Origin of the sequence: Chryseobacterium sp. GM_Chr_2, from assembly GCF_026540445.1 — a bacterium.
Taxonomy (GTDB): Bacteria; Bacteroidota; Bacteroidia; order Flavobacteriales; family Weeksellaceae; genus Chryseobacterium.
Window position 1 is genome coordinate 403,701 of record NZ_JALNUD010000001.1, and the last position, 230,686, is coordinate 634,386.

At 34.0% G+C, this 230,686-nt stretch carries 174 protein-coding genes, 9 tRNA genes, 1 other RNA gene and 1 riboswitch (2 of these 185 only partly in view); of the genes, 89 read left to right on the forward strand and 95 right to left on the reverse strand.

Annotation, left to right across the window (positions count from 1 at the left end; all coding sequences use genetic code 11):
- The 3 genes from OXQ85_RS01935 to OXQ85_RS01945 form a co-directional block, all read left to right on the forward strand.
- Positions 1-1,310, forward strand: the 3' portion of a protein-coding gene (locus OXQ85_RS01935) for a TonB-dependent receptor (protein WP_267402004.1). The gene continues 955 nt to the left of window position 1, outside the view; only the last 1,310 of its 2,265 coding nucleotides appear in the window; its start codon lies beyond the left edge, outside the window; its stop codon occupies positions 1,308-1,310.
- 92 nt (positions 1,311-1,402) lie between these two features.
- Positions 1,403-1,918, forward strand: coding sequence for a hypothetical protein (locus tag OXQ85_RS01940; protein WP_267402005.1), 516 nt, complete (start codon positions 1,403-1,405; stop codon positions 1,916-1,918).
- A 162-nt stretch (positions 1,919-2,080) separates the two neighbouring features.
- The gene (locus OXQ85_RS01945) at positions 2,081-2,674 is read left to right on the forward strand and encodes a hypothetical protein (protein ID WP_267402007.1); all 594 of its coding nucleotides are present in this window, start codon (positions 2,081-2,083) and stop codon (positions 2,672-2,674) included.
- Between the two features lie 99 nt (positions 2,675-2,773).
- Here the strand turns inward: OXQ85_RS01945 and OXQ85_RS01950 are convergent, their stop codons facing one another.
- A complete protein-coding gene (locus OXQ85_RS01950) occupies positions 2,774-3,409 on the reverse strand; it encodes a peroxiredoxin (RefSeq protein WP_267402009.1) in 636 nt (211 codons plus the stop codon).
- Between the two features lie 99 nt (positions 3,410-3,508).
- On the opposite strand from OXQ85_RS01950, the gene OXQ85_RS01955 reads away from it, so the two are divergent.
- Complete coding sequence (locus tag OXQ85_RS01955) at positions 3,509-4,399, forward strand: mechanosensitive ion channel domain-containing protein (RefSeq protein ID WP_267402011.1); 891 nt, start codon at positions 3,509-3,511, stop codon at positions 4,397-4,399.
- A 55-nt stretch (positions 4,400-4,454) separates the two neighbouring features.
- Here the strand turns inward: OXQ85_RS01955 and sucC are convergent, their stop codons facing one another.
- On the reverse strand, positions 4,455-5,645 hold the full coding sequence (sucC, locus tag OXQ85_RS01960) for an ADP-forming succinate--CoA ligase subunit beta (protein ID WP_267402013.1): 1,191 nt from the start codon (positions 5,643-5,645) through the stop codon (positions 4,455-4,457).
- 388 nt (positions 5,646-6,033) lie between these two features.
- Here sucC and OXQ85_RS01965 point away from each other — a divergent pair, with 388 nt between their 5' ends.
- From OXQ85_RS01965 to OXQ85_RS01975, 3 genes are read left to right on the forward strand one after another with little or no spacing between them, the layout of a single operon-like run.
- Positions 6,034-7,698 carry an ABC transporter ATP-binding protein gene (locus tag OXQ85_RS01965; RefSeq protein WP_267402015.1) on the forward strand — a complete coding sequence of 555 codons (1,665 nt, stop codon included), beginning with the start codon at positions 6,034-6,036 and terminating at the stop codon, positions 7,696-7,698.
- A gap of 12 nt (positions 7,699-7,710) precedes the next feature.
- The gene (locus OXQ85_RS01970; protein WP_267402016.1) at positions 7,711-9,024 is read left to right on the forward strand and encodes an HlyD family efflux transporter periplasmic adaptor subunit; all 1,314 of its coding nucleotides are present in this window, start codon (positions 7,711-7,713) and stop codon (positions 9,022-9,024) included.
- Entirely contained in the window at positions 8,990-10,411 is a 1,422-nt protein-coding gene (locus tag OXQ85_RS01975) for a TolC family protein (RefSeq protein WP_267402018.1), read from the forward strand. Before OXQ85_RS01970 ends, OXQ85_RS01975 begins: the two co-directional genes overlap by 35 nt.
- 272 nt (positions 10,412-10,683) lie before the next feature.
- Here the strand turns inward: OXQ85_RS01975 and OXQ85_RS01980 are convergent, their stop codons facing one another.
- The 4 genes from OXQ85_RS01980 to OXQ85_RS01995 all read right to left on the reverse strand — a co-directional run bounded on the left by OXQ85_RS01980 (position 10,684) and on the right by OXQ85_RS01995 (position 15,118).
- Positions 10,684-11,964: a chloride channel protein gene (locus OXQ85_RS01980; RefSeq protein ID WP_267402019.1), complete on the reverse strand. Its 1,281-nt coding sequence runs from the start codon at positions 11,962-11,964 to the stop codon at positions 10,684-10,686.
- A gap of 200 nt (positions 11,965-12,164) precedes the next feature.
- Entirely contained in the window at positions 12,165-12,551 is a 387-nt protein-coding gene (locus OXQ85_RS01985; protein ID WP_267402020.1) for a DUF423 domain-containing protein, read from the reverse strand.
- Between the two features lies 1 nt (position 12,552).
- Positions 12,553-13,623: a hypothetical protein gene (locus OXQ85_RS01990; RefSeq protein WP_267402021.1), complete on the reverse strand. Its 1,071-nt coding sequence runs from the start codon at positions 13,621-13,623 to the stop codon at positions 12,553-12,555.
- A 166-nt stretch (positions 13,624-13,789) separates the two neighbouring features.
- Positions 13,790-15,118, reverse strand: a complete 1,329-nt coding sequence (locus OXQ85_RS01995) for a hydroxymethylglutaryl-CoA reductase, degradative (RefSeq protein ID WP_267402022.1) — start codon at positions 15,116-15,118, stop codon at positions 13,790-13,792.
- Between the two features lie 192 nt (positions 15,119-15,310).
- Here OXQ85_RS01995 and OXQ85_RS02000 point away from each other — a divergent pair, with 192 nt between their 5' ends.
- From OXQ85_RS02000 to OXQ85_RS02010, 3 genes are all read left to right on the forward strand, one after another.
- On the forward strand, positions 15,311-16,570 hold the full coding sequence (locus OXQ85_RS02000; RefSeq protein WP_267402024.1) for a putative DNA modification/repair radical SAM protein: 1,260 nt from the start codon (positions 15,311-15,313) through the stop codon (positions 16,568-16,570).
- Positions 16,571-16,695: 125 nt separating this feature from the next.
- Positions 16,696-17,124, forward strand: a complete 429-nt coding sequence (locus tag OXQ85_RS02005) for a hypothetical protein (RefSeq protein WP_267402026.1) — start codon at positions 16,696-16,698, stop codon at positions 17,122-17,124.
- A gap of 149 nt (positions 17,125-17,273) precedes the next feature.
- On the forward strand, positions 17,274-18,032 hold the full coding sequence (locus OXQ85_RS02010; protein ID WP_267402027.1) for a TIGR03915 family putative DNA repair protein: 759 nt from the start codon (positions 17,274-17,276) through the stop codon (positions 18,030-18,032).
- 10 nt (positions 18,033-18,042) lie between these two features.
- Here OXQ85_RS02010 and OXQ85_RS02015 read toward each other — a convergent pair whose 3' ends face one another.
- On the reverse strand, positions 18,043-18,843 hold the full coding sequence (locus OXQ85_RS02015; RefSeq protein WP_267402028.1) for a DNA alkylation repair protein: 801 nt from the start codon (positions 18,841-18,843) through the stop codon (positions 18,043-18,045).
- 96 nt (positions 18,844-18,939) lie between these two features.
- Between OXQ85_RS02015 and OXQ85_RS02020 the strand changes: the two genes are divergently transcribed.
- The 3 genes from OXQ85_RS02020 to gap all read left to right on the forward strand — a co-directional run bounded on the left by OXQ85_RS02020 (position 18,940) and on the right by gap (position 21,641).
- Positions 18,940-19,278, forward strand: coding sequence for a helix-turn-helix domain-containing protein (locus tag OXQ85_RS02020; protein WP_267402030.1), 339 nt, complete (start codon positions 18,940-18,942; stop codon positions 19,276-19,278).
- A 335-nt stretch (positions 19,279-19,613) separates the two neighbouring features.
- Entirely contained in the window at positions 19,614-20,600 is a 987-nt protein-coding gene (gene pfkA, locus OXQ85_RS02025; RefSeq protein WP_267402031.1) for a 6-phosphofructokinase, read from the forward strand.
- Positions 20,601-20,630: 30 nt separating this feature from the next.
- Entirely contained in the window at positions 20,631-21,641 is a 1,011-nt protein-coding gene (gene gap / locus OXQ85_RS02030) for a type I glyceraldehyde-3-phosphate dehydrogenase (RefSeq protein ID WP_267402032.1), read from the forward strand.
- Between the two features lie 70 nt (positions 21,642-21,711).
- Here the strand turns inward: gap and OXQ85_RS02035 are convergent, their stop codons facing one another.
- Entirely contained in the window at positions 21,712-22,887 is a 1,176-nt protein-coding gene (locus OXQ85_RS02035; RefSeq protein WP_267402033.1) for a hypothetical protein, read from the reverse strand.
- 352 nt (positions 22,888-23,239) lie between these two features.
- On the opposite strand from OXQ85_RS02035, the gene OXQ85_RS02040 reads away from it, so the two are divergent.
- Both OXQ85_RS02040 and OXQ85_RS02045 read left to right on the forward strand, forming a co-directional pair.
- The gene (locus tag OXQ85_RS02040) at positions 23,240-24,016 is read left to right on the forward strand and encodes a helix-turn-helix transcriptional regulator (protein ID WP_267402034.1); all 777 of its coding nucleotides are present in this window, start codon (positions 23,240-23,242) and stop codon (positions 24,014-24,016) included.
- A 100-nt stretch (positions 24,017-24,116) separates the two neighbouring features.
- Positions 24,117-25,304 (forward strand): oxygenase MpaB family protein, encoded by a 1,188-nt coding sequence (locus OXQ85_RS02045; protein ID WP_267402036.1) that lies wholly within the window; start codon positions 24,117-24,119, stop codon positions 25,302-25,304.
- 51 nt (positions 25,305-25,355) lie between these two features.
- Here the strand turns inward: OXQ85_RS02045 and OXQ85_RS02050 are convergent, their stop codons facing one another.
- Positions 25,356-26,261 (reverse strand): hypothetical protein, encoded by a 906-nt coding sequence (locus OXQ85_RS02050; RefSeq protein WP_267402037.1) that lies wholly within the window; start codon positions 26,259-26,261, stop codon positions 25,356-25,358.
- A gap of 194 nt (positions 26,262-26,455) precedes the next feature.
- On the opposite strand from OXQ85_RS02050, the gene recA reads away from it, so the two are divergent.
- Positions 26,456-27,463, forward strand: a complete 1,008-nt coding sequence (gene recA, locus OXQ85_RS02055) for a recombinase RecA (RefSeq protein ID WP_267402038.1) — start codon at positions 26,456-26,458, stop codon at positions 27,461-27,463.
- A gap of 69 nt (positions 27,464-27,532) precedes the next feature.
- Here the strand turns inward: recA and OXQ85_RS02060 are convergent, their stop codons facing one another.
- Entirely contained in the window at positions 27,533-30,430 is a 2,898-nt protein-coding gene (locus OXQ85_RS02060) for a prolyl oligopeptidase family serine peptidase (protein ID WP_267402039.1), read from the reverse strand.
- Positions 30,431-30,690: 260 nt separating this feature from the next.
- Here OXQ85_RS02060 and htpG point away from each other — a divergent pair, with 260 nt between their 5' ends.
- The 6 genes from htpG to OXQ85_RS02090 all read left to right on the forward strand — a co-directional run bounded on the left by htpG (position 30,691) and on the right by OXQ85_RS02090 (position 36,485).
- Positions 30,691-32,583, forward strand: a complete 1,893-nt coding sequence (gene htpG, locus OXQ85_RS02065; protein ID WP_267402040.1) for a molecular chaperone HtpG — start codon at positions 30,691-30,693, stop codon at positions 32,581-32,583.
- Between the two features lie 177 nt (positions 32,584-32,760).
- A complete protein-coding gene (locus OXQ85_RS02070) occupies positions 32,761-33,561 on the forward strand; it encodes an alpha/beta fold hydrolase (protein ID WP_267402042.1) in 801 nt (266 codons plus the stop codon).
- 114 nt (positions 33,562-33,675) lie between these two features.
- Positions 33,676-34,767, forward strand: a complete 1,092-nt coding sequence (locus OXQ85_RS02075; RefSeq protein ID WP_267402043.1) for a hypothetical protein — start codon at positions 33,676-33,678, stop codon at positions 34,765-34,767.
- A gap of 15 nt (positions 34,768-34,782) precedes the next feature.
- Positions 34,783-35,337 carry a LemA family protein gene (locus OXQ85_RS02080; protein WP_267402044.1) on the forward strand — a complete coding sequence of 185 codons (555 nt, stop codon included), beginning with the start codon at positions 34,783-34,785 and terminating at the stop codon, positions 35,335-35,337.
- Between the two features lie 14 nt (positions 35,338-35,351).
- The gene (locus OXQ85_RS02085; RefSeq protein ID WP_267402045.1) at positions 35,352-35,696 is read left to right on the forward strand and encodes a hypothetical protein; all 345 of its coding nucleotides are present in this window, start codon (positions 35,352-35,354) and stop codon (positions 35,694-35,696) included.
- 18 nt (positions 35,697-35,714) lie between these two features.
- The gene (locus tag OXQ85_RS02090) at positions 35,715-36,485 is read left to right on the forward strand and encodes a hypothetical protein (protein ID WP_267402047.1); all 771 of its coding nucleotides are present in this window, start codon (positions 35,715-35,717) and stop codon (positions 36,483-36,485) included.
- Here OXQ85_RS02090 and OXQ85_RS02095 read toward each other — a convergent pair.
- A complete protein-coding gene (locus OXQ85_RS02095; RefSeq protein ID WP_267402048.1) occupies positions 36,456-36,752 on the reverse strand; it encodes an MGMT family protein in 297 nt (98 codons plus the stop codon). The two genes, OXQ85_RS02090 and OXQ85_RS02095, sit on opposite strands and share 30 nt — an antisense overlap.
- Positions 36,753-36,992: 240 nt before the next feature.
- Here OXQ85_RS02095 and OXQ85_RS02100 point away from each other — a divergent pair, with 240 nt between their 5' ends.
- Positions 36,993-37,784, forward strand: a complete 792-nt coding sequence (locus OXQ85_RS02100; protein WP_267402049.1) for a glucose 1-dehydrogenase — start codon at positions 36,993-36,995, stop codon at positions 37,782-37,784.
- Positions 37,785-37,955: 171 nt separating this feature from the next.
- Positions 37,956-38,102: a hypothetical protein gene (locus OXQ85_RS02105; RefSeq protein ID WP_267402051.1), complete on the forward strand. Its 147-nt coding sequence runs from the start codon at positions 37,956-37,958 to the stop codon at positions 38,100-38,102.
- Between the two features lie 171 nt (positions 38,103-38,273).
- Here OXQ85_RS02105 and OXQ85_RS02110 read toward each other — a convergent pair whose 3' ends face one another.
- The 4 genes from OXQ85_RS02110 to OXQ85_RS02125 all read right to left on the reverse strand — a co-directional run bounded on the left by OXQ85_RS02110 (position 38,274) and on the right by OXQ85_RS02125 (position 41,553).
- A complete protein-coding gene (locus tag OXQ85_RS02110; RefSeq protein WP_045500886.1) occupies positions 38,274-39,248 on the reverse strand; it encodes a deoxyhypusine synthase family protein in 975 nt (324 codons plus the stop codon).
- A gap of 26 nt (positions 39,249-39,274) precedes the next feature.
- The gene (locus tag OXQ85_RS02115; protein WP_267402055.1) at positions 39,275-39,940 is read right to left on the reverse strand and encodes an outer membrane beta-barrel protein; all 666 of its coding nucleotides are present in this window, start codon (positions 39,938-39,940) and stop codon (positions 39,275-39,277) included.
- An 82-nt stretch (positions 39,941-40,022) separates the two neighbouring features.
- A complete protein-coding gene (gene arfB, locus OXQ85_RS02120) occupies positions 40,023-40,415 on the reverse strand; it encodes an alternative ribosome rescue aminoacyl-tRNA hydrolase ArfB (protein WP_267402057.1) in 393 nt (130 codons plus the stop codon).
- Between the two features lie 106 nt (positions 40,416-40,521).
- A complete protein-coding gene (locus tag OXQ85_RS02125) occupies positions 40,522-41,553 on the reverse strand; it encodes an AMP-binding protein (protein WP_267402058.1) in 1,032 nt (343 codons plus the stop codon).
- A 99-nt stretch (positions 41,554-41,652) separates the two neighbouring features.
- Here OXQ85_RS02125 and OXQ85_RS02130 point away from each other — a divergent pair.
- Positions 41,653-41,723 (forward strand) — tRNA-Gln (locus OXQ85_RS02130).
- A 441-nt stretch (positions 41,724-42,164) separates the two neighbouring features.
- Here the strand turns inward: OXQ85_RS02130 and OXQ85_RS02135 are convergent.
- Together OXQ85_RS02135 and OXQ85_RS02140 are read right to left on the reverse strand one after the other, a co-directional pair.
- Positions 42,165-43,583, reverse strand: a complete 1,419-nt coding sequence (locus tag OXQ85_RS02135) for an amino acid permease (RefSeq protein ID WP_267402059.1) — start codon at positions 43,581-43,583, stop codon at positions 42,165-42,167.
- A 107-nt stretch (positions 43,584-43,690) separates the two neighbouring features.
- Positions 43,691-43,984 carry a helix-turn-helix transcriptional regulator gene (locus OXQ85_RS02140; protein ID WP_267402060.1) on the reverse strand — a complete coding sequence of 98 codons (294 nt, stop codon included), beginning with the start codon at positions 43,982-43,984 and terminating at the stop codon, positions 43,691-43,693.
- Between the two features lie 193 nt (positions 43,985-44,177).
- Here OXQ85_RS02140 and ccoN point away from each other — a divergent pair, with 193 nt between their 5' ends.
- The 5 genes from ccoN to OXQ85_RS02165 all read left to right on the forward strand — a co-directional run bounded on the left by ccoN (position 44,178) and on the right by OXQ85_RS02165 (position 55,969).
- On the forward strand, positions 44,178-46,457 hold the full coding sequence (gene ccoN / locus OXQ85_RS02145) for a cytochrome-c oxidase, cbb3-type subunit I (RefSeq protein WP_267402061.1): 2,280 nt from the start codon (positions 44,178-44,180) through the stop codon (positions 46,455-46,457).
- 15 nt (positions 46,458-46,472) lie between these two features.
- On the forward strand, positions 46,473-47,360 hold the full coding sequence (locus OXQ85_RS02150) for a cbb3-type cytochrome c oxidase N-terminal domain-containing protein (RefSeq protein ID WP_267402062.1): 888 nt from the start codon (positions 46,473-46,475) through the stop codon (positions 47,358-47,360).
- A 311-nt stretch (positions 47,361-47,671) separates the two neighbouring features.
- A complete protein-coding gene (locus OXQ85_RS02155; protein ID WP_267402063.1) occupies positions 47,672-52,702 on the forward strand; it encodes a translocation/assembly module TamB in 5,031 nt (1,676 codons plus the stop codon).
- The gene (locus OXQ85_RS02160) at positions 52,702-55,029 is read left to right on the forward strand and encodes a BamA/TamA family outer membrane protein (RefSeq protein ID WP_267402064.1); all 2,328 of its coding nucleotides are present in this window, start codon (positions 52,702-52,704) and stop codon (positions 55,027-55,029) included. Before OXQ85_RS02155 ends, OXQ85_RS02160 begins: the two co-directional genes overlap by 1 nt.
- 1 nt (position 55,030) lies before the next feature.
- Positions 55,031-55,969, forward strand: a complete 939-nt coding sequence (locus OXQ85_RS02165; protein WP_267402065.1) for a YihY/virulence factor BrkB family protein — start codon at positions 55,031-55,033, stop codon at positions 55,967-55,969.
- Positions 55,970-56,080: 111 nt separating this feature from the next.
- Here the strand turns inward: OXQ85_RS02165 and OXQ85_RS02170 are convergent, their stop codons facing one another.
- From OXQ85_RS02170 to OXQ85_RS02185, 4 genes are all read right to left on the reverse strand, one after another.
- A complete protein-coding gene (locus tag OXQ85_RS02170) occupies positions 56,081-56,938 on the reverse strand; it encodes a DUF4822 domain-containing protein (protein ID WP_267402067.1) in 858 nt (285 codons plus the stop codon).
- Positions 56,939-57,084: 146 nt separating this feature from the next.
- A complete protein-coding gene (gene argS, locus OXQ85_RS02175) occupies positions 57,085-58,845 on the reverse strand; it encodes an arginine--tRNA ligase (protein ID WP_267402068.1) in 1,761 nt (586 codons plus the stop codon).
- A gap of 93 nt (positions 58,846-58,938) precedes the next feature.
- On the reverse strand, positions 58,939-60,507 hold the full coding sequence (locus OXQ85_RS02180; protein WP_267402069.1) for a SusD/RagB family nutrient-binding outer membrane lipoprotein: 1,569 nt from the start codon (positions 60,505-60,507) through the stop codon (positions 58,939-58,941).
- A gap of 5 nt (positions 60,508-60,512) precedes the next feature.
- Positions 60,513-63,440, reverse strand: coding sequence for a SusC/RagA family TonB-linked outer membrane protein (locus tag OXQ85_RS02185; protein ID WP_267402070.1), 2,928 nt, complete (start codon positions 63,438-63,440; stop codon positions 60,513-60,515).
- A 134-nt stretch (positions 63,441-63,574) separates the two neighbouring features.
- Between OXQ85_RS02185 and OXQ85_RS02190 the strand changes: the two genes are divergently transcribed.
- Positions 63,575-64,159 carry a ribonuclease HII gene (locus OXQ85_RS02190; RefSeq protein ID WP_267402071.1) on the forward strand — a complete coding sequence of 195 codons (585 nt, stop codon included), beginning with the start codon at positions 63,575-63,577 and terminating at the stop codon, positions 64,157-64,159.
- A 117-nt stretch (positions 64,160-64,276) separates the two neighbouring features.
- On the opposite strand, the gene yidC is transcribed toward OXQ85_RS02190, so the two are convergent.
- Together yidC and OXQ85_RS02200 are read right to left on the reverse strand one after the other, a co-directional pair.
- Positions 64,277-66,073, reverse strand: coding sequence for a membrane protein insertase YidC (gene yidC / locus OXQ85_RS02195; protein WP_267402072.1), 1,797 nt, complete (start codon positions 66,071-66,073; stop codon positions 64,277-64,279).
- A gap of 195 nt (positions 66,074-66,268) precedes the next feature.
- Positions 66,269-67,876 (reverse strand): CTP synthase, encoded by a 1,608-nt coding sequence (locus OXQ85_RS02200; RefSeq protein WP_267402074.1) that lies wholly within the window; start codon positions 67,874-67,876, stop codon positions 66,269-66,271.
- A gap of 153 nt (positions 67,877-68,029) precedes the next feature.
- Here OXQ85_RS02200 and OXQ85_RS02205 point away from each other — a divergent pair, with 153 nt between their 5' ends.
- The 6 genes from OXQ85_RS02205 to OXQ85_RS02230 all read left to right on the forward strand — a co-directional run bounded on the left by OXQ85_RS02205 (position 68,030) and on the right by OXQ85_RS02230 (position 74,562).
- Complete coding sequence (locus tag OXQ85_RS02205) at positions 68,030-68,629, forward strand: CDP-alcohol phosphatidyltransferase family protein (RefSeq protein ID WP_267402076.1); 600 nt, start codon at positions 68,030-68,032, stop codon at positions 68,627-68,629.
- Complete coding sequence (locus tag OXQ85_RS02210) at positions 68,622-69,425, forward strand: phosphatidate cytidylyltransferase (protein ID WP_267402077.1); 804 nt, start codon at positions 68,622-68,624, stop codon at positions 69,423-69,425. Before OXQ85_RS02205 ends, OXQ85_RS02210 begins: the two co-directional genes overlap by 8 nt.
- Before the next feature lie 106 nt (positions 69,426-69,531).
- Positions 69,532-70,569, forward strand: a complete 1,038-nt coding sequence (locus tag OXQ85_RS02215; RefSeq protein WP_267402078.1) for a patatin-like phospholipase family protein — start codon at positions 69,532-69,534, stop codon at positions 70,567-70,569.
- A 231-nt stretch (positions 70,570-70,800) separates the two neighbouring features.
- Complete coding sequence (locus OXQ85_RS02220; RefSeq protein WP_267402080.1) at positions 70,801-71,556, forward strand: SDR family NAD(P)-dependent oxidoreductase; 756 nt, start codon at positions 70,801-70,803, stop codon at positions 71,554-71,556.
- Positions 71,469-72,863, forward strand: coding sequence for a phosphatase PAP2/dual specificity phosphatase family protein (locus OXQ85_RS02225; protein ID WP_267402081.1), 1,395 nt, complete (start codon positions 71,469-71,471; stop codon positions 72,861-72,863). The genes OXQ85_RS02220 and OXQ85_RS02225 overlap by 88 nt, the downstream gene beginning before the upstream one ends.
- A 4-nt stretch (positions 72,864-72,867) precedes the next feature.
- A complete protein-coding gene (locus OXQ85_RS02230; protein WP_267402082.1) occupies positions 72,868-74,562 on the forward strand; it encodes a bifunctional alpha/beta hydrolase/class I SAM-dependent methyltransferase in 1,695 nt (564 codons plus the stop codon).
- A gap of 369 nt (positions 74,563-74,931) precedes the next feature.
- Here the strand turns inward: OXQ85_RS02230 and OXQ85_RS02235 are convergent, their stop codons facing one another.
- Positions 74,932-75,501 (reverse strand): YceI family protein, encoded by a 570-nt coding sequence (locus tag OXQ85_RS02235; protein ID WP_267402084.1) that lies wholly within the window; start codon positions 75,499-75,501, stop codon positions 74,932-74,934.
- A 68-nt stretch (positions 75,502-75,569) separates the two neighbouring features.
- Positions 75,570-75,977, reverse strand: a complete 408-nt coding sequence (locus tag OXQ85_RS02240) for a hypothetical protein (RefSeq protein WP_267402085.1) — start codon at positions 75,975-75,977, stop codon at positions 75,570-75,572.
- Between the two features lie 46 nt (positions 75,978-76,023).
- Between OXQ85_RS02240 and radA the strand changes: the two genes are divergently transcribed.
- The 4 genes from radA to OXQ85_RS02260 all read left to right on the forward strand — a co-directional run bounded on the left by radA (position 76,024) and on the right by OXQ85_RS02260 (position 79,676).
- Positions 76,024-77,373, forward strand: coding sequence for a DNA repair protein RadA (radA, locus tag OXQ85_RS02245; protein WP_267402086.1), 1,350 nt, complete (start codon positions 76,024-76,026; stop codon positions 77,371-77,373).
- A gap of 3 nt (positions 77,374-77,376) precedes the next feature.
- Positions 77,377-78,045: a class I SAM-dependent methyltransferase gene (locus OXQ85_RS02250; protein WP_267402088.1), complete on the forward strand. Its 669-nt coding sequence runs from the start codon at positions 77,377-77,379 to the stop codon at positions 78,043-78,045.
- Positions 78,042-78,749 (forward strand): VanW family protein, encoded by a 708-nt coding sequence (locus OXQ85_RS02255; RefSeq protein ID WP_267402089.1) that lies wholly within the window; start codon positions 78,042-78,044, stop codon positions 78,747-78,749. Before OXQ85_RS02250 ends, OXQ85_RS02255 begins: the two co-directional genes overlap by 4 nt.
- A gap of 333 nt (positions 78,750-79,082) precedes the next feature.
- Positions 79,083-79,676, forward strand: coding sequence for an ACP phosphodiesterase (locus tag OXQ85_RS02260; protein WP_267402090.1), 594 nt, complete (start codon positions 79,083-79,085; stop codon positions 79,674-79,676).
- A gap of 72 nt (positions 79,677-79,748) precedes the next feature.
- On the opposite strand, the gene OXQ85_RS02265 is transcribed toward OXQ85_RS02260, so the two are convergent.
- The 7 genes from OXQ85_RS02265 to OXQ85_RS02295 form a co-directional block, all read right to left on the reverse strand.
- A complete protein-coding gene (locus tag OXQ85_RS02265) occupies positions 79,749-83,246 on the reverse strand; it encodes a hypothetical protein (protein ID WP_267402092.1) in 3,498 nt (1,165 codons plus the stop codon).
- Between the two features lie 659 nt (positions 83,247-83,905).
- Positions 83,906-86,818, reverse strand: coding sequence for a tail fiber domain-containing protein (locus tag OXQ85_RS02270; protein WP_267402093.1), 2,913 nt, complete (start codon positions 86,816-86,818; stop codon positions 83,906-83,908).
- An 890-nt stretch (positions 86,819-87,708) separates the two neighbouring features.
- Complete coding sequence (locus tag OXQ85_RS02275) at positions 87,709-90,240, reverse strand: tail fiber domain-containing protein (RefSeq protein WP_267402094.1); 2,532 nt, start codon at positions 90,238-90,240, stop codon at positions 87,709-87,711.
- Positions 90,241-90,699: 459 nt separating this feature from the next.
- Positions 90,700-93,969, reverse strand: coding sequence for a tail fiber domain-containing protein (locus OXQ85_RS02280; protein ID WP_267402095.1), 3,270 nt, complete (start codon positions 93,967-93,969; stop codon positions 90,700-90,702).
- A gap of 604 nt (positions 93,970-94,573) precedes the next feature.
- Entirely contained in the window at positions 94,574-95,386 is an 813-nt protein-coding gene (locus OXQ85_RS02285; RefSeq protein ID WP_267402096.1) for a hypothetical protein, read from the reverse strand.
- 1,140 nt (positions 95,387-96,526) lie between these two features.
- Positions 96,527-97,051 carry a DUF6702 family protein gene (locus OXQ85_RS02290; protein ID WP_267402097.1) on the reverse strand — a complete coding sequence of 175 codons (525 nt, stop codon included), beginning with the start codon at positions 97,049-97,051 and terminating at the stop codon, positions 96,527-96,529.
- 80 nt (positions 97,052-97,131) lie between these two features.
- A complete protein-coding gene (locus OXQ85_RS02295) occupies positions 97,132-100,383 on the reverse strand; it encodes a S8/S53 family peptidase (protein WP_267402098.1) in 3,252 nt (1,083 codons plus the stop codon).
- A 149-nt stretch (positions 100,384-100,532) separates the two neighbouring features.
- Here OXQ85_RS02295 and OXQ85_RS02300 point away from each other — a divergent pair, with 149 nt between their 5' ends.
- Positions 100,533-101,111, forward strand: coding sequence for a HupE/UreJ family protein (locus OXQ85_RS02300; protein ID WP_267402099.1), 579 nt, complete (start codon positions 100,533-100,535; stop codon positions 101,109-101,111).
- On the opposite strand, the gene OXQ85_RS02305 is transcribed toward OXQ85_RS02300, so the two are convergent.
- Entirely contained in the window at positions 101,100-102,425 is a 1,326-nt protein-coding gene (locus tag OXQ85_RS02305; RefSeq protein WP_267402100.1) for an MFS transporter, read from the reverse strand. The two genes, OXQ85_RS02300 and OXQ85_RS02305, sit on opposite strands and share 12 nt — an antisense overlap.
- Positions 102,426-102,562: 137 nt before the next feature.
- Between OXQ85_RS02305 and OXQ85_RS02310 the strand changes: the two genes are divergently transcribed.
- The 21 genes from OXQ85_RS02310 (at position 102,563) to OXQ85_RS02410 (ending at position 122,709) form a co-directional block, all read left to right on the forward strand.
- The gene (locus OXQ85_RS02310; RefSeq protein WP_267402101.1) at positions 102,563-102,934 is read left to right on the forward strand and encodes a helix-turn-helix domain-containing protein; all 372 of its coding nucleotides are present in this window, start codon (positions 102,563-102,565) and stop codon (positions 102,932-102,934) included.
- Between the two features lie 12 nt (positions 102,935-102,946).
- Positions 102,947-105,328, forward strand: coding sequence for a M1 family metallopeptidase (locus OXQ85_RS02315; protein ID WP_267402103.1), 2,382 nt, complete (start codon positions 102,947-102,949; stop codon positions 105,326-105,328).
- Positions 105,329-105,413: 85 nt separating this feature from the next.
- Complete coding sequence (locus OXQ85_RS02320) at positions 105,414-106,304, forward strand: hypothetical protein (protein WP_267402104.1); 891 nt, start codon at positions 105,414-105,416, stop codon at positions 106,302-106,304.
- 147 nt (positions 106,305-106,451) lie between these two features.
- The gene (locus OXQ85_RS02325) at positions 106,452-106,730 is read left to right on the forward strand and encodes a co-chaperone GroES (protein ID WP_039369684.1); all 279 of its coding nucleotides are present in this window, start codon (positions 106,452-106,454) and stop codon (positions 106,728-106,730) included.
- A gap of 264 nt (positions 106,731-106,994) precedes the next feature.
- Positions 106,995-108,620: a chaperonin GroEL gene (groL, locus tag OXQ85_RS02330; RefSeq protein WP_267402105.1), complete on the forward strand. Its 1,626-nt coding sequence runs from the start codon at positions 106,995-106,997 to the stop codon at positions 108,618-108,620.
- Between the two features lie 72 nt (positions 108,621-108,692).
- Positions 108,693-109,406, forward strand: a complete 714-nt coding sequence (locus OXQ85_RS02335) for a hypothetical protein (RefSeq protein ID WP_267402106.1) — start codon at positions 108,693-108,695, stop codon at positions 109,404-109,406.
- Positions 109,407-109,659: 253 nt separating this feature from the next.
- Positions 109,660-110,529, forward strand: coding sequence for a nucleotide-binding protein (locus OXQ85_RS02340; protein ID WP_267402107.1), 870 nt, complete (start codon positions 109,660-109,662; stop codon positions 110,527-110,529).
- A gap of 5 nt (positions 110,530-110,534) precedes the next feature.
- Positions 110,535-110,765, forward strand: coding sequence for a hypothetical protein (locus tag OXQ85_RS02345; protein ID WP_267402108.1), 231 nt, complete (start codon positions 110,535-110,537; stop codon positions 110,763-110,765).
- 517 nt (positions 110,766-111,282) lie between these two features.
- Entirely contained in the window at positions 111,283-111,534 is a 252-nt protein-coding gene (locus tag OXQ85_RS02350; RefSeq protein ID WP_267402109.1) for a type II toxin-antitoxin system ParD family antitoxin, read from the forward strand.
- The gene (locus OXQ85_RS02355) at positions 111,527-111,826 is read left to right on the forward strand and encodes a type II toxin-antitoxin system RelE/ParE family toxin (RefSeq protein WP_267402110.1); all 300 of its coding nucleotides are present in this window, start codon (positions 111,527-111,529) and stop codon (positions 111,824-111,826) included. Before OXQ85_RS02350 ends, OXQ85_RS02355 begins: the two co-directional genes overlap by 8 nt.
- Before the next feature lie 160 nt (positions 111,827-111,986).
- On the forward strand, positions 111,987-113,075 hold the full coding sequence (locus OXQ85_RS02360) for a T9SS C-terminal target domain-containing protein (RefSeq protein ID WP_267402111.1): 1,089 nt from the start codon (positions 111,987-111,989) through the stop codon (positions 113,073-113,075).
- A 132-nt stretch (positions 113,076-113,207) separates the two neighbouring features.
- Positions 113,208-114,020, forward strand: coding sequence for a helix-turn-helix domain-containing protein (locus OXQ85_RS02365; RefSeq protein WP_267402112.1), 813 nt, complete (start codon positions 113,208-113,210; stop codon positions 114,018-114,020).
- Between the two features lie 69 nt (positions 114,021-114,089).
- Positions 114,090-115,763, forward strand: coding sequence for an alpha/beta hydrolase-fold protein (locus OXQ85_RS02370; protein ID WP_267402113.1), 1,674 nt, complete (start codon positions 114,090-114,092; stop codon positions 115,761-115,763).
- Between the two features lie 30 nt (positions 115,764-115,793).
- Complete coding sequence (locus OXQ85_RS02375) at positions 115,794-116,429, forward strand: hypothetical protein (protein WP_267402114.1); 636 nt, start codon at positions 115,794-115,796, stop codon at positions 116,427-116,429.
- Between the two features lie 17 nt (positions 116,430-116,446).
- Positions 116,447-116,740: a DUF2695 domain-containing protein gene (locus tag OXQ85_RS02380; RefSeq protein WP_267402115.1), complete on the forward strand. Its 294-nt coding sequence runs from the start codon at positions 116,447-116,449 to the stop codon at positions 116,738-116,740.
- 19 nt (positions 116,741-116,759) lie between these two features.
- Positions 116,760-117,155, forward strand: coding sequence for a hypothetical protein (locus OXQ85_RS02385; RefSeq protein ID WP_267402116.1), 396 nt, complete (start codon positions 116,760-116,762; stop codon positions 117,153-117,155).
- A gap of 327 nt (positions 117,156-117,482) precedes the next feature.
- Positions 117,483-119,546: a M48 family metallopeptidase gene (locus OXQ85_RS02390; RefSeq protein WP_267402117.1), complete on the forward strand. Its 2,064-nt coding sequence runs from the start codon at positions 117,483-117,485 to the stop codon at positions 119,544-119,546.
- A gap of 22 nt (positions 119,547-119,568) precedes the next feature.
- Positions 119,569-120,525 (forward strand): DUF2157 domain-containing protein, encoded by a 957-nt coding sequence (locus OXQ85_RS02395; RefSeq protein ID WP_267402118.1) that lies wholly within the window; start codon positions 119,569-119,571, stop codon positions 120,523-120,525.
- Positions 120,515-121,588 (forward strand): DUF4401 domain-containing protein, encoded by a 1,074-nt coding sequence (locus tag OXQ85_RS02400; RefSeq protein ID WP_267402119.1) that lies wholly within the window; start codon positions 120,515-120,517, stop codon positions 121,586-121,588. Before OXQ85_RS02395 ends, OXQ85_RS02400 begins: the two co-directional genes overlap by 11 nt.
- The gene (locus OXQ85_RS02405; protein ID WP_267402120.1) at positions 121,575-122,063 is read left to right on the forward strand and encodes a GDYXXLXY domain-containing protein; all 489 of its coding nucleotides are present in this window, start codon (positions 121,575-121,577) and stop codon (positions 122,061-122,063) included. Before OXQ85_RS02400 ends, OXQ85_RS02405 begins: the two co-directional genes overlap by 14 nt.
- 85 nt (positions 122,064-122,148) lie before the next feature.
- Positions 122,149-122,709: an SHOCT domain-containing protein gene (locus OXQ85_RS02410; protein WP_267402121.1), complete on the forward strand. Its 561-nt coding sequence runs from the start codon at positions 122,149-122,151 to the stop codon at positions 122,707-122,709.
- A 254-nt stretch (positions 122,710-122,963) separates the two neighbouring features.
- On the opposite strand, the gene OXQ85_RS02415 is transcribed toward OXQ85_RS02410, so the two are convergent.
- The 6 genes from OXQ85_RS02415 to OXQ85_RS02440 form a co-directional block, all read right to left on the reverse strand.
- Complete coding sequence (locus tag OXQ85_RS02415) at positions 122,964-123,182, reverse strand: hypothetical protein (RefSeq protein ID WP_267402122.1); 219 nt, start codon at positions 123,180-123,182, stop codon at positions 122,964-122,966.
- Between the two features lie 50 nt (positions 123,183-123,232).
- Positions 123,233-123,646, reverse strand: a complete 414-nt coding sequence (locus tag OXQ85_RS02420; protein ID WP_267402123.1) for a hypothetical protein — start codon at positions 123,644-123,646, stop codon at positions 123,233-123,235.
- A gap of 484 nt (positions 123,647-124,130) precedes the next feature.
- Complete coding sequence (locus tag OXQ85_RS02425; RefSeq protein WP_267402124.1) at positions 124,131-124,454, reverse strand: hypothetical protein; 324 nt, start codon at positions 124,452-124,454, stop codon at positions 124,131-124,133.
- Between the two features lie 490 nt (positions 124,455-124,944).
- Positions 124,945-125,331: a hypothetical protein gene (locus OXQ85_RS02430; RefSeq protein WP_267402125.1), complete on the reverse strand. Its 387-nt coding sequence runs from the start codon at positions 125,329-125,331 to the stop codon at positions 124,945-124,947.
- Positions 125,331-135,569: an RHS repeat-associated core domain-containing protein gene (locus OXQ85_RS02435; protein WP_267402126.1), complete on the reverse strand. Its 10,239-nt coding sequence runs from the start codon at positions 135,567-135,569 to the stop codon at positions 125,331-125,333. The genes OXQ85_RS02430 and OXQ85_RS02435 overlap by 1 nt, the downstream gene beginning before the upstream one ends.
- A 10-nt stretch (positions 135,570-135,579) precedes the next feature.
- Positions 135,580-136,959 (reverse strand): T9SS type A sorting domain-containing protein, encoded by a 1,380-nt coding sequence (locus tag OXQ85_RS02440; protein WP_267402127.1) that lies wholly within the window; start codon positions 136,957-136,959, stop codon positions 135,580-135,582.
- A gap of 354 nt (positions 136,960-137,313) precedes the next feature.
- On the opposite strand from OXQ85_RS02440, the gene OXQ85_RS02445 reads away from it, so the two are divergent.
- A complete protein-coding gene (locus tag OXQ85_RS02445; RefSeq protein ID WP_267402128.1) occupies positions 137,314-138,237 on the forward strand; it encodes a hypothetical protein in 924 nt (307 codons plus the stop codon).
- On the opposite strand, the gene OXQ85_RS02450 is transcribed toward OXQ85_RS02445, so the two are convergent.
- Entirely contained in the window at positions 138,221-139,441 is a 1,221-nt protein-coding gene (locus OXQ85_RS02450) for an MFS transporter (RefSeq protein WP_267402129.1), read from the reverse strand. The two genes, OXQ85_RS02445 and OXQ85_RS02450, sit on opposite strands and share 17 nt — an antisense overlap.
- A 313-nt stretch (positions 139,442-139,754) precedes the next feature.
- A riboswitch (FMN riboswitch) is annotated at positions 139,755-139,881 on the forward strand.
- Between the two features lie 92 nt (positions 139,882-139,973).
- Here OXQ85_RS02450 and ribB point away from each other — a divergent pair.
- Complete coding sequence (gene ribB / locus OXQ85_RS02455) at positions 139,974-140,624, forward strand: 3,4-dihydroxy-2-butanone-4-phosphate synthase (RefSeq protein WP_267402130.1); 651 nt, start codon at positions 139,974-139,976, stop codon at positions 140,622-140,624.
- A gap of 287 nt (positions 140,625-140,911) precedes the next feature.
- Positions 140,912-141,910, forward strand: coding sequence for a T9SS type A sorting domain-containing protein (locus OXQ85_RS02460; RefSeq protein ID WP_267402131.1), 999 nt, complete (start codon positions 140,912-140,914; stop codon positions 141,908-141,910).
- Between the two features lie 139 nt (positions 141,911-142,049).
- Here OXQ85_RS02460 and OXQ85_RS02465 read toward each other — a convergent pair whose 3' ends face one another.
- The 3 genes from OXQ85_RS02465 to OXQ85_RS02475 form a co-directional block, all read right to left on the reverse strand.
- On the reverse strand, positions 142,050-143,546 hold the full coding sequence (locus OXQ85_RS02465; protein ID WP_267402132.1) for a BspA family leucine-rich repeat surface protein: 1,497 nt from the start codon (positions 143,544-143,546) through the stop codon (positions 142,050-142,052).
- Between the two features lie 282 nt (positions 143,547-143,828).
- Entirely contained in the window at positions 143,829-145,325 is a 1,497-nt protein-coding gene (locus OXQ85_RS02470) for a BspA family leucine-rich repeat surface protein (protein ID WP_267402133.1), read from the reverse strand.
- A 156-nt stretch (positions 145,326-145,481) separates the two neighbouring features.
- Positions 145,482-147,566, reverse strand: a complete 2,085-nt coding sequence (locus tag OXQ85_RS02475; RefSeq protein ID WP_267402134.1) for an outer membrane beta-barrel protein — start codon at positions 147,564-147,566, stop codon at positions 145,482-145,484.
- 200 nt (positions 147,567-147,766) lie between these two features.
- On the opposite strand from OXQ85_RS02475, the gene OXQ85_RS02480 reads away from it, so the two are divergent.
- Both OXQ85_RS02480 and OXQ85_RS02485 read left to right on the forward strand, forming a co-directional pair.
- Complete coding sequence (locus OXQ85_RS02480; RefSeq protein WP_267402135.1) at positions 147,767-148,519, forward strand: DUF3575 domain-containing protein; 753 nt, start codon at positions 147,767-147,769, stop codon at positions 148,517-148,519.
- A 142-nt stretch (positions 148,520-148,661) separates the two neighbouring features.
- Positions 148,662-149,954, forward strand: a complete 1,293-nt coding sequence (locus tag OXQ85_RS02485) for an MFS transporter (RefSeq protein ID WP_267402136.1) — start codon at positions 148,662-148,664, stop codon at positions 149,952-149,954.
- 59 nt (positions 149,955-150,013) lie between these two features.
- Here the strand turns inward: OXQ85_RS02485 and OXQ85_RS02490 are convergent, their stop codons facing one another.
- Complete coding sequence (locus tag OXQ85_RS02490) at positions 150,014-150,226, reverse strand: hypothetical protein (RefSeq protein ID WP_267402137.1); 213 nt, start codon at positions 150,224-150,226, stop codon at positions 150,014-150,016.
- Positions 150,227-150,684: 458 nt separating this feature from the next.
- Between OXQ85_RS02490 and OXQ85_RS02495 the strand changes: the two genes are divergently transcribed.
- Positions 150,685-151,029 carry a hypothetical protein gene (locus OXQ85_RS02495; RefSeq protein WP_267402139.1) on the forward strand — a complete coding sequence of 115 codons (345 nt, stop codon included), beginning with the start codon at positions 150,685-150,687 and terminating at the stop codon, positions 151,027-151,029.
- Here the strand turns inward: OXQ85_RS02495 and OXQ85_RS02500 are convergent.
- Complete coding sequence (locus tag OXQ85_RS02500; RefSeq protein ID WP_267402140.1) at positions 151,024-152,781, reverse strand: ABC transporter ATP-binding protein; 1,758 nt, start codon at positions 152,779-152,781, stop codon at positions 151,024-151,026. The genes OXQ85_RS02495 and OXQ85_RS02500 overlap by 6 nt on opposite strands.
- A 253-nt stretch (positions 152,782-153,034) precedes the next feature.
- Positions 153,035-153,769: a tRNA pseudouridine(38-40) synthase TruA gene (gene truA, locus OXQ85_RS02505; protein ID WP_267402141.1), complete on the reverse strand. Its 735-nt coding sequence runs from the start codon at positions 153,767-153,769 to the stop codon at positions 153,035-153,037.
- 131 nt (positions 153,770-153,900) lie between these two features.
- Here truA and lpxK point away from each other — a divergent pair, with 131 nt between their 5' ends.
- From lpxK to OXQ85_RS02530, 5 genes are all read left to right on the forward strand, one after another.
- The gene (gene lpxK / locus OXQ85_RS02510) at positions 153,901-154,926 is read left to right on the forward strand and encodes a tetraacyldisaccharide 4'-kinase (RefSeq protein WP_267402142.1); all 1,026 of its coding nucleotides are present in this window, start codon (positions 153,901-153,903) and stop codon (positions 154,924-154,926) included.
- Complete coding sequence (locus OXQ85_RS02515; protein WP_267402143.1) at positions 154,910-155,725, forward strand: purine-nucleoside phosphorylase; 816 nt, start codon at positions 154,910-154,912, stop codon at positions 155,723-155,725. Before lpxK ends, OXQ85_RS02515 begins: the two co-directional genes overlap by 17 nt.
- Positions 155,726-156,041: 316 nt before the next feature.
- The gene (locus OXQ85_RS02520; RefSeq protein WP_267402145.1) at positions 156,042-156,557 is read left to right on the forward strand and encodes a thioredoxin family protein; all 516 of its coding nucleotides are present in this window, start codon (positions 156,042-156,044) and stop codon (positions 156,555-156,557) included.
- Between the two features lie 237 nt (positions 156,558-156,794).
- A complete protein-coding gene (gene dinB / locus OXQ85_RS02525; RefSeq protein ID WP_267402146.1) occupies positions 156,795-157,889 on the forward strand; it encodes a DNA polymerase IV in 1,095 nt (364 codons plus the stop codon).
- A gap of 48 nt (positions 157,890-157,937) precedes the next feature.
- The gene (locus OXQ85_RS02530; RefSeq protein ID WP_267402147.1) at positions 157,938-159,416 is read left to right on the forward strand and encodes an alpha-amylase; all 1,479 of its coding nucleotides are present in this window, start codon (positions 157,938-157,940) and stop codon (positions 159,414-159,416) included.
- Between the two features lie 58 nt (positions 159,417-159,474).
- Here the strand turns inward: OXQ85_RS02530 and OXQ85_RS02535 are convergent, their stop codons facing one another.
- From OXQ85_RS02535 to OXQ85_RS02545, 3 genes are all read right to left on the reverse strand, one after another.
- Complete coding sequence (locus OXQ85_RS02535) at positions 159,475-159,636, reverse strand: hypothetical protein (protein WP_267402148.1); 162 nt, start codon at positions 159,634-159,636, stop codon at positions 159,475-159,477.
- A gap of 103 nt (positions 159,637-159,739) precedes the next feature.
- Positions 159,740-161,092: a carboxylesterase family protein gene (locus OXQ85_RS02540; protein WP_267402150.1), complete on the reverse strand. Its 1,353-nt coding sequence runs from the start codon at positions 161,090-161,092 to the stop codon at positions 159,740-159,742.
- Positions 161,093-161,265: 173 nt separating this feature from the next.
- Complete coding sequence (locus OXQ85_RS02545) at positions 161,266-162,168, reverse strand: helix-turn-helix transcriptional regulator (RefSeq protein WP_267402151.1); 903 nt, start codon at positions 162,166-162,168, stop codon at positions 161,266-161,268.
- A 174-nt stretch (positions 162,169-162,342) separates the two neighbouring features.
- Between OXQ85_RS02545 and OXQ85_RS02550 the strand changes: the two genes are divergently transcribed.
- On the forward strand, positions 162,343-163,398 hold the full coding sequence (locus tag OXQ85_RS02550; protein ID WP_267402152.1) for an NAD(P)-dependent alcohol dehydrogenase: 1,056 nt from the start codon (positions 162,343-162,345) through the stop codon (positions 163,396-163,398).
- Positions 163,399-163,724: 326 nt separating this feature from the next.
- On the opposite strand, the gene OXQ85_RS02555 is transcribed toward OXQ85_RS02550, so the two are convergent.
- Positions 163,725-164,090: a helix-turn-helix domain-containing protein gene (locus tag OXQ85_RS02555; RefSeq protein WP_267402153.1), complete on the reverse strand. Its 366-nt coding sequence runs from the start codon at positions 164,088-164,090 to the stop codon at positions 163,725-163,727.
- Positions 164,091-164,192: 102 nt separating this feature from the next.
- On the opposite strand from OXQ85_RS02555, the gene OXQ85_RS02560 reads away from it, so the two are divergent.
- Positions 164,193-165,077, forward strand: coding sequence for an NAD(P)H-binding protein (locus OXQ85_RS02560; protein ID WP_267402154.1), 885 nt, complete (start codon positions 164,193-164,195; stop codon positions 165,075-165,077).
- 117 nt (positions 165,078-165,194) lie between these two features.
- On the opposite strand, the gene OXQ85_RS02565 is transcribed toward OXQ85_RS02560, so the two are convergent.
- The 36 genes from OXQ85_RS02565 to rpsU all read right to left on the reverse strand — a co-directional run bounded on the left by OXQ85_RS02565 (position 165,195) and on the right by rpsU (position 198,477).
- Positions 165,195-166,502 carry an ectonucleotide pyrophosphatase/phosphodiesterase gene (locus OXQ85_RS02565; protein ID WP_267402155.1) on the reverse strand — a complete coding sequence of 436 codons (1,308 nt, stop codon included), beginning with the start codon at positions 166,500-166,502 and terminating at the stop codon, positions 165,195-165,197.
- A gap of 127 nt (positions 166,503-166,629) precedes the next feature.
- Entirely contained in the window at positions 166,630-167,136 is a 507-nt protein-coding gene (locus OXQ85_RS02570; RefSeq protein ID WP_267402156.1) for a hypothetical protein, read from the reverse strand.
- 102 nt (positions 167,137-167,238) lie between these two features.
- The gene (locus OXQ85_RS02575; protein WP_267402157.1) at positions 167,239-168,093 is read right to left on the reverse strand and encodes an AraC family transcriptional regulator; all 855 of its coding nucleotides are present in this window, start codon (positions 168,091-168,093) and stop codon (positions 167,239-167,241) included.
- A 146-nt stretch (positions 168,094-168,239) separates the two neighbouring features.
- Positions 168,240-168,983, reverse strand: a complete 744-nt coding sequence (locus OXQ85_RS02580; RefSeq protein WP_267402158.1) for a T9SS type A sorting domain-containing protein — start codon at positions 168,981-168,983, stop codon at positions 168,240-168,242.
- A gap of 3 nt (positions 168,984-168,986) precedes the next feature.
- A complete protein-coding gene (locus tag OXQ85_RS02585; RefSeq protein ID WP_267402160.1) occupies positions 168,987-169,514 on the reverse strand; it encodes an ankyrin repeat domain-containing protein in 528 nt (175 codons plus the stop codon).
- Positions 169,511-170,056, reverse strand: a complete 546-nt coding sequence (locus tag OXQ85_RS02590; protein WP_267402161.1) for a YceI family protein — start codon at positions 170,054-170,056, stop codon at positions 169,511-169,513. The genes OXQ85_RS02585 and OXQ85_RS02590 overlap by 4 nt, the downstream gene beginning before the upstream one ends.
- 11 nt (positions 170,057-170,067) lie before the next feature.
- Positions 170,068-170,409, reverse strand: a complete 342-nt coding sequence (locus OXQ85_RS02595; RefSeq protein WP_267402163.1) for a cytochrome c — start codon at positions 170,407-170,409, stop codon at positions 170,068-170,070.
- A 1-nt stretch (position 170,410) separates the two neighbouring features.
- Positions 170,411-171,250 (reverse strand): DUF5777 family beta-barrel protein, encoded by an 840-nt coding sequence (locus OXQ85_RS02600; RefSeq protein ID WP_267402164.1) that lies wholly within the window; start codon positions 171,248-171,250, stop codon positions 170,411-170,413.
- 126 nt (positions 171,251-171,376) lie between these two features.
- Positions 171,377-172,027, reverse strand: a complete 651-nt coding sequence (locus tag OXQ85_RS02605; protein ID WP_267402165.1) for a Crp/Fnr family transcriptional regulator — start codon at positions 172,025-172,027, stop codon at positions 171,377-171,379.
- 248 nt (positions 172,028-172,275) lie between these two features.
- Positions 172,276-172,581 (reverse strand): DUF3467 domain-containing protein, encoded by a 306-nt coding sequence (locus tag OXQ85_RS02610; protein WP_267402166.1) that lies wholly within the window; start codon positions 172,579-172,581, stop codon positions 172,276-172,278.
- 87 nt (positions 172,582-172,668) lie between these two features.
- Positions 172,669-176,934: a DNA-directed RNA polymerase subunit beta' gene (gene rpoC / locus OXQ85_RS02615; protein WP_267402168.1), complete on the reverse strand. Its 4,266-nt coding sequence runs from the start codon at positions 176,932-176,934 to the stop codon at positions 172,669-172,671.
- Positions 176,935-177,041: 107 nt separating this feature from the next.
- Positions 177,042-180,863: a DNA-directed RNA polymerase subunit beta gene (gene rpoB / locus OXQ85_RS02620; RefSeq protein WP_267402170.1), complete on the reverse strand. Its 3,822-nt coding sequence runs from the start codon at positions 180,861-180,863 to the stop codon at positions 177,042-177,044.
- 796 nt (positions 180,864-181,659) lie between these two features.
- Positions 181,660-182,025, reverse strand: a complete 366-nt coding sequence (gene rplL / locus OXQ85_RS02625) for a 50S ribosomal protein L7/L12 (RefSeq protein WP_267402171.1) — start codon at positions 182,023-182,025, stop codon at positions 181,660-181,662.
- A 45-nt stretch (positions 182,026-182,070) separates the two neighbouring features.
- The gene (gene rplJ, locus OXQ85_RS02630; protein WP_267402172.1) at positions 182,071-182,658 is read right to left on the reverse strand and encodes a 50S ribosomal protein L10; all 588 of its coding nucleotides are present in this window, start codon (positions 182,656-182,658) and stop codon (positions 182,071-182,073) included.
- Positions 182,659-182,676: 18 nt separating this feature from the next.
- Positions 182,677-183,369: a 50S ribosomal protein L1 gene (gene rplA, locus OXQ85_RS02635; RefSeq protein WP_027380917.1), complete on the reverse strand. Its 693-nt coding sequence runs from the start codon at positions 183,367-183,369 to the stop codon at positions 182,677-182,679.
- A 15-nt stretch (positions 183,370-183,384) separates the two neighbouring features.
- A complete protein-coding gene (gene rplK / locus OXQ85_RS02640; protein WP_072955489.1) occupies positions 183,385-183,831 on the reverse strand; it encodes a 50S ribosomal protein L11 in 447 nt (148 codons plus the stop codon).
- Positions 183,832-184,049: 218 nt separating this feature from the next.
- The gene (locus OXQ85_RS02645) at positions 184,050-184,922 is read right to left on the reverse strand and encodes a hypothetical protein (protein WP_267402177.1); all 873 of its coding nucleotides are present in this window, start codon (positions 184,920-184,922) and stop codon (positions 184,050-184,052) included.
- Between the two features lie 430 nt (positions 184,923-185,352).
- Positions 185,353-185,895 (reverse strand): transcription termination/antitermination protein NusG, encoded by a 543-nt coding sequence (gene nusG / locus OXQ85_RS02650; protein ID WP_267402179.1) that lies wholly within the window; start codon positions 185,893-185,895, stop codon positions 185,353-185,355.
- A 21-nt stretch (positions 185,896-185,916) separates the two neighbouring features.
- Positions 185,917-186,123, reverse strand: a complete 207-nt coding sequence (gene secE / locus OXQ85_RS02655) for a preprotein translocase subunit SecE (protein WP_267402181.1) — start codon at positions 186,121-186,123, stop codon at positions 185,917-185,919.
- Positions 186,124-186,135: 12 nt separating this feature from the next.
- A tRNA-Trp gene (locus OXQ85_RS02660) sits at positions 186,136-186,206 on the reverse strand.
- Between the two features lie 52 nt (positions 186,207-186,258).
- Positions 186,259-187,464 (reverse strand): elongation factor Tu, encoded by a 1,206-nt coding sequence (gene tuf, locus OXQ85_RS02665; RefSeq protein WP_267402183.1) that lies wholly within the window; start codon positions 187,462-187,464, stop codon positions 186,259-186,261.
- Between the two features lie 258 nt (positions 187,465-187,722).
- On the reverse strand, positions 187,723-190,821 hold the full coding sequence (locus OXQ85_RS02670) for a CusA/CzcA family heavy metal efflux RND transporter (protein ID WP_267402185.1): 3,099 nt from the start codon (positions 190,819-190,821) through the stop codon (positions 187,723-187,725).
- Positions 190,822-190,985: 164 nt separating this feature from the next.
- Positions 190,986-192,071 carry an efflux RND transporter periplasmic adaptor subunit gene (locus OXQ85_RS02675; protein WP_267402187.1) on the reverse strand — a complete coding sequence of 362 codons (1,086 nt, stop codon included), beginning with the start codon at positions 192,069-192,071 and terminating at the stop codon, positions 190,986-190,988.
- A 2-nt stretch (positions 192,072-192,073) separates the two neighbouring features.
- Positions 192,074-193,315: a TolC family protein gene (locus OXQ85_RS02680; RefSeq protein ID WP_267402189.1), complete on the reverse strand. Its 1,242-nt coding sequence runs from the start codon at positions 193,313-193,315 to the stop codon at positions 192,074-192,076.
- Between the two features lie 232 nt (positions 193,316-193,547).
- Complete coding sequence (locus OXQ85_RS02685) at positions 193,548-194,912, reverse strand: ATP-binding protein (RefSeq protein WP_267402191.1); 1,365 nt, start codon at positions 194,910-194,912, stop codon at positions 193,548-193,550.
- 4 nt (positions 194,913-194,916) lie between these two features.
- Positions 194,917-195,597 (reverse strand): response regulator transcription factor, encoded by a 681-nt coding sequence (locus OXQ85_RS02690; RefSeq protein ID WP_267402193.1) that lies wholly within the window; start codon positions 195,595-195,597, stop codon positions 194,917-194,919.
- A 281-nt stretch (positions 195,598-195,878) separates the two neighbouring features.
- Positions 195,879-195,950 (reverse strand) — tRNA-Thr (locus OXQ85_RS02695).
- Between the two features lie 41 nt (positions 195,951-195,991).
- Positions 195,992-196,064 (reverse strand) — tRNA-Gly (locus tag OXQ85_RS02700).
- 85 nt (positions 196,065-196,149) lie between these two features.
- Positions 196,150-196,230, reverse strand: a tRNA-Tyr gene (locus OXQ85_RS02705).
- Between the two features lie 21 nt (positions 196,231-196,251).
- Positions 196,252-196,325 (reverse strand) — tRNA-Thr (locus tag OXQ85_RS02710).
- Positions 196,326-196,414: 89 nt separating this feature from the next.
- A tRNA-Gly gene (locus OXQ85_RS02715) sits at positions 196,415-196,487 on the reverse strand.
- A gap of 89 nt (positions 196,488-196,576) precedes the next feature.
- Positions 196,577-196,657: transfer RNA gene (locus OXQ85_RS02720), tRNA-Tyr, on the reverse strand.
- Between the two features lie 21 nt (positions 196,658-196,678).
- Positions 196,679-196,752: transfer RNA gene (locus OXQ85_RS02725), tRNA-Thr, on the reverse strand.
- 111 nt (positions 196,753-196,863) lie between these two features.
- A complete protein-coding gene (locus OXQ85_RS02730; protein WP_267402195.1) occupies positions 196,864-197,154 on the reverse strand; it encodes an HPF/RaiA family ribosome-associated protein in 291 nt (96 codons plus the stop codon).
- Positions 197,151-198,038 carry a tyrosine-type recombinase/integrase gene (locus OXQ85_RS02735; protein WP_267402197.1) on the reverse strand — a complete coding sequence of 296 codons (888 nt, stop codon included), beginning with the start codon at positions 198,036-198,038 and terminating at the stop codon, positions 197,151-197,153. The genes OXQ85_RS02730 and OXQ85_RS02735 overlap by 4 nt, the downstream gene beginning before the upstream one ends.
- 241 nt (positions 198,039-198,279) lie before the next feature.
- Complete coding sequence (rpsU, locus tag OXQ85_RS02740; RefSeq protein WP_039365233.1) at positions 198,280-198,477, reverse strand: 30S ribosomal protein S21; 198 nt, start codon at positions 198,475-198,477, stop codon at positions 198,280-198,282.
- A gap of 161 nt (positions 198,478-198,638) precedes the next feature.
- On the opposite strand from rpsU, the gene OXQ85_RS02745 reads away from it, so the two are divergent.
- From OXQ85_RS02745 to OXQ85_RS02755, 3 genes are all read left to right on the forward strand, one after another.
- Complete coding sequence (locus OXQ85_RS02745; protein ID WP_267402202.1) at positions 198,639-202,652, forward strand: T9SS type B sorting domain-containing protein; 4,014 nt, start codon at positions 198,639-198,641, stop codon at positions 202,650-202,652.
- Positions 202,653-202,799: 147 nt separating this feature from the next.
- Positions 202,800-203,201, forward strand: a transfer-messenger RNA (tmRNA) gene (gene ssrA / locus OXQ85_RS02750).
- 291 nt (positions 203,202-203,492) lie between these two features.
- Positions 203,493-204,791 (forward strand): hypothetical protein, encoded by a 1,299-nt coding sequence (locus tag OXQ85_RS02755; protein WP_267402203.1) that lies wholly within the window; start codon positions 203,493-203,495, stop codon positions 204,789-204,791.
- 31 nt (positions 204,792-204,822) lie between these two features.
- Here OXQ85_RS02755 and OXQ85_RS02760 read toward each other — a convergent pair whose 3' ends face one another.
- The 5 genes from OXQ85_RS02760 to OXQ85_RS02780 all read right to left on the reverse strand — a co-directional run bounded on the left by OXQ85_RS02760 (position 204,823) and on the right by OXQ85_RS02780 (position 210,548).
- Positions 204,823-205,089, reverse strand: coding sequence for a helix-turn-helix domain-containing protein (locus OXQ85_RS02760; protein WP_267402204.1), 267 nt, complete (start codon positions 205,087-205,089; stop codon positions 204,823-204,825).
- Between the two features lie 161 nt (positions 205,090-205,250).
- Complete coding sequence (locus tag OXQ85_RS02765; protein WP_267402205.1) at positions 205,251-206,975, reverse strand: DNA methyltransferase; 1,725 nt, start codon at positions 206,973-206,975, stop codon at positions 205,251-205,253.
- An 81-nt stretch (positions 206,976-207,056) separates the two neighbouring features.
- Positions 207,057-208,130 (reverse strand): hypothetical protein, encoded by a 1,074-nt coding sequence (locus OXQ85_RS02770; protein WP_267402207.1) that lies wholly within the window; start codon positions 208,128-208,130, stop codon positions 207,057-207,059.
- A gap of 58 nt (positions 208,131-208,188) precedes the next feature.
- Positions 208,189-209,751, reverse strand: coding sequence for a hypothetical protein (locus OXQ85_RS02775; protein WP_267402209.1), 1,563 nt, complete (start codon positions 209,749-209,751; stop codon positions 208,189-208,191).
- A gap of 116 nt (positions 209,752-209,867) precedes the next feature.
- On the reverse strand, positions 209,868-210,548 hold the full coding sequence (locus tag OXQ85_RS02780; RefSeq protein WP_267402210.1) for a hypothetical protein: 681 nt from the start codon (positions 210,546-210,548) through the stop codon (positions 209,868-209,870).
- A gap of 554 nt (positions 210,549-211,102) precedes the next feature.
- Between OXQ85_RS02780 and OXQ85_RS02785 the strand changes: the two genes are divergently transcribed.
- The 4 genes from OXQ85_RS02785 (at position 211,103) to OXQ85_RS02800 (ending at position 214,486) form a co-directional block, all read left to right on the forward strand.
- Positions 211,103-211,360, forward strand: a complete 258-nt coding sequence (locus tag OXQ85_RS02785) for a hypothetical protein (protein ID WP_267402211.1) — start codon at positions 211,103-211,105, stop codon at positions 211,358-211,360.
- Between the two features lie 648 nt (positions 211,361-212,008).
- Positions 212,009-212,620: a recombinase family protein gene (locus OXQ85_RS02790; RefSeq protein ID WP_267402212.1), complete on the forward strand. Its 612-nt coding sequence runs from the start codon at positions 212,009-212,011 to the stop codon at positions 212,618-212,620.
- A gap of 631 nt (positions 212,621-213,251) precedes the next feature.
- On the forward strand, positions 213,252-213,713 hold the full coding sequence (locus OXQ85_RS02795; RefSeq protein WP_267402213.1) for a hypothetical protein: 462 nt from the start codon (positions 213,252-213,254) through the stop codon (positions 213,711-213,713).
- Between the two features lie 20 nt (positions 213,714-213,733).
- On the forward strand, positions 213,734-214,486 hold the full coding sequence (locus OXQ85_RS02800; protein WP_267402214.1) for a hypothetical protein: 753 nt from the start codon (positions 213,734-213,736) through the stop codon (positions 214,484-214,486).
- A 536-nt stretch (positions 214,487-215,022) separates the two neighbouring features.
- Here the strand turns inward: OXQ85_RS02800 and OXQ85_RS02805 are convergent.
- The 4 genes from OXQ85_RS02805 to dinB (OXQ85_RS02820) form a co-directional block, all read right to left on the reverse strand.
- Entirely contained in the window at positions 215,023-216,915 is a 1,893-nt protein-coding gene (locus OXQ85_RS02805; protein WP_267402216.1) for a DUF262 domain-containing HNH endonuclease family protein, read from the reverse strand.
- Between the two features lie 111 nt (positions 216,916-217,026).
- On the reverse strand, positions 217,027-219,867 hold the full coding sequence (locus OXQ85_RS02810) for a hypothetical protein (protein ID WP_267402217.1): 2,841 nt from the start codon (positions 219,865-219,867) through the stop codon (positions 217,027-217,029).
- A 442-nt stretch (positions 219,868-220,309) separates the two neighbouring features.
- The gene (dnaE, locus tag OXQ85_RS02815) at positions 220,310-223,363 is read right to left on the reverse strand and encodes a DNA polymerase III subunit alpha (protein WP_267402219.1); all 3,054 of its coding nucleotides are present in this window, start codon (positions 223,361-223,363) and stop codon (positions 220,310-220,312) included.
- A 13-nt stretch (positions 223,364-223,376) separates the two neighbouring features.
- On the reverse strand, positions 223,377-224,531 hold the full coding sequence (gene dinB, locus OXQ85_RS02820) for a DNA polymerase IV (protein WP_267402220.1): 1,155 nt from the start codon (positions 224,529-224,531) through the stop codon (positions 223,377-223,379).
- Positions 224,532-224,592: 61 nt separating this feature from the next.
- Here dinB (OXQ85_RS02820) and OXQ85_RS02825 point away from each other — a divergent pair, with 61 nt between their 5' ends.
- From OXQ85_RS02825 to OXQ85_RS02850, 6 genes are all read left to right on the forward strand, one after another.
- Positions 224,593-225,372, forward strand: a complete 780-nt coding sequence (locus OXQ85_RS02825) for a LexA family transcriptional regulator (RefSeq protein WP_267402221.1) — start codon at positions 224,593-224,595, stop codon at positions 225,370-225,372.
- 123 nt (positions 225,373-225,495) lie between these two features.
- Positions 225,496-225,942 (forward strand): very short patch repair endonuclease, encoded by a 447-nt coding sequence (locus OXQ85_RS02830; RefSeq protein ID WP_267402222.1) that lies wholly within the window; start codon positions 225,496-225,498, stop codon positions 225,940-225,942.
- Positions 225,943-226,242: 300 nt separating this feature from the next.
- Positions 226,243-226,497 carry a hypothetical protein gene (locus OXQ85_RS02835; protein WP_267402224.1) on the forward strand — a complete coding sequence of 85 codons (255 nt, stop codon included), beginning with the start codon at positions 226,243-226,245 and terminating at the stop codon, positions 226,495-226,497.
- A 4-nt stretch (positions 226,498-226,501) separates the two neighbouring features.
- Positions 226,502-228,211, forward strand: a complete 1,710-nt coding sequence (locus OXQ85_RS02840; protein WP_267402226.1) for a DNA cytosine methyltransferase — start codon at positions 226,502-226,504, stop codon at positions 228,209-228,211.
- Between the two features lie 7 nt (positions 228,212-228,218).
- Entirely contained in the window at positions 228,219-229,673 is a 1,455-nt protein-coding gene (locus OXQ85_RS02845; protein WP_267402227.1) for a hypothetical protein, read from the forward strand.
- On the forward strand, positions 229,670-230,686 hold the 5' portion of the coding sequence (locus OXQ85_RS02850) for an SNF2-related protein (RefSeq protein WP_267402228.1). Its footprint extends 975 nt past the window's final position; the window shows 1,017 of its 1,992 coding nt (coding positions 1-1,017); the start codon lies at positions 229,670-229,672; its stop codon lies beyond the right edge, outside the window. The genes OXQ85_RS02845 and OXQ85_RS02850 overlap by 4 nt, the downstream gene beginning before the upstream one ends.

Genomic DNA, 230,686 nt, shown 5'->3' on the forward strand with positions numbered 1-230,686 from the left:
GAGTACAATGGATGTATGACAAAGTTCAAACCAACCGTCTTTCATGGACTAGACCCTTTGGAAAAACCTATAACGAACAAAACTATGGTTCTGCACAGGTAAACATCAATGGTGAATTTAATACAGGAAAAATCAACCATAAGGTTTTATTAGGTTCAGATGCAGATTATAATCAAGCCGATGCTTACAGCTATAATTTAAGCTCAACATCAAATACTTTATTTTTAGATGATCCTTCTACTTGGGGCAGCGTAGATATGCCAACTTCTACAAGCAATACCAAAACCAGAGTTAATACTAGAAGAATAGGATTTTATGCACAAGATTTTATCAGTTTAACAAAACAATTAAAAGTAATCGCGGGCTTACGATGGTCATATATCGAAAATATGCCAACAATAACCACTCGTTTTGCATCTAATGAAAAATTTGAAGTAGCAAATTCATCCACATCAGACAATGCATTCTCACCAAAAGTTGGAATTGTTTATATGCCGAATGATAATTTCTCTGCATTTGCAACGTACACCAATTCATTTGTTGTGAATACGGGATATACTTCTGATCAGTTCAATACAGTGAATACCAATCAGCCGACACAGCAGGTTCAGAATCAATTGGGAAGCTTATCGAGATTAGGAATTAAACCAACAACCGTTGATCAATATGAAGTTGGAATTAAAAAGAATTTCTGGAATAATGCTTTAGCGGTAAATGTATCTGCTTATCAAATCGATTACAATAATTATTACCAGACGTATTGGTTTGTGGCACAAAACGGAGCTCCTGTAAACGCTACAGATACCAATCTTAAAGAATTTGCAGGAAAAATGAGAAGCCGCGGGGTTGAGCTAGATATTACCGGAAATCCAAATGAAAATTTATCCATCATTGGAGGTTTTTCTTACAATAATTCTGTGTATGTAGACACGCCTGAAAAAGGTTATATCGAAAATCAAAGATTGGTAAGAACACCTGCTACAACGGCGAATGCTTCAGTTTTCTATAAATTCACAAATTATGTAAAAGGGTTGAAAATTGGCGCAGGATTCTACTATATCGGAGACAGAATTGCTGGCTGGAACGATACAAAATCTACCAATACAAGCCGAGGTGGCGTAACAAGAATGTTTGATCTGAAAGATTACACAACCGTAAATTTATCTCTTGGCTACGACTGGAATAAATTTTCCATCCAAGGAAAAGTGGGTAACCTATTCGATGTGGTAAACTACAACGTACACGAAAATTATTCTGTAAACCCGATTATGCCTAGAAATTACTATTTCACATTAACATATAAACTTTAGAAATTTATAACATTTATAATTTCTTTTTATAAAGTGGAAGTTGCAAATTTGCAGTTTCCACTTTTGAACTTTAAAAACAAAACGATTTAGATATGGATAAAATTAAGGATACGAGAAGTTTTATGAGAATTACGCACCGTTATTTAGGCTATTTCCTTGCAGGAATTATGGCTGTGTATGCGGTAAGTGGCGTTCTTTTGGTTTACAGAGATACCGATCTTCTGAAAAAAGAAAAAAATTATGATAAAGTAATTGAAAAAAATCTTTCAGAAAAAGAAATCGGCAAAGAACTGAAAATCAAAAACTTTGAAATCGAGAAAACAGAAGGAAATATTTTAAAGTTTAAACAAGGAACTTACGATTCATCAACCGGGCAGGCGAAATATACTAAAAAAGAACTTCCTTTCGTTTTAGATAAAATGGTGAAGCTTCACAAAGCGCAATCCAAAGACAAATTGTCACCTTTAAATGTGTTCTTTGGTGTCGCATTATTCTTTTTTGTCATCTCCAGCTTCTGGATGTTCAACCCCAAAACAAAAATTTTCAAACGCGGAATAATTTTCACCGTTGCTGGGATTATTGTTTCTATTATTTTATTAATGATTTAATTTTATGAATTTTTTAATTTAAATGTTAAAATTCATGGATATCAATTTTGTTAATTTTAACAGTATTTTAAGAAATTTATCTGAAAATAAACACTTTTGGCATGCATATTGAATTTCACTTGTTTTAGAATAATAAACATTAATTATTAAAAATTATAAATTATGAAAAAACTAGTTCTAGCAGGTATATTAGCAGCAGCAGGATTAACTACTTCCATGAATGCTCAGATTCAAAAAGGTAACTGGATGGTAGGAAGCAGCTTGGTAACAAGTAACTTCGGATTAAACACTGGTGGTGGTTACCAAATCAACCTACAACCAAAAGGAGCTTATTTTGTTGAAGATAACGTTGCAGTTGGGGGTTATGTAAATTTAGGTATTGGTAAATCTTCAAACACAGCAAATACAAGATTCGATTATGGTGTTGGTGCTTTAGGACGTTATTATCTTTCTCCAGGTGAGCAAGGGGTTGACAACTTATTGAACCACGGAAGATGGTTCTTCGAAGGTAACTTAGGTGTTGGTGGTTATTCTATCAGCAAAGGAGGTAACTCGACTACAGGTCTTGACTTTGGTGTAGGTCCTGGTTATTCTTACTTTATCACTCCAAACATCGGTTTAGAAGGTTTAGTAAAATATGCTGGGGTAACAGGTTTCGGAAACACAGGTTTAACGTCTAACATTACATTCAACCTAGGTTTCAGTATCTATTTGCCAACTTCAAAAGCTAAGCAAGTTGTAAACGACGTTAAGTAATTAAAATTATTTTAACCGATATAAATGAAATCGCCTCGAAAATATTTTTCGAGGCGATTTTCTTACAAATTAAAACTAAACTATAAAAAATCAAATAAATCATGTATTGGGTTGGGGCGTATATCTTAAATACGGCTTTATTTCTGTCACACCTTTCGGGAAAATCTTTCTCGCATCTTCCGTAGAAATTGCGGGCGGAACAATTACATCTTCTCCATTTTTCCAGTTAACAGGTGTAGCAATTTTATGTGAATCAACCAGCTGAAGAGAATCTAAAACTCGGATAATTTCGTTGAAATTTCTTCCTGTTGAAGCAGGATACGTAATAATCAAACGAACTTTCCTTTCAGGATCAATAATCAATAAAGAACGAACGGTTGCCGTTGCAGATGCATTCGGATGAATAAAATCATACAATTCGGCAACTTTTCTATCTTTATCAGCAATAATAGGAAACTGTACATCAGTATTCTGGGTTTCGTTAATATCTTTTATCCAGTTTTGATGATCTTCTACTCCATCTACACTCAGGGCAATTACTTTAGTTCCTCTTTGCTCAAATTCAGATTTTAATTTTGAGGTAAAACCTAATTCTGTAGTGCAAACTGGTGTATAATCTGCCGGATGAGAAAATAAAATTCCCCAAGAATCTCCTAAATAAGTATAAAAATCAATATCACCTACAGATGACTCTGCCTGAAAGTTCGGTGCAATATCTCCTAGTTTGATTGACATAATATTTTGCTTTATTAGTCTACAAATTTAGTAGACTTTTTCTAACTGGCAAAATTTTTGTTGAAAATTTATATATTTAAATAAAAAAAGTTTCAATTCATGGAAAAAGAGAGTTTAAGGTATGTAGATGTTGTTTACAGGGTTCTGGAAAGTTGGTATATGAAATTCGCGGAGCTCACTCCCAAATTAGTTGTCGGAATTCTTGTTTTCTCTTTCTTTTTAATCACAAGTAAATATCTCAGTAAAATTTCGGTAAAAGTTTTCCACAAATTATTTCCGAAGAGCAAAAAGGAAAGTTCGCTTGTAACTTTGATCGGAGTTTTCAGATTCATTATTATGATTATGGGGACTTTTATTTCCCTTGAAATTATGGGATTCAGCGGATTTCTTTGGAAATTTATCGGAAGTTTAGGGGTTGCCGGGGTTATCGCCGGGGTTGCTTTGAAAGATTTAGTTTCAAGTATCTTCTCCGGAATGTTAATTGGTATTGATAAAGCCTTTAAAATTGGAGATTATATCAGCATTGGAGCTAACTCAGGAACGGTTTCAGAGATTGGATTTTTAACGACGAAAATCATTACAGACGACGGAAGAAAAGTGTATATCCCGAATCAGGTTATTTTTAATGCACCATTTTCAAATATTACGGCATCGCCTCAACGAAGAATTATTTTAAATTTTGAAATTCCTGCTGATGAAGATATTACAACAGCACAGAAAGGAATTATGGAGGTGATTAAAAGCCTAAAAGATATCGATCGCTTAGATAATACAGAAGTTATTTTCACAGATTTGAAACAGGGAATTTTCACGCTTCAGGCAAAATTCTGGATGAAAGTAGGATCTAATATGGTTCACTTTAAAAGTGAGGCTTATTTAAAGATAAAAGAACGTTTAGATTCAGACGGAATTCAGCTGGTGACACCAACAAGCATCAATATTACAAATGGTGACAGCGGAAGTTTAACCACAACTGCTCCCAACCAATAAAATAAAAAAACCGCTTTATCACTAAAGCGGTTTTTATTTATCTAAAATTTTAGTCTTACGCTAAAACTTCTTTTACTTTGTTTGCAGCTTCTTCTAAAGTAATTGCAGAGTGAATTGGTAATCCAGCCTCGTCAATTAATTTTTTAGCTTCTACAGCGTTAGTTCCTTGTAATCTTACGATCAATGGAACTGGAAGGCTTCCCATCGCGTGGTAAGCGTCTACAACACCTTGTGCAACTCTGTCACATCTTACGATACCTCCGAAGATATTAATCAAGATTGCTTTTACGTTTTGATCTCTTAGGATGATTTCGAAAGCAGTTTTTACTCTTGCAGCATCAGCAGTACCTCCAACGTCTAGGAAGTTTGCAGGGTTACCACCAGATAATTTGATGATATCCATAGTTGCCATTGCAAGACCAGCTCCGTTTACCATACATGCAACGTTACCGTCTAGTTTTACGAAGTTAAGACCAGCTTCACCAGCTTCAACATCCAAAGGATCTTCTTCTCTTGTATCTCTAAGCTCAGCAAGATCTTTGTGACGGAACAATGAGTTACCATCCAAAGTTACTTTAGCATCTACAGCGATAATTTTGTTATCAGAAGTCTTCAACACAGGGTTGATTTCGAAAAGAGAAGCATCGATACCTACATAAGCATTGTAAAGAGATGAAATAAATTTCACAAATTCTTTAAATGCATTTCCTTCAAGACCTAGGTTGAAAGCAATTTTTCTAGCCTGGAAACCTTGAAGACCCAAAGCAGGATCAATTAATTCGTTGTGGATTAAGTGAGGAGTTACTTCTGCAACGTGCTCAATATCCATACCACCTTCAGTAGAATATACGATTGTATTTTTACCTTCAGCTCTGTCTAAAAGAATAGAAACATAAAATTCTTTAGTTTCCGTTTCACCAGGATAATATACATCCTCTGCAACCAATACAGAATTTACCAGCTTACCTTCAGCAGAAGTTTGTGGAGTTACCAACTGCATTCCGATGATGTTCTGAGCGTTTTCTTTAAGCTTATCCATGTTTGGAGAGAACTTTACACCGCCACCTTTACCACGACCACCTGCGTGGATCTGAGCCTTTACTACCCACCCTTGAGCGCCAGTTTCAGCAGTTAGTTTTTCAGCAGCTGCTACAGCTTCGTCTACGTTATTAGCAACGTAACCACGTTGGATAGCTACTCCGTACTTTGATAAAATCTCTTTTGATTGATACTCGTGAAGATTCATATTATTTTTATTATTTTATTTTAATAGTTAAAGGTTGACAAATTTACTAAAAATGAACAAGGTTAAAAAGAAAATTATAGAACTTTTAACGCATTCATTCAGTTTCCTGTTAAACTTATTCGGATTAAACGTTTCGAATATTGAAATAACGCCGTAAAGATGGTAAAAAACCTTGAATAACAGCTCATATTCTAATCACATTTTAATAGCATTCTAATCTAGATAAGAATAATCCCCAATCTCATATTTTATCTTTGTAGCGCCGAAAAAATCAAGGATCTTTTCAGAATTCCAGACAATTCAGAGATCACCAACATCGGCATTCACACCTACCATTCACAAAATAGCTACGAAGTATTGAAAACATTTAAACTTACAAAATAAGAAAATGGAAATAACTGCTAATGAACAGGGAAAAAGGCTGATTCGCTACATTACAAAAGAGAAAAAAGACGTTACCAACATTTATTTTTATGCTATTCTAAACGGGCTTGTCTCGTTAAGCATTCCTTTGGGAATACAGTCTATCGTGAGTTTTGTAATGGGTGCTACGATGGCAACTTCAATTTACATCCTAATATTTTTTGTCGTTATCGGAACTTGGCTGGTCGGCTATTTCAGATTAAAAGTTATCGAGATCATCGAGAAAATACAGCAGAAAATATATGTTGAATTTTCAATGGCTTTTGCTGAAAAAATTCCTAAAATCAATCTTTCCTACACCAGAAAATATTACCTTCCGGAATTGGTCAACCGTTTTTTTGATATCCAAAATCTTCAGAAAGGTGTTTCTAAAATTTTATTGGAAATTCCGACTGCATTGATCCAGATTTTCTTCGGAATCTTGCTACTTTCCTTTTATCATCCTTGGTTTTTAGCATTCGGAGCTTTGGTTGTGATTTGCGTGATCATCATTTTCCGATACACCATGGAAAGCGGAATAAAATCTAGCATTGAAGAAAGTAACAAAAAATATGACACCGCCGCATGGATCGAAGATATTGCCGGATCTGTAAAGACCTTTAAAATGCATTCTGAAAGCGGGGCCCATCTGAAAGGGACAGACGACCGCGTGGTAGAATATCTGGATCACAGGACATCTCACTTCAAGGTTCTTGTTTTCCAATACAAAACTATTATTGCCTTTAAAGTGATTATTACCTTGGCGATGCTTGCAATTGGAACGTATCTATTGATCAATCAAAAATTAAATATCGGTGCTTTTATTGCCACAGAAATTGTTGTTTTAAGCATTATGGCAGCGGTTGAAAAACTTATTGTAAGCCTTGAAAGTTATTACGATTTGATTGCTTCTTTTGCTAAACTTTCGAAAATCACTGATCTTAAAGAAGAAAAAAACGGTGAAATTGTTCTTTCTCAAAAGGAAAAAGGAAACGAAATTGAGTTTAAAAATGTAAACTTTTCTTTCAACGACAGCACGCCTATTCTTTCGAATCTTAATTTTAAAATAAAGGAAAACAGCATCACCATTTTAACCGGAAAATTAGGAACCGGAAAATCTCTTTTGCTGAATATGATTGCCGGATTTTTTGAACCCAGTTCGGGAACTATTCTTTTCGATAAAATTCCGTTACAAAATATCGATAAACAGAAAATGCGAAATTCTATCGGGTTGTATCTGGAAAATATGAAAGTCATTCAAGGCAATGTGAAAGAAAACATTCTGCTGGGAAATACAGAAAGTACGACTGAAGATATTCTTGAACTTTCTGAACATATTGGAATTGAAAATATTTCAAGTCTTTTCAGCAGTGGTTTTTTCACAGAAATCAGCGAGACAGATTCTGAAATTACGTTTAGTTCAAAGAAAAAAATATTGCTTCTTCGAGCGCTTTTAGGAGAAAAAAGACTCATCATTTTAGAAAATCCGTTTGATGGATTACAGCAGGAACATCAGGAAAAAATGATGAAATACCTTCAGATGAAAAAAGAAAAAACTACGATTATTCTTGTTTCTCAGAATAAAAATTTGTTGGAAATCGCAGATCAGCATATTCACATGGAGGGCGGTACTTTAAAAATTCTATCATAAAATTTTAGCACAATGAAACTACAGTCATTCGACAAAATATATCAAATTCATAAAAAATCGAGGGTAAAAAGATGGTTTTTATTCATTTTTATCGGTGGAATTATCACTTTATTTCTTCCCTGGACCCAAAATATAAAAGTAAAAGGCAATGTAAGTTCGCTTTATCAGGAACAGAGACCTCAACAACTTAACTCCCCGATTCCTGGAAGAATTACCAAATGGAACGTGAAAAACGGAGATTATGTAAAAAAAGGAGATACTTTGCTTCAGCTTTCAGAAATAAAGGATGATTATTTAGATCCGCTTTTGGTGCAAAGAACCCAGGAGCAGGTAAATGCAAAAAAGGGCGTTCGGGATTATTATGAAGCCAAAGTGGGAACTGCGAAAAGTCAGCTTGAGGCTTTAAATTCTTCGAGAGATTTAAAATTAAATCAGTTAAAAATAAAGATCAGTCAGCTGAACAATAAACTTACGGGTGAAGAAGCAGAATTAGAAGCTATTAAAAACGAATTGAAACTTTCCGAAGACCAGTTTGCCCGACAGAAAAAAATGTATGATGAAGGGTTGGCTTCTCTTACGCAGTTTCAGCAAAGAAGTATTTCTTATCAAAATGCGGTGGCTAAAAAAACATCTTCGGAAAATAAAGTGGCTCAAACACGACAGGAAATTGTAAATGTGGGCATCGAGCAAAACTCCGTTATTCAGGATTACACGGAAAAACTAAGTAAAATTGAAGGTGAACGATTTCAAAGTATGGGCCAAATTGAAGGCAGCGACGGCGATATTGCTAAGCTTGAAAATCAGGTTGCCAATTATAAAGCGCGACAAGGTTTATATTTCATTATTGCTTCTCAGGACGGACAAATTGTTCAGCTGAACAAAGCCGGAATTGGGGAAATTCTGAAAGACGGTGAAAATATCGGAACTATTGTTCCGACCGTTGTAGATCATGCGGTAGAAATTTATATCAAACCTGTTGATCTTCCGTTGGTAAAAGAAGGTCAGCGTGTGATGTGTACTTTTGACGGTTTTCCGGCGATCGTATTTTCAGGATGGCCTAATTCAAGCTACGGAACATTTGCCGGAAAAGTAATTGCCGTGGAAAGCAATATCAGTGTGAATGGTCTTTTCAAAGCTTTAGTGATTGAAGATAAAAATGAAAAACAATGGCCGCCCAAAATTAAAATGGGGACCGGAGTGCAAGGAATTGCCATTCTGAATGATGTACCGATCTGGTACGAATTATGGAGAAACATCAACGGTTTTCCACCAGATTATTATGAAGTAAAAAATGAAAAAGCAGGTAAAGATGAAAAGGCAAAATAAAATTATTTTCACCCTTCTTTTATTATTTTTTCAATGCAGTTTTGCGCAGGATTCCCTGAAAATTTCTGCTCAGGAATTTATTTCTGTGGTTAAAAATTATCATCCGTTGGCTTTAAAATATCAGCTTCAAAATAAAATGGCAGAAGCTGAAATCACGAAAGCAAGAGGAAGTTTTGATCCTGTTTTAGGAGCTAAGCTGGGCGAAAAAAATATTGACGGAACAAGATATTACGAACAGAAAAATATTGAATTGGGTATTCCAACTTGGTATGGGATTGAAGTGACAGGAAGTTACAATTATTTAGATGGTGAAAAACTGAATTCCAGCGATACCAAAGGCGGATTGTATCAGATGGGAATTACGGTTCCTTTAGCAAAAAATCTATTGTATGACAAACGAAGAGCAGTTTTGGATCAGGCAAAATTTGCACAAAAGATGACGGAAGCCGAACAGGCTGTTTTGACCAATGATCTCCTTCTGGAAGCTGAAAATATGTATTGGGAATGGGTACAACATTATGAAGTATATAAACTTAAATCTAAAATTGTCGACATTAATAAAGATCGGTTAAAACTAACAAGAAAGACTTTTGAGTTTGGAGAAAGACCCGCCATAGACACCGTTGAGGCCGTTTCTCAATTGCAGAGTTTTGAACTTCAGGAGAGAGAGGCTTATCTTAATTTTGTGAAAAGCACGCAGCAGCTTCAGGTATTTTTGTGGAAAGACGGACAGGAATTGTATGAAATCTCACAACCTATTTTTCCGTCAAATCATCTTGCAGATCACGTTGCCTATTCTGATTTTGAATTTCTTTTGCAGGAATTTAAAAATTTGGAAACGAACGATCATTTATCCATCTCATATTACAACCAGAAAAATAATATCTTGGAAAGTGAACGAAAACTGAAATGGCAAAGTTTTCTTCCCAAACTGGATTTTACCTATAATTTTTTCAATAAAGAAAATTACCGTGCAGACTATCTTCCTCTTTTTGATAATAATTTTCAATATGGTTTAAAGCTTGAAATACCTATATTCCAGAGAGAAGCAAGAGCGAATTATCAGATTGCCAAGATTAAAATCAATCAGAACCAATTGGATACTCAGCTAAAAATAAGAGAACTGGATACCAAAATTGAAACGTATAAAAATGAGCTGATGAATTATCATCTGCAAATTAATCTTTCGGAAAGTAATCTCGTCAATTATCAAAGGCTTTTGTATGCAGAAGAAACAAAATACAGCAATGGAGAAAGCTCTCTTTTCCTGATCAATTCAAGAGAAAATAAAGTGATTGATGCGCAGGAAAAATTTATTTCCATTAAAACTAAATTTCTGAAAAGCTTTAATAAACTGAAATGGATGAAAGAAAATTTTTCGCTTTAAAATTTAATTTTAAAACCATTAAGAACATTTAAGGAGTTAAGATGAGTTAAGTTTAAATTAAACCGATTTTAATGAATTTTTACTTAAAGTGAAGCTCTTCTTAATTACCCTTAACTTCTTAATACAACTTAATGATGAAAAAATCTCGCAGATTTAGCAAATTTCGCAGATAAAAAAAATCTGCATAATCTCCTAAATCTGCGAAAGATTTTAAAAACAAAAAGTTCAGGCAAAACCTGAACTTTTTTATATCTAACAATTGAACTTACTATTTACTCTTCTTCAGATAATTTCTCCGATTGTGAACCGATGAAAGGAATTTTCGGAGCTAAGAAATATCCTGTTAAGCTCGCAAAAAGTATTGGAACAAAATAAGTGAAGCCCGTTAAAGTTCCTAAGATAATCGTGGTACTCATCGGCGTTCTGGTGACACACGCATTGATTGCTGCCATGCAGCTTACAATCGCCAAGGTAGTATCAACACTTGGAAATAAATTATGAATAATTAAACCTAATGTCGTTCCCACAAAAAACAACGGAATGATGAAACCACCTCTCCATCCTGAAGTTACCGTGATCGCAATGGCTAAAATTTTAAAAATCAAAATGATAATTAAAAAGTTCAATGCATAATTTCCGTTGATTAACTGGTTAACTTCGTTATGACCAAAATATCTGGTCAATGGAAAATAGAAAGCGATAATTCCCAAAACAATTCCGCCTACGAAAGTTTTAATATAAATTGGAAATTTTCTGTATTCAAAAACTTTCTTGAAAAATTTTACCACAAAAATAAAAATCCAGCCAAATAAAGTTCCCACAATTCCGAATAGTGAAGCATAAAGGAAATCGTAAACTCCTGTGTAATGATAAGCCTTCAAATCCCAAGTCGCCCCGATTCCCAAATGGATGATCAAAGCAAACATAAGATAACTGAAACAGCTCGCCACCAAGGCAGGAATGATCGCTTTATAATATTCTACCGCGTGTTTGTGGTGCAGAATTTCAAGAGAAAATAAACTTCCTCCAAGCGGAGCCCCGAAAAGGGCCGTAAACCCGGACGCCATTCCGGCAATACTTAAAGATCGTAATTCCTCTCCTTTCAATCTGAATAATTTCCCCAGATACGTTCCTGTAGAACCCGTGACCTGAACCAAAGGTGCTTCCGGACCTAAGCTTCCTCCCGATGCCACACAAAAAAGCGATGATAAGATCATAGAAGGATTATTTTTAGGATCAAGTTTTCCTTTATTAAATCGGATATTGTTTACAATTAAGTGAATTTCTCCCGGATCGCCGATGAAATGAATCACCAATCCCGCCAGCAATCCTGAAATTGCCATCGTTGGAATTACCATCCAACCTTGAAATTCTGCTAAAAACTCAGTGAAATGCTCTAGGACGATCCAGTATAGCCCGGCGATAATTCCGCCAACGAGCCCTGTAATCGCCCACATAAAAAAAGTACGACTGAATACAAAAGGATTGAATCTTATAGGTTGATCCAACAAATTAAATGTTTTAATGAGTCGTCGTCTTCGATTGATTTTCATTTTAATTTAATTTAAAATTACGATCATCATTTGTTTGTAATATTTTTAGTGTACTATAATGCTTTTTAAGTAAAAAATTTAGTAGTAAAAAATTTTGAAATGCTTCGACTTCGCTCAGCATGACATCTCTAATACTAATCCATAAATTTTAGTGTTGTCATGCTGAGCAAAGTCGAAGCATCTATTTTTAATTATTTATTTTAAATTTTATTTTTAATAAAATAAAGAATCAACATTCCCCAGCTTACGATCATCAATAAACCACCAAGCGGCGTGATTGGACCTAAAAATTTCAGGTTTGTACCTAAATAATCCTGCATGCTTAAACCATAAATACTGAAAGAAAACAGCATGGTTCCGAGAATCATTAACCACGAAATCCAATTTTCGGTTTTGGTTTCAAACTTCAAAATATATCCTACGATCAATAAAAAGAAGGCTGCATACATTTGGTATCTTACTCCTGTTTCAAAGCTTTCCAGCCTTTCAACCGATAAAATTTTCTTTAAAGCGTGCGCGCCGAACGCCCCTAAAATCACGGATAACATTCCGTATACGGCTCCAAAAACTAAAGTAATTGTTTTCATTTTATAACTCTTCTAATTCTAGTTTTAAATATTTTTTGGTTTTATCATCCTGCCAGGTTCCGATAATTTTACTGCCTTTCACATCCGCTTCTATTAAAGCTCTGAAGATCCACATTCGCGTTTCTTCACTGTAATAATCACTTTCTATAAGCGAAAGATGATTATCTTTCAACTTTCCGTGCCATTCGATCAGTTTTTTATTTTTATTATACCAATACTTTACAGATAAAGAGCCGTCATCATAAATTTGATCGAACAGAATTGTAATTGGATATTTTCCATCAATGGTTCCTTTATACAGTTTATGATTCAAGCTTGTTTTATCTATTTTTTCTGAACCTGACAATAAATTTTTCGCGTATGGACTCCAATGCTTTTCCAATTCTTTATAAGAAATATCCACCACATGATCTCCCAATTCGTCCAGAGCTCTCATCGCGTGATTAGAACATCTTCCGGCAACAAACCTGATTTTATCTTTTCCAAAATAATATCTTATGCTTTCCAGTTTATAATCGGTATAGCATTCTTCATAAATCGAAATCTGATCCTTTGTTTCTTCTGAAGGATTTTTATCAGATTTCAGCTGAACAAGAAAATCATTGATTTCTTTTTTGACATTTCTTTGAATTAAATTTTCAACCGTTTTTATTGAATTAGATTGAAAAAGATCTTTTGCATTGATTAAATTTCCCGTTCTCAAATCAAAATTCTTCCAAATTGAAAAGCCTTCAGGATATGCGCCAGAGGCTTCTCCATCAATCGCAATACTCAAAATATTTTGTGGGGTATCCATTTTTTCCCAACTGTAAAAATAAACATAGTTGGAATAGGAAGTTTTTCCTGTAGAAACAAGTTTGAAAGGATTCCCTTCTGATCCCGGAATGTATTCCAGCTGATCTACCTGCAAAAAAGTATTAATTTTATTTTCTACTTTTGGATTTACAGCATAAGAAACCACCGGAAAAACAGAGTCTTCAGATTTTGGCGGCAGATTTTTTATAGTTACATTTTTCTGTTGAGATAAACTTAAACCCGAAATCAATAAAAAGAATAAAATTTTACTTTTCATTATTTTGATGCTAAATACATTAAAATAAATTTCGCCACTAACGTTGAAATCCCCAGAATAATAAACATCGTAGCAAATTTTTTAGAACTCCTGAATCCCGAATTATTGGTTTTCTTTAAAAATAATCCGAAGATCAAAAATATAATCGGCAGGATAATTTGTAACATTATTGTCCTCTTAAACGGTTAAACTCATTAATAACTTCATGATGCGTTACCGTTTTATCTTTAAAATAGGTTACAAAATGTTGTTTTTCTTCTTCCGTAGCTCCCATTTGGTTTAAAATATTCAGCAAATGCATTTTCATGTGACCTTTCTGAATTCCTGTGGTAATTAAAGAACGTAAAGCTCCAAAATTCTGAGCTAATCCTGAAACCGCCAAAATACTCATTAATTCCTGAGCAGAAGGCGTTCCAAGAAGCGCCAAAGAGAATTTTACTAACGGGTGAAGATTCGTTAAACCACCCACAACTCCTACAGAAATCGGAAGATCGATCCAAAATCTGAAAATTCCGTTATCAATGGTACAATGTGTTAATGAAGAATATTTTCCGTCTTTCGCAGCATACGCGTGCGCACAAGCTTCCGTTGCTCTGAAGTCGTTTCCGGTTGCAATTACTACTGCATCCACCCCATTCATAATTCCTTTATTGTGCGTCGTAGCACGAAAAGGTTCAATCTCGGCAATGGTTACGGCTTGCTTAAATTTTCTCGCAAATTCTTCATTGGAGATTCCGCTGTCATCTTTTAAATCTTCAATTTTACAAGAAACCTCAGCTCTTACGATACAATCCGGTGTAAAGTTGGAAAGAATATTCATCACAATCTGCAAAGAATTCTTTTCTTCTTGTGAAAAATTTTCATCAACTGCAATTTCTTGCATTAAAGTTTTTCCAAACTGCTCCAGACAAGAATTAATAAAATTCGCTCCCATGGAATCTACCGTATCAAAACTTGCCTTCAATTGGTAATAATTCGGCATTTCGGAAGTTTTATCAATCAGTTTGATATCTAAAATTCCACCGCCACGATTTCTCATGTTTGATGTGATGTCATTCGTAGCTTCAATTAATTTCTTCTTTAAATTGAAATTAAAAAAATGAAGTAGTTTATGAGATTCAACGTTAAAAATAAAGTGTGTATGTCCTAATTTTTCATTGTTGATAATTGTTGTTTTGAAACCTCCTTTATCAATCCAGAATTTTGCCGCTTTAGAAGCCGCTGCCACAACAGAACTTTCTTCAACAGCCATCGGCAGAGCGAATAATTTTCCGTCAATTAAGAAATTTGGTGCAATTCCGTAAGGCATATAAAAATTGGAAATCGTATTTTCAGAAAACTCATCATGAAGCTTCTGCAAATCAGCATTTTCGTTCCAGTATTGGTTTAATATATTTTGATATTCGTTGTTTCCTTCAAGGTATTCGTTTACAAGCCAATCGATTTTCCCCTGTTTTGTTAATTTGGAAAAACCTTCAACGGGTTTATGATTCATAGGATTTATTATTTCTATTGCGTCAATTGCATTTTTTTAAGACTTAACGCATAAATTAATGACCGTAAATATACTAATTTTGTCTCTGTATTTTGTGGATAACTTCAATGAAAAGAGGTTGATTTTTATCAATTTTGGAATTATTTTTGAACAAAAATTGATACTTAATATTAAAATTTTCAATTCAAAAATATGAATTTTGACCGCCTGAAAGAAAAACTCGAAATCCTTGCCGATGCAGCGAAATATGATGTTTCCTGCTCATCCAGCGGAGGTTCGAGAAAGAATAAAAAAGGCGCTTTGGGAGACAGTTCCGCAAGCGGGATTTGTCATACCTATACCGAAGACGGGCGCTGTGTTTCGCTTCTCAAAATTCTCTTGACCAACCATTGCATTTACGATTGTGCCTATTGTGTTTCGCGAAGTTCGAACGACATCAAGAGAGCCGCATTTACAGTGGAAGAAGTGGTAGATGTCACCATCAATTTTTACAGGAGAAATTATATTGAAGGCTTATTTTTAAGTTCTGGAATTTTTAAAAATGCAGATACCACAATGGAACGCTTGGTTCGTGTGGCGAAAAAATTACGTTTAGAAGAGAATTTTAACGGATATATTCATTTAAAATCGATTCCGGGAGCAAGTGATGAACTGATGCAGGAAGCCGCTTTATATGCTGATCGATTATCCATCAACCTTGAAATTCCGACTGAAAGTGGTTTAAAATTATTAGCCCCTGAAAAAAATCGACAGGATATGCTGAATCCGATGAAATATATTCAAAACGGAATTGCGCAATATAAAGACGAAAAGAAGATTTTCAGAAAAACGCCAAAGTTTGCTCCGGCTGGTCAATCCACACAGATGATTGTAGGCGCAACCAATGAAAATGATTTACAGATCATTAAAGTTGCCGATCATTTTTATAAAAATTTCAATCTTAAAAGAGTATATTATTCCGGTTATGTTCCGGTGTTGGAAGATAAAAGATTACCATCTTTAACCACGGAAGTTCCGATGCTTAGGGAAAACCGTTTGTATCAGTCGGATTGGCTGATGCGTTTTTATGGTTTTAAAGCAGAGGAAATTTTAGATCCGACGATGCCTTTTTTAGATTTGGAAGTGGATCCGAAATTGAGTTGGGCTTTACGACATTTGGATCAATTTCCAGTGAATTTGCAGACCGCCGATTACCAGATGATTTTGAGAATTCCGGGAATTGGTGTGAAAACTGCTCAAAAAATTGTGAGTACAAGACGTTTTCAGGTGTTGAATATGGATCATTTAAAAAAATTAGGAGCCGCGGTGAATCGTGCGAAATATTTTATTGATTTCAATGCTGGAAATGCTTATCTAAAATTTTTAACAGATCAAAACCTCAAAAAATTATTGATTGGCGGAAGTTCTTCTAAATTTCATAATCAGTTTTCGCAGCAGTTGACGTTGTTTTAATATAAATACGAATTTTTCTTTACAATGTCATTCAAAACAGAGTGAAGAATCTAAAATTTAGAATTATAGATTTCTCCTTCGTCGAACTGACAAAACAACACATTCTTAAATTGTTAGATTAAAATATGAGAACAAACAAAGCCTTACGATATGACAATCAAAAAATAAGGGATGTTGAAAAAGCTATTTCAACGTTTTCTCAACAATTTATGTCTAATTCTAAATGGATTAGGTTAATTGAATCAATTGTTGACAATGCTCATGAGTTTAAGATGATTCAATTTAAAAAAATTCAAGGTGATAAAATCGGTGAAATATATTTAAATGAAGACAGTATTTTTGAATTTGATTATTGGCAGACGGGATTTGAAGGAAATAATTCTTTCGGAGGTTGTCTGGATTATAAAGAAATTGAATATTTGATTTTTCCTAAATTCATTGATTCTAATAACATCCAAAATTTAGAAAAGATTAAATTAATTATAGAAAAAATCGGTCAGTTTTACTTTGAAAGTGATGAAAATGAATTAAAACTAATTTGTTATAAAATTTAATTTTAAACACAAATCGCATTTGTCATCTTGAAAGGATCTAAGTACAATTTCAAAGTCAATCTCAATACTTTGTCTAGATGCTTACAGCATGACAAACTAAACGTAAAAAAAATAACTCACTCTAAAACTCTCAAACCCTCCTACTCAAAATGACCACCCTACTCTACGACGGCAGTTTCGACGGACTTTTCACTGCGATATTTGAAGTTTTTGAATATCGATATAAAGATGTGGAAATTGCGAGCCGGGAAAAGTTTTTTCAGGAAAATATTTTCGCTGAAATTCATGAGGTGATTACTCAGAATGATAAGTCTGAAAGGGTTTTAAATAAACTGGAAAAAAACATCGGAAAATCCGGAATTCATGAGCTGTTAAAAGTTTATTTATCGGAAGATCCGGAGTTGGAACAACTAATTTTATCTGCTGTAAAACAATCTATAAAACATCCGGATGAAAATATTTTACAAAATTATGCAGATAACGATATTTTGAAAATCTCAAAAATCTGCAAATCTGTAAGCCGAGAAAGACATCGAATGACTGCCTTCGTCCGTTTTGAAAAAATGCAGGATGAAGTTTTCTTTGCGAAAATAGACCCAGACTTCAATGTACTTCCTTTGATTCGAAAGCATTTTAAAGACCGTTATCAGGATCAAAAATGGATGATTTATGATCTTCGAAGAAATTATGGAATTCTGTATGATCTTGAAACCTGCGATTTTTTTTATCCCGATGAAAAAATTGATTTAAATAGGTATTATGAAAAGTTTCATGATGAAGAAAAAAGTTACCAAACCCTTTGGCAACGGTATTTTACAAAGACCAATATTGTCGAAAGAAAAAATATAAAATTACATATTCAGCATGTTCCGAAAAGATATTGGAAATATTTAACCGAAAAATGGTAATCCTTCAAATTTATTTTTGAATGGTTCGCAAAGCTTTTTTAACGATATATTTTGTCTCTTTTGTCGGACTCTCTTCCAGCCACTTTTCACATACATTCTTCACAAAATCAGGTTTTGATTTGCTTGCATCATTTAGCCAGTTTCCAACACTATCCTGAACATATTTTGCTTTGTCAGACTTCATTGGGTTTAAAATTTGTAAACCTAATTCAGGATTTTGTTTTAATTCTTCAATATTAGCACACCAAACCCCTCGTGGCCGCGTAGATTCGCTGGCAAAACGACGTATATTTTCATCATCATTATTTGTCCAAGTAGATAAAATCGACAAGGCTTCCTTCAGATGAATTGAAATATCACTTCTCACCGCCATCCAGCAAATTTCACGAACTCCAAAATGATGATCGGCTGCGAAAATTTTAATCCTTTCTAATTTTTCCGCTATGCATAAATTTTGATTTTTTCCAATCGTATAAGTTGCCCAACAGCGAACCAAATCGGATGAATGCTTTGCAACAGTATCTAAGAAATTTTTATCATTATTTTTTACAGTTAAATTAAAAATTTCCGTTCCAATAGCTTCGTTAATCGTATTTACCGTTTGCTTTTTCAACGTATTTATGTTTTCTAAAATAGGTTGAAGATAGTCTAACCGATCATTTTGTTTTAGTAAGTTTTCAAGCAATATTTTTTGATCCACAGCAAGCCATTCTGTAAGATTTACGGTCTCCATTTTACCTTGATTGAGTTGTTCTAAAATTTCCTGTGGAATATCTTTTACAGAACGTGCTCCTTTTCGTTTTTCAGTCATAATGCTTTTAATTATTAACTTTACAAAGATCTAAAAGCTTTACAAAAGAAGCAATACCGCATATTTTTCGCCCATAGGGATAAAAAAGTTAATTTTATGAATACAAAGAAACGCGCTGAAGAAAATAAAATTTGTCCGTTGGAAGTTGCCGTGAATACCATTAGTGGAAAATGGAAAATTCCTATCGTATGGCAGATTAATGAAGGTAAGAAACGACCGAGTGAATTTCTGCGCGGCATTGCCAAAGTAGACCGAAGAGTGCTTAATCAGCAGCTTAAAGAAATGGTTGCCGACCGAATTTTAATGAAAGAATCTTTCAACGAACTTCCCCCGAGAGTTGAATATCGTTTGACAGAACTTGGAGAAAAACTGGTAGAAATTCTTTGGCAGTTGAATGATTGGGGCAAATTGTTGATTCCTGAAGAGGTTGTTTAATTTCTTTTGTCTTGAGATAAGAGTATTACAAAAAATTCATATCAGAAATAATAGCAATTCATATCATTTAGTATACTGTTTTCAATTGCCGAAAATATCAAATTAAAAAAACTTGAAGAGATTCATTTAATAAGATCATATTCAGACTTATATTTTGACTGAGCATTTTAAATTAATAATTTTAGAAGGATGTATTTTATGATTTATAGTGTAAGATCTATTTGCAATTCTTCAAATTTTAGAAGTTTTTAATCATTTATATTCAAATCTCCTATAAAGTTAATGCTATTATCTGAACTTGTTTTTGTAGATTTGTGTTCGTAATTTTTTACTAGATGAAAGAGAGTGCTGTAAAAAAAATTGCAGTTCTTACTTCCGGAGGAGATTCTCCGGGTATGAATGCTGCATTGAGAGCGGTAGTAAGAACCGCCAATTATTATAACATAGAATGCTACGGAGTAAGAGAAGGCTACAATGGCTTAATCAATAACGATTTCCTGAAAATGGGACCTCGTTCCGTAAAAAATATAATCAACCAGGGGGGAACTATTCTGAAATCTGCCCGTTCCATGGAATTTAGAACCAAAGAAGGTCGCCAGAAGGCTTACGACAACTGCGTAAAGCTTGGAATTGACGGTTTGGTGTGTATCGGAGGAGATGGAACTTTTACCGGAGCTAAGATTTTCAATGAAGAGTTCGGAATCCGTGTAATTGGTATTCCGGGAACTATCGACAACGATATTTTCGGAACAGATAACACGATTGGTTATGACACTGCATTGAATACCGCAATGGATGCGATTGATAAAATTCGTGACACGGCAACTTCGCACAACAGAGTGTTCTTTGTGGAAGTAATGGGGCGTGATGCTGGATTTATCGCTTTAAACAGCGGATTGGCAACCGGAGCTTTGGATATTTTAATTCCTGAGAAAAAAGATAGTATTGATGAACTTTTCGCGAACTTCAGAAACGCTGAAAAGACAGGAAAAGCATCAAGTATTGTAGTAGTGGCAGAAGGTGAAAAACTAGCCAACGTTTATGAATTAGCCGAAAAAACAAAACATGCTTTCCCAGATTATGACATTCGTGTTGCAATCTTAGGACATATGCAGAGAGGAGGTTCTCCAAGCTGTGCCGACAGAGTATTGGCAAGCCGATTGGGCTATGGTGCCGTAACAGGATTAATGGACGGACAAAGTAATGTAATGGCAGGAATGCGTTCTAACGACGTGGTTTATACGCCGATTGAGGAAGCCATTAAAAAACACAACGAAATCAATCAGGATCTTTTATTGATTTCAGAAATTTTAGCAATCTAATATTTTTAATATAAATTAAAACAAACTATTATGTCAACAATTAAAGTAGGTATCAACGGGTTTGGTAGAATTGGACGTCTTGTTTTCAGAGCAATGACTGAAAGAGATAACATCGAAGTAGTAGGAATCAATGACCTTATCGATGCTACATACATGGCTTATATGCTTAAATATGATTCAGTTCACGGGATTTTTCCAGGTGAAGTTTCTGTAGAAGGTAATGACCTTGTAGTAAACGGAAAAAGAATCAGAGTAACAGCTGAAAGAGACCCTAGCAACTTAAAGTGGAACGAAATCGGTGCAGATTACGTTGTAGAATCTACAGGTTTATTCCTAGATAAAGACAGTGCTGCAAAACATATTACAGCTGGTGCTAAGAAAGTAATTCTTTCTGCTCCTTCTAAAGATGATACGCCAATGTTTGTAATGGGTGTAAACCACACAGAACTTACTGACGATGTAAAAATCTTGTCAAACGCATCTTGTACTACAAACTGTTTAGCTCCTTTGGCTAAAGTTATCCACGATAACTTCGGAATCGTAGAAGGTTTGATGACAACTGTACACGCTACAACAGCAACTCAGAAAACTGTAGACGGTCCTTCAATGAAAGACTGGAGAGGTGGTAGAGCTGCTCTAAACAACATTATCCCTTCTTCTACAGGTGCTGCTAAAGCGGTAGGAAAAGTAATCCCTTCATTGAACGGAAAATTAACAGGTATGTCTTTCAGAGTACCCACGGTTGACGTTTCTGTAGTAGATTTAACTGTGAGAATTGAAAAAGCTGCTTCTTATGAAGAAATCTGTTCAGTAATCAAAGCTGCTTCTGAAGGTGAATTGAAAGGTATCCTAGGATACACTGAAGATGCTGTAGTTTCTCAAGACTTCATCGGAGACAAGAGAACTTCAATCTTTGATAAAGATGCTGGTATCATGCTTTCTCCTAACTTCGTAAAACTTGTTTCTTGGTATGACAACGAAATGGGTTATTCTAACAAGTTAGTTGATATGCTAATCCACGCTGCTTCTTTATCTAACTAATAAAGTTTTTAGCTTGAAATAAAAAACAACCTTCCGATTGGGAGGTTGTTTTTTTGGTTATATGAAATTATTATTTACTATTAAAATTTAGCGACTTTGAAAACCCTATTTGAAACTGAGAAAAATCATCAGCTCTATTATTTAATGCTAAATAATTCGTGAATCGAATAAATACTTTATCTCCATTATTTCCACTTGGCGGATAATAATATATACTTCCTCTAAATGCTAAAAGATTATTTTGACTTCGCTCATAATATTCAGTAGGATTAAGAGTTTGCCATATATATTTCCCACTCAAATCTATACCGAAATTTTTTGCAAGTTTTGACTTCAGTGTAGCCTCACAAGATTTAAGGTGACTAACTGCATTAACTGTATTTGTAGTTAAATCGGGAAGAAGTATTTTGCCTGACACATATTGGTAACTAGCATTTACATCCAAGGAATTATTAGGAAGAAAGTCAAATTTAAAAAGGGTAATATCCAGACCTACGGAATAATTATGTCTTCTAAAAATTTCAGTGGGATTTAATTCATTAGACATAATAGAAACTACTTCAAATTTACTATCTAATTTATTATAACTAAAACTAGGTTGAAACACAGGAAAAATATACATAAATCTATTAAAAATATTATTACGATGTAAATAAAATTTAGCATTAGCTTCAAAATGTACTAAGGCATTAGGCTCATCTCCTAATAAACCTAGAAAATCAGAATAAGCAACAAAATTGACAAATGATTTTAAGTTTGTATTTTGAGTTAAAACTCCAATATTTTTTTTAGAATCACCTGATAGAATTAAAACTTTATTATCCGGTAAAGTGCTAAATCTTTCATCAAAATGGAAATCGATGGCTTCAGAAAAACGAATATACTCTTTCTCTTCTCTGTCAAACAAATAATCAGATCTTTTAACAAAATCATAGATCAATGGGATTGGAGCTTTATGATTATAATAAATATTTTTCTTTGTAATTATGAGTACTTTTTCAATCATACCATCCTTAATATCCACTTTAATAGTATCAATTTTTTCTTTGTAAACTATCCTATTTGATATAGGTTGATATATTGTTATACTATCCTTCATTTTAGCATAACCTAAAATATGTTCTTTTACCTCTTGCTTTGTGATTAAATTCTGAAGCATTTGATTCTCCTCATCTGTTAAGCGATTAATTTGTCCATATACCAATCCTGCCCAAAGCAGAAACCCTAATAATAATTTTGTTTTCATGGCTATTAATTTTTAATACAAATTTTCAAAATCCAGAAATACAAAGAAATTACCCGTTTGTGTAATTTTTAGAGCACAAAAAAACCTCTCAAAATATTGAGAGGTAGTTAGTTTACCGTTTCCAAACAACTAATAAAGAAAAGTATAAACCGTTTTTAAATTTTTTCATTCTTGGTTTTCACCTTAGCGTACACTGAAAATGCAAGAAAAACTCACTTTTAAACAATAAAGTTTAGAAAATGAGCTTTCACGGTTATTCATCACACAAAGGTTATAATTTTATCCCGCGAAAAAAATCACCCTTTTGTGGTATTTTTATGAAAAATTAATTATTTTCGTCCAAAAGTCAAAAATGCATCCTCCCGATAAAAAACACCCTTTAATTGATGTCTGGAAAACCTACCCAGGTATTAAGCAGGCAGATGAGAGAATATTGAGCGTACCACCTATCGAACATATTATTGGGGAAATGTTTGCCATCGGCGAGTTTTACTATTATGTACTCAACCTTACCAACAGTACGCTGTCTCATCATCATGAAAATATTTTAAAACTTCACGGGCTTGAAAAATATCCTGAAAATTTAAAAGATGTGATCGACCTTACTCATCCCGACGATATTCCTTTTGTGATACAGGCAGAGCAAACTGTTATTCAGAAAATGATAGAAATAGGTTTGGAGCATCAGCTTTATTTAAAAGCGAGCTATTGCTGCAGAATGAAAACTTCAAAAAACACGTATGAACTTTTCCACCATCAGTCGATTCATACGATGGAAGATGAAGATGGTCAGCTGGTGCAATCTATTAATATTCATACCAATATCAATCACATCACAAAAAAAAATCCTAATACTGTTTTAATTTCTGGGATTAGCCCAAGAAATGATTTTCATCAAATAAAGCTTGAAAATTTTTCGCAATCCAACGAATTTTCAGAAAATCTTACCAAAAGAGAAATTGAAGTATTGGCACTTATCGCCAAAGGATATTCCGGAGGAGAAATTGCTAAAATTTTGGTACTATCAGAACATACCGTTCGTACTCATAGAAAAAACATCTTAAAGAAAACCAATTCCAGAAATAGTAAAGAATTATTGAAAAAAGCGTTTGAATCAGGAGCAATTTAATTCAAATCTAAAATTTAACGAAAAAATAATTTTGTTTAAATGATAAATCTCACCAAGGAATTTCGGCGTAAAACTTGTATTTTTATGTGAAATAAAAGGGATGATTTTACAACCTCGATTTAAAGATTCACCGCATTTTAAAGATTTTTGGACAAAAGGAAACGGAAAGCAACTCACTGAATTTTCCGGTGCCGAACTGAGCTTTAATGATTTCGAAAAATTTTCTCCTTATTTTTATCATGTGGATGAAATTGGCGATCAGGTTGTAAGAGATGTTTATTTAACCAAAAAATTTCATGAAGCTTCCAGAGAGATTGAAGGTTATATTCGAAATGGAGTTTCCAAAACTGATGAAGTTCCTGAAAGTGTAAAAACGCTTTTCTTTCAAACCCAAACTATTCCCGATTGGCTAGACTATGATTTAATTAAAAGCGGCGCAGAACTCTGTATGAGAAGCAATCTGGATTCGTTGATTTCCCTCAGAGATTATTGCCTGATTGGTGGTTATGATTATGCCTATCTCAACAAACCTTTAATCGCAACCGAAGCCTTGAAAAAAGGAGCTGTAAAACGTCTTTCAGAAACGCTTGATTTTTGGGTGAATGCCACAAGATATGATGCGTTGGAAATTCACAAAAAAGGTTACGAATTTGCCATTAAAACAAGACTAATTCATTCTTACGCAAGACTTTCCATCAGAAAATATTATAAAGATTGGGACACAGAAAATTGGGGCGAGCCTATCAATTCATGGGATATGATGGCGACTTATATCGGTTTCAGTCTGGTTTTTCTTCACAGTTTAAAAAAATTAGGAAATACGTTTTCTGAAAAGGAAGAAAAAGGACTTTTCCATCTTTGGAAATATGTTGGTTATCTATTGGGAATTCCTGAAAATCTTTTACCCAACGACAAAAAACAAGCTACGGAATATTTTTATTTATGGACTTCCGTGCAGCCGCCTTCCGATAAAGATTCGGTTCTATTGGCCCATTCTTTGTTGAATGAATCATTAGAAAACCCTATTTTAAAATATCAATTTCAAAGGAAAAATTTAAGATATCTCCACATTTGCTGCACTTGGTTTTTGCTTGATGATGAGGTTTGTAAAAGACTTCAAATTCCGGATGTTTCCAATAAAAAAGCTTTCCCACGAACGAAATGGATCATCAACAGAATTTATGATTCCATCGTCAGCCGAAAAGCAAGAATACGAAAGGGAAATAAAGATCAGATGAAGGTGCTGGAAGATTATTTAGCAATTACAAAAAACTCTAATTTTCATTAAAAAGAAAACGAAATAGAACATTGTCAACCTATTTGAGTTTTTATTGATTTCTTAAAATAATTTATAGCCTAAACCTAATCCAATCCAAGGTTTGCCTTTAAAATTCCAATTACTACCATATTTATTCAACGGAATATCAAATCCAACAGAAAACAGTACTCCGATATCTCTATAATGATATCCTAAAGCAGCTCCGGTATTGAGAGCCGGAAATTTTCCTCTAAACTTTATAGAATCGTTTTTCACATTATCTTCATCTAATTCGACAGCGCTTAATCCCAAAATTCCATTAATAGAGAATCCCGAATTGTACACTCTATAATCATCTTCATGACTTAATTTTACGTAATGTGTTTTCGCATAAAATTTATATCCTACATAGCCACCAATTCCTACAGAAGTCTCTACCATTCCTCCTGTTTTATCTTTATTTCTTCTTCCGATGTAAGCTTTTAAAGGTATAGACATTACTCCTGCATGCACTTCGTTCATCTTTATTTTAAAATTAACATTATCTCCCAATATGATGCAGAATCGATTATTTTCGAGAAAATCATTTTTATTTTTCAAACTATCAACATCAGAAATTTTCCACGGGTAAATCAGCAGTTTTCCTTTTTCAGCCTTTATATTAGCTTTAATAGTAATACATTCTATATTGTTCTTTATATTAAATAACCCAGCTGATTTTAAAACATCAAGCGTAAGTTCTTTTTTATTATCCCAATTCAAAACCTTATCTTTTGCAATCCGTTTGGAAATTATTTCAGAATTCGTATTGTAATCAACACTCAGAAGATCATCTTTTTTATCATTTTTGTCTAAATAATAAATAGGAAAATCTCTATTTTGATTTTTTCCTATTACCAACACCTGTCTTTCTCTGAATTTAGAGATTTGTCCAAAAACTATCTCTGTCCAACAGAATAAAAGCAGTATTAAAATTTTAGTTTTCATAATTATTAGTTTTATATTAGTTAAAATCCCATTCTTTTAGTATCATTCTCATTTCAAGATACATAAAAATAACTATTCAAAATTATTATATATTAAAATTCGAAAAAATTACCCTTTTGTATGATTTTTGATTTGGAAAAACATTAGTTTTTGATGTTTAAATTATGTATTTTTGAGAAATTATTAAAGACAAGATGAGTAATATTGACGATAAGAAAAAAGCACTGGCTTTGGTGCTTGACAAGCTAGATAAAACGTACGGAAAAGGAACGGTAATGACGTTGGGAGATAACTCGGTAGACAATACCATCGAGGTGATTCCTTCGGGTTCTTTAGGGCTAGACATCGCTCTTGGAGTGGGTGGATATCCTAGAGGAAGAATTATCGAGATCTATGGTCCGGAATCTTCTGGTAAAACAACTTTAACACTTCACGCAATTGCTGAAGCTCAAAAAGCGGGAGGTATCGCTGCTTTCATCGATGCTGAGCACGCTTTCGACAGAACTTACGCTGCAAAATTAGGAATCGATTTGGAAAACCTTATCATTTCTCAGCCAGATAACGGTGAGCAGGCATTGGAAATTGCTGATAACCTGATCCGTTCTGGAGCAATTGACATCGTGGTAATTGACTCCGTTGCAGCCTTGACTCCAAAAGCGGAAATTGAAGGTGAAATGGGAGATTCTAAAATGGGTCTTCATGCAAGATTGATGTCTCAGGCATTGAGAAAATTAACAGCAACGATTAACAGAACAAAATGTACGGTAATCTTCATCAACCAGTTGAGAGAGAAAATCGGTGTAATGTTCGGAAACCCTGAAACTACAACGGGTGGTAATGCATTGAAATTCTATGCTTCTGTAAGAGTTGATATCAGAAAAGCAAGCGCGCCAATCAAGAACGGAGACGAAGCTGTTGGTAGCCGTGTGAAAGTGAAAATTGTAAAAAACAAAGTAGCTCCACCTTTCAAAATGGCTGAATTTGACATTATGTACGGTGAAGGTGTTTCTAAAACCGGAGAAATTTTAGACCAAGCTGTAGAATTAGGAATTGTGAAGAAAAGCGGTTCTTGGTTCAGCTATGAAGAAACGAAATTGGGACAAGGTCGTGATGCTGTAAAAGAGGTATTGAAAGACAATCCTGAACTTTCTGAAGAATTGGAAAATAAAATTAAAGAAGAGATTGCTAATAAAAAGCAGTAATTTCTAATTGATATTAAACAAACTCGGCGGCACCTTTGGTGCCGCCGAGTTTTATTTTATTTATAAATATTAAGGTTTATCATCAGTTAACTCAAATCCCCAATTTTTTCCTTTTTGTGTCGCAGGAACACCTTTAGTCATCCATAACGGAGCTTTAGCCCCTTTAAGATAATAATCAAAAAACTGCTGCTCACGAATTTGGATATCTTTTCTGTTCTGGCGTTTCATCAAATTATGATCATCACCATTATAATTCAGAAGCCAAGACGGTTTTCCGAGACGACGTAATGCCGAAAACATTTCAATTCCCTGATACCACGGCACTGCACCATCTTTATCGTTACTCATGATTACAACCGGAGTTTTCACTTGATCGATAGCAAAAAGCGGTGAATTCTTAATATAAAGATCTGGAGCTTCCCACAGAGTTTTCCCTAATCGGCTTTGTGTTTTTTCATACTGAAACTGTCGGTTCATTCCTGAACTCCAACGAATTCCACCATAAGCCGAAGTCATGTTCACAACAGGCGCACCACTCCATGCCGCAGCATACATATCGGTATGCGCGATAAGATACGCAACTTGATAACCACCCCAGCTTTGTCCCTGAATGCCTATTTTTGAACCATCTACCCAAGAATTTTGTTTTAATTTTTCAACTCCTGAATTAATGTATTCCATTGCAGATTCTCCCGGATAGCCATCAACATAGGAAATATCTGGTGTAAAAACCAAATATCCGTTGCTTACAAAATATGAGATATTTAATCTTGAAGGTGTTGGAGCCGGCGCAACATAACGATTTAAATTATCCGAAAGTTTTTCGTAGAAATACACGATCATAGGATATTTTTTGTTCGGATCGAAGTTTTCAGGTTTGAACAAAACTCCTGTTGAAGTATTTCCTTTTGGTGTCGTCCAGCTGACCAATTCGTCTGTTCCCCAATTATAAGTATTTTGTTGAGGATTGGTATTGCTCAGTTGTTGTTGATTTGAAAAATCGGTTGTCGCAAAAATATTTGGAGAATCGGTGTAAGATTCTTTAACTAAAATATATTCTTCTGCATTTTTAGCCTTTTGAAGTGTTCTGTATCCCCAAACATTTTCCATTTGAATTTTTACAGGATCTGCATTCGAATGAATCGAAGTTTTAAAAATTCCATTAGCTTTGGAAGTATTATCGAAAGCCGACAAATAGATAGAAGACTTTCGGTTTACACTTTTATTATCCTTATCTAAATCATAAGTATCAAAAGTTATTTTATTTTTTCTTCCAAATCCGTTTGTGATATTTCTTGGCTTTTTAGAACCATTCAGGAAAAATTCCCAAAGATCATAACGGTCTTTGATGATCACAGATTCATCATTATCCGTCCATGAAGCGATACCATACGAACCAGGAAAATCCGGCATATCAAATTCTTCATCAACGAAAGAAACCGCCATTTCATTATTTAATGGAAGCGTTTGTTTTGTTTTAACATTATAGCTGAACCATTTTCCTTTTTCTCTATCAAAAATCACAGCAAATTTGCCAAGAGGTGAAACAGAAACTGCTCCGTTCAGATTTTTGATAATTTCTGTTCTTTCACCTGTTCTATTATCTATAAGAAAATAAGTCTTCTTTGTAGAGCCTTCCCACTGAGAAGGAATTCTGTTATTGAAACTTGTAATTCCTAGCGTAAATTCAGCATTTCCTTCATTTATTAATCGTAAAGTATCAAGATCTTCCCCATCAATATTGGTGAAGAAATTTGGTTTATCAGTCTGCATTACCACAGCGTATGATTTTTTAAGATCATCTTTTAATTCTTTCAGCTGAACGGTTTGCAGATAATCATCTTTATAATTCCAGATATCAACCACTGCATGATCGTTCGCAATCATCGCAGTATCTTTTGCGATAGGTTTGGGCGCAACTCCAAAATAAAGCTGTTTTCCGTTTTTGCTGAACTTCGGCAAACGGTTTTCAGAAATCACCCAATTCTTTTTCATTTGCGAATTGTCGTTGGCAATAACTTCCTTTTTCTTTCCTTTAACATTAAAATAGTACAGCTGATACAATTTCACCAAATCATTCTGTGCAGAAGAAGTTCCTACATACGCCAGCTGATTTCCTTCCTCATCAAAAGACAATTGTGAAAAATCGCCTTCCATTTCTGAAATTTTATCGACAGTTCCGGTTTGCAGATTTACAACCTGAACTGTTTGAAGCGCATATTTCTTAGGCTTAGATTTGTCTGTCTCTTTTTTAGCTATAGATTTATCATCCAAAGAATCCTTCTTCTCTTTTTTATCCTTGCTTGGCTTTTCTTCAGGTTTTTTAGTTACAAAAACAAGTTGTTTTCCATTTTTACTAAATTCATAACGAGATACATTATCATACGTCGTACTTTTACCATCCAGAAGATTTCGAACTACCAATTGCAAAGGCTTTGCGTTTTTATCGTCATCTTTCTTTTCGTCACCATCTTCTTTATCCGAAGCATCATCCGAAGATTTATCTTTTACATTTTCCAGAAGATACGCCACATAAGAATTTCCTTTTTCAGGAATTTTAAACCCTTTTACATTAGGAATTTTTTCTGTTTTTCCTGTCGAAAAATCAACAATTGCAAGGCTGTCTTTTGTTAATTTATTTTGTTTTAATTTTTTATCCTTTACCGCTTTGATATCTTTATATAAAGGACGAATCTGAAAAACAGCAAATCTGGAATCATTCGTTAATTCCACTTTTGTTGCTCTTGGAAACTGCTTAGAGTTTTTATTTTTAACGGAATATAAAAAAAGGTTGGGATTTCCTTCCTGCACGTCCACAGAATAGGCAATCCATTTTCCGTCATTAGAGATTTTTCTTGAACCGATGTTTTGCCAACTGTCATAAACAGAGTGATCCAACGGCTTTTTCTGTCCATACACAAAACAGGTCATGATGAGCAGAACAAAAACTGTACATTTCAACTTCATTATTAAATAATTTAAGGGTTAAAAATAATGTATTTCGTTGAGTAATTCGCGATACATTATTCTTACTTTGATGGAAAATATAGGGTGAAAGTTAAAACCAACTTCTGAATTTATAATTAAATTGAATCTGATGACGAAAACAAAACCTCCAGCCCCCATCTTCCAACTTCCCACTTTCACAAAACAATGTCAAAATGTCACTTTTAATCAAACGGTATTTTTTTTGAGAAAGAAATAGAAAATTAAAAACAAAAATTATTATGACTAAAGGAAATATTAATGTATCTGTGGAAAATATTTTCCCGCTTATCAAAAAATTTCTTTACAGTGACCACGAAATATTCTTGAGAGAATTAATCTCCAACGCAACGGATGCTACTTTAAAATTAAAGCACCTAACAAGCATCGGCGAAGCAAAAGTGGAATATGGAAACCCACAGCTTGAAGTAAAAATCGATAAAGAAAATAAAAAACTGACGATCATCGACCAAGGAATCGGGATGACGGCTGAGGAAGTTGAAAAATACATCAATCAGGTGGCTTTTTCAGGGGCTGAAGAGTTTTTGGAAAAATATAAAGACACGGCAAAAGATTCAGGGATTATCGGACATTTCGGTCTTGGATTCTATTCTGCGTTTATGGTGGCTGAAAAGGTTGAAATTTTAACTAAATCTTACAAAGACGAGCCAGCTGTTCGTTGGATTTGTGACGGAAGTCCGGAATTTACTTTAGAGGAAACATCTGATAAAACCGACAGAGGAACGGAAATTATTCTTCATATTGCAGAAGATTCTGTAGAATTTTTAGAAGAAGCAAAAATCCGTGAATTGTTGTTGAAATATAACAAATTCATGCCAGTTCCAATTAAATTCGGAACTAAAACGCACACTTTACCATTACCGGAAGGTGCTCCAGAAGATGCAGTTGCTGAAACGGAAGAAGTTGACAATATCATCAACAACCCTACTCCGGCATGGACGATTGCACCAAGCGAACTTTCGAATGATGATTATATGAAATTCTACCACGAATTGTACCCGATGCAGTTTGAGGAGCCTTTATTCCATATTCATTTGAATGTTGATTATCCGTTTAATTTAACGGGAGTTTTATTCTTCCCGAAATTGAGCAATAATTTAAATATTGAAAAAGATAAAATTCAATTATATCAAAATCAGGTATTTGTAACAGATGAAGTGAAAGGTATCGTTCCAGATTTCTTAATGCTTCTTCGTGGAGTTATCGATTCTCCGGATATTCCGTTGAACGTTTCTCGTTCGTATTTACAAGCTGATGGTGCAGTGAAGAAAATTTCGTCTTACATCACGAAAAAAGTAGGCGACAAAATGTCTTCTTTAATCAACGAAAACCGTGAAGACTACGAACAAAAATGGAACGACATTAAAGTTGTGATCGAATACGGAATTGTAACCGAAGAAAAATTTGCTGAAAAGGCGGATAAATTCACATTATATCCAACAACAGACGGAAAATATTTCTTGTGGAATGAATTGGAAGAGAAAATTAAACCCAATCAAACCGATAAAGACGGAAAAGTAGTTGTTCTTTATGCTTCCAATGCAGATGAGCAGCACAGCTATATTCAGTCGGCAAAAGATAAAGGATATGAAGTTTTACTTTTAGATTCACCGATTATTCCGCACGTTATTCAGAAACTGGAAACGTCAAAAGAGAATATTTCTTTTGTAAGAGTAGATTCAGATCACATCAATAATTTGATTAAAAAAGACGAGCCTGTTATTTCTAAATTAAATGACACTGAAAAAGAATCATTAAAGAAAAACATCGAAGAGTCTATTAATGATACTAAATTTACGGTTCAGCTTGAAGATTTGGACAGTACAGATGCTCCGTTTACGATTACCCAACCGGAATTCATGAGAAGAATGAAGGATATGCAGGCAACCGGCGGTGGCGGAATGTTTGGAATGGGCGGCTTCCCAGAAATGTACAATTTGGTGGTAAACTCTAACAGCGAATTTGCCAATCAGGTTTTGAAAACTGAAAATACAGAGGAAAAAGAAGGTTTGATAAAATACGCTTTGGATTTGGCTAAACTTTCTCAGAATTTACTAAAAGGAAAAGACCTGACAGACTTTATCCAAAGAAGCTACAAGCAATTGGAAAAGTAATTTAACTAAATTTTATATTGATAATCGGAGTTGGAAACGGCTCCGATTTTTTTGTGGAAAATTCTCAATCGATAAATTTTACCATTTAGCAGGTAAAAACTACCATTCAGTCTTTTATTTTTCCAAAATATTGAGGCTTGAAATATCTTTGCTTCAACAATTAAAAACAATAACAACATGAAAACTAAAGCGATTATCACCCTTTTCTTTGTACTGGCTCTTCAACTTTTTAATGCTCAGCTTGATGACAGGTTTTATCAACCTAAAAAAGAACTGAAACCTATCGAAAATTTGAAATACGAAAATCTAAGCCTTCCTGTAGATAAAGATACCATCACCGCTATTTTTATAAGACCTGCCGCAGCAAAACCTAAAGCGACGATCCTTTTTTTCCACGGTGCGGGAGGAAATGTGAGTTCTTATACTTTTATGATTAAACCTTTAGTTGATGATGGATTTCAAGTCGTGATGGTAGATTTCAGAGGTTACGGAAAATCAACAGGCATTCCAACTCACATGAATGTTGCAGAAGACGGACAAAAATTCTTTGACATTATTACTAAAAGAGAAGATGTAAAAAACACTAAAATTCTGCTTTACGGAGCCTCTTTAGGTTCGCAAATCGCCACGCATCTGGCCAGAGCCAATAAAGATAAAATTTCAGGGTTGATTATTGACGGAGGAATGTCTTCTTTTGCTGACATTGCCTCAGCGTTCACTCCTCAGTTTAAAGATATGATAGACAAAGCTTTAGGCAATGTTTACTCGGCCAAAGAGGATATCAAGTTCACTCAAGGGCTTTCAAAGTTATTTATTTACAGTAAAAATGACAAAACCGTTCCTTACTCTCAGGGAGAAATTATATTTGCCAATGCTTCTGAACCTAAACAGTTTCTTGAATTTTCAGGAGACCATTTATTAGCGGTAAAAGAGAAACCTGCTGATGTGGTAAAAGCGGTAGAAGCTTTATTAAATTAGATATTAGGGTTTCGGCGCGGCTGAAAGCCGCGCCGAAACCCTTTCCCTTTATAAAATTTTAAGCCTTTCATTATATCATTTTAAATATTACATTTGTAGAAACACCAGTTGCAAATGTTTGAAATAGATATTCAGATGTTGCCTTTTCTAATGCTTTTCGGATTAGGAATTGCACTTTTTCATACGCTTATTCTTACAGGGCTTTTTAACTTACAATTAAAACCCTCGTGGATTCTATTTATTATCGATCCTTTAATTATTGCTTTGGGATTTTTTCTATTTCCGAAACAGTCGGGATATATTTTTATCGGACTTTTCGTTTCAGTTTTCGTTTTGGGAATTATTGCCTTTATCAGACACGGTATTCAAGGAATTCTTAACAGTTTCAGAGAAGCCAAAAAGGAAAAAAAATCGCTTTGGAAAGTCGCTTTGTCAGGATTAGGAGTATTTCTCATCTTCATATGCTTTATTTTTCTTGGAGTTTACTCTATTTTTATAATCATATTTTTAGCCATCATCACTTCTATTCTACCAAGTAATAAAAACCGTTTTTACTTTTATCAACGAAATCTTTCGACCTCAAAAATAAAAAGTGTTGCCATGGGTTTAGCAGAAATCTGCGGAAAGGCAAAAGCTATTACAATAGCCGTTTCACCCCATACTTCCACCCAATGTGTTGCCTATATTTATACCATCGATGAAATAACCGAAAAAACCGATGACGACGGAAGAACCGACAAATCGTACAGAGAAATAAAAAGAGAAATTAATGCTAAAAATTTTCTTTTGCAGGATGATTCCGGAAGTATTGAAATTCAGACAGAAAAACTGGAATGGATTAATTTTTCACCCAGTTTTGAAACCGAAACCGGAAGCCGCCGTTACCGTGAATATATTTTAGATGAAAAAACAGAAATCCTAATGATCGGGCAAGCTTTTTATGAAGGAGCAAACACTATTTTCAGATATGATGAGACAAAAAAACTGTTCGGAATGGCTCCTCTCGAAATTGTAAATTTTGCCAATAAATGGCGACCTTTAAAACTTCGTGCCGTAACCACTTTACTTTGTATTGCACTGATTTCCGCGTTTATTTTTATCACCCCGATGAAAGCTGACGGAAGCAAGCTCACTTTTGAATCCATCAACCTGAAAGAAAGGTTTTCTAAAAATCCTTTAGATATGATTAATGATCTTTTTAAATAAAATTTAATTGTAAAAATGCTTATACCGATCCTTATTTTTATCATTGTTATTGTTGCGGTCGTCACGTTTTTGGTTAAATCTTACAACCAGATCGTGATCTTGAGGAATAATGTGGATAAAGCCTTTTCAAATATTGATGTGATTTTAAAACAGAGAGCCGATGAGGTTCCAAATCTTGTTCGTGTGGTAAAAGCGACGGCTTTAAATGAAAATACCGTTCTTAAAGAATTGGTAGCGTTAAGAAGTCAATACAATCAATCTGAAAAAACGAACGACAAAGTAAAAATAGCAGAAGCTATTGATGGAAAAATGAAATCTTTTTTTGTTTCTGTTGAAAGTTATCCACAAATTAAAGCCTCTCAATCGTTTCTTGAATTGCAAAAAAGACTAAGTAATCTTGAAAATATGATCTCAGACCGAAGAGAATATTTTAATGACTCGGTAAATTTATACAATACAGGAATTCAGGTTTTTCCGGATATGATCTTTGCTAAAATGATGAGGTATCAGAAAATGGAAATGCTGAAATTTTCTGAACAGGAAATAGAATATAACGGAGTCGAACTCTAAAAAACAAATGAAATATGACCATTGATTTAGGTATTTTAGGAGAATTTGTAAACTCAAGAAAGTTTTGGGGAAGCATGGCGATTGGCTTTCCTGTGATTACGATCGGGCTTTTCATTATTTACAGTATGGTTCGCAAAGTTCCTTTTTTAAAAGGAATTGTTCAATATATCATCATGACCTATGGTTTATCTATTTTGGTATTGATGCCCATTGTCTTCTTCTCTGCTTTTCTGAAAACTGAAAAATTAAAAATAGCACTTACCTATCTTGTGATTTTATTTTTCACAGCAATTTTTACGTTGTTTAATCAAAAACAAGTAGTAAACTTTCTAAAAGAAGCTCAAAAAATGAAAAAATAAATCTAAAAACAATCAACCATGTATGCTCTAATTTTTACTTTATTCATCCTGATTGTTATTTATGTCAGAAAAAAAGAAAATCCTAATTTTTCGTTTAAAAACCTTTTGTTTTTCGGATTGATTGTTTGGATCATTTCATTATTCTTTTTCTGGCTTTCAGGATTAGTAGGATCGTCTGTGTACGCTTCTTTATTCGAGAAAAATTATGAAGCTAAAGTAATTTCTCACCAAACACTTAATGATACTAAAAAAGCGGTGGTAGAGTTTAAAAATGATCAGAATAAAACGCTTGTTTTACCTTTAAATTACGGTTCAAGTGATCCGATCGCAATTGGAACGATCTTAAAAGTTTCATATAAAAACGGTGATCAACAAGTTAAAAACCTCAGCTTTTGGGAAGATAAAACAACGACTTCCATCGTTTTAATTTTCTTCATCATTTTTTCATTTGCCATACTCGGAATTACGCTCTACGCCTTTGGACGTGATATTTCCTTTATCTGGAAAATCGTGATCGGTTTTGTGATGTATATTTTATTTCCCGCAGCCATGCTTGGATTTATCGTTGCGATGTCTTGGGTGATCTGGGAATATTTTGACGGAAAAAGAGATGACACTCCAATTTGGGCATTGGGAGTCTGCAGTTTGTTTGTTACCATTTTAATTCCGGCTTTAATTGGCTATATTAAAATGCTTTTCGAAAAAAATGATATAAAAATTGAGGAAAATTCAAATTCAAAAAGGATAAAATCAAGGCTATCAAAGTTCAGTAAGAGGATCCCAAAATAGTTTTTTGAAATTTTTAATTCTAAAATTTTCCACCACAATTCCTTCAGCTTCCAGTTTTTTCTGAAATTCGGGCACCGACAAAGTTCCCGAACTGGAAATCACACGATGTGCCGGCACATCTTTCGGGCAACCTCCCATCGCTTTTCCAACGTGACGCGAATGATTAGGATAACCAACGGCTTTGGCAATCGCTCCATAACTTGTGACTTTACCTTTGGGAACCAATTTGGTAATTTCCCAGACCTGTTTTTTGAAAATTTCGTCCATACTACGATCTCAATAGAATAAAGATAGAGATAATTTTTAGAATGTAAAAAAATTGCTGGAAGAGAGAAATTGGAAGCCACGATCCTTCATTATATTTCTTTATTAAATGTACATAAGATTGTAAATTTCCATCCTCAAACTCCCCTCTTCCAGCCATTGAATTCCGATTTTCTTATCATACATCAATACCACAAAAATTTTTAAGCGGTAACTTTAGATAAATCAAATTCAAATAAAATTATGGCAAATTTAAAAGGGAAAGTAATTATTGTAACAGGAGCAGCAATGGGTCTTGGCTTGGCTGCAGCAGATGTATTAGCTTCTAAAGGAGCCGATTTAACCTTGGTAGATTATAATGGTGAAGCATTAGATAAGGCAAAGGCCGATCTACAATCAAAATATCCTGAAAGTAAATTTTTAACAGTAACAGCTGATGTTTCTGTTGAAGAAAATGTGAAAAATTATGTGGATGAAACCGTAAAAGAATTCGGGAAAGTGGACGGATTATACAACAATGCCGGAATTGAAGGAAAGCAGGCTCCAATGATTGATTATGACATTAATGTTTTCAAAAAGGTAATTGATATTAATTTGTTGGGTGTGTATTACGGAATGAAATACGTAATCCCTGAATTACAGAAAAATGGCAGCGGAAGAATTGTGAATGTTGCTTCTGTTGGAGGAATAAGAGGAGTTTTAAATCAAACAGCCTACGTGGCAACTAAACACGCCGTAGCCGGAATGACGAAAAATGCAGCCTTAGAATACGGAAAAGATAATATTTTAACGAATGCAATTGCACCTGGAGCAATTTTGACGCCGATGGTCGCGGAAGCTTTTAATCAGGTAAATCCTACAGATCCGAAAGCTGCTGAAAAAGAATATGCTTCGAGAAACCCAACAAGAAGATTGGGAGATCCGATAGATGTTGGTCATTTGGTGGCTTATCTTTTAAGTGACGAAAATGGTTATGTTTCCGGACAAGTGATTGCCATCGACGGTGGAGAATCTAATATGTACGGAAATCCTTAATAGAAAATAATAAATTTTTTAATCTTTGTTAGTGTTAAAAATTGTCTGTCTTTGGATAGGCAATTTTTCTTTTTTAGAAATAGGAATAGTTTATTACCAAACCAATTTCTGACTTCCTATTCGATTTCGCACAATTTTTGAACTTCATTTAACATCACTAAAATATACATTATGAAAAAGTCATTTTTTAGCTTTTTGAACACAGTCAATAAAGCATTATTACCGAAACTGAGTGATAAAGATCCGAATAGCCTGACTAAACTTCAAAAGGGAGTTTTGGCATATCGATATTTTGTGTTGATTAATTCTATGGATTAGTTTTAAACATAAATAACACATTTTTCTCTCGCAGATTTTTCTGATGAAGCACATGTTTGTGCTTATTTGTGAAAAGATTAGTGCTATTCGTGTTTAATAAAAACAAAAAAACGCCCCAAAATTTGGAGCGTTTGTATATCTTCAAGCTTCAGACCTCCGTCTTCCAGCCTATTATGCGTTTTCTAAGATGTAAGAGAACATTAATGGTGCACAGATGGTTGCATCACTTTCAACGATAAATTTCGGTGTCGTGATATCCAGTTTACCCCAAGTGATTTTCTCGTTTGGAACAGCTCCTGAATAAGAACCGTAAGACGTTGTAGAATCTGAAATCTGACAGAAATAAGACCAAAAAGGAATATCATGCATTTCCATATCCTGATACAACATCGGTACAACACAGATTGGGAAATCTCCTGCAATACCTCCACCAATTTGGAAGAATCCAACTCCTTTTCCTGCCGAGTTTTTAGTATACCAATCTGCCAAATACGTCATATATTCGATCCCTGATTTCATTGTAGTAGCCTTCAACTCACCTTTAATACAGTAAGAAGCGAAGATGTTACCCATTGTAGAATCTTCCCATCCCGGAACCACAATTGGCAAATTAGCTTCTGCAGCAGCGATCATCCAAGAATTTTCTCTTGGGATTTCGTAATACTGCTCCAATACTCCAGAAAGGATCATTTTATACATGAATTCGTGAGGGAAATATCTTTCTCCTTTAGCTTCAGCATCTTTCCAGATCTCAACAATATGTTTCTGCAATCTTCTGAAAGCCTCTTCTTCAGGGATACAAGTATCTGTAACTCTGTTCAGCCCTCTTTCCAAAAGATCCCACTCATCCTGAGCCGTCAAATCTCTGTAATGAGGAACTCTTTCGTAGTGAGAATGCGCTACAAGGTTCATTAGATCTTCTTCAAGATTTGCACCTGTACAAGAGATAAAATCTACTTTCCCTTGACGGATCATTTCAGCAAGAATTTTCCCCAATTCTGCAGTAGACATTGCTCCCGCCAAAGTAATCATCATTTTTCCGCCATCCTTAAGGTGCGCAACATATCCTTTAGAAGCATCCACCAATGCAGCTGCGTTGAAGTGCAGGTAATACTTTTCTATGAATTCAGTTATCGGTTTGCTCATTTTTTTAATTTTTGCAAAGATAAAACTTAAAAACGGAATGAAGCGGCTGCACTTAAAGAAACTCTTGCCAAACCTTCTTTTTGGTCTTCCCCAAACTCGTAGGTTACTCCGTTCATCTTCATTTTGTTCAATGTTCCGGCTGTAAGCCCCAGTTTCGGACCTATTAAAATATTTTTGGTAACCTCATATTGATAACCCACGTTAATTTCTGCACCAAGGTTAGTTCCCGTACCTTTTACATCTGCCGTTTTGGTTGTATACGAAATCACTCCCAAGCCCATATCTACAAACAATTTATGCTTTGTAGCTTCGGTAAAATTCGAAATCATCACAGCAGGACCATAAAAATTAATCTGATCTTTGGTAGTAACCGGAACAGAAACAGGCATACCGTTTACATATCCTAAAATATATCCATCGCTTGAAGCACTGTAATTGGAATATTTCAAACCGACTGATAATATTTTATTTACCTGATAATAAGCGGAAATATCGAAATTCATTCCGCTTTTCAGACCTTTGATGTAATCTTTTTCTTCTTTTGAAAGTCCCGAAGCCGTTTCAGCTGTTCTCCAAGCGTAACCGACTGATGGAATAATGGTAAATCTAGATTGAGTTTTAGCTTCAGTTTGCTGAGCAAATGAAAATACAGAAACTGAGAATAAGCCCAGTGTTATTAGTTTTTTGATCATACATTAAAATTTTGCCCAAAAATACATTTTTATCTAATGTTAAAAGCTATTGAGCAAAAAGTAGACATCTAATTTTATAAATCTAATATTTAAATTTTCTATTTTCCTTTTTGTCAGAAAGCTTCTTTTTATTGTCTAATCTTTTTTGTTTTTGACCTTTGGAAGGTTTGGTAGCAATTCTCTTTTTATGAACAAATAAAGATCGATCTACGATATCGAGAATTTTTTCAATGGCTTTGTTTTTATTCATTAACTGCGTTCTGCTTTCAGAAACTGTTAAAAATAAAAATCCGTCTGCATTAATTCTGTTTTTGAGTTTATCTTGAATTAAAACTTTTTGATTTTCATTAAAAAACTCAGATTCACCCACATTCCAAAGAACTGTTACCGAAGTTTCCACTTTGTTTACATTCTGACCTCCAGCTCCACTGCTGCGGGAAGTTTTAAAATTGAGTTCTTTTGAGAAATCTTTCATTTTTTGTTATTCATATTTTTTTATCATTTTCTTTTTAAACCACCCCGTCAAAAATTTCTATGAAATTTTCGCCACCCCTCCTCTGGAGGGGAATTTTTCGTGCCTTTTATTTTTTCGCGATGATTTTACTTAATTCTATTCTATTCACTTTTCCGTTGGGCGTTCTGGGGATTTTTTCAACAAAAATAATCTTTTTTGGTCTATGGAATTTTTGCTGATAACTGATTGTTGATAATTTTTGGTTTATGAATTCAGATTCACTTCCTTCAATTACGGTAATTAATTTCTGACCTAAACTTTCATCATCAACTCCTAAAAAAACAACTTCATTCGGAATTTCTTTTTTCACCAATGTTTCTAACTGTTCAGGAAAAATTTTCGCCCCGCCAGAATTAATTACATTATCAATTCTTCCTAGAAATTTAAATTCCTTATCATTAGTAATTTCAACTAAATCATTCGTTTGTAAAACCTCATCATTAAGATTCGGTGCAAAAATCCTTAGGCAACCTCTTTCATCTTTAGAAATTTCTACATTTTCAAAAACAGTGAAATAATCTTCCGCTTGTGGAAAAATTTGTTTCAGCCCAATATGAGAAAGAGTTTCCGACATTCCGTAGGTTTCGAAGATTTGCGTCTGAGTGTTTGAGAGTTTGAGAGTTTGAGAGATTTTTTTCTTTAAATTTTCTGAGACGGCGGCTCCTCCGATGATTAAATTTTTAACTAAATATAATTTCTCCAAGGAATTTTCAACCTGTAACGGCGTCATTGCACAAAAATCAATTTCCTCCTCAATATCCTCAAACGGCCTTAAAGAGGGATCTAAAACAATTAATTTTAATCTTCTTAGAATTGAGCGAACAATCATCATTTTTCCGGAAATATATTCAACCGGAAGACAGATCAACGCAGAGTCACCTTCTTTTAATCCCAGGAAACTACAGGTCATCTCTGCAGAATTTACCATCTTATTTTTTTCAATGTTAAAAATTTTCGGTGTTCCCGTAGAACCGGAAGTCTGAACTTTTACAGTTTCAGAAGTAGAAAACCATTCCTCAAGAAATTGATCTATTTTTTTTTCAAAGTCGGTTTCAAAGTATAATTTACTCGTATTGAGATTATTGAAGTCTATCTGCATGATCGTCGTAATAAAAAGTGTAGTAAATTTAAAAAAAAGTTTAAAAAGTTCTTGCAAATAATTAAAAAAGCTGTAAATTTGCACCACTAAAACAAACAGAGACTCATGGTGTAGCGGTAACACTACTGATTTTGGTTCAGTCATCTGGGGTTCGAATCCCTGTGAGTCTACAAAAACCATCCTTTTTAAGGATGGTTTTTTGTTTTCAATTCAATATATAGTAATTAGCACAAAATTCTATTCATATACCCACAATTACCTTAAAAACAAAGGTACTTCACATTACTAATATTCAACATTTAAAAGCTAATAAAGAATATTTAAACACAAAAGATCATAAAGTTTAGAATAAAATATCAAATACACCAACTAAGTTAGATCTTTTCATTTTTATATCAACAAAATTGCTAATATTATCTAAAGAAAGTAATCATTACAAAAACGGAAATAAAAAGCCTTAAAAAATAGACTGATGTAGTTATCAGTTTTCATATTGTGTTTTAGTGTAAGCATCCTGCAAAAGGATGCTTTTTATTGTTATATTACTTGAATATTATGAAAATAAAAAAGGGTAGACTACCTCCACCCTTCTACTCTATTATATATTAAATTTAATTCTTTTTATAAAGCTTAAACATCACAAATAAAAATCCTAACCATACCGGAATTAAAATTACCTGAATTTCCATGCCTGTGATGCTCATGAGTACTAAAATCAACACCAAAAAGGCAATACAGATATAATTAGAAACAGGATAAAATATTGATGGGAACTTCAGATCTGTTCCTGCTTTAATATTAGCTTTTTTAAATTTCAAATGTGTATAACAAATCATCAACCAGTTGATAATTAGCGTAGAAACCACCAAAGCCATTAAATATTCGAAGGCTTTTTCGGGAACTAATTTATTAATGATGATACAAATTCCCGCAAAACAAGACGAAATAATGATTGCATTTGTAGGAACACTGCTTTTATTCAATTTCGTTAAAAATTTCGGAGCATTTCCTTGTTGTGCCAATCCAAAAAGCATTCTGCTATTGCTGTAAACACTGCTGTTATACACCGATAAAGCTGCCGTTAATACAATTAAATTAAGAATATTTGCGATCAAAACATTGAACTGAATCACTTTTCCAAACATGGTAAACTGAAATCCGTTCAGATTTTGGAAAACCATTACAAACGGGCTTGTTCCTTCTGTAATTTCTCTCCAAGGGCTCAATGAAAACAAAATTACCAATGCTCCCACATAGAAAATCAAGATTCTATAGATTACCTGATTGGTTGCTTTTGGAATCGTTTTCTCAGGATTTTTGGCTTCTGCTGCGGTAATTCCGATCAATTCTAAACCTCCGAAGGAGAACATAATCATGGCCATTGCAGAAAATAATCCCGAATATCCACCTTCTCCTTTATTGAAGAAGCCTTTGGGGAAAAACCCGCCATCATTCCATAAATTGGAAATGCTTGCTTTTTCACCTCCTGTTCCGCTTATCAATAAATAAATACCAAAAACAATCATTGCAATAATTGCCACAACCTTGATAATAGAAAACCAAAATTCGGTTTCACCATATACTTTTACTGAAGCAAGATTCAGCGCATTAATTACAATAAAAAAGAATAAACTGGAAACCCAGAGTGGAATTTCCGGCCACCAAAAGTGAATATAATGACCAATGGCAGTGAGCTCTGCCATACTTACGAGAATATAAAGAATCCAATAGTTCCAACCCGATGCAAACCCCGGAAAATTGCCCCAATATTTATAGGCAAAATAACTAAAACTCCCCGAAACCGGCTCCTGAACTACCATCTCACCAAGCTGACGCATGATAAAAAAGGCAATAATACCGGCAAGCGCATAGCCTAAAATTACAGACGGACCAGCCAAAACTGCTGCAGGACCAATTCCTAAGAAAAGCCCTGTACCGATAGCTCCACCAAGGGCAATTAACTGAATATGTCGGTTGGTGAGACCCCTAACCAGAGAATCATTTTCGTTCTCTTTCTTCTCGTTGCTCATAGATTAAAATATTGCCCCTAAATATATAAAAACTTTCCCTCTGCAAGCTAATTGAAAGTGGATAATGAAAAGGAAACAACAAACAACAATGAAAACGACATTTTTTTTTAAGCAAACTGATCCGGAATCGAAATATTATTCTGTTTCATATAGTTCAGCAAATCATTATATTTTTCCTCAAAATCGTTCACGCCGCATTTGTGAGAAATACTGCAAATTTCCGAAGGTTTAATTTCCAGAATATTTGAAATTTTAGTTAAAATTTCAAGGTTGATTTTCACTTTTGAGTTTTCTATATCAGAATATGCTTTTTGCGAAATTCCCATCTCAAAAGCCATATATTCTTGGGTAAAATCCTTATTTCTTCTGATTTTCCTAATATTTTGACTGCATATTTTCATTGTGTTTATTTTAGTGGTTTTTGGTATATTTTAGAAGTATATCTATTAGACTTACACAAAGTTAGTGAATACCTTTGGCAAAACATTATTACGCTACATGATATTTATTTTTAATTAAAATTTAAGTTTAAAAATTACTCGAAAACTTATGTTTTAAAGGAAAATATTTCTTCGGTACAATACAATTGGAATTATGGAGACGCAACAATTTAATTATGACAATACTATTGTCAGAGCATTCCTCTATGCTACAATCGCATTTGGTTTGGTCGGTTTTTTACTCGGTCTTACCGCTGCACTGATGCTTTTTTATCCTGAACTTCCGGAATTTTTATTCGGAACGGATGATACGACAATTAAAAGCTTAGCATCCGGAAACATTCAGGGACTGATTAATACACAAGGAGCCTTAGGTTTCGGAAGGATCAGAATGTTGCATACGAGTGCGGTGATTTTTGCGTTTGTCTGTAATTCCTTTTTCTGTGGCGCGTATTACAGTATGCAAAGATTGCTAAAAACGAGAATGTACAGCGATACCCTTTCGTGGATTCACTTCTGGACATGGCAAATTATGATTATTTCTGTAGTGATTACGTTCTTAATGGGAATCAACACGTCAAAAGAATACGCAGAACATGAATGGCCGATTGATATTTTAATTACCGTTTCTTGGGTCATTTTCGGGATCAATATGTTCGGAACGATTGCTAAAAGAAGAGTAAGACATCTCTATGTTGCCATTTGGTTCTATATCGGAACGTGGCTGGCTGTAGCAATGCTTCATATTTTCAACAACCTTGAAGTTCCATTATCATTCACAAGTTGGAAATCTTATTCGGTTTATGCAGGTGCGAAAGACGCCTTGGTACAATGGTGGTACGGTCACAATGCAGTAGCGTTTGTATTGACAACCCCGGTTCTTGGTTTGATGTATTATTTTTTACCAAAAGCAGCCAACAGACCTGTATTTTCATATAAATTATCCATTATTCACTTTTGGTCGTTGATCTTCGTTTACCTTTGGGCAGGTCCTCACCACTTACAATATACGGCGCTTCCGGCTTGGGCTCAAGCGGTGGGAACAGGTTTTTCTATCATGCTGATTGCACCATCTTGGGGAGGAATGCTGAACGGACTTTTAACATTAAGAGGTGCTTGGGACAAAGTAAGAGAAAATCCTATCCTTAAATTCTTCGTTGTTGCCGTAACCTGTTACGGAATGGCAACTTTCGAAGGACCACTTTTAGCGACAAAATCTTTAAATAAAATCGGACACTATACCGACTGGGTAATCGGTCACGTACACTTGGGAGCCCTTGGCTGGAATGGTTTCATGGCATTCGGAGTAGTATATTATTTGATTCCGGTAATGTGGAGAACCGAACTTTGGTCTAAAAAATTAGCCAACTGGCACTTTTGGCTGGGAACTTTAGGAATTATGTTTTATGCTGTACCAATGTATATTTCAGGTTTCACACAAGGATTAATGTGGAAACAATTCAACCCGGACGGAACTTTATTGTGGAAAAACTGGCTGGATACCGTAACGGCAATTATTCCTTACTTCAAAATGAGATTTTTGGGTGGTATATTTTACCTGTTGGGCGCTATTTTAATGGTGGTGAATGTTTTTAAAACCATCAGACAAGGCTCATTCCAAAAAGATGTTCCGGCAGAAGCTCCGGCATTGGCAAACATCGGAACGGCAAGAAAAGAAGGCGAAGGCGTACACCTTTGGTTAGAAAGAACACCTAAATTATTAGCCATATTAGCATTCATTACTATTGCTATCGGAGGTATTGTGGAAATTATTCCGACCTTAACTTTAAAACAGAGTGTTCCGACCATTACGGCAGTAAAACCGTATTCACCTTTGGAATTGGAAGGAAGAGATTTATACATAAGAGAAGGCTGTAACTCCTGCCATTCCCAGATGATCCGTCCGTTCCGTGATGAAATTGTAAGATTTGAAGGTAAAAACGGGCAATATTCTAAAGCAGGAGAATTTATTTACGATCGACCATTTTTATGGGGATCTAAGAGAACCGGACCCGATTTACAACGAGAAGGAGGAAGAAACCCGGATTCATGGCACTTCAAGCACATGTATAACCCTAGAATTACTTCTGCAGGATCTATTATGCCACGTTTCCCTTGGCTGATTACCAATAAACTGGACAGAACACAGATGGTGGATAAAATGAAATTGATGAAAAACTATTTTGATGTTCCGTATTCCAAAGCAGAAATTGATTCCGCTAATGCATGGGCAGATAATCAGTCGAAAGCCATTGTGAAAAGAATTTATGCCGAAGCTACGGATGTAAAAGATCAGGTAGAAAAAGACAGAGCAGCAAAAGGAGCATCTTACGTTCCATTGGAGCAGAGAGAAATTGTAGCGATGATCGCCTACCTGCAAAGACTGGGAACAGATATTAAAACCACTCAAATTCAGACGGCAAGCGCTGATTAATTAAAATTGAATACAATGAAAACGAGAACCCCAATATCAGTATACATCGCTGTAACGATAGGTTTAACCATTCTTGCCTTCGAAATGTTTGCACAGGATACCGCCTATTTTTCATCACCCTTTTTCTGGGGATTGATCCTGATAACGATTATTCTTTTATTCATCATGAACTCCATCGGAGATCTGGTTGAAAATGAAAGCTTCAAAAAATTATCAGATGAAGAAAAAGCGAAATTTTTAGAAGAAAAAAATACGCCTTATTATCTGAAAATTTGGAATTCTGCTTTCAAAAAACAGTCGGCGACAGAAGAAAAAGATATTTTGATCGATCATGGATTTGATGGAATTACAGAACTTGACAACTCGCTTCCAAAATGGTGGATTGGTTTATTTTACTTCGGATGTATTTTCTGCGTGGTATATCTTACGGCGTTTGCCTTCACAGATTACGCCCATCCCGAAGCAGAATTAACGGTAGAAACAAAGAAAATGCTTGCTTCTATTGAAGATTATGAAAAAACAGCTCCACAAGTTAATCTGGAATCTGCAAAATACAGTGCCGATAATATTGCGGAAGGTCAGGAATTGTTTAAAACCAATTGTGTAACCTGCCACGGAGACGGTGGCAAAGGAGGAATCGGGCCAAACCTTACAGATACACATTGGATTAATATCAAAGAAAAAAGCCTTTTCAAAAATGTATTTTGGATGCTGGAAAACGGTTCGCCAAACAATACAACCATGCGACCCTTCATTAAAGAAGGAACCATTACAGGAAGAGATGCCGAAAAAATTGCCGCTTATGTTTACCACATCAACCAGGAAACTGCTCCAATTACCCAAACTCAGGGTGGCGCGGCTCCACAGGGCGAAAAAGTAACGTGGGAAAACGGAAATAATTAAAAAATAAAAAAATTTATTACCTAACATATAAACCATGCCAAGCCCCCTTTTAACACTAACATTTTGAATTTTCATTTTTGCTAAACCTTTTCATACAACAGAAAATCAACACAAAAGGGGGCTTTTTTTAAAAACTACAAATCCGCGCCTTGGTTGTTTATATCAACTAATTCACTTGACGACTAACTAAACTAAATTCCATAATAGGCAGCCGAGGCAGGATTTTTGCATAACAAAAGGGTACCACAACAATTATAATTAACATATTTTTCTCAAATGATTTATTATCTTTGTTTTAAACCCATCCACATTTGAAACGAAAATTTAATACTAAAAAATTCCTTAAGCGAACAATAATTACCATTATTTCTATATTGGTTTTTCTTACCCTGCTTATCTTCAGTTTGCGACTTCCGGTAGTTCAGAACTTCATAAAAGACAAACTGGTCGTCTATCTCGAAAAGAAAATAAAAACAAAAGTAAGCTTAGAAAGGGTTTACATTGGGTTTCCAAACAGTCTTGTTATGGAAAATTTGTATTTAAAGGGACAGGATGTTGATACGTTGTTGGCTGTAAAAAAACTGGATGTTGGCCTGAATATGCTTAAACTTCTCAATTCCACAGCAGATATTACTTCGGTAGATCTTGAGGGAACGAGAGCCAATGTAGTAAGAAAACCAGACGGAAAATTCAATTTCGATTACATCATCAATGCTTTCGCTACAAGTGATAAGGAAGAAAGCCCGTCGAAACCATTCATTATTTCTTTAGATAAAATAAATTTAAAAGATATTGGCGTTACTTTCAACGATCAACAGTCTAAAAATGATATAAAACTTTACTTTAAATCTTTTGATACGAGGGTAAAAACATTTGATCTTACCAATAATAAATACGCTGTAAATGATATTAATCTTGACGGATTAAAGCTAAAACTGAAACAGGATCTTGTAAAAGAAGTTTCTAAGAAAGTTGAGAAAAAAGTAGATTCTCTTAATAATCAAAAGCCTATGCAGATTGGTTTAAGAGGAATAAAACTAACCAATTTCGACATCGATTACGGTGATGATAATACCAAAACTTTTGCTAAAGTTTTATTTAAAGAACTAAGCACGAAAGTCAATAAGCTGGATCTGGAAAACAATGCTTATAATATTGGTAATGTAGTACTTTCCGGGGCAGATGTTAATGCGAATCTTTACCTTCCGGCTCAGGATGCCAATCCAAAAGACAAAAAAGAGCCTGAAGTTTCAAAAGCTTCCGATAAAGAAAAAGCCATGCAGCTTCTTTTAGGAAAACTGGTTCTGAATGATGTAAAAGTAGCCTACAACAATACCGCCATTGCTCCTACAAAACAAGGTATGGATTTTAATCACATGAATTTTTCTAAAATGAATGTTGAGGTTCGTAGTTTCAAAATGGAGAACAATACTTTTGCAGGAACGGTAAATTCTGCGGAAATTCAGGAAGCTCGAGGTCTTGATATTCAGAAATTCAACACAGATTTTGTATATGCAGAAAAAGAGGCTTATTTAAAAGATCTTTACCTGCAAACGCCAAAAACGTTGATTCGTGATGAGGTGATTTTAAATTATGAATCTATCGATCAATTAACGTCTAATTTAGGTGCTGTAAAAATTTCAGCTAATATTAAAGATTCAAAAATAGGTTTCGCTGACATTTTGAATTTGGTTCCTACTTTGAAAAGTACTGTTCCATTTAATAAATATCCAAATGCTATTTTAAATGTAAATGCGAATGTAAAAGGAAGCATAAATGATCTTTTGATTAATAATCTGAAAGTTTCAGGCTTGGATCAATTACGAGTTGCTGCTTCAGGACGCATCAAAAACGCGATGAATCTTGATAATTTGTATTACGATCTGAGAATTGCAGAATTTTCATCATCAGCAAAAACGATCTTTAATTTAGTTCCGAAAAATACAATTCCGTCGAATATTTCTTTACCGTCGAATTTCAGTATTAAAGGAACGGCAAAAGGGACTACGAAAGTTGTCGATACCAATTTGAACCTCTACTCTACTCTTGGAAATGCTTCGTTGATTGCGAAAGTTGATATGCGAAGAAAAAATCACGAATTGTATGATGTAAAAGCAAATCTTCAGGCCATACAGGTTGGGAAAATTATTCAGAATAAGGATATCGGACCTATCTCGGCTCAAATTTATGCGAAAGGTGAAAGTTTTGATTTCAAAAATGCTAAAGCAGATCTTAAAGGTCACGTGGCATCGGCGGTTTATAAAGGTTACCGTTATCAAAACATGAATCTTACCGGAAAAATAAATCGTGGTGCTTATAATATTCTGTTAGATTCTGAAGATCCGAATGCTAATTTAAAATTAACAGCTTCGGGCGTTTATGACGAAAAAAATCCTACGATTAAAGTAAATGGGGAAGTTATAAAACTTGATATAAACAAATTAGGTTTCTATGAAAAACCAATGATTATTGCAGGTAAAATTGATGGTGATTTTACAAGCATTGATCCTGATAATTTAAACGGTTATTTAAACTTAAAAGATTTTGCTTTTTCTGATACCAAAGAAGTATATCCGGTTCAGGAACTGAATTTAAAAGCTTCTTCTACCAACGATTCAACGAAAATTATTTTCAATTCTCAGGTTGCAGATGTGGAACTGGAAGGAAAATATAAATTAACTCAGATATTTGGAGCATTATCTAATACGATCAATCAATATTATCAGTTCCAAAAGCCTGGAAAAACAGAGAAAATTCAGGCAGGGCAGTTTTTTACCTTCAATGCTAAAATTAAAAATGATGACATCATCAGAAAATTTGTTCCGGATCTGAAAAGTTTTGAAACCATAAATATTACCGGAAATTATGATGCCGATTCACAAAAAATTGAAGTTGACGGACAAATTCCACAATTGCTTTATGGTGAAAATACGATTGAAAATGCTTCATTAAAAATTACCAATGAAAATCAGTCTTTACAATATGCACTGAATGTTGCTGCACTGAAAAGTTCAAGTTTGGCATTAAATAAAGTCAGCATTAATGGAGATGTCGCAGATAATACCATCAATTATAATGTGACCACAAAAGATGAAAAAGATGTAACGCAGTTCCTGATCGCAGGTAATGCTAAATCGATGAACGATATCACGGAGATTTCCCTGAATCCAAATGGTTTAAAATTAAATTATACTGATTGGACGGTAGGTGAAGGCAATAAAATCCAGATCAGCAGCAAAGGAATTTTAGCAGATAATTTCAGACTTTCGAATGGCGGAAGTGAAATTGCTTTGCAGTCTGAAACTCAGACCCCAAATTCTCCTTTAAATGTTTCGTTGAAAGATTTTAAAATTGAAACGATTACAGAATTAATTAAGAAAGATACAGTTTTAGCAAGAGGAACCATCAACGGAACGGCTCAGCTGAGAGATTTAACCAAAAACATGACTTTTACTTCAGATTTAAATATCTCTGATTTGATTGTCTATGGAAATCCTGTAGGAAATGTCGTTGCCAAAGTAAACAACACTTCGGCCAATATCATCAATGCAGATGTGGTACTTTCTGAAAATAATAATGACGTGAAACTTTTGGGAGATTACAATACATCTTCAAGCACATTTGATCTCGATATGGCGATCAACAAGCTTCAGATGAAGAGTGTACAAGGTTTCTCTATGAACGCCATTACCAACACAGAAGGTTATATTTCTGGTAATCTGAAAATTACAGGAAATGCTGACAAACCGAATATTTTAGGTAAAGTAAAATTCAATGATGTTGGATTAGAAATTGCCAAAACAGGAAGTGATTTCAGAAAACTGAATGATGAAATTGACTTTACCAACCGTGGAATTGAGTTTAATAACTTCAAGATTAACGATAAAGACGGAAATTCTCTGCAAATTAATGGCCAGGTTTTAACGCAGACTTATAGAAATTTTGCTTTCAATCTTGATTTAAATGCGAAAGATTTCAAAGTGGTAAATTCTGAAAAATCTAACGATGCGATGATGTATGGAATTTTAGCGATTGACGCTGCGTTGCACATTCGTGGAGATTTAGATTTACCAAAAGTAGACGGAAGATTAGCGGTTGCAGATAATACCGATTTCAGTTTTGTATTGCCACAATCGAGCCCCTCTTTACAGGAAAGAGACGGAATTGTAGAATTTATCGATCAGGATCAGGTTGTTTTAAATAAAACGGTAAAAGCAGATTCGTTAAAAGCTCAAAGCCGTATCAAAGGAATGGATGTGAGCGTAAATATCGAAGTCAGCAAAGAAGCCAAAATGTCGATTATTATTGATAAAGCAAATGGTGATTTTGTGAAACTTCAAGGTGAAGCAGAATTAACAGGCGGTGTTGATCCATCAGGAAAAACAACTTTAGTTGGTGTTTATGAAGTAGAAAAAGGTTCTTATGAAATGTCGGTAAGTTTGCTGAAACGTAAGTTTGACATTCAGAAAGGAAGTACAATTACCTGGACTGGTGAACCGACAACGGCAACCCTCGATATTACAGCAATCTATAAAACGGAAACTGCTCCGCTTGATTTGGTGGAACAACAGGTGACCGATCCGGCAATTATCAATCAGTTTAAGCAAAGAATTCCTTTCAATACTTTATTGATTATGAAAGGAGAATTGCTGAAACCGGTTATTACTTTTGATATTACAACAGATAAGAAAAATAATTCAGTTTCTTCGGCTGTTACAGATCTTGTGGATCAAAAACTGACTCAGCTGAGAACTCAGGAATCTGAAATGAACAAACAGGTGTTTGCTTTGCTATTATTAGGAAGATTTATCGGTGAAAATCCGTTTGAATCGAGCGCGGGAATGTCCGGCGAAATGATGGCGAGACAGAGTGTGAGTAAACTTCTTTCTCAACAGCTGAATAATTTAGCTTCAGGATTAATAAAAGGCGTGGATCTTAATTTCGGATTAGATTCGTCTGAAGATTATTCAACAGGACAAAAAAATACAAGAACAGACCTAAATGTAGACATCAGTAAAAAACTATTGAATGATCGTCTGAAAGTAACGGTGGGAAGTAATTTCGGATTGGAAGGTGAAGCCCGACAAAACGAAAATATGACCAATATTGCGGGAGATGTAACGGTAGATTACAGCCTTTCCAAAGACGGAAGATATATGCTGCGTGCCTACCGTAAGAATGAATATCAGGTTGCTCTTCAGGGACAGATCGTGGAAACGGGAGTTGGATTTATCATCACATTGGATTACGATAAATTCCGTGAGATTTTCCAAAAAACGAGAAACAGAAAACAGAGAGAAACAAAAGAGAATAAGAAAAACCAAGTGGTAGAATTTAAATAATGAATACGAAGTTCCAAACCTATTTTAAATATTTGTTTGCATCCGGAATGGCTTCGGCAACGCTTTCGTGCAGCAATGTAAAATACCTGAAAGAAGGGCAAATGCTTTACACAGGCGCAGAAGTGAAAATTGACAACGATACAATTCCTAAAAAACAAAAAAGTGAATTGCAATCTGCTCTGGAAGCCAAATTGGTACCCAAACCGAATTCTACATTGTTAGGATTAAGACCTAAATTATATTTCTATAACATTGCCAAAGAGCCTAAAAAAGAAAAAGGTTTCAATTACTGGTTAAAATATAAAATGGGAGAAAAGCCCGTTCTGCTGGGTGATGTAGATCGTGAGTTTAATAAAGATCTTATCGTAAATTATTCTGAAAATAAAGGATATTTTAATGCGAAGGCAACCTACGATACCATTTCAAAAAATAAAAAAGCTCAGGTAATTTACACGTTGAGACCGGGCGCTCAGTATTTAATCAGTGACGTTAAATTTCAGAAAGATTCTACTTTGGTTAATAAAGAAATTCAGAATCTTACGGATAGAACGTTGCTAAAAAACGGAGAACCTTTTGATCTTGATGTGATAAAATCTGAAAGAGACAGAATTGATAACAGCCTAAAAGAAAGAGGTTTTTATTATTTCCATCCGGATAATATTATCGTGCAGGCCGACAGTACGGTGAGCAAAAATCATAAAGTTGAACTTAATGTAAAACTGAAAGAAGATACTCCTGATCTGGCGACACAACAATTCAGCATCAATAAAGTGGTTGTATTTCCGGATTATACTATTCAGGATGTGAAGGATGGAAAATATTCTGTTCCGATGAGTGCAGATTCGCTTTCGAAGTATGAATATGATCACATTCACGTGGTTGATCCTCGACATAAATTTAAACCAAAAGTTTTTGACAGAGCTTTATATTTCAAAGAAGGAGATATTTACAACCGAACCAATCACAATCTTTCGTTAAACAGATTGATTAGTCTTGGTGTTTTTAAATTTGTAAAAAATGAATTTGTAGTTTCAGATTCATTAAATCATAAATTTGATGCGTATTATCTCTTGACACCAAGAGAAATTCAATCTTTACGATTAGAAGCTTTGGGAAGAACAAACTCGGCAAACTATGCCGGTAGCGAATTGAATTTAAACTGGACACACAGAAACTTTCTAAAAGGAGCAGAACAATTCAAAGCATCTGTTTACGGAGCTTTTGATATTCAAATGGGAGGTCCTGAAAATGCGAAAAATATTTTCAGAGCGGGTACCAATGTTCAGCTTTCGATTCCTAGAATTGTGGCACCTTTCCGTTTCAATTCTTCGAGTGCTTTTGTTCCGAGAACGAATATCTCGTTAGGATACGAATTCCAAAACCGTACAGAATATTATACATTGAATACTTTCAGTGGTTCATTTGGATATTTATGGAAAGAAAATGCAAGAAAGGAGCATGAGTTAAAAGTATTGGATGTAACCTTGGTTTCCCCAGCAAAAGTAACGGATGTTTATAACAAGTTAGCTGAAAAAAGTGATGCGATGCAAAGAGTCGTTGAAAAGCAATTGATCTTTGGGCCCACTTATTCTTACACGTACACTAATACAATGGTAAATAAACCAACAACCTTTTATTATAAAGGAGTGTTGGATTTAGCCGGAACCGTTGCCGGATTAGCTTCGGGAGCTGATGTAAAAAAAGGGAAAGAAAAGAAATTATTTGGAATACCATTCAGTCAATATGCTAAAATTGAGAATGATGTAAGGATGTATCATAAGTTTACAGAAAAAACATCATTAGCCACAAGATTGATTGCAGGAGTAGCATATCCGTATGGAAATTCTGAAAATATTCCGTTTGCAAAACAATTTTTCTCTGGAGGAAGTAACAGTATCAGAGCATTCCGTGCAAGAACTTTAGGACCCGGGAGTTTTGATCCAAGAACTATTGAAGCAGGATCTTTCTTCGATCAATCGGGTGATGTAAAGTTGGAATTGAATGCAGAATATCGTGCAAATCTTTATAAATTTTTAAACGTTGCCTTTTTTGCAGATGCCGGAAATATCTGGTTGATAAACGATGATCCGCAAAGACCGGGAGCTAAATTTTCGAAAGATTTTTTAAACGAAGTAGCTGTCGGAGCCGGATTTGGTCTAAGACTTGATTTCTCTATATTAATTTTAAGATTAGATCTAGCAATGCCTCTAAGAGTTCCTTATTATGAAAAAGGGGACAGATGGACTTTCGACAGAATCAATTTTGGAGATTCTAGCTGGAGAAAAGATAATCTTATTTTGAATATAGCAATCGGATATCCTTTCTAATATGGTACAAAACATAAAATTTTTCTGGGAAGCTTTAAAAGAAACTTTTTCTGAATGGAACAGCTCGTCAGCATCTAAAGACTCAGCAAGTTTGGCGTATTACGCTATTTTTTCCATTCCGGGATTGTTAATTATTATCATTTGGGTGGCAGGATATTTTTTCGGAGAAGAAGCGATTCGTGGACAGATCAGCTCACAAATCAGCGAATTCATGGGAACTGAAGCCTCAAAAAGTGTAGAAAATATGATCGCCGGAGCTTTAATTGATAAGAAAAATTTCATCATGAAAGCTGTAGGTGTAGGATCATTAGTTTTTGGTTCCACGACCCTATTCTTTCAACTTCAGCAATCCTTAAACAGCCTTTGGGATGTGGAATCTGCTCCTAAAAAAGCGTTGGTAAAATTTCTTTTAGACAGAGCCAATTCATTAGGTATGATTCTAATTTTAGGATTTTTATTAATGATTACCATGATTCTATCATCATTAATCAGTGTTTTCAATAATATTATCACCAAGTATTTTGGTTTCGAAACCTATATGTTGGTGGAACTAGTGAACTTCGGAGTTGGATTCGGGTTTATCATGCTTCTTTTTGCCATGATGTTCAAAGTACTTCCCGATGTACAAATTAGCTGGAAACCCGTTTGGAGAGGCGCTTTTCTTACAGCCGTTTTATTTACTTTAGGTAAATTTTTATTAAGTCTTTATTTCAGCAAAGCCAATCCAACCTCAGCTTTTGGAACAGCAGGAACCGTGATTCTTATTATGATGTGGATTAATTATTCCTGTATGCTCGTATTTTTCGGAGCTGAATTTACAAAGGTTTATGCCTATAAAAGAGGCTTTAAAATTATTCCTTCTAAACATGCCAAATGGAGTAAAGCTAAATTATATGAAGAAAAAATTGAAGCTGAAGCAAAAGCAGAAAATCAATCTTAAGTTTTTTAATTCAAACATTTCTCAATACAATTTTTAAAAATTCAATTGAATCATAAAAATAAAATCCTACTCAAATTGAGTAGGATTTTCCCATATTACCAAAAAAACAACCTATAAAGGTTCGTTGTGAGTCACCGGAGTATGAATGATATCGTAATATACATTCGGATTAGATGAATTTGGGATAATTCTGTATGTGAATTTACCGTTATTCAATTCTAAAATCTGAACGTCTCTTGTAAAAATTACTGATCCGTCGTCATTTTTAGCAACAATAGTTCTTGTTTTTCCGTCTGGAGAAATAGACCAGTCGCCTTTATTTCTTAACACATTATTTAAACCATAAATGGCATACGTTCCATTCGCTCTGAAATAAGCATAGCCTACATACCCAGATACATTGGCATTATCCAAAGCCACGTTATTTCCCTGATTATCCTTTGCGCCCGTAGTTTCCCAAGGTGTGGAAGCTAAAGTCAGCTGTCCATTTGCAGGTTCTGCATGCGTTGTCTTGGTATGAATAATATCAAAATATACTGCAGGATTAGAAGAATCTGTATGAATTCTATAGGTGAAAACATTCTTCGTCAGTTCAAGAATTTCTACATCACGCGTAAAAATTGTGGTTCCGTCAGGTCTTTTAGACACAATCGTTCTGGTCTTTCCGGAAGCGTCTATAGACCAAGTTCCCATTGATCTTATCGCATCATTCAAACCATAAATGGCAAATTTGCCATCCGTTTTAAAGTAAGCAAATCCTACGAATCCCGAAACTCTTGCATCAGTTAGTGCAACAGTATTTCCCTGACTGTCTTTAGCGCCCGTAGTTTCCCAAGGTGTTGATGATAGTCTTTGAGAAGGAGTTAATTGCTCTTCTGTCACTGTATCGTTATCATTAGAACATGACATAATTGGAGTTGCCAAGGCAAACGCGGCAACGAAATAATAAATTTTCTTTAATTTGTTCATAATTGTTTTTTTATTATTCACAAACTTACCTTCTTTTTCTATTCTAAAAATTGTATAAAACATATCATTTGTTGTAAAAAATATCACAACAAAAAAACAGCTACGTTTCCATAGCTGCTTATATATTCTTTAAAATTCAAAAAAATTTACATTCTGTTTACCGTTCCGATTCCTAGTAAGCTTAATGACTTTTTAATTGTTTTTGCCGTCAAATCAGATAAATTTAAACGGAATTGTGTGATATTTTTATCTTCCTGATTCAAAATCGGACTGCTTTGATAGAATGAGTTGTAAGATTTCACCAAATCATAAACATAATTTGCTACCAAAGCCGGACTTAAAGCTTCTGCCGCTCTCGCAACTACTGCTTTATAATTTGCCAATTGCATAATCAACTCTTTCTCAGACTGGCTTAATTCAATAGAATCAATTTCTTTAAATTCAAAAGAAGCTTTCGTTAATAAAGACTGAATACGTGCATAAGTATATTGAATGAAAGGTCCTGTGTTTCCGTTAAAATCAATACTTTCTTCAGGATTGAACAGCATTTTTTTCTTCGGATCAACCTTTAACATGAAATATTTCAAGGCACCCATTCCTACACTTTCGTAGTTATCATTCTTTTCTTCTTCGGTAAAGTTTTCTAATTTGCCTAGCTCTTCCGATTTAGATTTAGCAATATCGTGCATTTCCTGCATCAAATCATCTGCATCTACTACCGTTCCTTCACGAGATTTCATTTTTCCGTTGGGAAGTTCTACCATTCCGTAAGATAAATGATACAATTGATCTGCCCAAGAATAACCTAATTTTCCTAAAATCTTAAACAAAACCTGGAAATGATAATCCTGTTCGTTTCCAACGGTATAAATTAACTTCTGGATATTATTTTGTTTAAAACGTTCTACGGCAGTTCCCAAATCCTGAGTCATATACACCGAAGTACCGTCTGAACGTAATAATAATTTTTGATCAAGGCCTTCATCTGTAAGATCACACCACACAGAACCATCTTCTTTTTGATACAGAACTCCTTTATCTAAACCTTCCTGAATAAGGTCTTTTCCTAAAATATAAGTATTGCTTTCATATTGAATCTGATCGAAACTTACCCCTAAACGGCTATATGTTTCATTGAAACCTTTATACACCCAAGAGTTCATTTCGTTCCAAAGATTTCTTACTTTTTCATCGCCATTTTCCCAGTCCAATAACATTTTTTGAGCTTCCTTCATTAAAGGAGCCTCTTTTTTAGCCTGATCTTCAGAAACGCCTTGTTCAATCAGTTCAGCAATTTCTTTTTTGTATTCCTGATCGAATTTTACGTAATAATTTCCAACGAATTTATCTCCTTTAATATTTTCAGCATCCGGAGTTTCTCCTTTTCCATATTTTTCCCACGCCAACATCGATTTACAGATATGAATTCCTCTATCATTAATGATTTGAGATTTAATCACATCATATCCAGCCTCTTTCAAAATTTGAGAAACTGAAAAACCCAAAAGGTTATTTCTGATGTGTCCCAAGTGAAGAGGTTTGTTGGTATTCGGTGAAGAATATTCTACCATTACCGTAGAATTTTTCTTTTCTATATTTTCAAAATCACTATTTACAGATTGAAATTGATCTACAAAAAACTGATTTTTAACTTTAACATTCAAAAATCCTTTTACCACATTGAAGCTTTCCAATAATTCGGTTTGTGTTGTTAAAGCTTCGCCCAATTCGACTCCAATACTTTCGGGATTTTTCTTCAATTGCTTTACCAAAGGAAAAGTAACAATGGTAAAATCACCTTCAAACTCAGTTTTATTTTCCTGAATTTCAAGGTTAATATCTTTTAACTGAAAGACGTTTAAAATTACTTCTGATAATTTTTGGTCTATTATATTTTTAATATTCATTTCAAAATTTTGAGTTACAAATATACGGAAATAAAAAAACCGCCCGAAGGCGGTTTTCATGTGAATGTTAAAATATTAAAATTTGTTTTCTTATTAATTTGTGTCCCAAATTAATTTTGTATTCATTTGGTCCCCTCCAATAGCTGCAGAAGCCGCCTGATAATTTGCTGTATTAAGAGTTTGAACTGTGGTAGGATAAAAAATTCTAGTAGGTAAATCATTTAATCCTGCAATTAGAGACGTAAATGTATATGTAGTTTCACCACTAGCAGAAGGAACATTTAAACTAGCAGTTTGACCTGGTAGTAATAAGTGGTTTGGATAGCCTGTTCTTCTATATTCCGCCCAAGCTTCATTGGGCTGCATAAATAATGAAACATACTTCTGTGTCAATACATTGGCTTTATTAGCAACAGGAAGAGCCGCAATAAAAGTATTAATCTTAGCTGTCGGAACTCCCCATCTTTCCATTGAAGCTCTTACTCCATTTTCATAATGAGATTGTGACCACCCATTTGCTTCTGCTAATAAAAATTCTACTTCAGAATACTCCATAAATACCTCTGTGTAAGCAGGCTTTAAAACACTTGCCCCAAAGAAACTAGAGGATCCTGCTTGACTTGCAGCTAAAGTACTTGGTACTCCATATGGCATACCTATAATTTCACTTGAATTTGTAGCCTCTGTCATCGTTTGCTGTCTAATATTACCTATTTTTACAGATGTTGGAGATGCATATTTAAAAACTCTTGGATCTTCACCAAAATTTCCTGATTGCCCTTTTAGTAATTGAACAAATGTCTTAGAAATTGCAAAATCAGATCTTGTTTGATAAGTTAAGAAAAATGGAGATGGATTAATTAGATTATTTTCATAAGTTAAAGCTACAGTATCATCATTTGAAGTCATTACGCCAGAAGCAATAGCGTCAGTGATATGAGCCTCTGCTCCAGCAATTACTCCTTTGACTCTCGTAGCAACTCTTAATCTAAGTGAATTTGCAAACTTCTGTAATTTTTCAGGATCATTATCGAATAAGTGATCACCACTTGTTAAAACATCTTTTGTTTTATCAATCATTTCAGAAGCTTCCTTTAACTCCTTTAAAATGTCTGTGTATATTTTTTGTTGACTAGCAAATTTTGGTTGTAAGTAAGCATCAACATTTAAAGCCTGAAAATCAGCATCTTTATTTCCATATGACCAATATGGCACATCACCAAAAGCATCAACTAAATTTAAAAATACATATGATAACATTATTCTTGCTGCCGCAATTTGGTTAGCATTTGCACCATAAACTGACATCTGTGATGCAGTAGCAGGATTTGTATTCAGATCAATTATTTTTTTATAATCCTGTGCTACATAATATGATCTAGTCCAAAGTTGCGTTCCTGTGGTGAGTCTATATTGATATCTATCCTCTTCTGTATATTGTCTTTGTGCAGAATATTGTACCCAAGGCAACATCATTCTACCAGATACCCAACCATCTCTAGTATAATCTACATACTCTTTATTTGCATTATTGAATAACCCAGTAGGTAATGGATTCTCAGTAGAGTTTGGATTTACATCTATTTCATCAAATTTATCTGCACAACTGTTCAATGTTATGGATAAACCTGCTATTGTTAATATTGAAAATATTTTTTTCATTTTAATTAAAATTTAAAGTTGACATTAATTCCATACATTCTTGTAGATGGTAATGAACCACCTTCCAAACCTTGAATATTTCCAGAACCATACGCTGTGTTTTCAGGATCAATCCCTTTGAAAGCTAAATTCCAAGCAAAAAGGTTTCTAGCAAAAGCAGATACTCTAACCCCTTGTAAAGCATTGCCGATTACTGATTTTGGTAAATCATATGATAAAGTAATGTCTCTTAATTTAATATAACTTGCATCAAATACATTTTGAGCATCCACCGTACTATAGTATGTTCCTCCCCATGTTGGAGCATTTAATAATATATCATTAGCTGTTCCATCCTCTTTTACACCTGGTAATATAACTCCTGCTTCTCTATTTCCTCCTAATGCAGATTCTTCTAACATTCCAGAATACATACCCCACATATGTGTTGTTGAGAAATACTTACCTCCTTTTTGTATATCTATAAGGAATGATAATGATAAATTTTTATATTTAAATGAGTTTCTGAATCCCATATTATAATCAGGAAGAACCGAACCTAAAGGCTTTATTTCTGATGCTTTATAAAAGCCATTTTCGTCAACAACTTTATTTCCATTTGCATCATATACAAAATCAGTCCCTAGAATTACTCCATATGAATATCCAACCTGTGCGGCAAGTTGTACTCTAAACGGAGCATTAGTTAATATGTAATTTTGAAGATCTCCTTGCAATTCAACTAGTTTATTTCTGTTTCTAGCAAAATTCCACGTAATATCCCAAGAAAAATCACTAGTTCTGATAGGCGAAACATTAACCGAAGCTTCTATACCTTTGTTTGTCATTTCTCCAGCATTAATCCTTTTAAAACCATACCCAGTTGATGGATCAATAGGTAATGGAATAATCAAATCAGTTGTTTTCACATCATAATAAGTAAAATCAAAACCTACTCTATTCTTAAAGAAGCTCGCTTCTAGACCAATTTCTTTTGTTGTTTTCATTTCTGGCAAAATAGCAGGTTCTCCATTAGTTGCTGGCGTTGAATATATTGGATCACCTAAGAAAGGGGTTCCAATTGTAGCATAAGTTCCTCTAATATAAGGATCTGCAGAACCACCTGCAATCTGAGACCATCCGGCTCTCAATTTACCAAAAGATAGCCAATTTGTTTTTAATACGTTAGAGAAAACAAAGCTACCTGTTACAGATGGATAAAATTGATCATCATTTAACATCGAAAACCAATCATTTCTACCAGTAGCTTCTACAAACAACATATTCTTATATCCTAATGAAACTGATGCAAATAGACTTTTTACTCCTAAGTGATAAGAAGCATTAGAAGATTGAGCTGGTTCAACACTATTTGACAAATTATATAAACCTGGAATAATTAAGCCTCCAACAGAATTTCCGTTTAATACATCCCATTTACGATTCATAATATTAAATCCGGCAAATGTATTTAAACTAAAATCTCCAAAATTATCATTATAATGAATTCTACCTTCGTAATTAAATTCAGAATTATTTCGTTTTTGAATATTATATTCTGGTAAAGCAGCTGAGCCAATTGCAACTCTTGAAGAAATTGTTTGGGAATAAACATCTCCATAAACTTTTCCTGCAAGATATACCTTCTTGGAAATATTATATGTTAACCCTGCATTACCAAAGAACCTGTGTCTGCTATCTTGTGATGTATTCTCATAAATAGTCCAATATGGATTATCTGAGAAGTTTGGAGTTCCATCATCCCAAGATGTTCTATTCCAAGATCTTTGCATACCATTTGATAACTTATAATCTTTCAATTCTGAAAAATCAAGCTGTCTTTGTCCCCATTGATAAAACTTTTGAGCCAATGAATTATCCCCATAACCTTGTTCTGGTCTGTTAAATCCTGCAGTATGAACATAATTAATAATCCCTTCTGCTTTTAATTTATCAGAAAGTGATGAAGATATATTCATACTAAGATTATCTTTTTTAATCTCAGAATTAGGAACAATACCATTAATTTTGGTATTTGTATATGATAATCTTACATTGGTGTTTTCAAACGATTTTGATACTGAAAAGTTATTTGTATATGTTGTACCCACTCTAAAGAAATCATCCACATCTTTTTTAGGTGCAACCCACTGCTTTAACTTCATATAATCATTTGCATATTCTGGATCGAAAGAGTTCCAACCTAAATAATACAAATTAGGATCATATTTAGGTCCCCAACTCTCATCAGTTCCAAAATCGGTAATATTATATGTCTGACCATTAATATTTGCAGTAGGTAATGTAGACTCTAAACCTCCTCCATATTGATTTTGTAACTTCGGTCTGATATAAATACTTTCGAAAGAAACACCCGTATTGAATTGTACTTCTGTTCTTCCTCTTTTGGCTGATTTAGTAGTATAAATGATAGCTCCATTGCCTGCTCTATAGCCATATAAGGCTGCAGCTGGACCTCCTTTTAAAACAGTCACACTCTCAATATCATCCGGATTAATATCAAATGTAGCATCTCCATAATCTCTACCTCCCGCACCTCTTTGAGTATCAACACTGTTTATATTTGAATTGTCTAAAGGTATACCATCTACAACAATCAAGGGTCTATTTTCTCCTGTTACAGAGCTAATACCTCTCATTGTAATTCTAGTAGATCCCCCCATAGAAGAAGGAGCAGTAACCTGTACCCCCGCAACATTTCCAGATAATGCACTTACTGCATTGGTTTGTCCTGCATCTGAAATAAGATCTCCTTTAATTTCTTGAGACGCATAACCAAGAGCTTTTTTCTCTCTTTTAATTCCAAGGGCAGTGACTACTACACCTTCAATTTCCTGAGTTCTAACCGTGTCACTTTTCTTTTTCTGAGCATTCGCAACAGCAAAAGATGAAGATAACACCAATGCAAGAACACCAGCTGTTAGTTTCTTCATAATCAAATTATTTTTGTACCGTACAAATTTGTAAAACTTTCTTAATAAAACAAAATAAAAACTTAAAAAATTGTTATTTTTATCATAGTTTTTAAATTATTGCTATTTTTACAAGATTAAAAATGTTAATTTTTATGGAATTAATAAAAAATTGGACAAATCTTTACATCGAAGCAGGGTGCGATGAAGTCGGAAGAGGATGTTTAAGCGGACCAGTGGTTGCGGCAGCGGTAATTTTGGATGATGATTTTAAGCAAAATTTGGTTAATGATTCCAAAAAGTTAAATTTTAAGACGAGAATGAGTCTCGATGAATATATAAAGGATAATGTAAAAAATTATGCGATTGCAGAATTATCCCCAGCATTTATTGATGAGCATAATATTCTAAACGCTAGCATACATGCCATGCATCAGGCACTCGACAAATTAACAACAAGGCCTGAGTTTATTTTAGTTGATGGTAACAAATTTCATCCTTATAATTTCATTCCCCATCAATGTATTATTAAGGGTGATTCAAAAGTTTTATCTATTGCCGCAGCATCTATTTTAGCAAAAAATTATAGAGATAAACTGATGATTGAGCTGCATCAAGAGTTCCCTGACTATGGCTGGGATACCAACTTCGGATATGCGACTAAAAAACATCAAGAAGCCCTGATAAAGCATGGTCCAACGAAATACCACCGTCAATCTTTCAGATTAAAATATGATTAAAAATAAACTGCAGTAAATTATGACTTTCATAATTGACTCCTCCAAATTTAAATTCTATCTAAATAAAAAAAGAGAAGCAATATTTGCTTCTCTTTTTTGTTATATAAGATTATTTATCTATTTCTTTTTTCGTTGCTGCTCTTGCACTTTTTGCTGTTCCTGAGCCTTTTCCATCATTTCCCTCATACGTTTCTGGAACTTACCTTCAGCTTTTGGCTTTTCTTTATTCGCCTGAATCTGTGCATGAATTTTCTTTTCATCGAGAATCACATACTTAATCACAAGGATAATTAAGATGTTAATCGCGTTTGAAACGAAGTAATACCAAGAAAGACCAGATGCAGAAGTATTCAAGAAGAATAAGAATGTAATCGGGAAGATATACATTAATACCTTCATATTTGGCATTCCTTCTTGTTGTGGCTGCTGCATATTTCCTGAAGTCATCACCGTATAAATTAAGATTACAACAGTACATGCAATTGCAAAAATACTCAAGTGATCTCCTAAGAAAGGTACTTTGAATGGCAACTTAATAATATCATCATACGCTGTTAAATCTTTTGCAAACCAGAATCCTTTACCTCTTAAATCAATAAAGTTCGGGAAGAAACGGAATAATGCGTAGAAAATAGGAATCTGAACCAACGCCGGCAAACATCCCGCCATTTGATTAACTCCAGCCTTTCTGTAAATTTCCATTGTAGCTTGTTGTTTTTTCATTGGATCTGCATCCTTGAATTTAGCATTTGCTTCATCAATTTCCGGACGAATTACTCTCATCATCGCACTTAGCTTATGTTGCTTGTACATAATTGGCGATAAGATTAATTTAACTAAAATTGTTAATAAGAAAATTGCCCAACCAGCAGTTAATCCCCAAGATGCAATGAAATTGTAAATAGGAATAAAGAATCCTCTGTTCATCCATCCGATGAAAGACCAACCTAATGGTAAAATTTCGTCGAAATTTTTATCGTAAGATTTTAACAATGGTAAATCCAAAGGCATGAAGTACCAAGTGAAATCCTGGTTCAATTCGCTTCCGGTCATTTGAACAAAACCTTCATAGTTTAGTTTTTTCAAATATTCACCTTCTTCTACATTCTCCTGATTTCCTTTACTTTGAGTAAATCCGTTTTTAGCTTCAATTACAGAAGCAAAGAACTGCTGTTTTACACCAATCCAGTTCAGGGTTTCTTTTTCTTCTTCCATCGTTGTTCTTCCATCATAATCATAATCTTTATAATTATTGAAAGCATACGAGAATTCTGAGTGAGACTGCTCCTGAGCTCTACCTTTTTCAAGGTTTCTTACGTTATAATCCCAGATAAAATCTGCTTTATTATCAGCCGTAATCTTCGCCAGCCCTTGAGTTCTTACTTTAAAATCTAAGGTATATTTTGGAAGTAATGTATAAATGAATTGAATAACAGCTCCGTTATAATTAGCTGTCATCGTTACAGCATTTCCATTCACAGTGGGTGCAAAAACAAGATCTTTGGTATTAATTACCTTTCCTGTTTTATCTTTGAATTGGAAACCGTAGTTTGAATTATTTTTCGTGATCAGGTACAACGGAAGGTCTGCATTATCCGTTTTATGATCATATGCTTTATATTCTGCAAGTTCTACTTTAGAAACCTGTCCGCCCAAACTTGCAAATTCCACTTTCAATTCTTTGTTAGAAAGATTCGCGGTCTGAATAGCGTTCGGAGTTACATTTGGATTGATATTGCTTGCCTGAGACTGTTTTACGGCATTTTTTACCTGTTCGGTCTTTTGTTGCTGAGCTTTTACCTCTTCTTCTTTCGATTGCTTGTTTTGGAAATAAAACATGAAACCAAAAAGAACCACGCATAAAACCGCAAAACTAATCATTTGACTTTTATCGAGTCCGTTGTTCTGTTGCATTTTATCTTAATTAAAATTTTTAAAACTTAATTTATAGCAATGTTATTTATAATTATAGCATTGTTATATTTCGAGTCGACAAAAATACTGTTTTTTTATCAAAACTCTATACTATAATACGTTACTATATAATAAACTCAGGCTGAGAATAATCAGTCTGAGTTTATATATGACGTTTGTAATCTGTAAATTACTTTATTTCTGCGTACAAGCCTTAATAAAAGCTCTGAATAAAGGATGCGGTGTTGCTACCGTACTCTTGTATTCCGGGTGATATTGCACCCCAACGTAGAATGGGTGATCCGGCATTTCTAATGCTTCTACCAATCCTGTTTCAGGGTTTGTACCTGTTGCCAAGAAACCGTTTTTCTCGAATTCTCCAATATATTCACTGTTGAATTCATATCTGTGACGGTGTCTTTCCGTGATATTTTTAGCACCGTAGATTTCGTTTAATTTAGAACCGTTTTTCAATGTACATTTCCATGCACCAAGACGCATTGTTCCACCTTTATCTACTACATTTTTCTGTTCTTCCATCAAAGAAATCACAGGATGTTCCGTAGAAGTATCGAATTCCATTGAGTTTGCCTTAGTATAACCAAGAACATTTCTCGCAAATTCAACGGTCATAATCTGCATTCCCAAACAAATTCCCAACATCGGAACTTTATTTTCTCTTGCATATTGAGCAGTCAAAACTTTACCTTCAATTCCTCTGTCGCCAAAACCTGGAGCAACAAGAATTCCGCTTACGCCGGCTAAAGTTTCTTTAATATTTTCAGCAGTTAAATCTCCACTGTAAACCCATCTTATTTTCACTTCAGTTTCCAAATCTGCACCAGCATGTTTGAAAGCCTCAGCAATGGAAATATACGAATCCTGAAGAGAAACATATTTCCCAACTAATGCAATTTCAATCGATTTTTTAGGATTCTGGAATTTCTTTAAGAAAGATTTCCAGTCTTTAAGATCTGCTTCTTTATCACTTTTCAGATCTAATTCTTTAAGAACTACATCATCAAAATTTTGTTTTTGAAGATACATTGGAACTTCATAGATTGTTTCCAAATCCTTACACTCAATCACATTATCTAAAGGAACGTTACAAAACTGAGCCAATTTCGCTCTCTGATCTTTCGGAATTTTATGTTCTGTTCTACAAACTAAAACATCCGCCATAATTCCGCTTTCCATCAACTGACGAACAGAATGCTGAGAAGGTTTTGTTTTTAATTCTCCACTTGAAGCCAGATAAGGCAACAATGTCAAGTGAATCACCATAGAATTTTTCTCACCCAATTCCCATTTCAACTGGCGAACAGTTTCGATGTAAGGTAAAGATTCAATATCCCCTACAGTTCCACCGATCTCTGTAATAATGATATCGTAGTTCTGTTTTGATAAAATTTTAATTCTACGTTTAATTTCGTTGGTAATATGAGGAATTACCTGCACTGTTTTTCCAAGGAAATCTCCTTTTCTTTCTTTTTCGATAACAGTTTGGTAAATTTTTCCTGTCGTAACGTTGTTGTTTTGGGAAGTCGGAGCATCAAGATAACGCTCATAGTGTCCTAAATCCAGATCCGTCTCCGCGCCATCTTCGGTTACATAACACTCTCCGTGCTCATAAGGATTCAACGTTCCCGGATCAATATTAATATAAGGATCAAGCTTTTGAATAGTTACGTTGAAGCCACGTGATTTTAGTAGAAGTCCAAGAGAAGCTGAAACGATTCCCTTTCCCAAAGATGAAGTTACACCTCCTGTCACAAAGATGTACTTTGTATTCTTTTTACTCATTAGATTAGGTTTGTGCAAAGTTAGGGGAAAAAGAAATACAAAGCAATTTTTTAGATTTATCAATTTGTTAAATAACAAAAATAAGTTCTGAAGACTGATAAAAATTTTATTTATATTTGATTAAACCAAAAACTCAAAAGACTAATAGGCACAATGATTTCCGTATACAAGCTCAAACCAAAATTCCAGCAGCTCCTCACCCCTATTCTATTATTTCTTCATCGAAATAAAATTACAGCGAATCAGATTACGATCAGCTCAATCTTGCTTTCTGTCATCATCGGAATATTATTTTGGAACGCAGATCATTCAAAATGGTTTTTCCTAAGCTTACCTATCGGCTTATTAATAAGGATGGCACTGAATGCTTTGGACGGGATGATGGCAAGAAAATTCAACCAAACCAGCAAATTAGGCGAGGTTTTGAATGAAGTCGGTGACATTGTTTCAGACGTGATTATTTTTTTTCCTTTGTTAAAATTTCAACCTGAAAGTTTATATCTCATTATTATTTTCATTATTTTAAGCATTATTAATGAATTCTCAGGTCTGCTCGGAAAAGTAGTCGGCAAAAATAGACGTTATGACGGACCGATGGGAAAAAGCGACCGCGCGTTGATCTTCGGATTATATGGATTATTGATTTTTTTCGGGGTAAATATTTCAGGAATTTCCAATTATATTTTCGGCATTATTATCGCTCTTCTCATCATCAGTACATTCACAAGATTAAAGAAATCTCTGCATGAATAAAGAAGAAAACAAATTTGCCGACGTTCCCTTACGCGTAAAAACATGGATATACATCATCCTCGTTTTTGCCATCGGAATTTCGCATCCTTTTGCCATGAAAATCTTCGTTTCGTGGATTGCTTTTCAAAGTTTTTTTGAATTTTTGAGATTATTTAAAATCAATTCAAACCGAATTATTCCGTCCATTTTCATAGGAATTTCACAATTTGTCTTGTTAAATTTTTTCAGTCCTGAAAATTATTTTCTGTGCAGTTTAGCGTTAAGTTTAATTGTCTTGATTTATTTTTTATTATTAAAAACTTCCTTCAAGCAGATTTCAAAAATAGGAATTGCCTTGATTGTCTGCCTTTTTGCTTTTCCGCATTTATATTTTATCAGAGAAAATTTTTCCGGAATCAGCTCCATTATTTTCATTATTGTTGTCACAGAATTGAACGATGTTTTTCAATATTTAATGGGAAAATTCTTCGGAAAACATAAAATAGCCCCACAAATAAGTCCAAACAAAACTTTAGAGGGATTTCTTGGCGGAGTTTTTCTGACAATCATTTTAAGCAATATTTTAGGATTTTTTTTATTGAAAACTAATATTTTAGTTAACTCAATTTTAGGATTAACATTAGGAATTTCAGGATTTTTCGGAGACGTTTTTATGTCTTATTTAAAACGGAAAGCCAACATCAAAGACACGGGAAAACTTCTTCCCGGACATGGCGGATTATTAGACAGAATGGACAGCTTAGTTTTTAATGCTCCCCTATTTTTCTGGACTTTATCTCTTTTAATCAAAATTTAAAAAGCAATAATAAACTTTTCTGAGTGAAACGCTTTTGCTAGCGAAAAATATTCTCAATTAAATTTTAAAAAACCTTTGCGAACTTTGCGTTAAAATAAAAAACAAAATGAATCAAAAATTCGAAAAAGCAATATTATTTTCAGGAGGCGGAACAAGATTAATGATCTACCTCGGAATGTTTTCTGCTCTCGAAGAACTCGGAATGAAACCTGATGTTCTGATCGCTTCCTGCGGCGGAGCATTTGCTGCAACCGTAGTCAATGCTTTTTCGGATAATCTTTCAAGAAAACAGTATTTACAATCTGAAGAATATTATCAATTTGTTTTAAAAACGACATTAACAAAACATCGAAAACTCAATAAAATTGGACTTTTCACTTTAAAAAAATTATTAAATAAGAGTAATGCTCCTATCATCGAAGACGTTTTCAACAGATATTTGGTAGAAATGAATCAGGATTTATCCGAAGATTTTCCTTCACTAAAAAACGTAAAATTTTCTCAGGGAATCTCTACTTTAATTATCGGTTCGGAAATTCTATTTGACCCAAAAGAAATCAATCAAAAACGAAACAACAGAAAATTATACCAGAAAACAATTTTCACCGATTCCGAAACAGCAAAGAAAATTATTCCTAATCAAATTATCATTAATTCTGAAAATTTTAAAAACAGTGCCGTTGAAAATATCCCCAAAATAGAAACCCAATTTTCAATGCTGGAAAGTACAAGAATTTCAATTTCTGATATGTTTTATGTGGAGCCCGCTTTTATTCAGGGAAAATATTTTGCGGGAGGAGCTATCGATCTTGTTCCGATTGAACTGGCAAAACATTTGGCAAACGAAGTTATTATTGAAAAAAAACAACCTTATAATAAAACGGAAGAAGCATTGGTTCGCGCAGTTTTAGGATACAGCGGAAATGAAAGATTAAATGAAATTGAAAAACTTACTCCTGATTTTCAGATTGACACCATTAATATTAAACAAGATTTAGAAGGACATTATTTAAAGAAAGACATCAATTGGCAGAAATTTGAAATTGATTTTTCATTGCCAAAAAGTTATCCACAATTTAAAAAAGACATGGAAAAGCAATGGCAATACGGTTTTGATCAAACGATGAAAAGTTTGAGGGAATAGTCATTATTTAATCGCAAAGATTTTTATTTCACACTTTATATTTTAAGGAGCAAAGGCAAATAAAATTTGCTTTGCAAAGCTTGAAAACAATGCTTCACCAAATCAACTTGTTGATTCCTCTTTGCCCACTCAAATCATGAATTCCTCCAAATAAAACTTTGCGTCAAAAAATTGTCGCTAAATTTCAAATAAAATCTATTTTTACCTAAAATTAAAAATCACAAAAACCTCATGAACGTTTTTATTGCAGGCGGAACCTCAGGAATTGGCTATTCTCTTGCCCAACATTATCTTGAAAAAGGCTTTCAAGTGGGAATTTGCGGACGTGACTTAACAAAAATTTCAAAAAATCATTTCGAAAATTTAAAAACTTTCAAAGCAGACGTTTGTGATATGGATGCGTTAGTTTCGGCAGTGAAAAATTTTCTTCCAAACAAGGAAAATTTAGATTTATTTATTAATTGCACCGGAAGCTATGCCGAAGATGTTGCCAGAAATATTTCTTACGAAGAAGCTGAAGAAATGTTGAGAACAAATATTTTAGGAACCGTCAACTGTTTTGAGGTAGCCCGAAATTTCATGAAAGATCAAAAGTCAGGAAAAATTGCTGTGATTGCTTCGGTTTCAGGAATTTTGGATTACGAAAATTCAAGTTTATATACGAAAACAAAACGTTCTGTGATTCAAATTGCAGATGCTTACCGAAGAGCTTTGAAGCCGTTTGGAATCTCTGTAACAACGATTGCTCCGGGGTATATTGATACTCAGAAATTGAGAGATCTCAACCATAACGATTTAAGCAAAAAACCGTTTTTAATGGATGTAAAGTCCGCAACAGAAATGATTTCTCAAGCGATTGAAGAACGAAAAAAATTCATCATTTTCCCGTCAAAGATGAAATGGATGATGAAATCACTTGCCCTATTACCTTCTTCATTATTAAATATCATTATGTTCAGAAAAGCAAAATGGATGAAAAACGACTGAAAATATCGCAGAAAATTTATGCTCTACTATTGTGTTCTGTCGTATTTATGATGGTTTACAATTATTCAGCGTGGCATATTTCGAAGCTGGAAAATGTTCCTTCTTTTGTTTTTAATTTGGAAAAATATATTCCGTTTATTCCATGGACAATCATTCCTTATATGACCAGCGGATTATTTTTTTGTTTGGTATTTTTCTTTTGTAAAACCAAAGAAGAAATAGCTATTCTGACTAAAAGAATGCTTTTTGTAACGGTCATTGCGGGAATTTGTTTTCTTTTATTTCCTTTAAAATTTTCTTTAAATAAACCTGAAATCAGCAGTTCTGTTTTAGGAATTCCATTTCAGTTTTTAAAAATATTTGATTCACCTTTTAATCAAGCTCCGTCACTGCATATTGCGTATGCTTTTATCTTTTGGTCGGTTTTCAGAAATTTAAAAAGAGAAAGAATATTTTTAATGATTTGGTTAATTCTTTTAGGAATTTCTACACTCACCACTTATCAACACCATTTGATCGATGTTTTGGCAGGAGGAATTCTTACACACATAAGCTTTATTATTTTTCCCTATCGTAAAAATGACTTTCAATATCGAAATTTTCAGGTAGCAAATTATTATTTTTTATTCAGCTGGATTTTCTTAACCATAACTTTATTATTCAATCAATTTGTAGCAAAATTTGATTCTACATTTTTGTGGATAACTCTGTGGATAAAATTGTGGATAACTTTTTCAATAGCTTTGATCGGTTATCAATATCAAAAGAATAATATTCATTTTCTAAAAGATAAAAACGGAAATATTTCAATTTTAAAAAAGATATTTTATGTTCCTTATTTATTGATTTACTGGATCTTTTGGAGGTTTTTAAGAAAGAATAAAAAGCCTATTGAGATTATTTCTAATATTTATATTTCATCAAAGCCAAATAAGCAAGATTTAATTGATTTTAATGTTAATAAAAATACTTTCGTCTACGATTTATCAGCCGAAATTGAAGAAACTCAACAATTAAAAGAAGAAACAAAATATCGATCCGCTCCATTTTTAGATATCGGAAGTTTTGACATTGACGCAACAAGAAAATTATTAACTGAAATCACCAATAATTATCATAATCTTCCGAAAGACGGAAAAATCTTGATTCACTGCACAATGGGCTTTACGAGAAGTTCTGTGATTGGGATTTTGGTAATGAAAAATATTCTATCTTTATCGTTAGAAGAAGCAGTAACCAACATGAAAACCAAGAATAAAAATGCGATTATCCATTCTTATGTATTGGGTTTTTTGAAAAAAATTTAACTTTATGAACAGCGGAATTTTTAAAAGTTTTGACGGCAATGAAATTTTTTACCGTGAATGGAATTTTCAGCCTCAACAGAAAAATATCATCATGATCCACCGCGGTCATGAACATTCTGAAAGATTGAATGATATAGCTCAATCACCACAATTTTCTAAATTTAATATTTTTGCGTTTGACCTTCGTGGTCACGGTCACACCAAGACAAAAACGTCTTCCATTTTTATGGATTATGTTCGTGATCTGGATGCTTTTGCTAAGTTTTTACAGTCGAAATACGAAATCAAAATTTCAGATATTTTTGTCGTTGCCAACAGTATTGGAGGTGTTGTCGCTTCAGCTTGGGCTCACGATTTTGCACCTCAAATCGCCGGAATGGCTTTATTGGCAGCGGCTTTTAGAATTAATTTGATTGTTCCTTTGGCTAACGAAATGATTACTTTGGGAACTAAGCTAAAAAAAGGATTGATCATAAAAAGTTACGTGAAATCAAAAATGCTGACACACGATCCTGAACAGCAAAAAGCGTACGATATGGATCCGTTGATATCAAGATCGATTGATGCAGAATTACTGATTGACCTTGCCAAAGCAGGAAAAAGGCTGGTTGAAGATGCAGAAGCAATTGATACGCCTACTTTGATTTTAGCCGCAGAAAAAGATCATGTGGTTTTCAATAAAGATCAGAAAATTTTTCATGAGAAATTAGATACAGATTTAAAACATTTTGAAGTTCTTCCAAGTTTTTTCCACGGAATTTTATTTGATACCGGAAAAGAAATGGTTTACGATAAAATTGTAGATTTTGCAGAAAAATGTTTCTATAAAATTCAAAAAATACCTTCACTTTCGCCTGATCAATTTTCAGTAAAAGAATATCAGGATTTACAAAATAATGTTGGGAACAATCTGAATTTTAAACTTCAAAAATTTTCATTAAGTAAAATTGGAAAGATCAGCAACGGAATGGCGATTGGTTTAAAACATGGTTTTGATTCCGGAGCTTCTTTGGATTATGTGTATCATAATCAGCCCAGCGGAAAATTAGGTTTTGGGAAGATGATGGATAAAAATTATCTGGAGGCGATTGGCTGGCGAGGAATAAGAATTAGAAAGCAGCATTTAATTCAACTTTTAGAAGAAAAAATTCAACAATTAAAAAAAGAAGGAAGAGCAATTAAAATTCTTGATATTGCCGGAGGAACGGGAAATTATTTATTCGACATCAAAGAAAAATATCCCGAAGTTAAGATCGTTATCAACGAATTTGTGCAATCAAATATCGAAATCGGTGAAAAAGTAATTAAAGAAAAAAGTTATCAACAAATTCGTTTTACCAATTTTGATTGTTTTGATCCTTCAACGTATCAAAAACTTAATTTTGAACCGAACATTACCATCGTTTCAGGAATTTTTGAACTTTTTGGCGACAATGAAATGGCGAGCAAAGCCGTTCAGGGAATTGCTGCAATTTCGGAGAAAAATTCATTTGTAGTTTACACGGGACAGCCTTGGCATCCGCAATTGAAAATGATTGCTTATGTTTTGAATAATCATCAGAAGAAAGACTGGATTATGAGAAGGCGTTCTCAGAAAGAGCTCGACAGGCTATTTGCTTTTAACAATATCCAAAAAGAAAATATGCTGATCGATGATTTTGGAATTTTTACGGTTTCTTCTGGGAAGGTGAATGCGTAAAAATGGCCACGAATGAACGAATACAATACACCTTAGTAAAGTATTTTTTACCACAAAAGGCACAAAAGATTTTGACACTTAAGAAGTTTTAAGATTACATTCTAATACCTTTAGAAGAACACTTAAGCTTTTAAAAATCTTTGATTTTTTATTTTGTTAGCTTTTGAGATGCTTTTTTCAGAAAGCTTTTAAAATGACTTTTGAATCTTTTGTGGTTAAAAATTTAACTACTAGTATTTTTTCACAGATCGTACAATTACCCTCTCGCAGATTTTGCAGATAGCGCAGATTTTTAAAATTTCATGCAAACAAAAAAGGTTTCCAAAAACTTGAAAACCTTTTCCTAAACCAAATTATATATGAAAACTATTACTTAATTAACTCAAAATATAAGTTAACGTCAACGTCTTTAGCCACACCTGCTCCCGTTGGATCATATTTGATATTATAATCTAAACGGTTTACCTTAAATGTTGTTTGGAAACCTAAAACTTCTTTTCCCTGTTGGTTTTTCGTAGTTCCACCAAAAGTAACCGGAACCGTGATATCCTTTGTTACATCTTTAATTGTTAATTTCCCTTTCAATAAGTAAGCATTTGTGCCTTTATCTTTTGCGATAGAAGTACTTTGGAATTTTATCTCAGAATACGTTCCGGCATCGAAAAAGTCTGCACTTTTAAGGTGCTTATCTCTCATTTCTACGCCAGTATTGATTGAATTTACATCTGCAGTAAAATCAAAAGTAGCATTGTCCAGCGTGTTTCCTTTGGTAATCACTTTTCCTGTAAAAGTATCAAATCTACCTTGTACAAAGCTGATTCCCATATGCTTGATATTGAAGTTTACAGAAGAGTGCATTGGGTCTACTACCCAACCCGTCTGTGCAAAACCTACTACGCTCAATAAAGCAAAAACGAAAGTTAAAAATATCTTTTTCATTGTTTAAATTGTTATTGTTTGAATGGTTCAAAGGTAAAACAAGCCGTGGGATTTCATCTTGATCTATGTTATTTTTTTGATTTTGTTACAATTATTTTTGAATAAAGTAAATGAACGAAATACATAATTAATAAAATGATTAATGAATTCACATACATCATAATCATTAAAAGATTTTCATTAGTTGAATCGAAAAAATATAATAAAGGGTTATTCCCTGAAATAATTAAAAACAAGAAATAAATAACTTCAAATAAAATAGCAATTCTTAGTATTGAATGATAACTTTTTCTAAAAATAATCACCGTCACTAAGCCTATTGCTGTAATTGTAGAACAAAAAATCAGCATAAATATAGAGAACATACCATAATCTCCTCCTGGTAGAGAAAGAAGCTTCACTTCCCAGTCTGTAAACTGTGCATGCAAAAGTGACATCACTACAAAAATGAGCAAACTCAAAAAAATATTTTTCATGCCTGAAAAGTAAGAAAAATTCAAAAAAAATTTTGAACTTCGCGATATGGCAAAACTAAAAACAGCATATTTCTGTCAAAACTGCGGAACCCAGTATCCACAATGGATGGGGCAATGTAAAAACTGTGGCGAATGGAATACTTTGGTGGAAGAAGTCGTAGAAAAAACGTCGTCTAAAACTCCACCTTTCTCAAAATCGAAACAAAATGTCATCAACATTATTGAAGTTGAAACCAATGAAGAACCAAGAATAAAAACCCCTTCCGAGGAACTGAACCGAGTATTAGGCGGCGGAATTGTCTTAGGTTCTGTAACATTAATCGGTGGTGAGCCCGGAATCGGGAAATCTACACTTCTTCTTCAATTAGCCTTGAAAATGAAGAAAAAAATCTTCTATGTTTCGGGAGAAGAAAGTGCTTCGCAAATCAAAATGAGAGCCGACCGACTGACGGATATTCAAAATCCTAACTGTTTTCTTTTTACAGAAACCAATCTTGAAAAAATTCTTCACGAAGCCAAAAAGCTGGAACCCGATTTTGTCATTATCGATTCTATTCAGACCTTGCAATCTCAGCTGATCGAAAGTTCTCCGGGAACCGTTTCTCAGATCAGAGAATGCTCCAACGAGATCATTAAATACGCCAAAGAAAACAGCGTTCCTGTATTTTTGGTGGGTCACATCACGAAAGACGGACAAATCGCCGGACCAAAAGTATTGGAACACATGGTAGACGTTGTTTTGAATTTTGATGGCGACAGAAATCACCTTTTCAGATTATTGAGAGCCAATAAAAACCGTTTCGGATCAACTTCTGAGATTGGAATTTATGAAATGATCTCACAAGGTTTAAAAGAAATCAGAAATCCTTCTGAAATTTTAATTACTAAAAAATTTGAAGAACTTTCCGGAAACTCTGTAGCAGTAACTTTAGAAGGAAACCGACCGATGTTATTGGAAATTCAGGCATTAGTGAGCACGGCAGTGTACGGAACTCCGCAAAGAAGTTCGACAGGTTTTGATGCCAAAAGACTGAATATGCTTTTGGCTGTTCTGGAAAAAAGAGCAGGTTTTCAGTTGGGTGCAAAAGACGTTTTCTTAAATATCACGGGAGGTATAAAAACAGACGATCCGGCGTTGGATTTAGCGGTTGTGGCATCTATTCTTTCATCAAATGAAGATATCGCCATTTCCGAACATTACTGTTTTGCGGGAGAAATTGGTTTGAGTGGAGAGATCCGTCCCATTGCTCAGGCTGAACAAAGAATTACAGAAGCTGAAAAATTGGGTTATGAGAAGATTTTTATCTCTAATTTAAATAAACTTCCGAAGAAAAAATTCGGAATAAAAATTGAGGAAGTGAGCAAAATTGAAGATTTCCACGATAGACTTTTTTAAACCATGAAAACCCGCATTTTAGAATATTACAATCATCTCGCAAAAACCTACGATGAAAATCGTTTCGGGAATTCTTACGGGAACTATATTGATCAGCAGGAAAGGAAATTTTTAACTTCTTTCTTCCACCATAAAAAATATTCTAAAGTGCTGGATCTGGGTTGCGGAACCGGAAGATTATTAAATTTCGCGACTCACGGAACAGATTTCAGTGAAGAAATGCTGAATATTGCGCAACAAAAATATCCTGAAAAAATTATCACAAAAGGAGAAATTTCAGGAATTCCATTTGAGGATACATTCGATTGTATTTTTTGTTTTCATGTAATCATGCATCAGAATAAGCAGGAAACTGCATCTTTTTTACATGAATGTTATCAGAAATTGACTGCTAAAGGAACTTTAATTTTTGATTATCCTACCAAAGCGAGAAGTAAAAACATTTCTCCGCAAGAAGACTGGCACGCGAACAATAGTTTCACCATTTCAGAAATTTCTGAGCTTTCAAAAGATCAGTTTACCATAAAAAACACAACAGGAATTTTACTATTTCCCATTCATAGGTTTCCGAAAAGTCTGCGAAAATATTTTTTACCGTTAGATATATTTTTATGTAAAACATTCCTGAAAAAGTACGCTTCTTATCACATCGCTGTTTTAGAAAAAATATGAAACAGCAACTGAAAAAATGGCTACCTCATCACTGGAAACTGCAATTAAAAATGTTGCAGCGTTATTTTAATGAACAAAAAAATCAATATTTTTATCCTAAAATTTATCTTTCAGAAAATATTGGTGAATACAAAATTGAACTTCGGCAAAACATCAAAAAAGGAAATTTTCATGAAAATAAAGTTCATAATCTGAAGATTGTCGGCGACAAGATTAATAATTTGATTATTCAGCCGAATGAAGTTTTTTCTTTCTGGAAATTGATTGGAAAACCAACGCAAAAAAATGGTTTTAAAGAAGGAAGAAATTTAATTAACAATCATATTTCAAGTGATTTTGGCGGTGGAATTTGTCAGTTTTCCTCCATTTTATATTTTCTGGCGCTGCAATCGGGTTTGAAAATCATTGAACGGTTTCCACATTCTGTTGATATTTATAAAGAAAATGAACGCTTTACACCGTTGGGTTCTGATTGCACGGTGGTTTATGGTTATAAAGATCTTCAGATTCAGAATTTATTTTCTTTTTCGGTTCAGTTGAAATGTTTTGTCAGTGATAATAAACTTGAACTTTGTTTAATTTCTCCGAATAAAATAGATAAGAATTTGATTCATTTTAATTATTCTGAGGTTGAAAAAGGAGTTTGGGTGGAAACTTTTTGTAATGATAAAATACTGTTTAAGGATTTTTATTTGAGGATATAATTCTGAATTATCTAGTTTCTAATACTATCTATCTTAGATCTCTACGGGGATGATAAAATTTCTGGTAAAGACGTTGGAACATTCGTTTTAAATTACTTCTCGATACGATTTTTTTTCAAAAATCGTATCGAGAAGTAACGTTGTACCAGTGATTAGAAGTATCATTTACCATTCACATTAATATACGATCACATTTTATAAAAATAGTCTTCTTTATGATAGGAAATAAGAAATTCATTGTTCTATAATTTCCATTATATATTACCCATCAGATCTTCGGAATATTATAATTTTATTCAGGGAGATTTTCAATTTTAAACCCTATCTTAGGATATGAATTATTTAGCACATTCTTTTCTGACTTTCACCGACGGACAAATTGTTGGTCAGTTTCTGGAAGATTTCATTAAAAACAGAGATCGTTTTTCTTTTCCGAAAGATATTCAGGATGGTATTACGCTACATCGTGCGATTGATACTTTTACAGATTCTCATCCCGCGATTCATGAAGCCAAGAAAGTTTTTTCACCGTTGGTAAGATTGTATGCGGGCGCTTTTGTAGATGTTTCGATGGATTATTTTGTGGCGAATGATTTAAGCCTAAATTCATTAGCAGAATGGAAGGCACATTCTCTGAAAGTGTATCGTGTTTTGAATGAGCACCAACAATATCTTCCCGAAAACTTTAAAATGATGCTTAGAAAAATGGAAAGTGACGACTGGCTGTATAATTATCGTGATGACCGCGGCATAAAATTTAGCATGCAGAATGTTTTAAATAAGGCTAAATATCTGGAAAAAGATATTCCTGTTTTTGAAGCTTTTTTACAACATAAAGATGCTCTAAAGCTATGTTATGATGATTTTTTTCCGAATCTTCTGGATCATGCGAAAGGAGTGAATGCTTTGTTACAAATGGAAAAGTAAGTTATTTTTCTGAATAGAAAAAAGACCACAAAATTGCGGTCTTTTGTATAGAAAAGTGTTTTTAGAATCGTTTTAATTTAATCTTGTTGCAGTAATCTGATAAGTTCGGCTAATATTTCCGTCATTTGTAATATTAATAACCCCCGCACTTGGTGTTGTAACGGTATAGTTTAAAGCACCAGTGGTTCCTCCATCTGTACAAACCGGTTTTCCTGTCACTGTAACTTGAGTTGTATTTTTTGCAGATTCATTAAAAGTAATCGATTTTGAAGCAGCAGTACTTCCTCCACTAAATATGCCATCAGTTCCTTTAACTGCGAAATTATTGTTAAAAGATACTGTTGTAACATAAAACTCAACCATAGTAGAGTAACCACAAGCATCACTCGTTATAATTGTTAATCTATTATAACCTCCAAGCCCGCTTATAGCCTGACCTGTTGACCCAGCTCCTACGGTAACAGAATTCCTCATTACACTATATAAACTTGCACTATTCGCTTTTACCAAAACTCCATTTGCATCTGAATATACTGGTGTAACAATATCATTTGCAGCAGCTGGACTCATTGTTCTTACTCTTGCTGTTCCGTTCACATCTAAAGTATTGGATGGTGATGTAATTCCTATACCTAAATTTCCTGCTGAAGTCATTGTGGCGACAGTAGTTAAGGTTTGGCTATCTCCATAAGTACCTGTGGCATTAGTACCAACATTAAAGTTTAAACCTGTTTCTGCTCCCGATGCATTAATTGAGGGACCGCTTGGTGTTAAATTAAACCAGAGATTATCCCATGACCCTGCCGCCATTCTCATTCCAAAAGTAGATCCCACAGCATCTATTTTAGCCACAGGAGCAACTGTTCCTATCCCTAATCTGTCATTTGCTGCATCTACAGATAAGGTTGCTCCATCCACAGAAAAACCATTGGTAGCCGTAGAAGTAAATGCTAAGGTATTGGCTGCTTGTGTTACCACTCTGTTTCCGGTAAGAGATCCATTTGAATTATACAAATTCACTGAAGCCGCGCTTGCATCTTGCCAAGTTCCGACCCCATTAGCATCAGAAGTTAATATTCTTCCTACTCCCTGATTACCGTCCACAATTTTCACCGCAGCTACAGGTGTGGTGGAAGTTCCTCCTGAGTTAATATCTAGTTTTACAGTGGGCGCTGTATTTCCTATCCCCACATTTCCCGTAGGATCTATCCTTAGTCTTTCAGCATTAGAAGTACTAAAAATCAAATCTGTAAGATTGGTTGTACCGTCACCTCTATAGTTTGACAAAATGGTAGAACCATTAGAAAACCCTCCGTTATATCTAGGTGTGAAATAGATTCCGCCAACAATATCGTTAATTGCCAGGTTAGTTGGTGCAGCTGCTGTTCCGTTAGACGATGATAAAAATAAGGCAGGATTTTTAGAATTTCCATATCCTGTTAAATTAAAATCATTAGCCGCACCACCTCCCAAATTATCTGCCACTATTTCAAATCTTGATCGGGGAGCAATAGTCCCAATACCTACTCTGCCATTCGCTGCATCCACAGAAAATGTAGACCCATCTACTGAAAAACCATTGGTAGCTGTGGAAGTAAACGCCAAAGTATTCGCTCCTTGAGTTACAATTCTATTTCCGGTAAGCGTTCCGTCTGTATTATAAATATTTACACTGGATGGAGCTGCCGGGGATTGCCAAGTTCCTACACCATTAGCATCAGAAGTTAATATTCTTCCAACTCCCTGATTACCGTCCACAATTTTAACTGCTGCAACAGGTGTGGTGGAAGTTCCTCCGGAATTTATATCCAGTTTTACGGTGGGCGCTGTATTTCCTATCCCCACATTTCCCGTGGGATCTATTCTTAGTCTTTCTGTATTAGAAGTACTAAAAATCAAATCTGTAAGATTGGTTGTACCGTCACCTCTATAGTTTGACAAAATGGTAGAACCATTGGAAAACCCTCCGTTATATCTAGGTGTGAAGTAGATTCCACCAACAATATCGTTAATTGCTAAGTTAGTTGGTGCTGCTGCTGTTCCGTTAGACGATGATAAAAATAAGGCAGGATTTTTAGAATTTCCATATCCTGTTAAATTAAAATCATTAGCCGCACCGCCTCCTACATTATCAGCTACAATTTCAAATCTTGATCGGGGAGCAATAGTTCCTATACCTACTCTATTATTAGCTCCATCCACCGACAATGTAGTGCCTGCTACTGAAAATCCATTGGTAGCCGTGGAAGTAAATGCCAAAGTATTGGCTCCTTGAGTTACAATTCTATTTCCTGTAAGCGTTCCGTCTGTATTATAAATATTTACACTGGATTGAGCTGCCGGAGATTGCCAGGTTCCGACGCCATTAGCATCAGAAGTTAATATTTTTCCTGCTGCCTGATTTCCATCTTCAATTCTAATTGCAGCAACAGGCGTTGTAGAAGTTCCATCTGATACAATGTGTAATCTTTGCAAAGGATTTGTAGTTCCTACTCCCATATTACCATTGGCTCTCATGGTAGCAACCGTAGCTAATGTTTGGCCATCACCATAAGTTCCCGTAGAATTTGTACCTACGTTAAATTGTAATCCATTTTCTGCTCCTGAAGCATTAATAGAAGGAATACTCGCTGTAAGATTAAACCAAAGATTATCCCAGCTTCCAGTTACAGCACCCATTCGCATTCCAAAAGCAGAGCCTACGATATCCATTTTTGCAACAGGATCAGCAACTCCTAAACCTACATTACCATTAGAAGCAATTCTAAAACGTTCATTTAAGGTTCCAGTAGTAGCATTTCCTATATAAAAATCCTGATTTACACCTCCAGCGGCCGCTGAGGTTCTGATGCTTCCCAGCTGCCAATCTGCTCCTCCTGCAGTAGGTCCCGCATTAGAAAATCCTAAATAGGTTTTATTATCTGTCGCAAGTGCAGAAGTATTTCTTAAAACTAAAATAGGAGTTTCTGATGTAGATTGTGGCGCATCTATTACATTATATCTTCCAGAAGTAGGGGTAGTAGATACTACATGTAATTTTGTTTCCGGCGCGGAAGTTCCTATCCCCAATCTGTCATTGGCCGCATTCACCGAAAGCGTAGAACCATCTACAGAAAATGCATTAACAACAGACCCGTTAAAAGCCAACGTGTTCGCTCCCTGTGTTACAATTCTGTTTCCGGTAAGCGTGCCATCAGCATTATAAATATTCACAGAAGGAGAATCGGTATCGGAAATCTGTTTCCAAACTGTGCCATCAAAATAGTAATATCCTACTTTTGTAATGTTAGCTGTTTGCGCTAAACTAGGCGTAGTTCCTGTTGGCGTTCCCGCATCGGTAACATAAACCAATGTTCCGGATTGTGCTGCAGCATAGGTTCCGGAAACCTTCGCCGCCAATTGCTGTCTCGTAATTCTTGGGGCGGTAACGCCATCCTTTGTAGAGGTAGAAACTCCGTTACCCACAATATCTAATGTAGACTGTGGATTAGCCGTGTTTATCCCTACTTGACCATACAAACCATTAAAAGCAAAAGCTGCGATTAGAGGGTAAAAGTGTTTAGATTTCATCTCGATTATAATTTTTTAAAATTCATTAATACTCAAAAAGGCACCCTTTAGGAAAAGGTCATACATTATATACATTGACATTGCAAATATCACTGTACATATGAAATTCTAACTTGTGGAAGTATTGATGTTAATCGAAATGAGAAGTATGTGGATTTCTCATTTTGTGTGCTTATTTTTTTTAATTATAACTAAGATTGAATCCCCAGTGGCCTGCTAAAAATATATTTAATTAGCTTTAAAATATTATTATCTCAGTATAACTATCAAAATATTTATTCAAAGATATAAAACCAACCAACATAAACCAAAAAAAAATATCAATAATTCATTATATTTAAAATTATGCTAATCAGATAACACTAAAAATACATTTAAAATATTTTATATTCAAACATAAATAAATAATATAATATGTTATTTAATAAAAAAATGGGTATTATTTAAATTAAAAAACACCTTTTGATAATAAAAATAATTTTCTATTAAGATGTACATTTTAAAAATTCTTTGAATTGGTCATTAGGTAGAAAAATGAGGCCTATTTTCATAAAAAAAACACTTACCAAAGTAAGTGTTTTGAATGTATATGATATTTGTGTTATTAGAATTTTGCCTGAATAATGATAATTAGGAACTTATCTTTAAAATCTAAATTATTATTTCTTTTTATTAAGTTCTAATAGTTGTTTCACCTGAGATTTTAATTCCTCGATTTCTTTTTGCTGCTCTTTCATACCATTAATAAGAATTAATGATAATTTTGAGTAATCTACAGAAAGTAAGCCTTCATTTTCATTACCAACTACTAATTCAGGTATCACTTCTTTTAGCTCCTGAGCAATCACTCCGATGTCTGGCGTATCATATTCCTTTATTGTATATCTTCTTGGCTGTATTTTCATTACATCTGCTAAACCATACTCTTTTAAATCTTTTATATCTTTTTTTAGTCTTCGGTCTGAAAATGCAGTTGCAGAAACATATCTTACTCTCCCGTGAAAATCATATAATGCCTGCGACGCGCCGCCATCAGCAGTTGTTCCCGGATCCTGGTCAAATACTACCGCATATTGATTTCCAGGAGTAATAGCCGCCCCGTTCGAAGTATATCCCGGATAAATATTTAAAGTAGGATTTCCTGTAACGCTTGTATTTTGCAAAGAAAGTACAGGTCCTGTTTCACCTGAAATAACAGAAAGCTTGGCAGATGGTGAATTAGTACCTATTCCCACCTTTCCGTCATTTTTCACTGTCATTCTTACAACTGCATTACCACCACTAGAGGTTGCTACCGCAAAATCGGCACTGCCTTGTCCAGCAGAAGCTGTGGAGTATACCGCACCAATAGCAATTGGATATGCTCCCTGATTATAGTTCGGGTTTAAACCAATCCATGCACCTTGTCCCACTGCTGGAGTAGCAGATGCCCCTCCGATACGTAAGGCAGGAACAACATTTGTATTCGCAGGAGAGGTTACTAATAACGGCGTAGAACCTGCTGCAGTACTTACTACATCTAGAGTAGCCGCTGGCGAAGTTGTTCCGATACCTACATTCCCATTAGTCGCTATAGTCATCTGCTCAACTCCTGTTGATCCAAAAGCCAACCTTCCGCCAGAGCGGTTATCTAGGTAACCTTTAGAGCCTGCACCAAAAATACCAGAACCATTATCTACCCCCAAATAAACTCCTCCAGTTCCTGCTGCAACTGCAACGTCCATTCGGCTACTAGCTCCCGTATTGGTATTTGAAAAAAAAGAACGTTGAGCACCATTATTATTTGCCTGAACTATTAAATTCCCTGTGGTTCCATTAAAAGTAAGGTTATTAGCCCCTTGCGTTACTACTCTGTTTCCTGTAAGAGAACCGTTGCTATTATACAAATTTACTGAAGCAGAGCCAGCATCCTCCCAAGTTGCTAATCCGTTAGCATCCGAAGTTAATATTCTACCTGCCCCTTGATTACCATCTACAATCTTCACTGCTGCAATAGGTGTACCCGAAGTTCCTCCTGAATTAATGTCTAATTTTACAGTGGGAGCTGTATTTCCTATACCTACATTTCCTGTAGGATCTATTCTTACTCTTTCTGTACCGGAAGTTGTGAACATCAAATCAGTAAGATTTGTTGTTCCATCACCTCGATAACCTGAAACTACACTTGAACCCGTTGGAAAACCACCATTAGCACGAGGAGTAAAATATATCCCCCCAATAAGATCATTTACAAGCAGATTCGTAGGAGCTGCGGCAGTACCACTTGCTGCGGCAAAAAATAATCCCGGGTTTTTGGAAGTACCATATCCTGTAAAATTAAAATCATTTGCAGCACCACCTCCAACATTATCTGATACGATTTCGAATCTTGATCTTGGTATATTGGTACCAATTCCTACTCTGTCATTAGCCGCATCTACTGTCAAGATAGGATTGGCAGATGAACTTCTATTCACAGAAAAAGCATTGGCGATAGTTCCGTTAAAAGCTAATGAACGGTTGGATTGAGAAACTATACGATTATCTGTTAAAGTACCGTCTGTATTATAAATATTTACACTAGATTGCACGGCTGGGATTTGCCATGTTCCCTCTCCATTAGCATCAGAAGTTAATATTTTACCAGCGGCTTGATTACCGTCTACAATTTTTATTGCCGTAACGGGTGCTGTAGAAGTACCTCCTGAAGTAATATCTAATTTTACCGCTGGTGCAGAAACTCCGATCCCCACATTTCCGTTTCCAGCAATTCTAAAACGCTCATTCAACGTTCCTGTAGTTGTATTTCCTATATAAAAATCTTGATTAGCTCCTCCTACAGCTGCAGAAGTACGAATGCTTCCTAATTGCCAATCTGCACCTCCCGCTGTGGGACCTGCATTTGAAAATCCTAGATAAGCTTTATTAGCAACCGCAAGAGCTGAAGTATTTCTTAATACTAAAATAGGGTTTTCAGCCGTTGATTGCGGACCATCTATTAAACTAAATTTACCCAATGTAGCTGTGGGAGACACTACATGAAATCTTGTTTCAGGAGCAGAAGTTCCGACACCTACTCTTGTATTGGTTCCATCTACTGATAAAATATTGGTAGTTCCCGCAGCGTTATTTACGGAAAAAGCATTCACTGCACTTCCATTAAATGCCAATGTATTAGCAGCCTGTGTTACTGTTCTGTTACCTGTTAAACTTCCATTAGAATTATAAATATTCACAGAAGGAGAATCTGTATCAGAAATCTGTTTCCATACGGTGCCATCAAAATAGTAGTATCCTACTTTGGTAATATTAGCTGTTTGAGCCAAACTGGGAGTAGTTCCCGTAGGCGTAGTAAAATCCGTAACATATACTAAGGTTCCGGATTGTGCAGCAGCATAGGTTCCGGCAACTTTAGCCGCCAATTGCTGTCTGGTAATTCTTGGTGCTGTAACACCATCTTTTGTAGAGGTAGAGACAACATTGCCAACCACGTCTAGTGTAGACTGCGGATTGGCTGTATTTATCCCTACTTGGGCGTATGCGCCGCTAAATGCAAAAACGGCGAGCAAAGGGTAAAAGTGTTTAAATTTCATGTCAATGTTTATTTAGGTTAATATTTAAAATTAAAAGTGATAGAAAATTCGGATTTCCGACTATAAAAAATGAATGAAGCAGTAAGATATATCACAAAAGGATATCTAAAGAAGGAAATCTGTGTATAATTTCTTTTGGCAAATAAAGTCTTCTTTCTTCCATGGCAAGTGTTTTTAGTTGGTGTAAAAAATGTTAATTAATATATACAAATCTCTAACTGATGTATTAAGTAAATTATAAACTTTTAAAAGCTCATTGATTACCTATAATTTTCCGTTCAATACAGTACCAAATATATAAATTTTCTTAATATACGCCAAACAATGTTAAAAATAATTAATAATTTCTGCAATATATTGAATAATTAAAGAAATAAATTTTAAAATATATTTCACTTCATTCTGATTAAAAATAAATAAATTATATTTTTATTCTCCAAATTGTGTTTTATTTACAACATTTATTTTATCTAAATAAAGAAAAAAACATCATTGACCTTTTATTTTATTTTTGCATCTACTTAAATATTTATCCCTTTTTCATGACAAAACCTGTTAAAGTTGTTACATTTTTATTTTTTCTTTAACACACTATAAAAAATTATCAAATCATATCCTACATAATAAAATGATGAGATTTTAACAACAAATGGTAGGTTTTAACTATTCATCTTCACTACTTTTTACTAATAATTAACGAATACCAATTACAATTACTCTCAAGGTTGCTGGTTTCATCACTTACTTTTAAATTATTTTTAAAAAGACAAATTCATATAATACTGATTAAAAAAAACACCTGCCCAAGCAGATGTTTTTGTATTTGTGTTATTAGAATTTTTTGCCTAAATAGTGATAAATGGGAACCTTTATCTAAAAAAATTGAAAATTTATTTTTTATTAAGTTCTATCAATTCTTTCACCTGCTGTTTCAAAAGATCTATTTCTTTCTTTTGTTCTTTAATTTCTGCCTGCTGTTCTTTCATCCCGTTAATAAGAATCAAAGATAGTTTTGAATAATCTACAGAAAGTAATCCTTCATTTTCGTTACCGTTAACTAATTCTGGAACAACAGCTTTTAGCTCTTGAGCAATTACTCCGATATCTGGGGTATCGTATTCTTTAAAATGATATCTTCTAGGCTGTATTTTCATGATTTCTTTTAGTCCGTATTCGTTAAGATTAATAATATCTTTTTTTAATCGGATATCTGAAAGTGTAGATGTACTCACCGCTCTTACTTCACCGTGGAAGTCGTACAGTGCTCTAGTGGCTCCTGTAGTTACTCCCGGATCCTGATCAAATACCACGGCATATTGGTTTCCAGGAGAAATAGAAGATCCGTTGGAAGTATACCCCGGATAAATATTCAAAGTAGGATTTCCTGTAATACTTGTATTTTGTAAAGATAATACTGCGCCTGCAATAGACGAAGAAATGGAAACTTTAGCACTTGGAGTAGTGGTCCCTATACCTACTCTGCCTCCATTAGGACTGTTAAGATACATTAGCTCATTAGCAGGATTTCCTACACTGAATGAAAGATATTTGTTACCGTTAGTCGTTGTTGGGTTTTCATCTCCAAAATTAATTCTTGCAACTGCTCCTGTTCCTGCCGTAGAAGATGATCTTATATTAATTCCAAAATTATCTCCTCTATTTCCATAGGCAAAACCATCCTGACCGATATTAATATCAATAACATCCTTGGTAGTAGATGTAGTTACCGCTCCATTGAAATATCCAGCACCTTCTACATGTAATTTTCTATTAGGCGCTGTGGAACCGATTCCTACGTTTCCTGAAGTTCCCAACACCATTCCCGGTGCCGCTGTTGCTACAGATCCTGCATGGAACTGAAGATAATTGGTATTAATCCCCAAGCCATAAAAATCTGTACCTGCTGCATTGTTGAAGATTGCTAATTTTTTACCCGCTGCCGCTGTTACACTTGCTGCTCCGTTGGACGTTCCCAGATCAAGAATACTGTTGGGAGCAGCAGTTCCAATCCCCACATTTCCGTTCGGTCTCAATGTAGCTACAGTTGTTAAAGTCTGCCCGTCTCCATAAGCTCCTGTTGCATTGGCGCCTACATTAAACTGCAAACCTGTTTCGGCTCCAGAAACATTTATAGAAGGTGCAAAAGCATTACTGATATCAAACCAAAGGTTATCCCAGGCTGCTCCAGCTCTTCTCACTCCAAAAGTATCTCCCACTACATCTAATTTAGAGATTGGAGTAGTAGTACCCACTCCTACCCTGTCATTAGCTGCATCTACAGAAAATGTAGAGCCATCTACCGAAAATCCGTTAATAGCCGTAGAAGTAAATGCTAAGGTATTAGCTGCCTGAGTTACCACCCTGTTTCCGGTAAGGGATCCGTTGGTGTTATAAATATTTACACTCGATTGTACGGCAGGGGTTTGCCAAGTTGCTACACCAGTACCATCGGAAGTCAAAATTTTACCTGCCGCCTGATTTCCGTCTACGATTTTTACCGCTGCAATTGGTGTAGTAGACGTTCCTCCGGAATTGACATCTAATTTTACCGTGGGTGCGGTATTTCCTATTCCAACATTTCCACTAGTATCAATTCTTACACGTTCTGCATTGGAAGTAGCAAACGCCAAGTCAGTAAGATTAGTTGTTCCATCGCCTCTGTAATTGGCAACAATACTGGATCCCGTAGGAAATGCACCACTTACACGAGGTGTAAAGTACAATGCTCCAATAATATCGTTTACCAATAAATTGGTTGGAGCTGCTGCTGTACCACTTGCCGAAGCGAAGAATAAAGCCGGATTTTTAGAGGTTCCGTAGCCTGTAAAATTAAAATCATTTGCGGCACCCCCTCCCACATTATCCGATACGATCTCGAATCTTGATCGTGGAATGGTAGTTCCCAATCCTACTCTGTCATTAGCTGCGTCTACAGATAAAGTGGAACCATCTACAGAAAACCCATTTACTGCCGTAGAAGTAAATGCTAAGGTGTTGGCTCCTTGCGTCACTACTCTATTGCTCGTAAGTGTACCGTCTGAATTATAAATATTTACCGATGAAGTTACAGTATCAACATCTGTAAGCTGCTTCCAGGTTGTTCCGTCAAAATAATGGTATCCTGCTTTGGCAATGTTAGCGGTTTGTGCTAAACTAGGTGTCGTTCCGGTAGGCGTAGTAGCATCAGTAACATACACCAAGGTACCCAACTGTGCCGCCGCATACGTTCCGGCTGCTTTTGCTGCCAACTGTTGTCTTGTAAGCCTAGGCGCAGTAACTCCATCCTTAGAAGATGTAGAAGCTACATTTCCAACAACATCAAGTGTAGATTGAGGATTAGCAGTATTTATCCCTACTTGAGCGTATAAACCTGAAAAAGCAAAGACTGCAATTAAAGGGTAAAAATGTTTAATTTTTTTCATATTATAATCGTTATTTAATTTAAACTTAAATCTGTTTTATGATAATTAAAGAAGAAAAAAAGGAATGGTGAAAATTGAAATGAGATGAATATCTAAACTGCTTGGTTTCAGTTAAGAAGAATACATTTATTTTCATGGCAAGTTTTTTTCTAAGTTTAAAATATTCAAAAACACCAGCAAAGCCGTAATTGTATAATTAAAATAAATCCTGCAACAGACATATTTTAATTATTGATATTCACCCAAAGACCATCAAATATATAAATTATAATAATATCCGCCAACTAATGTTAAAAATAATTAATCATTAAACTTAAAATGATTAAAAAAATATCTTTTTAAAATTCAATATTTATACAAAAAAAACACCTGTCGAAACAGGTGTTTTGTATTTGTGTTATTAGAATTTTTTGCCTAATAAAGATAAAGCGGGAACTTTTAACTTAAAAATTGAAATTATTACTTCTTTTTATTAAGCTCTAGCAATTCTTTTACTTGAGTTTTCAATAATTCAATTTCTTTCTGTTGCTCTTTCACCGCATTTACCAAAATTTTAGTCAACGCGCTTTCATCAAGCTCTCTTTTATCTTTCAAGCCGCTTTTAGCAGAATCATCCATCACATTTACCATATAAGGCGCTGCTTTTTCTACCTCCTGTGCAATAAATCCAACATATTCTTTATTAAGATCTGTATATCCTGATTTTTCTGTATACTTATACACCACAGGTTTCAATTGATTGATTACATTTAAACCATCTTTAAACTCATTGATATCTTTTTTCACTCTTCTATCCGAGAAAGTTCCCCAAGAACCTCCACCCGGTTTATCTGCCGAACCATTTACAGAAAGCAAAGAGGTAGGTGTAGATGTTCCGATTCCCACATTTCCGTCATGGGTAAGAATCATTCTTTGAGCCGCGGTATTGGTTCCGTTTGCTACCGTAAAGAATGTCATATTAGATCCCATCGTAGTTCCAGAAAAAGCCTGTGTACTGTTAGATCTGATACTGCTACTTGTTCCTGTATAGTCTGTATTATAGCCTGATCCCGTATTTCCTGCAAAAACGATTGCTCCTAAACCGTTGCCAGATGCCACCGCTGCATTAGTTCCCAATGTTGCAGACCCACTACGTCTTAATACCAAAGTTGGCCAGTTTCCACCTCCTGAAGCAAATCTTTCATTAATCAAGCCTTCATCATTAGTTGCAACATGCAATGTGGATGCTGGTGATATAGTTCCGATACCAACATTTCCACTATTTTTCACAGTCATTCTTACAGAAGCATTACCACCTGAAGATGTTGCCACCGCAAAATCTGCACTTCCTTCTCCTGCTGAAGCTGTAGAATATACCGCTCCAACTGCAATAGGATAAGAACCTTGACTAAAGTTCGGGTTTAAGCCTATCCAAGCACCTTGCCCTACTGCCGGAGTAGAAGATGCCCCCCCGATACGCAAACTTGGAATAACATTGGTATTAGCAGGTGACGTAATTACTGCTGCTGTTCCTGATGTATTGGTTAAAGAAAACCCACTAGCCACACTAGAGTTAAATGCTAGTGTATTAGCAGCTTGAGTTACTATTCTATTTCCTGTTAAAGTACCATTAGAATTATAAATATTTACGCTGCTGGTTGCTGCAGGATCTTGCCATGTAGCTACACCATTCGCATCGGATGTTAATATTTTCCCTGCTGCCTGGTTACCATCTTCTATTCTCATTGCCGCTACTGGTGCTGTAGAAGTTCCGCCAGAGGTAATATGCAATCTCTGTAAAGGATTGGTAGTGCCGATTCCCATGTTTCCGTTGGCTCTCATGGTAGCAACTGTTGTTAAAGTTTGCCCGTCTCCATAGGTTCCTGTCGCATTAGTTCCTACATTAAAGTTCATCCCAGTTTCAGCACCTGATGCGTTAATAGAAGGACCATTTGCTGTTAAATTAAACCAAAGGTTATCCCAATTACCCCCGGCCATTCTCATACCAAATGTAGTTCCCACGGCATCAGTTTTTGCTAGCGGTGCTGTAGTTCCAAACCCCACTCTGTCATTTGCTGCATCTACTGATAATGTAGCTCCATCAACAGAGAAACCATTGGTTGCAGTAGAAGTAAATGCTAACGTATTTGCAGCTTGAGTTACCACTCTATTTCCTGTTAAAGTACCATTAGAATTATAAATATTTACGCTGCTGGTAGATGCAGGATCTTGCCATGTAGCTACACCATTCGCATCGGATGTTAAAATTTTCCCTGCACTTTGATTACCATCTACAATTTTAAATGCTGCTACAGGCGTAGTAGAAGTACCTCCTGAATTAATATCAAGTTTTACACTTGGAGAAGAATTTCCGATTCCTACATTCCCATTAGCAGCTATAGTCATCTGCTCAACTCCTGTTGATCCAAAAGCGAATCTTCCTCCAGATCGGTTATCCAGGTAACCTTTAGAGCCTGCACCAAAAATACCAGAACCATTATCTACCCCCAAATATACACCTCCAGTTCCTGCTGCAACTGCAACATCCATGCGGCTATTAGCTCCCGTATTGGTATTTGAAAAATAAGAACGTTGAGCTCCATTATTATTTGACTGAACAATTAAATTACCCGTGGTTCCATTAAATGTAAGGTTATTAGCCCCTTGGGTTACTACTCTGTTTCCTGTAAGTGTTCCATCTGTATTATAAATATTTACACTAGATTGTGCAGAGGGAGTTTGCCAAGTAGCTAAACCATTTGCATCCGAGGTTAAAACTTTTCCAACTGCCTGATTTCCATCTACAATTTTCACAGCAGTAACTGGTGTGGTAGAAGTTCCGCCTGAATTAATATCTAACTTAACAGTAGGAGTTGTATTCCCAATACCAAGATTACCTGCAGGGTCTATTCTTATTCTCTCTACTCCAGATGTATATAAACCTAGATCTGTAGAATTATTTGTTCCATCCCCTCTATAATTTGAGAAAATAGCAGAACCTGTTTGAAAAACACCGTTAACACGAGGGGTAAAATGAACGCTCCCAATAATATCATTTAAAAGTAAATTCGCCGGAGCGGCCACAGTACCACTAGCTGATGCTAAAAATAATGCTGGATTCTTAGATGTACCATATCCTGTGAAACTAAAATCATTAGGTGCACCTCCTCCTAAATTATCTGCTACAATATCAAATCTTGATCGTGGAACTGTAGTTCCTATACCCACCCTGTCATTAGCTGCATCTACAGATAAAATAGGATTAGCCGAAGTGCTTCTATTGATGGAAAAAGCATTAGCAATAGTTCCATTAAACGTTAAAGATTTATCTGACTGTGATACAATACGATTAGCCGTTAATGTTCCATCAGAATTGTAAATATTTGTAGACAATGAGGTGTTGTCTGGGTCATTAAGCTGCTTCCAAGATGTACCATCAAAATAATGATATCCTGCTCTTGAAATATTGGTTGTCTGTGCTAAACTGGGTGTAGTTCCTGTAGGAGTCGTTGCATCAGTAACATATACCAAAGCTCCAGTTTGTGCAGCAGCATAGGTTCCGGCAACTTTAGCTGCCAACTGCTGTCTGGTGATTCTTGGTGCAGTAACACCGTCTTTGGCAGAGGTAGAAGCTGCATTTCCTACAATATCAAATGTAGATTGCGGTTGAGGGGTGTTTATCCCTACTTGGGCGCATGCGCCGCTAAAAGCAAAAACAGCGAGTAATGGGTAAAAGTGTTTAAAATTCATTTCAATGTGTATTTATGTTAAATTATTTTTCAAGATTTCCTTAATTAAAAGGATAAGGAATGCACTAACGATTGTTAAACAATCGGCTTAGTTATAAGTGTAGCAAAGGTACGGTTGGAAAATTCCGGAAATTGAAATATGTGTTTGTGTTTTTCATTTTTTGTGTGTTTTTATTGTTTTAAAATTTATAATAAGTCTAATTTTCTATTCAAATTAATTTATAAAAAAAATTAACTTGAACAGAAATTCGTTTTTTTATCCTTAATATCCTTTTAAAATATTTTCCAAATATATAAAATACCATAATACCTACCAAATAATATTAATAAATTTTAATATCTGTCTTAAATTCAATAAAAATTAAATCATAATTGTTTGAAAATTATTTCACCATTTAGTAATTTCTCATTAAATCATTCTTTTATTATTCTCCAAAATGTGTATTATTTTTAAAAGTTAAATTTAATTTTCAATAAAAAAAGCACCTACCTTAGTAAATGCTTTGGATGTATATTGTATTTGTGTTGTTTAATTTGATAGAAAGTGATTTTTAATCCTAAACTTATAAATAAGTAAGAGAGAAATTTTAAAACTTATTGTGGAATTAATTTCCCAGCTTAAAGATTAAAACCTGTGTGGCATAATCTGTAAGAGTCATACCGGCACCTGTACAGTTACCGGAAACTCCGCGCCCCATATTGATTACCCAGGTATTGCTGGAAGTCCCGTCAAATAAAGCAGAAAAAGTGATTGATCCTCCATGGTTGGAAGATCCCCCTTGATTATGAGCCGCCGTGCTATGAATACGCCTTGCATGTATCCCCGGAAAATCCATAAAATATGAACTCAATGTACAGCTTGTAGCATTATGCGTAGCTTCATAAACAAAAGTAATCTGATAAACGCCATTGGGAAATGTTACCGTACTTGTAGTCTCATCATAAAGTAATCCCGGAATATTATTTCGCCCTACCTGCAAAGGTAATCTTTGCGTTCCTCCGCCACCTGCTGATTGTAAAAAGTTGGTTTGTGCTGTCCTTAAAACCAATACAGCCGGAGCAGGAATAGCTAAGCTTTCTAAACTTCCAAGTGATTTTAGAACGCCGGTACCGTCTGTTGCCAAGATATTATCGCCACTGGCTGCGGCTGTTAAACCTTGCAACCTCACAGGATTTGTACCACTTATATGGAGCTTATTAGTAGGAACCGTAAGGCCGATTCCCATATTTCCAGTGGAAGTCACTGTAATGTCGTTAGCAGCCTGCGCCGCAGAAGGAGCTCCCGTAGGAGGATTATCCTTAGCAGCATCAATAGTGTAAGCTCCTTGTGGATTAGGTGTATTAATCCCAACCTGAGCAAAACTGATTGAACTAAAACTTAAAAATAAAGCCAAAGAACAAATGTTTCTTAGTTTCATATTACTATTTTTTAATTGTGATTGTATATTTTGAACAAAAATAACGCAGACATAGAAATTTACATTGAAAAAAAACGTCTGTATTCCACTGATAATAAATAACATCAGGAAAGAAAAAAAGTTAGTCTAAATGGGAAATTTTAATACTTTTTTCAGAGGGTGATTTACTATTTTCATTCTAAGTTTTTTTAGGTTATCATTTTTCAAACTGAATTTTAAAATATTTCATGATTTTTACAATCATTACGATACATTCGTCATCTGATCAATTATATAGTATTATTAAATCTTATATAAAATGCAGTTCAGTCTTAAAAACAAATATAATCCATTCACCAACAATAACCAAATATTATTAACAAAAATTAATTATTACCTATAATTTATCAATTTACAATTCATTTAAAAGTAATTCTAATTAATTATTAAAATACTCCATTAATTCAAAATTTCACAAAAGTATGTTTTAAGCTCATCAAATTTAAAAAACTTAAAATTTCCACCTAAAAACCTGAATAAAATACACCTCTGTTTTTAACTAAAATTTTCAAAAACAATAAAAAACGGCAGAACAAAAAATTCTGCCGCCACACAAAAAATGATTGAATTTTAAAATAAATTAAGATCCAAGCTTAAATATTGTTATTGAATAGTTAAAACAAATGGTAATAAACTTTCGATATTCTCTTAAGAAGTCGGTTGTATTATTTAAAGAATTCTGTTCTTACCTTTATATGAGGACAAATGGTTTTTATTTCGCTTAAAAACAAAATTACATGCCCGCAAAATAATGATGAAGTTTAATAAATTTTGAATTTTGTTCGAAAGACGCTTAGGAAATTTTTTTACAGAGAATAGCTAAATAAAACTGTAGAATTTTGTAGCCATTTAGTTAAAAAGTACTATCATTTTAATCCGATAAAATTTAGGAATATTGACTATAATAATCGGTTGAGAACAACCGTCAACGGTTTGAATTGTTCTTTATTTTTTTTCATAACTATGTTGTTTTTAATAAGTTTCACAATTCTTATGCCAAAATAATTAAAAATCTAAATAAAATTTCACACTTAATATAATTAATTCTCAACAAACTGCATCAATAAAGTAAAATATAAATTTCAACAAAATACAATGAGCTTAGAAACTCTGAAACAGATAACGATTAGGATATGATAATTTTTCACTTTTTCTAACATCATTCACAATAATATGAACGATATTAATCTGATCATCAAAAAGGTTATATAAAAAGCTAACTGCAGCCTCTATTTTCTTAGGATTTTCGGTGGTTTCGCTTTCTAAATATACATTTACAGATTCACTATCTTCTTCATAACCGATATAGTTAATTTTAAGAAATTTGTTATTCGATTTTAACTTAAAATATTCTGCAGCGTAACTTTTTACCGCTTCATTTAATTGATTTTTATATTTCGGATCATTAAAATGAAAAGGTTTTCCATATTTTTTCGCCAATCCGTTTTCCAGATCGTCAAGAAAAAAACGTCCTGTAATTTCAAATGTTTTGGATTTGGAACTGTAATTAATTTCTACGGAACCTACGTGGTAAGGGTGAAAATCTACTTTCGTAAAAGAACTTTGAACTCCCAAAAACAGAAAGAGTACAGAAAATATAACAGATTTTTTAAAAAGAGAAACCATGTAAAAAATTTTTCAAAACAAATATAAAAAAAGTGGCAGTTAATAACCGCCACCTTCATATATTATATGTAATAAAGAGATTAATCTTTAATTACTTTCTTCACAACTTTTGTTTCATTATCTAAAATGATATTGAAAACATAATTGCCTTTCACCAAGCCAGAAACATCTATTTTATTATCTTTAGAAGTTATATTTGCTGTTTTCACCAATTTTCCTGAAGCATCAAAAATAGTTACGGTTGCTTTTGAAGCTTTTCCTAATTCTACATTTACAACAGATTTAGCCGGATTTGGATAAACATTTACACCCGCCTCATTTCTTAGATCATTCAACCCTAAAGAAGCTGCATTTGTTTTCACAAAATATCCCCCAAAACCTGTCGTCTGGAAGCTAACCTCCCAATACTGATAAGTGTTATTCCACACAATATCTGCCACATTTGGAGTAATAGTCGTGGCAGCACTTCCATAAGAAGCGACTGTTCCTGTATTACTTGCACTTGTACCTGTATATTTTTCAATAACAAGATTAGCTTTATTGGCATTATCTGTACTTGAAGTAGGAAGTTTTACCGTATTCGTCAAATTATAAGCATCAAATTCTGCTTGTTTGAAATACAATGTAACTTTTCCGGTTGCTGTAGTCGCTGCTGTTTCAGGATTAATTTCAAATCTTCTTGAAACATAATTTGGCTGAGCATTATCTACCCAAACTTTTGAAGTCACATTTCCTGACACTGTACTTGCTGTTTCTTTTTCAACCCTTGAGATTAGCTGACATGCATTCGTAAAGTAGTTGTATCCGCTAGCCACTGCAGAAGCTTTCGTTTGATTAGATGTTGCCAGATTTTTAACCTCAGCAATATTTTCGTAAATGGTAGCTCTGATTCTGAAATTCCCCGCCGAGGAAGTCGTCCAGCTGGTTCCATTACTAGAAGATTTGCTTCTTCCGTCTGCAACCGTATTATCTCTCCACAAGCTCATTCTTCCGTTTCTTGTATCCAAAACAACATAGAAATCCTGGTTGGTCGTTGTTTGAACATTTAGGCTCGAAAGATCAATATAATTCCAACCATTACGATAGAAAGTATTTTTAATAGAACTAAAGCTTTTTGAAGCAAGCAATGTTCCGGGATTCCCATTAGCATCTACCTTTCTTATTTCTATATTAAATGGTACATCCGACATCGTGGCTGAGGTTCCTACCATAAAACTTACTCCACCCAATTTTCCAATCTTAGTTGGAGTATATCTAACTGCAAAAATATTATTATCGAAATAATAATTTCCTGTAGAAGATTGTTGATAAAATTGAGTGTCATAGTTTATTGTCTCATATTCGGACGGCACACATCCCAACTCACTCGTAACTGCTTTATAAATATCCAGCTTACCATTCCCCCATCTTGCATTTGCTGTTGCTCCCGTCATTGCATCCTTTCTTGCTGTAGATGTTAATCTGTTCTTAACTGCTGATGCTGTAAGAGAAGGATTTGCCTGAAGCAATAAGGCTACTGCTCCTGCTACAGCCGGAGAAGACATACTTGTTCCCTGATTTTTATAATAGTAAGTTCCGTCTACATGTCCTGTATCGGCAGGATTAGTTGCTGGGCTGCTGCTTGACGATAATGCAGAAATCACATACTCTCCTGAAGCAGCAATTTCCGGCTTTAAAACACCATCAACCCGGGGTCCTTGCGAACTGAAACTAGCAATACCCTCCGCGGTATCATTAGTCCAATAGTAATATCCTGTAGAACTATTTAAATATGTTGTTCTTCCTGCATAGGCAGCTACCGTTATAGCATTGGATGCATTGCCTGGGGCACCGACGATATATTCGTTATTTCCATTCTGTAAGGTGGTAGCCACCCCCTGCGATGAAAGCCAGCCATCTGTATTAATAGTTTGGGCAGAATTGTTTGTAATTTCCAAGGTATAAGTTCCTTGAGCATTCGTAGTAGATCCCGCAGGTCTCGTTACAACCAGTTGAACATATCTTTTATTATTATCCGTATGCCAGTAATTATACATCGTAGCCACCAATCCTCCAGATAGAATATTATGAGAAGTGTTAGTACTTATATTTTGAATATATTGTTGCCCGTCAGGAGTTGTAAGTTTAGCAGTAACAGGGCTGTCGTTATTCGCAAACATAATAAAACTGAAGATACTATCTGCTGTTGTATTGCTTGATACGGTGAATACATAAGATTGAGAAGCAGAAGGTTCAATATCTACTTTTCTGTGAATATTTTTACCATACTCGTTTCCTGCCGAAATCACAACTACCCTTCCAGAACCGGAATTTGTAAAATCATTCACAGCAACTTCATGTGGACCTGTGCCGTCATGTGCATTCGCCTGGCCTCCGATACTCATATTTACCACAATAGGTTTGTTCAAAGCTGTTGCAACATTCTGAAAATAAGTCAAAGAATTAATGATATTTGTTGTAGAAAAAGAACCATTACCTCCTTTTACAAAAACAATATCTGCATTCGTAGCAAACCCTTTATGTCTTTTATCAGCTATTGCCATTCCATTTCCGGCAGCTGTTCCTGAGACGTGAGAGCCATGACCATTGGAATCATTTTCACGGACAAAATTAGCCGGAGTACCATCTAACTCATCTTCAATCTGAGCTCTGGTATATTCTACTCCCGTCGCAAATCCTGTGGGGGGAACTTCAGCGCCCTGTGCCGTTAAGGTCTGATCCCAAATAGAAACAATCCTACTTTTCGTTTGATCATCTGCTTTTCTGAAATCCGGATGTTTCCAATCGATTCCTGAATCAAAAATCCCTACAAGCACTCCTGTTCCGTTATAAGCAGTATTATTAAAAACTCCATCTTGTAACAAATTTGCTCCGGATTGTGCTCTAGCAACATCATTATGAAGTTCTTCATAAATAGGAGCCATAATCGAAGTTACATATGGCAGTTGCCGAAGCTTTTCAATGTCTTCTATACTTGCTAAAGCCGTAGCAAAAGTGGGTAGCTTGCTCTGAACCAGAATTCCATCTTCCTTCAATTTCTCAGGAGTTTTCGTATATATAATACATGAGTACATGGTTTGAGCACCTTTGGAAGTTACCACCAAATGCTTCTCAAGTTTCATATCCGAACGTTCCAACTCCTTAATGACACCTCCTCTTTGTACTTTTTCTTTATTATTGAGTAAAAATTCAAATCGTGAATCCAATTTTTGAACCTGCGCGGAAACTGTATAAGAATATAACCCAAGAAAAGCCGATGTAGCATTGCGTAAAAGTTTCGTTTCTCCAAATGGAATGTTTACTTTTGTAAATAGTAGTTTTTTTAATTTCATTTTTGCATTTATTATGATAGCAATTATAGTATTTTTATTTGATACTATTACAAATCAATGTATTAATTAAATAAATCGTCCAAAAACATAAATAACATTAAAAATTATTCAATTTTAAGATAAAAAATTAAATCTCTATTATCTTTATCATGCAAGATTTTCTCTTCTACCTCAACCTCGGCTGGGAACACATCATCTCTTTAGACGCATTAGATCATCAACTTTTTGTGTTAGCATTAATTGCAGTGTATTCATTCAGCGATCTGAAAAAAATATTGATACTTGTAACGGCTTTTACCATCGGACATTCCGTTACGTTGGCGTTGAGTATTTTAGATATTGTAAGAGTTCCATCAGATTGGGTTGAGTTTTTAATTCCTTTAACCATTGTTATAACGGCTTTCGCAAATATGGTAATGAGAAACAAAAAGCAATCCCAGAATAAATTGGCGTATTATTTAGCCTTATTCTTCGGATTGATTCACGGAATGGGATTTGCCAACACCGCCAGAGTGATGATTGCTAAAAGCCAAAGCATTGCCGTTCCTCTTTTAGGTTTCAATATCGGACTGGAATTGGGACAGATTGCGATTGTTTTTGCGATATTAATTCTGCTTTTCATTCTTTTAAATATCTTCAAAATCAATAAAAAAGACTGGATACTTTTTGTTTCCTCAAGCGTTTTCGCATTATCACTGAAAATGACGTTAGAAAGACTACCTTTTTAGTTTATATCCCGAAAATGAAAATATACCGATCGTAATTAATAATAAAACGATCATGATAACGGTGGCGATAAAATATCCGTTATCGAAGGAAAAATACAGTCGTCCCACAAGACTTACGCCAAAGCCTATAGAAATTTGCTGAATGGTAAGATAAACGCCTGTGGCAATTGAAGTAATTGAGACAGGCAGTTTTCTCATGGCATTCGTAAACATCGAAGGCAAAACAATTCCGCAACCAATTCCGTAAAAGAATAGAATAATCATAACAAGTGGTAAATTAACCGTTAACGTATTGACGGTATAGATATGACCCATCAGTCCCAAAATCATCACTATTAAGCCAAAAACAATAAATTTTTCGTGATATTTATTTAAAAATTTAACTGATAAAAGAGAAGCCAAAACATACCCTATTCCCTGACAGGCAAACAATAATCCTGTTTTCGTAGAACTAAAATGATGATGATCTTCAAAAAAATTAGCATTGATAAAGAAATAAGAATCCTGAACCAGATAATAAGTAACCGCCGCTAAAAGTGCTATTTTGAAACTGGAATACATAAAAGGCTGCATATTAATTAAAACCTCTTTTCCGTTTTTAAATTTATTTTTTTGATTTAAAATAAATATGATCAATCCCGCCAAAGAAGAAATTAACAGCAGCATACCGACCAAAGTCCATCCTTCTTCGCCGCCAATTACAATTTCATAGATCAGTGTAATCAATAAAACAATTAATATCACTTGAGGAAAAACCTGAATAGATTCTTTTGTTTTGATTTCAACTTCTTTCACATATTTCCAGGCTAACATAATCACCAAAACAGCAATTGGAATATTGATAAAGAAAACTAGTCTCCATGCAGGAAAACTAAATTTCAAATCAGGAATAATTCCGCCTAAAACCTGTCCGATCACTGAAGCAATTCCGGCAATAGCACCATAAATCCCCAACGCTTTTACTCTTTCTTCCTCTATTTTAAATATGTCTGATATTAAAACTACCCCTTGCGGAACCATAAACGCCGCCGAAATTCCTTGAAAAAGTCTGCTCAGATTCAATCCCAAAGCAGAATCAGAACTTCCGCAGAAAAAAGAAAACAGCATAAAGCAGAACATAGACGTGATAAAGGTCTTTTTGGGACCGTATTTATTCCCTATCTTACTTCCCGTAATCAGAAAAGCGCCATATCCGATGATATAAAAAACAATGATAAACTGGGTTTCTGCTGTCGTTGCTTGAAGAGAATTTTTAATAGAAGGGATGGCAATATTCACGATAAAAAGATCCAACACACATAAAAAAATTGACATTGAAATGACAATTAAACTCAACCATTTGTTAAACTCCGGAAACTTTCTCATATTTATTGATAAAATTTTAACTTTACAGCTTCAAAAGTATCAACATAAAACCCTGCTGTCAAGTAGGTAAAAAAAACGTACTTGGTATGAGCTTTAATACTAATTCTGATAATGAAACCGTTAGCTGCACAGAAAATTTTCTTTTTCTGGCAAATAATTGCCATGCAGAGCACGTTTTGAAGATGATCAACGGAAAATGGAAGGTTTCTCTCATTAAAATAATCGCTAATGACTGCCCGAAAAGATTCGGAACGCTGAAAAGGGAATTAGACAATTTATCTCAAGGAACATTGAGTACCATTTTGAAAGAACTGGAAAACGACGGCATCATCCTGAGAATTGCTTACAACGAAATCCCTCCAAGGGTAGAATATAAATTAACAGACAAAGGCATTGCTCTATTGCCTATCATAAAATCAATGGAAGACTGGTGGCTCGCCTTCCCTAAAAACAATTAAAAAATATCGGCTATGAAATTAAAAGTAACTGCGCTTTCAGTTTTGTTATATACAGGCGCCTCTGCTCAGAATATTCAGAATAATCCGGGAAGTAATCACGGAAATAAATTCGAGCAGCTGGGTACCATCCTTCCCACGCCCAATATTTACAGAACTGCTTCCGGAGCGCCCGGACACGGCTATTGGCAAAACAGGGCAGATTACAACATCACAGCTTATCTGGATGAAGATAAAAGAAATCTGAAAGGTTCTGAAACAGTTACCTATTATAACAATTCTCCGGATGATCTGGATTACATTTGGCTTCAGTTGGATGAAAATCAGCAGTCTAATGTAAAGAATGCAGATTATCAATCTTCTTCTACCCTGCCGAAAAATACAACAACACAACATTTAAAGGTAACAGAACTTCCTGCAAAAGATAACGGATACGGTGTAAATCTGGAAAAAGTAACCGATGCCTCAGGAAATCCTTTGAAATATACGGTGAACAAAACCATGATGCGTATTGATTTGCCTAAAACTTTAAAAAAAGGCGAACAGCTAACTTTTAAAGTTGATTGGAATTACAATATTCCCAACAGAATGGAAAAAGGCGGTCGTGGTGGTTACGAAAACTTCCCCGAAGACGGAAACGATCTTTATACGATGACGCAATGGTATCCTAGAATGTGTGTTTACAGCGATTTCCACGGATGGCAGAATCATCAGTTTACAGGAAGAGGCGAATTTGCTTTGGTTTTCGGAAATTTTAAAGTTTCGATGAATGTTCCTGCAGATCACGTTGTGGGAGGAACCGGAGAATGTAAAAACTATGATCAGGTTTTAAGTTCAGACCAATTGGCAAGATACAGAAAAGCTGAAAACGCGAACGAACCGATTGAAATTGTAACATTGGATGAAGCTAAAAAAGCAGAGAAAAATCATTCAAGACAAAGAAAAACATGGAATTTCGAGGCGAATGACGTGAGAGATTTTGCATGGACTTCCTCAAGAAAATTTGTTTGGGACGGAATGCGTGTTACGATTCCTGAAAATAACAATAAGGTAATGGCAATGAGTTTCTATCCAAAAGAAGCTTATAATTTATACAGAAAATATTCAACAAAAGCGGTTGCTCATACGATCAAAACGTATTCAGAGTTTACTATTCCCTATCCGTATCCTGTAGCGCAGTCTGTAGAAGCTGCCAACGGAATGGAATATCCGATGATCTGTTTCAACTTCGGAAGAACGGAAAAAGACGGAACCTATTCTGAAGGAACTAAAAACGGAATGATCGGCGTGGTTATTCACGAAGTGGGACACAACTTTTTCCCAATGATCGTAAATTCGGATGAGAGACAATGGAGCTGGATGGATGAAGGCTTGAATACCTTTACGGAATATCTTACAGAAGAAAAATGGGACAATAAATTCCCATCCAAAAGAGGTCCGGCTTGGACGATTGTGGATTATATGAAGCTTCCAAAAGATCAGTTGGAACCGATTATGAGTAATTCTGAAAACATTATTCAGTTTGGTCCAAACGCTTATTCAAAACCTGCAACAGGACTGAATATTCTTCGTGAAACCATTATGGGAAGAGAGCTTTTCGATAAAGCATTTAAAACGTATGCTAAAAGATGGGCTTTCAAACATCCTGAACCTGCAGATTTTTTCAGAACGATGGAAGATGCAAGTGGTGAAGATTTAGATTGGTTCTGGAGAGGATGGTTTTACGGAACAGATCCTGTAGACATTTCGATTGATAAAGTAACGATTGCCACACCAGATTTAGCCACAACTCCGAAATCCGTTGGAGAGGTAAGATACAATGTAGATAAACCTGCTGTAAATAGTTTTGAAGACCTTTCTAAAATCAGAAATAAAGAAGATAAAACCATCAACTTTGCGGTAGATAAAGATAAAGAACTTCAGGATTTTTATTACAGATACGACAGAGGTCAGGAAAAAGTAGATGCTGCAAAAGAATATATCGTTAAAACAGATGCTTCTGAACCTTTAACTCAAAAAGATAAAGATCAGTTTAAAAATATCACTGCTTATCAAATTGATTTTACGAACAAAGGCGGATTGGTAATGCCGATTATTCTTGAATTCACTTTTAAAGACGGAACAAAATTGAAAGACAAAACTTCGGCTCAAATCTGGAGACAAAATGAGCAGAAAGTTTCAAAAACGTTCTATTTTGATAAAAAATTAAAATCTATTCAGCTCGATCCGATGAGAGAAACGGCTGATATTGATACTTCGAATAACTTTTGGAGTGCAGATGGCGGAAATGCACAGGTTTCTAAATTCGATTTATTTAAACAAAAAGAAGGCGGAAATGCAAGAGGAGCTTCCAACGGACGAGTAAACCCGATGCAGGCAGCTGGAAAGAAAAATTAAAATAATTAATTTCAATAATAAAAGTATTCAGATTCTGGATACTTTTTTTTTAGATTTGCTTCCGATAAAAAACTTTAAAATATCCATGAAAAAACTTAGCCTTTTATTGCTGTTTATTCTTTCTGTACAGAACTTTTTCGCTCAATCTTTACAATTTTACACCGGAAAAAGAGATTTTATCCCTATCGAAATTTTAATGGAAGACGGAAGTACGAAAAAAGGATTTGCTCAGGATTTTATGCTTCCCGATGTGGCCACTTTCAGCATGATGGGAAAAGGTCATAAATATGCGAATCTGGACAGAAAAGAAGTAAAATTTAAATCTTCTAAAAATGATGCTCAGGTACAATTAATCCCTGTTTCGGATATTAAAAGTCTGCTTTATACTAATGAAGAAACGCAGGAACAATTTCAGCTGGATAAACGTCTTGTAAAAGAAATCAACAAAGATCAGGAGCTAGAATCTGAAGGAAAAGTATTGATGCTCCCTTTGATGGAAAAAGGAGCCATCAACCTTTACGGTTACCGAAGCATGATGTGTAAGGCAGATTTTGGAAATAATTTCGCGGCAGGTTTTAACGGAAACGAAGACAATTGTCAGTTGATGTATGTAATGATTTATTTGAGTAAGCCCGATGATACGGTTGCTATTGCACCGGTGGATTATCCTTCGTTAAGCGCTTTAGATTTATTTAATCTTAAAACATTATACAAAAAGTTTTACACAGCCTACGAAATGATTGGAGCCGACTGCCCTGAATTTCTAAAAAAAGTGGATGAAGCAAGACAAAAAGATTATTTCTCCAACAAAACATTTAAGGAAAAGAAAAGAGCAACCGATGATGAAAGAAAAGCAGCCTTGAAAGGAAAAAAAGGAGCCGAAGCATCAAGAATTAATATGAAATACAAATCAGAAACATACACTGATATTTATAAAAAATTAATCGACGATTACAAAGATTCTTGTCATAAATAAAATACAAGTCACCTCAAAAACAGGTGACTTTTTTTCTGCCAAAATTTCCACTCCCGGAAAATAAAGTCTGCCATTTCCGTCACGAACAATCGATGGCACGCATTTAGGGAATTACAACACAGAAATAATTAAAAAATTAAATATATTATGTCAGTAAACTTTAAACCATTGGCAGACAGAGTTTTGGTAGAACCAATCGCTGCAGAAACTAAAACAGCTTCAGGTATTATTATCCCGGATACTGCAAAAGAAAAACCTCAAGAAGGTACGGTAGTGGCAGTTGGCCCTGGTAAAAAAGATGAGCCTACAACTGTAAAAGTGGGTGACAAAGTTCTTTATGGAAAATATTCAGGTTCTGAATTGAAATTAGAAGGAAAAGATTATTTAATTGTAAAAGAAGGAGATCTTTTAGGTATCATCGGATAAGATGTTATTCTATATTTAAATTTAAACATTAAGAAGTTTAGATAATTAAACCTTAAAGACTGATTAAGAATATCTCCGATATTTAAGCCTCTTGCTTAATTTTGCCAAAGGCAAATTCTTAAAATACCTTTATTAAATTTATTTCTTAAATTCTTAATGTTCATTTAAAATTTAAACAAGCTAAGATTAAATTAAAAAATTAAAAATAAACTCGCGAATTGCTAAAGCCAAGAGCCAAAAGCAAATCGCCAAAAGCTTAAAATAATGGCAAAAGAAATAAAATTCGATATTGAATCAAGAGACGCTTTAAAAAGAGGTGTTGATGCATTGGCTAATGCAGTAAAAGTAACTTTAGGACCAAAAGGTAGAAACGTGGTAATCGAAAAATCTTTCGGTGCACCTCACGTTACTAAAGATGGTGTTTCTGTTGCAAAAGAAATCGAACTTGAAGACAGAGTAGAAAACATGGGAGCACAAATGGTAAAAGAAGTGGCTTCCAAAACTAATGATATCGCAGGAGACGGTACTACTACCGCTACTGTTTTGGCACAGGCTATCGTAAGAGAAGGTCTTAAGAACGTAGCTGCAGGTGCAAACCCAATGGACTTGAAGAGAGGGATCGACAAAGCTGTAACTGCTGTTGTTGAAAACTTAAAAACTCAGTCTCAGGCTGTTGGAGATTCTACAGATAAAGTAAAGCAAGTAGCTTCTGTATCTGCTAACAACGACGAAACAATCGGTGCTTTGATCGCTGAAGCTTTCGGAAAAGTGGGTAAAGAAGGTGTTATTACTGTAGAAGAAGCTAAAGGTATCGATACAACAGTGGACGTTGTAGAAGGTATGCAGTTTGACAGAGGATACCAGTCACCATATTTCGTGACTAACCCTGAGAAAATGTTAGCTGAGCTAGAAAATCCATACATCCTTTTAGTTGAGAAGAAAATCTCTTCAATGAAAGAATTACTTCCTGTTCTTGAACCAATCGCTCAAGGTGGTAAATCTTTATTAATCATCTCTGAAGAAGTTGAAGGTGAAGCTTTGGCAACTTTAGTGGTAAACAAATTGAGAGGTTCTCTTAAAATTGCTGCTGTAAAAGCTCCAGGATTCGGAGACAGAAGAAAAGCAATGTTGGAAGATATCGCAATCCTTACAGGGGGTACTGTTATTTCTGAGGAACAAGGTTTCACAATGGAAAACATTACAATCGATATGTTGGGAACTGCTGAGAAAGTATCTATCGATAAAGACAACACAACGATCGTAAACGGTGGTGGTGAAGAAAGCAAAATCAAAGGAAGAGTTGCACAGATTAAAGCTCAGATGGAAACTTCTACTTCTGATTACGATAAAGAAAAATTGCAGGAAAGATTGGCTAAACTAGCTGGTGGTGTTGCAGTTCTTTACGTAGGTGCAGCTTCTGAAGTTGAAATGAAAGAGAAAAAAGACAGAGTTGATGATGCCCTTCACGCTACAAGAGCAGCCGTTGAAGAAGGTATCGTAGCTGGTGGTGGTGTTGCTTTGGTAAGAGCTATCGCTTCTTTAGAGGCTCTTTCAGGATCAAATGCTGACGAAAATACAGGGATCAAGATCGTGAAAAGAGCAATCGAAGAGCCATTGAGACAAATCGTTGCTAACGCAGGTGGTGAAGGTTCTGTAATCGTTGCTAAAGTTGCAGAAGGAAACGGAGACTTCGGATACAACGCTAAAACTGACGAGTACGTAAACATGCTTGAAGCAGGGATCATCGACCCTACAAAAGTAACAAGAGTTGCTCTTGAAAACGCAGCTTCTGTTTCGGGAATGCTTCTTACAACTGAATGTGTTATCACTGAAGTGAAAAGCGCTGAACCAGCTATGCCAATGGGTGGCGGAATGCCGGGAATGATGTAGCAGCGTGTCGCTGAGACAATATAAATTAAACCGTTCTGCTTTTGTGGAGCGGTTTTTTAATAAAAATTAATTATGCAAAATTTTAGAAAATTTGGAATTATCCCTAAAAATGAAGTTGTTTGGCAAGAAATATTTTTAATTGAATATGATATTAATCTGTCAATTGATGCTTTAAAAGCTATGATTGATTTACAAGATAAAGCTTACTCTGTTGTAGATGAAGAATTATATAAAAAGATGAAAGCAACACGGCGGAATAATGGATTTATGGAAGAGAATGAATTAGAACAATATATTACACATTTACACGGTATTGAGGAGAATATTTTAATTGAACTAGATAACATTCAAACTGCAAATCAAATAGGTGCTATATTTAGTGTCTTTGAAAATAAAATGAAAATGATTTGTGAAAAGTTAAAAAAAGATTTTAACTATCAGTTTCCCAAAAAAGAAGGATCATATATTCCTTATTTTTGGAAGATATTAAAAGGATTTCTTAAAGAAAAATCAGTTTATGTAGAAAAATATTATACTCCGATATATAATAAATATGTTATTAGGAATATATTAAGTCATCAGAATAGGGTAGCCGAAAACAAACAATTTGAAGCGTTTAAACATCTTGAAGAAATAGAGACTGTGGAATCTGAAAACGAGCATTATATAGTAAGAATAAATAGTCAATTTTGTGAAGTTTTATTATCTGAAATTAATATTTTTTTTGAAAATCTTATTTTAGCTTTAAAAGCTAGAACATCCAATATATTCATGGACTTACAATAAAGACCCTGCTGGTGCGAGCGTCTCGCTCGTATAAATAAATATAAAAACACTCAATTACAAGAGCGGTTTCTATTTAAAATATATTTCCCATAAGAACCAACTATTAGTAGCTTATTTAAGCAAAAAATATAACAATAATACAAAAGGCAGATACACATATAGCAAATTATAAACAAAAATAATCATTATATAATTTCACTTGCCTATATTTCAAAGTTTCTTATATTTGAGAATTATCAAACCTGCAAAAACTATGGCCAAAAAGACAAATCAGCATAAAGAAATTCCACAAACTGAATTATTAATTTCCCAAGAAGAGTTTAAAAAGTCTTTAGGCGAGAGAATCAAAATCGGAGAAGAAATTTCACAAAAAAAAATTGGATCGATTTCTGAATTTGAAGAATTAAAAGAAAAATATAATATTTGGAATGATTACAATTCTGAATATTTAAAACAATCTTTCAATAATGAATATAACGAATATAGGGACCGGTATGATAAATGTGCTCTATTTATTGGTTTTGCTCAAGGAGTTAGAGCACAAACACCTAATGATAAAGTATTACATTTTAACGAAGTATTAAACGCAAAAATTTTTAATTTGAAAAAATTGGAAATTAAAGCTGATTTATTAAAAAGTAAAATTGAAAAAAGTAAAAACGGAAAAGAAGATATTATGATTTCTAATAGGATATTTATTGTTCACGGTCATGATGACAGAACTAAAATTGATGTAGCAAGAACTATTGAAAAACTTGGATTAGAACCAATTATTTTATCTGAACAACCAAATCAGGGGCAAACTATTATTGAAAAATTTGAACTTCATTCGGACGTAGATTTTGCTATTATTATTCTAACAGCAGATGATTTAGGAAGAGCTAAAAAAGAAGCAGAAGATAAATATAGAGCAAGGCAAAATGTAATTATTGAGATGGGCTACTTTATTGGTAAATTAGGGAGAAATAAAATATTTCCTCTTTATGAAAATGGTGTTGAGCTTCCTAGTGATGTACATGGAGTTTTATACACTCCTCTGGATGAAATTGGAAATTGGAAATTTAAATTAGCAAAAGAATTAAATGCCTGTGGATATAATGTTGATGCAAATAAAATATTATAAGTATTATGAGAGCATACAATTTTGAAGATTTTAATATTGGCGATAGTGTTTATCACAAATCGAATAAAAAAATAAAAATGATAGTGATTACAACTGACTCTGAAACAAAAGAAATTAAATGTAGATGGATTGACAACAATGGTCAAAAGATAGAAGATGAATTTCTATTTGTAGAACTGATTAATGCTGATGATTATGACAATGATAATAGAATTAGAATTGCGTCGCTATTATAAAAACTCCTCCCCACGCTAATGCGAGCGTCTCGCTCGTATCAATAAATATAAAAATCGCTCAATTCCAAGAGCGGTTTTTCATTTTAAATATAGCAATGTAGATTAATATTCTTCCGTTGTAAAAAAACATTCTTGTGATGTAAGTTCGCTTTGTTACAATGTCATTTCACTTTTTTACGATGTAGTTTTACATTCTTGCGATGTAAGTTTACTTTGCTGCAATGTCATTTCACTTTTTTAAGATGTAAGTTTACATTCTTGCGATGTAACTTCACTTTGTCGCAATGTCATTTCACTTTCTTACGATGTAACTTTACATTCTTGCGATGTAAGTTCACTTTTTTACGATGTAATTTTATATTATCCCCAGTTGGTACTTGTATCAATAAATATAAAGCCTCCCAATTCTTTCCATTTCAAAACAAAATCAATAATGTATAGTATAGATTTACAATCATAACAAAATTACCACTTGCCTCAATTACCAATTTTTGGTAACTTCACTAAAAATTATAAAATGGGACGAAATACATCTGTTTCTTTGGGCGATTACTTTGAAAATTTTGTAGATAATAGAGTTTCAGAGGGAAGATATAAAAATGCAAGCGAGGTAATTCGTGCGGGTTTAAGATTATTGGAAGAAGAAGAAAATAAAATTCAACTTCTGAGAAATGCCATTCAGGAAGGAATTGATAGTGGAATCGCAAAAGATTTTAATTCAACACAACATTTTGAATTTTTAAAAGCCAAAATGAAAAAGAATGGCTAAATATTTCTTAACGAATAAAGCTGTTCAGGATTTATCTGAGATTTACGAATATACTTATACCTGTTGGTCTGAAACACAAGCCGAAAAATATTATCTCGAACTCATTGATTTTTGTCAGATGTTAAGTGAAAATCCAAATATTGGAAAAAGCTATCCTGTAATTGATCAAGATCTTTTAGGCTTTCCCGCACAAAAACATATCATTTTTTACAAGTCCATATCAAAAGATGAGATAGAAATTATCAGAATTCTGGGAGGTAATATGGATCTAAAAAATAGACTTCACGAATAGCTTAAATCGAAAACCAGACGTTGTGAATTCACAATCCGTCACTTTTCCCTATCTTTAAAACCAAATCCCAACACCATTGAAAACAAAATCATTCCTCCTTTCAATTTTCGGCTTATTCTTCGCAAATGCACAAACCCTAAATTTCAAACATCTCTCAGATATGTCTATCGGAAGAGGAGCGATAAGCAGTGTCATTGTAGATGATAATATATATGTGAGCAATGGTTATAAAAACACTGATGGTAATGGTAATTTTATCGAGAAATACAATATTAAAGACAACCGCTGGAGTATCATCAACTCTACGCTGTTTCCCAAAAGATTCGCCAATTCGGAGACTTACAATAATAAAATTTATATTTTTAACGGTTGGGGAAATAGCCATCTTGAAATTCTAGACCTTGAAACCAATAAAATAACAAAAGGAGCTGTTAACCGTGCCTACACAGGACATGCAGGTTCTGCCATCCACAACGGAAAAATATATACGTTCGGCGGCAGCGGACTAAATAATGCTTCAACCACTGTATTTTCCAATAGATTCCAATACTATGATATTGCTTCAGATACATGGAATCCGTTACCCGATATGCCAACAGCCAGAGAAACAAAGGGCAAAATTGTGAATGATAAGTTGTATGTGATTGGTGGTTTTAACGGTACGTCGTCCCGTCTTATCAATGTTTTCGATCTCAACAAAAATCAATGGACTGAGCAGTATACGATGCCTGCTCCGATTTCCGGTCATTCATTGGCGGTATCCGGTAATAAGATTTTTATTGCTGGAGGGTATAATAATCAAACTTTTCTGGCCTATTTTGATACAGAAACCAATAAATTGCATCAATTATCATCCAATATGATCCCGCGAAGACATGCTGCTGCAGAAATTTATAACAATAAATTATACATCATTGGTGGAAGTACAACGTCTTCAACCAAATCAGCAATTAAAAGCATTCAAGTTGCGGATATTGGCGAAGAGGCACTTTCTACTAAAAATACTGATGAAGATGTTTTTAAATCAAAAGTGTATACCAATGCCCACAGAGATGGTTTCGTCATCAGCAATAAAAACAACAGCAATCAGTTTGAATTTACTGTCTATACAATGGATGGAAAAGAAATCTGGAAAGACGTTGCGTATTACAACAAAAATATAGACTTAACAAAAGTACGTCGCGGAACTTACATTTTTACGTATAAAAATGAAAAAGGAGAATTGCAGAAAGTTAGAGTTATGAGGTAAAATTAATAGGCTGGAAGAAGGAAGCTTGAGGTTAGAAGTTATTTTCCCTCGAAAACGAGTCTTTTTATACTCGAATTTTTAGCAAAGAATTGAGTACAAAAAAATTTATTAATTTATTTTTGCTAGTGTAAAATGCAGGAAATATTTAAAACATTCAAGCCACAACATTCTACCATAAAAAAATATGTAGATTATTATTATTTGGATATTAAACCAAATAATAAGGTGACTGAATATGATTGCTTTCCTCATTTCAACAGCACAATTTCGCTGTATCAATCTCATATTCGGGCAGAAAACGGAGAAATTATTTTTAACGAAAAAGCTAAACCCTTTCAGATTTTCACCCCGATTCGGGAAAAGGTACTGCATGTGAAACAGACGGGAAAAGTGTATAGAATAGTGCTTGTTTTTCATCCATTGGGTATTCAGCAGTTCTATAGAAACCTCAATTTCGCTGATTATATTCTTGATGGTGAATTTTTTAATGAAGCTGAATTGCATGAAATTTTCTCTACGACAGATACAGAAATTCTGGTCAATTCATTAGATTCTATTTTAACCAAAAGATTTATTTTATTTAAAAATACAGTTATAGAGCAAACTCTTCAGTTTATTTTTAATGCAGAGGAAAATTTTTCGGTGGCACAAGTTTCAGAAAAAGTAGGAATCAGCAGGCAACACCTTAATCGTGTTTTTCAATTATATTTAGGCGTTTCCGTTAAAAAATTCTATGAAATTGTACTTTTCAGAAATACCATCAATAAAAAATTGTTTGAAAATCCTGATGAAAATTTCACCACGCTGGCACACGAATTTAATTTTAATGATCAGTCACATTTCAATAAAATTTATAAAAACCTGACGCAAAAATCCCCTACAGTATTTTTCAACAAAGGAACAATCTTAGGAAAAGAAGATACATTCTGGCATGTGGAACCTTAGCTCTCATGTTCCATTTTTACAAGTTTTTGTGAGTTTATATTTTTAGTTTTGTCTCATTAATTAATAGTCATGAGATTTTACGTCATCGTATTTTTGGTTTTGTCTTTCTTTTTTACAAAAGCACAGGAAAATTATTCATCCTTAACGAGAAAAGCATTGGAAACAATGTGGAAAGCCAAAACGGAACAGGATTATCAAAAGGCGTTAGACATGTACGAAAATGCTTTTGCAACATATCCCGATCATATAGACGGAACTGGTCTCTATAAAGCTTCGGTATTGGCTTCTGAATTAAAAAATAATGATAAAGCCTTTCAATATTTAACACCTTTGGCCGCGATGAAAACCACAGAAGACGGTTATCCGGGATGGATTTATTTAGCCGGAAAATATTCGGATGAAGAATATAAAAATCTATTGGCAGACCCGAGATGGAAAGATTTGAAACAAAAGGCACTCCAGGATAAAGAAAATTTTTATCATGATTTAAAAGAAAAGGAAAACGAGTTTTATAGCATCAATCCAAATGATTTGAAAGGTATTCAAAATCCGGAAGCACTTTATAAAGCCATTAGGAATTTCAATCCATATCAGGTTAAAAAAGATCGGGACTATTCTATTTCATTTAAAATAAATAATTCAGCCACCACATCGTATTTCATTCATTTACCTAAAAATTATCAGCCTGAAAAAAAATATGCGTTGCTTTTTTTCCTGCATGGTGCCGTAAAAAATAATGCGCTGACAGATTATCAGTTCGCCAACGGAAATTTAGACGGTTGGAACCGATATTACACCCAATATGCAGACCAAAATGATGTGATTCTCGTTTTCCCTAAAGGCAGTAAGCAATACAACTGGATGGCTCCCGACAATGGATTTTTTATGGTTCCCGAAATGTTGAAACAAATAAAAAAAGCCATTAATATTGATGATAATAAAGTTTTTATTTCAGGGCATTCCAATGGAGCTACAGGTTCTTTTTCGTATCTGATGAAAAAGCCTACTCCGTTTGCTGGCTTTTATGGATTTAACACCTATCCCAAAGTTTTTACTGGAGGAACTTTTGTGGAAAATGCTAAAAACCGTTCGTTTATCAACTTTTCTACGGATGAAGATTATTATTATCCTCCCAATGCGAATGATGATTTTACCCAACTGATGAAAAGTATTTCCGCAGATTATAAAGAATATCGATATAATGGATTTCCACATTGGTTTCCACAATTTGATGAATCAGAACCTGCTTATAAAATTCTTTTTGATGATGTAATTCAACGAAAGAGAAATCCTCTTCCTAAAAAAATTTCATGGGAATTTGATGATGAAAAATATGATGCGATCGACTGGATTTCAAATATAAAATTAGATACTGTAAACTCTTATCAAAAAAATAAAGAATTAAACTTTAAAATCACCAAATGGCTGGAATACGATACAAAAGACAGTTTACAAACGAAAATTGTGAACAAAAATGCTTTTGATTTTCCGAGAAAATCGGCAAAAATAAAAGCGGAATTTCATGATAATACTTTCCAATTAGAAACGTCCAATATTTCTTCTTTATCAATCAATATTTCACCTGAAATGGTTAATCTCAAAAAGAGAATTAAAATTTATGTCAACGGAAAATTATATTTTAAAAACAAAATAAAGTATAATCGTGAATTTATGTTGAAAAACTTTGAGAATAATCATGACAGAGAACAGGTTTGGATGAATTGGGTGGAGATTGAGATTTAATACTTAAATTAGTTTTTTTTATTTTAAACCATGATCTCAACCAAAAACCCTTCACTCCTACCCTCTTCACAACAATTAAAAAATATCTGTAAAGCCATTTCTGTTTTAGATGCTATTCTTTCGCAGGAATGGGAATATCGTTATTATTCTTACAACAATAAATGGTCTGATCATGAAGAATTTTTCGAAATGCGGGATGGCTCGGGAGGTCAAATGCTTATTTTATTTACTCACAATGGTTGTGTGATTAATGGTTTCGCCCACGAATATTCACAACCTAATAAACAAAAATTAACAGCCAACTTGCCTCAAGTTTTCCATGAATTTATTTTTGGAGAACCTGTCAATTCAATTGGAACAACATTTTGTCTTTGGACAACTCATGAAAACCATTGGCAAACAGGAGAAATCGAAAATAATGAAGATCATTCTGAAGAAATGTTGAATATATTTGATGGAAATCCAAAAACTTACATCGACTGGGCAACAGAATATTTTGAAGATAGTTATAAAGAATCCGGAATTCCTTTAGAGACGGTCACAAAAATCTATAACGGAGAAATAGTAACCAAAGAAATGGTTTTAAACCTCGTTGACGAGCTGGAAGATTGGGAACAACTGGAAAATGATCTTCAGGAAATTGGCTATCCTTATCGTTTTGATTAATAAAGAACAGTTAAGCTATGGATAAAAATGAAAAAGAACGAAGAAAGCAACTTCGAAACGAATTAAGACAAAAACAACAGGAAGAATTTGAAAATAGTCTTCCTATGGATCGAATTTATTTTGAACAACTTTTCGATTTCTTGGATATTCAGTTGGAAGAAGTTGGTTGTAATGATACCAATATAATAACTGTAGAATTCTTAGAAAAAAATAAAATTCAAAATATTGAAATTGTTCTCGGTTGGTTAGTTGAAAATGGTGGTTATTGTGATTGTGAAATTTTGGCGAATGTGGAAGAACTTTTTGAATAGAATTAAATACTGAACAACAATGAACGCAAAACTCGACACCACTTTATTCTACGTAAAAAATGTAGAATTAATCAAAAATTTTTATGTTGAACATTTTAATTTCACAATTCTTGAAGAAGATTCTTCTTGGGCATTGTTGAATGCAGGTTCGTCTCATATTGCATTTCATAAAATTGGCGAAGAATATTTACAACAAATTTCCAAAGATCATCAGTTTGATAATAATACAAAACTGATATTCGAGATTGATATTGACATCCTTTTGGCTCGAAACGAATTACTTTCAAAGAACGTAAGAATGCGCGAAATAAAAACCTTTGAAAATTATGATTTTTGGTTGTGCGATGGCTTAGATCCTGAAGGAAATGTTTTTCAGTTGAAAAGCAGAAAACAATCCGGAAGTAAAAATTATTAACTAAATATTATTTTGTCGATAAATATCTACAATCAAAACGAAATATATCTACATCTTTTATTATGTTCATAGGTATTTCAGAAACTATCTTTGTAACAACAAATAAGACAACTATTAAAAAATTAACCTTTTGATTCTTCATTAAACACAAATGATGAGAAAGAATCAAAACCCTCTAATACACACAAATGATAAAATCCCAAACCTCCGCAAAAAATGTCGGAGGTTTTGTTATTTAACCAATAACTCAAACCTCTGGGCTTACCTTTTTCAATTCTAAATCAAGCAGTTTATCATTTTTTCTTATTATTGTAAAAAATTATTTCCATGTACATTCAAGTTTCCGAAGATTTCAGGAAGAAAAGCAAATCTGCCATTTTCGCGATCAGCATCTTCATTATCGTTTATATTCTCATGTTTCTTTTCACCATTTTGCTGGCGATGGCATGTATTGGTGTAGGAATATGGCTGATTGCTATTAAACCTATGTTTGTAACGATAATGCTGGGCTTAGGTCTTGCCGGAACCGGACTTTTCGTATTTTATTTCATCATTAAATTTTTGTTTAAAAAACATATTAATGATCGAAGCTATCTCACAGAAATCACCAAATCTGACGAGCCGGAACTTTTTGAAATGATTGATGAAATCGTAAAAGAAGCCGGAACCGATTTTCCCAAAAAAGTATATTTATCATACGATGTTAATGCAAGCGTTTTCTACGATTCCAGTTTTTGGAGCATGTTTTTTCCGATTAAAAAAAATCTTACCATCGGCGTTGGACTAATCAATACCTCAACAAAACAGGAACTGAAAGCCGTTCTTTCTCACGAATTTGGTCACTTTTCGCAACGTTCGATGAAAGTGGGAAGTTATGTGTATAATGTGAATAAAATTATTTTCAACCTTGTAAATGATGATGAATCTTATCGAAATTCTATTCAGCAATGGGCTAATATGAGCGGATATTTTTCACTTTTTGCTATGTTGGCGGTTTTTATCACAGGTAAAATCCAGTGGGTTTTGGTAAAGATGTATTCATTTGTGAACATCCGTCACATGGCACTTTCCCGAGAAATGGAGTTTCATGCCGATGAAGTTGCTGCCAATATTGCAGGATCAATTTCGTTGGAAGAATCTTTGTTGAGAATCGAGCTTGCCGCAGAATCTTATCAGAAAGTAATCAACTTTTACGAAAACAGAATTTCAAAAAATCAGGGAAGTCAGAATATTTATAAAGAACAGTTTTTTGTAATGAATTTCCTTGCGAAACAAAGTGAAGTCGAAACCAAAAACAATCTTCCGAACGTAAAACTTTCTGAATCCAGCCTTTTCAACAAATCAAAATTGGTCATCGAAAACCAATGGGCATCGCATCCTTCTCATGAAGAACGTATCGCAAGACTTCGAAAACTCAACATTGTAAAAGAAGCTGAAAACGAGCCCGCCAGAAATATTTTTAAAGATTTTGCTACAACTGAAGAAAAACTTACCACAAAATTATTCTCCAACGTAAAATATCAAAAAGATAAAATTGATCTTGATTTTGAAACATTTACTTCAGAATTTGAAAAGCAATTCAAAAAAGATTCATTTGATACAATTTTCAACGGGTATTACGACAATAAAAACCCGGATTTTAATGCTAAAGAAAATGTAGCGGCAAATGATATTTCGTTTGAAGAATTGTTCAGCAAAGAAAAAGTAGAACTGGTGTACACTTTATTGGCACTCGAAAGTGATAAGAAAACGATTGAAGCTGTCATCAGTAAAGAAATTCCTTTGAAAACATTTGATTACGACGGAAAAAAATACAAAGCCAACGAAGCCACAAAATTAATTCCACAGATCGATCATCAAATTTCAGAATTAAAACTTCAGATCCTTGAAAATGATTCTACTATTTATACGTATTTCTTAAAATCTGCTGAAAAATCTGGCAAAAAGCAAGAATTTGAAACTGCTTATAATAGTTTTGCCGCTTACGATAAAGAATATGAAGATCGTTTTAAAATATATACAGAAGTCGCTGCAGCCACAGCATTTATCAGTGAAAGAACACCTTTTGAACAAATTTCAATCAACTTTAAAAAATTAAAACCATTAGAAGAAAAATTGAAAGCTGAAATTCTTCCTTTTCTTAATAATGCCTTATTAACCGAAGATCTGGAAGAACAAACCATCAAAGATTTAAGATATTATATTGAAAAAGATCTGATTTATTTTAATAATGATCAATATCTGGATACGCATTTGCAATATATAATGAGTGCTGTTAATTTTCTGCCGTATTTTCTACATAAAAAATATTTTGTAATGAAAAAAGAGCTGTTATCAATGATGAAAACTATTGAAAATAAGCAAACTGCAGAACAGCCTAGTTTTAATTAAAATAAAGAAAAACACTAAACACATGAATGATATTCAACGGGAAGATATTCATCTCATCAATCGCCATCATACTATTTCGGAGCAAGCGATTGATAGGGCTTTAAAGGAAAAAATTTACAACGATTTGGAAAACTGGAAAAGATTTCTCCGTCTACTTTTGATGACGTTGGGAATAGGTTTTACCACCGCGGGCATCATTTTCTTTTTTGCCTACAATTGGACAGATCTTCACAAATTTGCTAAGTTGGGATTAACGGAAGCGCTTATTATTTTAACCACCGTCATCGCTTTACTTCCCAAACTCAAGCGCAGCACCCGAAATATTATTCTTACAGGATCTGCCTTTTTAGTGGGCGTTTTATTTGCCGTTTTCGGACAAATTTATCAGACGGGAGCGAATGCGTACGACTTCTTTTTGGCGTGGACGCTGTTTATTACTTTATGGGTTCTGGTTTCCAACTTTGCGCCGCTGTGGCTGCTGTATTTAGTATTAATCAATACCACAATCATCTTATATTCGCTGCAAGTGGCAAAAGAATGGCCAGAAATATTTGTAACCGCTGCTCTCTTCGTATTCAACAGTTTGGTTTTGATTGCCTCTATTCTGTTATCAAAATATAAAAAAATTGAGAATGTTCCGAGTTGGTTTACGTATGTTTTGGGATTGGCAATTGCTGTTTTTGGAACCTGCGCAGTTATTATCGGCATTTTAGACACCTATCAACCATTATTTCCGGTTTTAATGACGATCGTGATTGCAGTTTTTGTATTGGGAATCTGGTTTGGTTTAAAATCGAAAGACGGCTTTTATCTCGCGGTAATTCCGTTAAGTTTTATCATTATTATTTCCGCATTGCTTTTCAAGATGTCGGAAGATATCGGAATGTTTTTATTAGTCAGCATTTTTATTATTATCAGTGTGACTTTGGTAATTATGAATTTGATTAACCTTCAAAAAAAGTGGAAAAATGAAAACTAAAGAAGAAATAAAAGCATTCACAGATTATCTTCAGACAAAAGAAAACCGCGAAATTCTTTTTAACGAAGATGCTATTCTGGCAGATTATCAGAAAAATGACAATCATCAGTCTTTAGCGATAAAAATCCTTTCTATTTTTGGCGGAATTTTAGCAAGTTTAGCATTCATCGGCTTTTTGATGTTGGCGGGATTGTATGATTCAGATTTTGGATTGATATTCTTTGGGGTTATTTTACTGGGTTTCGGAATCGGAATCAGCAAAGTTCATGACAAAATTATTATTGATACATTGAGCATTTCTGCTTACATCATTGGTTTTGTATTGTTAGGATTCGGACTCGAAAAAATGGAAGTTCATGAAAATATCATTTGCTGTATTTTTATATTGATTTCATTGATTTCGCTATGCATTGTGAGAACTTATATTCTCACCTTCATCTCGGTTTTAATGATTAACGGTGCTATTATTACACTGCTTGTTTCTAATGAATTTTTTGGATTTGTTCAGCTTTATACTTCTTGTTTGGCAATATTGTTGGCTGTTTTTTATGTAAAAGAAGCGAAATTCATTACTTATAACAGTATCTTTTCAAAGCTATATGATCCTATTCGTATTGCGTTGGTATTTTCATTTTTATCCGGACTGATTATTGTGAGTAAAGCTGATCTTATTGAAACATCATTTGAAGATATTTGGATCACGTCTGCATTTTGTATTATTTCCATCATTTATTTGCTTTCTCATCTTTTTGAAATTTTAAAAATTCATAAACGGAAACATAAAACAGGAATTTACATTTTAACAGTAGTTTTACTTTTGCCAACTGTTTTATCACCCGCTATTTCAGGAGCGATCTTAATTATTCTGCTCAGTTTTTTGGTGAATTACAAAACCAGTCTGGTTATCGGAATTATTGCCTTTATTTATTTTATTTCCCAATACTATTATGATCTTCATTTTACCCTGCTTACCAAATCTATATTACTATTTTCTTCGGGTATTTTGTTTTTGGGACTTTATTTATTAACCCACAAAAAACTGAAATCTGATGAAAAAATATAAATGGCTTATCATTCTCTTCAATCTGATTATTTTACTGATTTACTTTAATTTTTCGGTATCAAAAAAGGAAGAGCTATTAAAAAATGGAAAGCTTGTTTTGCTTGCGTTGGCTCCTGTAGATCCACGTTCGCTGATGCAGGGGGATTATATGAGTTTACGTTACAGCATTTCAGAAAATATCGGCGCACAGAATATTCCTAAAAGAGGTTTTTGCGTGGTTCATTTAGACAAGAATGGAGTTGCCAACAAAGTTCGTTTTCAAAAAGAAAAGCTTCCTTTAAAAAAGGGCGAATATTTAATTGAATATACCTCATCCAATTCCTGGAACGTGAATATCGGGGCAGAATCTTTTTTCTTTCAGGAAGGTGAAGCCGAAAAATATGAAAAGGCAAAATACGGCGGAATAAAAATTGACGAAAACGGAAATAGCCTGTTGATTGGTTTGTTTGATGAAAAATTGAAGGAAATAAAATAATTCTCACTTAAGGATTCCCGTAAGGTAATCTGTTCCTCTTGTTCTACTTTTGATATTCAATTTTTTGATTATTAAAAATAAAACAATGAAAAAAGTACTATGGATTTTTACACTTCTCATTTTTGGAATGTATCATTCTCAAAACAGTCCAAAATTTGAAAATGATACGCTTACGACCTCCACAGGTTTTAAGGTATATGAAGGTTTAGATTTAAAAATCGGGACAGGTTCCATGAACGATGGAGATTTCAAATTTATCAGAACCAATGCTTCCTCGATGTTCAATTATTATTCTACAACAGGTTATCAGGGGCTAGCCAATCAGGCAAATTCTTTCAGAAGAAGTAATTCAGGACTGACTTTTAAAGTAAGAAAAATGATGACCCGCGGCAATAAACGAAATGGTTTTGTTTATTACGCTAAAATAGGCAATGGAATTATGAACTATGAAGTGGATTTGGAAAATGCTATAAAGTTCGGTGAAATTATCGTTCCTGATGAATTTTTACCGATCGAAAAATCTCCACAACCAAATTCTGAAACAAAATATGATAAGCTAAAGAAAATTAAAGATCTTAAAGATTCAGGAGTTTTATCTGAAGACGAATTTCAGAAGGAAAAAGATAAAATTATGAATGAAAAATAAATTATAAACTGCCCTTTTTTTATTTTCTTTTAAAACAAGTTTCATTAAAAATAGTAGAGTAAATATGCAAATAAAAAAGCTTTATAAGCAGACCATAAGTCTGCGTTATGTTGCCTAACTCTTTTTTATAAAAAATAATCAAACTAAAAATATTGTCGCTTTTTTTAAAACACAAACCCACCGTTTAGCGATGGGTTTTGTATGTTTATTTTCTCACGGATTACAAATCCGTGCTATCGGGAAAGAGCCGGAAATTAGGAAGTTGACACTAACATAACATCTTCTATTTCCCAATAATTATCATGCAATCTTAGTTTAAATATAGCATTTCTACCGTAATAATCTTTTTTTATATGATGGTCAACAAAAACTAATGCTCTTTTTTTTGAAGTATCGAATACAATCTCTGAAAAATAGACAACACCTATCTCACATTCATTTGTATGTTTATCATACTCTGCCAGATCCAGCACTTTTGCGGTACACAAATTAAATTGATTTGCTTTTATAGAACTTCGTAGGCTTAAATTTTTAATAATATCTGGACTATTGGAAAAGTCTTAAAAAAATCCTTCTTTCTTTGTATGTATTTTATATTATCTTCGGTACTACCTGTAGCAAAATCAGTATTTTTATTTTTAGTAGAATCTATATACAAATTGCAAAATTTTTCAGGATGATTAAAAATTTCGTTGTGCGCTTTTGTCTTCTCTTCGATATATAAATCATCATCATGAACTCTTAAACTATCAAAATATCTTTTTTCACCTAAATAATCTTCTCTAAAAAAATAAGGTATCAACTGATCTGTTAAATCATTATATAGTTTTACATTAGTATCGGTAGATTGACTTACACATTTCTTCATTTCCTCTTTACAATTCGTAAGTAATAAAGAGGATAATAAAATCACAACTATTTTTGTTTTAAAATTCATATTGCTTAGGGATTTTGGGTTAATCATCGTCTTACTCGCAAATTATCTTTTGGTTTTTTATAATTATCTAAAATAGATGGCTTTTTTTGTGATTTCAAGTCCCTGATTTCGCGTTGTTGCCTAAAATCTTTGCCGTATTATTCCTCCTAAATCCATCAAACTTTTCAGTAATTATGTCACGATCAGAAATGTTCTTAACCAATTTATGCTTATTTTTGAAAAAAGGCTCAGATTATAAAATCCAAGCCCTGACTTTTTAACTTATACACTTTGAGGGATAGTGTCGTTTTTTATCTTCTCACAGATTACAAATCCGAGACATCGGGGTTACAAATCCGCGCTATCTCGTTCTTTTTCCTTCGAAAATAATCGAGAGCAAGTTATCTCCTACTCTCGATTTGTATTAATTGGTTTTTAGCAAATTAATGACCGAAAATATAATCGAATACATGCCCCATAATCGTGCGTGCGTGGAGCTAATAATTTACTCTAAATTATAATAAATAAACTCATCCAAAAAATTAAACTCTAAATCTAAAAAATAACTAAAATAGCCTATTAGTTGTTGTGATAAATATAATTCTAAATAGATGTTAATATTAGGTACTTCAATCGCTATCTTTTCTACAATATTATTTTCATCCTTATCAGAAAAATTAAAGTTTACTGATATTCTTTTTAAATATAACTTATCTTCTATGCATTTTTCTTTAATATCATTCATTACTAAATCGTACCAATATTCATTAAAATAAACCTCTGCTAAATCTAATAATTCATTTACATCATACTTTATTGAGTTTTCCATATTATATTCTATTAATGTCTTACAATATTTCCAGCCACTTTGGCTTTTATAAAACCTATTAAGCTTAAAGATATTATTACTTTTTAAAAACACAAAAATCCACCGCTAAGCGATGGATTTGTTTTTTATCTCCTCACGAATAACAAATCCGAGACATCGGGTTATTATAAGAGCCATCCATCTGCTCCAACATTGTTTCACCGAAAGGTAAATTTAGGAAAAATTTTGTCGCTTCTGCTTTAGAATTGGTAACAAATATTTCCGTTCCGAAATGGTCTCTATGTAAATAATAAAGACGTGCATCTTCATCAAATTCTTTCGAATTAAATTAAACAGAAATACTACCCATACATTCTTTCATGCATTGTCTTTCTGCATGATCAGTTTAAGAAATATTGTGTTGCCTCTGACTGATATGTGATAATATTATCTAAAATGCTATCTCTAAAAGTTACCACACGGATCTGTATGGTAACTGGTAATACAATCTTTAAAAAGAGATAAAACCTTTTAATGGATGTTCAAAGAGAACTGAATTATTAGCATCGGGATTTCTCTTTAAAAGTAAATTCTTAAAATCTATCAACATTTTATCTAAAAATATTTCATCTTTATATTGAAAATTGAATACAATATAATGATAATTAAATTTATTATTGAAATAATTGATTTCCTCTTCTGAATAATTTGAACTAATTTCGTCACTATCTGATGGTTGATAATGGAAAAGAATTTCTAATCTACCATTAGTAGCATTGGTGAAATATGCAGTGTCTTCATCTTTTGAATTAAATATTAAAAAAGGATAATTATATAGGAAATCACTAAAGCTATCTAAAATAATTAATGTAGATGAGATTATAGAAAATATTTGCATTATTTAATTGTTTTTTGAAGTGTCTTAAAATTATTTACCACGTTAATACCTTTTTTACCAGCATCATAGACTTGTTTTTTTGTAGCCTTAGGCATGTATAAAATATAGTCTTTGCCTTGGGACTCTGCATAAGATTGATTTTTCAAAGATTGTGATAATTTCATCTTATTTCCTGACTTAACTTCAATATTATATGCCTTAGTTACAATGTCAACGTCACCCATACCACCGGAAAAAGAAAATGGCTGATCAACATTTTCCACTACTTTTCCTAACTTAGTAGCTAAAGATCCAACAAAATTATTGTCAGTTTTAGTTTCCCAAACCTTAAAGAAAGAATTTACTCTCCCGCTTGCCATTCCTGAACCACCAAGATATGATTGAATTTCAAAGAGATCTGCCATTGTTTCTGCGTCTTGCTTAAATGCAGCATTTAGAATTTGAAGTCCTGCTGATAATCTTGCTTTTTGACTTTTTTCGGCATAAGATAATTTATTCCATGCAGTGACTTCATTTTTATAGTTCCATTGTTCAAAATTATTTTGCCAATCATTTTTTGTAAATCGGGGTTTTTGAGGACCAAAAGCATTCACTCCTCCCTTACTTCTTATATACGCATCTAGATCATCACCTGGACCCTGTATTGGCTCCATTCCGTTGGGATCAATATATTTAATGGGATTTTGAAATGTATAAACGTAAGGATTCCAATCTTGGTATTTCTCCGCCAATGGATCCACCCCATACCAAATACTTAATCTCGGATTATAATATCTAGCCCCATAATAATACAGCCCTGTTTCGCTATCTAATTCTTTGGCATTGAATTTATAAGGATTATCATAAATTCCGATCATCTGCTCTGCCATCGTTTCACCGAATGGTAAATTTAAGAAAAATTGAGTAGCTTTTCCATGTTGTTCTGTTACAAAATTAGCAGTTCCCAAGTGATCACCATGCAGGTAATATACATTGGGCTCAGAAGCTGCATTTTTAGATAGTTCCAATGTAAGATTCTCAAAATCGATCCCTGCTTTTTCCAGATATATTTTAAAATCTTTCTCAGGTTCTGCTTGCTCTTTTTTATCAGCTGATTTTGAGGTATCAGACTGTTGCTGTTTAGTAGCTGTAAAGCCTGCATCAGCAACTCTACTTGCCACTCTTTGTGACCCCGCATAATAGTGCTTTGTTAATATATTATTAGCATCATAGGTCACGTATGCATTGGGATATATTTTGTAGCTGTCAATAGCCATACTACCTCCCTCTATCAAAACACCGTTTTGATATAATTGAGGAACTTCCTGCAAATTGTACTTTATAATTCTTTCTCCCTGATCATCGTAAACATAATATTGAAAAACACCCGCCGATTTTTTATAAACTGCTTTCAACCTGTCTACATCATCCCAAAGCATATGATCTACTTCTCCATTCTTATCATCAGCAATAAGGTTCCCGTTGAGATCATATTCAAAATATTCTTGCTCGTTTGTAAATGCATTAATGATGCTGCCTACTTTATGGGTTCCATTGATATAATTGTACTCATTTGAATAAGAATTAAGGGCATTCTGCGTTCCATTCTGAGTATGATCCTGATTTTTATAGATGATACCTCCAGTTTCATTATAATTAACTCCTAATGTAAACTTTGCTTTATCTATAGAAAATACTCCAACATCGCCATTAAATAAACCTTCGGATGACGTAAGCCTATTTAATCTATCATATCCATATTTAAACTGATACTTTCCTCCCATCCCATAATATGCAGATGCTATATTTTCTAACCCTGTAATATTTCCTACAAAATCATATGCATAGGTATTTTTAAGTAGCTCCACTCCATTACCATCACTTAATATATGTGACTGTAGTTTTCTGTCTGCAGGAGAATATGTAAACTCAGATTTCATATCATTACCATTGGTAAGAGATGTACGCTGCTCATAATGATCATACTGAATATCTTTAATATATTCATATTCTTTTGCGTAAATTTTCATCAAATTTCCTCCAAAATCATATTCATACTCTACACTTTCATTATCCGGATAAATAATATTGAGAATACGATTCCAACTATCATAAAGATATTTTGTAGTAAATGTCATTCCAGGAATATTATAACCAGATATTTGTTTATTTTCAGTAATAACTTCCCCCATATTACCATATTCATATTCAGTAACTCCTGAGTTATCAGTTTTACTAATCAGTTTTCCTGCATCATTTCCTGATCCTGCCGCTCCATACTGATATAGTACATTTGCAGGATTAGGATTCCCCCCAGGCGTGTCGGGAAGCTTGATCTCCGATAATCTATTATATTCATAGTTATACTGTATATATTGTTGCATAGGACCTGCAAGTAAATTACCATTTGTTGATCTGGTAAGATTGCTTGCTTCATCGTATGTAAAATAAGAGCCTCCTCTATCTGGATGTATTTGGCTAATTTTTCTACCCGCCATATCATAGCCATAGGTAGTTGTGATTCCCTCTGGATCAATAACAGATTGAAGTTCACCAATATTATTATATAAAAATCTTGTATCTAATGCCTGCCCCGGTATATGATTTGTACTTTTTACAGTTTTTCCTTCAGCATTTACAAATGTTTCAGATTTTATTTCATTAGCGTTATTCTGCATTAAGGTCACCGTACTCTTAATGAGATTATTCTCTATTTCATAGGTATTATTTGTTGTATGTAATAGTTCGTCTGTAGTAGAAACTACTCTATCTCGAGCATCATATGTTGCTGTAGTGAAATAATCTGAAAATGGATCTAATGTTATTTTTAAATTACTATTAGGACTTGTAGAAGCCATTTTATCTTCAAATGTAGGATGATATTGCTTAATTACCCTTCCATGTATATCCTTAATAGCAGGCCCAGAAATAGACATTTTTTCTTCGTTGTTTAATGCAATATCTTTTTTCGTTTGCACAACCTGCCCCCAGCCATCTGCTATAGCAATAGTTTCTATAGGATTTGTAGAATCATAATAGTTATAGTGTTGTGTTACCCCAAAAAACTTATTATTAGGTACATTATAATAATTCTGATGACCTTCATAGATATAATAGGAGTATTTTATTGTATAAGGAGCGCCTTGTTCTTTTTCTTTAGGAGCAAGAATTTTAGTAAGCCTTCCTTTAGCATCATACTCATAATCAGTAACATTTCCAGAAATATCCGTAGCCTGTGTTATAACATCAAATCTTTTATCATACTGAGCCATAGATTGATATCCAAACGAATCCTCACTTTGTACTACATATTTAGAAAGCGAACTATCATATGTATATTTTATAGAGTATCTCTCACCATTCTTATTGCTTGGATAAGTAATTTTACTAAGATTGCCATAAAGATCATAAACCATATCCGTTACTGCAAATTCTGTATCATTAAGCTGAACTGATACTTTTGTGATTAACCCTGTGGTACTTATCTCTGTCTTCCTTTGTCTTATAGGGTTTGAAGATGAAGTACCCTGAAAAACTTTTATAGTTTTCGGAATATTTAAAACATTATTTGCAGTGGGGTCATGATATTCTATTACAGAATTATATGCTGATGAAGGGCTTTGGTATTGATATTTTATAAGCTGTCCTTTTTCATTATAAGTGGAATTTACCAAAGTTTCAATGCTTCCACCATTATCAAATACTCTTGTCTTTGTCTGATCTAATAAAACGGTTGCCATTTTCCTCCCCTCTCGTCCTCCGGTATCAAATGATTCTGGCAACACCGTAGCCAAATTAATTTTAGTATTATTGTCTTTAAATTTATATAGCTTATAGAAATTTTCTGTACTAGAAGTTAATTGAGAATTCCCTATAAATGATTCTGTTTTCTTAAGTATTCCATTTAAGAAATATCCTTTATTATAGTATGTATTTTTTATAGATCTATAAATATTACTTCCCTCCATTTCATTGGAAGTAACCGTTTCAAAACCAAAGAAATCACGTTCTCTTCTGTCATATTTCGATTTTTCATAAGAGAAAGTATTTACAATATCTTTACCCGGTGTAGAAGCCATATAATTATTTGAATAAATATCAGGATTCAACACTTTAGTTTCCGTCATTACGAGCCTCCCATTAGGATCATCATAAGTTGGTTTTGTAAAACTATAATTTATCTCAAAAATATTTACTGGACTTTTTGAGAAGTAATTAGTCACTGTTTTAAGTTTATTTGTCTTTCCAATTTTAGAGTAATTTACAGTAAATCCTCCATCATGAGAAACAACCAAATCTGGGAAGCCATCACCATTCATATCTTTGAATGCCTTATCAACCTCTGATATAGAGATCCCTACATTTCCGGATGCTTGAGCTCCAATTTTTAAATAAAGAAGCGGTACAAAAATACAGCAAATAGGGATATTGATATAAAAATGTCCATTTAAAGAGAAACCTCCATTATATGTTTTTGCTTCATTATTAAAATCAATATTTCCTGATGAATTTTTGAATAAAGCAACAGCAGGAGCAAATCTGTTTCCTAAATTATAACTTACCTTAGTTGAGTTTCCTTCAACGTAAAGTATATCAATAAGACCGTCTGAATTAATATCTTCATATACTCTTTCAGCTGTACCCATTGATGCAGAAACGCCAACATTAGCTGAAACTCCAAACCCCATTGACATCCCTGAATTATAATCCATTCCTCCGGAAATTAAGCTCATATTAATATCAATCCCTGCTGCTCCAACAGGTTTTGAAGAATATGAAGCTAGTCCCGAATAAGATTCTCCCGCATTTAGCTTATATCCCATATTTAATGAATAAAATCCAGCTCCGTTAAATCTATCCACAAGACCATCTCCATTGATATCCATCCAATATTCCATACCTTCATCTTTTGAAGGATCTTTGAAAATTGTAATACTGGCTCCCGGATCTGCCCAAGGTGTAGATGTATCTGCTTGAGTTGTAGTAGTAGACTGACCCCCAAATAAAATTCGCCCAGCCGTTTTAAATCCGCTAATAGAGAATCCTTTAGCATTTGAATTTTGATAATTATCCGACTTTGAAAGATAATTATTAATGTAAGGACTATGGTTATTAGGATTTACCCCTGCTCCTTTTCCTAAACCTCCTGTAGCATTGGTAAGTTGAGCGCTATCTTTATATACAATATCTGGATATCCATCCCCGTTCATATCAATAAAGTCTTGGGTCATAATACTCTTATCACCTTCTAAATGGGATTCGGAATTAGATAAATTAACTACAACTAATGATCCGCTAACCGTTTTTGTTTTTGATTTGCTATAATATCTTTTGTTGATTGCATACATTTTCGTATCTACATCTCCCTGTACTGGCATATCTATAATTTCCGGATCAATACCAGCTGTACTAAATAAAGAAGAAACGGAATCATCATCCTTAAATGAATCTGCCATAGCATATTGCTCAGGAAGCCCTTTACCCATCCATTTTTCTATATTATTACTATTTTTAAAAGGATATAAAGGAAATATAATTGGTGGAGCTCCCACATTTGGAGAATTATAAGGTCCGCTATTTTGTTGAATACATTGCTCCACCTCTGCTTGAGTAGGTAAATTAACACAACTAGCTAAATTACCAATAGGTGGAGTATTCATACCTTGCACAAGTGTGGGGTTGATAACTCTTCCAAAATAATCTGCCGGTGTATTTGGATTTGACACATACTCATTAGCAATCTTATCAAATATCATATCACTTGACTGATCATACAAAAACTGTCCGTAATTATTATAAATAAAACTATACGGATTCATTGATGACGAATTTAACGATGTAGCAGCAAATGAATTTGATTTAGCTGTAGAATCGTTAAGTGTAATATAAAATGGCTTATTTTGAAAATGGCTTCTATATGTTTTATAAAACCCTTCATCCGAAACTGTATCACAATATACTTGAATACTTACTAATTCGTCTACTGTAATCGCTTGTTGTAAAGTACCATTATATATTAATACCGGAGCAAAATTAGGAAGTGTTTGGTTAGATAATAAATCATATTCTACAACATAAGGGCTTGATAGGAAATCTACTTCAACTCTTCTTTTTGCCAAGACAGTATTACCTTTTTTTATAATATAAACAAATCGCCCTTTAAGCCCACTTACAGGCAGGTTTTTACTGAAGTTAATATAATACTGGTTTGAAGATGAAGTTTCTGTATAATAATTTGATAAAGAAAGTTTTTCTGTAAAATCTGTTATAAAATAAGACGGATATTCAGGAATTCCTTTTACATTAATAGGATTACTATTTCCCGAAATATTCGTTTGATAATTAACCGAAATGTTATTCCAATTAGCCTGTTTGAATGATCTGTGTGTGTTTGACTCTACTTTAAACTTGATTTTTACAGGCTGTCCCGATATAATGCTTTCAGTAATTGTATGAGCCGGGGTTACAAAAGAACCATTATTTTGAGGAAAAGCGGGTGTTGAGGGAGTTGGATAAATTACAGTTTCACTACCAGAATTTACATCCTGCTTTATTACCTTAAATGAAATTGCATCATTGGATTGAGGAAAAGTAACTGATGGAATGTTAATAGTAACAGTTCCCGGATTATCAAAACTTAGATCATTCAGCCCGTTATTAAGAAAATAATTATCTGAATAGCTTCCGTTATTTTCATAAAAACCATCCTGGCTGTAAGCCTCAGTATTTATAACAGGTTTTATTACCACACTTCCAAATACGCTAGTGACATAATCAATTTGAGGATTTGAATATACTTTAAAATCTTTGTTATTATTTTTGTGAAGTCTAATAAAAACCTTATCTCCTGATTTCACATTCAGATATGCTCGGTTATTAGTAGCTAAATGATTATTTGCTTCAATGGGAGCAATATCTTTTATATCATTATAATAACTATTATATCTTGTGATATTTATGTTTTGAGCAGGCACTGAAGGAGTAAGAACTTTTAAATATATTCTACTATTAATGGGTGTAGTAGATCCAGGATTTAACATCTCTACAGAGTATACAGCCTTAGCATTAGGAACATTTTCAATACTTATATTATCTTTAAATCTTATCTGTCCGTCTTTTGGAGCGATCCAAAATTTCACGACATCCAAACCAGATTCATTATCATTGTTCTGAAGTGCATCATCCGCAACAAGTACCATATTTTCAGTAGTATCACTGAAATTAGTCATCTCATTCTTTCCATCTTGATTCACTCTATTGAACCATACTTCTCCATCTTTAACAACATCTATAAGACCATCAGAGTTTGCATCTGTAAGAAAAGTTGATGTTGTACTACGGGTAGTAGACCAGACAAAAGATCTGTTGTATCCCAAACCAAAAACTTTTAAGCCGAAATCATATCCTTTATTATCTGTTTTGGTTTTGGTATAAGAAAAGTTGCTATTAAGATTTAATATAGGTTTTGGATCAGCAAACGTAAGGGTACCATTTTGTGAAATAGATCCTGTACTTACAAATAGCCCAACATTTGGTCTTCTGTATATAATATCCTGTATTCCATCGCCATTAAAATCAATTAACTGTTGTGCATTTTTAGCCTCTGCCTGAGAGTATCCTAACATACCTGAAATCATAGCATGTCCATATGGATCCTGTGTTGCTAAAAGAAAGTTTAATCCAACACCTACTCTTCCATTCACCCCCCATTCTATGGTAGAATTAGCATTAATTTTGGATGGAGTTAAAAAGTCTGGTAAAATAGGAAAGGCATTAGCAATACTTGCATTAACATTAGTATCTGCAGCAAAATTTGTATAACTATTTGTTTGATTATCTTTTATATCATTATAATAATCAAACCTATACTCATCTGTTGTGGTATTATTGTAAGATTGATCAGGCGAATTATCTGTATGTTTAAAACCAGTTAATAAAGTTTTATAAAATTCACCTTCTTTATAAGAAAATGAATAGGTTCTAATTAATTCATATCCATATTTAACATATATTTTGTTTAGCCTGTAAGGTTCAATTTCCTTTACTCCTCTTTTAGCATTTATACTAATATCTTGTCTAATTATAGAAGACTCTTTTTCAAACTCCACAGTATACACCGTATTAGGACTAAATCTCTTCCCAATTGTATAAGTTATTTTATTTATATGAAAATACTTACCACCATTAAGGTTTTCGTTAACTCCACTTTGGCCAGTGATCGTTAAATTTTCATATTGATATTCTATAATATTATTATTGGCATCCATTTCTTGCCAAACAGCCCAATGTATAATATTGCCCGCTTCATCTTTTATTACAGACTGCTCATTAACATAACTTTCATTACCTCCATAATAAATTTTTCTTCCAGAAGTTGTAGTTACAATCCATCTATAATCTAGTGGGGAAGAACCATATCTTTCTATTTTACTGAAATTATGATTTTTCCTTAAGAAGAAAGTCTTTTTATTATCTAATAAAAAATCACTTCTTTTTTGTTTATCTGTTGTGAAAACAGTACTATGCTCATTAATATCATTATGCCTGTGTGGAAGATAGCTATTATCATAAACTAGCATAGTTCCATCTAAAGCATACAGCTCAGTTTCATCATTTGGATCAAAACGAGGTGCCCCCCAACGAGTATCTAAACTAATAGATGATAATCCATTTACGTCCCATCCTTCTCCCATCCATCCGTTTGCTTTGTTACTGTCATATCCTATAGATATATTAGGTTGCATTCCGTTACGTCCAGCGGGAATCACTATAGGATACGATATATTTGCTGAACCTTTTTGGTTAGCCGTTGGAGGTTCTATAAAATTACGGATAACAGAGGGGTTAACTGCTTTTAATCCACTTATTCCTGTAGGATTTGAAGCATTTAATTGCGGAGCTTCCGGGGTAGATATAATTCCATTAATATAATCTCCGTCACCATCACCTTCGAAAGTTATACTCTTATTTTCTTCGTTTACAACAGCTGATGTTTCTACTTTCCATTGTTTTTTATTATAATCGAAGGAGAATACTTTTATTTCTTTTGGTGAAATCTGTCCTAATCTTTTTTCATCATAAGGTATAGATATTTTTATCTTTTTATTAAGCTTACCCGACAACAAAGAGATTCTATATGCAGAATTATTTAGTGTAACATTTTTAAGACCATTCGAAACCGATGGAATATCTTTCTCTCTTAGTTTTAAGATATTAATATTTGCAGATTCCGATGTTTCTTTTTCTATTTTTATAGCAATATCTTCATATTTAATATCAAAATCTCTATCATTAGATATTAATATATTTTTAGAATTAAAATAGCCACTCTTAATTACTTTATACGACTTTGCATTCTCAGGAATTTTATAAAAAAAACTTTTTCCATCTTCTTCAATAGAAAAATTTCCATTTAATTTTTCTTTTTCAGATAGCTGAATCAATTTTTCAAACTCTCCATTATTAGTATCTATATGTATATTGTTAACATTTAGGTCCTTTGATCTGCTAAATCCTTTTACATATAATTGATTTTCCGAAATAATAGAATTCACAAATGGTCTATCTAGTTCTTTTTTCTTTTTTTCAAAAACTATTTTAAGATTTTTAACCTTATATTTTATACCTTGAGATGGAGATGTAAATAAAACTGTATTTATACCGTTTTTTAAAAGACCTGAATTCAGTTCTTCTCTTTGATGGCTCCATTCACCTCGTGGAACAATAATTTCCCCTCCGATAGCTAAATTATGATTAATAGATCTTGAAACTGACTGATGATTTGCTAATCCAAACAGGTCATATTCCATGTAAGCACTCGTATTTTCACTATTTACGCTAGGGAGGTCTATTGTAAAAAAATTATCAGAGGTTTGATCTTCTTCTCTATCTGAAAGCACACCAATTGTTCCCTCTTTTTCTTTTGCTGAGAAAGAGTTTGAATTAGTCCAAGAATTCTGTAATTCTAATGAATTATGCTCTAAATCTGGTTCTTTGAATTCATTTTTTTGGGGATAACTACTTAATAACCCATCCTTTTCACCAACAGTATTTCTTTTCGTAGAAATAATTTTGTCTAAATCATTAGTAGTAGAAACTATATCTTCTTTATTTGTATTAGCTACTAGATCTTTTTTCCACTTTCGAACCTTTTGTCGATCTTCTTTTGTGAAACTTGCAAATACAAACATGCAAGAAAAGAACAAGATTAGTAGAATTGATTTCTTTGTAAAAGAAAATCTCATTTTTTTTATTTTCATTATTTGATTATTAGTCGACAATTAATTTAAATGTTTTAATTACTTTTCCACTTTGCGTAAGACTTATTAAGTAAGAGCTCTGGATTGAAAGAGTATGTGTATATGATTTAGCTTTACTATCAATTTTTTCCATTGTTATTAATCTTCCTCCAGCATCATAAATTGTAATAGTGAGATCTTTTATCTCAGGAAATCTTACAGTAAATGTTTGTCCTTTTCCCACAGGGTTAGGATAAAGTACTATTCTATCTAAATCTAATGATAATAATTCTTGATTAATATTTGATCCTGACACAATAGATTGATTTTTTTCAGTACTTTTTAGAGGGCTAACGGCAAAAGTAAATCTTGAAAAAATATTACCTGCCTTTTCTTTTTGAAAGTCAACTTTATCAAAATCCACAAACTCATTATTTTCAACACCTTGAATTTTTATAGTTTCACCTTGGGAATCCTTTAAAATCATCCAGTAGATTATAGGTAATGATTCTGGGTTTAGAATATTCTTATTAACTCTTACCTTATAATTTTCCTTAGGAACATTACTTCCTATAAAATTAATCTCCCAATTTCTAGAAAGAATATCAGAAATTCCGTTAGTTTTCATCTTCATCTCCTGATTATCGTCAGACCAAATGACAAAACTATTTTGATCAAATACCGCCGAATTTTCATTATTCGTATTCTTAATATCATTTTTTCCAATAATTAAAAATTGATCCTCTTGATTTGACGATTGCTTTTGATACAGCTCATTTCCATCATCCCTACCTAATCCAGTTGGTCTAAACCTATACTCTATATGCTTTTCAGGATCCCAAATAATTTGTCCATCGCTTCTATAATATTTTCCTGCCTCAAGTGAGATCCCATATTTAATAGATAAATAAGAATGTATCTTATTTATATCCATGATTTTCATTTTACGTGGCAAAAATATTATTTCGTACAGATTATTATCTTCAAATTTCAATTTAATACTATCAGATTTGAAAGTACCTTTTTCAGCTATGCCAGTAAAAGTAAAAATACTAGGTCTTTTTCTAATCTTAATACTCTTCCCTTGTTTTTCGCTTTTGTATGCATTATTACTAAGAGAAATACCATTACTATCATTCTTCCATATATTCTCATCTTCTCTAGAAAGATGTACAAGACTTAATGTATGATTTTTATTTCTACTGTATTTTATATATTTTTTTAGAAACTTATTTTTTATTCCATAATTGAAATTAAGAAGAGCTATCTCTTTCGAAAAGTTTGATTCTCTAGCATTTCCACTTGCTTTTTCCCAAACTTGAACTTCGGAACCAATCAGTTGAGAAAAAGCACTGGCCGAATATAACATAGCCATAAAAATTGCTGTCTTACGACATAAATGTTTTACCATAATAACTTATTAAATTATGTTGTAAATAGTGATAAAATTAAAAGTAATTAGATTTGTTAAGAAGAAGTCTTACAGAGGTTTTTCATACATTTTTGTATTATTAGTTTTTGCAAATATACGAAAAAAAACAACTCTTAATGAAAACTTAAAATAACTTAAAAAAATGTTAATAAAATTAAGATAATTTGGAATATCTAAACTAGTTAAGAATACTTCAAATAAATATAAAATATGCCTTACTATCATTTTTTAACTTCACTTAAAAGGATAACAATATCTGTAAAAATATTAAACCGAATGTAATACATTAATAGAGATGGCTTGTCTTTACCATGATTAAAGAAAAACTCAACCATGAAATATCATTTTCTTACTCTATTATTCATCCTAATATTCACCAACGCATTTTCTCAGGAAGCAGAGAAAGTGAGTTTAAAAGACAGCAACAATTTTTATTACAGAATCGTTCCGGAAGGAAAACCGGAAGGAATGCTTATCGTTTTGCCAGGCGGTGGAGAAACTGCAGAAAGAGTGATGAACCAGATTTATCTTGATGAACTGGCTTACGATAAGAATATTTTGGTCATTTTTACTAACTGGGAAGAAAACGGCGATTTCTTTTATCAGGCAGATCAAAAACTGCTAGACCGAATTGCTAAAGATAATGTGGAGAAATTTAACATCTCTAAAAATAAAATCTCAATTGGCGGACTTTCAGGCGGCGGAATGTTGGCAATTACCTATGCCGAACGTTCGGTGAGAGATAAAAACACATATTTTGTTCCGAATTCTATTTTTGCCCTCGATCCTCCTCTCGATTACGAAAATATGTATTATCGACTGGAAAGGGACATTGCAAGAAATTTTTCTGAAGTTGCCGTGAACGAAGCCAAAATGTTCAACAAAGAATTGGTAGCTGCCATTGGAACGCCTGATAAAAATGGAGATAAATATTTAAAACAATCCATGTTTACCTATCGCGATAAAGACGGTGGTAATGCAAAATATTTAATGAATATTCCAATCCTTATTTATACAGAACCAGGCATTATTTGGGAAGTGGAAAACAGAGGAAGAGATCTTTACGACCTCAACTGCACTGACATTACAGCAATGATGAATTTATTAAAATTGAAAGGCCATAAAAATGCAGACCTTATCATTACCAACGACAGAGGTATTCGTCCGGAAGGCTTCAGGCATCCGCATTCATGGAGCATTATGGATTCTGAGGAATGTCTTAACTGGATTATAAAGCATTTTAATTCTGCGAAATAATTGGCTTTCCGTTTCTTTTACTATACATCATAAAAATGATGGTCGCAATTATCCCCATTGTACCTTCAATTAAAAGAACATTTCGAGTACTGATATATTCTGCTAAAAAACCAATTAATAAACTGCCGATAGGCGTCATTCCGATAAAAGCCATGATGTAATAACTGATGACGCGCGCTCTCATCTGAGGAAGCGCATTAAGCTGAATATACGTATTAATGGCTGCTGATTGCGAGATCATTCCTAAACCGCTTAAAGCTAAGCCTAAAACTGCAAAATTAATACTTCCGCTTAATGAAACAATAAAAAGTCCACCGCTCATGATCATGCTTGAAACCAAAATAATCTTATTCAATTTCCCGATTTGTTTCAGTCGGGTCATGTAAACAGCGCTAACCAAAGAACCCACTCCCACCGCACTTTCAAATAAAGTAAACGTTTTTGAAGTTCCGGAAAATACTTCTTTAGCAATAACAGGAAGCAAAGTGGTAAAAGGAATCAACATCAAACTAAAAAAAGAAAGCAGCAAAAGCTGTGAAAAAATCGTTTTCTCACTTTTTACATAGGCAAATCCTTCTTTCAGTTCCTGCCAAACGTTAGAAAGCTGCGTTTTTTTCTCATAAAAAGGCAGATTCATTAGATACAAACAGAAAATTACAGGAATAAAACTTAAAAAATTACTGATAAAACAGAAATCATCGCCAAAAACCGACAATAAAATTCCCGCTAAAGCAGGCCCTACAACTCTCGCCAGATTACTCATGGCAGAATTCAGTGCAATGGCATTCGGTAAAGATTCTTTAGTATCAACCAGTTCAATCATCATCGCCTGTCGGCAGGTTACATCAAATGCATTGATAATTCCCTGCATCAAACTCAACAATACAATAATGCTGATATTATACATTTTAAAATAAAACAGAAAAGCCAGTAAAAATGCCTGCAAAGCCGCCAGATATTGTGTATTTTTCATCACTTTATATTTGTGACTGTGCTCTACAAAACTTCCGACATACGGAGATAAAAGTAACGTAGGAACCAAACTTACAAAACCGATAAGTCCTAATATAAAAGGCGAGCCAGTTAATTGATACACCACCCAAGCCACGGCAGTTTTCTGTATCCAGGAACCGAGAACCGAGATAGATTGGCCGATGAAAAATAATCTGAAATTCGGAGATTTTAATGCAACTAACGACTGCATTTGCTAAATTTTTATACAAAGTTACAGCAGGTTTAATAATTAGTAAAACGCTTTTTTTCGATATAACCAATCGTTTTTACCGATAGTAAGAGCGGGAAGATGGAAGTCTTGAGGCGGGAAGTCTTTCAAAAAAAATTTCTTTCAGCTTCTGACCATATATTAATTAAATAATATTCTGACCAATTATTTAAAATTCCTATTAAAACTCTTTTCTCAACTCGAAAAACTTCCCGAAATTAGCAACCTGTGCGTTAAATAAAAAAATTAATGAATTAAAAAAATTTAAACAAAACATACAGTAAAACTTAGCATAAGTTTTCTTCGGGGCGGGGTGCAATTCCCTACCGGCGGTTACAGTCCGCGACTCCTTTCTTTTTGAAAGGACTGATTTGGTGGAATTCCAAAACCGACAGTTATAGTCTGGATGGGAGAAGAAAATGGAATGATCGGTGAGGCTATTGCTATAGACTCGCTGTGTCGTATTTCATTTCCATGTACCGAAGTGTATTTTAACTTTTAAAGTAAAAATAACATGGAAAAATTAATTGAAAAATTCGGAGCCAATCCGAAAGAACGTGTAGAAAATGCACTTTTAAAACTACAACAAGGCAAAGGAATTCTTCTGGTAGATGATGAAAACCGCGAAAACGAAGGCGATATCATCTTTCCTGCCTCTACAATCACAGAAAAAGACATGGCACTTTTGATCCGCGAATGCAGCGGTATTGTCTGCTTATGTATTTCTGAGGAGAAAAGTAAACATCTGAATCTTCGCCCTATGGTGGAAGCCAACAATTCTAAAAATCAAACTGCGTTTACCATTTCTATTGAAGCTAAAGAAGGCGTAGAATCGGGAGTTTCGGCAAAAGATCGTTTAACAACCATCAGAACAGCTGTTGCTGAAAATGCTTTGGCGGAACATATTGCAAGTCCGGGACACGTTTTCCCTTTAATTGCGAGAAAAGACGGCGTTTTTGAAAGACGTGGACACACGGAAGGTAGTGTAGATTTAGTTAAACTCGCCAATTTGGGTGATGATGCCGTACTTTGTGAACTTACCAACGAAGACGGAACCATGGCAAGACTTCCCGAAATCGTACATTTTGCCGAGCAAAGAGAAATGACGGTGGTAACCATTGAAGATATTTATTCTTACCGAAAAATGATGATCAGTCAGAATTAAAAATACAGCAAAAGATATTTAATACACAGATTAACCGTTCAAATTTTTGAGCGGTTTTTTATTTTCAGAAATTGATTTTTAACTGTAGAACCCGTAGAAATACGTACTACTTTTTCATTGAAAACACATATTTTCGCACAAACAAATTCGTACAATTTCTATATTCAGAGTTAATTCAAAATGACATAGAAAATAAAAACATATTTTATTCAAATTCAACAAGATAATTAACATCTACAGAAGCTAGCAATTATTTATTTTATTAACTTTAAACAAAAATTAAAAACATGAAAACAACTTTATTTTGTATACTGACAGCCTTTGGTTTATGCTCTGCACAAACTACGATTACCAAAGCATTTAACGATCCGAATCCGGGAGATGCTCCCAATTATTTTACGGTAAACGGAACGGTAGATAATTCACAAACAGGGACTGGTGCAACTTTCAATAATTCATCGTTAACGCAAGGGGCAATCTCTTCTACGAACTATTCTGTACCAAGTGCAAGCGAAATTTCAACTTTTCCCGGCTCTACTTTAAAAATGGTGGGAAGCGGAAACACCATCTATTTTAAACAATCGGCTTCAAAACTGGAAATTACAGGATTGGTAACCCCTGATGCTACCTTGAATTTTTCTACCAATAACGGAACTTATATTTCTTATCCTACAAATTCAACTTCCACGCAGGATTCAGATACTGCTTCAGGAACATTTACTTCGTCTCCTGCGAATGGAAATGTTACCGGAAACTTTTCCGGAACCATTAATATTACAGTAGATGGAACAGGAACTTTACTCCTTGGATCACAAACATATCCTAATGTTTTAAAAATAAAGTCGGTTCAGAATTTTAATTTAACCTTTTCAGGATTTCCTTTGGGAACCATTACAAATACGGCCTATTTTTATTACGACAGTACTCACAAATTCCCATTACTGTCCCATACGACGGCTAATATCAATGTCCCGGCTCTTAATATGAATCAAACCACTACAGCAGCTCAAGCTTTGTTTGAAAATGTTTTGGGTGTGAATGACAGTTTTGTTAAAAAAGATAAATTAAAAGTATATCCTAATCCGGCAACCGATTTTATAGAATTTAGAGGAGAAACAGGAGATTATTCAACGGCGAAAATTTACAGTGTAGATGGAAAACTGATTAAAACATCTGATGTAAAATCAGGGAAAGTTCAGGTTTCAGAATTACCTTCAACAATTTATTTCATTGAAGTTTCAGGAAAAGATGCTAAAACAGAAACAACGAAATTCATCAAAAAATAAAAGTTTAATTATTAATAATTGATTCGCTTGGAATATTTTGTCTGAGCGAATTTTTTAATTGTCAAAAGAACATATCGTAAAAAAATAAATCCGCCCAGAAATTCTGAACGGATTGTTTTATTTGAAATTTAAAAATTGTTTATTTCTTCATTATTTTAGAAGAAGTTGAATTCCCTTTTAACAGGTAAGTTCCTGATGGATATTCTGTAAGATCAATTTTATTATTTCCTTTATTTAAAGTTACATTTTTAATCATTCTGCCTGTGCTGTCATATAAATAAGCTGTCTCGTTTGCTGTAGATTCAACATTTATTATTCCTGTTGTTGGATTAGGATAAGCCAAAGTTTTTGATTTTACTAAATTTTCTGAAGTTGATAAACTCGCGCCACAACTTGCGTTATAAGTATCTCCAACAATATTAAGACCTTTGTTAACCAATTGAGCTCTTGCCATAATGGCTTGTGGTGTAGAATAAATTAATCCTGTTGCACTTATGGTTCCACCCAATACTGCTCCTGGATGCGCCCATGTAGGGTTATTACTAAGCGCTATCAGAAATTTATTATAATTGGTACATGATAAACCAGAATTTTTAAATCCGAAATCCACATAATGAGCACCAAAATTTTGAAGCTTGATATTCCATGTAGAAATATCCTGATCAAAAAGTAAAGCCCCGTTAAACATAATAAAACTTGCAGATTCATTAACCTTGCTCATATCCCAACTCGCAATTGGCTGATTGAAGGATACCGCATTTTCAAATATTCCTTCAAAAGTTTCTACTTCACTTGTATTCCAATTATTAAGTGGCTGATTAAAAGAAGAAGCTCCTGAAAACATGTAACGTAAATTAGTCGCTTTTGACATATTCCAAGAATTTAATGGCTGGTTGAAAACGCTTGCCTGAGCAAACATTGAAGAGAAATTAATTCCAGATCCAGTATTCCATGTAGAAATATTTTGATTAAAAGCTGATGCAGAGGCAAACATACCGTAAAATGCTGTTACATTCGACGTATTCCACCCGCTAATATTTTGATTAAACAATTTTGCACCACCAAACATTCCCGCCAAATTTGTAATAGTACTTATATTCCAATTAGAAAATGAATTTTGCCCAATCAAAGATGAACAATTGAAAAACATTTGAAATAAACTGTTTATTTGTGTAAGATTAGGCGCATCTGTAGCAGTTACGTTAAGGTTTGTACAGTTTGCAAAACCACGATCAAATTGTTGAAGCCAAATAGTATTTCCCCACTGATTAATTTCGAAAAGCTCTTCATTTACAATACTATTATTTACGGTAGCTTTAAACCCATAAAATAATCCGTTTCCATTGGAAACCTTTAATTTGTAAGTTGCCTGAATGGGGTTGGCATTTAAAGAAGTACCAAAAGAAATAATCGTCGGGGTAGTGCTATCGGATGTAACAGAGCTAAGAACTCCGCTATGTTGAGGAAAGCCTACTTCTTCCCAGCTAATGGTGTAACTTGTTCCGGTGCCTCCAAAAGATATGGCATTATCAACGGTACCCGTGATGTTGGGTTTCCACAATGTGATAAATTCAGACTGTGCATAAGAACTGAAAAATAATAAAAGAAAAATGGTTACTAGTTGTTTTTTATACATGATTTAAAAAATTTCACAAAAATAATGGTTATTTTCACAAAAATGAGAAAGAACTATTAATTTAAATTGAATAATTTTAATTGCCTAAGTTAAAGTTTAAGATTTTGAGTAATTCTAAAATTAAAACTTAGAATTATTATGCATAAATCCTCACAGTTCTGCAATTAAAATTTTATTAGATTATTTTTTCAACTTCTCTTTAAAATAATTCCAAATATTATCAAAAAATAAATCCGTCCAGAAATTCTGAACGGATTGTTTTATTTAAAATTTAAAAATTGTTTATTTCTTCATTATTTTAGCAGAAGTTGAATTCCCTTTTAACAGGTAAGTTCCTGATGGATTTTCGGTAAGATTAATTTTATTATTTCCTTTATTTAAAATTACATTTTTAATCATTCTACCTGTGCTATCATATAAATAAGCTGTTTCGTTGGCTGTAGACTCAACATTTATCATTCCTGTTGTTGGATTTGGATAAGCCAAAGTTTTTGATTTTACTAAATTTTCTGAAGTCGATAAACTTGCGCCGCAAGTTGCATTATAAGTATCTCCGACAATATTAAAACCGTTGTTAACCAATTGAGCTCTTGCCATAATGGCTTGTGGTGTAGAATAAGTTAATCCTGCTGCTTCTATCACTCCAGTTGCAGATCCTAAGTTTGATAATGTAGGATTATTACTGAGAGCAATTAAGAATTTATTATAGTTAATACATGATAAACCAGAATTATTAAATCCGAAATACACATAGGCTGAAGGAACATTTTGAAAGCTGATATTCCAGGTAGAAAGATCCTGATCAAAAGCCGACGCACCATTAAACATACTAAAACTATCAGCACCCCAAACTTTACTAACATCCCAGTTTCCAATAGGCTGATTAAATGATGATGCATTCGTGAACATCTGACCAAAACTTATTACTTTACTGGTATTCCAATTATTAAGAGGTTGATTAAAAGATTTAGCATTAGAGAACATATTACGGAAATTGGTTGCATTGCTCGTATTCCATGAATTTAGTGGCTGGTTGAACGCTAGCGCATCTTGAAACATTGAAATGAAATTGGTTCCGGACGAGGTATTCCAGGCTGAAATATTTTGATTAAAAGCAGATGCATAAGAAAACATATCCCGAAAATCTGTTACTTTTGCTGTATTCCAATTTCCAATAGGCTGATTAAACAATTTTGCTCTGCTAAACATACCCTTCATGTTTGTAACATTACTCGTATCCCAATTAGAAAATGAATTATTGCCAACTAAAGAGGTGCAATGAATGAACATTTCAGATAAATTATTAATTTGCGTCAGGTTAGGAACATCTGTAGCAGTTACATCAAGATTTGGACAGCTCGAAAATCCTTGATCGAATTGCTGAAGCCAAAGAATATTTCCCCATTGGCTCACTTCGAAGAGTTTAGGATTTCCGGCGGCCAGCATATTGGCACTGCCTCTAAATCCATAAAATAACCCACTCCCATTGGATGCTTTTACTTTGTAAGTTGCCTGAATAGGATTTGCATTTAAAGAAGTACCAAAAGAAATCACCTCAGGACTGCCGCTACTCGATGTTACAGAAGTAAGAACCCCATTATGCTGAGGATATCCTACTTCTTCCCAGGCAATGGTATAGCTCGTTCCGGTACCTCCAAAAGATATGGAATTATTAATAGTTCCTGTAATATTAGGTTTCCAAACTGTAATAAATTCATTCTGCGCATAAGAAATGAAAAATAGAAAAAGAAAAATGGTTACTAGTTGTTTTTTATACATAATTTAAAATAATAATTTCAAGGTTAAAAATTAGTTTAATAAGATCATAACTTCCTGGGATTCTGCTTCTTATTTCTAATACAAAGATACATACGATCGGCGACAGAACATGTCGTATTAAATTTTATTAATAATTTTTTTAGGTTTAAAATTAATTTAGAAAGTCGCAGCCGGAGCCGTAGAATTATTCAGTTTCTTTTCCAAATTGGTCTTTTTACCTTTTGAAAAATCATAACTGATTCCTAATATAAACATCGATTTATTATTCATAATTCGGTTTACACGGCTGTAATTGACTAAACTTTCAGGTAAACTTTTCGTTTTATATTCCGAAGGCATTCCGATCCAGTACATTCCCGCGATAAAAGTCCATTCTTTTTGCTTATAGCTTCCGAAAATATGATTCTGATTCTCGTTGGTCGTTAAAAAAGCACCGCTCAATGTATAAACCGGAATATTAAGCTGATATTGCAGGCTGAAAGATTTGTATTCTGATGATAAAACGAAATTATTCGCCAGATAATTATTTTTGATTAAAGCTCCATTGCTCGTTCTGATAGTTTCTGAAGCGGGTGTTACATTCAACTTGGCAACTAATAAATTATTCCCAAAAGGTTTATAAGAACCCGATACCTGTACGCCAAACTGTTGAGAATTTTTGGTATTTTCATAGGTTAATGCATATCCGAAATCTTCATCTAACACATAATATTGATTGATGATTTTGTCTGTATATCGATAGAAAAGATTGGCATTAAAATCAAAATATTTATTATTCAAAGAGTAAATAAAATTATTCGCAAAAATCTGTTGAGACTTCAAAAACGGATTTCCTCTCTGCACAATATTCGGAGCCATTTGTACAATATTGCTACTCAGCGCCGCACTCCACGGACTTATTGGACGATAACTACTCGCAAATCGAAGACTCTGATTATCTTTTAGCTGATATCCTAAAATCACTTTTGGTGTGAACGACCACTGGTCGAAAGTATTTTCTGCACTTTTATTGTGAATATTTGTAAGCCCCGCGCCGATTCGGTAATTGAATTTCTTTACTTTTCCGGAAAATTCGGTGTAAAAATATTGTTCCAAATAATTAACACTGTATTCTGAAAAACCCGCTAAATTCTGAAGATCATTCGAAATATTCGTATTAGAAACTCGATATCCGGAAGATAATTTTCCGGCTTCAAAAGTATGAACGTGAGCCAATTCTCCCACAATTCCCGTCTGTTTGGTCTGCAAATTCATGTCATTATCAAAAACAGAAACTCCGGAAGGGACGATCCATTCTTTAGCAAATTCCGTGGTACTCGTGGTAAAACTTGAACCTACTATATTCACACTCAATTCGTCTTTTTTGCCTAAATTTTTAGAAAAATAAAGATCCAGAGTAGGCGTAGTATAATTAGATGAGCTATTTTTTAGCATCCCATGCTCCTCTGTAAGACCGTCTTTCGTAAAAATGCTACCTCCATTCCCTTTCACGAAAGTAGTGTAAATATCCAGATTCATTTTAGCTTGAAAAGTATAATCATCAGGCACTGCTCTTGTATACCTCAACGCCACATTCTGATAGGTATATCCAAAATGATCCACCTTATTCTCATCGGTACGATAATGGCTTCCATCCAGCTGATAATCGTAAATACTGTGAACTTTTCGGTTATCATAATCTCTTAAATTAATCGAATATTCGAGTCCGAAATTATTTTTCCCTTTGGTAAAGTTAGCATAAGCAGAACCATTCACGAAGCCGGTATTCAAAGCCGATCTTGCATCTGCTCCGAAAACATATCCTGTTTCTGTAGAACGTGTAATTAAATTTACCACCACATCCGCTCTAGTCGCCCATCTTGCCGGAGGAATATCGTAATATTCTACTTTTACCACTTCAGAAGGCGTAACACTTCGAATCTGCATATCGGTGGCTTCAATTCCGTTGATTAAAAATAAAGTAGTACCGCCTTTTGTGCTTTTTAATGTATTTTCAATAGGATCAAGTTGCAATTCGGGTAAAGTCTGGATAAGATCTTTTGCATAGCGAGCCTTTTCCAACGCTTCTTTATCAAAAGTATAAACTGCCTTGTCTGCAAATTGTTTTTTACGCTGAGCTTTCAAAATAACTTCCTGAATCTCTGCTGTTTTAGTTGTATCAATCGTATCGTTCTTTACATTTTCCTGAGAGAATACAAAAATTCCGCAAAGAAAAAGCACAGAACATATCGTTTTTTTCATAGGTTAAAAGTTGAATCATATTATAATAAAAGACAAGCTAGATTCGATATCCATTACATTTTGCCTTAATAATATTTTTCGCGAAATTATACATTACACGGGAATTTAATCTCAATTTTACAAACAAAATGTATTTTTATTTTATTTCAGCCCGTTTTTTGCTTTTAGTTTTATAACACCAAATTTCAAAATATAAAGTCATGAAAAAATATTTCATTATACTTCCGTGCTTTATTTTTTCAGGAATATCTGCACAGGAAATAACGACCGCTGAACCTTCGGAAAAGTTGAATATCATTAAAACGAACGTTACAGCGTATGCCTTTCGAAACATTAACCTCTCTTATGAAAGAGCCTTCACCGAATGGTTTTCATTAAATATGGGATTCGGCGTAATGCCGGAAGGAAAAGTTCCTTTTATCAACTCTTTTTTAAGTGATGAAGATGAAAAAAGATTTCAGAATCTAGAGGTAAAAGCTTTTAATTTCACCATCGAACCCCGATTTTACCTTGGAGCGGGCTACGGAAAAGGATTTTATATTGCGCCTTACTACCGTTATTCAAAAGTTACGTCTAATACTTTTGATTTTTATTATGACTATAATTTCAGCGGAACCACTTATCAAATTCCTTTAAAAGGAAACGGAAGCGCACATGGAAACAGCGGCGGACTGATGGTCGGCGTACAGTTTTTTTTAACCCGAAGTCAAAATTTAGTATTAGATTTTTGGATTGCCGGAGCCCATTATGGAGCCGGAAAAGGAGATTTCACCATGACCAGCGATGTTATTTTAACACCCGATATGCAGGCTCAGTTGAAAAAAGAGATTGAAAATCTAGACATTCCTTTTGTGAATTATACGGTGGAAACCAATGCGAACGGAGCCAAAGTAAACGTTGATGGACCTTGGCTGGGTATACGAAGCGGTCTTTCTTTGGGATATAGATTTTAAAATTTATTATAAATATTTGTAAAACCGTTCATATTTTGAGCGGTTTTCTTTTTCATAAATATTCTAAGAACCTTTAAATTGACTTTTAATTAAATATTTTCTCAATTTTTATCTATGTTGAAAAAATTTATATCTTTCCTTCATGAATTCACCACAAATCACCACCGCACAAAGAATCAAAGCGATTGTAGGCGGTTCTATCGGAAATTTGGTAGAATGGTACGACTGGTACGCGTATGCCGCATTTGCCATCTACTTTTCACATTCATTTTTTCCGGATTCTGATCTTACAGCTCAATTACTAAACACCGCGGGAATTTTCGCGGTCGGTTTCCTGATGCGACCTGTCGGAGGTTGGGTTTTCGGAAGTATTGCCGATAAAATCGGAAGAAAAAAAGCAATGACTTTCTCTGTTTTATTAATGTCATTTGGTTCATTATTAATCGCTTTAACGCCAACTTACAAAACAATCGGAGTTTTGGCTCCTACCCTACTTTTATTAGCCAGACTTTTACAAGGATTAAGCGTGGGCGGCGAATATGGAGTTTCGGCAACCTACCTCAGCGAAATGGCAACCGAAAACCGGAGAGGATTTTATTCAAGTTTTCAATATGTAACCTTGATTGGTGGCCAATTGATCGCCTTGGGAATTCAATTGATTTTACAGAAATTATTATTAACAGAAGCTCAACTGGAAGATTGGGGATGGAGAATTCCTTTTGTAATCGGAGCCCTGCTTTCTATGATCGCATTGTATCTTAGATCAAACCTTCATGAAACGGAAGCTTTTGAAAATAAAAAAGAAGTCAGCGACAAGAAAAAAGGAAGCATCAGCGAACTTTTAAAACATCCTAAAGAATTAATTACAGTGGTTGGTTTGACCTTAGGTGGAACATTGGCATTTTACACCTACACCACTTATATGCAGAAATTTTTGGTGAATACCGTTCATTTAACTAAAGAAGAATCAACTTTAGTTTCCTTTGTTTCTCTGTTTATTTTTGCATGTTTACAACCCGTTTTCGGAGCCTTATCTGATAAAATCGGAAGAAGACCTTTATTATTATCATTTGGAATATTGGGAACGCTTTGTACATATCCGCTTTTAACGGCTTTAAGTGAAACCACTTCTATGTGGGGTGCTTTCTTTTTAATTATGGCTGCTTTAATTATTGTAAGTGGTTACACCTCAATCAATGCCGTAGTAAAAGCTGAACTTTTTCCTTCTGAAGTAAGAGCGTTGGGCGTAGGATTACCTTACGCGTTAACCGTTGCCATTTTTGGGGGAACCGCGGAATACATCGCCCTTTGGTTTAAACAGGCTAATATGGAGTACTATTTTTACTGGTACATTACTGCGTCTATCTTCTTTTCGCTTGTAGTTTACGCAAGAATGAAGGACACCAAGAAAACGTCTACCTTAGATAAAGACTAAACTTTTTTGTATATAAAAGTAGCGCGCCTCAGACTTCGTCTGAGGCGCGCGTTTATTTTTTAGTGATAAGCCTGTTTGAACTTTTCAACCATCGTATCTAGCGTATGACGCTGAACATAGATGGTCTTCACGTCCTCATATCGTGGAGATTTATAGTATACTTCATGGAAATCCATGCTTCCGTTTCCTACCTTCACGATTTTCTGCACATCAATATTCAACTTTTTCAACTCACTTTTGAAAACTTGGAATTCGTCTTGGATATTATTCATTTGTCGATTTTGGATTTTAGTTAAAAATTAGTGTTTTATATCAAACACCCTACCAATTTTTAGGGGTGAGGGTGAAATTTTGACTAAAGTTAATAATTTATTAACACAAAAACAATATTAAATTGATAATTATTTAAACTTTTTCAAAAATTAAAAACAATTTAGCAACATATTTTCATTTTTATTAAAAATATCGTGCATGTAAAATCATTTTAAATATATCACAACCGCGATGAATAAAGGTTTTTCAATATTTTTTACTTAAAAAATATTGGTTCTGTTTAAAATTTATGATTTTTAACAAAAAAGTTTTTTAAGTATTTTTAAAACAGCTGTATACCTTTATTTCAGTGATTCAAAATGAAGCAATAAAACAAGAGTTATTTTGTTAAAGTAATTTTTCATAATTCTTACTTTAACCTCAGCCTTAATTTAGCATCTTAAAAAGAAACAATAACATGAAAAACTCAAAATTATTTCTTTTACTGATCTTATTATTTTCCGGAATGAGTTACGCTCAAAAGAACGATGTTACAATCACTGTCAAAGAAAAAGGAAAAACTGCCAAAACAGTAGAGAAACAGGAAAACCTTCCGCATTTTATTCAATTTGGAATGATGTCTAAAAATCATCAAGCATTCAGAAGTAAGTATAAAATTGATATAAAATATGAAAACTGTGTGATCAGTCCGACCGCTTCAAAAATGGCAAAAGAAAACAACCTTGCGATTGCAAAGTTGTTGACTGAAAAATATGGTGATAGCTGGAAAAAAGAGCTGGAAATTATTCCTTACGGGTTATAATTTGCTTTCCTCTTCCAGTTCTATTTCGTGTCTCAATTGGGCTTTGTATAAAGTGGCGTAATATCCGTTTTTATCAAGAAGTTCTAAATGCTTGCCTTCTTCAACGATTTTACCGTGTTCCATGACGATAATTTTATCGGCTTTTTCAATGGTTGAAAGTCGGTGTGCAATAATGATAGACGTTCTGTTTTTCGTAATTTTTTCCGTTGCTCTTTGGATTAATTTTTCACTTTCGTGGTCGATGGAAGAAGTAGCTTCATCCAAAATCAAAATCTTTGGATCTGATAAATACGCTCTCAAGAAAGACAACAGCTGTCTCTGACCAAGAGAAATCGACGAACCCCTTTCGCTCACCACATAATCGTAACCGCCCGGAAGTTGCTCGATAAACTGATCTACTTCAATTTCTTTGGCACCGGCTTTTATTTTATCTAAAGTAATGGTTTCATCACCAAACGAAAGGTTTTCAAAAATACTTCCGTGGAAAAGGAAAACATCCTGTAGAACCACTCCGATATGGCTTCTCAGGTTGTACAGTTCGTAATCCTTCAGATTAACATCATCAATTAAAATATTTCCTGAATTAATATCATATAATCTTGTAATCAAGCTGATAATCGTAGATTTTCCCGCACCAGTTGCTCCAACGATTGCAACAGTTTCTCCCGGATTTACTTTAAAATCAATTCCTTTTAAAACTTCCTGCTTTTCATCGTATGCAAAACGTACATCCTGAAATTCAATCTTACCATTGAAATGATCTTTCTTTACCGTTCCCTCATTTGGCATCGCAAAATCTTCGTCCATTAATCCCAACACTCTTTCTGCTCCTACAATTCCTCTTTGGATATTGTTGAATCGGTCAGCGATTTGTCTCAAAGGACGAATCAACATAGAAATATATTGAATAAATGCAATCACAACCCCTGCACTAATCGTGATATAACCTCCATAAAAAAGGATAAACCCGATGAAAAGGGATGAAATTAATTCCACCACAGGAAAGAATAATGAAAAGATGAAAACGGTTCTCAACAAAGCTCCTTTCAGCGTGATATTAATATCATCAAACTTTTTAAACTCAGAATCCTGTCTGTTAAATACCTGAATAATCGACATTCCCGCCAGTCTTTCCTGAACAAAAGAGTTTTGATTGGCCGTCCAGTTTCTTTCATCTCCAAACGCCTTTTTAAGTCTTTTTTGGAAAAATCTTGTGATAACCACCATTAATGGTAAAATTCCGAGTGTGATATAACTTAAATGAACATCGGTACTGAACATCATAATCAGCACAAAAACAATTCTTAGAATATCTCCGAAAACCATTAAAAAGCCGTCTGTATAAACCGTTGCAATGGTTTCAACATCACCAACTGCTCTTGTTACCAGCTGCCCAATAGGTGTTTTATCAAAAAAAGAGGTTTTAAAGTAAATCAGCTTTTCATATAATCTCTGTCTGATATCACGAATTACATTTTGAGAAATATAATTGGAGAAATACACTAAAAAAAAGTTCAGCACGGTCTCTGCAAAAACCAATCCTACCAGCAGATAAATATGTTTCATCATCAAAGCTTTATCCTGCAGCTTCGTGATGTCATTATCTACCACTTGCATCGTAAGATAAGGTCTGTAAGTAGAAACTATTGAAAGTATGATGGAGATTATCAGGGTGATGATGAACCAAGAACGAAACTTCATCCCAATAAAGAACAGCCTCTTAATAATATCCCAAGTATCTTGTTTTTTCATTGTTCGAATTGAAGAAAGAATTAATTTAAAAATTCTCTGCAAAAATAAGGCTTTCTAATTTTACAAGCTTTACAAGTTTGTGAAATACTCATGAAAATTACAGATAGGTGTTATTTATGGTATAGATGGCTTTTAGTCATCACTCTTTTTCTCAGGAGTAATTTCCCGCTTTCCACTATATCTTTTTCGCCAACGCTTTTTTCAAGCCATCTCAAAAAAAAGGATGCCGTTGCATTATGAAGAATGAAATAACCTAATCAAAATCATACCCAACATCCACCAGATACAGCCCGTGAGCCGGCGCAGAAGTTCCTGCAGAATTTCGGTGTTTGTCTTCAATTACTTTTCGAAGATCTTCAGGTTTTATTTTCCCTGAACCAATTTCCACCATCGTTCCAACAATCGCTCTTACCATATTTCTTAAAAATCGGTTGGCAGAAACGGTGAATTTCAGTTCGCTTCCGTTTTGTTCCCACTCTGCTTTATACATTTTGCAGATATTGGTTTTGTTGTCTGTTTTCAGTTTAGCGAAACTTGTAAAATCCTCATATTCAAATAAAATCTTACAGGCTTCGTTCATTTTATCAATATCCAACCCTTTTCGCCAGTGTTGCCAAGCAGATTCTTGTGTAAACGGATTTTTATCCAAAGAAATATAATACTCATACGTTCTGTACGTAGCATCAAAACGTGCATGAAAATCATCTTTTACCGGAAAGATCCTTTTAATGGAAATATCCTGTGGAAGAAAACTGTTCAGCCTTCGCGTAAGACCTTCATCCAACACTTTTTCGGTGTCAAAGTGAGCAAAAATTTTCTTGGCATGAACCCCAGTATCTGTTCTCCCCGCTCCTGTCGTTTTTATTTCTTCTCTTAAAATCGTGGAAAGTGCTTTTTCCAATTCTTCCTGCACAGAAATAGCATCCGGCTGTATCTGATAGCCGAAATAATTTTTACCGTTGTAGGAAAACTCAATAAAATACCTCAATGTAATTAATATAACTCCACAAAAGTACTTTAATTTAATAATAATCCGGAATAGATTTTTTAAAATAAATATTGAAAAGAAGCTACCATATTGAAGCAAATCCCTGTGAAAATTCTTATTTTTGCAATCGTATGAAAAGATGGTACCTTTATCCTTTTTCCCTCGGTTATCATTTGGTCACGGGTATCCGAAACACAATGTATGATCTGGGAATATTTAAATCTACGAAATTCAAAACTCCGATAATCTGCGTCGGCAACCTTTCTGTGGGCGGTAGCGGGAAATCGCCAATGGTGATGTACCTTGCTCAGTATCTCTCTAAACATTACAGAACGGGAGTGCTTTCGCGCGGCTACGGAAGACTGACGAAAGGCTACGAAGTCACCAATTACGAGAGTAATTACAAGATCGTAGGTGATGAAGCGATGCAGTTATTTGAACGTTTTAAAAACCGTTTTGTCATTGCCGTTTCTGAAGAGAGAGTTCCAGGTGCCAAAAAAGTAATCAGCGATATGGATCTTGATGTGCTGGTATTGGATGATGCCATGCAACACAGAGCCATCAAGCCGGGATTCAATATTATGATGACCGATTTCAATGATCCTTATTTTAAAGATTATCTTCTTCCTGCCGGGGATTTGCGAGAATCCAGAGCAGGTGTAAAAAGAGCTGACATCGTTATGGTAAGCAAATGTCCCGATGAGCTGACGGAGGAAACCAAGCAATATTATATTTCGAGAATAAGACCCGATCGCACCCAAAAAGTATTCTTTTCATCCATCGGGTATGACGAAAATGTGTACGGAAGAGAAAAAATGCTTCCCGACAATAACCTAAATTATTACGATATCCTTCTCATCACAGGAATTGCCAACCCGGCACCACTTATTCAGCATTTGTCTAAATTTTCGCAAAGGGTAAAGCATTTGAAATTCAGAGATCACCATAATTTTTCTGAGGATGATATAAAAAAAATCGTTGCAGAATATAAAAAATTAGGTGAATACAAATTGATCTTAACTACTGAGAAAGATTATGTTCGTCTAAAATCTTTTGACTATCTTAGTGACATTCTTTACTACTGGCCTATCAATGTCATTATTGATAAAAGAGAAGAATTCGATCAAATCATCTTAGATTATGTTAGAAAAAATTAAGGAGACTGCAGATTTCATTAAAAGTATTATTCAGGATACACCTGATTTTGCCATTATTTTAGGTTCCGGATTAGGGAAACTTCAGGATGAAGTACAAGCCCTTCATGTATTGGAATACAAAGACATTCCTAATTTTCCACATACTACCGTTGTTGGACATGGCGGAAAATTAATCTACGGAATTTTAGAAGGTAAAAAAGTATTGATGATGAGTGGCCGTTTTCATTATTATGAAGGTCATTCTATGGAAACCGTAACTTTCCCAATACGTGTTTTTAAATTGCTGGGAATTCAAAATCTTATCCTTTCCAACGCTTGTGGCGGAGTAAATCCTGATTACAATGTCGCTGATATTGTGATTTTAAAAGATCATATCAATATGATGCCCGAACATCCGCTTCGTGGCAAAAACATTGATGAATTGGGACCTCGCTTCGTAGACATGAGCGAACCATATAACAAAAAAATGATTTCTGTGGCTGAAAAAGCAGCTCAGGAAAATAATATCAACATTCATCAGGGAGTTTATGTAGCATTGCAAGGTCCCACTTTTGAAACTCCAGCAGAATATGGCATGATAAAAGCCATTGGTGGTGATATGGTAGGCATGAGCACTGTTCCAGAAGTCATCGTAGCCAAACATATGGAAATGGATTGTTTCTGTATTTCTGTGATCACTGATTTAGGCGGTCCCGATATTGCCTTTGCCGTTTCTCATGAGGAAGTTCTGAACGCTGCTAATAAAGCAATGCCGAATGTAATTGCGGTAGTGAAAGGTTTAGTGAGAACTTACCAATAAAATAAATTTAAACTTGACATCTTAATTTTCTTAATTTAAATAAACTTTGTTTATTTTCTCTTTTAAACATTAAGAATTTAAGTAATTTACAATGTTTTAAAATTAAGAAATCAATAAATTAATTTGGTTTAAGCCATTTAAGCATAAAGTTTTAAAAATCTTAATCACTTAATGTTTAATTAATTTTTTTACTTAATCTGCGAAAAATATAGGCATTTATAGAAAAATTCAATCTCTTAAATTTTTACTAAATAATAAGAAACCAGTTTCAAATTGCGTTTCATTGTTTAGATTTGCATAAAATGAAATTGAAAAAATGAGAAAGTTACTATTAATTTTAATGATAAACATTTTCGGACTTAGCTATGCACAGGAGGTTCCGAAAGTTTTAAAAACCAGTTTTTCTAAAGAAGCTTTAGCTCAGAAATTGGAAAACAAAGAAGGGAAAACCGTAACAATACAACAAATTCTTGATCAGCATAAAGGAAAAGTTTTAGTGATCGATTTTTGGGCCGGATGGTGCAGAGATTGTTTAAAAGCGCTTCCGAAAGCCAAAGAACTGGAAGAAAGTAATAAGAATATTGATTTTGTATTCCTTTCACTAGACCGTTCCAGAGAAGGTTTTGAAAAAAGTATTGAGCGATTCGAAATGAAAGACAAAGAAAATTATTGGTTTTCAACAGGCTGGAAAAATGATTTCAATAATTATATTGACCTAAACTGGATCCCACGATATATGGTGATCGATCAGAAATCGGCGATTGCAAAATATTATGCTATTTCTCCGGAAGATCCTGAAATTCAATCAACAATTGATAAACTACTCAAATAAATCGACATAGGAAATTGAGACGTTAAGAAAATAAAATCTGTGAGCGTAAAAAAATTCTACTGTTTGAGCGCGAGAGGAATTTAGAACTGAAAAACAAAATTTTAATTCGCGCGAGTTTTAGAATTTTAGAGAACAGAGTTTATTTTTAGTTGAAATTTCCAAGTCTTGAATTTTTGTTTCTTTTGTTTCAAGACAAAAGAAATTAATTTAAAAAATACTAATCCATATCTTTGCGGTATGGATTTTTCTTTTCCCGTTCGCAAAATAATTCACGTTGATATGGACGCATTTTATGCTTCCGTAGAGCAGCATGATGATCCTACGCTAAAGGGAAAACCTATTGCCGTGGGTGGCGGGCACAGAGGTGTCGTTTCTGCAGCTAGTTATGAAGCCCGAAAATTCGGAGTTCGTTCTGCGATGCCCAGTAAAACAGCAAAAGAGAAATGTCCGCATCTTATCTTTGTTCCGCCGCGTTTTGCACGGTATAAAGAAATTTCAAAAAAAATCAGGGAAATTTTTTACGAATATACCGATTTGGTAGAACCACTTTCTCTGGATGAAGCCTATTTGGATGTTACAGAAAACAAAAAAGGAATAGAATCTGCCAATCAGATTGCTAAAGAAATTCGTCAGAAAATTTTTGAAGCCACAGGATTAACTGCTTCGGCCGGAATTTCCGTCAATAAATTTTTAGCTAAAGTTGCCTCAGACATCAATAAACCAAACGGACAAAAAACCATTCATCCCGACAAGCTTGAAGAATTTCTTGAAGAATTACCCGTTGAAAAATTTTACGGTGTTGGAAAGGTTACGGCTAATAAAATGTTTAGCCTAGGAATCTATAAAGGAAAAGATTTAAAGAAAAGATCAATAGAAGATTTGACGAGAATGTTCGGAAAATCCGGCGGCTATTATTATAATGTCGTTCGCGGAATTCATAATTCGGAAGTAAAACCTCATCGAATACAGAAAAGTGTCGCGGTGGAAAGAACTTTTTTTGAAGATTTATTTGACCAGCAACAGGTAAATGAAAAACTGGAAAGTTTAAGTGAAGAACTTCATACCCGACTGCAAAAAAATAATATTCTCGGAAGAACATTAACGCTGAAAATTAAATATAAAGATTTCTCTCTTTTTACGCGAAGCATTACCAAAGAAGAATATTTTTCGTCTTCTGACCAGTATTTCAAAACCGGAAAAAAACTTTGGGAACTGAGACCGTTCGATAAACCTGTTCGTTTGCTGGGTTTATCATTATCTCATCTTAATACGGAAGAAAAAAAACAGGTTTCCGTTCAACTAAAAATTCCGTTTACAGAATTTGAGGATTGATAATCTCGATTTTTTTCGCTAAATTGTTAGTACCAAATTTTACAATTTATGAATGAAACGATGATTCAGTTCTTCCACTGGTATTCAGACGGGGATGGAAAGCTTTGGAAAGAAGCAGCACAAAACGTAGATTATTTATCTGATTTAGGAATCACTTCGGTGTGGTTTCCTCCGGCTTACAAAGGCGCAAACGGCGGTCATTCTATTGGCTACGATGCTTATGATCTTTTTGATCTTGGTGAATTTGATCAGAAAGGAACAATTCCCACAAAATACGGAACCAAAGACGATTATATTAAAGCGATTAAAGCCTTAAAAGAAAAAAACATTCAGGTGATTGTTGATATTGTTTTGGGACATAAAGGCGGCGGCGACGAGCTGGAAACTTTTAAAGTCGTAAAAGTAGACGAAGAAAATCGTGAGAAAATAATTTCAGACGAGATCGAAATTCAGTCGTATACCAAATTTACATTCCCCGGAAGAGAAAAAAAATATTCAGATTTTGAATGGAATTTCACTTGCTTCAGCGGCGTAGATTATGCTGAAGGAATGGATTCTCATATTTTCAAGATAAAAAATGAGTACGGAACAGAATGGGAGGAAATGATTGACGATGAAAAAGGAAACTATGATTACCTGATGTATAATGATGTGGAACATCGTAATCCTTTTGTTCGGGAAGAGCTGAATAGCTGGGCGAAATGGTATTTTGATGAAACCGATTTCGACGGTGTGCGACTAGATGCTTTAAAACATATTTCTTTTGATTTTTATAAAGAATGGCTGACACTGCTACGATCCAATTCCGGAAAAAATATATTTGCTGTTGGTGAATACTGGGCGCCCGGGCAATTAAATTTACTACAAAAATACATTGAAGCAACCGAAGGATGTATGAGTCTTTTCGACAGCTCGCTTCACAATAATTTTCATACGGCTTCTCATGAAGGAAGTTCTTATGATCTGCGACGGATTTTTGATGAAACGCTTACGCAGGCAGATCCGCTTCACTCGGTGAGTCTGGTGGATAACCATGATACTCAGCCTTTGCAGGATTTGGAAGCTCCTGTTGAAAAGTGGTTTAAACCTTTGGCTTATGCACTTATTTTATTGCGAAAAGATGGTTATCCCTGTGTATTTTATCCCGATTTATACGGTGCGCATTATGTGGATAAAGACAGAGAAGGCAATGATCAGGAAATATTTTTGGATAAAGTTGACGGGATTGAAGAACTGCTAAAAGCCAGAAAATATTATGCATATGGCGAAGAAAAAGATTATTTTGAAGATGCCAATTGTTTGGGTTGGGTTCGTGAAGGCGATGAAGAACATTCAGGATGTGCAGTTGTTTTAAGTAATAAAGAAGCCTATGAAAAACCTATGGAAATGGGTGAAAAATATATCGGACAGGAATTTTATGATTTCCTAGGAAGATTTGAAGAAACAGTGACCATTGATGAAAACGGTTGGGGAAACTTCCCTGTTCCGGCTGGAAATGTAAGTGTTTGGATACCTAAATCTGAATAAATTAAAAATAAAAAGCATACACATTTGGTTGTGTATGCTTTATTTTATTAATTAATGATTAGCAAAAAATATGTTGACAGCTCCACATATCCATTGCCCATTCGCAGCAATAGCCATCTTCATTATAATTACAACAGTATCGGTCGCGAATGGCAATTCCGCCTTTTATTGTTTTAAGTTGTTCACGATCGATCTTTCTTAGATTTTGTTTGTTTTTCATGATTGATATATTTTATGTTTAGTTCTTTTAAATATACATAAAATATCACACAATGATGAATATTATTTCATAAATATCTAATAATATTATATTTAATACAATTTCATTTTGTCGAAAAATTTAGTTTTTGAAGGTTTAAAATTTCCGAGAAATCTGTGTTGGAAATATTGCCTGTTCGCGCAAATTCTGCCCATGCAAAACGAAGTTTTTTCCCGTGTTCATCCACCTTTTCCAAAGAAATATCTTTCAGTAAATCTGCCGTTTTCCAAGCTTCTTTGTCTGCAAAAACAAGAGGCAAATCAATACAATGAGGAGCACCTAAATAATTAGTTTTCAGTTTAGAGTGAATGTTGAATAAATAAATATTTCCTTCGGCTTTTGTATAATTTTCAGCAAATATCTTCGCAGGTTTTTCATAAATTATTTCGGTGGTTAACCTGATCAGTTTATTTAAAATACTCAAACCCATTCCTTTTATGAAATATCTGTTCAGTTTTTCCGAAGTTTTTAAATAAAAGGAAGTCTCATCATGATTAAATCCTATCAGTACATCATATTTTTTGGCGTTCTGTTTCCACTTTTCTGTCGATTCGTTTTCTGAACATAAAGGAGGAAAACCATACTGAACACCGAAAGGCATGGCTGCTTTCAAGCCGTATTTCATTACTGACGGAACAAAATTCCTATATTCATCCATCATTTTTAAAACATCTTTTTCATCTTTCAAATGCTCTGTTTTTCTGAGAAATTCTTCAGACATTTTCTGACGTTTATGTCGTAATCCCAACGGAGCACTTGGGATAATTACCCGCTGAAAAAGCCCTTCTACACCATCCGAAATCATTAAATGAGCAATGGCATCGCCACCGGAAGACTGTCCCAAAAGGGTTACATTTCCTGGATCGCCGCCAAAACCATGAATATTATGATGAATCCATCTTAAAGCTTCAATAATATCAAATAATCCCAAGTTGGGAATTCTATCCCCGTTGCCTCCCAGAAATCCAAATAATCCCAATCTGAAAGTTACGGTAACCACAATTATGTTTTGCTCTTTAACCCAAACTGAAGGATTGGAAGTTGGAAGATCTCCACAGCCAATTTCATGGGAACCGCCATGAATCCAGACTACAACGGGTAATTTTTCATTTTCATTCATAAACTCCGGACGAAAAACAGAAAGATATTGGGGAGATTCATCAACTTCAAAACTTTCAATATGCGTCGGGCCGATCATTCTTTCAACCAACGGACTGATCGTTTGTGGACAAACCGGTGTTTTTTCAGGGAAAATAATTTCTGAAGGAGAATTCTCTATCGGAACAGGCTTTTGATAACGCTCCGATCGAGCATAGCGAATGCTTTTAGCTTTAATAATTCCATTTTCCTTTAAGGCTAAAATTTTCCCAAAAGGAGTCTGAAAAGTATGAGTTCCGAGTTTTTGTTGTGATGTCATAGGATCTAGGCTTTTAACAGTAAACATTTGGCTATAAGCTTATTTCAATCACAATTTACGATTTTTTGTTGAGGGTTGATGGTTTTTGGTTGATAGTTGCTGGTTTAAGATTCTATCTGAAAAAGCCATTAACTTCTAGCCGCCCGCTTCCGGCTTCCCGCCTGCGTAAAAAATTAATTCAATGCTTTAAATTCGCTTGGAGAAACCCCAACCTTGCTTTTGAACAGTCGTGTAAAATGCTGTGGATATTTAAACCCAAGATCGTAAGAAATTTCACTGATCGATTTTGAAGGAAAGAAAATCTGTTCTTTGGCCACTTCTATCAATTTATTATGAATATATTCCTGTGCGGAAATTCCCAGTTCTTTTTTGATCAGATCTCCGAAATAATTAGCAGAAAGATTAAGCTGTTCAGCAAAATAATTAACCATCGGGAAACCGAGACTTTTAGGTTTATCAGATTTTAAATATTCATCTAACGAATTTTCAAACTTACCAATAACACCCTGATTTACATGATCTCTGGTTAAAAACTGGCGGTCATAAAAGCGCATACAGTAATTCAAAAATAATTCAATATTATTCACAATTAATGACTTGCTGTGCTTATCGATGGATTGTTCTAATTCAAGCTTAATATTTTTAAAACATTCCAGGACGATTTCACGTTCCTTTTCAGAAAGATGCAAGGCCTCATGAACTTCGTAAGAGAAGAAATTATAGTCTTTAATATTTTTCCCGAGATTGGTTCCTTTAATCAGGTCCGGATGAAATATCAAAGCATAACCTCCCGGCTGAACGTAATTTCCGTCATTATTAATTCCATAGATCTGCCCAGGAGCGATAAAAACCAAAGTTCCTTCCTGATAATCGTAGCTGTGCTTTCCATAATGCATATCGCCACACATAATATCTTTAAGAAAAACCGTATAAAAACCAAACGTTCTTCGGAACTGGCAGATAGGATCCGACTTCGAAAAATCAATAATACTCACCAGCGGATGCATGGTTTCATGGTTCGCCATCTTATTATATTCCGAAACGCTGTTATAAACCTCAACCTTTTGATCTTCCATGAAATACACTTTTATTCTTATTCAAAATTACCACTTTCCGGCGGACATTTCACCGTTTCAGTAAAATTGGTAAATCTTTCTGTAATTTATATAAGCGGGATTCAGGTAAAAGTTTCGACTTTTGTATCGGAAAAAGTCAGGAATATTTAAAATTTAAACTAAACGAAAAGACAAATGAGTACATTCACAGTAAAAGCTTACGGAGCAGAATCGAGCACTGCCGATTTAAAGGAATTAAATATTACAAGAAGAGAGGTAACGCCACAAGATGTAGAAATTGAAATTCTATATTGCGGAGTTTGCCACTCAGATCTTCATACTGCAAGAAATGACTGGGGCGGATCTATGTATCCTGCGGTTCCGGGACACGAAATTGTGGGAAGAATTACCAACGTAGGAAGCGGAGTTTCTAAGTTTAAAGTTGGAGATTTGGCTGCCGTAGGTTGTATGGTAGATTCTTGTGGAGAGTGTGAAAGCTGTAAACACGATCTTGAGCAATATTGCCAAAACGGTTTCACAGGAACTTATAACGGACACGACAAACATTTGGGCGGACAGACTTTTGGAGGTTATTCTCAAAAAGTTGTGGTAGATGAAGGATTTGTATTAAGCGTACCTGAAAACTTAGATCTGGCTGCCGTTGCACCACTTCTTTGCGCAGGAATCACAACTTGGTCACCTTTGAGACATTGGAACGTTGGTCCGAATTCTAAAGTTGCGGTTGTAGGTTTAGGAGGCTTGGGACACATGGCAATTAAACTGGCAAAAGGTTTGGGCGCTGAAGTAACTTTATTTTCAAGAACGCCGGGAAAAACGGAAGATGCTAAAAAATTAGGAGCAGATCACGTGGTGATTTCTACGGAGCAAGATCAGATGGATGCTGTAAAAGGTAAATTCGATGTCATTATCGATACCGTTCCTTACGAACACGATATCAACCCTTATATGCACACAGTTGCCCTGAACGGAACTTTAGTATTGGTAGGTTTTGTAGGTGAATTTGAAAATGAATCTCCAAGCACAAGACCAATGATTTTCCAACGTCGTTCTGTAGCAGGATCATTAATCGGAGGAATTGCTGAAACTCAGGAATTACTTGATTTCTGCGGAAAGCATAATATTGTTTCTGATATTGAATTGATCAAGATGCAGGATATCAACGAGGCGTATGAAAGAATGCTGAAAAGCGACGTGAAATACCGTTTCGTGATTGATATGCAATCTCTATAAATCTTCGTATATTTTAACTGAAAGACTCTTCATTTTTGGAGGGTCTTTTTTATGGTTGATAGTTGATAGTTGATAGTTGATAGTTGATAGAAGTTACATTTTAGATTATAAACTTGTTTAAATTTTTTTACCACAAAAGAAGCAAAAGATTTTTACACTTTAGTTATTTTAAGTTGAATAATTAAATTCAAAAAAGAGCACATAAGTAAAAAAAATCAAAGATTTTTTCTTTTTGCAAACTTTTGAAAGACTTTAAATAAACCCAATAAAGGCTTTTGCCTCTTTTGCGGTTAAATTTAAAATGAGTTTAAATATACTTTGCTACATTAATTACTATACTTTCCATCCATATCTTTAAAAGCCCATTCTGCCATAGAGTTAATCACAGGAATTAACCCTTTTCCAGCTTCGCTTAATTCGTAGGTTACGTGGGGAGGAACTACAGGTTTTGCAGTTCGGATGACCAAGCCGTCGGCTTCGAGCTGTTTTAAATGCTGAATCAACATTTTCTCTGTAACGGCAGAAATCGCGCGCTTCAATTCGCTGTATCGTTTATCACCGTTCGAAAGATGATATAAAATAATTGGCTTCCAAAATCCACCGATTTTCTCCATCACATACGTTACAGGGCATAAATCGAGTGCATATTTTTTATTTTGCTGAATGGTTGAACTTTCTTTAATAGCTGTCATAATTAAACACACTTTAGGGTAAGTACTTGTATAAAAGTAAGTACAAATATACCTTTGTATCAGGAAATAAAAAAGTAATTATCAACAAAAAATAAAATTATTATGAAAATTGTAATAACAGGTTCATTAGGGAATGTAGCAAAACCTCTTGCTCAACAATTAATTGCAGAAGATCATGACATCACTATCATCAGCAGCAATGATGCTAAAAAGTCTGAAATTGAAGATTTAGGTGCAAAAGCAGCAATTGGATCGATCACGGATTTAAACTTTTTAGTGAATACTTTTCAAGATGCTGATGCTGCATTTTTAATGACTCCTCCGAATATGGGTGGAACGAATATCGTTGAAAACACCATTAATGCCGGGAAAAATTATGCTGAAGCTATCAAGCAAACCGGAGTTAAAAGAATTGTCATGCTCAGCAGTATCGGTGTAGAATCTCCTGTTGAAAACGGACCGATTAAAGGGCTTCATTTTATCGAAAAATTTTACAATGAACTGGAAAATACTTCTGTTACTTTCTTAAGAGCCGGATATTTTTATATCAATTTCTTCAATGATATTCCTTTAGTTAAAAATGCAGGAATTATTGGGTCTAATTTCCCTTCAACGGCAACAGTTCCATTGGTTCATCCAACTGATATTGCAAAGGCTGCAGCGAAAGAATTAGTTAACAATTTTGAAGGTAAGAATGTGAAATATATTGTGAGTGATGTTCGCCCAGCATCTGATTTTGCAACCGTTTTTGGAAATGCTATTGGAAAACCAGAACTACCATGGATTGAGTTTAAAGATGAAGATTCTCTAAACGGAATGCTTCAGGCCGGGTTACCTCAGGAAATGGCTGAATTGTATACTGAAATGGGACGAGGAATCAGAACAGGTGTTGTGCAAAAGGATTTTATTGAACATGGTTCTGTTGTGAATGGAGACGTTAAATTAGAAAATTTTGGGAAGGAATTTGCTGATAAGTTTAATGCTTAATTTCTTTTGTCTTGAAACAAAAACTCATTGAAAACGTTATTAAAAAATAATTTCGGCGAGCCAAAGGCTCGCCGAAATTATTTTTTGATAAATTGATAGGGTTAAAACCCTATCCTATTATAAGTCGTCCCTTCGGGACTTTCTATTTTTCTCTTTCAAAATTCCTTTTAGTACCTTGAATTTACCATCAATAGGTTGATCAATTTTTAATCCTAAAATATCTGCAACTAAAGGATAAACATTAATATTAGCAAATTCATTGATGACCAGATTATTTTTAAATTCGGGTCCCCAGGCAAAAAATGTGGCTTTCATTTCAGGAACTTCTTTTGGATTGTATCCGTGTTTTCCAACAGACGTTTTTTTACCTTTTTCCAGGAAGATCTTTGGAGCTTTTGGAATTAATAAAATTTGCCCGATTCGGTCATATTTATCATCTTTTGTTCCAAAGTGAAGATATTTTGGTAATTTTTTATCCAGATATACTTCATAATCATCCGTTTTGTTTGCTTTCAATTCTTTATAAGCACTTTTTACATCCGCCGGATTTTTTACATATACTCTCAATAAAGTCTGAGAATTATAAAAATCAAATTTTTCTTTATTAAAAAGCATTGCCGGAATTTCTAACGGAGTTCCGCCATCAACTTTTATCATTCCGTGGTCTGAAACAAAAACAAAATTGACGTTCTTCAATCCTAAAGCATTTACTTTCTGCACCAATTCACCAATCGCATTATCAACCAAATGAACTGCCGTTTCGGTTTCTTTTGTATCCGGACCAAAATGATGCCCGCTTCCGTCAACTTCGGGGAAATATAATGAAATAAAATGCGGTCTTTGATCCATCGGTAATTTTAACCAATTCACAACTTTTTCCACTTTTTCAGAGGGTGTGAATTTTTCGTGATAAGGATAATAATACGTTGGTCTTTTTCCTCCTGCCTCACTCGCAGAACCCACCCACATTAAAGAAGCTGAAACCATCCCCTGTTTTTCTGCCAATGCCCAAAGCGGAATTCCGCCGTACCAGCTTCCGTCTTCCGCATTTTTCTTATTGCTCATTGCATACGTTTCTTTTCTCTTATAATCGTAAAAAAAATTATCGATCAAACCGTGATGAGAAGGATATAATCCTGTAATTAAAGACCAGTGATTCGGAAAAGTGATGCTCGGATAGCTCGGAATCATCGCTTTTGCCTGAACGCCTTCGCTAGAAAATTTCAACAAATTTTCGGCATTGTATTTTTTAGCATAATCATAACGGAAACCATCGGTAGAGATCATGATTACGTAAGGTTTTGTCTGTGCATCAACGCTGTTATGTCTGTTAGGAATAACGACCTGTGCGGTATCCACCGTTTCTTTCTGAGCAAAAACTGCCAATGAAAAAATCAACAGTAAAAATTGTAATCCTCGCTTCATTATAAAAATTTTCAGCAAAGTTACCTCCTGTTTTTCTGAATGAAAAATTATATGGATTAAAATAAATTTAAATATGATTAAAACTAAAAAATGTTCATCAATTCGATTAATTAACACTTATCTTTGCTTAAATATTAAATGAATTCTTTTGTAATTTATTAATTTTCATTTGTTTGATAATCTGATAAACCGATCCCATAATAAAAAGTATAAAAATCACAAGCAAAGTCTTACCGATTAACGGATCATTGATATCTTTAGCCAAAGGATGCCCAACCGGAACTCTGGTAAGAGTTTCATTGACAGTGGGAAGCATCGACAGCAGAAAACTGAACGACATGAGAAAATTCTCAAAATAACGAGTTTTATTATGACCTTCTTTTTTGCTGTGGAGATAAAATGCAGCGGTTACAAGAATTAAAATAAGTAAAGATAGTATATGTCCTGCATTAAAACCTCCGTGCTTGGAAATTCCTAATGCGGTAAGCGAAGTGATGATCGTAAAATAAAAATAAATCTTACCCGACATATTTTTCAAATTAATTTTACCGAATCTGATAAATGATATTAAAGCAGATACAATGGCAACAACGCCAATAACCGTGTGGAAAATTCCTAAATTTGATAGTCCCATTTTAGTATTTTTTTGAATTTGTTTTCTTTTAAAATTGTATGTCTTAATTAACATTACAAAATTGCATCAGATTCAAAAAAAGTACTTTGCGAATTGGCTCAATTATTTATCATTTTGGTTCAACCGATATTTTGTGGGCGGAACATTATATTTTTCGGTAAAGCTTCTGGTAAAATTGGCAAGATCATTAAATCCGCAATCGAAGGCAATTTCAGAAATACGTTCATCAGAAACCAAAAGCAATTCGGCCGCCTTCTCCAGCTTCTTCGTTTTAATATAATTGGCTGGGGTATCATTATAATGTTTTGCAAATTCGCGTTTGAAAGAGGAAACGCTGAGGTTATGATGCTTTGCTAACTCTTCAATCGTAATATCAGAAAACAGGTGAGCTTCTATGATTTGTTTAAAATTATAAGTCGCTGGCGAAAAAAGCTGCGATAATATTATCTGAACCGCTTCAATATTCCTGGTCTGTGAAAGTAAAAGAATGATTTCTTTCAGTTTAAGAATAAGAAGCTCTTCGTTTACCAAAGAAGGATTTTCAAAATAAAATAATAATCCTTCAATATATTTCTGAATTAAAAAATCATTGTTTATCTCTTCAATTGATTTATTTGAAATTACCTCTTTCTGAGATTTAAGCAATTGAGGCAACTCTTTATCATAAATTTTTTTGAGTATTTCGGGGTGAAAATTGATAATGAGAATTTCATTCTTATTATCTAGGTTTTCGCTGCTAATCTGCTTGTCAGATTTAATACAATTCTGGAATAGCGAATGTTTTGCCGGCAGATTTTTCTTCTCATCATCCAGTTTATACTGCATTTCGCCTTCCAGCATATATAAAAAACAGGCATTATCCGTGATGGGAAAATCAAAGGTAAAGGGTGATTTTAAAACCAATTTATGCAATAAAGGTTTCCCAAATAAGTCATATTTTTTATGGTCGATTATCATAATTCTGTAATGTTGATTTTTCTTTTTAAAATAATCTCATAAATATAAATTGCAGATAAATGTATTGAAATACTTTTAATTTAGATCATAAAAAATCCTGAAAGCTTAGACTTCCAGGATTATGATTATTCAAGATTTCGATTCAACTATTCTTTAATCAATTGTTGATAAGAAGTTGTTCCGTCTTTCAAAGTGATTTCAAAATAATAATTTCCGGATTTTAAATCATTAATACTGATATTTTCTCCGTCTACCATTACAGTTTTTACTTTTCTTCCTGTAGCTTCATAAATATCAACAGACTTAATTTTATCGGTATTTTTAAAACTCACAGTTTCTTTTGCCGGATTTGGATAAAGCGTCACTTTTTTATTAGCCAAAGTCGTTTCACTTGTTCCCAATGTGGCTCCCATCGTCAAGGCTGCATATCCTCTGTTTCCACTGTGGTAGCCTAAACTTTGGCTTCCTGCAGTTCTTGCATAGAAAATATTGATGGAACCTGCCGCATTCAAAATAGGAAAATCACCACTTCCGCCATTAAGAGATCTCGTGGCAACAACCGTTCTTGTACTTCCTGAAACCGTGTTAGAAGTCTGTGTCCAATCTTGGGAAGCATCTGCCGTTGGCGTGGTCATTCCGCTAAAAGTATAATCTCTATTTGCCGAAGAATTATAAATAAAACCGTCCGAACCCGATGCCATTCCCACATTTCCAAAACCAATTCCCAACATAGAATTACTGTCACCAATTAATGTGATTGTTACTGTAGTCGCGTTGGTATCCAACTTGACCGTCATTCCGGCAGCCGGTAAACTTACCGTTCCTGAGCTAAACTGTGCCCATGCAAAATTAGCAAGAGCCAAACTTAATGTTAGTAGAACTTTTTTCATATTTTAATTTTTTAAGAGGTTGATGATTTCTTTATTGTTTGTTTGCAGCGCATATTCAAAAGGAGTCATTCCCTGCGCATCTTTGATCGATTTATCGGCTTTGTGTTGAAGCAGTAATTCCGTAAGTTCTTTGTTTCCGAATTTTACAGCCCAGAATAAGGGGGTAAATCCTGTAGCATCCGCGATATTTGGGTTCGCATTTTTAGATAAAATATACGTTACCAAATCCTTATTATACTTTACAGAAAGCCCAGCCAATGCCGTTCCTTCCTGACTTTTATAATTGATATCTTTCACATGATCCATCAAAAATTTAGCAACTTCCACATTGCCTCTGTAGCACGCCAGAATAAGCGGCGAAAAGCCATTTTCATTGGTTTGATTGATGATATCCGGGTTCTGCTTCATCTGTTCTTTTACTTCATCCACTGTTCCGCTTCGGGCAATATCGAAAATTGACCTTGCCTTTTCCTGAGCAGAAATAAAGGTAAAACTCAGTAAAAAATTTAATAATAGAATTAACTTTTTCATGGTTTTGCCATTACATAATTGTATTCTACTTTTACAGTTTCAGCTACTTTTTTCATTACCATTTTAGGAATGGTTACTTTATAATCTGCCGCTTTCGCCATGAAACTTCCCTGAACATAAATTTTTCCGTCTTTTGAATAAATCGTTGCATTGGATGTCACAGGATTTTCTACTCCGTGAAAATTCAATTTTCCCTGAATGGTATATTTCTGCGGATTTGCCGTTAATTTAGATTTATCAAAATTGGCAATTTTTCCAGTGAATGTTGATTTCGGATATTTTGCCGTTTCTGCATAATTTTCGTTGAAATGCTCTTCCATTAATTTCGTTTTAAAATGGAAATTTTTCACCGCCGAAACCGAAGCGATATCACCGGTATCTGCATTTATAACGACAACATTGTTATCATCCTGAGCAAAAATATCTTCAAACAAAGGAACCGATGCTTCAAAGGTTACTTTTCCGGTTTTCGAGCTGTATTTCTGAGCCAAAGCAAGGTTCGACAATACTAACGATACAATAATTAGTGCTGATTTTTTCATATTCATTACATTTAATTTTCCAAAAGCCCATCTGCTTTCCATTGAACAATAACATTGATCTGGCTTCCCGATAAAGAGCCACCCTGAGGCATTTTCAGCGGATCACCGTTCTGTCTCTGAATTCTGTTGATAATCGCATCGATATTGGTTTTCACATCGCTGTAAGTTGTTAATGGTTTAAAACTTCCTGCTCCGTGGCAACCGATACAATTGTTATCAATAATGGTCTTTACTGCGGTATTATATTTTACCACTTCCGTGATTGGTGTGTTATCTGAAATTTCTTCATAGGTTCTGCTTTCACACGAAATAAGGAAAACAAAACCTGATAATATGTAGAATAATTTTTTCATTTTAAAAAACTCTATAAAGGTTAAACCCAAAGAAAACCTGTCCTTTTCCCCATTTTCCGGTAGCATTCGTAAGATATCCTATATCCGAATTCAGCTGGGAATTGGAGAATAAAAGCTGGAAAACGTGACCTCCCGTCTCAATATCCAAGCCCAAAGACAAAGGATTTTGATAGAAACTGTGGTTATCGAAATTCACGAAATATTCCGCGTTGATAGAAACTCTTTTAGAGATTTTGTAACGACCTCCCAACCCTGTAAGAAACTGATTTTTGTCTTCAACAATTGGTTCGTAAAGATTTTTGTGAACATAAGACGGCGTTAATTGCAAAGAAAAATTCTCGCTAAATCTTCTCGAGATCAAAGCCTGTGTAAGGTAAGAAAGTCTGTCGCCAAACTTCAGATGAGGATAATTGTCTTTATCCAGATCTGTATTTACAGCCATTACGTTGTAACCTACGATGTCAACCGGGAAATTATCGCTTTGTTTTACCAGTTTGTACTTTGCGCCACCCTCAAAAGTTTTCATATTCGTTTCTCTTGAAAGGCTTAACGTAAGTCCGTCGGTAACGCCATAGATTACGCCCAGTTTGGTGGAAGCATCATCTAGACCAAAGAAATCTTTGAACCCTTTGCTTACATCTCCAAAACGGTGTGCAACAACGATGTACCATTCGTTTTTGGCAGCTAATTTTGTGGATTGTCCCGTGACAATCTGCAGCGCCTTAAAGGCAGGCTGTTGAATTTCGGGTGTTTTGATAGTATCGATATCCTTCAACAAATCTTCCTGAGAATAGGCAAGAATTGAAGCGAACATCGACAAAAAGAAGAAAGTTTTTGTCATACAAATTTTTGTTTAATTATTCGTATGACAAACTTATTGCGTTATGAATTCAAAAGTGTGTGATAAAAGTCACCAATGAAATTGTTTTTATCAATCATAATATTAAATTAATTAAAACAATATAAATTAGACACGTCTAACATTTTCATTTTCAGGGATTCTGATGCCTTCTTTGCTTTGCAAAATTTCGCCTTCATTTTCAATTTTTTTTAATACTCGGCTCACAACTTCTCTTGAAGTCCCTAAATTGTTGGCAATTTCTTTGTGAGTAAGCTTAATGGGATTGTTTCCGGTGATGTTAATTTGCTGTTTGATATAATTCAACACTCTTTTATCCAGTCTGTGGAAAACGGCATCATTTACCATATTCATAACATCGGAGAAACGCTTGTCGTATTCGCTGTAGAAAATACGATTGATCTCCGGATATTTTATCAACCATTCATGAACGACAGAAACGGGAATTAACATCACTTCTGATTCGTCTTCTGCAATGGCGTATACTCTGCTGGTATAATCTGTAAAAATGGAGGAAAAGGTCATCAGACAGCTGTCATTGGGTCTGATATAATAGTAGATTAGTTCTCGTCCGTCATTCAGAGAATATACTTTTATGGAACCTTTGATCAAAAAAGGAACATATTTGTTCTTCTGCCCTTCTCTGATGATTTCAGTTTTTGCTTTTATACTCGTTATAATCGCATGCTTTTGGAGTTCGCTAGAAAAGTCACTACCCAAGAACCCAAATTTATCAAGAATAAATTGGTTGTTTATCATATCGTTATTCATATCCAAAAGCAAATATATACAATTGAAGAATCTGTCGTATATTTTTTTAATCTATTAAAGATATTTAACAATAAATATGGATTTTGAGGATTGTTGAGGAGAGGAATATAGAGAGTTTGAGGGTTTTTAGGGTAATGTGGGGAGTTTGTGGACGAAATTTAAAGGTGATAAGAAATTTGGCAATAAAAAAATGCCCCAATAAAATTGAGGCATTCTTATGTATGATTAAGAAAATCTTAAGCTTGTACGTTGTTTCCACCTAATACGAAAGGCTCAACTTCTTTGATTTCACCAAATTGTTGCTCGTAGTTAGTGATGTTTTGTTGAAGAGCAGTAAGTACTCTCTTAGCGTGAAGAGGAGCAAGAATGATTCTTGATCTTACTTTCGCTTGTTGTACACCCGGCATTAATTGGATGAAGTCTACAACGAATTCAGATGGAGAGTGGTTTACTAAAGCAAGGTTAGCATAAACTCCAGCAGCTACCATTTCGTTCAATTCGATATTGATGTTCCCGTCTTGTGGATTTTGATTGTTGTCCATTGTTATAAAATATTTTTTTTATTCGAAATTTTGAGGTTGTGAAAATATAAAAATAATTTCAAACCTCAAATTTCCGAATCATTAAATTTAGTTAAGATCTTCGAATTCTTTCTTAGAACCTACGATTACGTTCTGATATTCTTTAAGACCTGTACCTGCAGGGATTCTGTGTCCTACAATTACATTTTCTTTAAGACCGTTCAGATCATCAATCTTACCTGCAACAGCCGCTTCGTTTAGAACCTTAGTCGTTTCCTGGAACGATGCCGCAGACATGAATGATTTAGTTTGAAGAGCCGCTCTGGTAATACCTTGAAGTACAGGTGTCGCTGTAGCCGGTAAAGCTTCTCTTACTTGAACTAATGCTTGATCTTCACGCTTCAGTTTAGAGTTTTCGTCTCTTAATTCTCTTGCAGTGATCATCTGACCTGGCTGGAAGATTTTAGAATCACCAGCTTCTACAACTACTTTAAGACCGAATACTCTGTTATTTTCTTCTAAGAAGTCATACTTGTGCTCAAGAGCTCCTTCAAGGAATTGAGTATCACCTCCATCAACGATAGATACTTTTGTCATCATCTGTCTTACGATGATTTCGAAGTGCTTGTCGTCGATTTTTACCCCTTGTAGACGGTAAACTTCCTGAATCTCGTTTACCAAGTATTCCTGAACCGCCGTTGGACCTTTAATTCTTAAGATATCGTCTGGAGTGATTGAACCGTCAGAAAGTGGCGAACCAGCTCTTACGAAGTCATTCTCCTGTACCAAGATCTGGTTTGATAATTTAACTAAATAAATTTTTCTTTCACCAGTCTTAGCCTCAACGATTAATTCACGGTTACCTCTCTTAATTTTTCCGTAAGAAACTACCCCGTCGATTTCAGTAACAACCGCTGGGTTTGAAGGGTTTCTTGCTTCGAATAGTTCGGTAACTCTCGGAAGACCTCCGGTGATATCCCCTGCTTTTGCAGATTTTCTTGGGATCTTGATTAAAACTTTACCAGCCTTAATTTTTTCACCATCGTTTACCATTAAGTGGGCTCCTACCGGTAAGTTGTATGCTTTCTGCTCAACACCTTTAGAATCTACCACCTTCAAGGTAGGTACGGCTTTCTTATTTCTAGATTCAGAGATTACTTTCTCTTCGAATCCTGTTTGTTCGTCAATTTCAAGTTGGAATGAAATACCTTGGATAATATCCTCGTACTCTACCTTACCTGAAGTTTCTGCAATGATAACCGCGTTATACGGATCCCATCTACAGATTGTATCACCTTTGCTTACTTTATCACCTGGTTTTACAGATAATATAGATCCGTAAGGTACGTTAGCTACCATTAATGGAGTTCTAGACTCATTATCAGCAACTAATCTGAACTCTGTTGAACGAGATACTACAACCTCAGCTGTATTACCGTTTTCATCTTCAGAAGTAATAGTTCTTACTTCATCCATTTCTACGATACCATCTCTTCTTGCAACAATTGAAGGATTTTCAGAAACGTTACCTGCAGTACCCCCTTGGTGGAAGGTTCTCAACGTAAGCTGAGTTCCCGGTTCCCCAATTGACTGTGCACCGATAACACCTACTGCTTCACCCATGTGGATCATCTTACCTGTTGCTAAGTTTCTACCGTAACATTTCGCACAGATACCTTTTTTAGCCTCACAAGTCAATGGTGAACGTACTTCAACAGCTTCTAATCCTGCTGCCTCAATTTTCTTAGCTAATTGCTCAGTAATTACTTGGTCAGCCTCAGCGATTAATTCATCACTTTCCGGATCATAAATATTATGAAGAGAAACTCTACCTAAGATTCTTTCAGAGATTTTTTCAACGATCTCGTCATTTTTCTTAAGTGCAGTAACTTCTGTACCTCTTAAAGTTCCACAGTCATCTTCTGTAACGATAACATCCTGTGCAACGTCTACCAATCTTCTCGTTAAGTAACCAGCATCGGCAGTCTTAAGAGCGGTATCCGCAAGACCTTTACGAGCACCGTGGGTAGAGATAAAGTATTCTAAGATGGAAAGACCTTCCTTAAAGTTTGCAAGGATCGGGTTTTCGATGATCTCCGCACCGGTAGAACCAGCTTTTTGCGGTTTCGCCATCAAACCTCTCATCCCTGATAACTGACGGATCTGTTCCTTAGAACCCCTCGCCCCAGAGTCAAGCATCATGTATACAGAGTTGAAACCACCTTGGTCAGTTTTCATTCTGCTCATGATCATTTCAGTTAATCCGGCGTTGGTGTTTGTCCAAACGTCGATTACCTGGTTATAACGTTCAGTATCGGTAATTAGACCCATGTTATAGTTAGCTCTAATTTCGTCTACTGTTTCAATAGATGAAGCAATCATTTGCTTTTTCTCAACAGGAACTACGATGTCTCCTAATGAGAAAGAAAGACCTCCTTTGAATGCGTTTGAATAACCTAAATCCTTCATTGCATCCAAGAACTTCACAGTTGTAGGGAAATCTGTATCATCAAGGATTTTACCGATAACGTTTCTTAATGATTTCTTAGTAAGAAGTTCATTAATATATCCTACTTGTTTAGGTACAATTTGGTTGAACAAAATTCTACCCACAGAAGTTTCGATTAATCTTGTAACGATTTCACCGTCTTCTTTTACCGGAAGTCTACATCTTACTTTAGCATTTAAAGATACTCTACCTTCAGCATAAGCGATTTCCGCTTCTTCAGGAGAATAGAATGCAAGACCTTCACCTTTTACTTTCATATCTTCTGTAGAGCTCAATTCTTTAGTCATGAAATAAAGACCAAGAACCATGTCCTGAGAAGGTACCGTAATTGGAGAACCGTTTGCAGGGTTCAAGATGTTTTGAGAACCAAGCATCAATAACTGAGCTTCAAGGATCGCTTCAGGACCTAACGGTAAGTGTACCGCCATCTGGTCACCGTCGAAATCGGCGTTGAATGCCGTTGTTACTAACGGGTGTAGCTGGATTGCCTTACCTTCGATCATCTTAGGTTGGAAAGCCTGAATACCCAGTCTGTGAAGCGTAGGTGCTCTGTTCAATAGAACAGGGTGACCTTTCATCACGTTTTCTAGGATATCATATACTACCGGCTCTTTTCTATCAATAATTCTCTTTGCAGATTTTACTGTTTTTACAATACCTCTCTCGATTAGTTTTCTAATGATGAATGGTTTGTAAAGTTCCGCAGCCATATCTTTAGGAATACCACACTCGTGAAGCTGTAAGTTTGGACCTACAACAATTACCGAACGTGCCGAGTAATCTACCCTTTTTCCTAATAAGTTCTGACGGAAACGACCTTGCTTACCTTTCAATGAATCAGAAAGTGATTTCAATGGTCTGTTTGATTCAGATTTTACAGCTGAAGATTTTCTTGTATTATCGAATAATGAATCTACTGATTCCTGAAGCATACGCTTCTCGTTTCTCAAGATTACTTCAGGAGCTTTGATCTCCAATAATCTCTTCAAACGGTTGTTTCTGATAATTACTCTTCTGTAAAGGTCATTCAAATCGGAAGTAGCGAAACGTCCACCATCCAACGGAACCAATGGTCTTAGTTCTGGTGGGATAACTGGAAGTACACGCATGATCATCCACTCCGGTCTGTTGATCATTCTTGTATTAGCACCTCTCAATGCTTCTACAACGTTCAATCTTTTCAGAGCTTCAGTTCTTCTTTGTTTAGAACCTTCGTTGTGAGCTTTGTGTCTTAAGTCGAAAGACAATGCATCTAGGTCGATTCTTTTTAATAATTCCTCAACAGCTTCAGCACCCATTTTAGCGATGAATTTGTTTGGATCAGAATCGTCAAGATATTGGTTCTCGATAGGAAGAGTTTCCATAATATCCAGGTACTCTTCTTCAGTTAAGAACTCCATGTTTTCGAAATCAGAACCGTCTAATTTCTTAGCAATACCTTGTTGAATCACTACATATCTTTCGTAGTAGATGATCATATCTAATTTCTTAGAAGGAATTCCTAAAAGGTAACCGATTTTGTTCGGTAAAGAACGGAAATACCAGATGTGAGCGATAGGAACAACAAGGTTGATGTGCCCAATTCTCTCTCTTCTTACTTTCTTCTCCGTAACTTCTACACCACAACGGTCACAAACGATCCCTTTGTAACGAATTCTCTTGTATTTACCACAAGCACATTCGTAATCCTTTACAGGACCGAAGATCTTTTCACAGAACAAACCGTCTCTTTCAGGTTTGTGCGTTCTGTAGTTAATAGTTTCCGGCTTAAGAACCTCTCCTCTTGAGTCTTGTAAAATAGACTCCGGTGAAGCTAAACCGATGGTTATTTTATTAAATCTACTTGATTTATTTTTATTTGACATAATTTTATTTTTGATTATAAAGATTAAAGATTGAAAGCTGTTACACTTTCGCTCTTATCATCTCGGAGTTAATTAATTCTTTAATTTTTAAATAATTAAATCTTAATTTACTCCTCCAATCTTACGTCTAATCCAAGACCTTGTAACTCGTGAAGTAATACGTTAAATGATTCCGGAATACCTGGTTCAGGCATAGATTCACCTTTAGCAATTGCTTCATAAGTTTTCGCTCTACCAATCACGTCATCCGACTTCACAGTCAAGATTTCTCTTAGGATATTCGATGCACCGAATGCTTCAAGTGCCCAAACCTCCATCTCTCCGAATCTCTGACCTCCGAACTGAGCTTTACCTCCTAACGGCTGTTGAGTAATCAATGAGTAAGGACCAATAGAACGTGCGTGCATTTTGTCATCAACCATGTGACCTAGTTTCAACATATAGATTACCCCTACTGTTGCAGCCTGAGTAAATCTTTCTCCGGTACCACCATCATAAAGGTGAGTGTGACCGAATTTAGGAACTCCTGCTTTTTCAGTATATTCAGTAATCTGGTCTAAGCTAGCTCCGTCGAAGATAGGTGTAGCGAACTTCAATCCTAATTTCTGACCAGCCCATCCAAGAACTGTTTCATAAATCTGACCGATGTTCATACGGGAAGGTACCCCTAGTGGATTCAATACAATATCTACCGGTGTTCCGTCTTCAAGGAATGGCATATCTTCTTCACGAACGATTCTTGAAACGATACCTTTGTTACCGTGACGACCCGCCATTTTATCTCCTACGTTCAGTTTACGTTTCTTAGCAATGTAAACTTTAGCCAACTTCATGATACCTGCTGGTAATTCGTCTCCGATTGAAAGTGCAAACTTCTCACGGTTTTTAACCCCTTGAATATCGTTGAATTTGATTTTATAGTTGTGAATTAATTGTTTGATCAATTCATTCTTGTCATTGTCAACCGTCCAGTCAGAACCGCTTACGTTAACATAATCTTCAACTGAAGTCAATAATTTGTGAGTGAATTTCACACCTTTGCTGATGATTTCTTCATCTAAGTCATTGGTAACTCCCTGAGAAGTTTTACCGCTAACAAGAATATTTAATTTTTCAATTAAAGTATTTCTTAAATCATCAAACTTAGCCTTGTAAGTGTTTTCAATCTCTTCAAGTTTAAGTTTTTCTTCAGTTCTCTTCTTTTTATCTTTAATGTTTCTTGAGAACAATTTTTTGTTGATAACAACACCTCTTAATGAAGAGTCTGCTTTCAATGAAGCATCCTTTACATCACCAGCTTTGTCACCGAAGATTGCTCTAAGAAGTTTTTCTTCAGGAGTCGGGTCAGATTCACCTTTTGGAGTAATTTTACCAATCATGATATCTCCAGGCTTTACTTCAGCACCGATTCTGATCATACCGTTCTCGTCAAGATCTTTAGTAGCCTCTTCAGAAACGTTAGGAATATCTGCTGTAAGCTCTTCCATACCTAATTTAGTATCACGAACTTCTAGAGAATACTCATCTACGTGAATTGAAGTAAACCAGTCTTCACGTACAACTTTTTCGTTGATTACGATCGCATCCTCGAAGTTGTAACCCTTCCAAGGCATGAACGCAACCACTAAGTTTCTACCAAGAGCCAATTCCCCTTTTTCAGTAGCATAACCGTCGCAAAGTACCTGTCCTTTTTCCACAATATCACCTACTCTTACGTTTGGTCTTAGGGTAATTGTTGTACTCTGGTTAGTTTTTCTGAACTTAGTTAATTTATATGTTTTAGTAGCAGACTCGAATTGTACTAAATCTTCGTCTTCGCTTCTTTCATATTTAATCACAATTCTGTCAGCATCTACATACTCTACAGTACCTGTACCTTCAGCATTGATCAAAATTCTTGAATCTCTCGCAACTTGTTGTTCCAGACCTGTACCTACGATTGGAGCTTGTGGCTTCAATAGAGGAACCGCCTGACGCATCATGTTCGATCCCATCAATGCACGGTTCGCATCATCATGCTCCAAGAAAGGAATCAATGAAGCTGAAATACCAGAAATCTGGTTTGGTGCAACGTCGATTAGGTTAACCTGAGATGGCTCAACTACCGGGTAGTCACCATCCAATCTTGCAATAATTCTGTCTGTTAAGAAATCACCATTATCACTCAATTCAACGTTTGCCTGAGCAATTACTTTGTCTTCTTCGTCCTCAGCATTTAAGTAGATAGGATCAGCAGCAAGATCAATCTTACCATCTTCTACTTTTCTGTACGGAGTTTCGATGAAACCTAGTCTGTTGATTTTAGCATAAATACCTAAAGATGAAATCAAACCGATGTTTGGTCCTTCCGGAGTTTCAATCGGGCAAATTCTTCCGTAGTGAGTATGGTGAACGTCACGAACCTCGAAACCTGCTCTTTCTCTTGATAAACCACCAGGCCCTAGTGCAGAAAGTCTACGCTTGTGCGTGATCTCTGATAGCGGGTTGGTTTGGTCCATGAACTGAGAAAGTTGGTTGGTACCAAAGAACGAGTTGATTACTGATGTTAAAGTTTTAGCATTAACAAGGTCAAGCGGAGTAAAGATTTCGTTATCTCTAACGTTCATTCTCTCCTTAATAGTTCTTGCAATTCTTGAAAGACCTACACCAAACTGTCCTGCCAATTGCTCACCAACAGTTTTAATTCTTCTGTTTGATAAGTGATCGATATCATCAACCTCTGCTTTAGAGTTTACTAATTCGATCAAGTGTCTTACGATTGCAATGATATCTTCTTTTGTAAGAACCTCTGTTGTAGTCGGGATGTTAAGACCTAACTTTTTGTTTAGTCTGTAACGTCCAACTTCACCTAATGAATATCTTTGCTCAGAGAAGAATAATTTTTCGATAATTCCTCTTGCAGTTTCCTCATCTGGCGGATCTGCATTTCTTAACTGACGATAGATGTACTCTACTGCTTCTTTCTCAGAGTTCGTAGGGTCTTTCTGTAATGTATTCTGGATGATAGAGAATTCATTGCTGTTTTCTTTGTGAATCAAGATAGATTTCACACCAGCATCAAGAATAAGATCTAAATGTTCTTTTTCAAGAATAGTTTCTCTATCCAAGATGATTTCGTTTCTTTCGATAGAAACAACTTCACCGGTATCTTCGTCTACGAAATCCTCGAACCAAGTGTTCAATACTCTCGCAGCCAATGTTCTTCCTTCCACTTTTTTCAGGGCAGCTTTAGAAACTTTCACTTCCTCAGCAAGGTCGAAGATCTGAAGGATATCCTTATCAGATTCATACCCGATCGCTCTTAATAAAGTCGTTAATGGTAATTTTTTCTTACGGTCGATATACGCGTACATTACGCTGTTGATATCAGTTGTAAATTCCATCCAAGATCCTTTAAAAGGGATAATTCTTGAATAATAAAGTTTTGTTCCGTTTGCGTGGTAAGTCTGTCCGAAGAATACACCCGGAGATCTGTGTAACTGAGTTACAATAACACGCTCTGCTCCATTAATAATAAATGAACCAGACGGAGTCATGTAAGGAACAGGTCCTAAATATACATCCTGAACTACCGTTTGGAAATCCTCGTGCTCAGGGTCTGTACAATACAATTTAAGTCTAGCTTTTAGAGGCACTGAATACGTCAATCCTCTTTCCACACACTCATCGATTGAATAACGTGGAGAATCTACCAAATAATCTAAGAATTCCAATACGAATTGGTTTCTAGAATCGGTAATCGGGAAATTTTCCTGGAAAGTCTTATACAAACCTTCGTCTGTTCTGTCTTCCGGAAGGGTATCTAGCTGAAAAAACTCACTGAAAGACTCAATTTGGATATCCAAAAAGTCTGGAGTGATAATTTTTCCTTTCGCCGAAGAGAAGTTAACTCTCTGGTTTACCCTGGTTGTTGCTGGTGTTTTACTCATAAAACTTTTAAGAAAGGGTTAAAAAATATTTTGATTAAAAAAATATCAGAAATAATAAAACTGCGACGGAGAAACAACTAAAGACCTTATAATGTTTGGCGCTATTAAGAATAGCCTTTAATTTTTCTACTTGATTCACAGAATCTTATTCCTATATTGCAACACTGGTATATCTTTTCACAGCGTAATGCAAAATATTTTTATTACTTTTGAGGCAAGGATCGTGATAACGTCCGTATACAAGAAAGCCCTTTCATTTTGATGAAAGAGTTGATTTCTAATATTTTACAGGTTTATATACAATTTTTCGCGCCAAAAGAGGAGCAAAATTACAAAAATTTATTCACATTTACAATAGTTGCAGTAATAAAATACTGACCTCTAGTTCCCTAATCACAAGAAAGTCTTTATTGATCGGAGAAATAATATTTAATATTTTTTTTTGAATGCTAACTATTTTTGCTCGTTAAAAAATTCTCCTTCAACAAATGAGAACACTTAAAGAAGTTTAACATATTGAACACAAAGTACACTAAGTTTTATTGACAACTAACTACTTTTAGCTTCACAAAGCCGTTCCACTTATCAAAGACCACAGAGATTTTATCAATTCTCTTTTCTAATTTTAAAACTGATCAAAACCTCCCAGGTTTTAAAAACCTTTGAGGTTTAAGTTTGATTACTACAAGAACTATTTCTGTTCTACAAAATTAAAAACAGCCCCTATTTTCATCTTCAAAGCATAAAAAAACCTGAGTAAAAATACTCAGGTCTTATATTTTAGGTAAACCTAGAATTATTTCAATTCTACTTCAGCACCAGCTTCTTCTAATTGCTTCTTAAGAGCTTCAGCTTCGTCTTTAGAAACACCTTCTTTAATTGCAGAAGGAGCTCCGTCTACGATATCTTTAGCTTCTTTAAGACCAGCACCAGTTAAATCTTTTACTAATTTAACGATAGCTAATTTAGAAGCACCTGCAGACTTAAGAATTACGTCGAATTCAGTCTTTTCTTCAGCAGCTTCACCACCACCTGCAGCAACAACTACAGCAGCAGCAGCTGGCTCAATTCCGTACTCATCCTTAAGGATAGTTGCTAATTCGTTTACGTCTTTTACTGTTAAGTTTACTAGCGTTTCAGCTAAATTTTTTAAATCTGACATTGTTGTAATGTTTTTGTTGATTATTGATTATTTTTTGAGTGTAAATTATTCAGCAGCTGGAGCTTCTCCTTCAGCAGCTGGAGTTTCCGGAGTCTCAGTAGCTGGAGCTTCTTCTACTGCAGGTGCAGCTTCTTCAGCTTTAGCTTCTACTGTCTCAGGCTTGTTTTGAAGAGCAGAAACAACTCTCTGGATTGGAGACTGAAGTAATCCGATGATTTCACCGATCATTTCTTCTCTAGACTTGATGTTTGCCAACGCCTCTAGGTTATTGTCACCAATATAGAAAGTTTCCTGAACGAAAGCAGACTTCAATGCCGGCTTCTCATCTTTCTTTCTGAAATCTTTGATTAATTTAGCAGGAGCGTTTGCAGTCTCAGAAATCATAATCGCTGAATTTCCTTTGAAAGACTGGAACATCTCAGAGTAATCTACTCCTTCGATTTGCTCCATTGCTTTTTGTAAAAGTGTATTTTTTACAACTTTTACTTTGATATTTTGCTTGAAAGCTTGTCTTCTGAAGTCTGAAGCTTTACCAGCATTCAATCCTTCTAGATCTGCAACATATACTACTTTAGCATCCTGAAGCAAGTCTTTGATCTCTTGTATCGCTACAACTTTTTGGTCTTTTGTCATTGTCTTAAGGATTTAATATTAGTTAACAGATTTAGTATCGATTGCAATACCAGGACTCATTGTAGAAGATAAATAGATAGACTTCACATAAGTACCTTTAGCAGCAGTTGGCTTCATTTTGATCAAAGTAGAGATCAATTCCTGAGCATTCTCCTTGATTTTAGCAGCATCGAAAGATACTTTACCAATACCAGCGTGGATAATACCGTATTTGTCTACTTTAAAGTCAATTTTACCAGCTTTTACTTCAGTTACTGCTTTACCAATTTCCATAGTTACAGTACCTGATTTAGGGTTTGGCATAAGACCTCTTGGTCCTAATACTCTACCTAATGGTCCTAATTTACCCATAACAGCTGGCATAGTAACGATAACGTCAACATCCGTCCAACCGTCTTTGATTTTTTGTAAATATTCGTCAAGACCTACATAGTCAGCACCAGCTTCTTTAGCTTCTGCTTCTTTATCTGGAGTTACTAAAGCCAAAACTTTAACATCTTTACCAGTTCCGTGAGGAAGAGATACAACACCTCTTACCATTTGGTTTGCTTTTCTAGGATCTACCCCTAATCTTACAGCGATGTCTACAGAAGCATCAAACTTTGCAGTGTTTACTTCTTTTACAAGAGCTGAACCTTCTTCAAGGTTATAGATTCTTCCTTTTTCTACTTTGCTTAAAGCTTCCTTTTGCTTTTTAGTTAATTTTGCCATTTTCTTCTTTAAGTATTAAGCGTTAAAAGTTGGTTTAGTTCCTGTTACTCTTAATCCCATAGATCTTGCAGTACCTGCTACCATAGAAACAGCAGAATCTAATGTAAAGCAGTTAAGGTCAGTCATCTTGTCTTCAGCGATCTTTTGAACCTGCGCCCAAGATACAGCACCTACTTTGTTTCTATTAGGTTCTCCAGAACCACCCTTGATCTTAGCCGCATCCATCAACTGGATTGCTGCAGGAGGAGTTTTAATTACGAATTCAAAAGATTTGTCTTCGTATACTGTAATTACTACAGGTAAAACTTGTCCTGGCTTATCTTGAGTTCTTCCGTTAAATTGCTTACAAAACTCCATGATGTTCACACCTGCAGAACCCAATGCTGGACCTACTGGTGGAGAAGGGTTAGCTGCGCCACCTTTCACCTGAAGCTTTACCATTTTAAAGACTTTTTTAGCCATTGTTTGTTTTTTAAATTTGAATAATTAATGAGTTTGGAAGCATTTATTATTCAGTAGGTTATGCACTCACATAACAATAAACCTACTTTTTGGTTTGCAAAAGTATGAAATATTTTTCAAATACCAAACGGAAATAATTGATTTTTAGAAAGATTATAAAAAACTTCCTTATATCCGAAGATATAAGGAAGCCACAATTTCACACCTTTGAAAAAAAATTATAATATCTTATTGATAATTAAGTGAGAGTAGTCTTTACTAATCTGAAGATCACTTAAATTACCTACCATATTAGAAGTACCATACGTCATAAATTGAAGCGTCACCTTCTGCCCTGCCTTCAACCAGATCGTAGCATTACTTACTAAGAAGAAAAGATTTGCTCTTGTAGGATCTGAACTAGGGTTTTTTGCTCCTCTGTAAATAACGTTATGATTGGTTGCTACTCGGGCACCATCTACAAACAAAGCTGTAAATGCAGTTCCCGAAGTTCCGTCAAATACACCCGACCCGTCTTTTGGTGTATTAAAACCTGTTACTCCATACATTGTGTAAAGACCGTCTGTTTGTACTGTAAAAACTCCGGTTGAAGGATTGTAAGCGTTTGTAGGATCATATGCTTCATTTAATGTTAATGTAGTAAAATCATTATCGCTCCAATCTGAAGATGCATTAATTGATGCACCACCTTGAGCATCTAATACTCTGTTACCAGAATTTTCTACAGAATATGCATCCCCCCCTGCGACTTTTATTACCCCATTTGAATCTGCTACCAACAATCTATCGCTAGAATTACCAACACTACTTGCTACTGTTCTTAATCTGATAGTTCCATTTACCACATCAATTCTCTGTGTAGGAGCTGTGGTTCCTAATCCCATACTAATTGTACCTGTACCTATCCCTTTCTGTGCGGTTAAAATAAAATCGTTTGCTTGTTGACTTGCCGAAGGAGCATCCTTTGTTGGATTATCCTTTCCACCATCAATGTGAAATACTCCCTGTGGGCTTGGTGTGAAAATCCCAACTTGTGCGCAAAATAAACTTGAAAAAGCCATTGAAACGGCTACCAATAATTTTTTTTCCATATTCCATGTATTTTTTACAAATTTACAGAGAATGGTAAATAATATTCAAATATTTATTTCACAATTTGTTGATAGCAATCTAAGCCGCTCCAGTATTACGATGTAAAATAATAACTTAAATCTCTTTTAAGAGACATTATGATCGTGTTAATTATCACAAATAATTGATATATTAAAATATTACTTAGAAAAAAGAAAAAATTATTTAATAGTAAATTAACTAAAGATAAATTTTCATTAACATAAATAATTATACTGAAAATAAATTTTAACTAAAAAAATACTACAATTAAAGATCATTAAGCGCATTCGAAGCAAAAAAATTTGATACAATTATATGCTTTTGCATGAAAGTATAAAGTTCTAGCTTATAGAAATAAAAAAAGACCGCTTAAAAAGCGATCTTTAATATATTTAAGTTTTAAACTTATTAAACTTTTTCAACCTGCATATAGCTAAGTTCCATAGGAGTTTTTCTACCGAAGATAAGAACTGATACTTCAATTTTCTTTTTATCTTCAAGAATTTTCTCGACAGTTCCGTTGAACCCGTTGAATGGTCCGTCAATTACTTTAACGTTTTCACCAACTACGTAAGGGATTTCAACATCACTAGCAAATTCTGATAACTCATCCATTCTTCCAAGCATTCTGTTTACTTCAGACTTTCTCATTGGAACAGGATCACCTCCTTTTGTTAAACTTAAGAAAGATATAACTCCGGGAATGTTCTTAACAACGTGTGGAATCTCCCCCATCAGATCAGCTTCAATCATTAAGTATCCAGGATAGTAAGGTCTTTCTTTAGGAACTTTTTTTCCGTTTCTAATTTGAATAACCTTTTCCATAGGAATAACCACCTGAGTAACGTACTGCTCAAACCCTAAACGTTTGATTTCTGTCTCAATATAGTTTTTCACTTTATTTTCCTGTCCGCTGATTGCTTTCAGCACATACCATTTCAATTCGCTCATTATGGGAAAATACTTTTATTATTAATTGAACAAGTTGATTAGTATTCCTATTATGTTGCTAATTGCTTTTGAAAACAATTCGTCAACTCCAAAGGTAAATAGTGCCAAAATAACTGTTGCAACTGTTACTACGATTGTAGAAGATTGCAGATCAGCCCACTTCGGCCATTCAACTTTATGTCTGAATTCGTTATAAGAACCTTTTAAAAAATCGATAAATGAACTCATAATTGTTATTTGCACGGGCACAAGGATTCGAACCCTGATCAACGGTTTTGGAGACCGGTATCCTACCATTGGACGATGCCCGTAGTTAAAAGCTTCCGAGAGTTTCCTTTCGGAAGCTTATTTATTTTAAGATGATTAGTCTAAGATTTCAGTTACCTGACCTGAACCAACTGTTCTACCTCCTTCTCTGATCGCGAATCTAAGACCCTCGTTAAGAGCGATTGGTTGTAACAATTCTACAGTGATCTCTAAGTTATCACCAGGCATTACCATTTCTACACCTTCTGGTAAGAAGATCTCACCTGTAACGTCAGTAGTTCTTACGTAGAACTGAGGACGGTACTTGTTGTGGAATGGAGTGTGACGTCCACCTTCTTCTTTAGAAAGGATATAAACAGATGCTTTGAATTTTTTGTGTGGCTTCACAGAATCTTTCTTAGCGATTACCATACCTCTCTTGATGTCAGTTTTTTCAATACCTCTCAACAATAGACCTACGTTATCACCAGCTTCACCTCTGTCTAGGATTTTTCTGAACATTTCAACCCCTGTAATAGTAGAAGTTAATTTTTCTTCACCCATACCAACGATATCTACTGGATCTCCAGTGTTGATAACACCAGCTTCGATTCTACCAGTTGCTACAGTACCTCTACCTGTAATAGAGAATACGTCTTCGATTGGCATCAAGAATGGCTTATCTGTATCTCTTACTGGCTCTTCGATCCAAGTATCAACAGCATCCATCAATTCTTCAACAGTTTTGAACCACTTATCATCAGAATTACCTTCTGTAGCAGCAGTAAGTGCACCAAGAGCTGAACCTTGGATTACTGGAGAGTTATCTCCATCAAATTCGTAAGTAGATAATAAGTCTCTAAGCTCCATTTCAACAAGCTCTAATAACTCAGCATCATCTACCATGTCAACTTTATTCATGAAAACAACGATTCTAGGTACGTTTACCTGACGGCAAAGTAGAATGTGTTCTCTTGTTTGAGGCATTGGTCCATCAGTTGCAGCACATACTACGATAGCTCCATCCATCTGAGCAGCACCAGTTACCATGTTCTTAACATAGTCGGCGTGACCTGGACAGTCAACGTGAGCATAGTGTCTCTTTTCAGTTTCGTATTCGATGTGAGCAGTATTGATAGTGATACCTCTTTCTTTTTCTTCTGGAGCAGAGTCAATTGCAGAGAAGTCTTTTTTCTCAGCAAGACCTTTGCTAGCTAATACAGCAGAAATAGCAGCTGTAAGAGTAGTTTTACCATGGTCAACGTGACCAATAGTACCAATGTTCAAGTGTGGTTTGTTACGATTAAACGTTTCCTTTGCCATGATTTATAAATTATTTATTTATTGTTTTTCAAATTTTCGGTGTGCAAATATAATGAATTTTTACATACCAAAACCTTTTTATTAAAAAAAAGTTTCAATATTTATATTCCATGAAGTACAAACCGCATATTTCAAGTATTGAGACTGCAAATTTACACAAATTTCTTGATTAAGAAAATCTTTGTAAAACCTTTTATGAAAAAGCCTGAAACACAATTCGTTTCAGGCTCACTCAATATTATATAAATGAAAGAATAATTAAATTTGCTGCGATTTCTTGGTTCTATTGAAGATCCAGAAGATAATCGGGAAAATTAATAAAGTAAGAACCGTTGCCGTAATTAATCCTCCGATAATCACAATGGCCAATGGTTTTTGAGATTCTGAACCAATACCTGTTGATAGCGCCGCCGGCATCAAACCAATAGAAGCCATTAATGCAGTCATAATAACAGGTCGCGTTCTTGATTTCACTCCATGCAATATCGCTTCATCTAAACTTTGTCCGTTCTTGACATTCTGGTGAAACTCTGTAATGAGAATTACCCCGTTCTGAATACAAATCCCGAGAAGGGCAATCATTCCCACTCCGGCAGAAATTCCGAAGTTAATTCCTGTAACGTGCAAAGCGATGATTCCTCCAATTAAAGCAAACGGCACATTCGCCAAAACCAAAAGAGAATCTTTCATGTTTCCGAAAAGAATAAATAAAAGGAAGAAAATTCCTAAAATACTGATCGGAACAACTTGTGTTAAACGTTTCGACGCTCTTTGCTGATTTTCAAACTGACCAGTCCATCCGATAGAATACCCATCCGGAAGATCTAATTTTGAAACTGCTTTTTGAGCATCCGCAATCGTACTTCCTAAATCTCGGTCACGAATTGAGAATTTAATTCCGATATACCTTTTAATATCATCACGATAAATAAACGCCGCTCCGTTATCTTTTACAATGCTTCCGATCTCTCTCAAAGGAATTTGCGTGCCATCTTGCGTAGGAACCATCAATGAAGCAATATCATTTTCATCTTTTCTATATTCCTGAGAATAACGAAGTCTAATCGGGAATTTTCTTTCTCCATCATACATTTCAGAAGCAGTTTTTCCTCCGAAAGCCATTTCAAGAACCGTTTGTGCGTCTTCTGGCATCACCCCATAAGCCGCCATTTTATCTCTGTCCCAAACTACATTTACCTCCGGCTGACCGATATTTTTAATGATTCCGGCATCTTTTACACCTTTAACATCTTTTACTTCTTTCAAAACTTTTTCAGCAAGAATATCTAAAGTCTGGAGATTATCTCCATAAATTTTAATTCCGTTTTCTGCCTTGAAACCTGCCACCGCTTCCGCTACGTTATCGGAAATCGGCTGAGAATAATTGAATGTGATTCCCTGATAGGTTCTCAGTTTTTTATCAATTTCTTCAATCAATTCTTCATAAGTAATCTTTCGTTTCCATTGATCTTTAGGCTGAAGATTTACCGCAAACTGAACAAAGCCAAATCCGTTCGGGTCGGTTCCGTCATTACTTCGACCGGTTTGAGCTAACACATCGGTAACTTCCGAAAAGCTCATAATATCTTTTTTAAGAAGATCTGCTGTTTTCAACGACTCTTTTAATGAAGAACTCATCGGCATTTCTGCGGTAATCCAAAGTGAACCTTCATTTAATTGTGGTAAAAATTCCGTTCCTAAGAATTTTCCTGAAAATAAAGTCACTCCAAGGAAAGCCAGCGAAACTATTAAGCTTAATTTTTTATGTTTAAAGGTAAAATTGAACCCTTTCAACACAATTCTGTCCCAGAAATTAACGAAAGGATTATTTTTTTCTTTAACATTCTTATTTAATAGGATGTGCGAAAGCACCGGAACCAAAGTTAAAGTAAAGATCAACGCACCCATTAATGCAAACCCTAATGTGAATGCCAATGGTGAGAACATTTTCCCTTCTACTTTTTGGAACGAGAAAATCGGAATTAACGAAGTAATAATGATTAATTTTGAAAAGAAAATCGCTTTACCAAGACCTGTTCCCGTTTGTTTAATCCAGCCACCTTTCGCCATTTTGTTAAACTTTTCCTGTCCGTATTTAATCGCTTTGTGGTCGAGCATTACGAAGAGCCCTTCCACCATTACGACGGCTCCATCGATGATGATACCAAAGTCAACTGCTCCCAGAGACAATAAGTTGGCACTCATCCCTGCCATTTTCAAACATAAAAATGCAAATAATAAGGATAGCGGAATAATAATGGAAACAATCAGCGTTGTTCGCCAGTCTGCCATGAAGATCAAAACGATTACCGTAACTAAGATAATTCCTTCTAATAAATTATGCATTACGGTCTCCGTCGTGAAATCCATCAAATTATCGCGATCATAGAAAGTAACCATTTTTACATCTTTCGGAAGAATCTTTTCATTAAGCTCTTTAATTTTAGCCTTAACATTTACCAAAACTTCACGAGGGTTCTCCCCTTTTCTCATCACGACAATACCTTCAACGGTATCATCCTGATTGTTTAATCCCGCCTGCCCCACTCTTGGTCTTTCACCTTCGTGTACCTGAGCCACATTTTTTACTAAGATTGGGTTTCCGTTATCGTTATGAATCGTAATATTTTCAATATCGCTGATGGATTTTACCAAACCAATACCACGAACTACATATGCCTGTCCGTTTTTCTCGATAACATCCCCACCAACATTTAAGTTACTTTTTCCGACTGCATCGTACACCTGAAGTGGCGTTAAATTGTATTTATCCAACGCTCTCGGATCGATACTTAATTCAAAAACTTTATCCTGACCTCCGAAAACGTTGATATCGGCAACCCCAGGAACGCCTCTCAACGCACGATCGACCACCCAGTTTTGTAAGGTTAATAATTCTCTGGAATCTTTTGTTTTACTCTGCAAAGTATATCGGAAGATCTCTCCGGTGGGTCCGTAGGGTGGCTGCACTTCAGGGTCTACTTCATCAGGAAGGCTGACAGTTCGTAATTGGTTATTGACCTGATTTCTGGCAAAAGTGTCGTCCACCCCATCATCAAAAAGAATTTTAACAATGGAAAGCCCAAACATTGTGGTACTTCGCACACTGGTTTTCTTTTGAACCGGACTCATAGCCAACTCAATGGGCGTGGTCACGAAACGCTCTACTTCTTCAGCGCTTCGCCCATTCCATTGGGTAATGATGACAATCTGGGTATTGGTAACGTCGGGAAAAGCTTCAATAGGCATATTTTTGAAGCTAATAAATCCTGCAACCGCCAAAATCGCTACCCAAATAAAGGTAAATGCTTTGTTTTTTAACGAGAAAGCAATTATATTTTTAATGAATTTATTCATGATAGATTTTTTGATGACCTAAAAAAGCCGTTGAATTTGTTTTTTTATTTTTGAACCGTTAAGGATATGTAAGGAGTTAAGAATTATTAAGGAATTCGTAAACGAATGCTGTAAGATTGGATGTTTAACTTCTTAATCAAAATCTTTATGGTTTAAATAAAATTTTAACTATTCAAAGAACGATAGATCAATAATTGGTTATTGGTAATCACTTGCTCGCCTTCAGACAAACCATCTTCAATATAGGTGGTATCTCCCACTTGCTTTAAGACCTTTATTTCTCTTACCTTTACATCTGCCGGGGAGTTGTAGATCACCACAAAAGTTTTATTGTCATCAAAAATCACTGCTTTAGAAGGAACCGTAAGTGCCTTCACATTTTCAGAATTGGTTACTTTTATGGTAGCTTTACTTTCAGGAATCAACAATCCGTTTTGATTATCCAACACCACCCTCGCCTGCATCGCATTGGTTTCGGGATCGATAATTTTAAATATTTTATCAATTTTACCATCAAAAACTTTATCCGGATAAGATAAGGTGGAAACCTGAGCTTTCATTCCAAGACTGATTTTATCAATATCAGATTCATTCACGTTCATAATTGCCCAAACGTTGGTTGTATTGGCAACATCGAAGATATTTTCGCTTCTGTCACTTCTCAGCTGCATATCTTTATTGATGTTTTTCTGAACGATATATCCGCTAATGGGCGCTACCACACTGTAAATATTTCCCTTTTTAACATTATAAACCGTACTCACCGCACTTGCTCTCTGCATTTGATCCTGAGCCTTCTGCAATTGGCTTTTGGCTTCCAGTACATCTCGTTCGGTATTTAATTTTCCTTCATACAATTCTTTGGCAACACGAAGATTATTTTGCGCAACAACCAAATCTGTCCTTGCATCGCTCACATCTTTTTGCACTTCTGCCAATTCTGTACTTCTAATGGTTGCCAATACCTGACCTTTCTTCACATAATCTCCCAACTCGGCATTTACACTCAGTACATTTCCTCCCACCAACGGATACACATCGATATAACTATTTTTATCGGCAGAAATTTTTCCGTAAAAATTGTAATCATCTTCTATATATTTTTTTTCAACTTTTGCTAAATCTATTGATTTCAGCATAGTGCTGCTTAATTCAAAACCTTTTTTGGCCTGTGGTTTTGCATCTTCTTCTTTCTTTGAGCAAGACAAGACAGACAAAGCCACCATTATTGGTATTATATAATTTTTCATGTTTAATAGAAGATTTTCGTTTGTACTAGTTGATTTAATTGTTCTGCAGATTGCATAATTTCGTTTTTCATGTCGTATATCTGAAGGGCAGCCTCTCGATAGCTATCCATGAAATCGGCAAATTCAATAAGGCTCACATTCCCTTTTCGGAAATTTGTAAGCATTCCGTTATAGACCAGTTCCATATTATTCAGATCGTTAGATTTTATTTGGGTAAGCTGATCGTATTGAGATTTCCAGGTTTTATAAGCTGCCTGAACTTTTGTTTCAAGATTAAGCCTTTGAAAATCTGCATTTTTTTGATTCTGCTGAATGGCGAAGTTGGCTTTTTCCACATTTCCCTTATTTGATTTCCATAAAGGCAACGGAATCCCAACCATTAAATTTACCTCGTTCTTAAACGTTCCTCCGTTTTGATCCCATCCGGCTCCTACATTCAAATCCGGAACATTAAGAGATTTTTGCCACTGAGCGTACAATTTGCTGTTATCAATCAATTTTAAATTATATTGATAATCTGCATTGTTTTCTATTGCTTTCTTTTTTAGTTCAGCATCATCACCAAAAGGTTGTAATGCTAAAGTTTCCTTTGCTTCAGCTTCGGAAAGTTGCGGTTCAATATCATCGGTGATTCCTGTTAATACCTGAAGGCTTTGTTGAAGTTCTAAAATATCTTTGTTAATTCCTATCTTATCATTATTCAGCTGAATAACAATGGTTTGTAATCTAACTTCATCTTTCAGAGAAACATTTCCTTTAGCAGACTGTACCTTATATGCCGCCAAAAGATCATTCATATACCCAAGTTGCCTGTCGGTATTTTCAAGTTTTAATTTTTCGTAGTAAAGGTTAAAATATGTGGAACGAAGCTCAGATCGCAGATCCACAAGAAGTTGAGAAAACTGAAGCTGGGCAAGCTCCTTGTTAGATTTGGCAAAAGCAATTTCATTTTTCTTTTTGCCGCCCATGTAAATCAGTTGTGTTATTTGTGCGCCTTTTGCGTGGCCTACATCAAAAACTTTTTTGTCTTCCGGATTATAAGCGTTGATTTGGCCGCTCAGTTGTGGAAGTTCCCAAATCTTGGCCTGCAAAACATCTGCATCGGCCATATTGATGTTGTACTGTTCGGCAAGCAGTTGTAAATTATTCTTTTGAAAGGCTTCTTCACAATCCAAAAGAGACATTTGCTGTTGGGCCGCCACGAATGAGGAAATGACGATAAATACCCCTGCAATTTTGTTCATTTTTTTCTTTTTAATTTACAAAAATGCTTTTATGCTATTAAAATGCTCTTAAAGAATACTTAAAAAAAAATTAAATTTCTCGATAAATATTGATCTTTTGAATATTATTTTTTTGTTTAAAATAAATATCAAATCTCAATCTATTGAAATTTTTAAATGAAAATTAATGATCTGTTTAACAAAAAAACAGATTACAAAACTGAATGCAAAGGAAGGTTTGGAAATTAATTGTTTATTTATTGAAAATTACACTGAATTTATTCAACAAATCCGCAGGTGAAGTATACGTAATTTTTGCGCCGTGATATTCTAAAATTCTCTTCACAATTCTTAAGCCAAGCCCGGAACCTGAAATATTCTGAGAATTTTTTCCTCTTTTAAAAGCATCGAATAACTTTTCCTGTTCTTCTTCGGAGATGGTGCTGCCGTGAGAAATTACATCTACAATAAGATGTTCATTCGTTTCTTTAATTATTACATCTACTTCTGTATCGTCTGAGTAAATCGCGGCGTTTTTAAGCAAATTAATAAAAACAATATCCAAAAGAGACTGAACCCCTTTTAGCGTAAGAAGTGCATCTTCGGAAGTATCCTCAGAGATAAGAAAGCTCATTCTTAATTTAGGGTAGCTTTTTTCAACCGCTTCAAAAGATTCAAAAATCACTTCATCGATTCTTACTTCTTCATAAATGCTCTGAATATTTTCTTTATCGAATTTTGTCAAAAGTAAAAGTGAATTCGTAAGATCCGACAGTTGATACACATCTCGCTGAATTTGCTTTAAAGACGCTAATGTTTCGGGAGAATGCTGTTCAAATTTAATGAGATTTTCCAGCTGAAAAGCCATTCGGGTAATCGGAGTTCTAATTTCATGTGAGGCACTTGCCGTAAAATCTTTCTGAGATTGAAAAACATCGTCAAGCCTTGTAATCATCGTATTAAAAGACTGTGCCAAAACATTGATCTCGTCATTCGATTCTTGAACGGGAATTTTCGTTGTAAGCTTATGTGCCGTTACTTCTGAAATTTCCACATTAAGATCTTCCAGTGGCTTCAAAAACTGTCCCATTACATAATAGCTGAGAAACCCGATAAGAAGCGTGCTCATCACATAAGCTGTAATCAATAGATATTTAAGATAAGAAAGCTTCGAGTTTCCATTGGTATCATAGGCACTTGTGAGAATATAATAATTTTCTCCATTGATATTTCTAAGAGCCGCGTAAATTTCGGGAACCGTTTTTTCAGAATAGACTATTTTTTTTTCGTCTAATTCCTTTAGCAAAGAAGTGTCCCAGGTTACATTTCGATCTTTAATGGTGCTGTAAATTAATTCTTTTTCAGCATTAAAAATTAAAATGGTTTCATTTAAAAGAATGTTATCTGAATTTTCATTAAAAAAGATAGGCGCTTCTTCTTCAAAATCTTTCGACTTCGCAATGAAATGAGACGTAAATTCAAGCCTTTGTCTGAATCTTTCTTTAAATTCATCTTTTCTGAAATCGTTAAAAGACATATAAATCACCGCCATTACAATACCAAAAAGTAATGAAAAAGCAATGCTAAGCGTAAGTGCAATCCTTCTTTTTAAAGACATTCTTTTATAACGGACTTAAATAATACCCGAATCCGGAACGAGTGTGGATTAATTTCACTTTAAAATCTTTATCAATTTTCTTTCTCAGGAAATTAATATACACTTCTACTGTATTCGTATTCGTATTGAAATTATGTTCCCAAACGTGTTCTGTGATCTGCTGTTTAGAAACCGTTCTTCCTTGTGCTTCTGCCAAATAAACCAATAGCTGAAATTCTTTCAGAGTAAGATTGATTTCATTTCCTCCGCGATACACTTTCTGTTCGGTTTTATTCACAATTAAATCATCAACTCGTACAATATCCTGATCTGTTGTTTCGGATGGCGTTTTTCTTCTCAATAATGAATTAATGCGTAGTAATAATTCTTCAAACTGAAATGGTTTTACCAAATAATCATCTGCCAGTCTTGTAAAAGCATCTTTTTTATCCGAAAGATCTCCGTACGCAGAAATGATGATGATCGGCGTATTTTTATCGAAAGAACGAATGGTCTGGCAAACATCCAGTCCGTTTATTTTTGGTATGTTGATATCGAGCAGATACAAATCGTAAGTACTATTTTTAATCTGACGAAGAAATGTTTCTCCATCATAAATTTTATCGCAGGTAAAACTATTTGATTCTAAAAACTTGCAAAGCTCCGCAGAAAGAATCAAATCATCTTCCAATAAAAGAATATTCATCGAAAATTATTTTATACGAATGTAAAGAATTTTTTAGGATTTTGAAATGATAACTAAGCAGATAATTTTTTAATTGAAGGAATTAAGAAAGGGATTATTTAAACAATGGTTTAAAGAAAAAACAATTGGATAATAGAAAATTCTGAAAAGAAAATAAAATTTATCTCTTAAATTTTATTTTCTCTATTATAAATTAAACAACTTTATGAAACGGAAGTAACAGATATAAATTTGAAAAAGTGAGAAAATAAAAAATCCCGATTTATTCGGGATTTTTTAAGAGCCAACTACGGGACTTGAACCCGTGACCTCTTCCTTACCAAGGAAGCACTCTACCGCTGAGCTAAGTCGGCATTAAGCAAAAAAATCATACTGTATAGCATGATTTTTTTTGAGCGGAAGACGAGGGTCGAACTCGCGACATTCAGCTTGGAAGGCTGACGCTCTACCAACTGAGCTACTTCCGCAATTTTGTTTTCCAAAACTGTTGGTAAACGCTTTGCAAACTTAGGGAAAACCTTTTAGTTATGCAAGTTTTTTTAATATAAAATGTGGGGAGAGCAGGATTCGAACCTACGAAGCCGAAGCAACTGAGTTACAGTCAGTCCCATTTAGCCACTCTGGAATCTCCCCAAACATAGTATATTAAAATAGAGCTTCCAGAGGGATTCGAACCCACGACCCCGAGATTACAAATCACGTGCTCTGGCCAACTGAGCTATGGAAGCGTTTTAATATTTAGACTGAAAGCTTTTGAGAAAATTCTACTCTGAGCTTTTCAGTAGTTAAAAAAATACTTTTTCAAGTATTTTTATTGAGCGGAAGACGAGGGTCGAACTCGCGACATTCAGCTTGGAAGGCTGACGCTCTACCAACTGAGCTACTTCCGCAATTTTGTTTTCCAAAACTCTTGGTTAACGGTTTGCAAATCTAAGAAGAATTCTTGAAACCTGCAAGACTTTTTTAATAAAAAAAACTGTGGGGAGAGCAGGATTCGAACCTACGAAGCCGAAGCAACTGAGTTACAGTCAGTCCCATTTAGCCACTCTGGAATCTCCCCAGGTTTTTTATATTTAAAATGAGCTTCCAGAGGGATTCGAACCCACGACCCCGAGATTACAAATCACGTGCTCTGGCCAACTGAGCTATGGAAGCAATTAAATCAAAAAGAATTCAAAAGAACGCTGTTCCCTTTTTGCGAGTGCAAATATAGAACGGTTTTTTTGAATTCTCAAATTTTTTAATAACTTTTTTTAACTTTTTTTACTACGCCATTTCTTTTTTCTTGATTAATAGCTTTTTAGCAGTATCAACGCATAGGTCTAAACTTTCTTCAAAACTTGTCGTAGTCTTTTTTACTACTATATCATCTCCCGGAACCGCCAAAATAAGCTCGGCAGTTTTATTGGCTTTATCGGCATTATTTTCTACTTTTAAAAACACTTTACACTCGTGAATTTTATCATAAAACGTATCGAGTTTGCTTACTTTTTTGTCAATGTGTGATTCTAGTGGTTCGTGAGGAGTTAAACCAATTGATTGTACTGTGATCTTCATAATTCGTCATTTTTTGATGCTCTTGGATGAGCCTGATTAAACACTTTTTTCAATTGTTCGATATTAGCATTCGTATAGACTTGAGTACTTGCAAGGCTGGAATGACCTAATATTTTTTTTACTTTGGAGATCTCCGCCCCATTATCCAAAACGTGTGTAGCAAAGCTATGGCGCAGGATGTGAGGACTTCTTTTTTCTTTTGTTGTTATAATACTAAGGTACTTATTAACTACCACATAAACAAATTTTTCGGTGAGTTTTTTCCCTTTCTTATTTACAAAAAAATATGATTTATATTCTGTTTGCGGCTGGCGTATTTCTAAATAGCTTTTCAGCAAATTTGATAAATCTGCGGAAATGGGAATCATTCTTTGTTTATTTCCCTTCCCTATTATTTTTATTTCATTTTCGTCTATATTTACATTCTCAAACATCATACCACAAAGCTCTCCTTTTCGAATTCCTGTTTGGTAGAGAACCTCAACAATACATTTTTCCAGCACATCTGTGATTTGAGTAAAAACCTTTTCTTCAAGCACCTGCATCTCGTCTGTAGACATAGGAACTTGCCTTTCCGGATAAAATTTCAATGATGAAATACTTTCAGCGGGAGAAACTTTTATTTCACCAATTTTCAAAAGGAAGAGATAAAAACTGCGAAGTGATGATAATTTTCTATTAATACTTCTTTTAGAAATATTATTTTCACTGAGTTCAACAATAAAATTTCGGATGATTTTTTTTTCTGCTTTAGAAATATCTTCGGAAGATTCTGTTTTAAGATAGAAATGAGAAAAATCTTCAAGATCTTTTTTATAGCTTGTAATGGTGTGAGGAGAATACCTCTTTTCGAATTGTAAATATTCTAAAAATTTATCTAACATGTTATTTTTTTGAATATTATTTTGTGCTTGAATATTTTAACACAAAGAACACTAAGTTTTCTTTTTACTCCCATTTGGTTTTAAGACTCACAAAGGCGCTCTGCTTAACAAAGATCTCGGTGATTTGGTATTATGTAGTAAATTATCACTTTAAATATTATCAATGTATAAAAACAAAAATTCACTCTTCAAATATAAATATTTAAAGAGTGAACTTAGTATGTGTTTAAGAAAATTTTTCTTAAGCCTGTTCTTCTTTGCTAAGATTTCTTTGCTTGTGAGCAGCTTTTAATCTAGCTTGTCTTAAAGTTACAGAAGGCTTGATAAACGCTTGTCTAGCTCTTAATTGACGAACTGTACCCGTTTTATCAAATTTTCTTTTATATTTTTTTAATGCTCTGTCGATAGACTCTCCGTCTTTTACTGGAATTATTAACATATATTACATCTCATTTTGGATTGCAAAAATAAAACTTTTTTATTAAAACACAAAATTATTCTATGACAAATGCTAAAAAATTAAAAATGAGGATTTAAAATTGAATAAATTCTATACCAACCTATTCAATATTTTCATTACATTTGCGCAAAACACATGTAATGAAAAAGCAATATTTATTTATTGTTGCCATATTAGTATCACTATGCGGCAACCTTTTTTCACAAACCTATCAACTTTCAGGAAATCCTGTAAATGCTACCGGCTGGGGATTGGTTTCTTCCGCTAGCATCAACGGGGACTTTATTCAACTTACCCCCAATCAGAACAATACCTCAGGAGGTATTAAACTGAATGCGCCTATCAATCTTAAATACTGTAATAAATGGAAAGTAGAATTTGATTTCAGAATTGATGGTGCCGCAGATCCTACCTATGGAAAGGGTGACGGACTTGCCTTTTGGTATATTACGAATCCACCGACTTCGTACATTTCAGGAGGGGGCTTAGGAATTCCAAATAATGCAGAAGGCCTTATGATAGGCTTTGATACTTATAATAATTACACAGAGTCATTAATGAGTAAAGTTCATATACTATATGGCACAAATAATGTGAGCTCCAATATAGAAATGAATAATACGGCAGGAAGTACCTATCATTCTAATGATCTTTTATCTACCATTCCTTTTATTACCGGAAATTATCGTCATGTAGAAGTGAACGGAGAAATTGATCCTGCCAATGCAGCCAATTGGATTATTACGGTAAAAATAGATAACCATCAGATCGTAAGCCAATCTTTTCAGCCCTCTGGAGGAGCGGTAAATATGACACAGGGATATTTTGGTTTTTCAGCTTCAACAGGTGGTGCAACATCACGACATTCAATTAAAAATGCAAAAATTTATGTGGATAAAGTATCTCTTTTACAAAATACTATTACGGCAACAAAATGCGTAAATGCTTCTTCTAGCGCAACGGTAGACTTAACATCCTTTAATTCTCAATTGGTCAGCAATCCAGCCAATTATATCTTTACTTACTATATATTGGGAAGCTCAACACCTATAAGTAACCCCACTAATTTTCAATATTCAACAAATACAACAATAAAGGTCATCATAAAAGATCCTACTTCTACCCTATGTGACACTGAAGCTCAAATACAACTTAACACTACTACCCTTTCTCCTCCTACGATTACAAGTTCCTCAAATACTATCTGTTTTGGCGGAAACGTCACCTTAACATCAAGTCAAGCAACAGGAAACACTTGGTCTACAGGTGCTACAACGCCATCCATCACCGTGACAACGCCCGGAACGTATACAGTGACTAATACTAACGGTGGATGTACAAGTGCTCCGGCAAGCATCACGATTGCTGCAGAAAGTAATCCTAATGTTCAAATTACAGGAAATACCGTCTTATGTGAATCTCCTACTCAATTAACAGCCTCTGCTTCTGGAACAGGAAATACTTACACTTGGTCGAATGGATCTACGGGAAATACAATTTCAGTTTCAACACCGGGAACTTATACGGTAACCGTAAAAACGCCTTCGAATTGTGAATATCAAAAATCTATTACTGTAACCCAGGGAGTTGTTCCGGTGGTGCAAAATGCGAGCTTAAGTCAATGTTCGAATTCTTCGACCGCGGTATTTAACCTTACTTCTGCTCAAACTGCGATTAGCACAACAGCAGGAGTGACATTTGATTTTTATTTGAATCAAGCAGATGCGGTGGCGGGAAATTCAAACACAATTAATAATCCAACAACTTATACTTCTGGAAATACGACGATTTATGTAAGAGTAAAATCGGCGACATGTGCGAAAGTGGCGCAATTGCAATTAAACATTACCCAATCTGGAACGGTAAGCATTACAAGTTCTTCAAACACGATTTGTTTTGGCGGAAATGTAACGTTAACATCAAGCCAAGCCACAGGAAACACGTGGTCTAACGGAGCAACAACACAATCTATTACCGTGACATCGGCAGGAACTTATACATTAACGAATAATGGTGCAGGTTGCGCAACGGTTCCTGCAAGTATCACCATTACAGCGGAAAGCAATCCGAATGTACAAATTGCAGGAAATACGATATTATGTGATACCCCAACTCAATTAACAGCTTCTGCAGCCGGAACGGGAAATGTTTACACTTGGTCAAACGGTTCTACAGGAAATACAATCTCAGTTTCAACAGCGGGAACATATACAGTGACAGTGAAAACACCAGCAAACTGTGAATATCAAAAATCTATCACGGTAACGCAGGGCGTGGTTCCGGTGGTGCAAAATGCGAGCTTAAGTCAATGTTCAAATTCTTCGACGGCAGTATTTAACCTTACTTCCGCACAGCCTAGCATTAGTACGACTTCAGGCGTGACGTTTGATTTTTATTTGAATCAAGCAGATGCGATGGCGGGAAATTCAAACACAATTAATAACCTAACTGTATATACTTCTGGAAATGCAACGATTTATGTAAGAGTAAAATCGGCGACTTGTTCGAAAGTCGCGCAATTGCAATTAAATATTAATACAAATGCAGCTCCTACAATCACTGCTTCCGGGCCAGCCATCTGCAATGGTAATGGAGTAACTTTAACATCTAATGCATCAACAGGAAATGTATGGTCTACGGGAGCAACAACACAATCTATTACCGTTACGACTGCCGGAACCTACACTTTAACCAATAACAATGGTACATGTACAAGTAGTGCAGCGAGTTTCACGGTGGTAAACGGGGTTGACCCTAATCTTCAGATAACAGGAAATTTGACGTTCTGTGAAAATTCATCCACCATTCTCAATGCTACTGCCCAAGGAACCGGAAATACTTTTTCATGGTCGAACGGAACGACGGGCGCCACAGCAACCATAATATCTCTGGGAACGTATACAGTAACCGTAACAACGTCTTTAGGATGTCAATATCAAAAATCTGTAACGGTAACAATGGATCCTTTAATTGTTGTGAATATTGCCAGTCCGGCGCAAATTACATGTACAAATCCTCAAATTACGCTGGATGCAACCTCATCTATATATCAAACGGGAGCAACTTATTTATGGACAGCTTCAGGAGGCGGAAATATTGTTTCAGGAGCCAATACTTTAACTCCGACTGTAAATAACGGAGGAACTTATACTTTAAAAATCACAAGTGCAACACCCAACGGATGTGTAAAACAAGCGAGTGTAAATGTTGTGAAAAACATTTCCCCACCCACCATTATTCTTACAAGCTCTAAAATGACCATCTGCAAAGGAGAATCTGCAATCATTACAGCATCCGGAGCGGTAAGTTATGTTTGGGTAGGATTATCGGGCTCAGGAAACACACAGACTGTAACCCCATTAACGACCACAACCTATTTCGTAACAGGAACAGGAACAAACGGTTGTGTATCATCAGCTCCTACAACCATAACGATCAACGTTGTACCAGAAATCACATCCATTTTACAGGATACTGAAATTTGTGAAGGACACAAAGCCAATTTAGATGCAGGAACCGCTCTATCTGGGCCGAGTTATACTTATTCTTGGAGTACAGGAGAAACTACACAGGTTATTCACCCGACCGCGGCAGGAACCTATTCTGTGACTATTAGTAATGGTTTCTGTTCTAAAACTTTCAGTGCAAAAGTTTCATACACTATTGTTCCCGAAATTTTAGAAATTGTTTACAATAATAATTCTTTAACGATTAAAGCTAAAAATAACAGCCCTCTTCCATTAGAATATTCAATTGACAATGGAGTGATATGGCAAGCTTCAAATGTATTTACTAATGTTTTAAAAAACACTCAATATCCTATAAGAGTAAGAAACAGAGGTATTTTATGTGATGCTTATACAGAATACTACACTTTTGTTCTATCAAATGCGATCACGCCCAATGGAGATGGAATAAATGATGTGCTTGATTTAACTCCATTAAGCAAATACAAAAATTTTACAGGAAGTGTTTTTGACCGATACGGAAAGGAAATCTTCAAAGCGAGTGCTAAAAACACCATTTGGGACGGAAAATATGTAGGAAGAGAAGCCCCAACAGGCACTTATTGGTATAAATTATCATGGGAAGACCCTGTTACCAAAAAGACAATCATGCTAAACGGCTGGGTATTATTGAAAAACAGAGATTAACTATTAAAAGTGTCGAGATTATTTTCGGCACTTTTTTATTGATATGAATTGAATTAAGCTCTCAGAAATAATTAATATCAAAAAAGCGACCATCAATATTAATCATAATTTAAACAAAAGTCTTATCTTTGCATTCACTTTATTTATGGGGTTGACTGGTTTCGACAGCAAGGTCAATGGGTAAGTAAGCATGCAGAGAACCGTAGCGCGATCTCTTTAATCCCTTGCTACAAAATTTTAACTGGCAACGAAGAGTTCGCTCTTGCAGCTTAATATCGAAGTATAGTAGATCAAGCGTTTCCCCGAAGACTTTAGTAAGGGAGCAAGATATTCCACAAATGCTCTGTTCTGCGGCGTTTGATCCTGGGATATAGGAATGCGGAAATAAGGTTTTAGATGCTTTGGCTAAAACTCGAAAACCTTAGAAGATAAGCCGGAAGTTGGGTGTCTACTCTCTGCCTCCGGTCGAAAATCAATAGTAGAATAAGCATGTAGAAAGCTTATGTATTGCTTGTTTGGACGAGGGTTCGAATCCCTCCAACTCCACCGGAATGAAAGGTAATGAAACCTTTTAACAACTAAAAACCCTTTATATCAGCGATATAGAGGGTTTTTCATTTCTCATCTTCACTCATTGAATATCTTTAAATATCACTTCTGTGGTAGCAATAGTGGTGGCAACATATTTTGTAACCACCAAATTAATTTTTGAAATCATTTCTCATCAATTTCATTGTACAAAATATATAATATTTCATGTGTGTGGCTAGTGAAATATTTCTAAACTGCCGCCTTTTATCTCTACTTTACGCGCCTTATCTTAGCCTAAATCAAAACATTATGAGTACAAAATTATATTTAAGAAAAAACAATGGAAATGTAAAAATTAGTCTTCGATACAGACCAAATAGGCAAACAAATATTGTGGTTTCAACTCCATTTACTATTGAAGCTGAAAAGTGGGATTCTAAAAAGGAGATTTACAGTGAATCTTTTAAAAAGAAAAAACCAACTAATGAAATTGATAAAAAACAAAATACTTTTATTGATGAATTTAATTTTAAACTTAGTGAATTTAAGACCTCAATATATTGTTTTATATTAAGTAACAACTTTGATATTAGTAGTACAAAACTTAAAAATTTTATCAATCAAAATTTTGGAGGAAAAGAGAAAATTAAATCAATAAAAAAGGCGGTTTCATCAAATTTGATGTCTAAATTTATAGAGGAATATATTACCGAAAAAAGTGTCCATTCTTTAGGTAAACATAAGCCATTGACTTTAGCATCAATTAAAAAATTCCGGGTAATCAAAAATAAACTTGAAAAAATCAATTCAAAATTAACTATTCAAAATATCGATGATAATTTCCGGGATACTTTTACTCAATGGTGTATCACAAATAGATATTCAGAAACGACCATTGTAAAGGAGTTAAAAATCATCAAAACTTTTATCAAATTCGCCAAATCGAAAAAATATAAGGTTAACGATGATGTATTTAACTGGAGTTTTTACATAAATCCAAAAAAATACAAGCACCCTACTTTAAGTTTTTCTGAGTTACAGAAAATAGAATATATTGATTTGGACTCTGACTACTTGGATAACGCTAGAGATTGGTTGCTAATAGGATGTTATACCGGTCAGAGAGTCTCAGACCTTTTAAATTTTAATCATAAGGATATATTTGAAGAAGATTTTCTAAGTTTTACACAAAAGAAAACTAAAGAAAATATTACCATCTTTTTACCTCCAAAAGTAAAATCCATTTTACAGAAAAGAAATGGACAATTTCCTCGTAAAATTTCCGATCAAAGGTTTAATGATTATATTAAAACCGTATGTAAATCCGCCGAAATCACAGAAATAATGATTGGTGGAAAGTTAGTTAACAAACGGAAAGTCATTGGTGAATATAGCAAATGGGAATTGGTTACGTCACATATTTGTAGAAGGTCATTTGTAACGAATTTTAGACATATTTTGGGTGATGAAGGAGTCATGATTAACACCGGGCATAAATCTCAATCAATGGTCGATTTATATGATCAAAATACATCTATTGATAAGGCTAAGAAGATAAAGGATATTTTAATTAAGAAAATGGAATTATCAGAGGAGATGGAAAAATAAAAATGGAACTCAAATATTGAGTTCCACTTTATTAAAGTAATGGTAGTTCTGATCTTTTGAAATAAACTTTGTTCCCCAAATAATGACAGATGATCTTACCATCATTAACCCAACGATGGAGAGTAGACTGATGAATATGAAAATATTCACAAACTTCTTTTTTAGATAAAAGTTCATCCTTTTGATTGGAGTTGCTGTTTGTCAATTTCAAAATTTCTTTTAATTCTTTTAAAATGGATTCTTTTATTTCTTCTACCAATTCAGCGGAGGAAATTTGCTGTAATATTATATTATTCATATTTTATTTATTTTTAAAATAGTCTATTATTTAAGTAATTCCGTTTCTAATTTTAAACATGCATCATCCTGTTCACAAAGTCTGTGAATTAAAAAAGGTGATAAAATTTAGTTTAAATTGTAGGAAATGGTAAAGAAATTACCATTATCTATTAAAGATTTTTAGGCAGCTAGATCAGTCTGATCATTAGAAGAGAGAAAATCATTTTTTAAATTAATGTAATCTTCTTCATTGAATTGAGAGATACCTTTTTCAAGAACCTCCTTGATTTTTGGAATATTCTTATCGTAAAGTTCGCTCATAATTGCCCTGCGGTTTAACATTAATGCGGCACGACCAACGGACCCTGTGCCCGCAAATGGATCCCAAACCGTCCCGTCTTCTGGAAAAAAAGATAGCAGGAATGGAATTGGAAGCAAAGTTGGAAAAGAGCCGAAAAATCCAGTCTGTAAACCACTTTGCTGTGACCTTTCTTTTGAAATATTCAACTTTAAAATCTGTTCAATATCATTATCACAAAGAAAATTTCTCATTGTTTTATATTGGTTGGAAATATGATATGAAGTTTTTAGGTTGGAATCTTTGTTTCCCTGTTCTGAACATCCTTTTTTGACCGTAGCTGACTTGCGTGAATCATAAATTTTCAGCTGATTATAATAGTACTCCTTAGATTTGGAAAATATTAGTACAGATTCGTAACCGTTGGTGAATCTTTTGGTTTTATTTCCCTGTGGTTTATTATTTGATTTTTGCCAGATCACCTGGTCTATGAAGAAAAAGCCTTCTTTTTTCATCTCAAGGATTAGTAAAGGAACTACACCCACACAAACACCATCTTGATATGAGTCATGGAGATTAATAATGATAACACCGTCTTCAGTCATGTTTTCTGCACCAACTTTCATAACGTCAACTATGTTTCTTACAAATAGTTCCGGTTTCTTTTCTCTTCCAATTTCAAACTCACTATTCTTGGAATCTTTTTCAGAATATTCAATCTGATTATAATACGGTATTGACGTTAAAATACCATTTATAATAGTGCCTTTAGGAAATTTTGTATCAAGAGAATTTCCCGGTAATATCATATATTTTTCAGATGAAACCTCTTTAACAATGTTGATATCCGTTGTTCCAGTTTCTTTTTTATGGTTATACTGACGAACCAGAGATTCCGTTTTTCTTAAATCGTATTTTTTGTTTAAAAATCCGTCAATAACCTTTGCTTCCTTCTCCTTCTCCAAATCATAGTTATTTTTTTCGTCATCCAAAATATCCAAGACACATTTTACCCGATCAAAAGATACTTCGTTATCCAAAAGTTTATTGGAAAGATTAAGATTATTTTCAGGATTTTCTTTTTCAAAAACCAGTGATTTTTTGAAAGTAATCACATTGTTTCTTCCCCAACCTCTTCCGTACTGTTCCGAAATAAACTTATATTTTTCATTGTAAGTACTTTCATCAAGTTCTGATTCACTATCAACGACTCTTAAATAATGAGAAAGAAGTCTTTTTCTTTCTTCCACCGTCGGAACAGACTTTAAGTTAAATTCAATAATCCAGTCTTTAACTTCATCTCTAGAGTTGGGACAAATATCAAGAATAATGCAATCTACCTCGTTTAAATTTAAATCTTGTACCGCTAAAAATCGTAATACTCCATCGACGATAATATACTTATCTTCAAATTTAAAAACAACAATTGGATTGCAGTAACCGGATTTCTCTATCTGTTTTCTAAGATTTTGAATAAATTGTTTCTTTTCTTTTATGTCAAAAAGTTCATCCCATTCTTCCGGAATTTCAAGTTGAGATAATTGTAATTTTGTTACAACATTTAATAAGGGTAATACCGCGCTAGAATTTAATACTGATTTTCTCATAATAAATAATTTTTATTGTTTTAATTATGATGTAAAATTGAGAAAATCCAAAGCGCACTTTCCGATTCTGCGACGCTGCAATTACCGATCTATCCTAAAGCTTCGGAATTGTTTATGTAATTGAATATTGTTATCTAACGACGATATTTTGTACGAATAAAGGTCTTGTTCTTCTACTGATGATTTAATTTTAAACAATGATGAAAGAACATCACTCTTGCAATGTTCAACGATGACATCGTTTGACCTGTTATGGTTGCATCTTAAATTTTTTAAGTGACTATTATAATTAGCATCTGTCATATCATGGTCTAATAATGAAGCTAATTCTAAAAACTTCTCCTTAACTCTATCATCCTTCATGAGTTTACCGGTTAACGGAATATCATGATTTATAAGATGGAAAAAATAATTGACTTTTGAGATCTTACTTTTTTTAAAATCAACTACATTGTCTCCAATCTTCATATTCAGCTCATCATCAAAAGTTACGGTTATCTGCTCTTTCGTTGGAGAGTGATTACTACTATACCGGAGCTTATTACTTATTCCGGTCAGTAAATTTTCAATATGTTCAATATACCTGAAATCATTTAGCCTAATTGCATTGTCCTTACAGTTCTGACATATGTAACCCGATCTAATTTTCCCTTTAGTTTCTTGAATATCTGCACAATAATCATTGATACAAATTTCAGTTTCCTGATGTACATTTTCCAACTGTTTCTGAGAGTTGAGTTCCATATGGGAGATTGCTTGAAAAATATTTTCAACGATCTGATGTGCAACTGCCAAATAAATATTACCATTGGTTATTGAATTCCATCTTGAAGAACAATTGACAGCGATGTTTCTATGAATAAATACACTATTCCAATCTTTTTCTTTTGGAAAGTTGTGGACCGGAATATTCAATCCTTTATTCGTAACCATCACCACGTAATCAGTAATGTTGAATTTATCTCTCACTTCATTACATAAACTAATTATTTGAGATTGACTTATTCGTTTAACATCTTCAAATCTATACTTTATATCCCTTTCAACATCAATACTCTTAAAATTAATAATACCTTTTATTGGGCTAAATAAATTGATCACATTTTTGATGTGTATTTCGGAACCGTTATCTAATCCGAATAATAAAACCTCCATCTTATTTTTTTCGAAAATTAGAAACAAAAAAAGGTTCTCGCAAGAACCCTTCTCTACTTTATCTTTTGTTAAATTTTTCTTTTCTTCTTTTAGAAATAACTTTTTTATATGATTTATTCAACATTTCTAAAGCCGTCTTTTCAATTGTTTTAAAAGGATCTTCACGTTCTTTTATTGATAATCCAATTTGTTTTCCGGTACTTTCACTTATTACTGCTGAAAGAATGTTTCTCACCGTTTCTGCCATTTCTTCTTCAACAGCAACAGAATCATGAACCGTGAAAAAGTTTAGGTTGGGAATTTCTTCCAATAATTTCTTAATTCCAATATCCAACAAAAGAGTTGATTCAAACCTTTGAAGAAGGATAGCAAGGCAACCTTTACAGTTATCTAATCCATTAATCAATTCGATAACCTGACCTACGTTTGGGAAGATTTCATTCATTTTTCTAATGAACGTATTGTTCTCCCGGTACTTTTTTAAGTTAAGATAACTCATTACGTTTCTCTTTATATACTCCCTTGTTTTTTCTCCATTAAATAAGATGTTGTTTAAATACTGATACAAATTATTATCAAACGGTAGATCGTTGAATTGTTCAACATCTTTCTGATTTAGAAAAGTGCCGCACATATAGGGTATATATGATTTATTTTTATATTTAAATTTATTTTTAATTTGTTCTTTTAAATAATATTTTGATTTATAAAATTCTGATTTTATTATTTTATAAATTTTTTTATCTATTTTTATTAATGAATTTTTATTTCTATTAATATAGAATGATGGGTTTAGAATATTTGATAATAAGTATAAATGACTATTACTGATATCTATCTCATTAATTTTTTTTCCATTAATCCTAAGAAATTGTCTTATTTCCTTTTTACAAGAGGTTAATGTTGAGTAAAGTCTTAAATTACTATTATTTAGAGTTGGATCAAATTCTCCGTTTTTAATTTGATTAACACTTCTTTTCATTGCTAGAATTTTATCTTCAACACTTTTCTTAAGATTTTGATAATAGATTTTATTTTCCTTCTTTTTAAGTTTTAATTCTAAAAAATTTTCCATTTTCTCTATGTACAGGTCAACAGAACTATCAATGGTGATAATTTCACTTTTTAATTGTGGGAATAAATGTTGAAATTGAGAATTATCTTTTAATTTGGATTCAGTTTTATTCGTACCGGTGACAGACTCCATCATTTTTAAATAATTATCTCCAACTCTGGAGTTCATCGTAATTTTTTCAGCTTTGCAGAACAGGAAAAAATCATTTTTAAGTTTGTAGGATTTTGAATACTTCCCAACTTTATAACTTCTACTTTCTATTACCGGATAATCGGAATGTTCTAAGAGGGCAACAGTTTTTGTTAAAAAATTTCTGGTAATTTCATTAAAGTCTGTACTCTTTATTTTCTTGTGAAAACCATTATTCTTAGTATAAGTCATATAATTGGAAGACGGATACAGATAGTGAAGAAATAGTAATATTGAATCTTTTAATTTGGATTTATCCCCTTTACTTAGGTCAGGATTAGTAGTAATTTTGTCCCAAAGTTTTTCGTAATTAATATTGTTTGGGATGGTGAGACTTACATCTGAGAATTTGCTCATTAAGTATTTGATATTATTCTTTTATACCGATATTTCAGGTATACATAATATAAGAAATTTTTATGACTTTTCCAAATAAGAGGCAATAAGAAGTGTTGCTGAAATCAGCCGTAAATCTAGCTAGATGAACATTTAAAGTAACTTTCAAAAACCTCTTTTACATCAGAGTCTATAAGAAGATTGTTCTTTTTCATTAGCAAGAAAAAATTGTAAACAGTACTAAATGGTAATTTATGATGTGTTCGTATAAATTCTAAAAGTTTATTATCGGAAGTATCCCAACAATCAAGATTTTCCAAAATGCTTTTAAAATTTCGGTAGTTTGTTTTTTCACTTTTAGTATGATCTCCCAACATTTCAGATAGGATTTTTTTTGTATAAGTTGATTTAAAATATTGCTCGAACTGTTCAGCAATAATACCTTCAACAAAAACAAAGTTTCTGACAATTTCAGAATATTCTCTTGAACTAAATTCCCGTTGGTTGGGGAAATTTAGATCAAAATAAATAAACCATTTATTGAGTGTTTTGTCTGTTATTCCAAATTCATCCTGAATAGTTTTTTTTTGAACATTCTTCAAATGAATAGTTTTTTTCTTTCTGTGAATTCTTTTAATAAAATTGAAGAATGACAAAACTTTATATTCATTTTTAGATTTAGGAAAAATGATGTTCAGATTGTTTAATAACGATGTATAATTTACTAAGAAATCAGTTGCGTACTGGCTAGAAGTATGCTGAATTATAAATTTAAAAATTTGTGTTAAATCTTCGAATAATTCTTCATCATCAACCAATAATTTTAGTTTATTTAATTCCTTTTTATTAAGAGATGCTAGGAACTCGAAAACAATTTTGCTTTCATTGTTTCTTTTAAAAGATTTTATCAGGTCGGTAATCTGAAGAGAAGTATTAGAATTATCCATAAAGAAAATTGCTACCACTAAGGTAGCAATTCGGATTTAATTTCCAGCGTATTCCTCGTTGTTGGGATTCAGCTGATTTGCGTGGTTGTCCATAGCGTCTTGATACGCATCACTGGTAGGGTTGCAGATATCTGCTTCATGGTTTCTTGGCATAATTTCCAAATTTAAGGGTTAATAAAATCACTAATTATATCAGATTCCGGTTCTATGTAAAAGGAATCTGTAAGTTCTTCTCTGATATCAGTGTTCATCTTTTTCTTTTTGTAAAGGTATTAGATCAAAATGACCAACATTGAGAATTAATCCGAGTTAATAATCTTTTCTAAAAAAATATGATTGATAATTGAAGAGACTTTGAACGTTATCTGTAAGGAAGTGTTTTGATTTTAATAATATTTTATCTTTAATAAAAATTTTATCTCATTATGAAAAAATCACTTGCTTATATAATAATATTAGTTGTTGGTGTTGTGATAGGAAATTTTTTAACGGAACTTAAATATTCTTATCATCACAAATCACTCAAAAAAAATTCTGACGATATACTATCATTGCTACATAATACAAAGACGAAGAGTAATAGCGATAGTATATCCTGTAATCAAACTATTGAAAAGTTATCTGTAATTATCTATGATCTTCAAGAGGAAAATTCTAGATTAAAAAAATCACATAATCATTAAAAGTCCATTTTCCAGACAAAAAATGAAAAAAATTTTTATTTTTATTTTGGGAGCCTATTTTTTTAAACAAGTTTTTTCCGGTTTAAATTTAAATCTTCCAAAGTCAGATTTCTTAGGCAAAAACTGGAAAATTTTATTTTTTAAAAATGGGTATTATTATAATCTCAAACTAATAAACCTAAGACTACTTGTACACATTCGAGCTTGGTTTTTCAAGGTTCTATACACCCACGGGGGCAAGGGGGGATTTGATACCCCGGGCTCCCAGTGGCTATGGTAAATTTGATATATACTGAAAAAAGAAATATTTTGCCCAAACGAGCAAAGTAAATTCAACATCCAGAGATCAATTGGTTCCAGGCGCAATTCCAGCTCCAGATTTCTACAAGACCTGCGCTAAAGATTATTTTGCTATTAACTTTACTGCATTGACCGAGGATCTTGAGAGCTAAATTTTATTTTGCTCTCCAACTATAAAAGCCAGACTCCATTCCTGATCAACAGCATGTGATTATTATTTTGCATATTTCTGCGGTCTTATAATTTAATATAAAAAGGAAATCCATTTAAAACGCTAAATAGTGCTAAAAGCGTAGGCAGAACGTCGATTTCGCCGTAAATTTAATCTGAAATTAAAATTACAACAAAATGAGGGTTAAATATAATAGAGTTTCTACTTTAGGTCAGACAGGAAATCGTTTTGAAGCAGATACTGATAAATATGATCTGGTATTATTAGACAAAGTTTCAGGTACAGTAAATTTTAGAGACCGTGAGAAGGGTCGAGTGTTAATTGATTTAGTGGAGGATGGGGTGGTTAAAGTTATAGTATGCGAGGAAATTTCCCGTCTAGGTCGTAATACAAGAAACGTACTTGAGACTCTCGAGTTCTTTGAAGAGCATGGGATTAATGTGGTGGTAAAAAACATGGGACTACAATCCCGGCCTAATGGAGAGAAAAACCCTATATGGAAAGTAATTATTACTATAATCTCGAGTTTGTATGAACAGGAACTGAATAACCTAAAAGAGCGGATCGCCGCCGGAAAAATGATTGCTCGTCAGAGAAATGTGATTTTTGGGAGACCTAATGGATCTAATGAAAGTGATGCAAACTTTCTAAATAAACCAAAAAATAAGAAGGCATTGGAATATCTCAAGAAAGGAAGAACTTTGAGAGAGATTGGAAAACTTCTTGAAATGTCCACCAAAACAGTGCAAAAAGTAAAAAAAGTTTCTGTTAAACTCGATATGATGTAAATGTAACTAAGGGTAAATCCAATGGATTACCCTTAAATTTTGAATTTTTTTAAAAGAACTAGCACTTGCTTGTTAATAGGTACGGTATTTTTGAGTGCAAAATAATATTGGTTTTCGTAATACATTCGACATAATCACCATTACACGTCATCAGATAAAGATTTCTAATTTTCCGGTTTAAATTTAAACCTTCTATAATTTACGGCAAAAATGTACCTTAAAGGTACAGAAAAGTACACATAAAGCCTTAATAATTAAACATAAAGTACACTTTTCAACCAATTAATTTTGAGTTTTATCAGTTCTACTACAATATTTACGTAAATAAATTTTCACTTTTATGATATACTAATTATATTTGCTGTTGATAGGATTAAATAATCCTATTGATACATTTCGAACACATAGAACGCTTGTCTAACGACATTCCTCAGGTAAATCTGGTACATTTAATTAGGGGGAATATGTTAGCAACTCTCATGTCATATCTATATGGCGTGGGGGTCTGCTACTTATTTGACCCTAACGGTTTACCAGAACCTACCTGATAGAATAAGTTTAGTAGTCCTCACGCTTTCTTTATTTAATTAACAACTCTTTTTCGGGACTGAAAGGAAATAAAACTTTAATTATGAAAAAAGTTTATTTATCTCTATTAACTGTAATCTTATTAGGTTCATGTTCAAACAATGATTCTGAAACCACAGAAGAAAACAAAAATCAATCACAACAATTTGTCGGTAAATGGCACCGCTACAAAACGGTAATTCTCAACGGTAAAACCGACACTCCCCTAAGTTCTTACGATCATGCTAAATGTGAAATAGAAGCAATACATGAGTTTACAACAAACAGTAAATACTTGTTGACAAATTATGTTTTAAATTCTTCCACTCAACAATGTCAACAAATAGGAAGTATAGAAACATATCCATATTCATATACGACCGCTACTAATATTTTAGATATAGATGGTGAACGTTATTATATTAAGCATGTTGACTCAAAAGAGTTAATTCTTCAAGATTATGATTACTATGATCAAAATGGAGATGGTACAAAAGAAAAGAGATTGAATTATTATAAGAAATAATTAAGAAAAATAACCAAACCATGAGTTACATTAATTATCTCAAAAATTTCGATTTTAATATTCTTTATAAGACATCTTTTCTTCTACCTTTTATGGGTATAATAGTTGTCCTAAAAATTTTATCAGTTTTACTTTTTTCAATTGGAAAATCTGAAGATGATGAGAATAAGGTTACGGTATTTTCAAATATATTTTTTTATCTAATCATATCTTTCTCTATCATTACAATCTATGACCTTGAAGATCGAAAAGGTATTCAAAACTTTCGATTTTCCAATCTTGGAAAATTAGATGATGATAAAGCTTCATTTATAGAAAATAAAGCTGAAGAAAATAATAATTTCGAAAATAATTTTTCAACCGATTCCACTTCTAATAGTGAGACATCAAATATTCCAACTCAAGAAGAACTTTTAAGGTTGGAGAAAGATCCAGAATATCTTCAAACGTTTGAACAGTTAGTAAACGATCTTAAAAACATAAAAGACCTGAGTGAAGTTACCTCTTTTGAAGTTTGTGGACATGAAGATGGAAAATGTAAATGGTGCGGAAATATTTTTTCTCAAGAAAAATTACTTAAACCTACCTATTTGGCTATGGGCGAAGTTTTGGGTTTTAGAATGACAATCATGGAAAGTGGATGGAATACACCGGAAATTTATCATTACATAAAAGACTATCATAAAGGTATCAAGTTTCAATGTATTACCGAAAAGAAAGAATTCTGTTCGTTAAAATGTGAAAAAGAATTTAAAAATAACAGAGGCTATTAAAAATAATCTTATGAAAACATTATCACTCGTCGGAATCTTAGTAAGTATCTTAGGTATAATCCTATGTTTTGGAATTATTGACAATTATGTTGAATACGGTAGTAAACTTATTGAGCATTTAAATTTAAACCACAAAGAAATAAAACAAGAAATTTTCTCAATGACCCCTATATTAGATTCCGGCAGAATCATCTGTTTTGCGCTAATGGGACTTTTTATATTCCACCTATTTATATGTATTAAAGTTTACCGTTTCGAAACTTCCTAAGATATATATTCCTAAAAATATTAATACAAATCAAAAACCTGAAATTATTTCAGGTTTTTATTGTTTAACCGAATTTATTTCTTGGCAGCCCAATTTCATATTCCTGAGGATATGGAGTCGCTAACCTGTAAGTCTCCTTTGGATAGACTTATACCCTCAATTTTTTTGCAAACTACCTAATAATATTTTTGAATGATAATTTTTTCCATTAAGATTTTGTTTCAAAAATAGATTCTTTTTACCAAAACCTAATAGTTGAAGTTCAATATTATAATTGTGCAGAATCATCCACGTCTTCATCTACTTCATCGGTGATATCCGGTTCTTCTTCATATGGATTCGGATAATTATTACAAAAAATAATATTAGTCTGCCATCTTAATTTTAAAAAATCTAAAAGATCTTTTTCTCTCTTTTTTACAGATTTTATTGTCCACTGATTAAATTTAGTTGCAACTTCGATTTCTGAGTATGAACCATTTTTATATTGTATTCTTTTTGTCTTATAATCTGAATTTCTTAAACTAGAGTTTTTATCAGAAGTTATAAGTAATAAATTACCTAAAGAGTGTAAGTTTTTTTTTATCTCTACTTTTCCTTTTACTTCAGCTAACTCTTTTTTCCAATGTTGTTTATAATCTTGAGGTATGATATGTTCAATACTCTTAGACTTTTTACTTGCAAAATCGAAATCTAGTTTAGCGTCCTGTCTATTTCTTAAGTTTTCTTCATATTCATAAAGAAAATATTGTAGTCCATTCCAAGAATAATATCCTTCTTTCTTAGAAGAATCAAAAAGTTCTTTAGTTTCATAATCAAATCTATCCCAATCTCCATGGTTGTCAATATACCAAGCCATATAAAATTTTGCATGGGCAAGTATAACATTATCAGTATTGTTCAGATGCCAATAGTTACAACTTCTATATATGTCTGCTTTTCCTGTATCAGAACGTTTACGATTCATTGAAAATAATCTGAAACTGAAAATCTCGCATAGATTAACCAGTTCAAGTAGGTCATGAGGTTTTGATTTCATTATTCCAATGAAACTTAATAACAATGGTCTTACAGTACTATTACTTAATCTATTCAGTTTCTGAAAAGCAATCTGAATTTGGCTTCTTAATCCCATATCATCGATCTCAATAAATGCATTACTTTCGGATGGATAATTAATAAATCTCCAATGTAATGAAGTAACAGCTAACGAGTTGACATATTTATTAATCTCATCCAACATTTTACTTGGATCTTTTACCATTTGTTCAATTGTAAAGTGCTTATTTAGTAATAAATCTTTAGTCTGATTGTCCTTAGTCCAACCTCTATAAATTATCCAATGATTACTTAAAAAAGTATCTTCATTTAATGTATTATCGGGTAAGGTTAAATTTCTTAGTATAGTGGACCATTTACTATTAATATTATCTATTGTATTTTTAGTTCTATGCTTATCATCCTTAAGATTAATTTTGGAAGTTAAATAAAGTAATCTATTTTTTACAATTTCAAGATCAGATAATCCAACACCTCTATTGTTCATCGTTTCAAAGACAACTCCAATATCAGATGTTGTTTTAACAATATATTCATTAAATTGTAATTTGTTTTCAATTGCTGATAAAAAGTCCAGTTCTTTTCCTTTTACTGAGTCTTGCTGAAAATAATCCTTAATATCTTTTTTCGCTCTTTTTAGATTGCGAGTATATAGGCTCTCATCCAGTGATGATAAATTTTGATGCTCTAAAATGATAGATCTGAAATAATTTTCACTTACTTTATCAATCTCATACCTAAATAAATAAGTTCCTTTATTGATGATATAAGTATTTTCTTTTTCTTTTACTTCATCAAGATATTCTGTATTATCTTGTAAGGCTTTTAGTAAATAACTTAAAATTAATGTTATTGTTGTGAATCGTTGCTGTCCATCTACCAAATTATAAATAGTATAAGATGACAGACCGATTCTTTCTTCTTTATCTTGTTTATCAATAGTAATCGTTCCGGTGTAATGGTCTGAATCCAGTTGAATAGCATGCTTAATATCGTTAAGTAAATCGTAGATTTCTTTTTGAGACCAACTATATCCTCTTTGATATGGAGGTACTATATAGATTCTTTTATTGTAGAAGTGGTTAATTGGTTTTAATTCCATAGTTTTATTATTTGGATAAAATGAATATCAAGATATATAAGTTTAATTTAAATTTGATTAAATATTTGATATAAGTCTTAGATGATTGGCTTACAAGGCTTACAAAGTTTTTCACTTATTAAAATCGGAAATAGTATAAATATATAATGACATAAATTTTGTTATTAATTCAATTTGCTTAAATGTTCCAATGACAAGTCTATCGTCAGAAAGATCGTGATCCATTAGGTTTCGGTAGAAAACTAAATCTTTTATAGCCTTAGCAAAATAGATTTTGTTATTCCCATTATTATCAAATCTAGAACTAAAATCATCCTTTTTCAAATTTATTAAGTTTGATAATTTAGGTGAAGTATATATCATATTTCTCAAGCTTGGAGGATATGATGAATTATACTGGAAATTCAGTGACTTAAGAAAAGGTTCATAGAAGTTAACTACTTGTGAGAAATAAGCGAATCGGTCGTAATAATCGGTTTTACCGACGTATATATCGAACAGATACTGAACAATCATCCTTCCATTATTTAAACTTTCCAAATGCTTGATAAGAAATGAAAAATCATCAAAAAGAAACTCTTTATTACCAAAATTGTACTCTATATCTTTTACAACAGCATTGAATAATTCTTTTTCATTATATGGTATTCTTACATACTGATTGTATTCGAAATGGTTTTCAAGAGGGATGTCTACAACAGGTTCTTCAACTTCAACCATTGCCGTTTGCGGTTCTGGTATATACTCTGTTAATAATCTTACATATCTCTGACCCTCAAAATCATATTTTTCAAATAATTCATGATCATAAAATATTTTGTAGAAATTATTATGTTTCAGATTATCCGGAATGTAATCCTTATATTTATTATACAGATAATTCAATGATAGACCATCTCGATTATCCTTTAGGTCAACTATTACCTCTGATTTAAGACGAGTTTTATAGAATGGTTCGTTACGATATTTAATATTCTCAAAACTTATTTCAGGATCGATAAAATAAAGTCCATTATTTTGTAAAAGTAAACCGGAATCTTCTAATCTCTTAAAGTAATAACCAATTTGATGATCATAAATGTGCTTACCTCTGCTATCGAAAATTTCCTTGATTTTTTTCTTAATCTGATATTTAGAAAATGTTTTCAACTCATTGGAAGCTTTTCTAAAAGCGTCAATGATTTCTTTTCCTTTAAAGGAATCTCTTTCTACATTTACTTGAAGATTTGGGAAACTTGATAAATATTCTCGATGAATAAATACGTTTTTATTTTCTGAGCTTACCCTACATAGCTTTGTTAAATATGCTCTAATTGATTGTGAAGAAATATTATAATGTTCTTCGGCAACAGCTTTTTTGACTTCGGCAAATTCCACTTTACCGTCATTGGAAATAATAAATTGGTTTATAAAATCTTCCGGTTTTAAGCGGTTATCAAACTCAAAATAGTCACTATGAACCCACTTATTATTACTTATATTGATGATAGAGTCACTTCTTCTAAATACATTTTGTTCCTGATCATAATTTATATCATCATATTGATTTTGGATTACGTTTAACCTTTCAAAAATTTGATCCTTAAAAAGTGGCTTTTCTTCTAAAAACAATATTCGCTCAACTTTTAGATTAATACTTGACAAGAGATTTGGTTGAATATTGTAATTGATAACGCCTTCCTCATCAACAAAATTCTGATAAGGATAATTACTTAGTATCAAATGTAGAATTTCATTATCTACTAAAAAATTTCTACTATTATTTTGTTTTTTGAAATCATTTAGTTTTTCAACAATTTCATCCATTGTTAGATAATAGGCTGTATTTTTTAATATCTTTTGTAAGGCATGAAGAAGTTCCCTATATTCGAGTGTTGAATACTTATTCGATTCCACAATTGTATACAAAGTATGGCTATCATCAATGGAGTGCGGTACTATTTCGAAATCGAAAAAAGAAAAATATTTTGAGAATATTAACAAATTGTCACCACTGAGGTCTAATTCCTCTCCAACCTCTGAATAGTAAGACCATTCCTTTAACTGATTAATAATATTTATTACTAAAGTACCACTTAGAACCAAAAAATAATTACCATTATTATGAATATATTGTTTAAAAATGTTATATGGAATACTTGATTCATCTGTCAAAAGCTGACGAACTCTTTCGCCGGTCATATTATAAATTTCACCTATTTCCTTGTAATTGAGAGTTGGGGATTCAAAAATGTATTTGTTAACGATCTCTAAATTACGGTTCTGTTTATTATTTAAGTTACCGAGATACTTTGGAGAAAATAAGTTAATATGATTAGCTAGAATATTGAGATATTTTTTAATATTAGCTAAGAAATTTAAAGAATTGTCATATTCAATATGAACAATTTCTATTTCGGGTACTATTTCTTGCTCATTTTGAATTAAGTAGTTTTTATAAGCTCTAAAATCATCCAATTTACTACTCGTAATACTTTTTAAACGAACAAAGGAAAAGTCATCTAAACAGAGTAAAGCCAATTTAGACAATTTTAACTTTGTTAAAATCGTATGAAGTGATTTTGGAATAGATGATTTATAATCTTCGTACTTCACTTCTTTCCAATAATTTATCTTTTCTTCAGTTACATCAATGTGAAATTGTTTATAAAAAAGGTTTTGAAGTTCATTGTAGATCGTATTTGGCAATGATTCCAATAATACATCAAAGGAATATTTTGAAAGAAGGAATATTTGTGTATTTTTATTTCTTACGATATTATCTATTATTATTTTTCTATCGTTATAAAATTCAGTATCATCTGAATTAAGAAAAGTTGATAAAAGATTGTAACGTTCTTTTAATTTTTTTGGAAGTTTTCCAATTTCCTCAAAAAATTCACAATCAGAAGTTCTTATTTGCTCTAATATATGGTTACAATCTTCACGTCTTGTAAAATCAATATTTTTCATGGTTATTTAGTCGCTCTCAAATTTATTTTATCAAATGTAAAATTAATCAATTCTTCAAGCAACTTAATCTGATTAATTTTAAAGGTTATTTTTCAAAGATTTAATTACTTTTTTAACAGAGAATTGAATTATCGTAATAAATGAAAAAAATGGAACTTGATTTTGAGCTATATTTCCGCTATCACTTTCGACTTTTTGCAAAATCTGAAAGTTTATCGACTATTTAAATTTAAACCATAAAGGAAATTAAACAGAAAATTTTCAAGATAACTTCGGTATTAGATACCAGTAGAACTATCTGTTTTACTTTAGTGGGAATTTTTGTATTCTATCTTTTTATATGTATTAAAGTTTATTGTTCCGAAACTTCCTAAATTATGCATTCCTAAAATATTAATTAATACTCATCAAAAACCTGAAAATTATTTCAGGTTTTATTTTTTTATCCAAATTTATTCCTTGGTAGTCCAATTTCATGTTCCTGAGGATACGGTTTCCTAAAAGTCATACTCACATCTTCTTTAATTTGACGGTGAATATCATATTGTTTTTCTTTATCATAAGAATACCGGGGATCGGGGATCATTGGCATCTTTGCCATTTTATGAATAGTAATGGTAGGAAAGTGAAAATCAACTTCAACCGTTCCGAGTAATAAATAACAACCACCTCCCTGAAAATCATATTCCTTTAAACTATTGGGAAAATGTGCGGTATCAAAATAATCACCGTTGATATCGATCCAAGTCCCAAAATACATCGTCCCTTTTTTAGTGGGAACGTGTTTTCTGGAAATAAGATATGCTAACATTTTTACTTGTTTTTTATGAAACTTCAACAAGTCTTTTACAAATACTGATCCTCTGTATTTTGTCTTTAATAAATCAAAAGGACTACATGAAACCGGAAATCCAATTAACTCGATTTCATCAAATGCATCCTCGAAACTTTCTCTTTTCAGTTGTGGAAGTTTAAATTCCTGAACAGGTTCTTCAATTAACATTAACCCTCTATTCTCAGGTTTAAAATTTATTAGTAGTAATCTTGCTTCAATAAGCAATTCATTTTTTGGTTTACCAGTAAACCGGAATGCTCCGATAAAAATTAGAATCTGTATCGTCTCAATCCCAATATTAATTCGTCTGATAAAGTCTTCTAATGATTTATAATCTCCGTTAATTTCACGTTCCTTTACAATATCATGTGCTACATTTGTTTCCAACCCTTCTAATAACATCAATCCCAAATAAATATCGGTTCCTTTTAATGTAGTTTGAAACTCACTTGAGTTAATACATGGAACCTGAATATTTCCTCCTGACATTTTCGCCTCATGAATATAAACTTCGGTACGGTAGAAACCGCCTTGATTATTAATCACCGAAACCATAAATTCTAAAGGATAATATACTTTTAAATAAAGACTTTGATAACTTTCTACTGCATAAGATGCTGAATGGGCTTTACAGAAAGAATATCCGGCAAAGGACTCGATCTGTCTGAACGCTTCGGTAGTTAATTGTTCCGAATGTCCTTTTCTCTTACAGGAATTAAAGAAATTATCTTTCACCTGCTGAAGTTTTTTCAGTGATCTTCCTTTTCCACTCATTGCCCGTCTCAGGATATCACCGTCAGCTAATGATAATCCTCCAAAATACTGTGCAATCTTAATTACGTCCTCTTGATAAACCATAATCCCGTAAGTCTCCTTTAAATTTTCCTCGAATACGGAATGGAAATATTCAAATTTATCCGGATTGTTATGTCTGAAAATGTATTCTCTCATCATTCCGCTTTGGGCAACTCCTGGTCTAATAATGGATGAAGCAGCAACAAGCGTACGGTAATTATCACATTTTAATCGTCTTAACAATCCGCGCATTGCCGGAGATTCAATATAGAAACAGCCGATCGTTCTTCCTATTGCTAAATACTCATTGCACTTTACTTCATCTTTTGATAGTGCTGTATCACGAATATCCACCTTAATTCCTCTTGTTTTTTTAATGAGATTAACAGTATCATTAATGGTTCCTAAACCTCTTTGGGAAAGAATGTCGAATTTTTCAAGTCCAATATCTTCTGCCACATTCATATCAAACTGAACAATCGGGAATCCTTTTGGTGGCATTTCGAGTGCAGTATAATTGGTAATCGGTTCTTCCGAAATTAAAATTCCACATGAATGCATACTCCGTTGATTAGGATATTTTTCCAATAATTTACCATATTTCTGAACCATTTGCACAACTGAATTTCGGTCATGATTTTCCATTGGCTTCGTAGCCAGATCATCCAATTCCTCCTTGGGCAAACCGAATACTTTTCCTACTTCTCTAAAAATTGATTTGTATTTAAACTCAACATTAGTTCCACAAAATGCAACATGCTCTCTTCCATATCGATCAAAAATATATTCCAATATTGTATCCCTGTTCTGCCAAGACCAATCGATATCAAAATCCGGTGGTGTTTTTCGGTTAAGGTTGAGAAATCTCTCAAAATAAAGATCCAGTTCCAAAGGACAGATGTCAGTAATTCCTAAACAGTAACTTACAATAGAATTCGCACCACTCCCTCTACCCACATGCATAAATCCCATACTATTACTGTAACAGATGATATCCCACGTAATTAAAAAGTAAGAACAGAAATTAAGTTCATCTATTACTTTTAATTCCTTTTCGATTCTTTTCTTTGCGATCTCATGATTTAATCCATATCTTTTTTCCAGACCCGAATATGCTAATCGGCTGAGAAGTTTCAAATCTTCTTCTTTAGATTTGGTATAAAACTTTTTATTTTTAACTTGTTTAAAATTAAACTCAAAACGGCATGCATCAAGAATTTTTTTCGTATTGCTGATAATCTCAGGATATCTTTCAAAGATTTTAAGAAGTTCTTTTTCAGAAATAAAATATTCAGATTGCCTACAAATTTCTTTCTTCGTTAATTTTGAAAGTAATGTATTATTATCAATTGCCCGTAAAATTTTATGCAATTCATATTCTTCATCATTTCCGAAAGTAATAGAGTGCAGAACTACCATTTTGGAAATATACTTTTTATATTCAGGTCTGATTAAAAAATTTAATTCATCGATCCGTACACCTATAAATTCATCTTCCTTCAATATAGGCGGAATATTACTCATAGGATAGATCACAAAAACATTTTTAAATTCCGGTGCAACCTCTGAAAGTTCTTTATTTTCACAATTATACTCTGTGATCATTTTATTCACTTCACCGATGCCTGAAAAGTCTTTTGAGATGGTTAGATAAAGAAGTTTGCCATCTTTTCTTACTTCCATTCCTACAATAGGTTTAATTCCTACTGCTTCACATTCTTTCTTAAAATCATAAATCCCGGTGACCGTATTAATATCGGTTAATACCAATTGTTTGATCTCCAATTCATCTGCCTGTTTTACCAACTCTTCGATTGATAAAGTACCGTAACGCAGACTATGGTAGGAATGACAATTCAAAAACATAATTGAAAGATTTTTAGCGTTTATTTTCCAAATCAAAACCCGAAGCTCGACCAACCGCATCAATTCCGAATCGGTTTTTTAGATAATCCATTGTTTGATATAAACTCATTTGCTCTTCGGTATCTTCAAATAGATTCATTTGATGATTACCATGTACAAGTCCTGTAAACCTGATTCCTATCAATCTAAGTCTCATTCTTCTAGTGTAAACCTTATTGAAAAGTTCAAGGGCAACTCTTGACAAAGTATGATCAGCGGATGTATAAGGTACTTTGCATTGTTTAGTTTCAGTATCGAAATTGGCATACCGTATTTTAACTGTTACTGTTGAAGTCAGCCATTTTTCCTGTCTTAATTGATAGGTTAATTTTTCGACCATCCCGGATATGAGTCTTTTTAATTCGATAATATCCATTGTATCATTAGTAAATGTGGTCTCTGTTGAAATTGATTTTCTTTCAGAATAAGGTATAACGGGATTTTCATCAATACCGTTCGCCTTCTTCCAAAGTTCTTTCCCATTTACACCAATCATTTGTTGAAGAACCAGTACCGGCATTTCAGATAATGTATGAATGGTACGAATTCCAATCCGCGACAATAAATGAAATGTTTTATCTCCAACCATGGGAATCTTTTTGATTGACAATGGATTTAAAAATGGTTTTATTTCTGTTTCTTGAATTTCCAATCTTCCAACTGGTTTTGCTTCGCCTGTACCTATCTTTGAAACTGTTTTATTGGCAGATAAGGCAAAACTTATTGGAAGTCCGGTTTCTTTAGTGACAGCCGATGCAATTTCTTTTGTCCACTGATAACATCCGAAAAACTTATCCATTCCTGACAGATCCAGATAAAATTCATCTATACTTGCCTTTTCCATTACCGGAACTTTCTGTTGAATAATTTCTGTTACGGTATGGGATAAGTTAGAATACATTTCATAATCACCACGAATTACCTTCGCATCCGGACATAATCGAAGTGCCATTTTTATCGGCATCGCTGAACGTACACCGAATTTCCTTGCTTCATAGGAACAAGACGCAACAACTCCACGGTCTCCACCTCCGATAATTAGAGGAATACCGTCAAGTTGAGAGTTGTTAAGCCTCTCGCAGGATACAAAAAAAGTATCCATGTCCATATGTACAATGCTTCGATTCACGTTACAAAATTAGAGACTATTTGTCCCAAAATTATTATATTTGTCGGTACAATTTGTCCCAATGTCAATTTTTGCAGATAACATAAGGTTTTTGAGAGGTAAGAAAGGATTATCTCAACAGAGTTTTGCTGATGAAATTCTTATCATCAGTCGGGATCGTTATTCAAAATATGAAAACGGTCGTTCAGAAGCACCATATGAAGTTTTAATTAAAATTTCAAAGTATTTTAATGTAAGTATTGATTTATTGCTTACCGTTGATATCAGAAAATATCCATTAGAGGACGTACTGAAACTTCCTGATAATAGGATTGTTTTGCCTGTTGTCGTTGATAAATTAGGAAATAATAGTATTGAAATTGTCCCTCAGAAGGCATCTATGGGATATTTGTCCGGTTACAGCGATCCTGAATATATTGAAAGTTTACAAAGGATTTCATTACCATTTCTCACTAATGGAAAATACAGGGCGTTTCCGGCAAAAGGAGATTCAATGCCTCCTTTTAAAGATGGTTCTTACATTATTGGAAAGTACATTGAAAATATTGAAGATTTAAAACCTAACAGAAGTTATGTTTTTGTAACTCTTAATGATGGTATCTCTTATAAAAGATTTAAAAATAAAAACGAAAACTTTGTAATGGTGACTTCCGATAATTCATTTTATGAACCCTATGAAATTCCATTAGGAGAGATTGTTGAAATCTGGCAGTATGCATCAGGAATATTTCCGGAAGATTTTGAACCGGATAATTTCGAAAATTACAACTTAAAAGATATGTTTTTAGAATTACGAAACGATATTAAAAAATTAAATCATAATTTTAAGCTTAACCAGTAAGTAATTTAAATTTAAACCAAAACATAATTATTAATTTGTTGTAATTTATAATTAATTGCTATTATTAGCTACTTGATCATGAGAGTTTAAAATTTGTTAAAAATATTGATAATTTTAATGTCTATGAGAAAACAAAAAAGTTATATAAAAGATAAACGATCACCCGTAGCTTTAAATGAGAAAGTTTCGAACATAATGAGTAAAAATAAGGCAAAGAATACAAAACCCGAATTATTACTTAGAAAAATGTTATGGAATAATGGGTTAAAAGGTTATCGAATACATCCTAAAATAATCCCAGGAAAACCAGATATTTGTTACTTATCCAAAAAGATCGCAATTTTTGTAAATGGATGTTTTTGGCATAGGTGTCCACATTGCAGCTTTACACTACCTAAGAATAATACCGAATTTTGGAAAGAGAAGTTTGAAAAGAATATAAAAAGAGACAAGGAGAAAAATAAAATTTTAGAAAGTGATGGTTGGCAAATCATCACAGTTTGGGAATGTGAATTAAAAAATAAGTTGGAAACAACATTTAAAAATATTGAATTACTAGTTTCTCGTTAAGATTAATTAGGTAAGTTTCCCTATTAGATTAAAGTATAATTTATGGGAAACCGTAATTTAGATAATTAATATTATTATAATTTTGTGATAAATATGGTGCTAAGAAGTATGTAAATGTTATTTGCTTCAAAAATTCTATCGGAGCAAACATAACAATTATATATTCTAGAAGTGTTTAAATTGTATAGCAATTTTTCATCAAATGATAAGATTTCGGAAACTTGCAAGAATAAAGAAAATGAATTATCAGTTAATTAAAAGAAATTCCAACTGATATTAACAGGATATAAAGAATACTAAATGAATTATATAAATACTACCTATCAAATAGCTCAAAGAGCTTTAGCCGACTTAAAGTCAGCAATATTCATTTTGCTGACCGATGCCGGAGAAAATGGTATGACAAATGCTGAAATAGGTAGAAAATTAGGGATTTACCATGGTCACAGTGGTAAACATGAAGGTCATATTTCACGTGCTTTATTAGAAATTATGAATGGCGAAGGTGTAGTTATTCAGGATACATCTACAAAAAGATGGTTAATTAAGAAATAATATTATGGAACAATTATCTGTTGTAGATTTTTTTTGTGGTGCAGGAGGCTTTTCAGAAGGATTTCGTCAACTAGGCTTTGATATTTTATATGGATATGATCATTGGAGACCTGCAGTAGACACTTTTAATCACAATTTTGACTTGGATTGTGAACCTAAGAACATTCTAGATTTTAAAAATTCCATTGAAGAAATATTAAAGATTCCAGATACCGATGTTATTATTGGAAGCCCTCCTTGTGTTAGTTTTTCAAGTTCTAACAAATCCGGTAAAGCAGACAAATCCTTAGGGGTAGATTTAACTGAGACTTTTTTGAGAATTGTTGCTATAAAGAAGCATCAGCCCAATTCTAAATTAAAAGCATGGTTTATGGAAAATGTCACCAATTCTAAAAGATATCTCCAACCATCATACACCTTTAAAGATCTTGGTCTTTCAGAATGGGCAGCTTCTCATCGAATTAGCCCACATAAGATCGCTATTGAATTACTGGAAAATACAACGAGTATAAATTCCGCAGAATACGGTGCCATACAATCAAGAATAAGGCTAATTGCTGGGGAAGTTATAAAAAAGAAAAAACTTGTCATACCACCTCCAACCTATAGATCACAAAAAGCAAAATCCAATCTTCCATTATATAAATCTGTAAAATTGTTGAGAGAAAACTTTCCCTCTCCTTTCAGCAAAGAAAGCAATGATATAATTTCTGACCTACAATATGACGTAAATATAAAACAAAATGAGATAACTGATCATTTTTATGACACCGGTGTATATGAGGTAGAATGGAAATTTTCTAGATATTGGAAAATAAACCATCCATATATGGGTAAAATGTCTTTCCCTGAAAATGAAAATAATCCAAGTAGAACAATTACAGCTACCAAAATATCTCATTCAAGAGAATCAATTATTTATAAATCAGAAATAAAAAGAAGTGGAAATGGAGAATATCGATTGCCAACAGTAAGAGAGGCTGCTATTATTATGGGATTTCCTATCACATACCAATTTTTAGGTTCCGAGGGTACTAAATGGAGATTAGTTGGTAATGCTGTTTGTTGTTGTGTAAGCAGAGCTCTAGCGAAGGTTGTTCTTCAAGAATTAAAAATGGAAAGTAATTTACCATTAAATGTCAGATTAATTCCAAAGTTAGATAACGTTACCAATCTTAATACTTATAGTACTAAAAAATTTGATAATCCTCCAATCAAGAATAAGGGCGCAAGATTTAGAAGACACCCTTTTAAAGTAGGGAATATGACAGTTACTTTATCGAATTATGATATTGATAGTAATTCTGAAACTAAAAATAACTGGTTTACATCGATACAATATGGAACAGGTAAAGGATTTCCAATTCAAACGGTTGACGATGGGTATTATTTAAAACTTGAACCAATAATTAAAAGATTTGATGAAGGAAAAAAATTTATTGAAATTATCAACAATGGTTTTTCAGAAAAAATCGGAAATAAATTACAATTACAAGAGATGTATGAAAAACAGATTTGTATAGATAATTTATTAGAACCAACGATATTAATCGATAAAATTCCTGAGATTATCGAAAGTGTCGGTTGTCCAAATGAACTGTTTGAACAAAATGAAATAGTTATATTTGAAAATAAAGAGAAAGTTCCTATCTCTCAACTTTTTGCATTATATGCTGTTAATAGAATCGCTTCAAAAGTTAATCAAAAACAATAACCAAAGTATGGATAAAGCTGTACGAATTCAAAAGATACAAGATATTGTAAACAGAGATAATCAAAATCCCTTTGGAAAAATGGAAATTCCATGGATGGGAAAATTAGAATCTATGAATGTCTATTTAATTCCATTGGATCTTCTAGTTTATAATAAATATAATGGGAGGATATTAAGTAGAACTAAATCATTAGAAAAGCAAGGACAATCAATTGATCCAGAAACTTCCGAAGATAAAACAAAAATAGAAAAACTTCTATGGGATTCAAATAGTGGAAGGAACGATAAAACGTTAAAGAACATATCTGAAGTTGGTCAGCAAAAGGTTGGTATCATTACCAAAGATGGGATTATAATTGACGGCAATAGACGCGCAATGCTTTTGAATAAGATTCAGATGGATCCAAAATACTCGAAAAAATTTGATTATTTTAAAGCTGTTGTATTGCCAATAACTGTTGAAGAAAACCCTATCGAGATAGAAAAACTTGAAACATCTTTCCAAATGGGTGAAGATGAAAAGTTGGGTTATAATGCAACAGAAAAATATATAAAAACCAAAGAAATATATCTAAGACTTACAAAGTTGTCAGAAATCAATGTCAAAGAATTAGATGATGTGGCGATCAACAAAATTGCTGATTGGATGGGGGAACCTAATTCTGAGATCAGAAAATACCTTAGCACCATTGCTATAATGGATGATTACCTCAGTTATCTTGAATATGATGGTATATATACTCAATTAGATGATAGAGAAGATCAATTCTTATCACTTCAAAAATGGTTGAATACGTTCTATGATAAAGAAAGTAATAAAGGTTTTGATGGCTATAATAACTTAGATGTGGATGATCTAAGAGATATTGCATTCGATTATATCCGGATTAGACAACATTATGACGGAAAAATCTTTAGAGATATTGCTGATGGAAATAGAGATAAACATTTTTTTGGAGACAAAAAAATATGGGATAGCTTTAGAGATAGGCATTTTGAAATAAAAGATAGTTTGCCAGAAGAAGCTGATATTGATTTTGATTCTTCAAATTTAGAGGCTCACTTAAATGCACGAGATAACGAATTTTTCAAAAGTGCAAATGATGAAAATGGAGACAATGATTTTCTAGAGAATTTAAAAGATCATAAATATCAAATAGGATATAATAAGGCTGCTGACGAACCGGAAAAATTACTTAAACGTGCAACACAAACATTTGAAGCAATAAAAACAGGACATAAAGCATTTGCCTCTGATGAAGTACAAAATTTAGTGGAAGAATTAGGAAATAAGGTTTTTGATACACTTCAAAAAAAATCACCATCAAAGGTATTGGATCATATAATTAAGCTCTTGGATGAAATTGAAACAGATAAGATACCAGAAACTGAGATCGAAAATGTCAAAGCTAAAACAAAACAGATACAGTCATTAGGATATAACATTCATAAGGCTCTATGATGATAAATGTTTTAATTGATATTGTAAACGATACAGACATTCCTTTTTTCAAAATAGAAGGAGATATAGAACTATTGTCCAAAAACAAACGTTTAATATTGTCTCTTAAAAGACTTAAATACGTTCTAAAGGATAATACTTTTTTTATTCCATTTAGAGAAGAGAATCAAATCGCAATTTTACAGGAATTAAAAGGTATCTTATCAAAATTTGGGATAAATCCGAATCTTTCTGATTCAGCTACCGATGAAATATCCAATTATGATAGGGAAATCAAACAATTTGAGATATTTTCAGAAAAGGCAAGATCAATAAGGAACAATGAATTTGATAAATATCCTGATCTTATTCAAGATTTTAATCAATTTCAATCTATATTAAAGTCGGAATTGAAAAGAACTTTATACGACCTACAATTACTTTCATCGTTTCATTTAGCCTTTGCTCAAAACGCTTGTAATTTTGCAGTACCCGGAGCAGGAAAGACATCTATTGTGTATGGTGCGTACACTTATTTAAAAAATCTTCCAGATGACCATCCAAGACATGTTGATAAATTAATGGTTATTGGACCACTGTCTTCATTTGCACCTTGGGAGAATGAATATGTTGATTGTTTTGGAAGAACCACAACTTTCCAAAGACTTTCAGGGGATATGAATATAAGCAGAAAGGAAAAGGTTGAACATCTATATTCAGCCAATCCATGTGAAATAACCCTGATTTATCATGGAGGAGTATCTTCTTTACAAAAGGAGATTACAGATTTTTTGAAAAACAATAAGACAATGATCGTGGTCGATGAGGCGCATAGAATAAAGAATCATGAAGGGATTTGGGGAACAAGTGTTACCGAAGTTTCTAAAGAAGCTGTTGCAAGAGTTATCTTAACAGGAACACCAATACCTAATGGCTATCAAGACATATTCAATCTATATAAATTCATTTATCCTTTCAAGTACAAAGAAATATTGCAATTTCACTACCAAAATTTAGTAGATCTAACAAGAAAT

Excerpts from the sequence above, each read along its gene's own strand:
- OXQ85_RS02185 (WP_267402070.1), bottom strand. The coding sequence starts at position 63,440 with ATGAAGAAACTAACAGCTGGTGTTCTTGCATTGGTGTTATCTTCATCT.
- OXQ85_RS02595 (WP_267402163.1), bottom strand. The coding sequence starts at position 170,409 with ATGAAAAAATTATTCTACATATTATCAGGTTTTGTTTTCCTTATTTCG.
- OXQ85_RS02600 (WP_267402164.1), bottom strand. The coding sequence starts at position 171,250 with ATGACAAAAACTTTCTTCTTTTTGTCGATGTTCGCTTCAATTCTTGCC.
- OXQ85_RS02250 (WP_267402088.1), top strand. The coding sequence starts at position 77,377 with ATGAAAACCCGCATTTTAGAATATTACAATCATCTCGCAAAAACCTAC.
- OXQ85_RS02390 (WP_267402117.1), top strand. The coding sequence starts at position 117,483 with ATGTACATTCAAGTTTCCGAAGATTTCAGGAAGAAAAGCAAATCTGCC.
- OXQ85_RS02315 (WP_267402103.1), top strand. The coding sequence starts at position 102,947 with ATGAAATTAAAAGTAACTGCGCTTTCAGTTTTGTTATATACAGGCGCC.
- OXQ85_RS02005 (WP_267402026.1), top strand. The coding sequence starts at position 16,696 with ATGAGAACAAACAAAGCCTTACGATATGACAATCAAAAAATAAGGGAT.
- OXQ85_RS02515 (WP_267402143.1), top strand. The coding sequence starts at position 154,910 with ATGTTAGAAAAAATTAAGGAGACTGCAGATTTCATTAAAAGTATTATT.
- OXQ85_RS01985 (WP_267402020.1), bottom strand. The coding sequence starts at position 12,551 with ATGAAAACAATTACTTTAGTTTTTGGAGCCGTATACGGAATGTTATCC.
- OXQ85_RS02545 (WP_267402151.1), bottom strand. The coding sequence starts at position 162,168 with ATGGAAGATCAAAAGGTTGAGGTTTATAACAGCGTTTCGGAATATAAT.
- rplL (WP_267402171.1), bottom strand. The coding sequence starts at position 182,025 with ATGTCAGATTTAAAAAATTTAGCTGAAACGCTAGTAAACTTAACAGTA.
- secE (WP_267402181.1), bottom strand. The coding sequence starts at position 186,123 with ATGAGTTCATTTATCGATTTTTTAAAAGGTTCTTATAACGAATTCAGA.
- OXQ85_RS02380 (WP_267402115.1), top strand. The coding sequence starts at position 116,447 with ATGGATAAAAATGAAAAAGAACGAAGAAAGCAACTTCGAAACGAATTA.
- OXQ85_RS02235 (WP_267402084.1), bottom strand. The coding sequence starts at position 75,501 with ATGAAAAAGATATTTTTAACTTTCGTTTTTGCTTTATTGAGCGTAGTA.
- OXQ85_RS02230 (WP_267402082.1), top strand. The coding sequence starts at position 72,868 with ATGAACAGCGGAATTTTTAAAAGTTTTGACGGCAATGAAATTTTTTAC.
- OXQ85_RS02255 (WP_267402089.1), top strand. The coding sequence starts at position 78,042 with ATGAAACAGCAACTGAAAAAATGGCTACCTCATCACTGGAAACTGCAA.
- OXQ85_RS02075 (WP_267402043.1), top strand. The coding sequence starts at position 33,676 with ATGTTTGAAATAGATATTCAGATGTTGCCTTTTCTAATGCTTTTCGGA.
- rpsU (WP_039365233.1), bottom strand. The coding sequence starts at position 198,477 with ATGTTAATAATTCCAGTAAAAGACGGAGAGTCTATCGACAGAGCATTA.
- OXQ85_RS02685 (WP_267402191.1), bottom strand. The coding sequence starts at position 194,912 with ATGTCTTTAAAAAGAAGGATTGCACTTACGCTTAGCATTGCTTTTTCA.
- rplA (WP_027380917.1), bottom strand. The coding sequence starts at position 183,369 with ATGGCAAAATTAACTAAAAAGCAAAAGGAAGCTTTAAGCAAAGTAGAA.
- OXQ85_RS02500 (WP_267402140.1), bottom strand. The coding sequence starts at position 152,781 with ATGAAAAAACAAGATACTTGGGATATTATTAAGAGGCTGTTCTTTATT.
- OXQ85_RS02310 (WP_267402101.1), top strand. The coding sequence starts at position 102,563 with ATGAGCTTTAATACTAATTCTGATAATGAAACCGTTAGCTGCACAGAA.
- OXQ85_RS02530 (WP_267402147.1), top strand. The coding sequence starts at position 157,938 with ATGAATGAAACGATGATTCAGTTCTTCCACTGGTATTCAGACGGGGAT.
- OXQ85_RS02265 (WP_267402092.1), bottom strand. The coding sequence starts at position 83,246 with ATGAAATCTAAACACTTTTACCCTCTAATCGCAGCTTTTGCTTTTAAT.
- OXQ85_RS02395 (WP_267402118.1), top strand. The coding sequence starts at position 119,569 with ATGAATGATATTCAACGGGAAGATATTCATCTCATCAATCGCCATCAT.
- recA (WP_267402038.1), top strand. The coding sequence starts at position 26,456 with ATGAGTAATATTGACGATAAGAAAAAAGCACTGGCTTTGGTGCTTGAC.
- OXQ85_RS02805 (WP_267402216.1), bottom strand. The coding sequence starts at position 216,915 with ATGGAATTAAAACCAATTAACCACTTCTACAATAAAAGAATCTATATA.
- OXQ85_RS02320 (WP_267402104.1), top strand. The coding sequence starts at position 105,414 with ATGAAAAAACTTAGCCTTTTATTGCTGTTTATTCTTTCTGTACAGAAC.
- OXQ85_RS02260 (WP_267402090.1), top strand. The coding sequence starts at position 79,083 with ATGAATTATTTAGCACATTCTTTTCTGACTTTCACCGACGGACAAATT.
- OXQ85_RS02125 (WP_267402058.1), bottom strand. The coding sequence starts at position 41,553 with ATGCAGATAGACTTCAATAATCTCAATACGAGTAAATTATACTTTGAA.
- OXQ85_RS02210 (WP_267402077.1), top strand. The coding sequence starts at position 68,622 with ATGAATAAAGAAGAAAACAAATTTGCCGACGTTCCCTTACGCGTAAAA.
- OXQ85_RS02430 (WP_267402125.1), bottom strand. The coding sequence starts at position 125,331 with ATGCAAATATTTTCTATAATCTCATCTACATTAATTATTTTAGATAGC.
- OXQ85_RS02450 (WP_267402129.1), bottom strand. The coding sequence starts at position 139,441 with ATGCAGTCGTTAGTTGCATTAAAATCTCCGAATTTCAGATTATTTTTC.
- OXQ85_RS02365 (WP_267402112.1), top strand. The coding sequence starts at position 113,208 with ATGCAGGAAATATTTAAAACATTCAAGCCACAACATTCTACCATAAAA.
- OXQ85_RS02045 (WP_267402036.1), top strand. The coding sequence starts at position 24,117 with ATGATTTTACAACCTCGATTTAAAGATTCACCGCATTTTAAAGATTTT.
- OXQ85_RS02645 (WP_267402177.1), bottom strand. The coding sequence starts at position 184,922 with ATGGAAAAAAAATTATTGGTAGCCGTTTCAATGGCTTTTTCAAGTTTA.
- rplK (WP_072955489.1), bottom strand. The coding sequence starts at position 183,831 with ATGGCTAAAAAAGTCTTTAAAATGGTAAAGCTTCAGGTGAAAGGTGGC.
- lpxK (WP_267402142.1), top strand. The coding sequence starts at position 153,901 with ATGAAAAGATGGTACCTTTATCCTTTTTCCCTCGGTTATCATTTGGTC.
- OXQ85_RS02565 (WP_267402155.1), bottom strand. The coding sequence starts at position 166,502 with ATGAAGCGAGGATTACAATTTTTACTGTTGATTTTTTCATTGGCAGTT.
- OXQ85_RS02165 (WP_267402065.1), top strand. The coding sequence starts at position 55,031 with ATGGTACAAAACATAAAATTTTTCTGGGAAGCTTTAAAAGAAACTTTT.
- OXQ85_RS02825 (WP_267402221.1), top strand. The coding sequence starts at position 224,593 with ATGTCAATTTTTGCAGATAACATAAGGTTTTTGAGAGGTAAGAAAGGA.
- OXQ85_RS02010 (WP_267402027.1), top strand. The coding sequence starts at position 17,274 with ATGACCACCCTACTCTACGACGGCAGTTTCGACGGACTTTTCACTGCG.
- rplJ (WP_267402172.1), bottom strand. The coding sequence starts at position 182,658 with ATGACAAAAGACCAAAAAGTTGTAGCGATACAAGAGATCAAAGACTTG.
- OXQ85_RS02495 (WP_267402139.1), top strand. The coding sequence starts at position 150,685 with ATGAAAAACTCAAAATTATTTCTTTTACTGATCTTATTATTTTCCGGA.
- ccoN (WP_267402061.1), top strand. The coding sequence starts at position 44,178 with ATGGAGACGCAACAATTTAATTATGACAATACTATTGTCAGAGCATTC.
- OXQ85_RS02290 (WP_267402097.1), bottom strand. The coding sequence starts at position 97,051 with ATGGTTTCTCTTTTTAAAAAATCTGTTATATTTTCTGTACTCTTTCTG.
- OXQ85_RS02190 (WP_267402071.1), top strand. The coding sequence starts at position 63,575 with ATGGAATTAATAAAAAATTGGACAAATCTTTACATCGAAGCAGGGTGC.
- OXQ85_RS02575 (WP_267402157.1), bottom strand. The coding sequence starts at position 168,093 with ATGATAATCGACCATAAAAAATATGACTTATTTGGGAAACCTTTATTG.
- dnaE (WP_267402219.1), bottom strand. The coding sequence starts at position 223,363 with ATGTTTTTGAATTGTCATTCCTACCATAGTCTGCGTTACGGTACTTTA.
- OXQ85_RS02370 (WP_267402113.1), top strand. The coding sequence starts at position 114,090 with ATGAGATTTTACGTCATCGTATTTTTGGTTTTGTCTTTCTTTTTTACA.
- arfB (WP_267402057.1), bottom strand. The coding sequence starts at position 40,415 with ATGAAAGATTTCTCAAAAGAACTCAATTTTAAAACTTCCCGCAGCAGT.
- OXQ85_RS02485 (WP_267402136.1), top strand. The coding sequence starts at position 148,662 with ATGAATTCACCACAAATCACCACCGCACAAAGAATCAAAGCGATTGTA.
- OXQ85_RS02280 (WP_267402095.1), bottom strand. The coding sequence starts at position 93,969 with ATGAATTTTAAACACTTTTACCCATTACTCGCTGTTTTTGCTTTTAGC.
- OXQ85_RS02305 (WP_267402100.1), bottom strand. The coding sequence starts at position 102,425 with ATGTCAATTTTTTTATGTGTGTTGGATCTTTTTATCGTGAATATTGCC.
- OXQ85_RS02585 (WP_267402160.1), bottom strand. The coding sequence starts at position 169,514 with ATGAAAAAGTTAATTCTATTATTAAATTTTTTACTGAGTTTTACCTTT.
- OXQ85_RS02580 (WP_267402158.1), bottom strand. The coding sequence starts at position 168,983 with ATGAAAAAAGTTCTACTAACATTAAGTTTGGCTCTTGCTAATTTTGCA.
- rpoC (WP_267402168.1), bottom strand. The coding sequence starts at position 176,934 with ATGTCAAATAAAAATAAATCAAGTAGATTTAATAAAATAACCATCGGT.
- OXQ85_RS02060 (WP_267402039.1), bottom strand. The coding sequence starts at position 30,430 with ATGAAGTTGAAATGTACAGTTTTTGTTCTGCTCATCATGACCTGTTTT.
- OXQ85_RS02205 (WP_267402076.1), top strand. The coding sequence starts at position 68,030 with ATGATTTCCGTATACAAGCTCAAACCAAAATTCCAGCAGCTCCTCACC.
- OXQ85_RS02225 (WP_267402081.1), top strand. The coding sequence starts at position 71,469 with ATGGATGATGAAATCACTTGCCCTATTACCTTCTTCATTATTAAATAT.
- OXQ85_RS02610 (WP_267402166.1), bottom strand. The coding sequence starts at position 172,581 with ATGGACAACAATCAAAATCCACAAGACGGGAACATCAATATCGAATTG.
- OXQ85_RS02755 (WP_267402203.1), top strand. The coding sequence starts at position 203,493 with ATGAGTACAAAATTATATTTAAGAAAAAACAATGGAAATGTAAAAATT.
- OXQ85_RS02340 (WP_267402107.1), top strand. The coding sequence starts at position 109,660 with ATGGCCAAAAAGACAAATCAGCATAAAGAAATTCCACAAACTGAATTA.
- OXQ85_RS02345 (WP_267402108.1), top strand. The coding sequence starts at position 110,535 with ATGAGAGCATACAATTTTGAAGATTTTAATATTGGCGATAGTGTTTAT.
- OXQ85_RS02325 (WP_039369684.1), top strand. The coding sequence starts at position 106,452 with ATGTCAGTAAACTTTAAACCATTGGCAGACAGAGTTTTGGTAGAACCA.
- OXQ85_RS02675 (WP_267402187.1), bottom strand. The coding sequence starts at position 192,071 with ATGAAAAATTATATAATACCAATAATGGTGGCTTTGTCTGTCTTGTCT.
- ribB (WP_267402130.1), top strand. The coding sequence starts at position 139,974 with ATGGAAAAATTAATTGAAAAATTCGGAGCCAATCCGAAAGAACGTGTA.
- OXQ85_RS02240 (WP_267402085.1), bottom strand. The coding sequence starts at position 75,977 with ATGAAAAATATTTTTTTGAGTTTGCTCATTTTTGTAGTGATGTCACTT.
- OXQ85_RS02110 (WP_045500886.1), bottom strand. The coding sequence starts at position 39,248 with ATGAGCAAACCGATAACTGAATTCATAGAAAAGTATTACCTGCACTTC.
- OXQ85_RS02020 (WP_267402030.1), top strand. The coding sequence starts at position 18,940 with ATGAATACAAAGAAACGCGCTGAAGAAAATAAAATTTGTCCGTTGGAA.
- OXQ85_RS02745 (WP_267402202.1), top strand. The coding sequence starts at position 198,639 with ATGAAAAAGCAATATTTATTTATTGTTGCCATATTAGTATCACTATGC.
- OXQ85_RS02040 (WP_267402034.1), top strand. The coding sequence starts at position 23,240 with ATGCATCCTCCCGATAAAAAACACCCTTTAATTGATGTCTGGAAAACC.
- OXQ85_RS02555 (WP_267402153.1), bottom strand. The coding sequence starts at position 164,090 with ATGACAGCTATTAAAGAAAGTTCAACCATTCAGCAAAATAAAAAATAT.
- OXQ85_RS02785 (WP_267402211.1), top strand. The coding sequence starts at position 211,103 with ATGAAAAAATCACTTGCTTATATAATAATATTAGTTGTTGGTGTTGTG.
- OXQ85_RS02520 (WP_267402145.1), top strand. The coding sequence starts at position 156,042 with ATGAGAAAGTTACTATTAATTTTAATGATAAACATTTTCGGACTTAGC.
- OXQ85_RS02135 (WP_267402059.1), bottom strand. The coding sequence starts at position 43,583 with ATGAGCAACGAGAAGAAAGAGAACGAAAATGATTCTCTGGTTAGGGGT.
- OXQ85_RS02425 (WP_267402124.1), bottom strand. The coding sequence starts at position 124,454 with ATGGAAAACTCAATAAAGTATGATGTAAATGAATTATTAGATTTAGCA.
- OXQ85_RS02435 (WP_267402126.1), bottom strand. The coding sequence starts at position 135,569 with ATGAAAATAAAAAAAATGAGATTTTCTTTTACAAAGAAATCAATTCTA.
- OXQ85_RS02845 (WP_267402227.1), top strand. The coding sequence starts at position 228,219 with ATGGATAAAGCTGTACGAATTCAAAAGATACAAGATATTGTAAACAGA.
- OXQ85_RS02160 (WP_267402064.1), top strand. The coding sequence starts at position 52,702 with ATGAATACGAAGTTCCAAACCTATTTTAAATATTTGTTTGCATCCGGA.
- OXQ85_RS02140 (WP_267402060.1), bottom strand. The coding sequence starts at position 43,984 with ATGAAAATATGCAGTCAAAATATTAGGAAAATCAGAAGAAATAAGGAT.
- OXQ85_RS01940 (WP_267402005.1), top strand. The coding sequence starts at position 1,403 with ATGGATAAAATTAAGGATACGAGAAGTTTTATGAGAATTACGCACCGT.
- OXQ85_RS01990 (WP_267402021.1), bottom strand. The coding sequence starts at position 13,623 with ATGAAAAGTAAAATTTTATTCTTTTTATTGATTTCGGGTTTAAGTTTA.
- OXQ85_RS02730 (WP_267402195.1), bottom strand. The coding sequence starts at position 197,154 with ATGAAGATCACAGTACAATCAATTGGTTTAACTCCTCACGAACCACTA.
- OXQ85_RS01980 (WP_267402019.1), bottom strand. The coding sequence starts at position 11,964 with ATGAAAATCAATCGAAGACGACGACTCATTAAAACATTTAATTTGTTG.
- rpoB (WP_267402170.1), bottom strand. The coding sequence starts at position 180,863 with ATGAGTAAAACACCAGCAACAACCAGGGTAAACCAGAGAGTTAACTTC.
- OXQ85_RS01945 (WP_267402007.1), top strand. The coding sequence starts at position 2,081 with ATGAAAAAACTAGTTCTAGCAGGTATATTAGCAGCAGCAGGATTAACT.
- OXQ85_RS02360 (WP_267402111.1), top strand. The coding sequence starts at position 111,987 with ATGTCTATCGGAAGAGGAGCGATAAGCAGTGTCATTGTAGATGATAAT.
- OXQ85_RS02840 (WP_267402226.1), top strand. The coding sequence starts at position 226,502 with ATGGAACAATTATCTGTTGTAGATTTTTTTTGTGGTGCAGGAGGCTTT.
- OXQ85_RS02385 (WP_267402116.1), top strand. The coding sequence starts at position 116,760 with ATGAACGCAAAACTCGACACCACTTTATTCTACGTAAAAAATGTAGAA.
- OXQ85_RS02220 (WP_267402080.1), top strand. The coding sequence starts at position 70,801 with ATGAACGTTTTTATTGCAGGCGGAACCTCAGGAATTGGCTATTCTCTT.
- OXQ85_RS02680 (WP_267402189.1), bottom strand. The coding sequence starts at position 193,315 with ATGAACAAAATTGCAGGGGTATTTATCGTCATTTCCTCATTCGTGGCG.
- htpG (WP_267402040.1), top strand. The coding sequence starts at position 30,691 with ATGACTAAAGGAAATATTAATGTATCTGTGGAAAATATTTTCCCGCTT.
- OXQ85_RS02465 (WP_267402132.1), bottom strand. The coding sequence starts at position 143,546 with ATGTATAAAAAACAACTAGTAACCATTTTTCTTTTATTATTTTTCAGT.
- OXQ85_RS02170 (WP_267402067.1), bottom strand. The coding sequence starts at position 56,938 with ATGAACAAATTAAAGAAAATTTATTATTTCGTTGCCGCGTTTGCCTTG.
- OXQ85_RS02735 (WP_267402197.1), bottom strand. The coding sequence starts at position 198,038 with ATGTTAGATAAATTTTTAGAATATTTACAATTCGAAAAGAGGTATTCT.
- OXQ85_RS02480 (WP_267402135.1), top strand. The coding sequence starts at position 147,767 with ATGAAAAAATATTTCATTATACTTCCGTGCTTTATTTTTTCAGGAATA.
- OXQ85_RS02460 (WP_267402131.1), top strand. The coding sequence starts at position 140,912 with ATGAAAACAACTTTATTTTGTATACTGACAGCCTTTGGTTTATGCTCT.
- OXQ85_RS02015 (WP_267402028.1), bottom strand. The coding sequence starts at position 18,843 with ATGACTGAAAAACGAAAAGGAGCACGTTCTGTAAAAGATATTCCACAG.
- argS (WP_267402068.1), bottom strand. The coding sequence starts at position 58,845 with ATGAATATTAAAAATATAATAGACCAAAAATTATCAGAAGTAATTTTA.
- OXQ85_RS02765 (WP_267402205.1), bottom strand. The coding sequence starts at position 206,975 with ATGAGAAAATCAGTATTAAATTCTAGCGCGGTATTACCCTTATTAAAT.
- pfkA (WP_267402031.1), top strand. The coding sequence starts at position 19,614 with ATGAAAGAGAGTGCTGTAAAAAAAATTGCAGTTCTTACTTCCGGAGGA.
- OXQ85_RS02100 (WP_267402049.1), top strand. The coding sequence starts at position 36,993 with ATGGCAAATTTAAAAGGGAAAGTAATTATTGTAACAGGAGCAGCAATG.
- OXQ85_RS01950 (WP_267402009.1), bottom strand. The coding sequence starts at position 3,409 with ATGTCAATCAAACTAGGAGATATTGCACCGAACTTTCAGGCAGAGTCA.
- OXQ85_RS01965 (WP_267402015.1), top strand. The coding sequence starts at position 6,034 with ATGGAAATAACTGCTAATGAACAGGGAAAAAGGCTGATTCGCTACATT.
- OXQ85_RS02050 (WP_267402037.1), bottom strand. The coding sequence starts at position 26,261 with ATGAAAACTAAAATTTTAATACTGCTTTTATTCTGTTGGACAGAGATA.
- OXQ85_RS02770 (WP_267402207.1), bottom strand. The coding sequence starts at position 208,130 with ATGGAGGTTTTATTATTCGGATTAGATAACGGTTCCGAAATACACATC.
- OXQ85_RS02095 (WP_267402048.1), bottom strand. The coding sequence starts at position 36,752 with ATGGACGAAATTTTCAAAAAACAGGTCTGGGAAATTACCAAATTGGTT.
- OXQ85_RS02180 (WP_267402069.1), bottom strand. The coding sequence starts at position 60,507 with ATGAAAAAAATATTTTCAATATTAACAATAGCAGGTTTATCCATAACA.
- OXQ85_RS01975 (WP_267402018.1), top strand. The coding sequence starts at position 8,990 with ATGAAAAAGCAGGTAAAGATGAAAAGGCAAAATAAAATTATTTTCACC.
- OXQ85_RS02835 (WP_267402224.1), top strand. The coding sequence starts at position 226,243 with ATGAATTATATAAATACTACCTATCAAATAGCTCAAAGAGCTTTAGCC.
- gap (WP_267402032.1), top strand. The coding sequence starts at position 20,631 with ATGTCAACAATTAAAGTAGGTATCAACGGGTTTGGTAGAATTGGACGT.
- OXQ85_RS02560 (WP_267402154.1), top strand. The coding sequence starts at position 164,193 with ATGAAAATTGTAATAACAGGTTCATTAGGGAATGTAGCAAAACCTCTT.
- OXQ85_RS02440 (WP_267402127.1), bottom strand. The coding sequence starts at position 136,959 with ATGGTAAAACATTTATGTCGTAAGACAGCAATTTTTATGGCTATGTTA.
- tuf (WP_267402183.1), bottom strand. The coding sequence starts at position 187,464 with ATGGCAAAGGAAACGTTTAATCGTAACAAACCACACTTGAACATTGGT.
- OXQ85_RS02080 (WP_267402044.1), top strand. The coding sequence starts at position 34,783 with ATGCTTATACCGATCCTTATTTTTATCATTGTTATTGTTGCGGTCGTC.
- OXQ85_RS02570 (WP_267402156.1), bottom strand. The coding sequence starts at position 167,136 with ATGGGACTATCAAATTTAGGAATTTTCCACACGGTTATTGGCGTTGTT.
- OXQ85_RS02810 (WP_267402217.1), bottom strand. The coding sequence starts at position 219,867 with ATGAAAAATATTGATTTTACAAGACGTGAAGATTGTAACCATATATTA.
- OXQ85_RS02285 (WP_267402096.1), bottom strand. The coding sequence starts at position 95,386 with ATGAAACTAAGAAACATTTGTTCTTTGGCTTTATTTTTAAGTTTTAGT.
- OXQ85_RS02105 (WP_267402051.1), top strand. The coding sequence starts at position 37,956 with ATGAAAAAGTCATTTTTTAGCTTTTTGAACACAGTCAATAAAGCATTA.
- OXQ85_RS02550 (WP_267402152.1), top strand. The coding sequence starts at position 162,343 with ATGAGTACATTCACAGTAAAAGCTTACGGAGCAGAATCGAGCACTGCC.
- OXQ85_RS02400 (WP_267402119.1), top strand. The coding sequence starts at position 120,515 with ATGAAAACTAAAGAAGAAATAAAAGCATTCACAGATTATCTTCAGACA.
- OXQ85_RS02490 (WP_267402137.1), bottom strand. The coding sequence starts at position 150,226 with ATGAATAATATCCAAGACGAATTCCAAGTTTTCAAAAGTGAGTTGAAA.
- yidC (WP_267402072.1), bottom strand. The coding sequence starts at position 66,073 with ATGCAACAGAACAACGGACTCGATAAAAGTCAAATGATTAGTTTTGCG.
- OXQ85_RS02475 (WP_267402134.1), bottom strand. The coding sequence starts at position 147,566 with ATGAAAAAAACGATATGTTCTGTGCTTTTTCTTTGCGGAATTTTTGTA.
- OXQ85_RS02335 (WP_267402106.1), top strand. The coding sequence starts at position 108,693 with ATGCAAAATTTTAGAAAATTTGGAATTATCCCTAAAAATGAAGTTGTT.
- OXQ85_RS02405 (WP_267402120.1), top strand. The coding sequence starts at position 121,575 with ATGAAAAAATATAAATGGCTTATCATTCTCTTCAATCTGATTATTTTA.
- radA (WP_267402086.1), top strand. The coding sequence starts at position 76,024 with ATGGCAAAACTAAAAACAGCATATTTCTGTCAAAACTGCGGAACCCAG.
- OXQ85_RS02035 (WP_267402033.1), bottom strand. The coding sequence starts at position 22,887 with ATGAAAACAAAATTATTATTAGGGTTTCTGCTTTGGGCAGGATTGGTA.
- OXQ85_RS02535 (WP_267402148.1), bottom strand. The coding sequence starts at position 159,636 with ATGAAAAACAAACAAAATCTAAGAAAGATCGATCGTGAACAACTTAAA.
- OXQ85_RS01995 (WP_267402022.1), bottom strand. The coding sequence starts at position 15,118 with ATGAATCATAAACCCGTTGAAGGTTTTTCCAAATTAACAAAACAGGGG.
- OXQ85_RS02090 (WP_267402047.1), top strand. The coding sequence starts at position 35,715 with ATGTATGCTCTAATTTTTACTTTATTCATCCTGATTGTTATTTATGTC.
- OXQ85_RS01955 (WP_267402011.1), top strand. The coding sequence starts at position 3,509 with ATGGAAAAAGAGAGTTTAAGGTATGTAGATGTTGTTTACAGGGTTCTG.
- OXQ85_RS02775 (WP_267402209.1), bottom strand. The coding sequence starts at position 209,751 with ATGAGCAAATTCTCAGATGTAAGTCTCACCATCCCAAACAATATTAAT.
- OXQ85_RS02590 (WP_267402161.1), bottom strand. The coding sequence starts at position 170,056 with ATGAAAAAATCAGCACTAATTATTGTATCGTTAGTATTGTCGAACCTT.
- OXQ85_RS02115 (WP_267402055.1), bottom strand. The coding sequence starts at position 39,940 with ATGATCAAAAAACTAATAACACTGGGCTTATTCTCAGTTTCTGTATTT.
- OXQ85_RS02270 (WP_267402093.1), bottom strand. The coding sequence starts at position 86,818 with ATGAAATTTAAACACTTTTACCCTTTGCTCGCCGTTTTTGCATTTAGC.
- OXQ85_RS02355 (WP_267402110.1), top strand. The coding sequence starts at position 111,527 with ATGGCTAAATATTTCTTAACGAATAAAGCTGTTCAGGATTTATCTGAG.
- OXQ85_RS02215 (WP_267402078.1), top strand. The coding sequence starts at position 69,532 with ATGAATCAAAAATTCGAAAAAGCAATATTATTTTCAGGAGGCGGAACA.
- OXQ85_RS02000 (WP_267402024.1), top strand. The coding sequence starts at position 15,311 with ATGAATTTTGACCGCCTGAAAGAAAAACTCGAAATCCTTGCCGATGCA.
- groL (WP_267402105.1), top strand. The coding sequence starts at position 106,995 with ATGGCAAAAGAAATAAAATTCGATATTGAATCAAGAGACGCTTTAAAA.
- OXQ85_RS02760 (WP_267402204.1), bottom strand. The coding sequence starts at position 205,089 with ATGAATAATATAATATTACAGCAAATTTCCTCCGCTGAATTGGTAGAA.
- OXQ85_RS02790 (WP_267402212.1), top strand. The coding sequence starts at position 212,009 with ATGAGGGTTAAATATAATAGAGTTTCTACTTTAGGTCAGACAGGAAAT.
- OXQ85_RS02410 (WP_267402121.1), top strand. The coding sequence starts at position 122,149 with ATGAAAAAAGTACTATGGATTTTTACACTTCTCATTTTTGGAATGTAT.
- OXQ85_RS02605 (WP_267402165.1), bottom strand. The coding sequence starts at position 172,027 with ATGATAAACAACCAATTTATTCTTGATAAATTTGGGTTCTTGGGTAGT.
- nusG (WP_267402179.1), bottom strand. The coding sequence starts at position 185,895 with ATGAGCGAATTGAAATGGTATGTGCTGAAAGCAATCAGCGGACAGGAA.
- dinB (WP_267402146.1), top strand. The coding sequence starts at position 156,795 with ATGGATTTTTCTTTTCCCGTTCGCAAAATAATTCACGTTGATATGGAC.
- OXQ85_RS02420 (WP_267402123.1), bottom strand. The coding sequence starts at position 123,646 with ATGAATTTTAAAACAAAAATAGTTGTGATTTTATTATCCTCTTTATTA.
- OXQ85_RS02470 (WP_267402133.1), bottom strand. The coding sequence starts at position 145,325 with ATGTATAAAAAACAACTAGTAACCATTTTTCTTTTTCTATTTTTCATT.
- OXQ85_RS02445 (WP_267402128.1), top strand. The coding sequence starts at position 137,314 with ATGAAATATCATTTTCTTACTCTATTATTCATCCTAATATTCACCAAC.
- OXQ85_RS02300 (WP_267402099.1), top strand. The coding sequence starts at position 100,533 with ATGCAAGATTTTCTCTTCTACCTCAACCTCGGCTGGGAACACATCATC.
- OXQ85_RS02540 (WP_267402150.1), bottom strand. The coding sequence starts at position 161,092 with ATGACATCACAACAAAAACTCGGAACTCATACTTTTCAGACTCCTTTT.
- OXQ85_RS02070 (WP_267402042.1), top strand. The coding sequence starts at position 32,761 with ATGAAAACTAAAGCGATTATCACCCTTTTCTTTGTACTGGCTCTTCAA.
- OXQ85_RS01970 (WP_267402016.1), top strand. The coding sequence starts at position 7,711 with ATGAAACTACAGTCATTCGACAAAATATATCAAATTCATAAAAAATCG.
- OXQ85_RS02150 (WP_267402062.1), top strand. The coding sequence starts at position 46,473 with ATGAAAACGAGAACCCCAATATCAGTATACATCGCTGTAACGATAGGT.
- OXQ85_RS02375 (WP_267402114.1), top strand. The coding sequence starts at position 115,794 with ATGATCTCAACCAAAAACCCTTCACTCCTACCCTCTTCACAACAATTA.
- OXQ85_RS02200 (WP_267402074.1), bottom strand. The coding sequence starts at position 67,876 with ATGAGTAAAAAGAATACAAAGTACATCTTTGTGACAGGAGGTGTAACT.
- OXQ85_RS02085 (WP_267402045.1), top strand. The coding sequence starts at position 35,352 with ATGACCATTGATTTAGGTATTTTAGGAGAATTTGTAAACTCAAGAAAG.
- OXQ85_RS02350 (WP_267402109.1), top strand. The coding sequence starts at position 111,283 with ATGGGACGAAATACATCTGTTTCTTTGGGCGATTACTTTGAAAATTTT.
- OXQ85_RS02295 (WP_267402098.1), bottom strand. The coding sequence starts at position 100,383 with ATGAAATTAAAAAAACTACTATTTACAAAAGTAAACATTCCATTTGGA.
- OXQ85_RS02800 (WP_267402214.1), top strand. The coding sequence starts at position 213,734 with ATGAGTTACATTAATTATCTCAAAAATTTCGATTTTAATATTCTTTAT.
- OXQ85_RS02795 (WP_267402213.1), top strand. The coding sequence starts at position 213,252 with ATGAAAAAAGTTTATTTATCTCTATTAACTGTAATCTTATTAGGTTCA.
- OXQ85_RS02670 (WP_267402185.1), bottom strand. The coding sequence starts at position 190,821 with ATGAATAAATTCATTAAAAATATAATTGCTTTCTCGTTAAAAAACAAA.
- OXQ85_RS02275 (WP_267402094.1), bottom strand. The coding sequence starts at position 90,240 with ATGAAAAAAATTAAACATTTTTACCCTTTAATTGCAGTCTTTGCTTTT.
- sucC (WP_267402013.1), bottom strand. The coding sequence starts at position 5,645 with ATGAATCTTCACGAGTATCAATCAAAAGAGATTTTATCAAAGTACGGA.
- OXQ85_RS02830 (WP_267402222.1), top strand. The coding sequence starts at position 225,496 with ATGAGAAAACAAAAAAGTTATATAAAAGATAAACGATCACCCGTAGCT.
- OXQ85_RS02690 (WP_267402193.1), bottom strand. The coding sequence starts at position 195,597 with ATGAATATTCTTTTATTGGAAGATGATTTGATTCTTTCTGCGGAGCTT.